Consider the following 230686-nt stretch of genomic DNA (forward strand, 5'->3'; position numbering starts at 1 on the left):
GGCGCGGCGTCGTCGAGGGGCGGATGCGCTCCGACATCGACGTCGACACGCTGGCGCACCTGGTCGAGGGTGCCGCGTTGTCGGTGCTGGACGAGGCCACCGCGCGCGATCTCGGGCGCGCCGAGGGGCACCGGCTCGTCATGCTGGCCGTGCTCGCCATCGTGGGCCTCGGCTGGCGCGAGGCCCAGGAGCTCATCGCGGGCAGCCGCGAACTCGACCTGGGCGCCCCCGCGGCCGGCGGCTCCCCCGCGCCCGTCGGCGACCCCGCCGTCTCGGAGGTGTCCGCATGAGACTCGAGCTGCTCGGCGCGGCCGTCGGCGACGGCCCCGGCGCACCCCTCGCCCCGCTCACCGTCACCGCCGATCGGGGCCTCCCCGGCTTCGTCGCCGTCGAGACCGAGAACGGCCCCACCGTCGCGAGCCTCGTCGCCGGCGGGCGGATGGCACCCGAACGCGGCCGCGTCCTGCTCGACGGGAGCGACGACGCCGACGCGATCCGCGCCTCCTTCGCCCTCGTCGACACCCCCGGCGTGGCCGAGCCGTTCGGCTCGCTCACCGTCTCGCAGGTCGCCCGCGAGGAGCTCGCCTTGGCGGGTCTCCGCAGCGACCGCGCCTCCGTCGCGCTCGTCGTCGAGTCGCTCGGTCTCGACGAGCACCGGCGCACGCGCCTGCACGCGCTCCCCACCGAGCGCCGCGTGCGACTGCTCACCGAGCTGGCCGTGCTGCGCCCCGACGTGCGCGGAGTCGTGCTCACGACGCCCGAGCGGCACGGCGGCGACGTGCACGCCTGGCTCGACGTCGTCGGCGATCTGGTCGCCCGCGACTACACGGTGCTGACCGTGACGAGCTACGCGGCCCTCGCCCAGGCCTCGATCCCCTCGCCCGACGTCGACGACGACGCCCCGTCTCCGACACCCGAAAGCGACCCCTCGTGAAGATCGTCACCCTCGTCCGTTCCGAGTTCCAGCGGCTGACCTCGACGGGGCTCGCCCGCCTCGCCCTCGTCGCGCTGATGACGGTGCCGCTGCTCTACGGCGGCCTGTACCTGTGGGCCAATCAGGACCCGTACGCGAAGCTCGACAAGGTCCCCGCCGCGCTGGTGAACGCCGACTCGGGCGCCGTGTCCGACGGCGAGACCGTCGACTACGGCGCCGATGTCACGAAGGAGGTGCTCGACGGCGGCGACTTCGACTGGCACGAGACGACCGCCGAGGAGGCGCGGGCCGGCCTCGAAGACGGAACGTACGACTTCACGTTCACGATCCCGACGGACTTCAGCGCCGACCTCGTGTCGGCGTCGAGCGACGACCCGCAGCGCGCGCAGATCGTGCTCGCGACCAACGACTCCAACAGCTATCTGTCGACGACCATCGCCGAGCAGGCCGCCAAGACCATCAGGGCGTCGGTCACCGAGCGGGTCGGCAAGGAGGCCGCGACGCAGCTGCTCGTCGGGTTGTCCGACATCCGCACCAGCCTGGGCGACGCGGCCGACGGCGCCGCGCAGCTGAACGACGGCCTCGGGACGAGCGTCGGGGGCGCGGATCGACTCGCCACGGGTGCGGCCGACGCCCGTGACGGCGCCGACCGGCTCGCTGCCGGCGCCTCCGACGCCCACGACGGCGCCGACCGGCTCGCGACGGGGGCCGCCTCGGCCGACACCGGCGCTCGCACACTCGCCGACGGCGTCGGAGCGCTGAGCACCGGCGCGACGACGCTCGACGCCGGGTTGCAGCAGCTGCGCTCGAGCACCGCTGAGCTGCCCGCGCAGACGCAGGCGCTCGCCGACGGCGCCGCCCAGGTGGCGGCGGGTAACGATCAACTGGCGACGACCGTCGCCGGGGCCGCCGCCGACAGTCAGACCGCGGTCGACGCGCTGCCCGAGGCGCAGGCCGCCGCGCAGTCCGACATCGCCGCCGCTCTGGCGGCGCAGGGTTACGACGCCGATCAGATCGCGGCCATCGCCGCCACGTTCGCCCCCGTCACCGACGACCTCACGACACGACTGACCGGCGCGAACACGCAGCTGCAGGCGCTGAACGGCTCGGTCGCGCAGCTCTCCGCCGGTGCCGATCAGGTGGCCGCCGGCACGAGCACCCTCGCCGAGCAGACCCCGGCGCTGACCTCGGGCATCTCGTCGGCCGCCGACGGCTCGGCGCAGCTGTCGACCGGCGCCGCGACGGCCGCCTCGGGGGCGACCGACCTCGCGACCGGACTCGGCACGCTCGACTCGGGCACCGCCTCCTTGGCCGACGGCCTCGGCACCCTCGACACCGGCGCGACGACACTCGCGTCGGGGCTCGACACGCTCGCCACCGGCACCGTCGATCTGCACGACGGCCTCGTGCAGCTGCGCGACGGCAGCACGACCCTCTCGGACGGGCTGCAGAACGGGCTCGCGCAGATCCCGGCGAGCACCGACTCGAGCCGTGACGACCAGGCGTCGGCGATCTCCGACCCGGTGTCCGTCACCGATCGCGCCCTGACCAGCGCAGGCACGTACGGCGCCGGGCTCGCCCCGTTCTTCATCAGCCTGGCGGCGTGGATCGGCATCTACGCGCTGTTCCTGATCGTCAAGCCGCTGTCGAAGCGGGCGATCACGGCCGTCAAGGCGCCGGGTCGCGTCGTGGCCGCCGGCTGGCTGGCACCCGCGCTGCTCGGCCTGGTTCAGATGGTGGCGCTGTTCGGCATCGTGACCGGCCCGCTCGGCTTCGACGTCGTGCACCCCTGGGCCATGGTGGGGCTGATGGTGCTGGCCTCGGCCACGTTCGCGGCGATCATCATGATGCTGAACGTGCTGCTCGGCAGCGTCGGGCAGTTCCTCGGGCTCGTGCTGATGGTCGTGCAGCTCGTCACCGCCGGCGGCACGTTCCCGTGGCAGACCCTGCCCGCCCCGCTGGCGGCCCTGCACTTCGCCCTGCCGATGAGCTACGCCACCGACGGACTGCGCCAGGTGATGTACGGCGGCAGCCTCCCGACCGCTGCCGGAGACGCTGGCGTGCTCGCCTGCTGGCTGCTGGGAGCCCTGCTCGTCTCGTACCTGGCCGCCGCCCGGATGACCCGCCGACAGACCCTCCGCGACCTCCGACCGTCGCTGATCGGCTGACACCCGGCCGCCCTGGGCGGCGCCGCCCGAGGCGGTGAACCGAGGAGGCGCGGGTCGAGACCATCTCGACCCGCGCCTCCTCCCGTGGCATGTCGCCTTGACGTGCCACATGCCGGTGAACAAAACTGTCGTGATGCACACGCACCGCGCGACACCCACGCCCGCCGTCCTGGCCTACCCGATGCATGGGCAGACCAAATTCACGACCGAGGGGTACCGGACGCGCGACGCCCACCTCGTGGAGTGGCTCGGGCGCCTGACCGGAGACCGCGGGGGCGTCGCCGTGGTGTCGCGACCGGAGCCTGCGGTGCTCGCGGTCGGGGCGTCGTGGCGGGGCGGCCGGGGCCGTCGGGGCGGCGGGCGACGGCGGCCCGGGCAGCTGGGCGGGCCCCCCGGTGTCGCGGCAGGGACGCGGCCGATCGAGACGACCACCTGGCGGCTGCCCGACCCGCGCGACCGACGGCGGTGGTGGGTCCGCTCGGCCGACGCCTACCCGGGGCTGCCCCATGCCTGGCGCGATGTCCCCGCCGTGGTGTGGAACCCCTTCACGGCACTGGCCCTCCCGCACGCGAACCCGTTCGTGACCGGACGCACGACCGTGCTCGACCTGCTCGACGACTGGACCGTGCACCACGCGTTCGCGGGCATCCGACCGGAGGTCGAGCGCGCCTACGCCGCCGCCTTCGCCTCGGCCTGCCAGGTGACGGCCAATGCCGAGGGCACGGTCGAGCTCGCCCGCCGCTTCGGCCGCGACGACGTCGTGCTGCTGCCGAACGGCTGCGACCCCGAGCGGTTCGACAGCACGTCGGCCGCGACGGGTCCGCTCACCGTCGGCTACGTCGGCAAGATCGGACGGCGTCTCGACCTGGGCGGCATCGTCGCCTGCGCCGAGGCCGAGCCCGACGTGCGCTTCGTCTTCGCCGGCCCCGTGCTCGACCGCGAGTACCACCGGCCCCTCGCGGCGCTGCCCAACGTGACGCTGCTCGGCGACGTGCACTACGACGACGTGCCCGCCCTGCTGCGGACCTTCGACGTCGGCTGGGTGCCGCACCGGGTGGGGAGCGGGGAGCGGGCCGGGGGCCGGGGCGGCGGGGTCGGGGCCGAGGCGGGGGGCGAGGTGGGGGGCGAGGTGGGGGGCGACATCATCAAGACCTACGAGTACCGGGCGGCAGGGCTGCCCGTGCTGACGACCCCGGTCGACGGCTGCGATCGCCGCGGCCTCGACGAGGTCGCCGTCCTCCCCCTCGATCGGCACGCCGAGCGGATCGGCGCCTGGAGTCGATCGGGCCCCCGCGTCGCCCGCCGCCCGGCCGCCATCCCCCGCGAGGCGACCTGGCGACTCAAGGCCGAGACCGTCCTCGGCGCCCTCGCCCCGGCGTCGGTCGCGCGGAACCCCCGATGAGGGTCGCTCTCGTCGCCGCCCCGCTGATGGCCCGGAGCGGCGTGCACCGCTCGGCCCACGACCTCGTCGCAGCCGCCCGGGCGCGGGGTCTCCCCTGGACCGCCCTCCTCGGCATGCGGCCCGACGCGGCGGGCGCTCCGATCGACGCCCCGGGGGTCACCGAGACCGTGCTCGTGCGCCACGGCGTCGACGTGCTCCGCGAGGTGCATCGCGCCGTGCACGCCGACCCCGACGTCCGACGGGCCGACGTCGTGGTGTCGCTGGTGCCGCAGAGCGACATGGTGGTCGCGACGTCGCGCGCCCTGCGCCACGCACCGCGGGTCGCATGGGTGCGGGGGCTGCCCTGGCCGGCGGCGGGCGAGCAGCGTGATCTCCGTCGGCTGCTGCTCACCGCCCTCGAGTCCAGGGCGCTCCGCACCCTCGACGACGTCTGGGCGACCTCCCCGCTGCTCGCCGGCCAGGTGTCGAGGGCTCGGGTGCCCGCGATCGTGCCCGCCGGCGTGCCCGGCCTCCCCCGCACGAGCCACGGCGATCAGGAGGGGCCGCTCGTCTGGGCGGGGAGACTCTCGGTCGAGAAAGGGCCCGGCGAGTACCTCGATCTCGTGCGCCGCGTCGGCGGTCCGGCGCGCCTCCATGGCTCCGGTCCCCTGGAGGACGGGCTCCGCCGCCGACGGACCCCCGGTCTCGACTGGGCCGGCTGGCTGCCCGCCGAACGGCTCTGGCGCGACGCCGGCATCGCCGTGACGACCTCGTACCGCGACGCCTTCGGGCGCAGTCCGGTCGAGGCGGCCTCGGCCGGCGTGCCCGTGCTGCTCAGCGACGGGACGGGCGCCGCGCCGGCCCTGTACGTCGATCCCGAGCTCCGGCGGCGATTCGTGCTGCCGCTCGACGACCACGACGCGTGGGACTCCGCCGTCCGCGACCTCCGCGGCGACGCCGATCTGCGACGCCGCGTCTCGGACCACGTGCACGCCAACGCCTCCGAGCTGACCATCGAGCGATCCCTCGACCATGCGCTGCAGCGACTGCGCGCACTGGCACCGCACCTCCACCCCACCACCGAACGGACGGCAGGCTCATGACGCTTCTCGACCTCGTCGGCGCCCTGCGCCGGTCCGCCCTGCTCGTCGTCGCGATCACACTGGTCGGCGTCGCCGCCGGCGCGGCCGTCGTCGCGCTGACGACCCCGCTCTACACGTCGTCGACCCTCCTCTTCGTGTCGGTCCGCTCGGCGGCGGCCACGACGGCGGGCGAGCTCGTCCAGGGCAACGCCGCCGCCCAGCAGAGGGTGCAGTCGTACGTCGGCGTCGCGACGAGCCCGCGGGTGCTGCAGCCCGTCGTCGACGAGCTCGACGACGGCACGACCCTCTCGTCGCTCGCTCCTCAGGTGTCCGCCGAGACCCCGGTGAACACCGTCAACATCCGCATCACGGTCGTGGACCCCGACCCGGCACGGGCCGCACGTCTCGCCGGGGCGATCGCCGAGAGCTTCCGCACGGTCGTCGTCGACGAGCTCGAGACCCCCGCGCCCGGCGGCACGAGTCTCGTCGGGGTCGAGACGCTCGCTCCCCCGGTGGTCGCGACGGCGCCGTCCAGCCCCGACCTCGCCGTCGACGTGCTGCTGGGCGGCCTCGCCGGCCTCGCCGTCGGCTTCGCGGCCGCGGCCCTCCGCGCCCGTCTCGACACGCGGATCCGCAGTCGCGCCGACATCGAGGCGGTCACCGGCGGCACCCTCCTCGGAGCGCTCGGCTTCGACCGCGACGCCGAGCAGCGGCCTCTGGTCGTCGCCGCCGACCCGCGCAGCCCGCATGCCGAGTCGTTCCGCTCGCTCCGGACGAGCGTGCAGTTCATCGGCCTCGACCGGACGGCGCGCTGCCTGGTCGTCACGTCCGCACTGCCCGCCGAGGGCAAGACGACGACCGTGGCGAACCTCGCCATCGCCCTCAGTGAGACCGGGTCGCGGGTGATCGTCGTCGACACCGACCTGCGCCTGCCTCGGCTCGCCGACGTGCTGGGCCTCGAGGGGGTCGTCGGGGTCTCCGACGTGCTGCTCGGCAAGGCGCGTCTCGCCGACGCCGTCCAGCCGTGGGGGCGGGGCGGACTCGACGTGCTGCCGGCCGGGACGCTGCCGCCGAACCCGAGCGAGCTGCTGGGGAGCAACCGCATGGCCGATCTGCTCACCGAGCTCGCGCGGCACTACGACCACGTGCTGCTCGACGCCCCGCCGCTGCTCCCGGTCACCGATGCAGCCGTGTTGAGCCGCCTCGCCGACGGTGCGATCGTCGTGGCCGCGGTGGGTCGATCGACCCGCGGGCAGCTGACCGCCGCCCTCGAGATGCTGACGGCCCTCGACGCGACGTCGTTCGGCGTGGTCGCGACGATGCTGCCCGCGACCGGGCCGCAGGCCTACGGGTACGGGTACGGGTACGGGTACGGGTACGGGTCCGCCGGGCCTCAGGGGCGGAAGCGGGCCGCGGCCTCGGAGCCGCACCCGCCCCGCGCGACCGAGGAGCCCAGCCCCGCGCCGTCCTGAGCCCGCCGTCCCGCCCCGCCCCGCTCGTGTGTGCAAATCGCGACCATTTCGGCGCCAGAAGGCGGTTTCGGGGGCGATGAGGAGCGTTTCGCCACCGTTTTGTCGGGTTCGGCACGCCCAAGCCGGCCGGCGCGGTCGGGTTCGGCCCGACAGACGCCAGCGACGCAACCCACCCCGCCGACTCAGCCGGCGCGGTCCACCCCGCCGACTCAGCCGAGGAGGGCGCGCAGCTCGGACTCGTACGCGGCGCAGACGTCGCTCCACGCGTAGTGCCTCCGGGCACGCCGCCGGCCCGCTTCGCCCAGCTCGGCCCGTCGCCCGGGGTCGTCGAGCAGGTCGGTGACGGCGCGGGCGATGGCGCCGGGCTCGGGGGCGACGAAGACGCCGGCCGCGCCGAGCACCTCGCGGTTGTACACGGTGTCGCGGGCCACGACCGGGGCGCCGCAGATCATCGCCTGCACGAGTGCCGGGTTCGTGCCGCCGACGCTGTGCCCGTGGAAGTACACGCCCGCGTTCCGCCAGAGAGCGAAGAGACGGCGGTCGTCGCGGAGGTGCCCGAGGTGCACGATCTTCGGCGAGCGCGCCGCCAGCTCGGCCACGCGGTCGTCGAGCTCGCCGCCATAGCCGCTCGACCCGACGATCACCACGGTGTGCCGGCGAGCGACGACCTCGGCCGCCGCGACGAACTCCGCGACGGTGTTCTCGGGGACGAAGCGGGCGACGAAAAGCGCGTAGCCGCCCGGCTCGAGGTGGGCGTCGGCGATCGACAGCTCGGCGGTGACCGGGTCGGGTTCGTCGGCTCCGTAGGGCACGAAGACCCCCTCCACCCCGAACTCGTCGAGCCAGCGACGCTCGATCTCTCGGGCGTCGCAGACGATGCGGTCCGCCCAGCGCGCCGTGGCCATCGCCCCGCCACGGAAGACCGCGCGGGCGACGCGACCCCACTTGGCGCGCTCCCACTCGATGCCGTCGACGTTGACGAGCGTCGGCACACCGCGCCAGCGCAGCAGCGGCAGCCAGAAGCCGTTCGCGCAGTTCATCACCAAGGCGACGTCGGGCCGTCTCCGCACGGCGTCGACGATCGCGGTCAACCCGTAGGTCAGTGTGCTGAGCGACCGGGTCTCGAGCCCTCGGGTCTCGCGGCGCAGGACGCGCGGGTCGGCGCCGTCGGCGCTCGTCGCCCCGGGTCGACCGTAGACGGTGACGTCCCACCCGGCGTCGGCGAGCGCGGGGGCGAGTCGACGGACGGCCGTCTCGAACCCGCCGTAGTGGCTGGGGTAGCCGCGCGTCCCGATCACCGCGACTCGTGGGCGCCGCCCTGACGGGTCGAGGGGGCCGCCTGGGGTCGCAGCGGCAGGCCGGCCGGAGGGGTGGCGGGTGGGTGTCATGCGATGCTCTCTGGTCGGCGGCGGTCGGGCACGGTCGGTCGGTGGGGGTCGGGCCCGGTCGGTCGACCCGCGAGCGCCGTCGCCCCGGCGGCGAGGACGGTCATGGAGGGCCAGAAGACGTAGTCGAAGGTCACGAGCATCCCGACGAAGACGGCGCAGAGAGCCCGGGCGAGGGGATCACGCGTCGCGAGGGCGACGACGAGCACGGCGATCATCAGGGCGACGCCGACCACCCCCTGCGTGGCGAGGGTGGTGACGAGCTGGTTGTCGAGCACCCAGAACCCGTCTTGGGGGAACAGCCCCTCGTCGTAGAGCCGCTCGACCGTGCCCACGCCACTGCCGAACAGGACCTCGGCGAACGGGCGACCGAGGAGGCGCGGCACCGATCGGAGGGTCCCGGCCCGGTTCTCGTACGAACCGGACGACAGGAACCGGTCGGACGCCACACCGAGCTCGTCGACGAACACGACGACGACGACCGCGACCCCGAGGAGCGCCGCCGTGGCCCGGACGACCCCGCGCCCCTCGGTGGCCGACACGATCAGCACGGCGACGGCGAGCACGGCGGCGAGCACGATGCTGCGACTGCCCGAGAGGAGCATGCCGGTGACGAGGACCGAGCCGACGAGCACCCTGACCGGGCCGGGGACGCGGCGCCGCGCGGTGATCGTCACCACGAAGGCCACGCAGAGCACGACCCCGTAGGGGATGGGGTGCCCGAGCGTGCCCTGGACCCGCTCGAGCCCGCCGGGCAGGAGCGTGTTCACCAGCACGTACGCGTTCACGTCGCGGCGGCGCAGCCCCCAGGGCACCGGGTCGCCCGTCACGAACTCGACGACACCGAGCACGACCTCGAGCAGGCCGAGCACGACGACCCCGATCCCGAGCACCCGGAGGTCGGTCTCCGACGAGCGCAGCAGGCACCACGCGGCGCCCACGGCGAGCAGGCCCACGCGCACCGTCAGACCGATGGCCTCGGGGTAGCCGATGGCGGTCGTGACGAGGGCGAGGCCGAACGACGTCGCCGTCAGCCCGACGACGACGCCGCCTCGTCGCCTCACGGGTGACCCCGGCAGCACCGCGGCGACGGCCAGCAGCACGATCGCGCCGTGGACGGCCCCGGTGCGGATGCTCTCGGGGGCCGCCGACGACGCGGTGCCGACGAGCAGCCCGAGCGCGACCACGAGGAGGGCGCCCCGGCGCGCAGCGGGGGGAACGAGCAGAGCTGCGACCACCATGACGGCCAGGACGATCAGCGCCGCGGCGATGACACCCGGCCCGGTCGCGGGCATCCCGCTCACGCGACGGGCCCCGAGGAGGCGCGGTGCGCGCGGACGAGGAGGGGCACCACCACCGCCGCCTGCACCCCGATCGCGACGGCCTCGGCCGTCGCGAGACCCGCGAGGGCGCCGGTCGCACCGCCGACCGCTCCGCCCCACAGCACGCCCGTCAGGCCGACCACCGCGGCGGCCGTCGCCGCGGTCGTCGTCGTGCGGACCGCGTCGAGCGTCACGAGGGCGAGCCCGAACGCCCTCGACTGGCAGGTCAGGGCGACGAGCAGCGCCGTCGCGACGACAGCCGACCTCTCGACCGTGACGGCACCGGTGAAGACGACCGCCACGACGGGCGGCATGGCCGTCAGCACCGCGACGGCCGACGCCGCGGCCAGGCCGGCGTTGAGGACGAGCGACGCCACCGTGCGGCGCGCGGCCACCGTCTCGTCGGGCGAGCCGACCCAGACCTGGAGTCGCTGGGGCACGACCGCGACGATGCCGAGCCCGGCGCGGGCCAGCCGGTCGACGGCGGCGAAGGCGGCCACGGAGCCGGGCGCCACGGCCTGCAGCAGCGCGGCCGGCAGGGTCTTGTACAGCGCGGTGACACCCCGCCCGGCGGTCACCACGACCTGCCCGCGGACGATCGTGGGCACGGCCAGCAGACGCTCGCGGGCCGGTGCGACCCGGACGCCGGCCGCCCGCGCGGTGGCGACCAGGGTGACCACCACGGCGAGCAGCGCGGCGAGGCCGTACGCCTCGAGCGGTCCGCCGAGGGCGATGACCCCGGCGGCCGCCAGGGCGAGGACGACCCGCGGCAGGGCCTCGCAGAGCAGCGTCAACCCCGGTCGGCCGAGACCCACGAAGAGCCAGGTCGGACTGAGCGCACCACCGGCGACGCCGAGGGTCAGCAGCACCGCCGCCCCGCGGTGCTCGTCGACGAGCAGCGTCACGGTCACGACCGCGACGGGCGCGAGGACGGCGAGCGCGATGAGGCGAGAGGCGAGGGCGTCGTGGTGGATCTCGGCGTGCTTCTGGGGGTCGCGCGCGACGCGCTGTGGACCGACGACCACCCAGCCGAGCTCGGCGACCACGGCGACCGCGGCCCCGACGGACAGGGCGACGGCGCAGACCGCCCAGCCGTCGGCCCCGAAACGAGTCGTCACGGCCGGCACGACGGCGAACGGGGCGAGCGCGACGACGACGGGCGAGGCGCCGTAGAGCAGCAGGGTCGTCAGGTGCCCGATGAGGCGCCTCACCGTCTGTCGCCCGCGTCGCCCCGGTGCGCGCGCTCGCCGAGGTGAGCGCCGAAGTGGGCGTCGAGTCGAGCGAACCCGCGTGCGACGAGGGCCTCGAGCGCCGGTGCGATCGGAGCGGCTCGCTCGGCCGAGTCGATCGCCGAGGCCGCGACGGGGCCGGCGGCGCTCGGTCGCCCGCCCCTCTCGGCCACGTCGATCAACGCGGCGGCCAGGGAGGCGGCGTCCCCCGGCTCGGTCTGGACGAGCAGTGGTCCCGCCACCGCCTGCAGCTCGTCGAGCGCCGCGCTGCGCTGCGTGACGACCGTCCGCCCGCAGGCGAGGCCCTGCCAGACCTTGTTGGCGACGACCGAGAGCGCCTTGGGCGACTCGCCGAAGACGCCGAGCACCACGTCGCTCCGTCCGATCAGGACGGGGAGCTCGCTCTCGGCGACGGGGTCGACGAACCGGCAGGAGGCGCGGAGCCCGTTCCGCTCGACGAGCCGACGGATGCCGTCGCGGCGGGGTCCTCCCCCGACGAGCGTCAGCTCGACCGGGCGCCGCCGCCGCACGAGGGCGAGCGCCTCGACGACCCTCTCGGTGCCGTGCAGGGGGATGTAGTTGCCGTAGTAGAGCACCCTGAGGACATCCGAGGGCGGGGGCGGCGGCAGATCACGGGCCCAGGCGGGGGCCCCGACGGGGAGGGCGACGACGGGAGTCGACCCGGCCACGGGGCGCAGCTCCTCGGCGCGGGGCTCCGTGTCGATCAGGACCACGTCGGCGAGCCGGACGGCGAGCCGATCGAGCAGCCGTAGCCGCAGCGCCCGTGCCGATCTCGGAGGGACGACCCCCCAGTCGAGCACCGCCGTCTCGTGCAGCCCGATGAAGCAGTCGACCACGAGGCGGGCGCCCCGTGCCCTCGCCATCAGCCAGGCCCACGGCGCATGGGTCGTCCGCATCTCGGCCAGCACCACGACGTCGGCGTGACGGGAGCCCTGCCAGAGACCCCGGGCGTCGACGAGCGCCCGGGTGAGACGCGAGCCGTGCCGCCGGCGGGCGACGACGGTGATCTGCGCACCGAATCGATCGGCCAGGTAGGCGCGGATGCGCGCGTTGCGGGGGTACGCGACGTCGTGGACGCCGTAGTAGAGGACTCTCACGGCCCGCGTCAGAGGGCGACGACGTGGTCGCCCGTCAGCACGTGGCGGGTGTCGAAGGTGGGCACGCCGTGCAGGAGCGACAGATCGACGCCGTCGTGGTCGGTGACGACGACGGCGGCGTCGACCTCGGCCACGACGTCGCGGACGAGATCGACCCGGCGGATGCCCTCAGGCCAGTACCGCTCGTGAACGTGAGGATCGACGGCGACGACCTCGGCGCCCTGCTGCAGCAGCGACTGGGCGATCTTCAACGCCGGCGCCTCGCGCACGTCGCCGGAGTTCTTCTTGTAGGCCAGACCCACGAGCAGCACGCGCGACCCGCGGACGGAACGCGAGCAATCGTTGAGCATCGATTGGACCCGCTCGACGACGTGGTCGGGCATGTGCTCGTTGACGTCGTTCGCCAGATCGACGAACCGGAACGGCTGACCCAGCTGGCGACGCACCTGCCACGACAGGTAGCTCGGATCGATCGGCAGGCAGTGCCCGCCGACGCCCGGGCCGGGGGTGAAGCGCATGAAGCCGAACGGCTTCGTGGAGGCCGCGTCGATGGCCTCCCACACGTCGACGCCGAGGCGGTGGGCGAACACGGCGAGCTCGTTGACCAGCGCGACGTTGACGTGGCGGAAGGTGTTCTCGAGGAGCTTCGTCAGCTCGGCTTCGCGGGTGCCCGAGACCGGGACGGTGCGGAGGACGAGGTCGTCGTAGAACCGCGTGACGGCCGCCAGCGAGGCGGTGTCGATGCCCGAGACGACCTTGGGGGTCTCGACGAAGCCCCACTTCCGATTGCCCGGGTCGATGCGCTCGGGGCTGTACCCGACGTGGAAGTCCCGCCCGGCGCGGAGCCCGGAGCCGTGCTCGAGCAGGGGCACCACGAGCTCCTCCGTCGTGCCCGGGTACGTCGTCGACTCGAGGATGACGGTGGCTCCGTGCCGCAGTCGCCCCGACAACGACCTCGAGGCGCTCTCGACGAACGAGAGATCGGGCAGCCCGTCTCGGAGCGGCGTCGGGACGGTGATGACCGCGACGTCGAAGGCCTCGCCGATCTCGTCGTAGTCGGCGGTGACCCGGTAGCGACCAGAGTCGGACGCCGCCCGGAGGGCCTCGTCGGTGACGTCGTCGACGTACGACGAACCCGCCAGGAGACCGCCGATGCGATCCAGGTCGAGATCGACGCCGACCACCCGGTACCCGACCTCGACCGCCCGCATCGCCAAGGGCAACCCGACGTACCCCTGCCCGACGACCACGACTGTGCTGCTCATGTCAACGCCCCTCTCGACGCCCCCTCGTGGGGAGTCTGGGACGATCTAAGCACAGACGATATAGCAACCGAAGAATATTACATGGGGCTGTTCATGACTCGATGCCGGCGACGGCCGCCGGGTCGGCGTCGTGCAGGAAGGTCGCGAGGCGCTCGACCTCGGAGGTCTCGCCGATGGCCGCCGCGCCCCGACGCAGCGCGTAGAGGGAGCGGAGCACCCCGCGGTTGGGCTCGTGACTCCACGGGACGGGGCCCTGGCCGCGCCAGCCGGCGCCGCGGAGGGCGTCGAGTCCGCGGTGGTAGCCGACCCGTGCGTAGGCGTAGGCCTCGAGATGGGCCCCTCGCGCCTCCGTCTCGTCCGACAGGAGGGCCCAGGCCAGCGACGACCGAGGATGCGCGGCCGCCACCTCGGCGCGGGTCATGGTCTCGAGGGCGGCCAGCACCTCGGGCTCGGCGGGCAGGAGCGTCTCGGGCACACCGAGGAGGTTCTGAGAGGGCATGCGGATCAGGTTATCCGGCGACGGGGCGGATCGCCTGACCCTTCCGATCCACGGTATTTCATGTAAAGTATCTCATGTTTGCCGATCCGACTGGAGAATGATGTCCGAGCCCCTCGAGCCCCTCGTATCCGTCGTCATCCCCGCCATCGCGGTCGACGACCTCCTGCTCGAAGCGGTCTCCTCGGCGCTCGGCCAGACGTGGTCGCGGCTCGAGGTCGTCGTGGTGCTCGACGGGGCGACGGGGGACGAGAGGGACCTGCCGGTCGACCCGCGCCTCCTCGTGGTCCGCCTCGAGCGACGGAGCGGGACGCCCGTCGCCCTGAACACGGGGATCGCCGCGTCGCACGGCGAGTTCGTCGCCCGTCTCGACGCGGACGACCTGGCCGAGCCGCAGCGCATCGCGCGGCAGATGTCGGTCTTCGCAGCGCGACCCGAGCTCGTGGCCCTCGGATCGTCCGTCACGGTCGTCGACGCCGAGGGGGCGCCCCTCCGGCATCTCGTCGCCCCCACCGGGCCCGATCTCCGACGCATGCTGCTCACGCGCAACGCCCTGACGCACTCGGCCACGACCTACCGCCGCGCGGCGTTCGACCTCGTCGGCGGCTACGACACGCGCTGCACGCGCATGCAGGACTACGACCTGTGGCTCCGCCTCGCGACCGTCGGCCCGATCGACAACGTGCCCGAGGCGCTCATCTCCTATCGCGTGCACGAGGGGCAGCACAGTCGGCGGACTCCACCGTGGGGCCCGGCGACCCGCAGCGTGCTCGCGGGCCGGCGCCGACTCGCGGCCGCGCTCGGCTCGCCGCCGGCGGCGCAGCGGGCCCGCGATACGGTGTGGACCGCCGCCCAGCTCGTGCGGCACCTGGGCCTCCGCCGCCCCCGGTACCTCCCCTCCCGCCTGACGCGGGGTCCGCGCCGGGGCGTCCTGCTCGTCACGACCGCAGACGCCAGCCTCGACGTGCTCTACGCGGGGCAGCTGCGGCGCTGGATCGCGCGGGGCGTCGGCCCGCTCGCGATCGCCTCCGCCGACACGGGCCGTCTTTCGGCGGTCGGGCGCCGGGAGCACGTGTCGACGCACGCGCTCCCCCTCGTCCGCGAGCCGGCTCCCGTCGACGACGTGAAGGCGCTCGGGGCGGCGACGAGGCTGCTGCTGCGTCTTCGCCCTGCCGTCGTGGTCTACGGGACGCCGAAGGCCTCGCTGGTCACGGCCCTGGCGGCGACGATCGCCCGGGTGCCCCGACGGGTCCATGTGCTGCACGGGCTGCGGCTCGAGACCCAGACGGGTCTCCCCCGTCGCATCAGCCTGCTCGCGGAGCGCCTCGTGGCCGTGCTGTCGACCGAGACGGTGGCGGTGAGCCGCCCCCTCGTCGACGTCTGCCGCGAGCTCGGCATCCCGACCGGCCGCACGACCGTGCTGGGCCACGGCTCGGTGGGCGGCGTCGACGTCGAGCGCTTCGAGGCGGCGGGTCGCGACCCCGAGCGGCGGCGCACCGTCCGGTCGGCGCACGGCATCGACGACGACGACCTCGTCGTGGGCTTCGTCGGGCGGGCATCCGTCGACAAGGGGCTCGTCGAGCTCGTCTCGGCGGTCGACCGACTCCGCCGGGAGGGCCTCGCCGCGCACCTCGTGATCGTGGGCCCCGACGAGGGGCTGACCGACCTCCCGCCCGAGACCCGTCGGCTGCTCGGCCAGGAGGGGTTCGCCTTGCACGGCCCCGTCGACCATGCGTCCGAGGTGCTGGCCGCGTTCGACGCGTTCTGCCTCCCCTCGCACCGCGAGGGGTTGGGCTCGGTCGTGCTCGAGGCGAGCTGCGCCGGGGTGCCCGTCGTCGTGAGCGACGCCCCGGCCCTCGCCGAGGTCGTGATAGACGGCGTCACCGGACTCGTCGTCCCCCGACGGGACGACGTCGCGCTCGCGGACGCCCTCCGCACCGTCCTGACCGATCGGCGAGCCGCCTCGGCCCTCGCCGCGGCCGCCGCCGCCTCGGTGGCCGAGCGCTTCGATCACCGTGACGTCTGGGATCGGGCCGCCGAGCACCTCCTCGGGCACCTCAGCGCGGCGGGCGCTGCGAGCGCCGCGGACAGCGCGAGCGCAGCGGACCTCGCGAGCGCCTCGGGCGTCAGAACCGGTGCCGACGCACCCACGCGTGCATGACCACGGCGGCCGCCGCCGACGCGTTGATGCTGCGGGTCGAGCCGAACTGCGAGATCTCGAGCACGGCGTCGGAGGCCGCGATGGCCTCGTCGCTGAGGCCCGGGCCCTCCTGACCGAAGAGCAGCACGCAGCGCTCGGGCAGGTCGAACGTCTCGATGGGCACCGATCCCTCGACGTTGTCGACCGCCAGGACGGGCAGCCCGGCCTCCCGTGACCACGCCAGGAAGGACGCGACGTCGGGGTGGTGCAGCACGTGCTGGTAGCGGTCGGTGACCATCGCCCCGCGCTTGTTCCACCGCCGCCGACCGACGATGTGGACGGTGTCGGCGGCGAAGGCGTTCGCGCTCCGCACGATCGACCCGATGTTCATGTCGTGCTGCCAGTTCTCGATGGCCACGTGGAAGGGATGGCGGTGCTCGTCGAGATCGGCGACGATCGCCTCCATCGTCCAGTACCGGTACCGGTCGATCACGTTGCGGGAGTCGCCGTCCCGGAGCAGCTCGATGTCGTAGCGCTCGTCGCCGGGCCAGTCGGACTCGCCGCCCGGCCAGGGCCCCACGCCGTGCAGGGGCTGCAGGGCATCGGCCGGCGTCGGGTCGGAGGCGTCGTCCTGGGGCATCAGGCCAGGGTACGGGTGTCCACGTCCAGGAGGCGCGCCTCCTGGACTCCTGGAACGTCGCGTCGCGAGGGCGAGGGCGGGAACCGGGGGCACCTCAGTAAGGTGGCCGCATGGCTACCCGCGACGAAGTCGAATGCTGGCTCACCGACATGGACGGCGTGCTCGTGCACGAGAACCACGCTCTGCCGGGGGCGGCCGCACTGATCCAGCAGTGGCAGGACGAGGGCACCCCGTACCTGGTGCTGACGAACAACTCGATCTTCACACCGCGCGACCTCGCCGCCCGGCTGCGGGCCTCGGGGCTCGACGTGCCCGAGGAGCGCATCTGGACGTCCGCACTCGCGACCGCCGACTTCTGCCGTTCGCAGATGCCGAACGGCTCGGCGTTCGTGATCGGCGAGGCCGGCATGACCACGGCCATGCACGAGGCCGGGTTCATCATGACCGAGACCGCCCCCGACTACGTCGTCGTGGGCGAGACGCGCAACTACTCGTTCGACGCCATCACCAAGGCCGTGCGACTGATCCGCAGCGGCTCGCGCTTCATCGTGACGAACCCCGACGCGACCGGACCGAGCGCCGAGGGGGTGCTGCCCGCCACAGGGGCCATCGCGGCGATGATCCAGGCGGCGACGGGCAAGTCGCCGTACGTGGTCGGCAAGCCGAACCCGATGATGTTCCGGTCGGCCATGAACCGCATCGGCGCGCACAGCGAGAACACGGCGATGATCGGCGACCGGATGGACACCGACATCATGGCGGGCATCGAGGCCGGCCTGCACACCATCCTCGTGATGACCGGCATCAGCGATCAGGCGGAGATCGAGCGGTACCCCTTCAGGCCGAACGAGATCCTGACCGGAGTGCACGAGCTCGTGCGGACCGAGCCGGTCGAATCCGACGTCGTCCCGTCGGAGTTCTGACCCTCAGCTCGGCCCGCTCGACGGCGGATCAGAGGTCGACGACCACCGCCGCCCAGGACAGTCCGACGCCGAACCCGACGAACACGGCCTTCTGCCCGCGGGACACCTGCCCGCTCGCCAGCCCGGCTTCGAGCGCCAGGGGGATGGACGACGACGTCGTGTTGCCCACGTCGTGCATCGCGACGACGAACCGGGCAGGATCGACGCCGAGCTTCTTGCGCAGGGTCTCGAGCATGAAGGCGTTCGCCTGATGGAGGATGAACACGTCGATGTCGTCCATCGTGACGCCGGCCAGCTCGAGTGAGCGGTCGACGACCTCTTTGACCACCCGCAGCGAGAACGTGAACACCTCGGGGCCGTCCATGTACAGATCGCGACCCGACGGCACCAGGCCGCGGGCCTCGGGCAGCGACTTCGGCGCGAACACGGACGGGTCGGCGAGCCCGCCACCCGGGACGATCAGGTGCGGCGCCCCTGAGCCGTCGGTGCCGTAGGCGAGACCGGTGAGGGCCGGCGACTCCGCCGACGCCGTCACCAGGGAGGCGCTGGCGCCGTCGCCGAAGAGCGACCGCAGCTGCCGGTCGGCCGGGTTGATGAAGCGGGTGAGGGTGTCGACGGTCACGAGCAGGATCGTCCGGGCCTGCCCCGACTCGATGAGGGCCTTCGCGATCCCGAGGGCGTAGACGTAGCCCGAGCAGCCCACGGTGAGGTCGAGCGCGCCGACACGGGTCGGGAGACCGAGCCGGTGCTGCACGAGGGAGGAGGTAGCCGGCATGGCGAAGTCGGGGCTCTGCGTGCAGAGCAGCAGGAAGTCGATGTCGTCGCGATCGACGCCGTGCTCGCGGAAGAGCCGCTCGGCCGCGCCGACGGCCAGGTCGGACGAGGTCTCGCCGTCCACCACGTGGCGGCGGACGATGCCCGTCTTCGCCGCGATCCGGTCGACGTTCGCGGGGGCGAAGTCGCGGTTCAGCTCGTCGTTGTCGACGACCCGCGGGGGGACGAACGACGCGACCGGCCCGAGGGCGGCGTAGCGGAAGGGAGCCGAGGAGGCGCGGGTCGCGCTCATCGCGCCGCCCCCGGGAGCATCACGGCCGGCACCCCGAAGACCGTCGACCCGGGGCGGACCCGGCGGAGGACGACGCTGCCGGCGCCGACGCGGGCCGAGGCGCCGACCTCGACGCCCGGGCGCAGGATGGCGCCCGTGGCGACGAACGCCCGGTCGCCGACCGTCACCCCGCCGAGCAGGGCGGCCCCGCCGCTGACGGTGGCGACCTCGCCGACGACGACGTCGTGACCCAGGACCGCGGACGTCTGGAGCCAGACGTGCGCCCCGACGGTCACATCGGTCGAGACCACGACGAACGGATAGACGACCGACCCCTCGCCGATACTCGACCCCGGGAGGAGGACGGCCGTGTCGTGGATGAAGGTCGCGTAGACGGCCCCGGCGGCGTCGAGCCGCTCGACCACGGACGCCCGCGACCGCGGCTCGCCGATCGCGCACAGCACGAGGTCGGAGGAGTCGGGGACGTACGCGTCGATCGTGGAGACGACGGGTGCCGGCGACCCGGGTCGTGCGCCGGAGTCGTCGATGAAGACGATGTCGTCGATGCGCTGGTCGGCGAGGAACCGCGGCGACGACCGCACCATGGCGAGCAGCTCACGACCGGCCCCGCCGGCGCCGACGAGGACGAGGCGACGGCGCGTCTCGACGGGATCGAGACCCCCGGTCACGCGAGGACGGGTGCGGTCAGGGCCTGGACGTCGGCCAACGTGACGCAACGGGCCAGCGCCTCGGCGTCGACGACGACACCGCATGAGGAGTCGGCCTCGGCGATGAACATGGCGTTGGCGAGGGAGTCCCAGCCGATGTCGGAGAGGCGGTCGGTCAGGGCCACGGAGCCGGGCTCGGCGTCGACGAGATCGGCGGCGAGGGTGAGCAGGTCGGTGTCGTTCATGTGTCCTCACGGGGTCGAGGAGCACGGCCGTGCTCCGACCATCATGCTACCCGTGGTACATGTATTTCACAATATCAATCCTCACTTTCCGTGAGGCGCACCGGTCGGCTCGAAGAGCGGCCGATTCAGAGCACGGCCGAGACCACCGCCTCGGGTCGCATCATCGCGTCCGACGCGACGGCGACCAGCGCCGCCGGGCCGCCGGAGGAGGCCGCCTCGGGTGCGGCGAAGGCCGATCCGACGAGGAGGAACAGGACCAGCAGGGCGAGCACGACGACCACACCGGCCGCCGCCCCCAGCAGGATCTTGCGTTCGCGAGGCCACGCCTCGATGCCGCCACCCGAGGAGGTGCGGCGCGGCCGGGCGTCGTCACCGCGCCTCCTCGGACCGGGCTCGTCGATCGGGGCCGACGACCCGGAGGGGGCGGAGAAGCCGGCGAAGGGGTCGGACTCGGGCTCCGTCGCCGCCGAACGGCGGCGTCTCGGGCCGGGCTCGTCGTCGTCGTCGCCGAACAACGGGACGAAGGGCGCATCGGACGGCGTCGACCGTGCCCGGCGAGGCAGGACCGAGGTCGCAGCGTCGTCGGCGGGCTCGTCGTCGACGACGTCGTGCTGCCCACGCTCGGAGGGATCGTGGGCGCCTCGCCTCGCGCTGGACTCCGAGTAGTCGGAGTCGACGGGGTCGACGTCGTCGGAGAGCGACCACGAACCGGCCGGCAGGGTCTCAGCGGAGTCGGGCTCGGCGACGGGCTGGCGGACGATGCCGAGGATCTCGGTGAACGTCGGTTCGTACTCGTCGTCGCGGTCGGAGGGCGACGGATCGCCGGCGGTGTCGTGCGGAGCCGGTTCGGGCGCAGCCGCCGCCGGCGCCACGGCCGGCGGGGGCAGCTGACCCGCCGCCTCGGCGAGACGTCGCTCGCGGCGCGTCATCTCGTGGTGCTCTTCCACCCACCAGGGGTCGGCCGACGACGCGGCGGCCGGCGTCGTCACGCCGACGGGGGCCGGGTCGGAGTCGCCGCCGGGGGCCTGGACGGGCTCGGGACGGGATGCGGGCTCGGGCTCGGCTTCGGGCGCAAGCGCAGGCTCGGGCTCGGGAGCGGGCTCGGCGTCGGGCGCAAGGGCAGGCTCGCGTGCGGGCTCGGGCTCGGGAGCGGGCTCGGCTTCGGGCGCAAGGGCAGGCTCGGGGTCGGGTGCCGCCTCGGCCGCAGGCTCGGGCGGAGTGCCGGAGGGGGCGCCGGGCACCGGCAGCGCCCGGGTCTCGCTCAGGGGCGCGGGCTCGGGTGGATCGACGACGGGAGGGGCGTGGTCGACGACCCGCTCCTCCTCGGGTCGGTCGTCGGCGGGCAGTGTGAACGCCCGCGTCTCGACGTCGGAGGTCACGATGTCGTGCGCCTGCGTGGCCGGCAGGTCGCCTTCGGACTCCGGCCCGGATTCCGCCTCGGGCTCCGCCTCGGAGGGGAGCGCGCTCCAGTCGAAGGTGCGCGGCTCGGCGGCGAGGTCGGACGCGGTCGGGGTCGTGAGGATCGCGGTGAACGGGCCCGGCTCGTTCGTGGTCGCAGGGGTGCCCGGAGGATCGGCAGGAGCCGAAGGCGCGGGCGGCGACGCGGGTGCAGGGGTCTCGAGCGGGGGCCGCTGCTCGCGAGGCGGGGCCGCAGGGGCCCCGTGCTCGTCGGCCGCAGCCTCGGAGGCTTCGGAGGGCGGTTCGGTCGGGGCCGGCTCGGTCGAGGCGGCCCGGCGCAGCGCCGCGAGATCGAGCGCCATGGGGTGCCCGGAGCTGCGCGAGACGGTCGACTCGTCGGTGGGCGCCGGGGGGACGGGCAGGGACGGAGCGCGGCGCGGCACCACGGGGACCACCGGGACGGGCGCGGCGACGGCGCTGGGCGACGCGGGCTCGGGGTCCGTCGCGGGGGCGGAGGCCGACGCGGGGGCGGGGGCCGACGCGGGCCCGGTCTCCGCCTCGGGCTCGGACGACTCCGTCACCGGCTCCGCCACCGCCTCCGGAACGGGTTCGGGCTGCTCGGGCTCCGTCGCGGGGTCGGGGCCGGGCTCCGTCGCGGGGTCGGGGCCGGGCTCCGACTCGCGCTCCGGCTCGCGGCCACCGAACTGCGCGGCGAGCCAGTCGGCGGAGTCGCGCTCGGCGTCGTCGGCGTCGCGACCGGTGGCCTCGTCGGTCACGGCCGCAACCCGAGATCGTCGAGATCGATGGCGGCGAGATACGGGTAGCCGGCGGCCTCGATGACCTCGCGAGCGCCGGTGCTGCGGTCGACGACGACGGCCACGGCGGCGATCTCCGCGCCGACGGCCTCGAGCGCCTTCGCGGCCGCGAGCGGCGAGCCCCCGGTCGTCGACGTGTCTTCGAGCACGACGACCCGCTTGCCGGCGAGCTCGGGGCCCTCGACCTGCTTGCCGCGCCCGTGGTCCTTGGGCTCTTTGCGGACCACGAAGGCGTCGTAGTCCTTGCCGAGCGCGACACCCTGGTGCAGCACGGCGGCGGCGATCGGGTCGGCGCCCATGGTCAGACCGCCGACGGCGAAGACATCGGGGACCTCGTCGATGAGGTCGACCATGACCCGGCCGATCAGCGGGGCGACGCGGTGGTCGAGGCTGACCTTGCGGAGGTCGATGTAGTAGGTCGCCTTCTTGCCGCTCGTCAGAGTGAAGTCGCCGTGGAAGACGGCTTCGGAGCCGATGAAGTCGATGAGCTGTGTGCGTGCGTCGGTCACGCGCCCAATGGTACGGCAGACCCCTCCACAGGCACCGGCCCGACCTCCTGCCGACCACGGGGGCGGCATCACGGGACCGGCACCGCGCCTCCCCGGTAGCGTGGTCGGCATGCGAGTCGCCACCTGGAACGTCAACTCCGTCCGCGCCCGAGTGGGCCGTGTCGTCGACTGGCTGGTGCGCGAGGACATCGACGTCGTCGGCCTGCAGGAGATCAAGTGCAAGCCCGAGCAGTTCCCGTTCGACGCGTTCCGCGAAGCGGGCTACGAGGTCGAGCTGCACGGCCTCAGCCAGTGGAACGGCGTGGCCTTCGCCAGCCGTCTGCCGATGGACGACGTCGAGATCACCTTCCCCTCTCAGCCCGGATTCGCCAAGGGCCAGGAAGGCCCCGATCAGCCGAAGGAGGCCCGCGCCATCGGCGTCACCGTCGAGGGCGTCCGACTCTGGAGCCTCTACGTGCCCAACGGCCGCGAGCTCGGCGACCCCCACTACGACTACAAGCTCGACTGGCTGGCGGAGCTCGCCGCCGAGACCCGGGCGTGGCTCGCCGAGAAGCCCGACCTGCCCCTGGCTCTGATGGGCGACTGGAACGTCGCGCCTCTCGACTCCGACGTCTGGGACATGTCGGTCTTCGAGGGCAGCACGCACGTCAGCGCTCCGGAACGCGAGGCCTTCGCCCGATTCGAGCAGGTCGGCCTCACCGACGTCGTCCGCCCGCGGATCCCCGAGGGCTACACCTACTGGGACTACAAGCAGCTCCGGTTCCCGAAGAACGAGGGCATGCGGATCGACTTCATCATGGGCTCGAGCGCGTTCGCCGACCTCGTGACCTCGGCCGCCATCCACCGCGACGAGCGGAAGGGCGACGCCCCGAGCGACCACGTGCCCGTCGTCGTCGACCTCGACCTCGACACCGAGCTGGACGACGATCGCCCGATGATCTTCTGACCGGGCGCGCAGCCCGACTCCGAGACGCGGGGTCGGGCGATGCGAGCCGGGCGCGGGCTACGCGAGCAGCGCCGCGATGACGACGAGCACCGGCACCGCGACGATGGTCGTGACGAGCACCGTGTCGCGGGCGACGACCACCCCCGTCCGATAACGCTGCGCGTAGTTGAAGACGTTCTGCGCCGACGGCAACCCGGCCAGCACGACCGCCACGAACAGCTCGTGCCCCTCGAAGCCGAAGACGAACGCGCCCAGCAGCCACGCGACGAGCGGCATCACGCCGAGCTTCAGCACCGTCGCGAGCACGACGTCGGCGCGACCCTCCCGGGCCTGCAGCGGTCGGGACCCGACGAGCGACATGCCGAACGAGATCAGCACCACGGGCACCGCGGCGCCGCCGACGAGCACGAACGGCTGCATCACGGCCTCGGGGATCTCGAACCCGGTCACGGCGACGACGACGCCGAGGGCCGACCCGATCAGCAGCGGGTTCGTGAACGGCCGGGCGATGGTCCGACCGAGGCTGCTGCCGCGATTGGTGGCGGTGTCCATGACGGCGAGCACGATCGGCGTGAGCACCAGCAGCTGGAAGAGCAGGACGGGCGCGACGAACGTGGCGCTGCCCAGCACGTAGGTGGCGACGGGCAGACCGATGTTGTTCGCGTTCACGTACGCGCCTCCCATCGTCCCGATGGCGGTCTCGGCCGCCGACCTCTTCAGCACGAGCTTGAGCACCAGCACCGAGATCACGGCCGCGACGAGCGACGCGGCGGCGCTGACCACCAGGAGGCGCGAGAACAGCAGATGGACGTCGGCCTGCGAGATGGTCGTGAACAGCAGGCAGGGCGTCAGCACGAAGAACACCATGCGCGACAGCACGTGGTGCCCCTGCGGCCCGAGGAGGTCGATGCGGCCGACGACGTAGCCGACGGCGATCACCGCCCCGATGATCCCGAACCCGATCAGCACTCCGCCCATGCACCCATCTTGGTGCAGACGGCAGGCGACGCGGTCAGGCCGTGCGCTCGCCCGACCCTCGGAACTCCGTCATCGTCGCGACACCGTCGGCCGAGACCCCCTCGCGCGACAGGACCACGCGCACCGTCCGCAGGAGGATCCGCGCGTCGAGCAGCGGGGACGCCTCGTCGACGTAGCGGACGTCGAGGGCGAGGCGGTCGTCCCACGGGATCGCGTTGCGGCCGGCCACCTGCGCCAGCCCGGTCAGCCCGGGGGCGACCTCGTGCCTCCTCGCCTGCTGCGGGGTGTAGCGGTCGAGGTAGATCGGCGGCAGGGGTCGCGGGCCGACGAGACCCATGTCGCCCCGGACGACGTTGACGAGACCCGGCAGCTCGTCGAGGCTCGTCGACCGCAGCAGAGCACCGAACCGCGTGAGACGGTCGGCGTCGGAGACGAGCCCGCGGCTCGGATCGACGGGCAGCATGCTGCGGAACTTCCAGAGTCGGAAGACCCGGCCGTCTCGACCCGCACGGTCTTGACGGAAGAGGATCGGGCGGCCGAGGCGCAGGGCCACCGCCGCGGCCGTCACGAGCAGCACGGGCGACAGCACGACGAGGGCGAGGGAGGCGGTGGTCGCCTCGAACGCCCGCCGCGCGACCCGGGCGGGTCGCGAGCGCCAGGCCGCACGCGAGACCCCGGCCGGACGCGTGGCCCCGGCCGGACGCGTGGTCCGGGCGGCGCGGCGCGCCCGCGCCGCGTCAGGCACGGACGCCCGCCGCATCGAGAGCGGCCGACAGGCGGGAGCAGACCCGATCGAGATCGCCGTCGTCGAGCACGGAGCCGCTCGGCAGACTGAGACCCCGGTCGAAGAGCGACTCCGCAGCACCCGACACCAGGCTCCCGTTCGACGCGAAGACCGGCTGCAGATGCAGGGGCTTCCAGAGGCGGCGGGTCTCGATCGCATCCGCCGCGAGGGCGGTTCCGACGATCCCGACGGCGGCGGGGTCGTCGAAGACGAGCGATGTCAGCCAGGCGTTGTCGGCGTGGTCGGCGGCGGTGAGACCGCCGGCGGACCCGGCATCGAGGCCGCCGTCGTGCAGCAGTCGCACACCGGGTCGATCGGCGATCAGCGTTCGATAGCGCTCGCGGATCGCGTGCCGCCGGGTGATCATGTCGCCGAGTCGAGAGAGCTGCGCCCGACCGAGCGCCGCCAGGACGTTGCTGAGCCGGTAGTTGTAGCCGATCTCGTCGTGCTCGTAGTGCGCGACCGGGAGGCGCGCCTGGCTCGCGACCCGCCGCGCGTCGGTCGCGAGTTCGGCGTCGTCGGTCAGCAGCATGCCGCCGCCCGAGGTGGTCATGATCTTGTTCCCGTTGAACGACACGGCCGAGGCGCGGCCGAACGAGCCCGCCGCCCGCCCGTGGCGGCTCGCCCCGAACGACTCGGCGCTGTCGCAGAGCACCGGAACACCGTGGGCCTCGGCGACCGCGCCGATGCGCTCGAGGTCGGCGACCCGCCCGTAGATGTCGACCGGCAGCACGGCCGAGACGGCCTTCCCCGAGGCGGCGAGCGCCGTCAGGGCCTCGTCGAGCAGATCGGGGCACAGGTTGCCGGTGTCGGGGCTGCAGTCGACGAAGTAGGGCACGGCGCCGGCGTGGACGGCGGCGTTGGCCGTGGCGGCGAAGGTGAACGAGGTCGTCACGACGAGCGAGCCCGGGAAGACGCCGAGACCGCGGAGGCCGAGATGGAGGGCCGCCGTGCCGGAGGACAGGGCGACGCCGTGACCCACGCCGACCCGGTCGGCCACCTCGCGCTCGAAGGCGTCCACCTCGGGGCCGAGCGGTGCGACCCAGCCCGAGCGGAGCGCGCGGTCGACGGCATCGCGCTCGGCGTCGCCGATATCGGGTGCGGACAGATGGATTCGCGACGCCATGGGTCTCCTCAGAGTATGTGACATACGGATATTACACGTGACTGAGGCTCAGGTCGAGGGCCGACCCGCGCCTCCTCGGCCCGCGGTGGTCGATGATGGAGGGGTGACGCGACTCCACGACCCCTCGGCCCACTCGTTCGCCTCCGACAACTACGCGGGAGCCCACCCCGAGGTGCTGCAGGCCCTGATCGACGCGAACGGCGGCCACGTCGGCTCGTACGGCGCCGACCCCTACACGCGGAGGCTCGCCGAGGTCGTCGTCGAGCAGTTCGGCGAGGGCGCCTCGATCGACCCGGTGCTGACCGGCACGGGCGCCAACGTGGCCGCGCTGCAGGCGCTGACGCCGCGCTGGGGCGCCGTGATCTGCGCGACGACCGCCCACGTCTACACCGACGAGGGCGGCGCCCCCGAGCGCCTCGGCGGCATCAAGCTGCTGACCGTGCCGACGCCCGACGGCAAGCTCACCCCCGAGCTGATCGACCGCCAGGCGCACGGCCGCGGCGACCAGCAGCGCCCCCAGCCGCTCGCGGTGACCATCACGCAGAGCACCGAGCTCGGCACCGTCTACACGCCCGACGAGCTGCGGGCGATCACCGACCATGCGCACTCGCTCGACATGCGGGTGCATCTCGACGGCGCCCGCCTCGCCAACGCGGCGGCCTCGCTCGGCGTGCCCCTGCGGGCGATCACCCGCGACGTCGGCGTCGACTCCGTCTCGTTCGGCGGCACCAAGAACGGCCTCGTGCTCGGCGAATCGATCGTGACCTTCACCGAGGAGGCGCGGGCCGGCCTGGTCTTCCTCCGCAAGATGGACGCGCAGCTGCTCTCGAAGATGCGGTTCGTCTCGGCGCAGTTCCTGGCGATGCTCGACGACGACCTGTGGCTGCGGTCGGCCACTCAGGCGAACGCCATGGCCACCCGGCTCGCATCCGGCCTGGCCGACCTGCCCGGAGTCACGATCACACAGGCGGTCGACGCGAACGCCGTGTTCGTGGTGCTGCCCCGGCACACGGTCGAGCCCCTGCGCGAGCTGCACCGCTTCTACGACTGGAACCGCGCCTCCGGCGAGGTCCGACTGATGTGCTCGTTCGACACGACGCCCGAGCAGGTGGATCGACTCGTGGCCGATGCGGCCGCGCTGCTGCGCCCATGATGACATTTCTGCATATGTAATATGTGATGTAACGTGAGGTCTTGTTCAGATCCGGCGTCCCGACGCCCCGAACCGAGGACCCACATGACATCGCTCCGCCTGCGCAACGCTCTGACCGCAGGGCTCGTGCTCGCCCTCGCCGCCCCACTGGTCGTGGCGTCGAGCCCGCATCCGCCCGCGGCCGCGACCTCGGCGTCGGCCGCGACTGCGGCGACGCTCTTGTCCGACGCCGTGCCCGGCGGCCCCCGTCCGACCTCGATCCGCCTCAGCGACGACGACGCGTCGACCACCGTGCTCGTCCACGGGCTGGGTTCGGCGAGTCAGGCGCAAGGCCGCGAGAACCGGTCGATGCGCCACAGCGACCGCCAGCCGACCGGGCGCTTCGCGTCGAACGGCGACACCCTGACCGTGACCGTCCCCGACAACGCCCCCGCCATGTCGATCGCCATCGGCCTGTTCGGGGCGCACGCGCCGCACAACGACGGCGCCGACCGCGGCCAGTGGACGACCGCGCTCACCTCGGGCGTGAACACGATCACCGCGCCCCTCGACGGAATGGTGCACCTGACGAGCACGGTCGAGGGCGGTTCCGCCGACGTGATCGTCGAGGGCGGACGCCCCGTGCCCGTCTTCGTCGCGGGTCAGACCACGAACGAGGTGCTGCGGGCCGAGATGACGCGCCTCGCCGACGCCCCGTTCGTGCAGGTGATCGGCGACCGCTTCTTCGGGGACTTCCAGACCGATTCGACGGGCACGGTGATCGTCCGGGTCGACATGGAGACCCGGGTCGCCGAGCTCGACCACGCCATCGAGGTCACGAACCGCACCTACGGGCTGCGTGACGACGGAACCGGACTCGCCCGCAAGTCCGGTCACCGCATCTACGTCGCGGCACCGGACACCGGCGGCGGCTATGCGAGCGCGACGCACGAGCGCGTGAACTTCCCCGTCCGGACGGGGGCCGCAGGCGACCTCTTCCGTGCCTCCGCCGACGATCAGTGGGGCTGGTGGCACGAGGTCGGTCATACCTATCAGACGCCGACCTTCAACTGGGGCGGTCAGGGCGAGGTGCTCGTCAACCTCTCGCCCCTCCACATCCAATCGAGCAACGGGTGGCCGAACCGGCTCGACCGCATGGTGGGCGGCTTCGACTCGTTCTTCGCGCAGCCGGTCGACGACCGGGCGTACATGTCGGAAGGCAGCCTCTGGACTCGACTCTTCCTCTACGACCAGCTGCGCCGGGCGTTCGGCGACGACTTCTACCCCCGGGTGAACCAGGAGTATCGCGTCATGCGCGCCCTGGGCGAGCAGCAGCCTGCGGACGCCGAGGCCCAGCGGCAGCTCTTCGCGGTGACGACGTCGCGCGTCGCCGACCGGGATCTCTCCGAGTACTTCCGACAGTGGGGCTTCGCTCTGGACGACGAGACGAAGGCCGCCCTCGCCGAGCTGCCGCCCCTGCAGAACCCGATCTGGGAGAACCGGCTGTCGACCGAGCCCGTCCTCGAGCAGGCGGTGCCCGCGTACAGCGTCCCGGTGGGCACGCTCGACGCCGTCGACGAGTCGGTCACCCTCGGTCAGCGTGCCCTCGTGACACCGCCGACGACGCGCGACCTCCGTGACTCCGACGGCCCGGGCGATGTGCGGGTGCTCGGCACGAGCCTCGACGCGGCGAGCGTCGGCACCGGCACGGCCCGACTCACCGCGGAGAACGACACCGGCGTCCGCGAGGTCCTCTCGACGCCGGTGACCGTCACCCCCGGCTCGTCGTTCCAGTTCAGGGGCCGACAGGACCGCGTCGTCGCGACCCTCGCCCTCGAGCCGACGACCGACGAGCTCCGGATGACGGCGGGGACGACCTACACGGCGCACTCGGACTTCGGCGCCGACGAGTACGTCGGAGCGACCGTCTACGACGCCCGGGGTCGCCAGCAGGGGTCCTTCTCCGTCGCCGGGCGCGACACCGCCCATGCCGCCGCCGCGGCGTTCGACGGGACCTCCGTCGGCGACGGCTGGTACATCACGATCCGCCACCGGGAGGCGGGCAGTCGCATGTCCCGCTGGGACGCCGACAGCCCCGTCGGGCGGAACGACGCGAGAACGCAGCACTACCGGGTGGTCGACGACCGCCTGATCGTCGTCGACTCCGTCCCGACCGCGCCAGACGGCTCGATCTCCGCCGTGCCGGCGAACGGCACGGTCCTGCTGAGCCGCGGTTCGTCGACCGCCGTCCCCGTCACGATGGAGGCGGTGGACCGGGTCACGTCGCTCGAGACCGAGCTCGTGCTCACAGCCCCTGCGGGCACCGTGTTCTCCGGATCGCAGGAGGCGCTGGTCACCGAACTGCGCCTCCCCGGCCGGTCGTGGGCCGTCACCGGCAGTGTCACCGCCACCGACGGCGTGGCGAGCGACGACGGTCGGACGCTGACGCTCACCGTCCGCGGGGCGAGCGGGCTCGATCTGCCCGACGGCGCGCGTCTGCGCTGGGCGCCCGTGGTCGCCGTCCCCGACGAGGGAGCGCCGATCGGCGGAGGCCTCGACTGGACCCTGACGGGGACCGCCGGGGGTGTGGCGGTCCCGACCGGGAGCTGACGACGAGCGGTGCGCGAGACGGGGGGGCGAGGAGGCGCGGGAATGACGGGTGCGCCCTGGTGCGTTACAGGATCGGTGGCCCGATGACGCGCCTCCTCGCCCCCTTCCCCCAGCAGAGAGTCGCGCCATGTCGATCACCGAGACCACCTCGTCCACCGCCGCCCGCACCGCCGTCACCAGCGTCCCGATCGTCCGCGAGCTCGCCGAGCGCTGGAGCCCGCGCTCGTTCGACGCCGCCGCCACGGTCAGCGACCAGCAGCTCGACGCCCTGCTCGAGGCCGCCCGCTGGGCGCCGTCGGCCAACAACAGCCAGCCGGCGCGCTTCGTCGTCGCCCGGCGCGGCACGCACCACTTCGACACGATCGTCGACGCCCTGGTCGGCTTCAACGCCGGCTGGGCCGTGAACGCCTCCGCGCTGATCGTGGCGATCGCCGAGACCTCGTCGGTGGAGGGCGATCTGCGCCCCACCGCCGAGTACGACCTCGGCCAGGCCGTCGCGCACCTGACGGTGCAGGCGCAGGCCGAGGGTCTGCACACCCACCAGATGGCCGGCGTCGAGTTCGAGCGCATCGCCGCCGCGTTCGACCTGGCCGAGAACCTGAAGCCGATGACGGTGACGGCGGTCGGCGTCGTCGACAGCGCCGACAAGCTGGCCGACGCCCTCGCGGAGCGCGAGACCGCGCCCCGCACGCGCCTGCCCCTCGGCGAGCTCGTCGTCGCCCGCAGCTAGGGCCCGGCGAGGCCGCCCGCCTTTCTGGCGGCCCTGATGCTTCCTCAGGTGTGTGATATTCTATATGCGATTTCACTGCCTCAGGGAGCCTCATGCATACGCGTCTCGTCCGTTCCGCCCTCACGACCGTCGTCGTGGCGGCGTTGACCGCCCCACTGCTCGTCGGGGCCGCGCCGCAGCCGGTGGCGGCGGCCTCGCCCAGCGACTCGAGCCCGTCCGCGGGGCCGTCGTCGAGCCACGGCGCGTCCGACGCCGTCGTCACGTCGTCGACCCCCGGCGGCCCCCGGCCGACGTCGATCCGCCTCAGCGAGGACGACGCGACGACGACGGTGCTCGTGCACGGCCTCGGCGACGCGCAGACGGAGAGACGGCGCGAGAACCGCCGGATGCGGCACAGCGACCTCCAGCCGACGGCCCGCTACGTCCGCGCCGGTGAGGAGCTGACCGTGACCGTACCCGAGGGCGCGCCCGGCCTCTCGCTCGTGATCGGTCTCTACGGAGCCCACTCCGAGCACAACGGCGGCGGGGCGCGCAACCGCCAGAACTCGGCACTCACCCCGGGCGTCAACGTCGTCACGGCGTCGCTCGACGGCATGGTCTTCCTGCGGAGCACCGTCGACGGCGGTTCCGCCGACGTCGAGCTTCTCGGGCGGCGAGCCCGTCCCGTCGTTCGTGCTCGGCCAGACGACGAACGACGAGCTGCGCGCCGAGATGGCCCGCCTGCCCGACGCCCCGTTCGTCACCGTGATCGGCGAGCGCATCTTCGGCGACTTCCAGCGATCGCGCACCGGCGCGCAGATCCTCGCCGCGGACGTCCCCGCGCGGGTGGCGATGTGGGATCGCAGCGTCGAGATCACCAACGACACCTACGGCCTGCACGACGGCGCCACGGGTGTCGCCCGCAAAGCCCCGCATCGCATCTACGTCGCGTCGCCCGACAACATCCCCGGCGCGTACGCGACGGCCAGCGACGAGAGCATCAACTTCCCGGCGAACGGGGCCGCCCGCGACCTGTTCGTGCGCGACGAGTCCCGCCTCTGGGGTTTCTGGCACGAGATCGGTCACACCTATCAGGCCCCGAACTACCTCTGGACGGGATTGAGCGAGGTCACGGTGAACATCTCGCCGCTGCACGTCGAGTCGGCGCAGGGCTGGTCGAGCACCATCGACTCCCCCGGTCACCTCAGCACCCTCGACCGCTACTTCGCCCGCCCGGTGGAGGAGCGTTCGTACGCGTCGTCGGGCACGAACGAGATCCTCTTCGACCACCTGCGTCGGGGGTTCGGCGACGAGTTCTACCCTCGCCTCAACCAGGAGATGCGAGTCATCGCCGCCCGGGGCGAGAGCGACTCGCTGACCGACGAGGCGAAGCGCCAGCTGTTCGCGATCACGGCGGCCCGGGTGGCCGACCGGGACCTCCGCGAGTTCTTCCGCCAGTGGGGCATCGCCCTGTCGCCGGCCACGTCGACCGCGATGGCCGAGCTGCCGGCTCTCACGGAGCCCATCTGGCAGAACCGGCACAGTCGCGACCTGATCCGCGAGTACACGATGCCGGCCTTCACCTACCCGACGGGCTCGATCGACCGGATCGACGAGCAGGTCGCCGTCGGACAGCGACAGCTGACCACCACCCCCGAGACCACGGGGCTCGCGAACTCCGACGGCGTCGGATCGATCCGGGTGCAGGATCACACCGTCCGCGCGAACGGGGCGGGGGTCGGTGCCGGAACGGCGGGAGTGACGGTCGCGAACGAGTCGGGCATCCGCGAGATGTTCTCGACTCCGCTCACCGTGCGACCCGGCAGCATGTTCGAGTTCATCGGCATCGCGTCTCGCTACATCGGCTGGATGGCGCTCGAGCCCGCCACGCACGAACTGCGGTTCTCCGCCTCGTCCGGCTACCCCAGCCACGACAGCTTCCGCGGGCAGGAGTACGTCGGCGTGACGGTATACGACGACCGCGGTCGCGAACGCTCGTCGCTCTCCATCGAGGGCCAGGACACCGCCCACTCCGTCGCGAAGGCCTTCGACGGCAGTCGCGCCGAGGACGGCTGGTACGTCGTCGTCCGACACCGCGAGGCGAACACGCGCCTGATCTGGTGGGACGACGACATCCAGCAGCCGCGCGATGCGGCGACCGTGCGCCTCCTGAAGGTCGACGGCACCCGCCTCGTGCCCGTGACGGCGATCCCCGGTCGCGGGGCCGCGGCGACGGTCGCTCGAGGCCTGCCCGGAGAGACCACCGACACCGCGCGGGTGGACGTCCGCTCACGTCAGTCGGGCGTGATGACGATCGAGGCGCCCGCCGGTACGACGATCGCCGACGCCCGGGTCCGCCGCACGGACGACGATCACGCGTGGTCGTCGATCGACTACGACTACGCCGACGACCGGCGGCGCGTGACGATCACGAGTCGGACCGGGGACGGCTCCCTCGCCTACGGCCCCGGCGGCGACAACCACGTCACCGTCTCGTTCGACGTCGCGGACGACGCCCCCGCCGACACCCTGCTCGGCGGCGGGCTCGCCGAGGTGACCGCGATCGGCGGGTCGACCGCCCTCGCCGGGGCTCACGTGTCCGTCTCCACGTCGTCCGTCGAGCACGGTGCGCTCTCGCCGAGGTCCGCTGAGCAGGTCACGCTGGCTCGAGGCGGCACCACCCGCGTGCCGTTCGAGGTCGCCGTCTCGACCGCGGCCCTCACGCGACCCACGGGGACGATCACCCTGACGGCGCCGTCCGGCAGCACCTTCGCCGCCGGCCAGGACACGATCCGGGGCGCCTGGTACCGCGACGACCTCCCCGACGGAGCCGGCATGCGTCTGACCGGCACCCGCTCGGCCGACGGGACCCGGTACGAGTACTCGTGGGCGCCCGTCGACGATGCGGCACCGAACTGGTCGTCACCCCGGCACGACGTGCTGCGCTGGTCGCTCGACGTCGTGACCGCCCGAGACGCCGACCCGGGGGCCAGCGCCCTCGGCTACGCCGTCACCGGCACCTCGGAGACCGGCGCCTTCGACGCCCGCGGCGGCACGCCAACCATCCCGGAGGGCGTCGCGAGCCTCGTCGCCGGCCAGGTCGACGAGACGGTGACCCTGCTGCGGGGAGGGTCGGCCCCCGTCCCGTTCGTCGTCCAGACCACGACCGCCCTCGACGGGCTCACCGGTCGCCTGGAGCTCATCGCTCCGGCCGGCACCGTGTTCACCGACGCCGAGGAGGCGCTGGTCACCCGGGTGCGCACCCCCGGGGGCCGGTGGGTCGCCACCCCCGACCTGGTGGTCGACGACGCGACGCTCGGGCGCGAGGGGCGCTCGATGACCCTGTCGGTGCGGACGACCGGCGATCTCGGGCTCGAACCCGGTTCGGAGATCCGCTGGGCCGCAGACGTCGAGGTCACGACCGGCGCGGCCGTCGGCGACGCCGACCTGCGCTGGGTCTTCAGCGGCGAGGCCGACGGACGAGAGGTCGCTGCGCGCGACTGACTCCTCGGCGTGCCGGCGGCGTCGTCCGCCGCCGGCTGCGCGTCGACGACAGCCCGGACCGATCGGGCGGCACCACACGGACGAGGAGGCGCGACCTGTCAGACAGGTCGCGCCTCCTCGGTCTCTCCGGTCGCGTCAGCCGGCCAGGCCGCGGTAGAGCTCGATGTGCGCCGCGACCATCCGCTCGATCGAGAAGCGCTCGCGCATCGGGGCGGCGTTGTCGGCGAAGCCCGCCGCGACGTTCTCGTAGTCGCGCATCAGGTCCAGCGTCAGCGGCAGCAGACTGCCGACATCGGCGACCTCGAGCACGGGGTGGGCGGCCGGCAGCTGCTCGACGACACCGCCGACCCGGAACGAGATCACCGGCAGTCCCGAGAAGCCGCTCTCGGTGACGACCGTGGGCTGCGCCTCCGTCCGTGACGCCACGACCAGGAAGTGCGCGTCGAGCAGGCGCCTCCCGAGCTCGGCACGGGTCTGCGGGCCGACGAAGGTCACGGCGTCGGCCACCCCGAGCTCGGCTGCGAGCCGCTCGAGCTCGGGCCGGAGGGTCTCGCGCTGCGACACGATGTCGAGCACGGCGGGGACCCCTTCGCGGCGCAGGTCGGCGATCAGCCGCACCGTGAGGTCGACCCGCTTGAGCTCGATCAGCTGCCCGACCGAGACGAACCGCCAGGGCTCGCCCCCGGCCGGTCGCCGACGAAGGCGCGATGGGAAGTGCGAGGGCTCGACGCCGTTCGCGATGACGTGCATCCGCGCGGGGTCGACCCCGTCGACGGTGTCGAGCACGAGAGCGCGCTCGGTCTCGCTCATCACCACCAGGGCGTCGCTGTGCCGATACGCGCCGGCGAGCACCCGCTGCTGCAGCCGCGAGGCGGGGGCCTCGGTCTTGTGCCGCGTGAAGACCACCTTCGACCGGGTCGGGGCGAGCAGACGCACGCACGACCGGGTCAGATGATTCAGATGCACGACGTCGTAGCCCCGCCAGCTGTTGTGCAGGCCGGGGGCCACGGGGGTCGCGTCGATGCCGGCCGCGACGAGACCGTCGAGGAGGAGCGACTCGCCCGACTCCTGCAGGTTGCGAGCACGGAACTCGGGGGATGCGCCGAAGATGGCGGCGTCGAGGAGGACGCGCATGATGATGACTCCTGTCGAAGGGGCGGGACGGTCAGAAGGATGTGACCGCGGTGGTGTCGTGGAGGCCGGATGCCCGCGCGGCGTCGGCCCAGCGCAGGGCGTCGGCGATGCCGTCGTCGACGGTCAGGCGCGCCTCCCAGCCGAGAAGGTCGCGGGCGGCCGCGACGTCGGCGAAGGCACCGGCCGTGTCGCCGACCCGCCGCCCCGCGACCTCGACCCGGGGGGCGTCGCCGACGACGCGTGCGAAGGCCTCGACCAGCTCGAGGACGGTCGTGCCCCGACCGGTGCCGAGATTGAGTGCGCGGAACGGCCTGGATGCGTCGACGACCTCGTCGAACCGGTCGACGACGAGGGCGTGCGCCTCGGCGAGATCCCAGACGTGCACGTAGTCGCGCACCCCCGAACCGTCTCGGGTCGGCCAGTCGACGCCGGTGACGGTGAACGGCGACCCCGCCTGCCAGGCGGAGACCAGTCTGCCGAGCGCATGACTCGGCGTCGGCAGCTGGAGGCCGGTGCGGAGCGCCGGATCGGCCCCGATGGGGTTGAAGTAGCGGAGTGCGACGGCCCGGAGGCCGCCGGCCGTCGCGCCGGCCTCGAGCACGCGCTCGACGACGGCCTTGGTGTCGGCGTAGGGACTGAGCGGCGCCAGCGGCGACCCCTCGTGCACGACGCCGTCGATCGGCGTCTCGTAGATCGCCGCCGACGAGCTGAAGACGACGCGATCGAGGCCGTTGCGCGTGAGGCTCGTCAGGAGGGAGACGGTGCGGGCGACGTTGCAGTCGAAGTAGCCGAGCGGATCGGCGACCGAGTCGGGCACGACGATCTTGGCGGCGCAGTGCACGACGACGTCGATGTCGGGGTTCTCGCGGGCGATCCGATCGATCAGGGCCGCGTCGGCGATGTCGCCCCGGTAGAAGCGGTGGCGCTCGGCGAAGGCAGCGACACCCGTCGACAGATCGTCGAGCACGATCACATCGTGCCCTCGGTCGGTACAGGCCGAGGCGATGGTGCTGCCGATGAATCCGGCGCCGCCGGTGATGAGAACCGTCACGGCCTCCCCTTCGTCTGTCTTCTTGAGCCGCTCTGTAGAATATCACATTGCTGACAGATATTCAGAGATATGTGACGGGCCCTCGGTCCGATCTCGGACGTCGGACGAGTCGCGCCGCCCTGACGAGGGCGCAGACGACCGCGCCGACGAGCACCGACGCCATCAGCCACAGCTGCGGGTCGCCCACCCCGGGGGCCGACACGGCCACGAGGCAGACGGCGACCGACGCGGCCGTCGCCACGAGGTCGCTCGCCAGCCAGACGCGCAGGTGCCCCCGAGCGGCGCAGACCATCGAGAGGGCCGTCGCCACGCCGCGGACGACGGCGGCGGCCAGCAGGACGACGCCCGCCACGACGACGCCCGGGTACCGGTCGGTCAGCAGCCCGGCGGCGCCCCACTGCACGACCCCGGCGACGAGCGCGCAGGCGAGGCAGACCGCGCCGACGATCGCGACGAAGCGGTCGGCACGGAGGGGCGATCGACCCGACCGCGGGTCGATCACCAGACGCCCGACCATGTTCTTGCCCAGATAGACGGGCACGAGCAGCACCAGTGCGGCGAAGCGGTTGGCGACGGCGAAGGTCGCCACGGCCTCGAGTCCCCCGACCACCTGCAGCGCCCACAGCACGACCCACGGCCCGATCTGACCCGCCGAGGCGGCGGCGAGCCCGGTCAGCGTCACGCCTCGATCGCCGGTCGACGCCGCGGTCACCCCTGCGGACGACGCCGGTCGCGACCCGAGGAGCGCATCGACACCCGGCCGACGGGAACGCCGGGCGACGGCCGCCAGGACCCAGAGAGCGACGACGGCGTCGAGCAGCACGAGACCGACGGCCGCGCCGAGGGCCCCCGCCCACAGCCCGCCGGCGACGGCCAGAAGACCCGAGACGAGACCCCGGGAGCCGTCGACGACCGCGGTCGACACGGTGCGCCCCGACCCCGCCAGCACGCCGACGAAGGTCTCGGTCACCGTGATGCCACCGGCGGCGAGACCCACCGCGAACGCGGCGAGCGCGAGCTCGGGATGCCCGTAGACGACCGAGAGACCGACCGAGACGACGACGCCGTCGGCGAGCGCCACGGCGCCGAGCCAGCGCTTGCGACCGCGGACGGCCTCGGCGAAGGCGACGAGAGGGGACTCCCTCGCCGCGCCTCCTGCGACCTCCGTCTCGGTACGACGACGGGCCGCCGAGGCCGCCGCCGACACGGCGAAGGCGGAGCTGCTCAGCGACGCGACGCCGAAGACCGTCGCCTGCACGAGCGAGAACAGTCCGAACTCCGCCGGCGAGACGACGAGCGCCAGGGTGGTCAGCGCGATGAACTGGACGCCCTTGCCCGCCAGCCCGGAGGCGGCGGCCACCGCCGGGCCCGACCAGGAGGCGCGCGAGGGTCGGGCGGTCACGGCGCCGCCACCGCAGGCACGGGCTCCGAGGCCGTCGGCGGGAGCCGCGCCGCACGGTCCGCCGCCTGCTGGACGGCCCGCTTGGCGGATCGATGGCGGATCGAACCGAGCTGGATCGAGAAGACCACGGCTGCGAGACCGAGCAGGATCGTGGTGACGGTCGTCGTCGAGGACGACCGCACCGTGGCGAGCAGCGCCGAGAAGACGACGCCGTAGACCACCGCGTTCACGGGACGGCCGAGACCCCGGTGGTCCCACCGGCCGAAGACCATCCCGAGACCGACGAACAGGAGGGCCGTACCGGTCGTGCCGAAGTTCAGGAACGACTCGGCCACGAGCGAGTAGCCGATCGCGTAGTGCTGCACCCTGTCGCGGAGCAGTGTGCCGACGAGGCGCGGGTCGTCCGCCGAATGCTCACGGTCGACCCCGGCGAGCAGCTCGACGAAGCGGATGGTGCCGACCGCGAAGGTCATGCCGTGACGGTGGGGCTCACCCTGATCGATCCACGAGACGGTCTCGACGACGGGTCTCAGGGTCGCGCCCATCTCGACCGTGGCTGCGAGGGGGGAGCCGAGCATCTGGCCGACGCTCGTGTCGGCGAGGCCGTTGTCGCGGATCCGCTCGACGCTGCTGACGACGACGAGCCCCGTCACGACCACCAGCACCGCGATGACCTGTCGCGGCATCGGCCGGAGGCGCGCGAGGACGACGACGACGCCGACCAGGGCGTAGAGCGCGGACGACCGCGACCCCATCACCAGAGTGCTGGCGGCGAAGACCCCGAAGAACACCAGCCCGACCGTCCGGACGGACGACCTGCGGCCCGCGACGACGAGCGACATGCCCGACAGGGTGAAGGTGATCCCGGCGGTGAGCGACGGGTTGGCCGCGACGGTCGCGTCGTACAGCCGCTTGCCCCCCTGCCCGAGCAGCAGCCCGGGCTCGACGACGGCGATCGTGCCGAGGACGTAGAGGACCGTCACGACCACGACGACCGTGCCGGTGAGGGTCATGGCGGCCTCCGTCTGCGCACGCGCCCGCGCCGCCTCGTCGTCGATCACCCGCACGGCGGGGGCGGAGCCGGTCGGTCGCCGACGTCCGAGCAGGACGTAGCCGAGAGTGAAGGCGAGCAGAGCCTGGGCCACGAGCCAGACGGCCCGGAGGACCTGCTCGTTCGGGATGAACCACAGCGAGAGGTAGTCCACGTCGTCGCCCGGGATGTCGGCCCCTGTGACGGCGAACGCCGCGAGCGGCACGTGGAAGAGGACGAGCACGACGAAGAACATCGGCCCCCCGCTCCAGAGCCCCAGGGGGGCGGACCGGACGAGCAGACCGGTGCAGACGACCGCCACGACCACGGTCAGGCCGAACACGCGCGTCTCGGCGCCCACCCCGGTCGGGACCCCGGAGAGGAGCGACCACACCAGGACGATGGCGACCGCGAGGGCGGCGATCGCACGTGAGAGGCCGAGGCTTCCAGAAGGGGACATGAGTGACATAGTAGAATATCACGTTGATATGAGCAAGAACAATCTGAGGGCTCATCACTCTCTTGTGATCGATCCTCAGATGTGTATAGGATGCTACATATCAATCCGCAGCTCAGGGAGAACCGTGACCTCATCCACCGTCGGCGACGTGGCCAAGAAGAACTGGCTCCTCCTGATCGCGTCACTCGTGCTCGGCGCCTTCGGGGGCGTCGGCCTCGCCTCGATCCAACCGCCGCTGTACACCTCGACCACGCAGGTCTACGTCTCCGTCGACCTCACCGTGACGCAGAGCGCGAACGATCTCCTCCAGGGCGGCAACGCCGCCGAGCAGCGCGTCCGGTCGTATCTCGACCTCGTGACGAAGTCGACGGTGCTCGAGCCCGTCGCCGAACGCCTCGGAGTGACCCGCCAGTCCCTCGCGACGCAGGTGTCGGCCTCATCGCCTTCGCGCAGCGTGCTGATCGACATCACCGCGACCGACCCCGATCCGACCCGGGCCCGCGACATCGCGGACGCCGTCAGCGAGCGCTTCCGGGACGTCGTCGAGAACGAGATCGAGCGCCCCGCCGGCTCCGACGCCTCGTCGGTGACCCTGCTGGTCACCGAGCCGGCCGAGATCCCCTCCACCCGCTCGTCGCCGTCGTTGCGGACCAACGCGGTGATCGGCGGACTCCTCGGCCTCCTCCTCGGCCTCGTGGCGGCCGCCGCTCGTATGGTGCTCGACACCCGCATCCACGGGGCGGCCGACGTCGAGGCGTCCTTCGCCCCGCCGGTCGTCGGCTCGGTCCCGTTCGTCCGCGACACCGCGGAGCGCCCGCTGATCGTGCAGCACGCCAACCGCGGTCGGGCCGCCGAGGCCTTCCGCACCCTGCGCGCCAATCTCCGGTTCCTCGACAACGGCGCATCGAAGCGAGCGTTCGTCGTCAGCTCGGCCCAGCAGTCGGAGGGCAAGTCCACGACGGTGACCAACCTCGCCGTCGTCCTGGCCGAGACGGGAGCCCGGGTGGCACTCGTCGACGGCGACCTCCGACGCCCGCGCGTGGCCGACATCATGGGGCTCGAGGGGGCCGTCGGCCTCACCGACGTCCTGATCGGCCGCTTCGAGCTCGACGACGTGCTGCAGCCGTGGGGCGCGCACGGACTCAGCGTCCTGCCCGCCGGCAGCGTGCCGCCGAACCCCAGCGAACTGCTCGGATCGGCGCAGATGCAGCTGCTGGTCGAGTCGCTGACCTCGCGCTTCGACTACGTGCTGATCGACGCACCGCCGGTGCTGCCGGTCGCCGACGCGACGCTGCTGGGCGCCATCACGAACGGCGTGCTGATGGTCGCCGCCGCCAAGAGGTCGAAGCGCGCCGAGCTCGCCGCCGCGCTCCGGGCCTTCGACATCGCCGACGTCCGCTGCCTCGGCGTCGTCGTCACCATGACCCGCTCGAAGAAGGCGAGCGACGGCTACGGCTCGGGGTACTACGACCAGGGTGCGTACGACGGACAGTCTGCCTCGAGCCCGGCACCGCGCCTCCCGGTGTGACCCTCGCGGTCGGCCTCGGGGCAGACTGTCCGTCATGCGCACCTGGGTGAAGATCTGCGGACTCACGACCGACGAGGCCGTCGACGCCTCCGTCGAGGCGGGCGCCGACGCGGTGGGGTTCGTGCTGGCCTCGGGCAGTCCGCGCACCCTCCATCCGTCCGCCGCACGCCTGCTGGCCGGCCGGGTGCCGTCGACGGTCGAGACGGTGGGCGTGTTCCGCGGCCAGGCCGTCGCGGAGGTCGTCGAGCTGGCCCGCGCCGCGGGGGTCGCGACCGTGCAGCTGCACGGAGACGAGTCGCCGTGCGACGTGGCCACGGTGCAGGCCGCGGGGTTCCGGGTGATCCGAGCCGTGAGCGTGGACGCGTACGGCGACGAGTCCGAGGAGGCGCGGCGCGGGTTCCGTGAAGACGCACTGCTCATCGATGCGCTCGCCCCCGGAGCCGGCGCCGCCTTCGACGGCGCCCCCCTGCTGGCCGCTCCGCCGCACCGCGACTGGATCCTGGCCGGCGGCCTCTCCCCCGAGACCGTCGCCGCCCGCATCGACGAGCTGCGACCCTCCGGGGTCGACGTCAGCTCGGGCGTCGAGTCGTCTCGCGGGGTGAAGGACGTCGGGCTGATCCGCGCCTTCGTGGCCGCGGCCCGAGCCGACTAGGGCGGGTCGGGCCAGAGCACGACGGGCCAGGGCGGTTCGGGTCTAGGGCAGGTCGTCGAGCACGTCGGCCTCGGGTTCGACCACGTCGAACCGGGCGACCGTGAGCGCATCGCCTCCAGGAGCGACCTCGACGCGGACGGTGTCGCCGTCGAGGATGTCGCCGCCGAGCAGCGCCATCGCGAGCGCGTCGTCGATCTGCCGCTGCATCAGCCGGCGCAGCGGTCGTGCACCGTAGATCGGGTCGTGCCCGCGCTCCGCGAGCCAGGCGCGGGCGTCGGGGGTGACCGCCAGCGACAGGCGACGATCGGTCAGGCGGCGGCCGAGACGGTCGACGTAGAGCGACACGATCTGCCCGAGGTCGTCGGCGGTGAGCGTCGAGAACACCACGATGTCGTCGAGACGGTTCACGAACTCGGGCTTGAAGGCCTGCCGCACGAGCCCCTGCACGAGCTCCTCCTTCTCGGGGTCGCTCAGGGTCGGATCGGTGATGACCTGCGACCCGAGGTTCGACGTCAGCACGAGGATCGTGTTCCGGAAGTCGACCGTGCGACCCTGGCCGTCGGTCAGGCGGCCGTCGTCGAGCACCTGCAGCAGCACGTCGAAGACCTCGGGGTGCGCCTTCTCGACCTCGTCCATCAGCACGATGCTGTACGGACGGCGGCGGACGGCCTCGGTCAGCTGACCGCCGGCCTCGTACCCGACGTACCCGGGAGGCGCGCCCACGAGACGGGACACGCTGTGCTTCTCGCCGTACTCGCTCATGTCGATGCGGACGAGGGCCTTCTCGTCGTCGAAGAGGAAGTCGGCGAGCGCCTTGGCGAGCTCGGTCTTGCCGACGCCGGTCGGCCCGAGGAACAGGAACGAGCCCGTGGGGCGGTCGGGGTCGCTGATGCCCGCGCGGGTGCGCCGGACGGCCTCGCTGACCGCCGAGACGGCCGCGCGTTGACCGATGATGCGCCTCCCGAGCTCGCTCTCGAGGTGCAGCAGCTTCTCGGTCTCGCCGCTGAGGAGGCGCCCCACCGGGATGCCCGTCCAGGCCGCGACGACCTCGGCGATGTCGGAGTCGGTGACCGAGTCGCTGACCAGGCGGTCGCCGGACTTCTCGAACGACTCGGCGTCGTGCAGTCTCTTCTCGATGTCGGGGATGCGTTCGTAGCTGATGCGGGCGGCGTCCTCGTAGCGCCCCTCGCGGAGCGCGCGGTCGGCGTCGATGCGCGCCTCGTTGAGGTCGCTGCGGAGGGTGCCGATGCCCTGCAGGGCCGCCTTCTCGGCCTGCCAGCGCTCGTTCAGATCGTCGTAGGCGGCCTGCTGCTGCTCGATCTGCTCCCGCAGGGCGGCGAGTCGGGCCTTCGCCGCGTCGTCGGTCTCCTTCTTGAGGGCTAGCTCTTCGATCTGGAGGCGCACCAGGCCCCGGTAGAGCTGGTCGAGCTCGACCGGCGACGAGTCGATCTCCATCTTGAGTCGCGAGCCCGCCTCGTCGACGAGGTCGATGGCCTTGTCGGGCAGCTGGCGACTGGGGATGTAGCGGTTCGACAGGGAGGCGGCCGCCACGAGGGCGCCGTCGGTGATCGTGACACCGTGATGCGCCTCGTAGCGCTCTTTGAGGCCACGCAGGATGGCCACGGTGTCCTCCACGCTCGGCTCGCCGACGTAGACCTGCTGGAACCGGCGCTCGAGCGCGGCGTCCTTCTCGATGTACTGGCGGTACTCGTCGAGGGTGGTGGCGCCGATCAGACGGAGCTTCGCCCCGGGCGAGCATCGGCTTGAGCATGTTCGAGGCGGCGACGGAGCCCTCACCGCCGCCGGCGCCCATCAGCGTGTGCAGCTCGTCGATGAACGTGATCACCTGGCCGTCGCTCTTGGTGATCTCCTTGAGGACGTCCTTCAAGCGCTCCTCGAACTCGCCCCGGTACTTGGCGCCGGCCACGAGTGCGGCCAGGTCGAGGCTGATGAGCCGTTTGTCTTTGAGACTGTCGGCGACGTCGCCGGCGACGATGCGCTGGGCGAGACCCTCGACGACGGCGGTCTTGCCGACACCGGGCTCGCCGATCAGCACGGGGTTGTTCTTGGTACGGCGGGTCAGGACCTGGCTGATGCGGCGGATCTCGGAATCGCGACCGATGACGGGGTCGAGCTTGCCGCTGCGGGCGATCGCGGTGAGATCGACGCCGTACTTCTCGAGAGCCGACTTCTGCTTCTGGTCGGAGGCCGGGGCACCCTGCATGTTCGCCATGGAACAGCCTTTCTCGAAACTTGAGTGGGACGGACTCAAGTTTACGCGCGGGCGCTCGAAACACAAGCGGTCCTCTGTTTGGAATTACAGATGTTTTAAGTAAGCATGTCATCTGCTGCGCCGCGTCCGACGGCGCCTCACGAAAGCGATCACATGAGAAGAACCATCCGGAGACTGCTGACCGGCGGGGTCGTCGCAGCACTCCTCGCCGGGGGCATGACCCTCCCCGCGTCAGCAGCGCCTGCGCCCACCTCGTTCAGTTCACCATTGGTCTTCCAGAATCCCACGGGCGGTTACATCGCTTACTCCCCCGGGCCACCTGTCGGCGACATCGAAATGCGGAGCTTCCGCGCGACGACCCACGCGACCTACTCTCAAGCCGCTGGGTCGGCCGTCTCGGTCTCTCTGCCGGACCCCGGCGCCGGCGACGCCATCGTCAAACTCGCCGGCGGTGAATGCCTTACCACCCTCGATGGGGCGGGGCCGGGTCGCACCCTCGTCGCATCGAAGGCCTACTGCGGCGGGTACGGCTACACCTGGTCCGTCACGCGGGATGGCCGCGTCATCTCGTTCTTCGGCTCCACGGGCATGGGGCCGACCCAGCCAGCTCAGACGGGATACTGGCCGTTCACCGGTCTGCGCCCTCTCCTCTCCGCCGGAGGCTATCCGCTCGGAGGCAGCCGATTCGAGGCCGACCCGCTCGTCGTGCGCGTCGACCGCGTGAACGACATCGCCCGCACAGCCGTCCTGTCGGGTACGGCGACGAAGAACGCCCAGGTCCGAGCTCAGGGTCGGACGACGACCGCGGACCCGACGACCGGCATCTGGTCGCTCGATGTCCGTGATCTCGCGGTAGGGGCCAACAACATCGATGTGATCCAGCGAGTCGGAGGCGTCGATCGGGACACCCAGACGGCACGCATCGACATCGTCGAGGGCGGGCGAGTGGTGCCGGCGCCGGTCTCGCGCGTCGAGCTGGCGCGGGGCGGCGAGACCGAGGTGCCCTTCATCGTCTCGAACCGAGCCGCCCGAGCGAGCATGACGGGCGTCGTCGAGCTGACGGCCCCCGAGGGGTCGACCTTCACACCGGGGCAGACACGCGTCACCGCAGGCGTGAACACCGCCGGCGAGGGCTCGACCTGGACCCCGCTCCCCCGTCTCGACCTCACGAACGGCCGGGTCGGAGACGGCGGCCGGACGATGACCTTCGATCTGGCCAGCGGCTCGGGGACTCTGGCCGCGGGTCAGTACTACCGCTACGGGCTGTCCGTGACGACCCCCGCCTCCTCGGCTCCCCTCGAGTCGAGCATGAGCTACGTGTACCGCGGCGACAGCTCGGCTGGCGACTACCGGGCCGCCGGCAGCACCGCGACGACCGTCGTGGGCTCGTCGGCCATCGACACCCGCGTCGGGGCCAGCACGCCCGGCGGCACCACGGACTGGGGACGCAGCGACGTCCAGGCGACCGAGGTGCAGGGGGCGATGACGCTGACCGCCCCCGAGAGCACCCGCTTCGCCGACGCCGAGGCCCGGCGCACCTCCGACGACACGGCCCGCGACGACCACCGCGTCGCCTACTCGAACGATCGACGCACGGTCACGATCGACGGGCCGACCGACGGCTCCGCGGTCTGGGGCTCCGCGCACCAGTACGCCGCGTTCCGTCTGACCCTCGACGCCGACTCCGAGCCCGGGACCGTGCTGACGGGCGGCGAGGTCGCCGTCCGCGGCACCGGCGGTGCCACGCTGGCCGAAGGGGCGTTCCAGGTCGTGGTCGACGAGGCCGTGCCCACCCTGACCGCCGAGATCACCCTGCTCGACGACGTCACACGACCCGCCACCATCGGCGGCGTCGGCGACGACGGAGGCACGGTGACCGTCCGCGAGGGCGACGCCGTGCTCGGTGAGGCGCGCGTCGTCGACGGTCGCTGGTCGCTCGACGTCCCCGTCTCGATCGGACCCGGCCGTCACACCCTCACGGCCTCGCAGTCGGTCGACGGACGCCCGTTCGGCAGTGTCGAGGCCGCGCTCGACCTCGGCGCGGCCGTCGACGTGGTCGAACCGGCGAACGGCAAGATCGTCCCCGGCCGGACGACCGTGCGGGGCACGGGCGCACCCCGAGCCGAGATCACCGTCACCGCGGCGGGCACCACGGTCGACACGACCGTCACGGCGGACGGAGCCTGGGAGGCGCGGGTCGAGATCCGCCCCGGACACACCGCCGTCGCCGTGACCGCGTCGCAGCACGCCCGCGGCGACATCGTCACCACCGACACCGCGCAGGTCGTGCCGGACGCCCCGCAGGAGCTCCGCGAGGTGGTCATCACCGAACCGTCGTCGCACTTCTACGCGCCGCTCGAGGGCACCACGGTCGAGGGGACGGCCACGCCGTACTCGACCGTCGAGATCCGCACCCAGTGGGGCTTCGCCATCGCCACGGTCGAGGCCGACGTCGACGGCCGATGGGCCTTCGACCGGGCGTTCGGGCCCTCCGCCCGGTACGAGCTGACGGCCACGCAGACGCTGGTCGACGGCAGGACGTCGTCCTCCCCCGTCTTCGAGCTGTACGCCGACGGCTCGTTCGTGCCCGTCGTCGTGACCAGCCATGAAGACGGCGGCACCTACGTGCCCGGCAGCGTGACCTTCACCGGCCGTGCGACGCAGGGCGCCTACATCGAGGCGCGCAATCAGTACGATCGCCTGCTGTTCTCGACCCGCGCCTCCCAGGTGGCCGGCGTCTGGACGGCCTCGACCGGGCTCGGACCCGTCGCGACGTACGAGATCACCGTCACCCAGAAGGCCCCCGACGACACGACGGGGCAGACCAGGCTGACCCTCTCGCCCGACCTGCCGTTCCGCGACCTGGCGGTGACCAGCCATGTCGACGGTGAGACGTACCGGCCGGGCCCCGTGCTGTTCACCGGCACGGGCACGCCGACCGGACGCGTCGTCGCGACGAACCAGTTCGGCGTCGTCGTCGGCGAGACCACGATCGCCACGGACGGCAGCTGGTCGTTCCGGCGCGATCTCGGACCGGACGCCGATTACGACCTGACGTTCACCCAGCGGTTCCGTGACGAGGAGGACTCGGTGCGACTGCGCCTGCTCGCCCCCGTCTGGCAGCCGATCACCATGACCAGCCCGTCGATCGGCGACCGCTACACGCCGGGCGAACCGACCGAGTTCACCGGCCGGGCCACCCCCTTCTCGACCATCACGGCCACCACCGCGCTCGGCGGGACCCTCTTCTCGGTCGAGACGGGAGCCGACGGCGTCTGGCGGAACACGCGGGTCTACGGCCCGGACAACGTGTACCGGATCGACATCTCCCAGGTGGCGCGGAACGGCCGCACCGACTCCCTCGACACCTTCGTCTGGGCTCCGGACCTCCCGTGGGCACCGCTCGCCGTGACCAGTCACGTCTCCGGTGAGACCTACCGGCCGGGCGAGATCGAGCTGCGCGGGACGGGAGCCCCCGGTGCCGTGGTCGAGATCACGAACCAGTGGGGGACCCTGATGGGCCGCCCCGAGGTCGGCGGCGACGGGACCTGGTCGATGCGCCGGACCCTCGGACCGACCGCGGACTACGTGCTGCGCCTGGTCATGACGAAGGACGGACGACAGGACGAGATCGCGGGGTTCGAGCTCCGGGCTCCCCGGTTCAGCGACATCGAGCTGACCGCCCCGAGCCCCGGCGAGGGATACGTCGAGGGTCGCGACTACACGATGACGGGCCGGGCGACGCCGTTCGCCACCATCCGCGCGACGACCTCCCTCGGCAATCCGCTCTTCGAGACCACGGCGGACCGCGACGGTCGGTGGGCTCACACCCGGCGCTTCGGCCCCACGCACGTCTACGTGATCGACCTCACGCAGGAGACGCTCGCGGGAGAGACCGGCGGGTACCCGCGGTTCACGTTCGCACCGGCCGACGAGGCGGGCGCCTCCTGATGCGGGCCACCCGGTCCGCCACGACAGACGAGACGTTCGACGAGAGGAACACCATGACCAGACGACCGACGCGATCCCTGCGACTCCTCGCGGCCCTCGGGGCGGCGGTGCTCTTGACCGGATGCACCGCCGGTGACGACGATCCCGACGTCGACCCGTCGACACCGACACCGGCCGTGGCGACGACGGAGGCGAGCCAGACCGTCTACGGAGAGTGCGTCGACGGGGTGGCCACCATCCTCGCCGACGACCTCGACGGACGCTTCGAACTCGGCGACTGCTCGACCGTGAGCGTCGTCGGGGTGGACGGCGACATCGTCCTCGGCCAGGTCGAGCGCCTCGTGCTCGAGGGCGACCGGAACACCGTCGTCGTCGCGGAGGTCGCACACGTCGCATTCGGCGGGAACGGCAACGTCGTCGAGCACGGCGGCGCCGAGCCCGAGGTCGTCGACGACGGCGACGAGAACCGGATCGCTCCGACGGACTGAGCCGCGGAACGGCATGACAGGCACCACCCGGAGGGGCGCCGCCGACGGCGGCGCCCCTCCGGCATGTCATCCGTGTCGCTTATTCCGATGACATGTGTCATTAATGAGAGTCGTGATCCTCGATCGGGATCCTCCGACGACCAGAAAGACGACCAGCACATGAAACGACTCCCTCAGGCGGCGGGCGCTCTCGCTCTCGCCGCCGTCCTGCTCGGCGGGGTCCTCACGCCGCCGGCGGTGGCGTCATCCGCCACCCCGAATCCGTTCACGACCCCGCTGGCGTTCCGTTCGGCCGACGGCGGCTACGTGGCCTACCGCGAGAGCCCCGAACCCGCCGACGACGGTCGGTACTCGTTCCGCGCCACCCGGCACGCGGAGCTGGCCGATGCGCTCACGACCGCCACGCGCGTGGCCCTGCCCGAGCCCGGCGCGGCGGCGGCTCCGGTCACCCTGCCCACCGGCGACGCGTGCCTGACGTCCCTGCCGGTCGGATCCGACGCGCTCACGCTCGTCGCCGCGCCCGGCGCCTGCGACGACCCCGCGGGGCTCTGGCTGGTGACGCGCGAGGGTCAGGTGCGGCCCTCGTCGGGCGACGTCGGACTCGGCGCGGTCCAGGCGGCCGACCCGTCGGTGTGGCCCAACACGGGCCTCCGACCCGCGCTGACGGCACCGGCGGCGCCCCTCGCCGACCGACGGTTCGATCGCCGCCCACTCGAGGCCGAGCTGGTCCAGGTGAACGACATCGCCCGCACGGCCGTCATCACGGGAACGGCCACCTCGTTCGCCTCCGTGCGGGTCGGTGCCGTGCGGGCCGACGTCCGAGAGGACGGGACCTTCCGGATCACCGCGACGCGACTCGCCATCGGGCACAACGAGCTCCGGATCGAGCAGGTCGTGGCCGGCGAGGTCGTCGACGCGGTCGCCCTCGACGCCGACGTCGTCGACGGCGGCCGCATCCTCCCGGCGGCAGGCCCCACCGTCGACCTCGAGCGCGGATCCGACACCGGCGTGCTCCTCGGAGTCACGACGATCGACGACTTCGCCCGCCTCGAGGGCGTGGCCGAGATCACCGCGCCGACCGGCACGACCCTCTCGGCGGGCCAGACGACGCTGGCGGCCGAACGTCGCGGCGCCGACGGGACGTGGGCGCCCGACACCAGGCTGGATCTCGTCGACGGGACGATCGCGGCCGACGGTCGCCGCGCCTCCTACGATCTCCACTGGCGTGATGCCGCCGAGGCGCTGCCCTCCGGGAGCGAGGTCCGGTGGACGGTCGACGTCGCCACGCCGGCGTCCGCGTCCGCCGCGGCGGGTTCGCTCGGCTTCGGATTCTCGGGGACGGGTGCTCCGAGCGACTTCCGAGCCGTCGGCTCGACGCCGACCACCATCACGGTGCCGCCCCGCGAGGTGACGGCCGAGGTGACGCTGCCCGACGCGCTCGACGAGCCCGCGGTGGTGTCGGGCGCGGGCCACGAGGGGGCTCGCATCGAGGTGAGCGTCGACGACGCCCCTCTCGGGACGACCGAGGTCGTCGACGAGGCCTGGGCGCTCGAGATCGACCCCGACCTCGGTCCCGGCAGGCACGTGCTCGACGTCGTGCAGAGCATCGACGGCGCACCCGCCGGCCGCACGAGCGCCGAGGTCGACTTCGGACCGGCGGTCGACCTGGTCGCGCCCGTCTCGGGCCAGGTCGTCCCCGGCGTGACGACCGTGTCGGGCACCGGTGCGGCCGGAGCCGAGGTCACCGTCGAGGTCGACGGCCGTACCGAGTCCGCGGCCGTCGTGGACGGCGAGTGGTCCGTCGAGGTCGAGCTGCCGCCGTCGCACGACGAGACCACCATCGAGGTCGCCCAGCGGGCACGGGGAGACGTCCGATCGGCCGACCGGGTGCGGGTCGTCGCGGACGCCCGACAGGAGCTGTCGCCGGTCGTCGTGGACGGACCGGCCGACGGCTGGTACCGCAGCGGCGAAGCCACCGCCCTCTCCGGGACGGCGACGCCGTACGCCCGCGTCGTGGTCCGCAACCAGTGGACGAACGAGGCCGGTCGCGCCGTGGCGGACGCCGACGGTGCCTGGTCGTTCGAGCGCGCGTGGGGTCCGACGGCCGCCTACCGGCTGACCGCGACGCAGACCCTGGTCGACGGCCGCACCTCGGCGTCGGCCGAGTTCACCCTGCTGCCCCTGGGCTCGTTCCGAGCGCTCGAGGTCACCAGCCACGCGGCGAACGACAGCTACGTGCCGGGCGTCACGACCTTCAGCGGCGTCGCGACCCCCGGGGCGTGGGTGACGGCGACCAACCAGTGGGATCGACGCCTCTTCGCCACGCGGGCGTCGCAGACCACCGGCGAATGGAGCGCGCCGGCCGAGCTCGGTCCGGTGGCCGACTACGACGTGCGGATCTCGCAGACGGCGCCCGACGGGCAGCCCGACCAGGTCCGACTGCGCCTGACGCCCATCATCGGGTGGGTGCCGGCGACCGTGACCAGCCACGTGGACGGCGGCGAGTACGTGCCGGGTCCCGTGACGCTGGCCGGCGCGGGCACACCCCGGGCGACGATCGCCATCACGAACCAGTGGGGCGTCTCCATGGGCACCACGACCGTCGGCACCGACGGACGCTGGTCGGTCCGTCGCGACATGGGGCCGCGAGCCTCGTACGCGCTGACCGTCGTCCAGACCCGCGGATCGGAGACGAACACCGTCGAGCTCGTGCTGAACCCGCCGGCCTGGCGGGCCCTGCAGCTGCTCAGCCCCGAGGTCGGCGACCGTTACGAGCCGGGCGCGCGGACCGAGTTCCGCGGAGTCGCGACTCCGCACTCGACCGTGACGGTGACGACCGACCTCGGCTCGGTGCTGTTCCAGGCGCCGGTCGCCGCGGACGGCACCTGGTCGAACACCCGGGCGTACGGCCCCGTCCGGACGTACACGCTGACGATCGAGCAGGCGGCGACGACCGACCAGGGCGACGCGCTGCGGTTCGTCTGGGCGCCCGACATCGCCCTGCGGCCGGTCGCCGTGACCAGCCACGACGACGGCGAGACCTACCGCCCGGGTCCCGTCACGCTCGGCGGCACGGGCACGCCCGGCGCCACCGTGCGGGTCACGAACCAGTGGGGTGCGGCGATGGGCACCTCGGAGGTCGATCTCGACGGCCGCTGGAGCATCGAGCGCGAGCTCGGGCCGCGGAGCGACTACATCCTCACCGTGCAGCAGGACAGCGCGGGCGAGATCGACGAGACGCGTGTCACCCTCCTCGCACCCGTCTGGCAGCGCATGACCATCGACTCTCCGGTGGTCGACGACGGTTACGACAGGAACGTCGACGTGAGGTTCGCCGGACGCGCGACGCCGTTCGCGACGATCGACGTCTCGACGGCCTCCGGGGTGCAGCTCGCGACCCCCACGGCCGACCGGAACGGCGACTGGTCGTTCACCCGGCGGTTCGGCCCCGAGCACGTCTACACGCTCGTCTTCACGCAGCGGGCCGCGGGTCATGCCGACGACGCGCTCGACCCGATCCGGTTCGGGCCGGCCGAGGGCTGATCGAACCGGCCGGCTCCGCGTCGCCCGCTCGAGGCGACGCGGGGCCGACCGGCACCCGAGGCATGTCGGGCCGCATCGGGCCGGGCGAGCGCACACTGGGACGATGCTCGATGTGACTCTGGCCCGCCGACTCCACGACGCCGGGCTGCGCTGGCATCCGACCACCGGCGACCGGTTCGTCATCGATCGAGGCGAGTTCGTCGGCGACGTCTTCACCATCAGCGAGATGACCATCGAGGCTCACGAGTACCCGACGGGCACCGTCCTCGGCTTCAACGGGACGACCGAGTGGGCGCTCGACTCCGTCGCCGCCGACCAGTCGCTCTGGCTGCCTCGGGAGGACCAGCTGAGGGCCCTGCTGGCGCGGTCGTTCCGCTCGTTGACCCGCGCCTCCTCGGCCGACGGTGACGGCGACGGTCGCGGCGACGAGGTGGGCCCGACAGCCGAGCGGATCGTCTACGAGGTCCGGGTCGACTCGTCGGGCGGAGAGCGCGTCTTCCGGGCCGCCGACCCCGAGGACGCCTACGCCGCCGCCCTGCTGGCCTACATCGACGCGGCGCTGAACCTCTAGGCCGGCTCGAGCCGACCTCAGCGTCGGACGGAGACCGTCACCGTGAACTTGGCGGTGCGGGCGACCTGCCGCGTGGGGCCCACGATGCGCTCGAGCGCACCCCGGTAGGCGAGCGGCGAGTTCCACACGCACCAGAGCTCGCCGCCGGGGGCGAGCATGCGCGCCGCGGCGTCGAACAGCTTGTGCGCGATGCCGGCATGCACCGTCGCCCCGACGTGGAACGGCGGATTGAGCAGCACCAGATCGGCCGACCCGTCGGGTATCGACGAACCGGCGTCGTCGCGCCGCACCTCCACCCGGTCGGCGACCCCGTTGGCGGCGGCCGTCGCCTCCGCCGACGACACGGCGGCCCACGACTGGTCGGTGGCGATCACCCGCCAGCCGGGGTGGTCGCGCGCCCACGAGGTGGCGAGCACGCCCGTTCCGCAGCCGAGATCGACCGCGAGCGGGGTCTCGTGCGCCGGCGCGGTTCCGGGCTCCGCCCCTCGGAGCGCCTCGAGCAGCGCCCGCGTGCCGATGTCGACGGTGGATCCGGCGAACGCGGCGCCGTGGGCGACGACGACCAGATCACCGTGGCGGGAGGTGCGCGGCCAGTCGGGTGCGCCTCCTCGGACCGGCCCGGACGCGGTGACGACACGCGACTTCTGTCGTGCCAGCCCCGCCGTCACCGATGCGAAGCGTCGTGCGAGGACGTCGTTCATCGCGGTGGTCATGTGCTTGACGCGCCCCCCGGCGAAGACCTGGACGTCGGGGTCGGCGTGCCGGGCCACGAGCGCCGCGATCTCGTCGAGGGCGTCGAGCCCCCGGGGCAGCTGCAGCAGGACGACCCGGGCGCCGTCGACCAGCGCGGCGTCGAGCGCGTGCCCGACGACGACGGCCGACGACCCCAGTCTCTCGGTGTTGGCGGCGAGCGCCAGTTCGCCCGAACGGCCGTCCTGGTGCGAGCGGATCGGATGCGCGCCGACGAGGTCGGCTGCGCCGAGGGCGAGGGCGCCGTAGCGATCGCCGATCACCGTGACGCGGTCGGGATGGGCGACCAGCGCCTCCTCGGCGGTGTCGAGCAGCAGGCGGTCGGTGGCGTCGTGGGCCAGCAGCTCGGGCGCCTCGACGTCGGGCCATCGGCGGAGCCGGTCGAAGTCGATCACCCCGACACGGTACCGGTGCGGCGGGGAGCCCGCGTCAGCGGAGGGGACGCCAGACCACGAGCGAGGTCTGGCGTGCCGGGCGGGTGCCGTGCTTGAGCGGCACCACGCCACTCTCGCCGGCGGCGAAGACGCGGCTGCCGGGGCGGTTGACGAGCTCGTCGGCCAGTGCCCGCTCGAGCTCGCGCACCCGCGAGTTCAGGGCGGTCACCTGGTTCTCGAGCTCGAGGATGCGCTTGATCCCCTCGAGCGAGACGCCCTCGCCGCCGAGGCGCGAGATCTCGCGGAGCTGCACGACGTCGCGCATCGAGTAGCGACGCGACTTGCCGGCCGTCCGCTGGGGCACGACCAGGCCGAGCCGGTCGTACTGCCGCAGCGTCTGAGCGTGCATGCCGGCCAGCTCGGCCGCGGTCGCGATGGCGAAGATCGGCGACGACTCGTCCATCGCCCAGCCGGTCGCCGGGTCGGCCGGATCTCTGCGCTCGGTCATGGTCGTCGTCCGATCAGGCCCGGGCGCGGGCGATCAGGTCGTCGCGCGGGTTTTCGGCCGGCAGCGCGGCGGCCAGCGCCTCGACGGCCTCGCGCGCCTTGTCGTTCAGATGCGCCGGCACGGCCACCTGGACCGTGGCGAGAAGGTCGCCGGTGCCGGCCTTGGTCGTGACACCGCGCCCCTTGACCCGCAGCACGCGGCCGCTCGGAGTGCCCGCCGCGACGCGCAGGCGCACCGGCTCGCCGCCGAGGGTCGGCACCTCGATGGTCGCGCCGAGTGCCGCCTCGGCGAACGTGACGGGGACGTCGACACGCAGGTTCTGGCCGTCGAGCTCGAAGACGGGGTGCTTCCGCACCGCGATCGTCAGCACGAGGTCGCCGGCCTCGCCACCGTCGGGGCTGGGCTCGCCACGACCGCGGAGGCGGATCTTCTGGCCGTCGTGCACGCCGGCCGGGATCTTGACCTTCATCGGCTTGCCGTTGGAGGCCTGCAGAGAGATGGTCTCGCCCACGATGGCGGTCTGGAAGTCGAGCGTGGTCGTGGCCGTCATGTCGCGGCCCTTCTGCGGCCCGCCGAACCCGCGGTAGCCGCCGCTGGTCTGACCGAAGCCGCCCCCGCCGCCGCCGAACATGCCGCTGAAGATGTCGTCGAAGCCGCCGCCACCGCCGCCGGGCTGCCGGTACTGCGTGCGCTGACCGCCGCCGCCCTGCCCGAACATGCCGCCGAAGACGTCCTCGAAGCCGCCGCCTCGGGCGCCGGGCCCGCCGCTGCCGGCCGAGAAGCGGGCGCCGCCGCCCATGGCGCGCACCTGGTCGTACTCTTTGCGCTGCTCGGGGTCGGCGAGCACCGAATGTGCCTCGCTGACCTCTTTGAACTTCGCCTCGCTGGCCGCGTCGCCCGGGTTGGAGTCGGGGTGGTACTTGCGAGCGAGCTTGCGGTACACCTTCTTCAACTCGGCGGGCGTGACGTCTTTGGAGACACCGAGGACGGCGTAGAAGTCTTTATCGAACCAGTCCTGACTCGCCATGCGGCACCTCCTTCCATGGATCTTGGCCGCCCGGGAGGGGCTGCCGGAGAGAATGTGGGAGGCGGTGGGCGCCTCCTCGAGGCGCCCACCGCCGGTCGCGACTCGCGTCGCGGTGTGGTTCTACTGCGGTGCGTGCACCGCGACCTTGGCGGCCCGGATGACCCGGTCGCCGATCTTGTAGCCGGGCTCGATCACGTCGGCGACCGTGTTGACGGTCACGTCGGGGCTCGGCAGCTGCACGAGGGCGTCGTGCATGGTCGGGTCGAAGACGTCGCCCTTCGCGCCGATCTGCACGAGCCCGAACTTGTCGAGACCGCCGCGGATCTTCTGCGCGATGACGGTCATCGGGCCCTCGGCGAGGTCGCCGTGCTGCTCGGCGCGGACGAGGTCGTCGAGCGCGGGCAGCAGCGACCGGACGACCTCGGCGACGACGGCCTCGCGGTTCGCCTCGCGGTCGCGCTCGACGCGACGGCGGAAGTTCACCAGCTCGGCCTGCGCACGGAGCATGTCCTGGCGCATGTCGGCGACGAGATCGCGGCTCGCCTCGTCGAGGATGGCCTCGTCTTCGGCGCTCATCGCGGCCGCGGCCTCGGCCGCCCCCTCGGGCGCCTCGGCGTCGCTCGGCACCTCGACGTCGGGCGCCTCGACGGTCGGGAGGTCGTCGACCCCGTCGACCGCTGCGGTGCCGCCGTCTTCGGAGGGGACGTCGGCGCTCGCCTCGGGCCGGACCTCACCGGTCTCGGGGTCGAGTCGCCGCTTGTCTCGGACGACCGGCTCGGGCTGCTCGTCGTCGACGGGACGGTTCTGCTCGTCAGTCATGCGGACCTCTACTTCTTGTCGTTGTCGTCGTCGTCCACGACCTCGGCGTCGACGATGTCCTCGTCGTCGGCCGGGGTCTGGCCGTCGCCCTCGGAGCCCTCGGGCCCGGCGGCACCCGCGGCACCGGCCTGGTCGGCCTGACCCTGCGAGTAGATGGCCTGGCCGAGCTTCGACTGGCTCTCGTTGAGCTTGTCGAAGGCGGGCTTGACGGCGGACTCGTCGTCGCCGGCGAGGGCCGACTTCAGCGCGTCGACGTCGGCCTGGACTTCGGACTTGACGTCGGCGGGGAGCTTGTCGTCGTTGTCCTTGATCAGCTTCTCGATCGAGTAGACGAGCTGCTCGGCGTTGTTGCGGGTCTCGTTGGCCTCGCGACGCGCCTTGTCTTCGGCGGCGTGCTCCTCCGCCTCGCGGACCATGCGCTCGATGTCGTCCTTCGAGAGCGACGAGCCGCCGGAGATGACCATCGACTGCTCGGTGCCGGTGCCCTTGTCTTTAGCGGACACGTGCACGATGCCGTTGGCGTCGATGTCGAAGGTGACCTCGATCTGCGGCACGCCGCGCGGGGCGGGGGCGATGCCGGTCAGCTCGAAGGTGCCGAGGTTCTTGTTGTCGCGGGTGAACTCGCGCTCGCCCTGGAAGACCTGGATGGCGACGGACGGCTGGTTGTCGTCGGCCGTCGTGAAGGTCTCGCTGCGCTTGGTCGGGATGGCCGTGTTGCGCTCGATGAGCTTGGTCATCGCGCCGCCCTTGGTCTCGATGCCGAGGCTCAGCGGGGTGACGTCGATCAGCAGGACGTCCTTGCGCTCGCCCTTCAGCACGCCGGCCTGCAGGGCGGCGCCCACGGCCACGACCTCGTCGGGGTTCACGCCCTTGTTGGGCTCGCGACCGCCGGTCAGCTGCTTGACGACCTCGGTGACGGCCGGCATGCGGGTCGAACCGCCGACGAGGACGACGTGCGAGATGTCGCCGACCTTGACACCGGCCTCCTTGATGACGTCGTTGAAGGGCTTCTTGGTGCGGTCGAGGAGGTCGCTCGTCCACTGCTCGAACTGCGAGCGCGAGATGGTCTCGTCGAGGTTGAGCGGGCCGTCGGCCGTCAGCGTGAGGTAGGGCAGCTGGATGCTGGTCGAGGTGCTCGACGACAGCTCCTTCTTGGCCTGCTCGGCAGCCTCCTTGAGGCGCTGCTTCGCGATCTTGTCGGTCGACAGGTCGACGCCGTTGTTGTCCTTGAACTTCTTGATCAGGTGCTCGACGATGCGGTTGTCCCAGTCGTCGCCGCCGAGGCGGTTGTCACCCGAGGTGCTGCGCACCTGGATGGTCGAGAAGTCGTCGTCCTTGCCCACTTCGAGCAGCGAGACGTCGAAGGTTCCGCCACCGAGGTCGAAGACCAGGATGAGCTCGTCCTCCTTGCCCTTGTCGAGGCCGTAGGCCAGGGCCGCGGCGGTGGGCTCGTTGATGATGCGGAGCACGTTGAGGCCCGCGATCTCGCCGGCCTCCTTCGTGGCCTGACGCTCGGAGTCGTTGAAGTACGCCGGGACGGTGACGACCGCGTCAGTCACCTCTTCGCCGAGGTACTGCTCGGCGTCGCGCTTCAGCTTCGCGAGGATGCGCGCGCTGATCTCCTGAGGGGTGTACTTCTTGTCGTCGATCTCGACCTTCCAGTCGGTGCCGACGTGTCGCTTGACCGACGCGATGGTGCGGTCGACGTTGGTGACGGCCTGGCGCTTGGCGGTCTCGCCGACCAGCACCTCGCCGTCCTTCGTGAACGCGACGACCGAGGGGGTCGTGCGGAGACCCTCGGCGTTCGCGATGACGGTGGGCTCGCCGCCCTCGAGGACGCTGACGACCGAGTTGGTGGTTCCGAGGTCGATTCCTACTGCACGTGCCATGTGCTGTTCTCCTTCGTGGTGCGCTGTTGCGGAAACTTGTGGGGCCGGCCTTGAGTCGGCCAGGCTCAACTTTACTCACGCCCTCGCCGAGGTCAAGCTGTGAAGCTGAAAGTTGAGCCAAAAACACTCAAGTCTCGAACGGGGGTCGCCCCCGCAGGAGGCGCGGTGCCGGCAGGACACCCCCGCCGACTAGGTTGACCCCCATGACCGCAGCGCAGACGCTCGCCGACACCGCACCGATCCCCCGTGGCCGGGTGATCTCGTGGGCGCTCTGGGACTGGGGCTCGGCCGCGTTCAACGCCGTCGTCACCTCGTTCGTCTTCAGCACCTATCTGGCGAGCGGCGCGTTCGTCGACCCCGCGATCGTCGCGGCGGCGGGGGACGACACCCGCAACGCGGCCCTCGTGCTCGCCAAGGCCGAGAACGCGACTGTCATCTCGACCGCGCTGACGATCGCGGGCATCCTGATCGCCCTGCTCGCGCCCGTGCTCGGCCAGCGGAGCGACGGCTCCGGTCGACGCAAGCTGTGGCTCGCGGTCAACACCGGCCTCGTCGTGGCGGCGATGGCCGCGATGGTCCTCGTGGCCCCGGTGCCGGGCTACCTCGTGTTCGGCGCGGCCCTGCTCGCCGTCGGCAACATCTTCTTCGAGTTCGCCAGCGTCAACTACAACGCGATGCTCGTGCAGGTCTCGACGCCCAAGACGATCGGCAAGGTGTCGGGATTCGGCTGGGGCCTCGGCTACGTCGGCGGCATCGTGCTGCTGCTGGTGCTGCTCGTCGCGTTCCTGCAGAGCTTCGGCGTCGACGGCCGCGGCGGCCTCCTCGCCGTGCCGACCGGGACGGAAGGAGGCGCGTGGGACGTCCGCTGGGCCGTCCTCGTCTCCGCCGCGTGGTTCGCCGCGTTCGCGGTGCCGGTGCTGCTCGCGGTGCCCGAACCGCCCGCCACCGCGGCACGCGCGCGGGTGGGGCTGTGGGGTTCGTACCGCCTCCTCGGCTCCACGATCGCGAAGCTCTGGCGGACCAACCGCCAGGTGCTGCTGTTCCTGCTGGCCAGCGCGGTGTTCCGCGACGGCCTCGCGGCGGTGTTCACCTTCGGTGCGATCATCGCGGCGCAGGTGTTCGGCTTCACCCCGAGCATGGTCATCTACTTCGCGGTCGGCGCCAACCTCGTGGCCGGCATCGGCACCTTCGTCGGCGGCTGGCTCGACGACCGGCTCGGGGCGAAGACGATCATCGTCGGGTCGCTCGTCGGTCTCGTGATCGCCGCGTTCGCCGTGCTGGCCATCGGGACCGCGACGGATCTGTTCTGGGTCTTCGGCCTGGCGCTCGCCCTCTTCGTCGGGCCGATCCAGTCGGCGAGCCGGTCGTTCCTCGCCCGCGTCACACCGCCGGGGCGCGAGGGCGAGATCTTCGGCCTCTACGCCACGACGGGGCGCGCCGTGAGCTTCCTGGCCCCGGGGCTCTTCACGCTGTTCGTCTCGGCGACCGGCGACACGCGCTACGGCATCGTCGGCATCGCGCTCGTGCTGCTCGCCGGGCTCCTGCTGATGCTTCCGGTGAAGGGCGTCCAGCGGTCCATCGACTGAGCTCCGTGGCCTCGGTCACACCGATTCGAATGTAATATACGAGTCGGCCGCCCCGATCGGTCTTCCCTGCACCTCATCCGAGAGAAGACATGAAGAAGATCACCACCGGGCTGGCCGTCGCCGGCCTCGCCGCAATCACCCTGGGGGCGGCCTCACCCGTCGCCGCAGAACCGGGCTCCGGGGCCCCCGTCGCGAACGAGACCACGGCCGCGGCGTCACCGTCCTCGACATCCACCTCGGCGACCGCCGCCGCAGCACCTCGCATCGCCTCCATCGAGCCGTCCGACCGCGACGAGCTGTCGGTCATGGGCATGGCCCCGGGCGCCCGCGTCGTGGGCATCCGCGTCGAGGGCGGACCGAGCGAAGGCGCCGGTGTCGTCGACGGCCGCTTCGCCGCCCTCATCGACATCGCCCACCTCGGCAAGAACGCCACGCTGATCTCGTACACCCCGCAGGGCGTGGTCGAGGTCGACTTCGTCCTCGAGCCCCAGTACGCCGAGGGCGAGAACGAGGCGCCCGGCACGCCCGTCATCCACGCCGTCAGCCAGTACGACGACGACAGCTTCGTCATCGAGGGCACCGTGGCGCACCAGCCCGATCTGTTCTCGAAGACCGAGGTGTGGGCCAACCGATCCGGGATGTCATGGGACTTCCCGTCCGAGAACGGGTCGTTCTCGCTCACCGTGCCCGCCTCGCGCGCCGGCGAGATCATCGACGTGACCGCCTACTACCGGGGCCACGCGAGTGAAACTGCCCAGGTCGAGCTCGTCGAGACCGAGCGCAACACCGCCTCCGAGGTCCACCCGCTCGAGGTCGAGTCGCCTACGGCGGGCGACGTGCTGGCGGCCCCCGAGGCGACGTTCACGGGGTCCGGGATCCCGAACTCGCAGATCGTCGTGAGCCGCGACGAGAAGACGAACCGCGCCTCCTCGACCCTGTGCGAGACCCGCGTGACCTCGCTCGGCGACTGGAGCTGCACCTCGCCGGCGCTTCCCGCCGGGAGCTACGACACCGTCGTGACCGAGACGCCCACCTGGACCACCGCGCCGAAGCAGACCGCGGGCACCGCGTTCTCCGTCGCCGACACCACGCCCGATCCCGGCGCGTCGAACACCGGCGGCCCCGCGACCCCGATCCTGTCGTCGGTGACGGAAGAGGCCGACGGCAGCCTGATCGTCCGTGCCATCGTCAACGGCGCGGGCCAGGCCCGCATCGAGGTCGGCGACCACAGCGAGACCCTGCCCCGCGGGCAGCACGGTCGATTCCCGTTCACGCTCGACGGATCGATGCTCGGCCAGACCGCGACGATCACGGGTGTGTCCCCTGAGGGCGATGGCGACTCCATCGAGATCGATCTGACCCCGACCGAGGCCCCGGCGGGCTCGCCGCTGGCAGCCCCGCAGGCGCACGGCGTGACGAAGTCCGAGGGCGAGCCGTTCTACGTCCAGGGCACGACCTCGTACTTCGACGACGAGTACTCCGTCCCGTCGGTGATCGCGCAGGTCGACGGCGAGTTCATCGGTGCGACGGGGGCCACCTGGAACGGCGCGTTCTTCATCGCCATCCCGGCCGAGTACGCCGGTCAGGACATCGACCTCATCACGGTCCGGAACGCCGAACTCTCCGAGGCGACCACGATCACGGTCGAGCCGACCGAGGGCAACACGGCCTCCGAGGCGTTCCCGCTCGAGGTGACCTCGCCCGCCGAGGGCGAGAGCGTCACCCCCGACCTGACCTCCCTGGTCGGCGAGGGCATCCCCGGCGCGCGGATCTCGATCGAGTCGTCGGCCACCGAAGGCGACGCGCCGCTCATCACGAGTGTGCTCGGCGACGGCAGCTGGAGCGTGCCCGTCACTGCTCCCCTGCTGGCCGGCGACCACGAGATGACCGTCACCGAGACGCCGTACTGGCCGGGCGTGCCCGCGGTCACCTCGGCCCGCTCGTTCACCGTCTCCGACGGCTCCGAAGACGGCGACGACTCCGAAGGCGGCGAGTCCGACGAGCGAGCGATCACCGTCACCACACCGGTCGACGGCAGCACCTTCGCCGCCGGCAGCGTCGTGACCTACACCGGCACGGCCACCCCTGAGGCCACCGTCTCGGTCCGTCTCGGCTACGGCTTGGCGCCCCTGGTCGCCGAAGCGGACGAGAACGGGAACTGGACCGTGTCCCGCTGGCTCGGCAACGCGCCGTACACCGCGACCATCACTCAGTCGAAGGACGGCAAGCAGATCGGTGACCGTCACACGGGCCCGACCATCACGCCTGCCGCGACGACCGCGCCCATCGTCGTCACCGCACCCACCGACGGCGGCACCTTCGCCGCCGGCAGCGTCGTGACCTATACAGGCACGGCCACCCCCGAGGCCACCGTCTCGGTCCGCCTCGGCTACGGCCTGGCACCGCTGGTCGCCGACGCCGACGAGAACGGCAACTGGAGCGTGTCGCGCTGGCTCGGCAACGCGCCCTACACCGCGACCATCACGCAGTCCAAGGACGGCAAGCAGATCGGCGGCGCGCACACCGGACCGACCATCACCCCCGCCGCCACGACCGCACCCGTCGTCGTCACCGCGCCCGTCGACGGCAGCACCTTCGCCGCGGGCAGCGTCGTCACGTTCACGGGCACCGCCACCCCGGGTGCCGACATCGCCGTGCACCTCGGCTACGGACTCGCACCCGTCACCGGGACCGCGAACGCCTCCGGCGACTGGAGCGTCTCGCGCTGGCTCGGCAACGCGCCCTACACCGCCAAGGTGATCCAGTCCAAGAACGGCACCCCGCTCACCGCCACCCACACCGGGCCCACCATCACCCCCGCCCGCTAAGACACGGCGGCGAACCGTCCACCGGCGCGAGTCGCCTCGACGACACGACGAAGCCCCCGGAACGAGCCCTTGCTCACTCCGGGGGCTTCGTCGACTCGCGGCCACGATGGTGACGCTCTCCGGCTGCTGATGCGCGGAAATCCCGCGGTCCCTCATTGTGATCACAGGGTCAAGGTGCGCGCTTTTCGAATGTAATATACGACATGGCCGCCCCGATCGGTCTTCACCGTCCCCAGTCGAAAGAAGACATGTCCAAGATCATCACCGGGCTGGCCACTGCCGGTCTCGCGACCCTCGTCCTCGGGGCGACCACCCCGCTCTCGGCCGCGGCCGTCCCCGCGAACGGCGACCGGGCTGCTGCCGCCGTCGACGCGGAGGACCGCGCCACGGCCTCGCTCCCCACGCCGCAGGTCGCCTTCATCCAAGCTGAGGAGAGCGGTTCCCGACTCACCCTCGGCGGCCTCGCGCCCGACGCCGACTTCGTCCGAATCGACGTCGCGAACGGTATCAGCGGCGGAACGGTCGGGGTCTGGAACGGCCGCTTCACTCATTCGATCTCCGCGCAGGACGTCGGCAAGACCGCGACCATCCGCGCATACGACTACTCCTCGCGCAGCAGCTCCGCCGCCGAGGTCGCGCTCGGGCCGATGTCCGCCGAGGGCGAGGACGAGGCGCCCGGCACGCCCGTCATCCACGCCGTCAGCCAGTACGACGACGACCATCTCGTCATCGAGGGAACGATCACCCATCGCCCGGGCCTCTTCCACAAGACCGTGGTCTGGGCCGAGGGGTCGGGCATGTCGTTCGACTTCCCCTCCGAGAACGGCGCCTTCTCGTTGACGTTGCCGATCGCCCGTGCAGGTGAGGTCATCGACGTGACCGGCTCCTACGGGAGCCATGCGAGCGAAGCGGCCCAGGTCGAGCTCGTCCCCACCGAGCGCAACACCGCCTCCGAGGTCCACCCGCTCGAGGTCGCATCACCCACCGCGGGCGACGTGCTCGCGACCCCCGAGGCGACCTTCGCCGGCTCCGGCATCCCGAACTCGCGGATCGTCGTGACCCGCGACGAGAAGACGAACCGCACCTCCTCGACACTGTGCGAGACCCGCGTCTCGTCGCTGGGCGACTGGAGCTGCACCTCGACGGCACTCCCGGCCGGGAACTACGACACCGTCGTCACCGAGACACCGACCTGGGCCTCCGCCGCGAAGCAGACCGCGGGCACGGCGTTCGTCGTCGCCGACGACGCGGATGACGACGCCGCCGCCGGCTGGACGCCGAGTCAGCCGATGCTGTCGTCGGTCACCGAGAACGCGTCGGGGAGGATCGTCGTCCGGGTCATCGCCAACCGCGCGACCACGGCCGAGATCGTCGTCGGAGACCACGAGGAGACCGTGCGCGGCAGCAACGGACGCTTCACCTTCGTGCTCGACGGCTCGCTCGCCGGTGCGACCGCCACCGTCACCGGCATCCTGGGCGAGAACCGGGGCCGATCCCTCGAGATCCCCCTCACGCCGGTCGCCGCCCCCGAGCCATCTCCTCTCGCGGCACCTCGGATCCACGGGATCGTGGGCGATGCCGAGAACGGCTTCTATCTCGCGGGGACGACGTCGTACTTCGCCACCGAGTTCGACGTGCCGGGTGTGATCGTCCAGCACGAGGGGCGCTTCATCGGCGGCGCCGACACCACCTGGAACGGCGCGTTCATGATCCCCGTCGACGCCGAGTACGCGGGTGAGGAGCTCGACGTCATCACCGTCCGGGATCTGGCCATGTCGGACCGCACCACCGTCGTGGTCGAGCCCACCGAGGGATTGGACGCCTCCGACATCTTCCCGATCGACGTCACCTCGCCCGCCGAGGGCGAGACCATCCCCGCCGACACCGAGGTCTTCACCGGCACCGGGATCCCTGGATCGACCGTCGCCATCAGCAGCACGACCGAGACCTCCGCGACCCTCGCCGACGAACTCGGCAAGGCCGACGTGCTCGCCGACGGCAGCTGGAGCGTCGAACTCGACGCACCACTGTCCGCCGGTGACCACGAGATGACGGTCACGGAGACGCCGTACTGGAAGGACGCCGGCCTGGCCGTGTCGACCCGGTCCTTCACGGTCGCCGACGACTCCGAAGGCGGCGACGACGGCGAGGTCGCCGAGAAGCCCATCACGGTCACCGCACCCGTCGACGGCAGCACCTTCGCCGCGGGCAGCGTCGTGACCTTCACCGGCACCGCGACGCCGGGCGCCGACATCGCCGTGCGTCTCGGCTACGGCCTCGCGCCCGTCACGGGGACCGCGAACGCGTCCGGCGAGTGGACCGTCTCGCGCTGGCTCGGCAACGCTCCCTACACCGCGACCATCACCCAGTCGAAGGACGGCAAGCAGATCGGCGAGCGTCACACCGGCCCGACCATCACCCCGGCCGCGACGACCGCACCGATCGTCGTCACCGCACCCACCGACGGCAGCACCTTCGCCGCCGGCAGCGTCGTGACCTACACGGGCACGGCCACTCCGGAGGCCACCGTCTCGGTCCGCCTCGGCTACGGCCTAGCACCGCTGGTCGCCGACGCCGACGAGAACGGCGACTGGACCGTGTCGCGCTGGCTCGGCAACGCGCCCTACACCGCGACCATCACGCAGTCGAAGGACGGCAAGCAGATCGGCGGCGCGCACACCGGCCCGACGATCACTCCTGCCGCGACGACCGCACCGGTCGTCGTCACCGCACCCGTCGACGGCAGCACCTTCGCCGCGGGCAGCGTCGTGACGTTCACCGGCACCGCCACCCCGGGTGCCGACATCGCCGTGCACCTCGGCTACGGACTCGCGCCGCTGGTCGCCGAGGCCGACGAGAACGGGAACTGGAGCGTCTCGCGCTGGCTCGGCAACGCGCCCTACACCGCCAAGGTCATCCAGTCCAAGAACGGCACCCCGCTGACCGCCACCCACACCGGCCCGACCATCACCCCGGCCCGCTAAGACACGGCGGCGAACCGCCGAAAGGCGGCAGTCGCCTCGATGACACGACGAAGCCCCGGGGCGAGCATGCTGCTCGCCCCGGGGCTTCATCGTGCGCCGGGTGCGGACGTCGGACGACGGCGCCCGCACCCGATCAGGGCGCGGCGTCCGGCAGCGCCTCGTCGGACCGCAGGGCCTCCCGCACGCTCTCGAGACCCGCCGGGTCGATCGCGAGGTACGACTGCCCGTCGGCCGACGTGCCCCCGCCGGCGACCGGCAGGGTGACCGCGTGCAGGCTCGACGGCGTCAGCCCGCGCGAGCTCCAGCCGAGCTCGAGGAGGCGCGCCGGGGTCAACGACGCATCGACCGCCAGGTGGTCGGCCGTGACGCCGACGAACTCCGACACCCGGGCGGGGTCGGTCAGCGTGCCGCGGCTGACGACCCCCTGGGCAAGACCGGTCAGGAACGCCTGCTGGTTGCGGACCCGCTGGTGATCGGCGTCGGCGAACGAGTAGCGCTCGCGCACGAAGGCGAGGGCCGCGTCGCCGTCGAGGCGGTTCAGCCCCTGACGGAACTCGTGCGGACCCGCGGTGAAGGGCTGCTCGGAGTCGACGACGACCCCGCCCAGGGCGTCGGTCATGGCGCGGAAGCCCTCGAAGTCGATCTCGGCGACGTGGTCGACCCGCACCTCCAGCAGCTGCTCGACGGTCTGGACGGTGAGCGGGACGCCTCCCCAGCTGTAGGCGGCGTTGATCTTCGCCTCACCGTGACCCGGCACCTCGACCCACGAGTCGCGCATGATCGAGAGCACCTCGACGGACGAGCGGTCGGCCGGCAGCCGCACGAGCATGATCGTGTCGGAACGCCCGCTCTCGCCCTCGACCCGGGTGTCGGACCCGAGCAGGAGGACGTCGACCGCCCCGTCGTCGTCGGCCGCCGGGCGACCCTCGTACTCGGGGAGGGCGCCGGCGATCGTCGACGAGCGGTCGTCGAACGACGCCCCCAGACGGACCAGGTAGCCGGCGCCGACCACGGCGGCCAGGACGGGCACCCCCACGAGGACGGCGAGCGTGACGACGACCACGGCCAGCCGCCGCCGCCGACGCCGCTCGGCCTGTCGGCGGGCACCCCGCGACGGTGCGGGGTCGAGACCCAGCTCGGCGAGGCCGTCGACGCCGTCGCGGCCGGCGTCGGGGCCGGTGTCGCGGCCCGCGTCGACGCCCGATCGGGGCGCTCCGCCCGACGCGCTCATCGGACGCCGCCGGCGGTCTCGGCCGCGTAGGCCTCGCCCAGCGTCGACGCCACGAACTCCGGGAAGGACTGGATCTCGGGGTCGAACAGCTCCCCGTTGACGATCGCGGTGGGCGTCGACGTGATCGCCTCGACCGAGTCGTAGGGCAGGGGGCCGGCGAGCGCGCGGCTCGTGGCCGCGGTCACCCAGCCCGCGAAGCGCTGGTCGGCGACGCACTCGGCGACGGCCGAGGGATCGTCGAAGGGGTGGGCCTCGTCGACGATCCGAGCCAGACCCTCGATCGAGTGCCCCCGGCTGCCCGGGTCGGGCTGAGCGGCGAAGAGGGCCTGGTTGACCGCCCAGAACCCGTCGGGCTCGAGGTCGGCGACGCAGGCGGCCGAGGCGGCGGCCCGCGTGGCGTACCGCGAGCCCAGCGACGACCGGTCCGTGACGGACAGCGGGTGGATCTGCACGGTCGCCGCGCCGGATTCGACGAGACCCGTGAGGTAGTCGGCGTTGTCGAGCTCGAACTGCGCGCACCCCGGGCAGTGGTAGTCGACGTAGACCGCGATGTCCGCCACGTCGGAGGCCCCGGGGGTCGGCGAGGCGTCGGGTTCGGCGTCGACGGCCCGGGCGGGCGAGCGTTCGGCGACGAGACCGGTGCCGATGCGGACGCCGTCCGCGGCGGTGTTGGCGGGGCCCGATCCCGTCGCCGACGAGGCCGACGCCACGAGCACCGCGGCCACGGTCGTCACCAGGGCGAGTGCGACCACCGCCGATCCGCCCTTCACCAGCGCGACCGTCGCGCGCTCCCGTCGACGGACCCGCCGCCGACCCTCCTCCGCCTTGATGCGAGCCGCGGCCCGCGCATCGCTGCGCGCATCGGGCCGCCCGTCCGTCCGCGCCCCATGGTCGTGTCGGGTGCCGTCGTCGTCGAGCATCCGCCCTCCTTCATCCTAGATAATTCCTCACATCATATTTCACCAGAGCGGTGCTGGCAATACGGGGGAACGATCCTCAGCCGCGGGGACGACGACAACGTCGGGGGCCAGCCCTAGGCTGACGCCGTGACTGCCTTCGACGACGACTACGACATCCGCACCTTCCCGGCCGCCCTGGCCCCCGAGTCCACCGACGACGAGCCGCGGGCCGATGCCGAGACGGCCCGCTGGATCCGTGCCGAGGCGCTCGGATTCCACGAGGCGGCCCCCGATGAGAACGCCGTCGGCCGCACGGCCCGGCGGCTCGCGGCCGACGGCCGCACCGAGACGGGCGTCTACCCGCGCGAGCCCCGCGACGGCTCCCTCGACGCCGAGGGCCAGCCGGTCGCGACGTTCGAGTCGTTCGTCAAGTCACTGAACGTCGGCGGCGGCCGTCTGCTCGACGCGCACCTGATCTCGGGTGTCACCGTCCAGCCGACCCACCGTCGCCGCGGGCTCCTCCGCCGCCTGATGACCGACGACCTGGCGCGCGCCAAGGGCGCCGGTCTCGCGGTCGCCGCGCTGACCGCGAGCGAAGGCTCCATCTACCGTCGCTTCGGGTTCGGGGTGGGGGTGCGCGAACGCACGATCGAGGTCGACCCGCGCCGCGCCTCCGGCCTGCTCGGCGACCCCGAGGGCAGCACCGAGCTCGTCTCGCGCGACACCCTCGTCGAGCTCGCGCCGGCGGTCTTCGCCCGGTACCACGCCCGCACTCCGGGCTCGATCGACCGGCACGAGGGTGCGTGGAACCGCCTGCTCGGGCGCGAGCGCCCCGACGGCACCCCCGACCCCGCGGTGCGCGGCGCGGTGCACCGCGACTCGTCCGGGGTGGTCGACGGCTACGTCGCGTACCGCCTCGAGGGCGCCGACGGGGCGCGCACCCTCGTCGTGCTCGATCTCGTCTCGGCCACCGACGACGCCTACCTCGGCCTCTGGCAGCTGCTGCTCTCCGTCGACCTCGTCGCGACCGTCCAGTACGCCGGTGCTCAGCAGAGCGATCCGCTCGGGCACGCCCTCGTCGACGGACGGGCCGTGCGGGTCACCCACGACGAGGACCACGTCTGGTTCCGGGTGCTCGACACCGTGGCGGCCCTGCAGGCGCGCCCCTGGGCGGCCGACGGGGTCGTGACGATCGCCGTGGGCGACTCGCTCGGGCACGCCGCCGGCACGTTCCGCGTCACGAGCGAGGGCGGCAGCGCCACCGTCAAGCGCGCCGCGGTGCGCCGGGCCGACATCGAGCTCGACGTGGCGACCCTCGGCTCGCTCTGGCTCGGCGGCGTCGACCCCGTGACCCTCGCCGCGGCGGGGCTCGTGCGCGAACGCCGCAAGGGCGCGGTGCAGACCGTGCGGGCGATGATCGCGGCCGATCGACCGCTGCACAGCATCACCCACTTCTGATCCCGGCTTCCGATCCGGCGTCGAGGGGTCACGACGCGCCGCCGAGCCCCGAGGCGGGCGGCATGTCGTGACCCCTCGAGGCGGAGACGCAGGAGGCGCGGGTCGGGTGACCCGCGCCTCCTGCGCCCTGGGATGGGGCACGACGCCGCCGCGGCACGCGACGACGCCGTGGTGTCACACGGCCGAGCTGCGCTCGAGGCCGTTGGCCTGCGCCACGCCGCCGTACCAGCGTGCGCTGGGCTTGGGGGTGCGCTCGAAGGTGTCGCGGTCCCAGCCGATCAACCCGAAGGTGGGGCGGAATCCGCTGGCCCACTCGTAGTTGTCGAGGGCGCTCCAGTGCTGGTAGCCGAGCACCTCGATGCCCTCCTCGATGGTGTCGTGGATGTGCTCGAGGGCGCCCTGCGTGTAGGCGATGCGGCGGCTGTCGTCGGCGGTGGCGATGCCGTTCTCGGTGACCATGACCGGCACGTGGCCGCTCAGCTCCCACGCGCTGCGGATGCCCTCGGCGGCTGCGGGCGGGTGGAACTCCCAGCCGGTGAGCGTCGTCTCGAGCCCCTCGGCGACGGGTCGCGGCCCCTCCGGTCCGACGAAGGTCTGCGTGTAGGCCTGCACCCCGACGAAGTCGTCGCCGGCCGCCATCTCGCTGTACCAGTCGTCGCGGATGTAGCCGTACTCGCGGGTCTTCTCGGCGGCGCCCGGCTCGTCGACGGGCTTGAACGCCTGGGTCGCGACCGTCCAGCCCGACTTCAGGCCGGCGACCTGCGACAGCACCTCGCGGCTGCGCTTGTGCGAGGCGAGCAGCGCGTCGGCCACCTCGAGGTCGGGGTTCGGCAGACCGTACGCGACCAGGTTCGAGGCGTCCTCTCCGCCGGCGAGCATCGCCGCGATGTTCGGCTCGTTGATCGTGCAGACGTAGCGGACGCCCTCGGCGACCACGGGCAGGGCGAGCTCGGTGTAGCGCGCGAAGAGGTCGGCGGCGTCGGGTGCGCGCCAGAAGCCGTCGCGCTCGAACCAGCGCGGCACGGTGAAGTGCATCAGCGTGACGATGGGCTCGATGCCGAACTCGTGGCAGGTCTCGACCATGCGGCGGTAGTGCGCGATCTGCGCCTTGCTGACGACGCCGCGCTCGGGCTCGATGCGGGCCCACTCGATGCTGAACCGGTAGCTGTTCAGCCCCAGCTCGGCGAGCAGGCGGATGTCGTCGCGGAACCGGTTGTAGCTGTCGGCCGCGTCACCGCTCGGCTCGACGATGGTCGTGCCGGGCGTGTGCTCGTGCACCCACCAGTTGGAGTTGACGTTGTTGCCCTCGATCTGGTGGGCCGCGGTCGCGGCGCCCCAGAGAAAGTTCTCGGGGAAGGTGAGCACGGAGTGCTCCTTTCGGTGATCGTGGAGGAGGAGCGGGTCAGGAGGCGCGGGTCAGGAGGCGCGGGTCGACCCCGGCACGGAGCCCCAGAAGTCGGCGAGCAGCGCCACGGTCGCCCCGGGCTGCTCGATCTGCGGCGAGTGCCACGCGCCGGCGACGATCTCGTAGCGGGCGCCGAGCCGGGAGGCCATGTCGCGCTGCCACGGGATCGGCCACGCGGCGTCCCATTCGCCGTGGGCGACGAGCACGGGCACGCCGGTGGCGGCGAGCGCCTCGGTCGTGTCGTCCGGCAGCTCGAGGATGCGCGCACCGCCGATCAGGCTGTGCGGGCTCGTCCGCCGCATGCGCATCCGCACGAACGCCAGCTCGGGGTCGAGGGCGGCGAGCTCGGCGTCGTCGAGGCCGAGCGTGATCGGGTTCGTCGAGTCGAACAGCGCGGCGCCGCCCTTCTCGGCGACGAGGTGCCGCTCGAGGTACTTGCGATCGGTCCAGCCGTGCGGGCCCGAGCAGAGCATCGTGTACGACGAGAACAGCTCGGGCGCCTGCAGCACGGCCGCGCGGCCGATCACTCCGCCGAGGCTGTGGCCGAGCAGGTGCACGGGGCGACCGTCTGCGAGCAGCGGGGCGATGCGCACGATGTCGCGCGCCTCCTCGTCCAGGGTGTGATCGTCGAGCGAAGGAGGCGCGACCGAGTCGGCCTGACCGCGTCGCGAGACCACGATCACCTCGAACCCGGCGTCGCGCAGCAGCGGCATCGTGACGCGGAAGTCCTCCTTCGAGCCGGTGTACCCGGGGACGACGAGCACGGTGCCGGCGGCGGGCCCGTCGGGCACCACGCGGTAGGCGCTCAGTCGACCCACCGGCAGGTCGATCGCCACCGTGTCGACCCCCTCGGCGACCGGCAGATCGCCGAACACGGGGTGCGGCGCGAAGTCGCGCAGGCTCATCGGAGCCCGCCTCGTGCGAGGGAGCGCCGCGGGTTCGGCACCGCGTCGAGCAGCTTGATCGTGTACGGATCCGTCGGCCGCTGCAGCACCTCGGCCGTGCCGCCCCGCTCGACCACGGCGCCCTGGTTGAGCACCATGATGTCGTCGGTGATCAGCCGCGCGCTGAGCAGGTCGTGGGTGATGTAGAGCAGCGAGACGCCCCACTGCTCGCGGAGGTCCTCGAGCAGGGCGAGCACGCCGGCCCGCAGCGACACGTCGAGCATCGAGACCGGCTCGTCGGCGATGATCACCTGCGGGTCGCTGGCCAGCGCCCGGGCGATGACGACGCGCTGCCGCTGACCGCCCGACAGCTGGTGCGGCAGCTTCGCGGCGAACTGCTCGACCGGCGTCAGACCGACGGTCTCGAGCAGTTCGAGCACCCGGCGCCGCGCCTCCTGACCGGTGAGGCCCGTGAAGTTCACGACAGGTCGGGTGAGCGTGTACTCGACGGTGTGCAGCGGGTTGAGGGCGGCGTAGGGGTCCTGGAAGACCATCTGCACGTCGCTGCGGAAGCTCCGCAGCGCGCGGCCCCGCAGCTTCGTCACGTCGGTGTCGCCGAACGTGACGCTGCCGCTGGTCGGGCGCTCGACGCCCGTCACGAGCTTGGCGATCGTGCTCTTGCCCGAACCGCTCTGACCGACGAGGGCCAGCGATCGACCCGGCTCGAGGCTGAACGAGACGTCGCGCACCGCGCGCACGGGCTCGTCGCCCCGCCGAGGAGGCGCGTAGGTCTTCGACACCCCGCTCACCACGATGGGCTGCTGCGCGATCCGCTGCCCGCGGGTCGACACGGTCGGCACCGAGGTGGTCGTGTCGACGCGGCGCTCGCCCCGCGCGTGACGGATCGAGCGGTCTTCGAAGCCGGGCAGCGAGACGACCTCGGCGCGCGGGTCGGCGTAGTGCGAGAGCAGCATGCGCGTGTAGTCGTCCTGCGGGTTCTCGAGCACGTCGGCGCTCGCACCGTCCTCGACGATGCGGCCCTCGTGCATGACCAGCACCCGCTGGGCGGACTCGAGCACGATGCCGAGGTCGTGACTGATCAGCACGGCCGTGAAGCCCTCGCTGCGCTGCAGCGCGATGATCGTGTCCATCACGGCGTGCTGCACCAGCACGTCGAGGGCCGTGGTCGGCTCGTCGAACACCATCAGCTGCGGCTCGAGCGAGAGCGCCAGGGCGATCGACACGCGCTGACGCATGCCGCCCGACAGCTCGCCGGGGAACCTCGCGAGCACACTCGGGTCGAGCTCGACCTTCGAGACGAGCTCGACGGCTCGGCTGTGCCACTGGTCGCGCGGCACGTGACCGTGGGCCTTGAAGACGTCGACGAAGTGGTTGCGGATGGTGCGCACCGGATTCAGCGCGTTCATGCCCGACTGCAGCACCATCGCGAAGCCGCCCTGCCGCTGCTGCCGCAGGGCCTCGGTGCCGAGCGACTGCACGTCGGCGCCGTCGAACAGGATGCTGCCGCCGTTGGTGCGGGCCGGCGGCTTCTGCAGCCGGGTGAGCGCGTAGCCGAGGGTCGACTTGCCCGACCCCGACTCGCCCACCAGCCCGACGAACTCGCCGCGCTTCAGCTGGAACGACACGTGGTCGACGGCCTGGACCGGCTCGGCCCCGGCGCTCTCGTACACGACGCTCAGATCGCGGACGTCGAGCAGCACGTCCGACGAGGCGGCGGAGGCGGTGGAGGCGGTGCGCTGGTTGGTAGGGTCCGTCGCGGTCATGCGCGCGCCTCCTTGGCCTTCTTGGCTCCGCCTTCGCGGAGGCGGGGGTTGCCGACGGCGTCGACACCGAAGTTGATCAGGGTGAGGCTCATCGCGAGCAGGGCGATGCAGAGACCCGGTGCGAACAGCAGGATCCACTGACCGGTCAGCAGGGCGTTCGAGTTCTGCGCCCAGTAGAGGATCGTGCCCCAGCTGACGATCGACGAGTCGCCGAGCCCGAGGAACTCGAGGCCCGCCTCGGCGAGGATCGCGCTGGTCGCGGCGCCGAAGAACGAGCCCGTGATCAGCGACGTCATGTTCGGCAGGATCTCGCGGAACACGATGCGCCCCGAGCTCTCGCCCGAGAAGCGGGCCGCCGTGACGAAGTCCCGCGAGCGCAGCGACTGCGTCTGACTGCGGAGCACCCGCGCGCCCCACGCCCAGCCGGTCACGACGATGACCGCCATGATGACCAGGATGCCGCCGTTCTGCAGGTAGGCCGCGATGACGATCATCAGCGGCAGACCCGGGATCACCAGGAACAGGTTGACGATGAAGCCCACGACGTCGCCGCCGAAGCCCTTCATGTAGCCCCAGCTGAGACCGATCGCGACGGCGATGACGGTCGACAGCACGCCGGCGACGACACCGACGAGCACGCTGATGCGGGCGCCGTAGATCAGCTGACTCAAGACGTCCTCACCGGCGGCGGTGGTGCCCATCCAGTGGGCCCAGCTCGCGTCGGCGCTGCGCTCGAAGCCGTTCTCGCTGCCGCCGTACGGGGCCAGCAGAGGGGCGAAGATCGCCGTCAGCACGAAGACGCCGAGGATGATCACGCCGATCTTCGCCTTGGGGTTCGACCAGATGGTCGCGGCCATGCGGCCGATGGTGAGCCAGCGACTGGGCGCCTTCTGCTCGGCGGGGCCGCTCGGCGGCGCGCCCTCGGGCAGGTGGACGGACACGGTGGAGGTCATCGGCGGGTCCTTGGGTCGAGCACGCCGTACAAGATGTCGACGAGGAAGTTGGCGACGAGCACGCTGACCGTGATCATCAGGAAGAGGGCCTGCATCAGCGGGTAGTCCTGGCCGATGACGGCGTTGAACAGCAGGTAGCCGATGCCGGGGTAGCCGAACACCTGCTCGACCAGGATCGAGCCGCCGACCACGCCGCCGAGCGCGAGACCGAAGCCGGTGAGGTTCGGCAGGATCGCGTTGCGGGCGGCGTAGCGCACGGCGACCGTGCGGCCCTTGAGGCCGTTCGCCTCGGCGAACGTGACGTAGTCGTCGCCGAGCGTCGAGATCATCGCGTTCCGCATGCCGAGGATCCAGCCGCCGAGACTGGTCAGGAGGATCGTGATGGCGGGCAGGACGGCGTGCAGCAGGGCGTCGCCGACGAACGCGGGCGTGAACCCGGGCGTCGTCGTGGCCCCGTAGGCGCCCGTGGTCGGGAACCAGTGCAGCACGTAGCCCAGGAAGAACAGCAGGAGGAGCGCCGTCCAGAAGTACGGGAACGTGCTCATGAAGCTGCCCGACAGGGTCGGCAGCGAGTCGAGCCAGGTGCCGCGCTTCCACGCGGCGGCCACGCCGATCAGGGTGCCGAGCACGAAGGCGATGATCGTGCAGACCCCGACGAGGATCAACGTGTACGGCAGCGCCTGGCCGACCAGGTGACCGACCGTCTCGGGGAAGAACGTGTAGCTCGTGCCGAAGTCGAGACGCACGACCTGTCCGAGGTAGCTGACGTACTGCTCGAGCACGTTGCCGCTCGGCACGCCGAGCTGGGCCTCGATCGCAGCCCGGGTCGCGTCGGTGACGGGCCCGTTCTGCGACAGCTTCGCGATGGCGGCGTCGGTCGGGCTGCCCGGCATCAGCCTCGGCAGGATGAAGTTCAGGGTGACCGCGGCCCACAGGGTGAGCACGAAGAGACCGAGTTTCTGGGCGGCGTACTTCACTGGTCTCCCCCGTCGTTCTGCACGCGCTTCAGCTTCGTGAAGATCAGCAGCGGTGCCTGGTCGTAGTTCTGCGGGGCCATGTACGGGTCCTCCGCGGTGGGCCAGCCGGTGAACTTGGCGTCGTTGAACAGACCCCAGAGCCCGCCGTAGTAGAGACCGATCACGGGCAGCTGGTCGTAGACGACGTTCTGCAGCTGGTACGAGAGCCGCTGCTGGTCGGCGGGGTCGGTCGAGGCCTTCCACTCGTCGAGCAGCTCGTCGACCGCGGGGTCGCTGAAGCGCTCGTAGTTGGCGGCCGTGGTCTCGCCGATCGGCGTCGCGAAGTCGCTGTTCAGCAGGTTGTTGAACGCCTGGTACACGTTGCCGTTGCCCATGCCGCCCATCGCCATGTCGAACTCGCCGTTCGCGATGGCCGACTGGTAGCCGGCCGGCTGGGGAGCCTGGATCTGCACGTCGATGCCGATCGCGCCCAACTGGCTCCGCACCTCCTGAACCGCCCGGAGCCAGTCGGTGTAGCCGTTGGCCGTGAGGATCGTGATCTTCAGCTGCTGACCGTCGGGGCCCACGAGCCGGTCGCCCTGCTGCGTGTAGCCCGACTCGGCGAAGGCCGCGAGGGCGCCGTCGACGTCCTGCTCGACGATGCCGTCGTTCGGGATCGAGGGGTCGAGGTCGTCCTCCTGGTTGGGCAGGATGAGCCCGGTCTGCCCGGCCGGCTCGAGGTAGCCCTCGGTGGCCGACTCGGCGATGGGACCTCGATCGAGCGCCAGCGCGATGCCGCGACGCACGTTGACGTCGTCGAAGGGCGCCTTGGTGAGGTTCGGCACGAGCCCGATCACACCACCCGGCGGGAACCAGAAGTGGTTGTCGGGGCTCGCCGCACCCCAGGTGCCCTCGACGTCGCTGATGAACGAGTACGACCAGTCGTAGCCGCGCGTGACGGTGTCGAGCTGGTTGTTCGTCGCCGGCAGGATGAGATGGCCGATCTCGATCTTCTCCGCCTGCCAGTACGACTCGTTCTTGTCCATCGAGTACTGCTGCGGCGAGTAGTTGCCGAGCGTGAACGGGCCGGTGCCGACCGGGTCGGGGTTGCGGAACGTGGTGGGGTCGTCGACGTCCTTCCACAGGTGCTCGGGCACGATCGTCGTCTGGCCGATGATCTCCATCGCCGGCACGTCGTCGGTCTGCAGGTGGAAGACCACGTGGTCGCCCCGGGTCTCGATGGTCTCGATGTGCTGCCAGGCGCCCTTGAGGTCGAGCGACGGATTCTCCTTGATGAGGTCGAACGTGTAGACCACGTCGGCCGGGGTCATCTCGGTGCCGTCGGACCACTCGACGCCGCTGCGGATCGTCATGTCGACGGTGCGTGCGTCGGGCAGCGTCGTCTCGCTCGCGAGCCACGGCGTGATCTCGTTGTCGAGCGGGTTGATCTCGAGCAGGGGCTCGTAGATCCACGTGGAGGCGGTGCGCTTGTTCGTGAGGAACGGGTTGAAGTTCCGCTCGAACTGCGGGTTGCCCTTGTCGGCGTTGATCAGCATCGTGTCGTCGCCGATCGTCGGATCGGGTTGGCTGCGGATCTGGATGCTGCAACCGGCCAGCAGGAGCGCGGCCGCCGTGGCGGCCGCCGCTGCTCGCACCAGCGCGCGGGGTCTTGACGTGTGCTTCATCGCCACGGTTCTCTCATTCGTCGTCGAGGTGAGTCTGATGAGTGTAAGCGCATACATGCGGCAACGGCAAGCGGATTCGCGGGGTGCGGCGGGTTCGTGTCATCGGCGGCGGGTCAGCGCTGACCCGCCGCCGACGACGGGAACCCGCCGAACCCGGTGCGGACGCGCGGCGGAGCACGGCGGACGCGCGGCGGAGCTCGGCGGACGCGGGCCCGGTCATTCGAGATCGAGAGAGTGCGCAGCCGGCCCTCACCTCGACCCGCCATCATCGAGAGCAGGCCGGGAGCCCGATCCCGCCGCCGAGGGAGGATGCCCATGGTCACCGCATCGCAGCTCGCCGCCCTCGCCCGCACCCTGCCCTCCGTCGAAGCCTCCGCCGACGCGATCGCCGCCGACTTCTACGATCGGCTGTTCGCGGCACGACCCGATCTGCTGCGCGACCGCTTCAACCGCGGCGAGCACGCCCAGGGCCGCCAGGCCCGCGAGCTCGCCCGCACCATCGTGGCGCTCGCCGAGGCGACCATCGACGCCGCTCCGGGCAGCGGGACGAGCAGCAGCGCCCGCGCCGCCGCGACCCTGCATCCGACGGCACGGCAGGCCGGCGCTCCCACGCTGGCCGGGTCGACGGCGGCCGAGATCACCTCGCGACTCGCTCAGCGCCATGCCGCGCTCGGCATCCGCCCGGGCGACTACGCCGTGTTCGAGACGTCTCTGCGGGAGGCGATGCGCGCCTCCCTGGCTTCGGACCACGACACCGCCGCCGACGAGGCATGGACCGCGCTCTACCGCCAGGTCACCGACGAGGTCGCGGCGACCGTGACCGATCTCTACGCGAAGGCCGACCTCGAACCCGACGAGGAGTGGCGCGAGGCCATCGTCACCGAGCACCGCATCGAGGCGGAGGACGTCGTGGCGCTGACCCTGGTCTCGGCGGACAGCGAGGCGCTGCCGCGGTACCGCGCGGGCCAGTTCGCGTCGGTCCAGGTCGAGCTGCCCGACGGCGCCCACCAGATCAGGCAGTACAGCCTGCGCGGCGGACACGACGAGCAGTGGCGGATCAGCGCGCGCGTCATCGACGGCGGCGGATTCGTGCCCGACGGCGAGGTGTCGCAGCACCTCCGGGACGCGATCGCGGTGGGCAGCATCGTGCGGGTGTCGCCGCCGATCGGCTCGCTCACCATCGACGAGCTGGACGACGCGCCCCTGCTGTTCGTCTCGGCCGGCATCGGGTGCACGCCCGTGCTCGGCATGCTCGACCACCTCTCGCGCACCGAGCCGGCGCGCCGCGTCACGGTGCTGCACTTCGAGCGGACACCCGAACGGCACGCCCACCGCGCCGAGCTCGAGGCGCTCGTGGCCGGCATGCCGAACGCGTCGCTGCGCGTCAGCTACACGCAGGGGAGCCTGAGTGCACTGGGGGCCGGGGCTGGGGGCGTGGGTGCTGCGGGTGCGGGTGCCGCGGGCGAGTTCGCCGGCGAGTCGATCGACGGCCCGGGCGCCTACCTCGACCCCATCGACCTCGGCACGGTCGCCCTCACGCCGCAGCACCGGGTGTTCCTCTGCGGGCCCGTGCCCTTCATGGCCATCGCCCGCGCCGCCCTGATCGAGCACGGCGTCGAGGCGGAACGGGTGCACTACTTCGTCTTCGGCCCCGACGACGGCAGCGTGACGGGCATCGACACCGGGCAGCGCCGGCGCTAGTCGGGGCCAGGAGGCGCGGGCCGAGGAGGCGCGGGCCGGACTCAGGAGGCGCGGCGCGAGCCCGGGAGGGGCGGGCAGCTCTCGCGGAGCAGGACCTCCACCGGCAGGGTGACGCGCTGCGGCGGCATCCCGGGGTCGGTCAGGCGCCGGACGATCGAGCGGACGGCGACGCGCCCCAGCTCGCCCATCGGCTGCCGCACCGTCGTGAGACGCGGAGTCGAGAAGCGACCGGCCTCGATGCCGTCGAAGCCCGTCACCCGCACCCGCCCGGGCACATCGACACCGGCCCGATCGAAGACGTCGAGCACCCCGAGCGCCGTCTGGTCGTTGGCGCACACGACGGCATCGGGCAGCGCGCGCCCGCCGACCGCGGGCCCGGCACCGGCACCGGCACCGGCACCGGCACCGTCAGAGCCCGACCCGAGGGCGAGCAGCGCCTCCGCGACCCGGCGCCCGCCGTCGCGGCTGAAGTCGCCGCGCTCGACGCGCACCCGCAGATCGGCCCCGCCCGCGGCCCGGCGTCCGGCGACGGCCTCGTCGAACCCGCGGTGCCGGTCGGCCTCGTCGGGCGAGTCGGAGGGGCCGGTCACGTAGACGACGTCGGCGACCCCGCGCCCGTCGAGCACGAAGGAGGTGAGGGCGCGCATGCCCGCGACGTTGTCGACGCTGACGTGATCGAGCTCGTCGCCCGGCCGCGAGTCGGCGAGGACGACCACGGGGATCCGCCGCGACACGTGCGCGAGCAGATCGGCCGGCACGGTCTGCGCCAGCACGGCGAGCCCGTCGACCCGCCCGGCGATGTCGTTGACGATCACCTCGCGACTCGACCCGCGACCGGCCGCGACCATCAGGGCGAACCCGCGCCGCCACGATTCGACCTCGGCACCGCGCAGCACCTCGTCGAAGTAGAGGTTGGCCGGGTTCGACCAGTGACCGCCGGTCGCGAGCGGCCCGGCGACCCGCGCCTCCCTGTCGTCCAGGAGGGGGATGCGACTCGAGTCGGTCAGCACCGCCCAGTCGGGTTCGGGCTCGTCGATGGCGTCGTGCCCCGGGAGGAACAGCCCGAGCACGCCGTGCCGCCGCCCGGCCAGCCCGCGGGCCGCACCACTCGGCACGTACCCGAGCGCGCGCACGGAGTCGAGCACCCGGGTGCGGGTCTCGGGGCGGACGTCGTCGGGTCGACGGAGCACCCGCGACACCGTCGCGATCGAGACGGCGGCGTGCGCGGCCACGTCGTAGACGGTGGGGGCCTTCGTCACGGAGTCCTTCTTCAGCTGGCGGTCCGCACCATCCTAGGCATGCGACGAGGAGGCGCGGGTCGCCCCGTGCCTCCTCGTCACGCCCTCGAGGGCGTCGGTCGCCTGCTCGGCTCAGCGCCTACTTCTCGGCGGGCAGCTGCAGCACCTGACCGACCGTGATCACGTTCGGGTCGGTGACGGTGTCGAGGTTCGCACCGGCCAGGGTGATCCAGCCGCCCTCGATGTCGAGGTCGGTGGCGATGAGGTCGAGGCTGTCGCCGGCCTCGACCGTGTAGGTCTCGCCGCTGGTCGGGACGGCGGCGATCTCGGGCACGACCGGCGCGGCGGGTGCCGCGGGCGCTGCCGCCTCGGCCGGGGTGGTCGTGGTCGACCCGGTGCTCGGCGCGGCGGCCTGGGGCGCCGGGGCGGCGGCGGGCGCCGGTGCCGGTGCCGGTGCGGGAGCCGGGGCGGCGGCGGGCGCGGGTGCCGCACCGCTGGTGCCGCTCAGTCCGAGCTGCGACGAGCACGAGGGCCAGGCGCCCCAGCCCTGCGAGGCGAGGACGCGCTCGGCGACGGCGATCTGCTCGCTCTTGCTGGCGTTCGCGGCCGACCCGGTGCCGCCGTTCGCGGCCCAGGTGCTGGGGCTGAACTGGAGCCCGCCCGAGTAGCCGTTCCCGGTGTCGATCGACCAGTTGCCGCCGCTCTCGCACTGCGCGAGGGCGTCCCAGGTGGCGACGTCGGCCGCGCTCGCAGGTGCTGCGGCGAGCCCGATGCCGGCGCCGGCGAGGGCGACGACGGCGGCCGTGCCGAGAAGACCGCGGGTCTTGCCGCGGCCGGTCTTGGTGCGGGCGGACCCGGCGTCGTGGGCGGAGGTGGTGGCGCGTGTGATTCGTGACATGTGTACGTGTGCTCCGTCGAGGTCACCCCGGCACGGCGCTGACGCGCTCGAACCGCTGCCCGCCTCTCACCAGATAGGTCGGATGGCGGCGACCACAGCCCGGGCAGCGGGGTGACGTGCGGTGCCGTCGTGACGCCCGCACGACGGCGGGATGTCTCGAGCCCCTGAGCGGGACAGCGGCCCACCGTAGTCACGAGGCCAGGGAGGGCCAAGCCCGACCGAGCGGTCCACCGGAGGCGCGGGTCGGGTTCTCCACAGGCCGATCCCGATGGCCATCGGCGACGGCCCCCGAACGTCAGTGTTCGCTGGGAATCGGTCACGGCGCCTCGCCGAAGCCGGTCACCCCGGCGGCCGCCAGGCTCTCGCCGAGCGCAGGAGCCATGTCGACGGCGAACGGCCCGGAGTAGTGCACGTAGTCGATCTTGACGACGGAGTCGCCGACGAAGGCCGGGCAGACGTTCTCGAGGCAGGTGAAGTCGCGGGCGTCGATCCACTGCTGATCGCGGGCGGCGACGATCTCGCCGATCGCCGCGGCCCGCTCGAGCCAGGGCCCGCCGACCCGGGTGATGCAGTCGACGGGCGACCCGCCGGGCCGGTAGCACTCGCGGACGTTCGCACCGGGCGGCGGGGGCGACAGATGGACCACCTGGCCGACGTGCGGCTCGATCCGGTCGAGGTACCGGGCGAGCCCGTCGGCGAGCTCGGCCACCGTGGCGTCACGCCCCGCGTCGGCCAGGGGCATGGGCTCGTAGGTGTTCTGCACCACGACGACGTCGGGCTTCGTCGCCTCGACGGCCTCGAGCGTCGCAGCCCGGTAGTCGGCGCAGTCCGCGGTGTCGTCGGTGTCCCATGCGAGGTCGACGAACGAGCAGGCGAACCCGACCCGCCCGACGACCCGCAGGTCGCTGTCGGGCGCCTCGGCGAGCGCGACGAACGAGTCGAGCTGGTGCGCCGCCGTCGAATCGCCGACCAGCATCACCGTCGTGCTGGCGTCGGCGGGCCCGAACGTGCAGCGCTCGACGGGGGCGAGTCTCGTGATGTCGCCGCAGGGCAGATTCGCGCCCCCGGGCACGACCCCGTCGACGGGCGGGTCGAGCTCGGGCCAGGTGGTCGTGGCGAGCGCCGCGGCCACCTGCTCGCGGAGGGCCGTGCCGGCCGGGCCCCCGGCCGGGGTGCCACCGGACTCGTCGACGCCACCCGCGCCTCCTGAGGGACCGTCGCCCTCGCCCGCGGCACCCGTGCCCGAGGAGCCCGACGAGCCGGTCGCACCCGCCGCGATCACCGGCGGCGCGGGCAGCGGGCGGACGTTGTCGGCCGCGAGGGCCACGACCGCGGCCGTGACGACGGCGAGCGCCCCGACCGCGGCCACTCGCTGATCGCGGCCCCGACCGGGTGTGCGAGGGCGGTCACCCCGACGCGGCCGGTCGCGGAGGCTCCACGACGCGGTCATGGCCGGCTTCTCGATGAGGTGGTGACAGACGACGGCGAGCGAGGACGCCGCGAGGTAGACGGCCGCCGTCGACTCGGGCGCGATCGACCGGATGACGACGAGCGCCGGGAAGTGCCACAGGTAGAGCGAGTAGCTGATGTCGCCGACGTAGCCGGCGACCCGGTTCGTCAGCACGACCGGCGATCGCGCGCCCGGCACCGAACCGCCCGCGAGGACGGCCAGGGTCGCCACCACGGGCACGACGGCCCACGGACCGGGGAACCCCCAGGCCTCGTCGATCATCGCCATCGAGGCGACGATGACCAGCAGCCCCAGCCACGACAGGAGGGTGCCCACCGCAGGAGGCGCGGCTCGCCAGACCCCGATCGTCACGGCCAGCAGCGCCCCCGCGCCCAGCTCCCATGCGCGGGTGAGCGTCGAGTAGTAGGCGAGCACCGGGGCGTCCGCCGTCTGGACGACCGCCCAGACGAAGGAGGCGGCGCACACCACCACGAGGACGGCCGCGAGCACCCCGCGCAGTCGCGGGGCCGAGATCGCGGCGACGAGCAGCACGACGAGGGGCCAGACGAGGTAGAACTGCTCTTCGACCGACAGCGACCAGAAGTGCCGGAAGGGCGAGATCGGCCCGTCGGCGGCGAAGTAGTCGGTGCCCTGCGCCGCCTCGTGCCAGTTGGCCAGGAAGACCGCCGACCAGCCGGCGTCGACGGCCGACGAGATCAGGCGGTTCGTGGACAGCAGACCCGCCACCGCCGCGAGGGTGACGACGAGCACGGCGAGCGCCGACGGCATCAGCCGCTTGACCCGACGGAGGTAGAAGCCGCGCATCGAGATGCGCCCCGTGCGGCCGTGCTCTCGGACCAGCAGACCGGTGATGAGGAACCCGGACAGCACGAAGAAGACGTCGACCCCGACGAAGCCGCCCCGGGGCCAGCCCGACACGTGCTCGACGACGACGGCCACCACGGCCACCGCCCGGAGGCCCTGGATGTCGAGACGTCTGCCACGGGGTTCTCGGCGGGCGGCGCGACCCGCGGGCGCGCTGCGATCTTGCGACATGGATCCTCCCGGGGTCGTCGACTCCTGGGAATGCTACATGCTTTTATGCCTCATGCCTGTGTGATCCATGGTCAGGCCACTGTTGTCCACAGGACCTAGCCGCGCCTCCGGCCGGGGAGGGATGATCGGGGCTCGCTGTGCACAGGGGCGACCGCGCGACGGCGGCGGCCGACGGCCAGGAGCACGAGGCCGGCCAGCACGAGGACCACGGCGGATCCGGCGGCGGGCGCGGCCTCGGAGCCCGTGAAGGCGAGCTCGGTCCGCCCGGGGCCCGCGAGCGGACGGGCGTCGCCGTCGCGCGCGCCGCCGGTCGCGGCCTCACTCCGCGGCCCGTCGCCGGCCGGCACCTCGGCACCTGGGGCGATGGGCCCGGCCGGGGGCGCGACGGGCGGATCGACGGCGAGTCCGGCCACCGCGAAGCCCACCGGCGCGCCCGGCGCCGAGACGCTGCCGTCGGCCCGCACCTGAGCGAGACCGGCCGCGACGTGGTCGCCCGGCGTCACCGACGAGAACTGCACGCTCCAGACGCCCGTCGCGTCGGCGAACGCGGCGGTCACGGTGAGGGCGGCATCCGGGTCGACGGGGGCCGGGGCGGGCTCGAGCCCGGCGATCAGGCGTTCGCGGGCGGCTTCCAGCGCCGCATCGACCGCGGAGTCGAAGACGACGCCCGCCTCGACGTCGCCCTCGGCGGGCAGGACGTCGGCGCTCGTACCGGCGAGACCGACGGCGACGCCGGCGCCGGGCAGCGCCGAACCGCTCACCGTGACGACGCCCGGTTCGACCGGGTCGCCCGCGACGGGGTCCGCGATCACCGGGCCCGCGAGCGGGTCGGCGACGACGACCTCGACCCGTGCGCTCTCGCCCAGGGCGCCCTCGACCACGAGCGTGGCCGGCCCGCTGGGCGTCGAGGGGCCGAACCGGGCGAGCGCATCGACCCGCCCGCCGTCGCCGGCCGTGCTCGAGGCGACGAGGCTGGGCACGCGCACTCCGGCCGCGCCGTCCCCGTCGCCGATCTCGAGCGAGATCCTGACGCTCTCGCCGGGTGCGAAGTCCGCTCCCAGCAGGCGGAAGGGCGCGCCGGCCTGGATGGTCCCGTCGGCGACGGCGGCGATCGGCCTGGAGCCGAGGCCATCCGTCACGGCCGCGAACGCGTCGACGAGACCGGCGCCGTAGAGCTCGGTGTCGCCGAGGTCGGTCGCCTGCGAGGTCAGCAGCGCCCGCAGCTTCGCCGGAGACGCGTCGGGGTGCGTCGTCGCGAGGAGTGCGGCGACGCCGGCCACGTGCGGCGACGCCATCGAGGTGCCGCTGTACACGTCGTAGCGCCCGCCGAAGACGGTGCTGAGGATCGCCGACCCGGGGGCGGCGATGTCGATCTCGCCCTCGCCGTAGTTCGAGAACGACGACTTCGCGACGCCGCCGTCGGGCTGCAGCGCGACCGAGGCCACGGTGACGACGCCGTCGACGCCGGCGGGCAGGTCGACGCAGCCCTGCGAGACGTCGCGATCCTCGATGATCCGCGGCCCCGACACGTAGTCGCCCGCGTCGTCGTAGACGCCGTCGTCGGGGCTCGTCGACTCGGTGGTCTTGTTCGCCAAGTCGTAGTCCTCGTTGCCGGCGGCGGCGATGTTCAGCACGCCCTGCTGCTGCGACCAGGCGACGGCCTTCTCGACGGCGTCGAGCGCGGGCTGCTGCTCGGGCTGCCCCTCGCACCAGAACGCCCAGGGGTCGACGTAGTAGCTGTTGTTCGTGACGTCCATGCCCTCGGCGGCGGCCCACATGAAGCCGCAGAGCGCGTACTCGGGGTAGATGAAGCCGTCGTGGTTCACCACCTTGACGCTGGCCAGCGTGACGCCCGGCGCGACGCCGGTGATGCCGTCGCCGTCGGCGTCCGCGGCGATCGTGCCGGCGACGTGCGTGCCGTGCGACTCGCTGTCGTCGACGGGCACCCAGGCCGCCTGGTCGCCGTCGGGGATGCCGTTCACCGAGCAGCCGACCGACGCCGCGGGGTCGACCTGCGACGCGAGGTCGGGGTGGTCGACGGCGATGCCGCTGTCGAGCACGCCGACCAGCACGTCGGCGTCGCCGGGCTCGATCGAGCGGGCTTCGGGGGCTCCGATCGCGTCCATGTCCCACTGCTGGGAGTCGAGCGGGGCCGCGGTGACGGCGGCCTCGGCGCGGGGCCGGTCGATGGACAGCGTGCCGCCCCGCCAGTCGGCCGCGACGGCGCCCTCGGTGACGGCCGCCTGACGCGTGGGACCGGCCGACTGCACCACCGAGGAGGCGCGGATCGCGTCCAGGAACCCGGTGGCGGTCGACTGCGCGGTCACCACCCCGATCTCGGGGTAGCTCATCAGCACGATGCCGCCGGCCGTCACGACGGCCGCCCGCGCCTCGGCCGTCGCGCCCTCGGTGGGGGCGACGTTGACGACATAGTTCATGAGCGCGCCGGGGGCGAGCGCCTCCGGAGCGAGCGCCTCCGCGGCGGGTGCCGATGCGTCCGAAGCGGGGGCCGTGTCGACGGCCGGGGCCGGCTCGACGGCCGGCGCAGGCTCGACGACCGGCGCAGGCGCGGGTGCCGGCTCCGCGGCGGAGGCCGCCGCCGGGGCGAGCACGAGCGCGCCGGCGAGCGCGAGGGCGGTGCCGAGGCGAACGCGCCCACGACCGGTCGGGTTGGTCACGTCTGCTCCTGTCGTCGCGCCAGGAGTCGTCGCGATCCGGCGCGGGCGCCGACCGACGTCCGGAACGGAGTCCTGCTCAGAGTAAGGCGCGCCGGGCGATTCCGCACGGCCCGCCGTGTTACGCCGGGTTGCCCGCCGCCCGCTGCCGCGCCGGTGCGACTCGTAGCATCGACGGATGGCGACGACCGACACCATCTCGAATCTCCTCGACGAGCGACGGACGTTCCCCGCGCCTCCCGGGCTCGCCGCGACTGCGAACGTCACCGCCGCCGAGCACGCCCGCGCGGCAGCGGACCCGGTCGCCTTCTGGGAGGAGCAGGCGCACCGCCTCGACTGGGAGACCCCGTGGCGCACGGCGCACACCTGGTCGCCGGTGGCCGAGGGCCCCGACGGCGAGCTGACCGTGCCCGAGGCCACCTGGTTCGCGGGCGGTCGTCTGAACGTCGCGGTCAACTGCGTCGACCGGCACGTCGCAGCCGGTCGGGGCGACAAGGTCGCGCTGCACGTCGAGGGCGAGCCGGGCGACCGCCGCGACATCACCTACGCGCAGCTGCAGCGCGAGGTCGTCAAGGCGGCGAACGGCCTGCGATCGCTCGGTGTGACGAAGGGCGACCGCGTGGTCGTCTACCTGCCGGTGATCGCCGAGACGATCGTCGTCACCCTCGCCATCGCGCGGATCGGCGCGATCCACTCGCTCGTCTTCGGCGGGTTCTCGGGCGAGGCGCTGAAGTTCCGGGTCGAAGACACGGGCGCGAAGCTGCTCGTGACCACCGACGGCCAGTTCCGCCGAGGAGGCGCGGTGCCGGTCAAGGCGAACGCCGACCACGCGGTCGGCGGCGACAACGGGATCGAGCACGTGCTCGTCGTCCGGCGCACGGGCGATCGGACCCCCGACCTGCCCTGGACGGACGGACGCGACCTCTGGTGGCACGACGTCGTCGACCCTCAGCCCGACACCGACTCCCCCGAGCACTTCGACGCCGAGACGCCGCTGTTCATCATGTACACCAGCGGCACGACCGGTCGCCCGAAGGGGCTCGTGCACACGAGCGGCGGCTACCTCACGGCCGCGAGCTACACGCACTGGGCGGTCTTCGACGCGAAGCCCGACGACGTCCACTGGTGCACGGCCGACCTCGCCTGGGTGACGGCCCACACGTACGAGATCTACGGACCGCTCTCGAACGGCCTCACACAGGTGATCTACGAGGGCACTCCCGACACCCCGCACCCCGCCCGGCACCTCGAGATCATCGAGCGGTACGGCGTGACGACGTACTACACGGCGCCGACCCTGGTGCGGACGCTGTCGTCGTGGTTCCCCGACGGACTCCCCGACACGTACGACATCTCGTCGCTGCGCCTCCTCGGCACGGTCGGCGAGGCCATCAACCCCGAGGCGTGGGTGTGGTTCCACGAGCAGTTCGGGCGCGGCGAGTGCCCCATCGTCGACACCTGGTGGCAGTCCGAGACGGGTGCGAGCGTCATGGCGCCTCTGCCGGGGGTCGACACGCTCAAGCCCGGCTCGTCGCTGCGGGCGCTGCCGGGCGTCTCGACGGCCGTCGTCGACGAGGCCGGGGCGCGCGTGCCGAACGGCGGGGGCGGCTACCTCGTCGTGCAGCAGACGCCGCCGTCGCTGGCCCGCACCGTCTGGGGCGACCCGGAGCGGTACCGCGACTCGTACTGGGCGAAGTACTGGCGTCAGGGCTGGTTCTTCTCGGGCGACGGCGCGAAGTACGACGCGGACGGCGACATCTGGGTGCTGGGCCGCGTCGACGACGTGATCAACGTGTCGGGTCACCGGCTGTCGACGATCGAGATCGAGTCGTCGCTGGTGGCGCACCCGCTGGTGGCCGAGGCCGCGGTCGTGGGGGTCGCCGACGAGCGCACCGGACAGGCCATCGCCGCGTTCGTGGTGCCGGCGGCGAGGCCCGCAGGAGGCGCGGTGCCCGACGCCGGGTCCGCTTCCGAACCGCAGGTCTGGGCTCCGCTCGCGGGGTCGCTGTCGAGCGTGCTGCGTGCCCACGTGGCCGACCAGATCGGCCCCATCGCCAAGCCCGCCACCGTGCTCGTCGTGCCCGATCTGCCGAAGACCCGCTCGGGCAAGATCATGCGCCGGCTGCTCGGCGACATCGTCGACGGCCGTCCCCTCGGCGACACGACGAGCCTGCAGGACGACACGGTGCCGGGCCGGGTGGCGGCGATCCTCGCCGAGGCGACCCGCGCCTCCTGACGCCCGCCCAGACCCCAGGAACTCGCTCGGACCCCGGTTCGCGCTCTGGGGTCCGAGCGGATTCCCGGGGTGTCGATCGAGGTGACTCGGATCGGGCTCTGGAGGCGTCCCGGGGCACCGTCCGGGTCACCGCGACGGGCCGACCGCGACCTGCAGACCGCCGCCCTCGCGCGGCGCGACGTCGACCGCCCACCCGTGGGCTCGGGCGATCGAGGCGACGATCGCGAGACCGAGGCCGCTGTGCCGGGCGGGCGCCGCGCCTCCGGAGCCCGCAGCCACCGGTGCCGCCGTCGGAGCCGTCGTCGGAGCGACCCGCGTGAACGGCCGCGTCAGCGTGGCGGCGACCTCCGGGTCGACGACCGGCCCCGAGTTCTCGACGACGACGACCGCGTCGACCGAGTCGACCACGTCGTCCGAGCCGCTCACGCGCACCCACCCGCCGGGCTCGTTGTACTCGACGGCGTTGGCCACGAGGTTGCGGACCAGCTGCCCCACGAGCACCGCATCGCCCTCGACGGCACGGAACGAGCCGCGGTCGACGACCACGTGCACCGAGGAGGCGCGGGCCGCGTCGGCGACGCCCGTCACCACCTCGTCGACGACGTCCCCGACGGCCACCGGCTCGAGAGCCCCGGCGGCCAGCCCGCGATCGGCCGTCGCGAGGGCGAGCAGACTCTCGACGAGGTGCTCGCTGCGACGGTTGACCTCGAGCAGCTGATCGCGGATCACGGCGACCTGGTCGGGCGTGGGGTCGTCGAGGCCGATCTGCAGCGCGGCGCGCTGAACGGCCAACGGAGTCCGCAGCTCGTGCGACGCGTAGGCGACGAAGCGGCGCTGGGCCTCGAACGAGGCCTCGAGACGATCGAGCAGCCCGTCGATGGTCGACGCGACCCGCGAGAGCTCGTCGCTCGGGCCGGTCAGACCGATGCGCTCGTGCAGGGTGCTCGCCGTGATGCGCTGGGTCGCGGCGACGATGTCGTCGATCGGGCGGAGCAGGCGGCGACTCACGAACCACCCGGCCCCGGCCGCGATCACGGAGGCCGCCGCGACGCCGACCGTCGACCAGATGAGCTGCTGCCGCGCCACGATCGTCCCGACGACGCGAGCCGCGGTCAGGGTGTCGTCGCCCGACTCCGCGCTGCCGACGGGACGCTCGACGGCGATCGGCGAGCCCGGGGACGACGCCGACCCCGAGGACGACGGCGACCCCGGTGACGACGGGACGCCCTCGAGGCTGAGGGCGACGCCCTGCGACGTCGCGACGCCGACGGCGAGCAGCACGAGCGCGGCGAGGACGGCGAAGACGACCCCGAACGTGGTCGCCGTGCGGAGGCCGATGCTCCGCCGCCGTCGGTTCAACGACCCGAGACCGTCGGCCGCCGGAGTCGTCGGGGCCGCCGGGGGCGCCGGGGGCGCCGGGGGTGCCGGTCTCACAGCCGGTAGCCGCGACCGGGGACGGTGCGGATCGGATCAGGCTCGCCGAGCTTGCGGCGCAGCTTGCTGACGGTGACGCGCACGGCGTTCGTGAAGGGGTCGATGTTGGCGTCCCAGACCTTCTCGAGCAGCTCCTCCGCGCTGACGATGCGCCCGTCGGCCTGCAGCAGGACCTCGAGCACCATGAGCTCCTTCGTGGACAACCCCAGGTCGAGCCCCCTGCGGGTCGCGAGGTGGCGGTTGGTGTCGAGCTCGAGGTCGCCCGATCGGAGCACCGGCGGCGTCGCCGCCCCCGAGCGGCGTCCGAGCGCTCGCACCCGCGCCACGAGCTCGGGGTACTCGAACGGCTTCGCCAGGTAGTCGTCCGCGCCGAGCTCGAGCCCGCCGACGCGATCGTGCAGGTCGCCGGCCGCCGTGAGCATGAGGATGCGCGTCGCGTCGCCCCGCTCGGCGACCTGTCGTGCCACCACGTCGCCGTGGAGGCCCGGCAGGTCGCGGTCGAGCACGACCACGTCGTAGTCGTTGACCGCGAGCATCTCGTCGGCCTCGTCTCCGCGGTAGGACACGTCGACGGCCATCGCCTGCCGCGACAGCCCCGCGGCGACGAGGTCGGCCAGCGCCACCTCGTCGTCCACCACCAGGACTCGCATGGATCCCCTCCCGACGTAGTCCTCCGCCGCCGTCCAGGCGACGAGAATCATTCACATCATATTACGGACATCGCGTTTCGCCGACGTAACCGTCGAGGCCACGGCCCCGAGACACCGCCCTCGGTGAGATGGTCACCGATCTCCGCACGACGACCCGGTACGGAGCCGCCCATCATCACGCCAGAGAAAGGCACCCCATGACCTCCACCTCCCCCGCATCCGCGCCGTTCCGTGACCGCCGGTCCGCGCGTCGACGCACGTCCGCCCTCGGCACGCTCTCGGTCTGCGCCGTGCTGCTGCCGGCCCTGCTGGCCGGGTGCAGCACGGACGACGAAGCCACCTCCGCCGCCACGTCGGCGGGCGGCGGCACGAGCGCGTCGGCCCAGCTCGGACAGTGCCTCCGCGACGCCGGGTACGACGTCGACGATCCCGACCTCGACGAGGGCATGGTCGTGGCCGTCCCGAACGGGGCGGACGCCGACGAGTACGCGGCCGCGTTCGCCGAGTGCCGTGAGGGCCTGCCCGAGTCCGCGGGCGGCGGGGAGGCCGCCCAGGAGCCCTCCGCGGCCGAACTGGCCGAGTGGCAGGAGTCCCAGCTGAAGGTCGCCGAGTGCGTCCGCCAGGAGGGCTTCGAGGACTTCCCCGACCCGGTCGACGGCGCCTTCCCGCAGACGAGCTGGAGCACCACCAGCAGCACCCCCGAGCAGGACGCCTTCTTCGCCTGCAGCGAGCGGTTCGGCCCCTCCGCCGAGGGGTCGGGCGAATGAGCCCCGCCCGCCAGCCCGGCCGCCCCCCTGGCCACCGCCCGGCGCACCGCCGGGCCCTCGTCGGCGTCGTCGCGGGTGCGCTCTGCGTCGCGGCTCTGACGGGCTGCTCGCTCATCGAGGGCGGGGCCGGCGGCAGCGCTCCGTCGGCCTCGGCCGGCGGCGTCCAGCGCCCCACCGCCTCCGTCGTGCTCGGCGACCTCGTCGACGGCAAGCGCGTCCCCGCGACCCTCGGCTACGGCACCCCGGTGCCGCTGACGTCCGCCGGGACGGGCGTCGTCACCGGGCTCCCGGCCTTCGGCGAGGAGATCGGCCGCGACGGCGTCCTCTACTCGGTGGACGAGAGCCCGGTGCGGGCGATGCACGGGGACGTGCCGCTCTGGCGCCCCCTCGTGCAGGGTCTGCGCGGGGCCGACGTCACCCAGCTGAAAGAGAACCTGCGCGCACTCGGCTACGAGGTCTCGGACGGCGAGTGGTTCGACGCCTCGACGCGCGACGCCGTCACGCGCTGGCAGACGGACCGGGGGCGGACGCGCACCGGCGGCCTCGACGCGTCCGACATCGCCTTCGTCCCCGGCGACATCCGGGTCGCCGACCCGATCGGGCGGGTCGGCGACGAGGCGGGCTCGGCCGTCTACGGCTACACCCCGACCGCACTCGTGGTGACGGCCTCCGTCTCGCCTCCCGACCTCGCCCGGTTCCCCGGCGGCGGGCCCGTGGAGGTCCGCCTGCCCGACGGCACCACGGTGCCCGGCTCGGTCCAGGCCGTGGGCGAACCCTCAGGAGGCGCGGGTGACGACCCGGCGGCGGGTGGCGACGACGAGGTGGTCGTCACCGTCGGGCTCGACGGCGATCCACCCGAGGGGACGTCGACGTCGACCGCGGTCGACCTGGTGGTGGACGGCGAGCGCCGCGAGGGCGTGCTGAGCGTCCCCGTGACGGCCCTCCTCGCCGGAGACGACGGCTACGTCGTCGAGGTCGTGCGATCGGGCGGCGAGACCGAGCGCGTCCCCGTGACGACCGGTCTCTTCGCCCAGGGGCGGGCCGAGGTCTCGGGCGACGGGCTCGCCGAGGGCGACGAGGTCGTGGTGCCGTCGTGAGCGGGGTCGAGACCGTGGGCGGTCTCGTCGGGACGACCCGCGCCTCCTCGGAGGCGACGACGACCCCGACGGCCGCCGAGGCCGTGCTCGAGCTGCGCGGCGTGACGAAGGTCTACGGCGGGCTGGCCGCCCTCGGGGGCGTCGACCTGAGCGTGACCCGGGGCGAGTTCCTGGCGGTCGTCGGGCCGAGCGGCTCGGGCAAGTCGACCATGCTGAACGTCATGGGCACGCTCGACCGCCCGACGACCGGATCGGTCCGGGTGGCCGGTCACGAGGTCGGAGGGCTCGGAGACGACGCCCTGTCGAGACTCCGCGCCGAGCACATCGGCTTCGTCTTCCAGCATTTCCACCTCGCCTCGGGTGCGACGGCCACCGAGAACGTGGCCGACGGGCTGCTCTACGCCGGCGTCCCCCGCCGCGAGCGCATCGAGCGGGCCCGCGGCGCCCTCGACCGGGTCGGCCTGGGTCACCGCGTCGATCACCGCCCGCATCAGCTTCTCCGGCGGCGAGAAGCAGCGCGTGGCGATCGCCCGGGCCATCGTCGGCGAACCCGCGCTGCTGCTCGCCGACGAACCCACGGGCGCCCTCGACTCGGTGTCGGGCGCAGCCGTCCTGCGTCTGCTCGACGACCTGAACGCCGGCGGGACGACCGTCGTGGTCATCACGCACGACCTGTCGCTGGCGGCCACCCTGCCCCGCCGGGTGCGCATGCGCGACGGTCTGATCGAGGGCGAGGTGCTCCCGTGAGCAGGCGTCGACCCGGTCGGCTGTCGGCGCGCGACCTGGTCGGACTCGGCGTCTTCGGGCTACGGACCCGACCCGCGCGCGTCGTGCTGTCGGCGCTCGGCATCGCGATCGGCATCGCGGCGATGATCGCCGTCGTCGGGATCTCCTCGTCGAGCCAGGCGGCCCTCGCCCGGGTGCTCGACGGCCTCGGCACGAACCTGCTGCAGGTCACCCCCGGACGCGACGCCCTCGGCACGGACGTCCCCCTGCCCGAGGCCTCGCGGGACATGCTCGACCGCCGCCCGGACGTCGAGCAGGCGGCCGGCGTCGGCCGGGTGCCCGACCAGAGGGTCTACCGCAGCGATCGGATCCCCGCGGCGGCCTCGGGCGGCATCACGCTCGACGTGGCGCTCGGCGACCTCGAGGGGGTGCTGCGCAGCGGTATGTCGTCGGGCACCTGGTTCGGCGACGCCTCCGACGATCTGCCCCAGGTCGTGCTGGGGTCGACGGCCGCCGCCACGCTCGGTCTCGACCGGGTGCACCCGGGCAGCCGCGTCTGGATCGACGGCCGCTGGGTGGCGGTGGTCGGCGTGCTCGCGCCGCTGCCCCTCGCCCCCGACCTCGACAGCTCGGCCCTCGTGCCCGAGTCGACGGCCGCCGACGAGTTCGGCTGGGACGGCCGCCCCACCCGGTTGTTCGCCCGCGCCGATCCCGGGCAGGTCGCGGCCGTACGGGACGTCCTCGCCCGCACGGTCAACCCCGCCGAGCCGACGGCGGTCACCGTGAGCCGGCCGTCCGAGGCGCTCGCCGCCCAGCAGGCGTCCGAGGCGTCGTTCACCGGGCTGCTGCTCGGCATCGGCGGGGTGGCGCTGCTCGTCGGCGGCATCGGAGTGGCCAACACCATGGTCATCACGGTGCTCGAGCGCCGGGCGGAGGTCGGGGTGCGGCGAGCGCTCGGCGCACGCCGTCGGCACATCCGCGACCAGTTCCTGGTCGAGTCGCTGCTGCTCTCGCTGCTCGGCGGAGCCGTCGGCGTCGCTCTCGGGGCCGCGGTGACGGCCGTGTTCGCGCTCAGCCAGGGCTGGCCCGTCGTGGTGCCGGCGTGGGCGGCGGTCGGCGGCCTGGTGGCGACGGTCGTGATCGGCGGCGTCAGCGGCCTCTACCCCGCGTCGAGGGCGGCGCGCATCCCGCCCACGTCGGCGCTCGCGGCGGCCTGACCCGCGCCAGACCTCATCGAGGTGACCCGGATCGGGCCCTGCAGGCGCGACAGGGCCCCGTTCGCGTCACCTCGATGAGGTCCGGGCGCGCGTGGCACCGCGCGCGGGGCTGGTGCCGCACAGCGCGTGCTGGTTGGCTGGGGGCATGTCCATCTCCTCCACGGCCGAGAAGGCCGAACTGCTCCGCTCGCTGCACGTCCCCGGCGATCCGCTGATCGTGACGAACGTGTGGGACAGCATCACGGCCCGCATCGTCGCCGGCGCACCGGGCGTGCGCGCCCTGGCCACCGCCTCCCACTCCATCAGCGAGGCGCACGGCGTCGAGGACGGCGAGGGCCTCGACGTCGACGAGATGCTGGCCGCGGCACGCATCATCATCCGGTCCGTCGACCTGCCCGTGTCCGTCGACTTCGAGAAGGCCTACGCCTCGGACGCCGCCGGCACGCTCGACAACGTCTTCCGACTCATCGAGGAGGGCGCCGCCGGCCTCAACATCGAAGACAGCATCGGCCAGGCCAAGGCCCCGCTCTACGACATCGACACCCAGGTCTCGAAGGTCGCCGCCGCCCGCCAGGCCGGCGACCGCGCCGGGGTTCCCATCGTCATCAACGCCCGGGTCGACGCCCTGGCCGGCGACCCCGACAGCTTCGACGACGCCGTCACGCGCGCCAACGCGTACCTCGCCGCCGGGGCCGACTGCGCCTTCGTGCTCGGCCTCGGCACCGAAGACCTCGTCAAGGCCGCCCTCGACCGCATCGACGGCAAGATCAGCGTCATCTCGAACCCGTCGGCCGTGCCCCTGGCCCGTCTCGCCGAGCTCGGGGTCTCCCGCGTCAGCTTCGGCCCCACCACCATGGGCCTGACGCTGTCGCACCTGCGCGACGCCGCCACCACGCTCACCGCCCGCGGCGACTACCCCGGCGAGCTCGGCTTCTCGTTCTGAGCACGCCGCAACACCTCGAAACCCGCGCCGCACCCCGAAGAATCGGGGTGTAGCGCGGGTTTCGGGGTGTGACGCGCGGCCGGCGGCACGCGGCGCGCCGGCCGGCGGCGCGCGGCCGGCGCAGCGGTCAGCGCTTGCCGGCGTCGGGGTCCGGGTGGTCGTCCGACGGGGCCGAACCGCCCTCGCCGTCGGCCTCGGGCCGCTCCTCGCCCTGACGCGCCATCTCGGCGGCGGCGGCCTGGCGCAGGCGCATGCCCTCGAGCTCGTCCTTGGCGAGCGCGGCGGCCTTCTTCTCGGTCTGCGCCGTGTCGCGCGGCGGCAGCAGGATCTCGCTCTCGGCCTTCATGCCGGCCTGCAGCTGACGTCCGCGCTCGAGCTCGGCGTCGAACTCCGCGCCGAAGAGCAGCGCGTTGTTGGTGATCCAGAGCCAGAGCAGGAACACGATCACGGCGCCGAGCGAGCCGTAGGTCGCGTTGTAGTTCGAGAAGTTCGCGACGTAGAAGCCGAAGCCGACCGACGCGATCAGCCAGATGACCAGGGCGACGAGCGACCCGATGCTCATCCACTTGAACTTCGGCTGCTTGATGTTCGGGGCCCAGTAGTAGAGCACGGCCACGATCACGATGGCGATCACCGCGAGCACGGGCCACTTGACGATGTTCCAGACGAAGACCGCCGTCGAGCCGAGTCCGACCAGGTCGCCGACCGTCTGGGCGACCGGCCCGCTGAGCACCAGGATCAGCCCGGCCGCGACGATCAGCACGACCGTGAACGCGGTGACGCCGAGCATCGTCGGGCGCAGCTTCCAGATCGGGCGACCCTCGTCGATGCCGTAGATGCGGTTCATCGCGCGCCCGAACCCGCCGACGAACCCGGAGGCCGACCACAGCGCGCCGAGCACACCGACGATCAGGGCGACACCGGCCGCAGGCGACCCGGTCAGCTGCTCGATCGGACCCTCGAGCAGCTTCGCGACGTCGGGCGACCCCAGCTGCCGGATGATGTCGAGCACCGCGTCGGCCGTCGCCCCGGCCTGCCCGACGACCCCGAGCAGCGACACGATCGCCAGCAGGGCCGGGAAGATCGCGAGCACGGCGTAGTACGTCAGCCCTGCGGCGAGGTCGGTGCACTGGTCGCGGGTGAACTCGCGGAACGTCTTGCCGAGCACGTAACCCCACGAGGGCTTCGACACGTCGGTCAGCTCCTGCGGTTTGCGCTCGTCGTCCGCCGACGGCGCCTGCTGCTCGCGCTCGGTGCTCTTCTGGGCCATGGGGTGTCCTGTCGTGGAGATGCGGGTGGTGAGCCCAGGAGGCGCGGTGCCGGTCGCGAAGACCGCCACCGCGCCGAGGCGGTCGCTACCGGCCGGTCGCTGCCGGCCGGCCGGCGCCGAGGCGGTCAGCGCCGGGCGACCTTGACGACGCCGGCGACGATGGCAGCCAGCCCGGCGGCGCCTGCGGCGGCCGCCGCGACGACCGGCTTCGGGTCGTCGGCGTACCGCCGCTTGACGCTCGCCTTGAGGCGGCGGGCGTGCGCCGGCACGCTCAGCTTGTCTTCGATGGCGTCGAGCGTGGCCGCGAACTCCTCACGGGTGCGTGCGAGGTCCAGCTCGATCTCGGGGATGCTCGCGCCGGGGCGCGGGCCCTTCTCGTTCTCGGGGGCCGTCTCGTCGCGGGAGCCGCCGGACCTCTCGGCCCGCGCCTCCTCGGCCCTCGCCTCGGCGAGCTCGCGCTCGGGGTCGGGCTTCGGCTCGTTCTTCGCGGCCGGGTCAGTGCTGCGGGGAGTCATAGGTTCCCTGGCCCTTCAGAGCGGTGACGTCCGCCTTGACGCTGGCGACCGTCTTCTCGGGGGTCGGCGGCACGCCCTTCTTCAGCGCCTTGACGCCCAGCAGGGCGAGCACGCCGGTGATGATCAGCAGCACGGCGGCGACGATCAGGGCGGCCAGCCACGGGGCCACGACGGTCGCCAGCCCCAGCACGGCCGCGGTCAGCAGCACCGCGAGCAGGAAGAACCCGAAGAGCGCGGCGCCGACGAGCAGACCCGCACCGACCCCGACCTCCTTCAGCTTCGTCGAGAGCTCGGTCTTGGCGAGAGCGATCTCACCGCGGATGAGGCGCGAGATCAGCTCGGGCAGGCTGCCGAGCAGCGAACCGAGCGACTTCTTCGTGCTCTCCTGCGGGTTCTTGAGGTCAGTCACCGACGCTCACTCCCGGGAGCTTCGAGGTGCCGTTGTCGCGGTCGCCGGTGTCGGCGGCGCCCTTGTCGGAACCGGTCGCGGACGCGCCCTTCGAGCCCACCTCGTCGGCCTTGGCCTTCGCCTGGTCGGCGACTTTGTCGGCCTTCTTCGTGGCGGACTTGACGGTCGACTGGGCGGCGGAGGCGGCGTCGTTCGCGACGTCCTTCAGCTTGGATCCGACGACGGGGGCGTTGTCCTTGACGAAGTCCTCCGCCTGGTGGACCGTCTTCTGCACCGAGGGGTTCTCCCACAGGTCGCCGGCGCGGTCCTTGATCTTGATGTAAGCGCCACGGCCCGCGCGGGCTCCGAGGACGTACCCGACGGCCGCTCCTGCGACGAAGAGGATCTTGCCTTTCATGAGTGCTCCTAGTTGCTCGATGTCGTGCTCTGGACTCTCCACGCTGGCACGGCACGGCCCGGGAGGCCCAGATTCACCTCTATCGGACGGATCTCAGCCCGATGCCGACGGCCTCGGGCGTCAGAGGGCGCCCGGTGACGCCGACGGCCGCCAGCGCGGCGGCCACGACCCGCAGCACGCACCAGCCGAAGAGCACCACGATCAGCACGTTCCGGGCCGCGAGCACCACCACCGCGAACGGGTTCAGATCGAGGAGGGGCAGGTACAGGATCGGGAACACGAGCGTCGTCAGCCCGGCCGACCAGCCGATGAGCAGGGCCGGCACCCGGAACTGCTCGGGACGGAGCGCCAGCCCGACGGCGACGACCGGCGCGATCCACAGCACGTACTGCGGCGAGCCGACCTTGTTGAGGGCGACGAACGTGGTCGTCAGGGCGAGGGCGCCGAGCAGCACGACGCCGGTCTCGTCGACGGCCCGGGCACCGCGACGCGCACCGGGCAGCCCCAGGGCGGCCACGGCCACGAGCAGGGCCAGCGCGAACAGCACCCCGAACATCAGACCGGTGCTGCCGTTGATCAGCACCGAGGCGCCGGGCCCCATGACCTCGTTCGTCGCGAGCCCCACGTTCTCGTAGACGGAGGCGCCGGGCACCCCGAGCATCGCCATCCAGAGCCAGGGGGTCGCCATCGGCGCCTCGACCTGCAGGCCGCGGCTCGACTGCATCGTGACGAAGCTGTCGAGGTGCGAGGCGCCGCCGCCCACGACGACGAGCCCCACGATGGCCGCACTCGTCGCGACGCCCGCCCCGACGATGGAGCCCCGACGGCGCGACACCGCGACGGCGGCCGCGACGACCGCGGCAGGCCAGACCTTGATCCAGGTCGCGAGGGCGAGCAGCGCGCCGGCGACCCTCGGCCGGGTGGCGAGCATCAGCAGCCCGGCCACGACGAGCGGGGCGCTGAACCCCTCGAGCCGCAGGAACGCGACCGGGCTCAGCAGGAACAGGATGAGCAGCCACCACCAGGCGGCTGTGGCGTCGACGGTGCGTCGCCCGCGGTCGGTGAGCAGCCAGAGCGCCCCGGCGTTGACGGCGGTCATCAGCAGCAGCCAGACGAACTGGTAGAGCGACTCGCCCAGGATGTTCGACAGCACGATCGGCCCGAGCGCCCCCGCCGGGTAGACCCAGTCGAAGTCGAGCACCGGCCAGCGGCCGTCGGCGAGCGCACCGCTCGCCCACGAACGGTAGAGCGGGAGGTCGCCGGTGACGTCGCCGGTCAGCATCATCGGCGTGAGGGCGAGCATCACGGTGAGGTGCAGGCTGACGAACGCCCACCAGATCGCGTGCGGGTGCCGGCGGATGACCGCCCAGCGCTCGGCGACGCGGTGCCCCGTGTCGTTCCAGGCACGGGCCCGGCGGAGGGCGGCGGCGGATCGACTGAGGCGAGGACTCACGACGCGACCATAGGGGGCGTACCTATCACGGAGGTGAACATCGGGAGGCGCGTCGGTTCGTCCGCCGCCTCGGGCCACGGCCTCCTCGGGCCAGAGCCGTCTCGGGCCAGGGCCGTCTCAGGCCAGGGCGACCCACCAGATGAGCAGCATCGTCGTGACGAAGCCCGACAGGAAGTTCAGCGTCAGGAACCGCTTCCAGCCGCGGTTGACGCCCTCCGCGTCGGCGTCGGCCACGTTCCACCACGGGGCGCAGCTGATCGCGTAGACCACGGGGATGATCGCCGCGATCGGGCCGGGGAACTCGGTGAGGGTCATCAGCACCCCGGCGAGGAGGTACGCCACGACCGAGAACCGGACGGTCGCCTTCGCCCCGATCACCGTCGCGATCGACGCGATGCCGCCCTCGCGGTCGGCGAGGACGTCCTGGACGGCGCCGAACGCGTGACTGGCCATCCCCCAGAGGAAGAACGCGCCCAGCAGCGCGACGAGCTCCGGCGTGACGGTCGCGCCGGCGAGCGCGAGGCCGTAGACGGCGGGGCTGACGAAGTGCGTGCTCGACGTGATCGAGTCGACGAACGGGCGCTCCTTGAAGCGCAGTCCGGGCGCCGAGTAGGCGATGACGGCGAAGACGCTGATCGCCAGCACGAGCCAGCTCAGCGGGCTGCCGACGATCACCAGGAAGATCAGGAACGGCACGTTGGTGACGACGGCGGCCCACAGCGTCGTGCGGTGCAGCCCGCGATCGAGCAGCGCGCCCTCGACGCCGCCCTTGCGCGGGTTGCGGAGGTCGCTCTCGTAGTCGAAGACGTCGTTGATGCCGTACATCGCGAGGTTGTAGGGCACCAGGAAGTACAGGATGCCGACGATCGCGATCAGCCAGGGGACGGCGCCGAAGTCGAAGAAGCCCGTCGCCCCGCCCGACGACAGGACGGTGGCGACGGCGCTCGAGCCGTCCGAGTCGAGCGGCTCGTACGACCCGCCGTACGATACGGTGCCGCTCGCCGACGTCAGGATGAACGCCGCCGCGAACGGGAACGCCGTGTTGATCCAGCTGAGGGGCCGCGACGACCAGAACAGGGCGGTCAGCGTCTTCATGAGCGCGCCTCCTTCGGGGCCCGGCGTCCGCCGAGCAGGATCCACACCGACGGCAGCAGCACGAGCGCGGCCACCGAGTAGGCGAAGTCCTCGAGGGGGGCGATGCCGATCTTCACGCCGCTGATGCGGTCGGGCGCGTAGTCGACCAGGCCGACCCCGATCATGATGTTGTCGAAGACGGCGGTCATCAGCAGCAGCACGACCGTCGAGAGTCCGGCCGCGCGCACGCGGGCGACACGGGCGGCCGAGGAGGCGCGCTCGGCCCGACCGCGCCACCAGGCAGCCAGCACGGCGGCCCCCGCCACCACGGCCACGAGTGCGAGGAACACGGCGTTGATCGCCCAGTACGTCACGAGGCGCCGCCCTCTCGGCGGGAGGCGCGGCGATCGACGATCAACCGCGTGCCGGCGAGGAGGTTCATCGTCAGGTAGCAGAGCAGCGTCAGGAAGAAGACCTCTTCGAGCGGCAGCTCGGGGGCGATCTGGATGCCGGTCATGAACGACGTCTCGCCCCGGAAGAACACCCCGGTGTCGATGCCGACGATGTCCCAGATCAGGAAGAACACGACGCCGACCAGCAGCGTCACGAACGCCCTCGGGGCGTCACGCCAGAAGAACAGCGTGTACCGGCGGTCGAGCATCGCCATGCCGAAGATCGAGATGCAGAGGGCGACGAGGTAGAGCAGGCCCATCAGGCGGCGGACTCGGACCGGGGAGGCGCGCTCGAGGTCGACTCGCCCGGCTCGGGCAGCGGCTCGGTGCTGCGATCGCCGCGCAGGTTCTTCAGCAGGATCTCGGCGCTGATCAGGCACATCGGCAGACCGATGCCGGGTCGGACCGAGCCGCCGACGTAGAAGAGGTTCTCGACGTGCTCGGACGTGTTGCCGGCGCGGAACATCGCGCTCTGGTCGAGGGTGTGGGCCGGGCCGAGCATGCTGCCGCTCCAGGCGTTGACGTCGTCGACGAAGTCGCGGGGGCCGCGCGTCCGGCGCAGGACGACGCGGTCGGCGAGGTCGGAGACACCCGTCCAGCTCGCGATCTGCTCGATCACGAGGTCGGCGAGCCGCTCGATCAGCGTGTCGCCGTCGCCGTCGAGGTCGCCGCCGCCGAGCGCGGGGTCGGCGGGCAGCGGCACGAGCACGAAGAGATTCGTGTGACCCTCGGGCGCGGTCGACGGGTCGACGGTGCTCGGCTTGCAGACGTAGAGCGAGGGCGGGTCGGGGATGCGCTTGTCGGCCCCGAAGATGCGGTCGAAGTTCTCGTGCCAGTCGTTCGCGAACAGCAGCGTGTGGTGCTCGAGCTCGGGGATCTCGCCCTCGACGCCGAGGTACATCAGCAGGGCGCTCGGCCCCGGGTCGCGCTTCGTCCAGTAGTCGTCGTCGAAGGTTCGGAGCGACGGGGGCAGCATCGTGGTCTCGATGTGGTGCAGATCGGCGGCCCCGACCACCACGTCGGCCTCGAGGCGCTGCGCGGTGCCGTCGGCGTCGACGTACTCGACCCCGGTGGCGACGCCCCGCGAGCGAGCCCGGCCGGCACGACCCTCGCCGACGACGGGCTCGGCGGTCGTCACGCGCGTGACGGACGCCTCGGTCTCGATGCGCACCCCCGCCTCGCGGGCCACGCGCTCGATCGCGTCGATGACGGTGATCAGGCCGCCGCGGGGGTAGAGCACGCCGTCGTCGAGGTCGAGCGTGCTCATCAGGTGGTACATGCTCGGCGTGCGGAACGGCGACGAGCCGAGGAACACCGCGGGGTAGCCGAGGATCTGCCGCAGTCGGGGCTCCTTCACCGTGCGCGACGCGAACGTGTCGAGGTCTTGCAGCAGGAGGCGCGCGAGCTTCGGCAGACGGACGACGACGTCGCCGCGCAGCAGGGGCCCGACGCTCTCGAAGCTCGTGTAGAGGAACCTCTGCTTGGCCATCTCGTACGTGTCGCGGGCCGATCGCAGGTAGCTGCGCATGCGGTCGCCGCTGCCGGGCTCGATCGACTCGAACAGGGCGATGTTCTCCTCCAGACCGCGCGGCACGTCGATCGGCGCGTCGGCGGGACCGTCGCCGGTGGGCTCGAAGTAGACGCGGTAGCCGGGGTCGAGCTCGACGAGGTCGAGCTGCTCGGCCGACGACGTGCCCATCAGCCGGAAGAAGTGGTCGAACACCTCGGGCATCAGGTACCAGCTGGGGCCGAGGTCGAAGCGGAACCCGTCGTGGCTCCACGAGCCGGCGCGACCGCCGACGGCGTCGTTCTTCTCGAGCAGCACGACGTCGTGGCCCTCGCGGGCGAGCAGCGCCGCCGAGGCCAGACCGCTGATGCCGCCGCCGATCACGACGGCGCGCGAGCCGTGCCGCTCGACGGTGGTGTCTCCGGTGGCGCGGTCGAGCCAGGGTGTGCTCACGAGGTCCTCTCGGCGGGGCGGTCGGGGATGCGGGTGGTGCGGCCAGCGGCGGACGCCAGGGCGATGCGGACCTTGACCGGGTCGGGCACGCGCACGCGGGCGCGGATGAGCGAGGAGGCGGGGGTCGCCTCGAGACGACGGTTCAACTCGGCGAACAGGCCGTGCGCCAGGGCGACCGCGCGCCGCGACGTCGCGGGCAGCACGGGGATGATGTCGCCGGCGACCCGGAGGTCGTCGTCGATGTCGGCGACGAGGCGGGCCTTGGTGGCCTCGTCGAACGAGCCGACGTCGACCCCGGGGAAGTAGCTGCGGCCGAGCTGCTCGAAGTCGGCCGCGAGGTCGCGCAGGAAGTTCACCTTCTGGAAGGCCGCGCCGAGGCGCCGGGCGCCCTCGTCGAGCTCGGCGACGGTCGACGACGGGAACGCGTGCCCGAGGAGGAACGCGCGGAGGCACATCAGTCCGACGACCTCGGCCGAGCCGTGGACGTAGCGGTCGAACGACTCGGCGTCGTGCTCGCGGGCGCTGAGATCGGCGCGCATCGAGGCGAAGAACGGACGGGTCAGCTCGCTGCCGAAGCCGGCGGTCCGAGCAGTGCGGGCGAAGGCGTGCACGACGAGGTTCGCGCTGAATCCGGTCTCGATCGCGCGCTCGGTCTCGGCCTCGAACTCGTCGAGGCACCGCGCGGACGACTCGGGGTCGAGCCCCGCCTCGGCGGCCGGACCGTCGACGATCTCGTCGGCGACCCGCACCAGCGCGTAGACGTTCTCGACATGCTGACGGACCTCGGCCCCGAGGAGGCGCGAGGCCAGCCCGAACGACGTCGAGTAGCGACGGATCACCCCCGACGCGGTCTGGTCGGCGACGGTGTCGTACAGCGCGAGGCCGGTCATCGGACCCTCTCGAGGACGGTCGAGACGAGCGGGCTCAGGGCGTCTCGGAGGGCGTCGCCGATCGCGGGGCCCTCGAGCACGGCCAGCGCCCGTGCGGCGTGCTGCTCGACGAGCGTCTCGGCGAACGACCGGGCACCGCACGCCTCGAGCCTGCTGCGGACGTGCGCGGCCTCGTCGGGGGTCAGATCGGCCTTGCCGACGAAGGGCTGGATCGCGAACCACTGATCGGTCGTCGCGGCGTGCGCGATCAGCACGGTGCGCTTGCCCTCGCGGAGGTCGCCGAGCGTCGTCTTGCCCGTGCTCTCCTCGGTGCCGAAGACGCCGAGCAGGTCGTCGACCAGCTGATAGGCGACCCCGACCTCGCGGCCGAACTCGCCGACCGCGTCGACGACGTCGTCGCCGGCCCCGGCCAGGACTGCGCCGGCCTGCAGCGGGGCCTCGAACGAGTAGACCGCGGTCTTCGCGCGCTCCATGTTCAGGATCTCGTCGACCGTCGGCACGTCGTCCGACAGCGAGAGCTCGACATCGACCATCTCGCCGCCGGCGCTGACGAAGATGGCCTCGTCGAGGATGTCGAGGAGGCGCGCCTGGACCCCGCTCTCGCACCGCACCTGCATGAGGAGGCGGCTCGCACCGGTCAGCGCGAGGTCGCCTGCGATGACGGCGGCCGACATGCCCCGGTGCTCGGCTGCGGGCGTCGAGAGACCGGCGGTCGTCGCCGTGTCGCGGTAGCTGCCCGAGACGTTCGGGATGCCGCGCCGGGAGAAGTCGCGGTCGATGACGTCGTCGTGCACGATGAGTGCGGTGTGCAGCAGCTCGAAAGCCGCCCCGACACCCGCCACGGCGTCGTCGTCGCCACCGCCCAGGGCGTCGTAGGCCGTGAAGACCATGCGCGGGCGGAACCGCTTGCCGCCGGCGCTGTTGCGCTCGAGCACGGACCAGAGGTCGACGTAGCGCGAGCCGACCGACTCGGCCCGGCGTTTGGCCAGACTGAAGAAGCCGTCGAGGACGGCGTCGACACGCTCATGCCGCTCCCGCGTCCGTTCGCGAAGAAGTTCACCGTCCACGCCAGGCAGACTACCTCTCATGACATCCGAGAAACCCTCCTCAGCGGTCGAGCCCCACGAGATCGCTCCGGGGCCGCAGGCCGAGCTGGTCGTGCTGCTCGACGAGTCGGGCGAACCGGTCGGGACGACCGAGAAGGCGACCGTCCACACCGCCACCACTCCCCTGCACCTCGCCTTCAGCTGCCACGTCGTCGACGGCCTCGGCCGAGTGCTCGTGACCAGGCGCGCCCTGTCGAAGAAGACCTGGCCCGGTGTCTGGACGAACTCGTACTGCGGCCACCCGGCCCCCGGCGAGACGCCGGCCGACGCCGTCCGCCGCCGCGCCTCGCAGGAGCTCGGCATCGAGGTCAGCGACGTCGAGGTCATCCTCCCCGACTTCCGCTACATCGCCACCGACGCCTCGGGCGTCGTCGAGAACGAGATCTGCCCCGTGTTCACCGCCCGGGTGGTCGGCACGCCCGACCCGTCGCCCGACGAGGTCGCCGAGTGGGCCTGGGTCGATCCGACCGAGCTCCGCCGCGCCGTGGCCGCCGCGCCCTTCGCCTTCAGCCCGTGGCTCGGGTGGCAGCTGGAGGCCTGGCCCGCGACCGCGTGACGCTCGCCGGGTCGGCGACCCGCGCCTCCTCGGCTCGTCCGCTCCGGGGGGCGGCTCGTAGCAGCGTCGCCACGCCCTGACAACCCCTTTCAGCGCGGTCGGCGCCGTCTCTAGGTTGAGAGCGTCCCCGCGCGACCGCCGGGGGCTCTTCGACGGAGGGCGGACCGATAGTGACGAGCACCTATCGAAGCGATCCGGCCACCGAACCGGTCCGGATCGTCGGCTACTCGAAGCCCCGCACCCGCACGTCCGACGACGTGACAGAGCACCGTCGTCAGGACATCGCGGCCGGCCGACCCCGACGGGACGCCGACTCCGGCGTGCGGTACGTGGACTTCCTCGTCACGCGACGCGACGGCCGGACGGACTGAACGACGGACCGCCCCGCCGCTCGACGGATCGAGGGGCGGGGCGGGGCGGTCTGCGGTCGACCCGCTCGCGACCGGCGCACTGAGCGACCGGTGCTGCGAGCGACCGGATCAGCGGGGGCGCAGCTGCTGGGCGGCCGGGCAGTCGAACGGATCGCGGGCGGCGAGCCCGACGCGGTTCAGGTACCGGACGACGATCCCGTACGACTTCGTGATCGTGGTCTCGGTGTACGGGATGTCGTAGGAGGCGCAGTGCTGCTTCACGAGGCGGCTCGCGGCCCGCAGATGCGGGCGCGCCATGCTCGGGAACAGGTGGTGCTCGACCTGGTAGTTCAGCCCGCCCATGAACGCGGTCGAGAAGCGGCCCGTGATGTTGCGCGACGTCAGGACCTGCTTGCTGAGGAAGTCGACCTTGGCGCCCTCGGGGATGATCGGCATGCCCTTGTGGTTCGGGGCGAACGACGAGCCCATGTAGAGGCCGAAGACGGCCATCTGCACGCCGACGAACGCGAACGCCATGCCGAGCGGCAGGAACCAGAACACGACGCCGAAGTACAGGGCCAGACGCACGGCGATCAGCGTGATCTCGAGCGCGCGGCCCTCGACCTTCTGACGCCCCAGCAGCGTGCGGAACGACGTCACGTGCAGGTTGACGCCCTCGCCGAGCAGCAGCGGGAAGAAGAAGTAGCCCTGGCGGCGCGTGATGAAGCCGAGCACACCCCGCTGCTTCGCGGCGTCCTCTTCGAGGAACGAGATCGTGTCGAAGGCGATGTCGGGGTCTTTGCCCTTGGTGTTCGGGTTCGCGTGGTGACGCGTGTGCTTCGTCATCCACCACGCGTAGCTGATGCCGACGACCCCGGCGGCCAGCACGCGGCCGACCTTGTCGTTCGTCGTGCCGGACGCGAAGACCTGACGGTGAGACGCCTCGTGGGTGAGGAACGCGAACTGCGTGAGGATGACCCCGAGCGCTGCGGCGATCAGCAGCTGGAACCAGCTCGACCCGAGCAGGACGAAGCCCGTGGCGGCACCGCCGAGGCTCAGCACGAGCACGACGAAGACGGTGATGTAGAAGCCGGTGCGACGCTTGAGGAGGCCCGCGTCGCGCACGCTCTTCAACAGCTCGGAGTAGGTGCTCGTCGGCTTGCTGACCCGCCCGGGCACGGTGGCCCGGAAACCGGAGTCGGCGAAGCGGTCGGTGGTCGGGGATGGTGCAACGGAAGTCATCGGGCTCCGGCGGTGGTCGACTTCCCAGCCGCGTGTCGTGAGCGATGCGCCCTTGGATGTAGCGACCGTAAGTGAGCCCCCTGGGTAACCGTCGTGAGAGGGGGTGAGCGACGGGTGATCGTCCCGGAGGCCTGTCAGGGGAGGGGCGGTAAACTCCTCGGGTTCCCCGACGCCCGAAAGAGGTCCCGTGTCTGCCCATCCCGACGCTGCCCGCAGCGCGCGCTACTGGCCGGTCCCGCTGCTCCGTGCGGTGCCCGCTCTGGCGATGGGCGTCATCATCACGTTCTCACCCGATCATTCGGCCCGCATCGGGCTCATCGTCTTCGGGGCGGCGACCCTGGTCGCCGGGCTCGTCCTCGCGCTCGGCGCAGCGACCCGCCTGTCGTCCGACCCGTCGAGTCGGACGATGCAGCTGGTGCAAGGCGTCGTGGGTCTCCTGGCCGGCATCGCGGCGCTCGTCTTCTCGTCGGGCGGACTGACCGTGCTCGTCGCCGTCGTCCTGGCCTGGGCCTTCGTGACCGGGGCCCTCGAGCTCGTCACGGGTCTGCGGCGCCGCGGCCGCTCGCCGCTCGCCCGTGACTGGACGACCGTCGGGGCGCTGACGCTCGCGCTCGCCCTGGCCTTCGTGCTCGTGCCGCCCGACTACGCCCGCGAGCTCGGCGGCATCGAGCGGATCGAGGGCGTGCTGACCTCGTCGACCGTGCTGGTCGGCCTGCTGGGCGCGTACGGTGCCCTCGTCGGCGTCTTCCTCGTGATCGCGGGCCTGTCGCTCAAGTGGCAGACCACGACACCCGACCCGGCGGGGATCCCCGCCCACCCCGCTTCAGACGCCGACACCAGTTCAGACGGAGTACCCCAGAGATGACCCAACCCAGCTGGCGCGACCGCGTCCGCCCCGCCGAGTTCCTCGGCCTCAGCGCGGTGTTCGCCGTGTTCATCGGCGTCGTCGTGCTGCTCACCACCCGCGAACTCGACCTCGCGCTGATCTTCCTCTGCATCGGCTTCATCGTCGCCCTGGTCGTGATCGCCATGCTCGCCCTCGCGGCGAAGCCCAACGACGACGAGCAGCACGAGCTCGACGACGCCGACAAGCCGCGCGGGCACTGACCGGCGCCGGCGGATCCCGCCGACCCGCGCCTCCTCGGCTCCGCCCTGCGCGGTCCGGTTCTGGGCGGTGCCGTGCGGTGCGGTTCTGCGCGCGGCGGTTCTGCGCGCTGCCCACGGGGGTTCGGCGGGTTCCCGTCACTCGCGGCGGGTCAGCGCTGACCCGCCCCCGATGCGATGAACCCGCCGAAGGGTCTCACGGCCCGTCCGCACCACGCCCACGGGGAGGTGCGGCGGGTTCCCGTCACTCGCGGCGGGTCAGCGCTGACCCGCCCCCGATGCGATGAACCCGCCGAAGGGCCTCACGGCCCGTCCGCACCACGCCCACGGGGGTTCGGCGGGTTCCCGTCATTCGCGGCGGGTCAGCGCTGACCCGCCCCCGATGACACGAACCCGCCGCACCCTCACCAGGGCCGCGAGCTACGCCAGGCGGTCGACCAGCTGCGACGCGATGCCCGTGTACGTCGGCGGTGTCAGCGCGGTGAGCCGGCGCTTCGCGTCGTCGCCGATGTCGAGCCCCTCGACGAACGCGACGAGCTCGGCCTGCCCGACCCGCTTGCCCCGGGTGAGCTCCTTCAGCATCGCGTAGGGATCGGCGATCGACGAGCGGCCGGCGACGACCTCGGCGCGGATCACCGTCTGGATCGCCTCGCCGAGCACCTCCCAGTTCGAGTCGAGGTCGGCTTCGAGGGCGACCGTGCCGACGGCGATCTCGCCGAGCCCGCGGCGCAGGTTGTCGAGCGCGAGCATCGAGTGGCCGAACGCGACGCCGATGTTGCGCTGCGTCGACGAGTCGGTCAGGTCGCGCTGCTGGCGTGAGGTGACGAGCGTCGAGGCGAGCGAGTCGAGCAGGGCGCACGAGAGCTCGAGGTTGGCCTCGGCGTTCTCGAACCGGATCGGGTTGATCTTGTGCGGCATCGTCGACGAGCCCGTCGCGCCGACCTGCGGGATCTGCGTGAAGTACCCCATCGAGATGTACGACCAGACGTCGGTCGCGAGGTTGTGCAGCACCCGGTTCGCGTGGGCGACGCGCGAGTACAGCTCGGCCTGCCAGTCGTGCGACTCGATCTGCGTGGTGAGCGGGTTCCAGACGAGGCCGAGGCTGTCCTCGACGAAGGCCCGCGAGATCTCGGGCCAGTCGGCCGACGGGTCGGCGACGACGTGCGCCGAGAACGTGCCCGTCGCGCCGCTGAACTTGCCGAGGTACTCGGTCGCGACGATCTGCGCGCGGAGGCGCTGCAGGCGGTGCACGAAGACCGCGAACTCCTTGCCGACCGTCGTCGGGGTCGCGGGCTGGCCGTGCGTGTGGGCGAGCATCGGCACGTCGCGGGCGTCGGTCGACCAGCGCGTCAGGGCGTCGATCACGGCGTCGAAGGCGGGCAGCCAGACCTCGGCGACGGCGGCCTTGACGGTGACGGCGTACGAGAGGTTGTTGATGTCCTCGCTGGTGCAGGCGAAGTGGGTCAGCTCGGCGATCGAGTCGAGGCCGAGGTCGGTCAGGCGCGCCCGCACGTAGTACTCGACGGCCTTGACGTCGTGGCGGGTGGTGGCCTCGAGGCCGGCGAGCTCGTCGATGGCGTCTTGACCGAAGTCGGCGACGATCGCCCGGAGCGCCCGCTTCTGCGACTCGTCGAGCGGGCTCGAGCCGAAGGCCCCGCGCTCGGTCTGCGCGATCAGCCACTCGACCTCGACGTGCACGCGGGCCCGGTTGAGACCGGCCTCGCTGAGGTGGTCGCCGAGCGAGCCGACGGAGGCGCGGTACCGGCCGTCGAGGGGGCTGAGGGGCTGAGGGGGCAACGTCATGAGGGTCCCTTGCGGAGTGCTGGTTCGATCTGGCGGAAGAGTGCGGCGCACGACTGCTCGACCAGGTCGAGGACCGTGTCGAACATCGCGGCGTCTGAGTAGTACGGATCGGGGACGCCGGTGCCCGTCACACCCGCACGCGCGGCCGCGGCGGGATCGAACGTCAGCAGCAGCTGCACCTTCGACCGGTCGGCGTCGTTCGTCGCCCACGAGCGGAGGATGCGCTCCTGCCCCCGGTCGAACGCGACGACGAGGTCGTGCCGCGCGAAGTCGTCGGTGGCGAACTGCTTGGCCCGGTGACGCGAGCCATCGTATCCGCGGGCCGCGAGGGCGGTCTCCGTGCGCGGGTCGGCGCCTTCGCCGACGTGCCAGTCGCCGGTACCGGCGGACGAGATGACGAGGTCGTCGCCGTGCCCGGCCGCGTCGGCGAGCGACCGCAGCACCGTCTCGGCCATGGGCGAGCGGCAGATGTTGCCGGTGCAGACGAAGCAGACGCTGAAGCGGTTCACCGCCGGCGGTCGCCGGACTCGACGATCGGGCGGACGACGATGCCGATCAGCCAGGCCAGGATCGCGAGCACGAGGGCGCCGAGCACGCCCCACCAGAAGCCCTCGATCTCGAGGCCGAAGCCGATCAGGCCCGAGATCCAGGCGACGATGCCGAGCAGCAGCCCGTTGACGATCAGCGACACGAGCCCGAGGGTGAGGACGTAGAGGGGGAACGCGACGACCCGGATCGCCGTGCCGACGACCCCGTTGACCACACCGAAGATCAGCGCGACGAGCAGGTACGTCAGCACCGTCTCGGTGGTGCCGCCCACGCCGTAGGGGTCGACGTCGACACCCGACACGATCAGGGTGGTCAGCCAGAGGGCCACGGCGTTGATGAGCAGCCTCACGATGAATCGGGTCATCCCCCCATCATGCCGAACGGGCGCCCTCGCGCGGTAGTGCGGCGTCCCACCGAGGAGGCGCGGTGCCGTGTCATCCGTCATGGTCCGAAACGGACGCCGATGCGGCGCGATGTGCCGCGACGCACGCAAGCGACGGCCCTACGACGAGAAACGCCGAAGTGATCAACAGAAAAGCCACGTAGAGCCGTTCATCTGAGAACACCACTATGGCGAGAGATGCGGGGAGGGACGTGCCGACGGCACTCCAGAAGAAGATCGGCTCTGCCGCTCGATGCCCCACGCGCCAGGCGAGCGGATCGCGCATTAGAGATGGGAGTCGAATTCCCATTGCATGATTGATCTGCATGCTTCTACCCGCGCTACGCGTGATAAAATATAAAAGCCATGCAATAGTAATCATAAATATAGAGATAGCTATACCAGATAAAAGCATACCGCTCCTGACCGCTGGATCGATAAAGCCGATTCTGGATCCGCTCACTCGTTTTGTCAACCAGCTGTTATTTCGCTTCGGTCTCGATGTCACTTGAAGCGCGGTGCCGCGTCATCCGTCGGTGGCAGCCCCTAGGGTGGCCGGGTGATGACTCCCGTTCGACTGCGCCCCGAGATCGCCGCCCTGCCGCCGTACCGACAGGGCAAGCAGGCGTCGCCCGACGCCTTCAAGCTGTCGTCGAACGAGAACCCGTTCGAGCCGCTGCCGGCCGTCGTCGAGGCCCTCCGCGGCGCCGTCACGGTCAACCGCTACCCCGACGCGACGGCTGCGGCGCTCCGCGGCGCCCTGGCGGAGAAGTTCGGCGTCACCGTCGACGAGGTGCACGTCGGCGCGGGCTCCGTCTCGCTGCTGCTGCAGTTCATCCAGGCCGCCGCCGCTCCCGGCGACGAGGTCGTCTACGCCTGGCGCTCCTTCGAGGCCTACCCGGGGCTCGTCACCGTGGCCGGCGCGACCAGCGTGCAGGTGCCCACCCGCGCCGACGGCAGCCACGACCTCGAGGCCATGGCCGCCGCCGTCACCGAGCGCACCCGCCTGGTCGTCGTCTGCTCGCCGAACAACCCGTCGGGCACCACGGTCACCACCCACGATTTCGAGACCTTCATGTCGGCGGTCCCCGACGACCTCCTGGTGATCCTCGACGAGGCCTACGCCGAGTTCGTGACCGACCCCGACGCCGTCGACGGCGAGTCGCTGACCGAGCGCCACCCGAACCTCGTCGTGCTCCGCACCTTCTCGAAGGCGTACGGGCTGGCGGCACTGCGCGTCGGGTACGCGATCGGCGCCTCCTCGGTGCTCGACGCCGCTCGGGCCACCGCGATCCCGCTGTCGGTCACCGAGCAGGGGCAGGCGGCCGCGCTCGCGTCGCTCGCCCACGAGTCCGAGCTGATGACCCGCGTCGACCGGATCGCCATGCTGCGCGATCAGGTGCGGCAGGCGCTGATCGACCAGGGCTGGGACGTCCCGGCGGCCCAGGGCAACTTCGTCTGGCTGCCAACGGGCGAGCAGACCGCCACCGCCGCGGGCGTCTTCGCCGACCACGGGATCATCGTCCGGCCGTTCGCGCCCGAGGGCATCCGCATCACGATCGGCGAGCCGTCGTCGGTCGACAGACTGCTGCACGCGGCCCAGCAGGTGCGCCTGAACACATCACTCTGACGGCATGTAGCCGCAGGTAGATTGGTCGTCATGTCTTCCACCGATGCGGAACACGGCGTCACCCCGGTCCAGCTGCTCAGCCCGACGGGCGAGCTGATCGAATCCGACGCCGGTGCCGAGTTCCAGCCCTACATCGACGCCCTCGGCGACGACCGGCTGCGTGCCATGCACCGCGACATGGTCCTCACCCGTCGCTTCGATCGCGAGGCCGCCGCGCTCGCCCGTCAGGGGCAGCTCGCCCTGTGGGTGCCGAGCCACGGTCAGGAGGGGGCCCAGGTCGGCGTCGCGCACGCGTCCCGGCCGCACGACCACCTCTTCCCCTCGTACCGCGAGCACGCCGTCGCCCTGGCCAAGGGTGTCGACCCCGTCGACATCCTCCGTCTGCTGCGTGGCCACACCCACGGCGGCTGGAACCCTGCCGAGCGCGGCAACTTCCACGTCTACACGCTCGTCATCGGGTCGCAGACCCTGCACGCCACGGGCTACGCGATGGGCCTCACGCTCGACGGCAAGACGGGCAGCGGCGACCCCGAGGTCGACGAGGCGGTCATCACCTTCTTCGGCGACGGCGCCACCAGCCAGGGCGACGTCAGCGAGGCGCTGGTCTTCGCGGCGAGCTTCCAGACCCCCGAGCTGTTCTTCCTGCAGAACAACCAGTGGGCGATCAGCGTGCCCGTCGCCACCCAGTCGCGCACCCCGCTGGTCAACCGCGCCATCGGCTTCGGTGTGCCCGGCACCCGCATCGACGGCAACGACGTGCTCGCCAGCTACGCCGTCAGCCGCCGCGACCTCGACGCCGCCCGCAGCGGCGGCGGTCCGCGCTTCATCGAGGCGATGACGTACCGCATCGGCGCGCACACGTCGTCCGACGATCCGACCAAGTACCGCACCGACGACGAGCTGCAGAGCTGGATCGCCCGCGACCCGATCGACCGCTTCGAGGCGTTCCTCCGCTCGCGCGGCGAGGGCGACGCGTTCTTCGCCGGGCTCGAGGCCGAGGGCGACGATCTCGGGGCCGACATCCGACGCCGCACCCTCGAGCTGCCGAAGCCCGAGGCGTCGTCGATGTTCGAGCACGTCTACTCCGAACCGCACCCCGTCATGCGCGAACAGCGCGAATGGCTCGCCTCGTACGAGAACAGCTTCGGCCCGACCGCCGACCCGACCACGGCCGACACCGACGGAGGACGCGCATGACCGACACCGCCCCGAACCCGACCACGACGGCGGACGCGACGGCCGCCGGCGAGCCGACCCGCGCCTCCCTCGAGACCATGCCGCTCGGCCGCGCCATCAACGCCGGTCTCCGCAAGGCCATGGCCGACGACCCCCGTGTGCTGCTGATGGGCGAGGACATCGGCACGCTCGGCGGCGTGTTCCGCGTGACCGAGGGGCTGCAGGCCGAGTTCGGCGCGAACCGCGTCATCGACACGCCCCTCGCCGAGTCGGGCATCGTCGGCACCGCCATCGGACTCGCGATGGGCGGGTTCCGACCCGTCGTCGAGATCCAGTTCGACGGCTTCATCTACCCGGGCTTCGACCAGATCACCTCGCAGCTGGCCAAGATGACGGCACGCCACGAGGGCACCCTGCAGATGCCCGTCGTCATCCGGGTGCCCTACGGCGGGCACATCGGCGCGGTCGAGCACCACCAGGAGAGCCCCGAGGCGTACTTCGCCCACACGGCCGGCCTGCGGGTCGTCAGCCCCAGCACCCCGCACGACGCGTACTGGATGATCCAGGAGGCCATCGCGTCGAACGACCCGGTCATGTTCTTCGAGCCCAAGAGCCGCTACTGGCCCAAGGGCGAGGTCGACCGCACCGACCCGCACGCACCGCTGCACGCCAGCCGCGTCGTCCGCACCGGCACCGAGGTCACGCTGCTCGGCCACGGCGCCATGGTCAGCACGCTGCTGCAGGCCGCCGAGATCGCCGCAGCCGAGGGCATCAGCGTCGAGGTCGTCGACCTGCGCTCGCTGTCGCCGGTCGACTACGGCCCCATCCTCGAGTCGGTCCGCAAGACCGGCCGGCTCGTCGTCGCCCAAGAGGCCCCCGGCTTCGTCAGCGTCGGCTCCGAGATCGCCGCGACGGTCGCCGAGAAGGCGTTCTACTCGCTCGAAGCCCCCGTGCTGCGGGTCAGCGGCTTCGACACCCCGTTCCCTCCGGCGAAGCTCGAGACGCTGTACCTGCCCGACGCCGATCGCGTCCTCGAAGCCGTCGACCGCGCCCTCGCGTACTGAGAGAGATCTTCATGACCAGCGAATTCGCTCTGCCCGACGTCGGCGAGGGCCTCACCGAGGCCGAGATCGTCGAATGGCGGGTCGCCCCGGGCGACACCGTCCAGATCAACCAGGTGCTCGTGGAGATCGAGACGGCCAAGTCGCTCGTCGAGCTGCCGTCGCCCTACGCGGGCGTCGTCGAGAGCGTGCTGGTCGCCTCGGGCGAGACGGTCGACGTCGGCACGCCGATCATCCGCATCGGCGACGGCGGCGCGCCCCGCACCCCGGGCGACCGCGCCGCCGAGGCCGAGGCCTCCGAGTCGGGCGGACTCGCCCGCACCGCCCAGGTCGTCTCGCAGAACGAGCAGGCGCTGTCCGAGCAGCGGGCCAGGGGTCTCGACACCGCGTCGATCCCGGTCGTGACGACCCGCGCCTCCTCGGGGGCGGACGACGCTGCGGCACCTGCGGCTGCGGCTGCGCCCGCCGCACCGGCTGCGCCCGCCGCACCGGCTCCGTCGGCGGAGGACGTCGCGGCCGGCGGCGGCACCGGCTCGGTCGCCTCGGCACCCGCCGACTCGGACGACAGCGGCTCGGGGGCCGTGCTCGTCGGCTACGGGGCCGCGGGCGGATCGGGCTCGACCCGACGCCGCAAGCCCGCCCAGACCGAGGTCGACGCCCGTCAGCTGCGCGTCGCCGAGCAGGCCCGCCGCCGCCCGACCACGTCGGTGCCGGCCGCGCAGGCCCTCCCGATCATCGCGAAGCCGCCGATCCGCAAGCTCGCGAAAGACCTCGAGGTCGACCTGTCGATCGTCCAGCCCACCGGTCTCGCCGGCGAGGTCACCCGCGACGACGTGATCCGCCACGCGCAGCAGGCCAGCGTGTTCCGCAACATCGAGACGCCCGAGTGGGGCGAGGAGCGCATCGAGCGGATCCCCGTCAAGGGCGTCCGCAAGGCGATCGCCCGGGCGATGACGTCGTCGGCGTTCACCGCGCCGCACGTCAGCCTGTTCGTCGACGTCGACGCGACCCGCACGATGGAGTTCGTGAAGCGCCTCAAGGCGTCGCCGCAGTTCGCCGGCGTCAAGGTCTCGCCCCTGCTGATCATGGCGAAGGCGATCATCTGGGCCGTGCGTCGCAACCCGATGGTCAACAGCGCGTGGACCGATAAAGAGATCCTCGTACGGCACTTCGTCAACCTCGGCATCGCCGCGGCGACCCCGCGCGGGCTGATCGTGCCCAACGTGAAGGAGGCGCAGTCGATGAGCCTGCTCCAGCTCGCGCAGGCGCTCGAGCAGCTGACCCTCACGGCACGCGACGGCAAGACGACGCCGACCGACATGCAAGACGGAACCATCACCATCACGAACATCGGCGTCTTCGGCATGGACACCGGCACGCCGATCCTCAACCCGGGCGAGGTGGCCATCGTCGCCCTGGGCACGATCAAGCAGAAGCCGTGGGTCGTCGACGGCGAGGTCCGCAGCCGCATGGTCACGACGATCGGCGCGAGCTTCGACCACCGCGTCGTCGACGGCGACGTCGCGAGCCGCTTCGTGGCCGACGTCGCGAGCGTGCTCGAAGAGCCGGCGCTGCTGCTCGACTGAGCCGGCTCTGCCATCCAGGAGGCGCGGTGCGGGGAGTCCTGCACCGCGCCTCCTCGGCGTCCTGTCGTAGGGTCATGTCGACGACACGTCATGACCGGACGGGACCACCGCCGGTCGATACGAGGAGGGGCCGGTCCGCCATGCCGCAGCACATCGTCGACGGGTCGGTACCGAAGCACGAGCAGCTCCGCGGCATCCTGCAGGAGATGGCGGCGACCGAGCTGCCCGCCGGCGCCGCCGTGCCGAGCGAGCGCCAGCTGATGGCGGACTACGGCGTCAGCCGGATCACCGTGCGGGAGGCGGTCGGCCAGCTGGTCAACGAGGGCTGGCTCACCCGGGTGCGGGGCAAGGGCACCTTCGTGGCCCACCGCGTGGTGCAGTCGACCCTGCACCTGGCCTCGTTCACCAGCGAGATGACGTCGCTCGGGCATGTTCCGAGCACGGTGGTGCTGGTGCGCGACGAGGCCGTGCCTCCTGCCGACACCGCCGCAGCGCTCGAGATCGCACCCGGCGAGACCGCGTTCCGGGTGAAGCGACTGCGCCTCGCCGACGGCGAACCGGTCAGCATCGACGACGCGTGGTTCCCGGCCGCGCGCTTCGCCGGGCTGTTCGACCACGACCTGACCCTGTCGCTCTACCGGCTCTTCGGCGACGAGTACGACCTGCCCGTCACCCGCGCCCGGCAGACGGTCTCGGCGGAGGGCGCCTCGGCCGAGACCGCGACGCTGCTCGGCACGCGCGACGGCGCGCCCGTGCTGTTCTTCGACCGCGTGTCGTACTCGGGCGACGTGCCGGTCGAGCACTCGGCGACCTGGTACCGCTCGGACCGCTACCGCGTGTCGATGCAGGTGTCGTCGACGGAGCCGCAGGGCTGACGCGAGCCCGCGCCGCGGTCAGACGGTGAAGAGGGGGTCGCCCGGCGCGACCGACGTGCCCACCGCCTCCTGCGACACGGTGTCGGGTGCGCTGTCGAGCACGACGACAGGGCAGACCGCCGAGTAGCCCGCCTCGGCGACGACGGCCGGGTCGAAGGTCACGACGAGCTCGCCCGCGGCGACGGTCGCCCCTTCGGCGACGGCCAGCTCGAAGCCCGAGCCGCCGAGCTTCACGGTGTCGATGCCCACGTGCACGAGCACGCCGACGCCCGACTCGTGCACGACGACGAACGCGTGCGGGTGCAGCTTGACGACCTCGCCGGCGATCGGCGAGACCACGGCCACGAGACCGGCACCGATCTCGGCTCTGTCACCGGTCTCGGCATCGGCCTCGGCACCCCGCCCCGCAGGAGGCGCGCTCGGCTCGATCGCGACGCCCGCCCCCACCAGCTGGCCGGCGAACACCGCGTCGGGCACGTCCGCGAGCGCCACGACCCGCCCGGCGACCGGGGCCGTGACGACCGTCACGCGTCGAGGAGGTCGTTGATGTCTTCGGCGAGGGTGTCGGCGATGGTGCCCACGATCACCTGGACGCTGCCGCCGGCGTGGACGACGGCGGTCGCACCGGCCGCCTTGAGGGCGGCGTCGTCGACGAGCGAGACGTCTTTGACGTCGGTGCGCAGTCGGGTGATGCAGCCTTCGATCTCGTCGATGTTGTCGGCGCCGCCGAGTCCGTCGATCATGGCCTGTGCTTTCGACATGAGCTGTTCTCCTCCATCGCGGGTGACATGACCCGGTTCTGCTGACACGGAACGCGGGTTCCCAGTTGACACCATCCGCCGGTCTGAGGAAACTACCACTCACTGGTCATGACCGGACAGGACCGGACAGGCCTCAGATCGACCGGCACCGTGCCCACGACGATGCCCCGGCCGACTGCTCATCGACGAGAGGATCCGCGCATGACGACGTCCGAGACCGAGGCCGCACCTGCCGCAGCGCCGAAGAGGGGTGCCGGCGCGTTCGCCGTGCTGCAGCGCCTCGGGCGCAGCCTCATGCTGCCCATCGCGGTGCTGCCCGCCGCGGGGCTGCTCCTCCGGCTGGGCCAGCCCGATCTGCTCGGGGGGATCCCCGGGTTCGAGACCGGGGGCTCGGTCATCAGCGCGGCGGGCAACGCGGTCTTCACCTGGCTGCCGCTGATCTTCGCGGTCGGCATCGCGATCGGCTGGGCGAAGAAGTCCGACGGCTCGACGGCCCTCGCGGCGGTGGTCGGCTACATGGTCATCGACGGCGTCTTCGAGGCCATGTCGCCTCTCGTGCTCGCGGGCGAGACGACGGCGACCGGCGATCCGGCGGTCATCGACTACGGCGTGCTCGGCGGCATCGTCATGGGTCTGCTGTCGGCGATGCTCTGGCAGCGCTTCTACCGGACGAAGCTGCCCGAGTTCCTCGGCTTCTTCTCCGGTCGCCGACTGGTGCCGATCCTCACGGCCGGCACGGGGCTCGTCGTCGGCGTCGTCATGTCGTTCGTCTACCCGATCTTCAACGCGGCGCTCACCTGGGTGGGCACGGCCGTGGCGTCCAACGACGTGGTCGGCGGCGGTGTCTACGGGGTGGTCAACCGCCTCCTGATCCCCACAGGTCTGCACCACATCCTGAACAACATCGTGTGGTTCCTGGTGGGCGACTACTCGGGCGCCGACGGCACGGTCTACCGCGGCGACCTGACCCGGTTCTTCCAGGGCGACCCGAGCGCCGGCGTCTTCATGACCGGGTTCTTCCCGATCTTCATGTTCGCCCTGCCCGCCGCGGCGCTCGCGATCTGGCGTCACGCCCGCCCCGAGAAGAAGAAGCTGATCGGCGGCATCATGCTGTCGACCGCGCTGACGGCCTTCCTGACCGGCATCACCGAGCCGCTCGAGTTCTCGTTCATGTTCGTCGCCTGGCCGCTCTACGTGGTGCACGCGGTGCTGACGGGCACCTCGATGATGCTGGTCAACGCGCTCGACATCCACACCGGGTTCTCGTTCTCGGCGGGTCTGATCGACTACGTGCTGAACTTCTCGATCTCGCAGAACTCGATCTGGCTGATCCCGATCGGGCTCGGCTACGCCGTCGTCTACTACGTGATCTTCAGCTTCGTGATCAAGAGGTGGAACCTCAAGACACCGGGTCGCGAAGACGACGACGCGAGCGCCGAGTCGGTCGAGGCCGCCACGAAGGCGTAACCGCGCTCAGACCCCAGGCGATCGCTGAGACCCTCGTGCGCGCACGGGGGTCTCAGCGCGTTCCCGGGGTCTCGGCGGTTCCGAGGAGGCGCGGTGCGGGTCGGCAGCCGACCCGCGCCTCCTCGTCTTGACAATCATTATCAGTAGCAATAGCGTCGACGACATGAACCTCCGCCGCACCCTGCCCCTGCTCGCCCTGCCCGCCGCGGCGGCCCTCGTGCTGAGCGGCTGCTCGTCGTCGGGGTCGGCGGGCGCGGCGGGTGACGACGGTTCGGGAGGCGCGATCTCGGTCGTCGCATCGACCAACGTCTACGGCGACATCGCCCAGACCGTCGGCGGCGACGCGGTCGACGTCACCAGCATCATCAGCGACCCCTCGCAAGACCCGCACTCGTACGAGGCCGACGCCCGCACCCAGCTCGCGGTCTCGCGGGCCGACGTCGTCATCGAGAACGGCGGCGGCTACGACGCCTTCGTCGACACGATGCTCAGCGCGAGCGACTCGTCGGCCGCGGTCGTGAACGCCGTCGACGTCTCGGGCCTCGATCCCGACGCCGAGGGGCACACGGACGACGAGCACGCCGACGAGGAGCACGCCGACGAGGCCGAGCCCTCCGCCGACGCCACGAGCGACGAGCACGCCGACGAGCACGACCACGACCACGGCGCGTTCAACGAGCACGTCTTCTACAGCCTGCACAGCATGGGCGCCCTCGCCGACGAGATCGCGCACCAGCTCGGCGAGATCGACCCCGACCAGGCCGACACCTTCACCGCGAACGCCGACGCGTTCGGCGACAGCCTGGCCGACCTGGAGGCGCAGGCCGCCGAGATCAAGACGGCCCACGACGGCGAGTCGGTCGCCTACACCGAGCCGGTGCCCGGCTACCTCTTCGACGAGATGGGTCTCGTGAACGTGACCCCCGCCTCCTTCTCCGAGGCCATCGAGGAGGGCGACGACGTGTCGCCCGCCGTGCTCAACGAGACGCTCAAGACCTTCGCCGACGGCCGCGTCGACCTGCTCGCCTACAACGAGCAGACCTCGAGCCCCGAGACCGAGGCCGTCGAGAAGGCGGCCACCGACGCCGGCGTCGCCATCGTGCCGGTCACGGAGCTCCTCCCGGAGGGGGATGATTACATCTCGTGGCAGCAGAGCAACATCGACGCGATCAAGGCGGCACTCGACCGGTGACCCAGAGGCACCCCGACGACTCCCTCGCCGTCGCGACCCGCGCCTCCTCGGCCGGGCGCGACGGCGACGCCGTGCTGCGCCTGCGCGACGCCGGCGTCGGCTTCGGCGACCGCACCCTCTGGTCGGGGCTCGACCTCGACGTCGCCCCCGGCGAGTTCATCGCCGTGCTCGGCCCGAACGGCGCCGGCAAGACCACCATGCTGCGGACCATCCTCGGTCAGCAGGAGCTCACGGCGGGCACCATCGAGTTCCTCGGCAGGCCGGTCGCCCGCGGACATCGCCGCATCGGGTACGTGCCGCAGCAGCGCCTGATGGAGACCGGCACGCCGCTCCGCACCCGCGACATGATCGCCCTCGGCGTCACCGGCCACCGCTGGGGCCTGCGCCGCGAGAGCGCCGCCGAACGGGCCGCCATCGACGCCCTCGTCGACGAGGTGGGTGCGATGTCGTTCGCCGACGCCCCCGTCGCCTCGCTCTCGGGCGGCGAGCAGCAGCGCGCCCGCGTCGGCCAGGCGCTCGCCGCCGACCCCGCCCTGCTGCTCTGCGACGAGCCGCTGATCTCGCTCGACCTGCGGCACCAGCGCGGCGTCACCGAGCTGCTCGACCGTCAGCGGCGGGCCCGCAACACGGCCGTCGTCTTCGTCACGCACGACGTCAACCCGATCCTCGACGTCGTCGACCGGGTGCTCTACCTGGCCGGGGGCTCGTTCCGCATCGGCACCCCCGACGAGGTGCTGCAGGCGCCCGTGCTGAGCGAGCTGTACGGCACCCCGGTCGACGTCATCCGCACGATGGGTCGCATCGTCATCGTCGGCAGCCACGGGCACGACGACCACCACCTCGAGCCGCTCGACGACGACGGAGGGCCGCGATGACCGACCTGTGGGCCCAGCTGTTCTCGTTCCAGGACTTCGGCGAGCTCGTCGCCCTCGTCAAGAACTCGATCATCGCCGGCGCCGTGCTCGGCCTGGTCGGCGGGCTGATCGGCCCGTTCGTGCTCACGCGCAACATGCCGTTCGCCGTGCACGGCATCAGCGAGCTGTCGTTCGCCGGTGCGTCGGCCGCCCTGCTCTTCGGCGCCAACGTCGTCGCGGGGTCGCTCGTCGGCAGCGTCGTGGCGGCCCTGCTGATCGGGGTGCTCGGGTCGCGGGCGCGCGAACGCAACTCGATCATCGCGGTGCTCATGCCGTTCGGCCTCGGCATCGGCATCCTCTGCCTCGCCCTCTATCAAGGCCGGTCCGCCAACCGGTTCGGCCTGCTGACCGGTCAGATCGTCGCCGTCGACAACCCCCAGCTCGGCTGGCTGATGACCATCTCGGCCGTCGTGATCGTCACGCTGCTGGTCGTCTGGCGCCCGCTCACCTTCGCCAGCGTCGACCCCGACGTGGCCGCCGCCGCCGGCATCCCGGTGCGGACCCTCGGCATCGTGTTCATGCTCGTGCTCGGCCTCGCCGTCGCCGTGTCGGTGCAGATCGTCGGCGCCCTGCTGGTGCTCTCGCTGCTCGTCACCCCCGCCGCCGCGGCCCTGCGGCTCACGGTGAACCCGCGGCTGGTGCCGCTGCTGAGCATCGCATTCGCCGTCACCTCGGTGGTCGGCGGGATCCTGCTCGCACTCGGCGGCGGACTGCCGATCAGCCCCTACGTCACGACCATCTCGTTCGCCATCTGGCTCGTCTGCCGGGTGATCGGCCGTCGCCGCGACGCCCGCACGCTCAGGCCGCGCCGACCCGCACGGGTAGCCTTGGCCGCGAAGCAGGAGGTCTGAGATGGTGGTCCGACGCAACACCTGGCAGCGCGAGGCCGTGCGCGAGGCGCTCGACAGCAGCGAGGGCTTCGTCAGCGCCCAGTCGCTGCACACCCAGCTGCGCGAGGCGGGCTCGCCCATCGGGCTGGCGACCGTCTACCGGGCGCTGTCCGACCTCGCCTCCGACGGATCGGCCGACTCGCTGCAGCAGGAGGGCGAGAGCCTCTACCGCGCCTGCACCCCCGGCACGCACCACCACCACCTCATCTGCCGCGTCTGCGGCACCACGGTCGAGATCGAGGCCGACGCGGTCGAGACCTGGGCCCGCCAGGTCGCCGCTCAGCACGGCTTCACCGAGGCTCAGCACATCGTCGACGTCTTCGGGCTCTGCGCGGCGTGCTCTGCCGAGGCCGCCGCGGGGCGCGACCCCGCGGTCACCCGCGGCTCCTCCGAGGGCTGACCCGCGCCTCCTCGGCTGCCGCCGTCGACGCCGAGGAGGCGCGGCTTGCGTGATCCCGGGCGTGTCGCGTACTCTTGCTCTTTGGTTGGGCGCTCTCTGCGCCCATGTGCACCGAATCCCCCGCCACACCGGCTCCGTCATGCGGATCCATGGGGGACGACGCGCGCCGACAAGTGACCTTGGGTAGGGGCTCCCGTTCGCAGAACGGAGTGCTCCCTACGGTATCTACGGAGGAATGACCATGGCAGCAACATGCCAGGTGACCGGAGCCATCCCCGGCTTCGGACACAACATCTCGCACTCGCACCGACGCACCAAGCGTCGTTTCGATCCCAACATCCAGAAGAAGACGTACTACGTGCCGTCGCTTCGTCGTAACGTGACCCTGCAGCTCAGCGCCAAGGGGATCAAGGTCATCGACGCTCGTGGCATCGAGTCGGTCGTGAAGGACCTTCTCGCTCGTGGGGAGAAGATCTAATGGCTCGTCAGCAGGACGTCCGTCCCATCATCAAGCTCCGCTCGACGGCGGGCACCGGTTTCACGTACGTGACCAAGAAGAACCGTCGTAACAACCCCGATCGCCTCGTGCTGAAGAAGTACGACCCCGTGATCCGCAAGCACGTCGAATTCCGCGAGGAGCGCTAGAGATGGCCAAGAAGAGCAAGATCGCCAAGAACAACCAGCGCGCCGTCATCGTCGCCCGTTACGCCGAGAAGCGTCTCGAGCTCAAGAAGGCGCTCATCGACCCGAACGGCACCGACGAGAGCCGCGAGGCCGCTCGCCTCGGTCTGCAGAAGCTGCCCCGCGACGCGTCGCCGGTCCGCCTCCGCAACCGCGACTCGGTCGACGGCCGCCCCCGCGGTCACCTCAAGGCCTTCGGCATCAGCCGTGTCCGCTTCCGCGACATGGCTCACCGCGGTGAGCTTCCGGGCATCACGAAGTCTTCCTGGTAGGTTTTACGCGGTTCCACAGGGCCCTCGGGCCTGTTACCGCACGGACGCGGTGAACGCCGCGTCTCGTCTTACGAACGAAGTCCGAGGAGGACAAACACATGGCTGACAAGTCACTGAACCGCACCGAGCTCGTCGCAGCTGTCGCTTCCGAGTCCGGCCAGAGCCAGGCCGCCGTCAGCGGCGTCGTCGACGCTTTCTTCTCCGTCGTGTCGAAGTCCGTCGCGGACGGCACGAAGGTCACCATCCCCGGGTGGATCGCCTTCGAGAAGACGCACCGCGCCGCTCGCACCGGCCGCAACCCGCAGACGGGTGAGGCCCTCGAGATCGCCGCGAGCGACAGCGTCAAGGTCAGCGCCGGCAGCAAGCTCAAGGCCGCCGTCAAGTAGTCCTCCGCTTCTCACGAAGCCCCAGGGGGTGTCGACTTCGGTCGGCACCCCCTTTCGTGCGCCGGGCCGGGCGTCGTCCCCAGGGGCCGACCCGCGCCTCCTCGGCCGACCTGTGCAGAACCCGCCGGTCTCTCGGGGCCGAACGATCCGTCTCCGCACCCCGAGCACCCGACCTAGGCTGGAACCCGTGCCGAAACTCACCCGCATCACCGGGCCCGCACTCCTCGTGCTGGTGGCGTTCGCGGCGCTGCTCGTCGCCCTGGAGCTGGGCGGCGCGGCCGACGCCCCGCTCGTCGTCGACCCGGGCGAGGTCGTACGCTACGGCCTCCCGATGGCCAAGATGCTGAACAACATCGGCGCTGCCGCGACCATCGGCACCCTCGCACTGACCTGCTTCGCACTGGCCCGCGCTCGCCCCGAGTACGACAAGGCGCTCGACATCGCCGCCGGCGCCGCCGGGTTCTGGGCCGTCGCCTCGGCCGCCACGACCTTCTTCACGTTCCTCAGCGTCGCCAACGTCGCCGTGACCTTCGACGACCAGTTCGGCCGCCAGCTCGCGTTCTTCCTCACCGACACCGAACTCGGCAACGCCTGGCTGATCACCACGCTGATCGCCGCCGCCGTCACGGTGATGTGCTTCGTCGTCCGCAACATCTGGGCGCTGATCGGCGTCACGCTGCTCGCCATGGGCGGGCTCATCCCCATCGCCCAGCAGGGGCACGCCGCCGGATCGAGCGGTCACGACGCCGCCGTCACGGACCTCGCACTGCACCTCATCGGCGCCTCCGTCTGGCTCGGCGGACTCGTGCTGCTGGCCCTGCTGCGCGGCACGCTCGACGACACCCGGCTCGCGATCGTGCTGTCGCGCTACTCGACGCTCGCGATCATCTGCTTCGTCGTCGTCGCCGTGTCGGGCGTCGGCAGCGCCGCCCTGCGACTCGGCAGCTGGTCGTCGCTGACCACGGGCTACGGGGTGCTCGTGCTGATCAAGACCTTCGCGCTCGTGGCGCTGGGGCTGTTCGGCGTCGTGCAGCGGAGGTTCCTGGTCGCACGGATGGGCACGCACCCGAAGGCCACCACCCGCCTGTTCTGGTACTTCGTCTCGGCCGAGCTCGCGTTCATGGGCATCGCCTCGGGCGTGGCCGCCGCCCTCGGTCGCACCGCGACCCCCGTCGAGCAGGTCGCCGCGAGCGACCTCGCCGACCCGACACCCGCCGAGATCCTCACCGAAGAGCTGCTGCCGCCCGAGCTGACCCCGATGCGCTGGCTCACCGAGTGGAACCCCGACATGCTCTGGGCCCTGCTCTGCGCCTTCGGCGTCTTCTTCTACCTCGCCGCCGTCGCGCGCCTGCGCCGTCGCGGCGACCGCTGGTCGGCCGGGCGCACGGTCTCGTGGATCGCCGGCATGGTCGTGCTGTTCTACATCACCTGCGGCGCCCCGAACGTCTACGAGGAGTACCTGTTCAGCGCGCACATGCTCGCGCACATGGCGCTCGGCATGGTCGTGCCGGTGCTGCTCGTGCCCGGTGCGCCCGTGACGCTCGCCCTGCGCGCCATCCACAAGCGGACCGACGGCACCCGCGGGCCGCGCGAGTGGATCATGATCCTCGTGCACTCGCGGTACGCGCACGTGATCAGCAACCCGATCGTGTCGGCCGTGCTCTTCGCCGGGTCGCTGTTCGTGTTCTACTACACGTCGCTCTTCAGCTGGGCGACCACGACGCACCTCGGGCACTACTGGATGATCGTGCACTTCCTGATCGTCGGGTACCTGTTCGTGCAGTCGATGATCGGCATCGACCCCGTCAAGGGCCGCCTGCCCTACCCGATGCGCCTGCTGGTGCTGCTGGCGACGATGGCGTTCCACGCGTTCTTCGGGCTCAGCATCATGACGAGCACGGGGCTGTTCCTGGCCGACTGGTACGGCGCCATGGGTCGCACCTGGGGCGCCACCCCGATGGCCGACCAGTACGCCGCCGGCGGCATCGCGTGGAGCGTCGGCGAGATCCCGACCGTGTCGCTCGCCATCGCCGTCGCCATCATGTGGAGCCGCAGCGACAGCCGCGAGGCCAAGCGGAAGGACCGCAAGGCCGACCGCGACGACGACGCCGAGCTGAAGGCGTACAACGAGCAGCTCGGGGCACTCGCACGGAGCGACCGGGGGCGCTGAGCCGGCCGCGGGGGCGGACGCGTCGCCGCCCCACCCGATCGGGGGCTGGCCGCCGCCCCCGAGGTGAGCCACTCTCGACATGTGCTGCCCGAGCACGCCGAGAGGAACCCATGCCGTCGACCGTCTTCGCCCGCACCCGAGTCGCATTCGTCGCCTTCGCCGTCACCGTGGGGCTGACCCTCGGCGGCGGTCTGACCCTCGGCGTCGGGGCGCCCGCCTACGCCGCCCCCAAGGTCTACGCGAACTGCACCGCAGTGCAGAAGGCGTTCTCGGGAGGGATCGCCAAGCCCGGCATCAAGGTCAACCTCGTCAAGAAGACGAACGGCGCCGTCGAGAAGCGCAAGCTCAAGGGCACCGTCAAGTTCGACAAGGCGCTCTACACCGCCAACGCGAAGCACGACCGCGACAAGGACGGCATCGCCTGCGAGAAGAGCTGACGCTCCGGTCGTGAGACGACGAGGAGGCGCGGTCCGGGATGTCCCGACCCGCGCCTCCTCGGCGTCATGAGCCTGCGGCTCAGGCCATCAGCTCGCGCACCCGCGGCACGACCTCGGTGCCGTACAGCTCGATGCTGCGCATCATGTGCTCGTGCGGCAGTCGACCCATGCTGTAGCGGAGGTCGAAGCGCGACGCCCCGAGCAGCGTGAGGTTCTGCGCGATCTTCTGCGCGACGGTCTCGGGCGAGCCGACGTACAGGGCGCCGGTGGCGTTCGCGCTCTGCTCGTACTGCGGGCGCGAGTAGGGCGGCCAGCCGCGCTCGCGACCGAGCTGGTTGGTCTGCTCCTCCTGGTAGGGGTAGAGGATCTCGAGCGCCTCGGCGTCGGTGTCGGCGATGAAGCCGGGCGAGTGCATCGCGATCGGCTGCGACGGCTTGCCGAACTCGGTCAGCGCGCGACGGTACAGATCGGCGTACGGCGCGAACTGCGCCGGCTGCCCGCCGATGATGGCGAGGAACAACGGCAGCCCGTAGTGCGCGGCGCGGATGACCGACTGCGGCGATCCGCCGACGCCGACCCAGGTCGGGATCGTGCCCGACTCGGGGCGCGGGTAGACCCACTGGTCGCTCAGCGATCCGCGGACGCTGCCCTGCCAGGTGACGGGCTCGTCCTTCAGCAGCTCGGCGAACAGCTCGATCTTCTCTTCGAAGAGCTTCTCGTAGTCCTGAAGGTCGAGGCCGAAGAGCGGGAACGACTCGGTGAACGACCCGCGCCCGAGGATCACCTCGGCACGCCCGTCCGACACCGCGTCGAGCGTGGCGAAGCGCTCGTAGACCCGCACCGGGTCGTCGGAGCTGAGCACGGTGACGGCCGAGCCGAGGCGGATGCGCTCGGTGCGGGCGGCGATCGCGGCGAGCACGACCTCGGGAGCCGACACGGCGAAGTCGATGCGGTGGTGCTCGCCCACGCCGATGAAGTCGAGCCCGACGCGGTCGGCGAGCACGGCCTGGTCGACCAGATCGCGGATCGACTGGGCGTGGGTCTTGAGCGTTCCGGCGCCGTCGACGCCCGCGGGGCGCTCGGTGACGTCGCCGAAGGTGTCGAGGCCGAACTCGAGGGGGTGTGACATGAGGCTCCTGACCGTGCTGCTATCTATACGTTTGCATGAATACTACGCCCCGAGGAGGCGCGCGTCCAGCAGGTCGGCACGGTCGCGTCCCCGAGCGCGCAGCTGACGGGGCCACCCGGACGGGGTCTGGACACGTCGACCCCCGGCCTGCAGCATTATCCTGGGCACACTGCCTCACCGGTCGCGCCGTCGGCGCCACCGCCACCCGACTCGCGGGCCCGTGGCCCCGAGCCCGATGAGAGAACCACCACGATGTGCCCCGTCCTCCCCGCGACGCCCGAGAACGCCCCGGAGTCCGTCGAGAGACTGGCGATGACCCTGCACCACCTCGACGAGGCGCACCGACGCTACCGGGTGCACTCCGCCCGCGTGGTCGGCCTGGCCCCGATGGAGGTCTCGGCGCTGCTCGCCGTCGGCGACACCCCCGGGATCACGCCGACGGCGCTCGCCCGCGACCTCTTCATCACCTCGGGGTCGACGACGGCCGTGATCGACCGGCTCGAGAAGGCCGGCCACGTCGTCAGGACGAAGCACCCCGACGACCGCCGCAGTCTGCACCTGCACCTCACCGCCGCCGGCACGGACGCGATGACGAACCTGCGCGAGGCGTACCGCTACGTGCTCTCGACGACCGGCACCGACGAGACGATCCTGAGCGCGATCCCGCAGCTGCACGAGATCACGGAGGCCCTGAACGCCGCCGTGAACGAGTCGCCCGACGGCGCCTGACGCGCGCTGCGCGGGCGCTGCGCACGCGCGTGCGCAGGGCTGCTGCGTCGAAGTGACCCGAAGGGACCCCTCCTGCACCCCGAGGGCCCATTTCGGGTCACCTCGACGCAAGCGGCAGGAGGCGCGGGGCGGGGAGGCGCCGGAGGCGCTGCGTCGAAGTGACCCGAAGGGACCCCTCCCGCACCTCGAGGGCCCGGTTCGGGTCACCTCGACGCAAGCGGCAGGAGGCGCGGGGCGGGACGCGCCGGAGGCGCTGCGTCGAAGCGACCCGAAGGGACCCCTCCTGCACCCCGAGGGCCCGGTTCGGGTCACCTCGACGCAAGCGGCAGGAGGCGCGGGGCGGGGAGGCGCCGGAGGCGCTGCATCGAAGTGACCCGTTGAGGGCCCTTGCGCGGCTCGAGGGGCCGGTTCGGGTCACCTCGATGCGCGCGGGCGGCGGGGCGGGGGCGGCGCGCGCTCGCTAGGCTCCGATCGTGGCAATCACCCTCTACGAGCAGATCGCCGACGACCTCCGCCGACGCATCGTCCACGGCGACCTCGCGGTCGGCGACGACGTCCCGAGCGAGGGCGAGCTCGCCGAGCAGTGGCGCACCTCCCGGGGTCCGATCCGCAACGCCCTCGCGGCCCTCCGCAGCGAGGGTCTCGTCGAGACCCGGCGCGGTCGACCGGCTCGCGTGGTCGCCCGCAAGACGCATCACCCCGTCGACGTGTCGATCCCGTTCACGAAGTGGGTCCGCGACGTCGGCGGCGAGCCCGGGGCCCTGACCCAGGAGGTCTCGCTGCGCCGGGCCGGCGACGAGAAGGCCCGCGCCCTGGGCATCGCCACCGGCGACCTCGTGGTCGACGTCGTCCGACTGCGGACCGTCGACGGCCGCCCGACGATGCTCGAACGTCTGACCTTCATCGAGGAGGTCGGCCGCGTGCTCTTCGACGTCGACCTCGACACCGTCTCGATCACCGAGTACCTCGACTCGCGGGGGTTCGGCTACGACGACGTCGACCACGAGATCGACGCGGTGGCGGCCGACGAACTCGACGCGCGCCTCCTCGGCGTCGAACCGGGCACGCCGATCCTCCGCCTGCACCGCGTGACCCGCGGGCGCGACGGCCGGACGTTCGAGGCCTCCGACGACCGCTACCGCAGCGACATCGTCCGCTTCACCGTGTCCGCCTCGGGCCGGGCCCGCGAGGGCGACCACTTCATCCGCACGATCGGGGCGTGAGGCGGCGGCGCCTGTCCCGCAGCCGCCGTCGACGCGCAGGCCCGGGAGGCGCGGGTCGGCTCAGCCCTCGCAGTCGCCGCTGATCGGGGCGATGGACGGACGGCCGCCCGCTGCTCGATCGCACCTTCGGGCGTCACCCGTCGTAGGCGATGTGGTGCAGCTCCGCGTCCCTCCGCTCGTCATGGAGCTTCACGTACGCCTCGGCGATGACGTCGGGCTCGGCGTCGGGGTGGCCGGCTCCGATGAGGGCTGTGATCCCGACGTGGGCGACATAGACACCCTTCTCGGCGAGGGCGTCGTGGAGATTCAGGGTCCAGTTGCGGAGGCCGGCTGCGGCGATGTTGACGTTGCCGAGGAAGGGCATCGGGCTGATCGAGCCGCCTCCGGTGGTGACGAGGACCGTTCCGCTACCGGCGGCGATCATGTCCGGGAGAACGGCGCCGACGGCGCTGAGGGCCCCGCCGAGGTAGAAGTCGATCTGCGGCTGCAGATTCTCCATCGTGACGTCGAGGACGTCGACGGGCGCCAGGCTCGGGTCCGCGGGTGAGAACTCCAGGACGTCGATCGGGCCGAGTGCCCCCGTGATCGCGCCGAGGGCGCTCGTGATGGTCTCGGGGCGGCTGACGTCGGCCGTGAATCCGCGGGCACGGACGCCCTCGGCCTCGAGGGTCGACGCGAGGGCGTCGAGCTTGGCCTGGTCGCGGGCGACGAGTGCGACGTCGAAGCCCTTCCGCCCGAAGGCGCGGGCGATCTCGAGGCCCAGGCCGGGACCGGCTCCGATGATGGTGAGGAGAGGCATGTGAATCCTTCCGCGGCCCGTCGTCCGACGGGACCACGCACTGGTGGGTTAAGTTGAGGTCGTCCTCAACCAGGGTTCAGCTTATGTTGAGACCGCCCTCAATATCTACTGGAGATCTCGTGACCAAGACGCCCGGCCTCCGTCGCGACGCGCAGGCGAACCTCGAGAAGCTGCACTCCGCGGCCCTCGCCGTGTTCTCGCGCCGCGGGTTGTCCGCCCCCTTGGAGGACATCGCGAGGGAGGCCGGAGTGAGCATCGGCACCCTCTACAACCGCGTTGGCTCGAGGGAGGCGCTCATCGACTCCGTCGTCCCCGCCGTCGCGGGCGAGAAGCTGAAGGCGCTCACCGAGAGGACGCTGAGCCGGAAGTCCCCGCGGGGCCGGTTGGAGACGTTCATCTCGGAGATGATCGACCTGCAGCTCAGCGACCCCGTCATGAACGACGCCATGCTCCGGCGCTACCCGGACGCCACGGCGCTGATCACCGCCTGCGAACGGTCGACGGCGCTCGGGAGGCGACTCGTCGAGGAGGCGCACACCGCCGGCGCGTTGTCCGAGGACTTCACCCCGGAGGACCTCATGGCCGTGCTCTGGATGGCCGGGACGGCGAGCCGCGACCCCTCCGCCCCCGACGGCTGGCGTCGCGTCGTGGACCGCGGCATATCCTCAGCCTGGGCCACGTAGCTCGACTCACGCGGACCACCCGGCCGGGTGCGCTCCCCGAGGACGGCGACCCTCGCGCCGTCACCGCTCGTCACGGCCGGACGGCGACCCGCACCGCTCCCGCCGACGCGGCCCGGCCCAGCCCCGCGTCGAGATCGGAGAGCGCGACCTCGTCGCCGACGAGGGCGGCCAGGGGCCAGACGCCGTGCCGCCGCTCGACGAAACGGGCCGCCTCGACGAGGTGCCGCGGCGCGTAGTTGTGGACCCCGCGCACGGTGACGAGTCGCCGGACGACGCTCTCCGCGTCGACCGGCACCGCCGGAGCCGGCGACACGCTGCCGACCAGGACGGCCACGCCTCCCACCCCGAGCCTGGTCAGAGCCGACGCGACGGCGTGCGGCGAACCGGACGCCTCGACGGCCACGAGAGGCGCGCCTCCTGCAGCCTCGAGGGCGCGGTCGACGCTGCCGTCGGCGTCGGCGGCGACTCCGGGATCACCCGTGGCGACCGCCCCGAAGCGGACCGCGAGAGCACGACGACGCGGGTCGGGGTCGACCACGACGACCCGGGCGCCGGCGTCGGTCGCCAACGCGGCGACCGTGAGCCCGATGAGGCCCGCACCGAGCACGAGCACCACGACCGGTGCCGCAGCCGCAGCCGCCGCACCGTCCGATGAGGCCGAGCCCGACGAGCCCGACGCACCGGCCGACCAGGCCCAGCCCGACGAGCCCGAACCACCGGACGAACCCGCGACCCGACCGTCGAGCGGCACGATCGCCGACGCTGCGTCGAGCGCCGCCACCGCGGTCGCCGTGCCGCACGAGACCGGCGCGAGCAGCCGCGCGTCGAGGTCGTCCGCGACCGGCACCACCGCCGTCCCCGCCCGCACGTGCACGTGGGTGGCGAAGCCCCCGCTGAGCTCCCACCCGGTCTCGAGCCGCTCGTGCCCGTACTTCCGCACCCGCTCGCACTTCTGCGGCAGGCCGCGGGCACAGGTCGCACAGCGACCGCAGCTCGCCGTCAGCGACCAGACCACGCGCCTCCCCGGCGCGAGCGGCGTGCCGTCGACGGCGACCGCGCCCTGGCCGACCGCGACGATCCGCCCGACCTGCTCGTGCCCGAGCACGAGCGGGACCGGTGCGGCCCGGTCACCGCGGGTCGTGTGCACGTCCGAGCCGCAGATCGTCGCGAGCTCGACCTCGACCAGCAGGTCTCCGGGGGCCAGGCGGACGCTCGGCACGGCGACCGCGTCGTGCGGGCGGCCGGGTTGCGTCCAGACCATCGCGGTCGGGGCGGGGTCGAGTCTCAGCTCGACGGGGCCGGCCGCGCGGACGGCGGAGTCGGGCCGAGGCGCGAGCGCGGTCACGCGACCGGGGCGACCGGTGCGACGGGCGCGACCGGTGCGACCGGTGTGACGGGCGCAGACGTCGACGCCGCCCCGACCGACGCCGCCCCCACCGCGGCTCCCGCCCCGCCCGCGACCCCCGCGAACGCGGGCAGCCCCACGAGGTCGCGCACGCTGTCGAGCACGACCTCGGCACCCGCGGCGAGCAGCCGGTCGCGGGTGTGCGCGCCCGTCGTCACGCCGACGACGAGCCCGGCCCCGGCGGCCCGACCCGAGAGCACGTCGCTGACCGTGTCGCCGACCACGACGACCGACGAGACCGACGACGCCCCGGTGCGCAGCAGCGCCGCGAGCACGAGGTCGGGGGCCGGGCGTCCGCGGCCCGCGTCGACCGGCGAGAGGGCGGCGTCGACCTTCCAGGCCAGGGCGTCGAGCAGGCGGTCTCGGGTGTCGGGCGAGAACCCGGTGGTGAGCACGACCGCGATTCCGGAGGCGCGGAGCGCGTCGATCAGATCGCCCGCGCCCTCGATCGGGTCGACCCCGTTCTCGTCGACGAGCTCGCCGTACGCGACCTCGAACTGCTCGTTGGCCCGCTGGGCGACCCGTTCGTCGCCCCCGGCGAGGTGCCGGAACACCTCGATCTTCGACTGCCCCATCGTGTCGCGGACGTACTGCAGGGCCTCCTCGCGGGTGAGCGCCGGCCCGAGGTCGACCCGGTCGGCGACCCGGGCGAAGGCCTGCTCGACGACGCCGTCGTCGACGACGGTGGTGCCGGCCATGTCGAGCACGACCAGCTCGACGGGAGCGGTGGTCGCGGCGGCCGGGCCGGTCGAGGGGACAGGGGCGGCGGCGGCGTGCGTGGTGTCGGTGGTCATGACGGTGTGCTCTCCAGGAGGAAGGACGGGTGGGCGGTGTGCGGGGCGCGGAGCGGGGCGGCGGGCAGGGCGGCGTCGCGCCCGCCGTCGAGGTGCCCGCCGACGACGTGCTCGGCGAGACCGAGTCCGGTCGTCATGCCGATGCCGGTGGCGACGACGGTGACGAGCACGTCCGGTTCGACCTCGTCGACGACGAACTCGTCGCGACCCGAGGCGTAGACGCCCTGCCACCTCTCGGTGACGACCGGCTCCGCACCGAACAGCGCTCGGAACTCGTCGAGGAACGCCGAGGAGGCGCGCTCGTCCTGGAAGGGCGCGATCGCCTCGCCCCTCCGGTGACTGTCGCCGACGATGATCGAGCCGTCGGGCAGCTGCGTGTACATCTGGTTCAGATCGAGGGCCGCGAGGTCGGGCCGCTCGGCGTGCAGGCGGGCGCGCACCAGCTCGGCGGCGCTCGTGCCGGCGAAGGCGCTGTAGCGGATCAGCGACCACCCGGTGAGCAGGGGCGCCCCGAGCGGCTTCGGGAGGTCGGCGCGGACCCGCAGCATGTCGAGACCGCAGCGCTGCAGATCGGCCCGTTCGGCCAGGTCGGGCAGCAGCTGGTCGAGGTCGTGGTTCGTGGCGACGACCACGGTGCCCGCGTCGATCGGCCCCCGACTCGTCTCGACGCGACCGGTCGTCACGGACCCGACGGAGGTGCGGGTCGAGAAGCGGACCCCTCGCGACTCGAGATGCCTGCGGATCGCATCCGCCGCCTCCCTCGGGTCCACCTGCAGGTCGTAGGGCAGCAGGGCGCCGCCGACGGCCACGCCGGGCGCGACCGGGGTGCGCGCCGCGAGTCCGCCCGCGTCGAGGAGCTCGATCTCGGGGCGGTCGCCGAGCACGCGCTCGGTGCGGGCCGCGGCGAGCTCGCCGAGCAGGGCGAGCTCGTCGTCGTGACGCGCCGCGACGAGGGTGCCGCTCTCGGCGAGCCAGAAGCCGGCGTCGCGGGCGAGCCGCAGCCACAGCCCCCGGGCGGCGAGCGCGTGCCGCCGGGCCTCGCCGCTCTGCGGGGTGAGGCAGAGGTGTCCGAAGTTGCGGACGGTCGACCCGCCGATGACGGCGGACCGGTCGACGACGAGCACGGACCGCCCGCGGTCGACCGCGGCCAGGGCGGCGCCGAGACCCACGATGCCCGAGCCGACCACGACGACGTCGTAGCGCGCGGTCATCGGAACACCCGGCGCATCCACATCGCGAGGCCCTCGACGGCGAGCACCGTCACGAGGATCATCAGCACGATCGCGGTGACCGTCCCGTAGTTCGAGCCCTGGCTGGCGTTCAGCAGGTAGTACCCGACTCCCCCGGCTCCGACGATGCCGAGCAGCGTGGCCGCCCGGATGTTGGTGTCGAGCATGTAGAAGGTGTGGCCGATCAGCGCCCGGGTGCCCTGGGGCAGGGTGGCCCCTGCGTACACCTGGAGGCGCGTGGCGCCGGTCGCGGCCAGGGCGCGCTCCGGCCCGGACGAGACCTCCTCGAACGAGTCGGCGAGCAGCTTGCCGAGCAGTCCGACGCCGCCGAGCGCGAGGGCGAGCGTGCCCGCCTGGGTCCCCAGCCCCGTGACCACGATCAGCACGATGGCGAGGATCACCTCGGGCACCCCGCGGATCCCGACGAGCAGCAGACGCATGCCGCCGCGCATCCCCCGGCTCGGCGCGACGTTGCGGGCCGCGAGCGACCCGATCACGATCGAGGCGACGAGGGTCAGCAGCGTCGCGGCCAGGGCGATCGCGACGGTCTCGCCCATCGCGTCGACCATCGTCGACATCTCGTAGCTGCCGAACGACGGCGGCCAGAACTGCACGGCCACGGCGGGCACGCCGCTCCAGACCGTCACGAGCTCGGACCAGGCGATGTCGCAGACGACGATGCTCGCCACGACGACGGCGGCGGCGACCGCGGCCCACGTGGTGGTCCGCACCCGGGCGCGATCCCACGGGCGGCGCAGCATCGTCGCGACGGTCGCGGGGGCGGGGGCGGGGGTTCCGGAGGCGCGGGTCGCGTCGTCCGCGGACGTCGCGGGGGCGGCGGTTCCGGAGGCGCGGGTCGCGTCGTCCGCGGACGTCGCGGTGGTCGACGCCCGGCCGACCGTCTCGGGTGCCGGGGCGGCGGATGTCGCCGCGCCGCGCCTCCTCGTGGCCCGTCGCACGACGCGGTCGCCGAGACCGCGACCCGTCGGAGCCGTCCCCAGCATGACCGCGCGGACGCTGCTCGAGACGATCTCCATCACGACGCAGAGCACGAAGATGACGACGGCGTAGCCGAGCCCGAGGCCGTAGTCGAGCGACTTGAAGGCGAACGACATCTCCATGCCGAGACCGACCACTCCGACGTAGCCGAGGATGACGCTGCCGCGCAGGTTGATGTCGTTGCGGTGCAGCACGGTCGCCACCCACGAGGGCAGCACCTGCGGCAGCACTCCCGCCGTGAACTGCTGCAGACGCGTGCCGCCGGCGGCGCGGACGGCCGTGCGGGGCCCCTCGTCGATCTGCTCGATGGCGTCGGCGAAGAGCTTCGAGATCATGCCCACCGAGTGCAGGCCGATGGCGAGGATGCCGGGCAGCGTGCCGAGCGAGAACAGCAGCACGAAGACCATCGCGAGCACGACGTCGGGCACGGCACGCGCCAGGACGGTGACGAACCGGGCGGCGGCGCGCCAGACCGGGCCGGGCGACGTGTTCGACGCGGCCAGCACGGCGACCGGCACCGACAGCACGGCGGCGAGCAGCGTGCCGCAGATGACGAGACCGAGGGTCAGCGCGGTCAGCTGCAGCAGCTCGCCGAGGGGCGGGAACTCGATCGCGCCGACCCTGCCGAAGAACCGCTCGGCGTTCGACCAGCTCTGCAGCATGCGGGCGGGGTCGATGTCGACGCTGCGGAGGGCGACGACGCTCGCGACCAGGAGCGCGACGAGCGTGAGACCGGCGGCGACGCGCTCGGGCGAGACCCGACGACGAGGAGGCGCGGCGACGGGGGCGACGACGGCCTCGGTCGTGCGCGGGCGCTCGGTGACGATGCTCATCGGACGGTGTCCTCGGCGGCGTGCGCCGCGCCTCCTGCGAGTCCGGACGTGCCGGCCGCGCCGGGCGTGACTGCCGTGCCGGACGTGCCGGACGTGCCGGCCGCGCCTGGCGTGCCTGCCGTGCCGAGCTCGAGCTCGATGGCCTCGAACTGGTCGGTGCTCGTCGCGACGCGGCCGTAGATCTCCATGACCTGCGCCTTCGAGAGACCCTCGGTGGGGGTGTCGAGCACGACCCGGCCGTGACGGAGGCCGACGATCCGGTCGGCCCACGAGAGCGCGAGGTCGACCTGATGCAGGCTGCAGATCACGGTGAGACCCTCGTCGGCGGCGATCTCGCGGATCAGCGCCATCACCTGGTCGCTCGACTCGGGGTCGAGCGAGGCGACCGGCTCGTCGGCGAGCAGCACCTGCGGACGCTGCATCAGCGCGCGGGCGATGGCGACGCGCTGCTGCTGCCCGCCCGAGAGGGTGTCGGCGCGCTGGTAGGCGCGCTCGAGCAGACCGACGCGCTCGAGCCGGGCGAGCGCCTCCGCCTTGGCCGCACGCCCGTACGACCAGAGCCCGAGGCGCGGCCCGCGCACCGTCGCGAGCGACCCGGTCAGCACGTTCTCGAGCACGGTGAGCGACGGCACCAGCTCGAACTGCTGGAAGATGAACCCGACCTCGCTGCGCAGCTCGCGCAGGGCGCGGCCCGTCAACGCCGTGACCTCACGACCCAGCACCGTGACGCGGCCGTCGGTGGGCCGCTCGAGGCCGTCGACGTGACGCAGCAGCGTCGACTTGCCCGAGCCCGACAGACCCAGCAGCACGACGACCTCGCCGCGGCGGACGGTCAGCGAGGCGCCGTCGAGCGCGGTGGTCGCGCCGAAGCGCTTGGTGATGCCCTCGAGGGCGACGACGGTCTCGGCGGGGCCGGCGGGGCCGGTGGTCGTGGTCGCCGTCCTGGTCGTGGTCGTGGTCGTGGCGCGGGTCGCGGTGGTGGTGTCGTCGTGCGGGTTCATGCGGGTGTCCGTTCTGCTCGGACCCCGGGAATTCACTCAGACCCCCACGCGCGCGCGAGGGTCTGAGCGGATTCCCGGGGTCTGGGGGTGCTACTTCGTCAGGCCTGGCACTGCGTGGCGTTCGTCTTCTCGCAGATGTCGCGGATCTCGTCGTAGTACGCGTCGTCCACGGGCGTCGTCTCGAAGAAGACGCTGCGGAAGCCGTCGCTGTCGGCTCCGTCGATGCCGGCCGCGACCATGTCGTCGGCGCTGACGTTCGCGAGGATCTCCTCCAGCTGCGCCTTCAGGTCGTCGGGCAGGCTGTCCGACTCGACGATCGGTGCGCCGGGCACCATCTGCTCGTCGATGACCTCGACGGCGTCGCTCTTCGCCACCTCGCTGTCCTCCGCGAAGCCCGCGTCGCACTCCGAACCCTCACCGGTCTTCTGCACGCTGACGTCGTGCTTGCCCGCGAACACGGGGGTGATGTCCTTCTCGGGGTCGATGCCGGCCTCGAGCAGCGCGTAGCTCGGGAACAGGTAGCCCGACGTCGACGACGGGTCGACGAAGCAGACCTTCTTGCCCTTCATGTCGGCGATCGACGTGATGTCGCTGCCCTTCGGCACGATGGCCTGCGAGTAGTAGCCGGGCTCCTGCCCTTCGGCCGTCGTGATCGACGAGATCGGCGTCAGCTCGGCGCCGTTGTTCGTGGCGGTCACGTAAGTGAAGCCGGAGAACGATGCGACGTCGATCTGACCGGCGATGCTCGCCTCGATCAGCGCCGCGTAGTCGGTCGACTCGTGATACTCGACGGTCTTGCCGGTCTCCTGCGCGATGTAGTCCATCAGCGGCTGGTAGTTCGTCTCGGTGTCGACAGAGTCGGGCACGACGCCGAACACGAGGGTGCTCGAGTCGACCGCGAAGCCGGCTGCGTCGGACGAGCCCCCGCCCTCGCCTTCGGCCGAGGAGGCGGCGTTCGAGCAGCCGGCGAGAGCGGTGGCGAGCAGGGCGACGCCGGCGAGGGCGATCGCGGCACGGGGACGGCGGAGGGTCATGACGGCCTTTCGGGTGGGAGCAGGACGTGACGATGGTGACACGCGACCGGCCGACATAGGAACCTAACTCGTGGTCCGTTCAGGCAGAGTTCACGTGTTGTATGCCCACCCGCGCCTCCTGGGCTTCGCGTCGAGGTGACTCGAAGCGGGGGGCCTGGGCGCCGGAGGGCACCGAACGGGTCACCTCGATGCGGAGGCTGCGGGGCAGCGGGGGGGGCTAGGCCGCGAGGAGGGCTATGCCGCCGAGCACGACGACCGACGCGACGAGGCGCTTCGCGACCGAGCCCTCGCGCAGCACGAGCGCCCCGAAGACCGCGACCATGACGACGCTCGTCTCACGGGCCGGTGCCACGAGCGCGACCGGCGTGGTCTGGATCGCGACCAGCACGAGGATGTACGACAGCGGCGACAGCACGCCGAACGCGAGCACCCGCGGCCAGTGCGCCCGCCCGACCCCGAGCAGCTCGCCCCGCCGTCGCCCGAGGGCGACGGTGTAGAAGACGACCTCGGCGAGGGTCACTCCGACCATGAACGAGACGGGCGTGAGACTCCAGGTGCGCAGGGCGTGGGCATCCCAGATCGTGTAGGAGGCGATGGCCAGGCCGGTCAGCAGCCCCCAGGCGATCCCGGGGTCGAGGCGGCGACGGGGGCGTGTTCCGCGGAGGCGCGGGGCGGCGGGCGGGTCGACCCGCGCCTCCTGGGGGCCGGCGGATTCGGGGGCTCGGCCGGGTTCGCTGTCGGGGGCTCGGCCGGGTTCGGGGGCGGCTGCGGCGGGCGGGGTGCGGTCGATCAGGCCGGTCGCGACGACGCCGGCGACGACCACGGCGATGCCGACGACCGCGACAGGCGAGAGCCGCTCGCCGAGCAGCAGCACCGCGAGCAGCGCGCTGACCGCCGGGCCGGTGCCGCGGGCCGTGGCGTACACCGTCGAGAGGGAGCCCGCCGCGTAGCCGCGCTGCAGCACGGTCATGTAGACGACGTGCAGCACGGCCGAGACTCCGGCGCCGATCGCGAGACCCGCGAGTCCTCCGCCGAGCCCGCCGGTGAACGGGACGACGGGCAGCCAGAGCACCGCGCTGGCGACGGCGCCCCACCAGAGGAAGGGCGTGCCGATGCGGCTGACGCTGTGGGCGACGATGTTCCACGAGGCGTGGCAGACGGCGGCGGCGAGGACGAGGAGGAGCGCGGCGGAAGACATGGCGGCACCCTTCTACCGTGTCGAGGTGACGCGCCGGGGTCGGGAGGCGCGGGCGGCGCTGCGTCGAGGTGACGCGAACGGGGTCGGGGGGCGCGGGCGGCACCGCATCGAGGTGACGCGAACGGGGCCCTGCTGCGGCTCGAGGGCCCGTTTCGGGTCACCTCGACGCCGAGGGGTAGGAGGCGCGGGGCGCGTCAGGGCGCGGGCGGCACCACGTCGAGGGGGTTGGCCCGGGCCCTTGCGGGGAGGCCCGCCCGGACGGAGCGCCCGGCCTCCGACGACGGCTTGCGGTGCGCCTGCTCGGCGGCGAGTGCGGCGAAGGCGTCGCCGAAGGCTCCACGCGGCAGCCGCTCGACCACGGCGCGCACGAACCCGGGCGCCCAGTCGTCGGGCGCGGCCCCGCTCACGTCGAGACTCGTCGCGCGCTCGAGCAGATGCCCCTCGACGTCGAGCTCGGCTGCCACCGACGGCCACATGTGGCGCTCGATGACCTCGGCCACGCGCCTCCCCCGGTCGTCGCTCCAGCCCGCACCGGCCGCGAAGACCCGCGCGACGTCGGCTCCGGCCCGTTCGAACGGCACCGTGTGGCTGTCGAACGAGGGGGCCAGCCCGAGGTCGTGCAGCATCGCCGCCACCCAGAGCAGCTCGACGTCGACCTCGAGCCCCTCGGAGGCGCCGAGCTCGGCCGCGAAGGCGAACGACCGCAGGCTGTGGTCGGCGAGCGCAGGCGACGCGTGCGCCCGCACGACGGCGAGCGCCCTCTCGGCGACGGGGGTCGGCGGGGTGAGCAGGCCGTCGAGGCGCGAGGAGTCCGTCATGGGAGTGAATCTACGAGTCGACGCGTCCGGCCACCAGTGGCAGTGTCGCCACCGGGGGCTCGAGAAGCTGCCGGCCGCGCTGCGTCGCCCCCCGCTTCGTCGCTCCCCACTGCATCGATGTGACGCGAACAGGGCCGTCCCGCGGCTCGAGGGCCCCTTTCGAGTCATCTCGATGCGCAGAGTGGGAGGCGCGGGGTGGGAGGCGCGGGCGGGGCAGGAGGCGCGGGCCGGCGGGCCGCTCTGCATCGAAGTGACGCGAAAGCGGACCTTGCGCGGTTCGAGGGGTCCTTTCGGGTCACCTCGATGCGCGGGGTGGAGGCGCGGGTGGGCAGCTCTGCGTCGAGGTGACGCGAAAGGGGTCCTTCCGCGGCTCGAGGGGTCCTTTCGGGTCACCTCGATGCGGCGCGGCGCGGGGCGGGTCAGCGGGCGGCGCGGCCGCGCAGCATCCGGGCGAAGAACGCCGTCGCGAGACCCGCCGCCACGAGCACGGCCGCGAGGCCGCTGACCACCTGCCCGACCGGGTAGGCGCCCGGTACGCCGAGCGTCACGAGCCCGATCGCGAAGCGGACCAGCGCCAGCGCGCCACCGGCCGTCAGCAGCGCCGAGGTGACGCGTGCGCTCGTGCGCGAGCTGCGGATGCCGCGCACGACATGCGGCAGCAGCAGCGCGAAGATGTACGCGGGGTACGCCGTGGCGACCGTCGAGTACAGCCGCACGACCCCCTGGTCGAGGTCGACGGCGAGATCGGCGGCGCGGCCGGTCGGCTCGGCCGCGACGAAGAGCAGCACCTCGACGACGAACACCGCCACGAAGACGAGCGCCCCGGGCAGCCCCGAGACGAGTCGCAGGGTGCGGGGCGCGTCGTAGGCGCGGGCGACCTGGGTGCCGGCGAGCAGCAGCCCGGTGAAGAGCAGCAGCTTGGCGACCAGGTCGGTCGCGTTCTCGAACGGCAGGAGGCGGTCGACCGCCTCGTAGACCGGCGGAGTGATCAGCGCGAAGGCCAGGGCGACGGTGAACGCCGAGGCGACGACGATCGGGTTGCGGCCGCGGATGGCGCCGGGGAGGCGCGTGAGGGCCAGGGCCGCCAGCACGGCGACCACGAGGAATGCGATGGTCATGTCACCCCAGGGTGTCTTGGATTCGGTGCGCCTGCTCGGTGTCGGCCGCGAGACGCCGCGCCTCGCGTTGCGCCGCGGCGAGACGTTCGGCGACCAGGTCGTTCAGGTCGACGTCCGAGAGGCGGGTGAGCGCGTCGGATCTCGCGCCGCGCCTCCATCCTGCCTCCTCCAGCGTGAGAACACCTGCGGCGGCGAGTCCGCCCGTCCACGAGGTGCCGGCGATGAGGGCGATCTCGATCAGCTGCGACGGGCGGAGCTTGGGGGTGTTGATGGCCGCCGAGACGTTCGACGGCGCGATGCGCCAGCGCTCGGCGAGGGTCGCGCGGAGGCCGCCCGGGTCGACGGCGTCGATCCAGGTGCGGACGGAGCCGGGGAGGGGCGGGTCGCGCTGGTCGCGGACCCCGGCGAGTGCGTCGCGCGAGCCGGGCGCCTGCCGGTCGAGCAGCACGACGAGGGCGTCGGCGAGCTCGATCTGGGCCAGCACCTCGGCGGGCGTCGGGGCGGTCGGGCGCCCGGCGAGGTCGGCGTAGCGGTCGAACGAGGTGAGCGCGTCGGCGGGTGCGACGCCGGCCACGCGGGCCGCGGCGACGACCTGCGCCTCGGGCACCCGGCCGCGCAGCAGCTGCGCCTGCAGGGTGCTGCGACTGACGCCGAGCGCCCGGGCGAGCGGGAGCGCGGCCGTCGGCAGACCGACGGTCTCGGCCCAGGCCCGGAACTCGCCGGAGGGGAGCGACATGCGCCTCTCCTCTCGAGTGGGTGGGGCCATGCGGGGTCGCGGATCGCCCGAGAGTGACGGACTTCTGTCATTCTCGCAGGAACTATGTATTCTTGACACCGGGGAAGCGCCGCGCACGGTCGATTGCCAGGGCATCAAGAGGGGTGCGTCACGGGGGTGATCGGCTCGACGACTGTAGTCGAGCCGAGACGGCCGAGACCGTGCGCGGGCGCTCCTGTCGACTCGCGCCTCCTCGACCCGCGCCTCCTCGACCCGCGCTTCCTCGGCCCGCGGCGGTGCCCGCGGCGCTACTGGAAGCTGAGGGTGTCGTCGGGCGCGATCGTCATGGCGTAGCTGACGGTGAAGGGGACGTCCTCGTCGATCGTGTAGGCGAGGCCGTCGAACAGCGACTGCGCCTGGACGACCAGATGGGCGGTGCCCGGCGCCTCGTCGACCAGCCACTGACCGGGCGTCGACGACGGCACCACGGCGACCGTCGGGTGCTCGACGATCGACCAGGACGGCTCGTCGAGCAGCCGGTCGTCGACCTGGCGGCCGAACGGGCAGCCGGCGGGCAGCAGCACCTTCTGGGTGACGCACGACCCGTCGAGCTGGCGGTCGAGCTGCTTCTGCAGCACCGCCGCGAACGACGCCCGCGGCTCGACGTCGACCGCGACGGCCGTCGTCGAAGCGACCGCCGACGCGCTGACCTCGACGGGGTCGGCGTGCAGGTAGGTGCTGTCGTGCGAGAGCTCGAAGCGCGACGGCGCCAGCACCGTGAAGCGCGTCGTCACGTCGCCGCTCGTGGTCGTGACCTCGCGCCCGTCGACCTCGAAGCGGGGGTCGTTGCGCGGGGTGACGTCGATCGTGGCGGTCGGCTTCTGCTCGAAGCTCCACTGGTCGAAGAACAGGAACCGCTTGCCCGCCTCGCGCACCACGAACTGCGACTCGCCCGCGACGCCGTCGAGCGTGTAGGCGAGGGTGACCGTGCGCGTGCCGTCGCCGAGGGGCAGCTCGGACACCTCGCGCACGTCGTCGAGCCCGCCGAGCGACGGGACCTCGAGCAGGCTGTCGTCGAGATCGTCGGTGGGCTCGACGCCGGCGAGGGTCAGCGCACTCGAGACGTCGCCGCGGTCGACGGCGTCCATGTAGCCGCGGGCGAAGCCGCCGGCGCTGTACACGGTCGCGTTCAGGGCGGCGACGGTCACGACGAACGCGACGACCACGAGGAGCGCCGCGCCTCCCCAGATCGCGACGAACGTCCGATTCCGTGAGGCGGGTCTCCTCTCCCCCACAGCAGAAGACATGCCCACAGTGTAGGTGGGCGCGGGTCACGGAACGCCGTGGAGTCGAGGAGGCGCGGGTAGATTGGATCCGCTCCCCGCGCCTCCTCGGTCCCTCCGGGCCTCGTCGAAAGGTCCCGTCCGCTCGTGCCCGTCGCCCTCTCCGCCGAACAGCAGGCCGTGTTCGACGCCATCGAGAACACGCGCGAGCACATCTTCGTCACCGGGCGGGCCGGCACGGGCAAGTCGACCCTGCTGAACCACCTGTCGTGGAACACCGAGAAGCAGGTCGTGATCTGCGCGCCCACCGGCGTCGCGGCGCTGAACGTCGGCGGGCAGACGATCCACTCGCTGTTCCGCCTGTCGATCGGCCTGATCGCCGACCACGACATCGACCAGAAGCCCGAGCTGCGCAAGCTGCTGAACACCATCGACACCCTCGTGATCGACGAGGTCTCGATGGTGAACGCCGACCTGATGGACGCCATCGACCGCTCGCTCCGCCAGGCACGGCAGCGCAGGTCCGAGCCGTTCGGCGGGGTGCAGGTCGTGCTGTTCGGCGACCCGTACCAGCTGCCGCCGGTGCCGGGCGACGCCGAAGAGCGCGCGTACTTCCGAGACAACTACCGCTCGATGTGGTTCTTCGACGCCCACGTGTGGGACGATGCGTCGCTGCGCATCTACGAGCTCGCGTTCATCCACCGGCAGACCGCGGGCGACTTCAAGGAGATGCTGAACGCCGTGCGGCACGGTCGGGTGACGGCCGAGATCGCCGGTCACCTCAACGGGGCGGGCGCCCGAGCCGTCCCCGCCGACTCCGACGCGATCACGCTCGCGACCCGCAACGACACCGTCAACCGCATCAACAAGGTCGAGCTCGAGCGGCTGCCCGGCAAGGTGCTGACCGCCAAGGCCGAGGTCAGCGGCGAGTTCGGCGGCAGGTCGTTCCCCGCCGACGAGGCCCTCGAGCTGAAGCGCGGGGCGCGGGTGATGTTCCTCCGCAACGACAGCGACCAGCGCTGGGTCAACGGCACGACCGGCACGGTGACGAAGGTGCGCGACACCGTGTTCGTCGAGGTCGACGGCGAAGAGCACGAGGTGCAGCCCGCCGTCTGGGAGAAGTACAGCTACAGCTACTCGCAGTCGACCAAGCAGCTCCGCAAGGACGTCGTCGCCGAGTTCACGCAGTTCCCGTTGCGGTTGGCCTGGGCGGTGACCATCCACAAGTCGCAGGGCAAGACCTACGACAGCGCGATCGTCGACCTCGGGTCGCGGGTGTTCAGCGCGGGGCAGACGTACGTGGCGCTCAGCCGCATCACGTCGCTCGAGGGGTTGTACCTGTCGCGCCCCCTGCGGCCCGCCGACATCATCGTCGACCTCGACGTGCGGCGGTTCATGAGCCAGGCGACGCGGGTGCCCGCTATTCATGCTGCCGCGGACGCCGCGGAGAAGGCGGGCGACGAGGCCTGAGGGCAGACGGGCAGACGGGCAGACGGTCAGACGGGCAGCCGGGCAGACGGGGTCGGTGCTACGCGGCCGCGGCGGCCTTCGCGGCGGCCAGCGCCACGAACAGCTCGGTGCTGAACTCGTACGCGACCGCGACCTCGTCGAGCACGCGCTCGCGCGCCTCCGGGCTCCAGTCGACGGCGTCGAGCTGCTGGCGGTAGGTGGACTTGAACTGCTTCGGTGCGGCGATCTCGGCGAAGAGGAAGAACCCGACCCCGTTCGTGTCGAACCCGAACCGCCGCTGCATGATCTGGCGGATCAGCTGCCCGCCCGACAGGTCGCCGAGATAGCGCGTGTAGTGGTGCGCGATGAAGCCGCCGACCCATTCGGACGCCGACCGGATGCGCGCGCAGTAGTCGCTCGTGACGTCGAGCGGGCGGATGCGCGACCGCCAGTCGTCGCCCAGCAGGAACGCCAGGTCGGCCGTGATCGCCGGAAGCCGCGTCAGCGCCGGCGAGAGGAACGGGGCCGCGACCGCGTCGCCGGCGAACCGGGCCGCGACGGTCTCGAGCGCCTCGTACACGAAGTAGTGCTGGGCGAGCATCTCGATGTAGTCGTCGCGGGTGCCGCGCCCGGTCATCAGATCGGCCATGAACGTGCAGCCGATGTCGCCGGTGGCGCTCGACGCCGAGGTGCGCTCTCGCAGGGCCTGCGAGAAGGGGATGACGACGGACATCGCGGGCCCCTCCGTTCCGTGAGTCGGTTAGGTGACCCTAACCATAGCGAGGGAGGCGCGTGACGGCTACGCCCCTCGGCGAAACGTCAGGCGATGCCGAGGGTCTCGCAGGGCGAACGGCTATTACGCGTAGATGCGTAGTAGCCGATTCTCGCTGGCGCCTCACGAAACCCCGGGGACACGACACTGGCACCTCCCGAGGCCCCGGGGACACGACGATCGGCTATTACGCGTGGATGCGTAATAGCCGATCGTCGCTGCACCCCCCCGAGACCCGGGGCGACGTCGGCCCGAACCGACGACGCCCGGACCAGGGGGCCCTACCGAGGAGGCGCGGCTCAGCCCTCCGAGCTGGACGCCCGTCGTCTGCGGATCACGGCGCTGACCAGCAGCCCGATTCCGGCCAGCAGCGCGAGACCGCCGATCGTCAGCGGCACGGTCGACTCGGAACCGGTGAACGCCAGGTTCCCGGAGTCGCCGTCGTCACCGCCGAAGCGATCGCCGACCGGGAACGCGGGGCTGGTCGAGTCGGAGGGGGTGGGCACACCAGGCGTGGGCGAGTCCGACGGAGCCGGGACTCCAGGCGTGGGCGAGTCCGACGGGGCCGGGACTCCGGGGGTGGGGGAGTCCGACGGGGCCGGGACACCGGGCGTGGGCGAGTCCGACGGGGCCGGGACTCCCGGGGTGGGCGAGTCGGACGGAGCCGGGACCTCGGGAGTGGGCTCCGGAGTCGGGCCGGGCGTCGGGCCCGCGGCCTCGTCGATGCCGACGACGTAGTCCACGCTGTCGGCCGGCGACTCGCCGTTGTCGGCCGTGATGGTCACGGTCGTGCTGCCGGGGGTGGTGGGCGTGCCCGAGATGACCCCGGTGTCGGAGTCGAGGGTCAGCCCGGGGGGCAGCGTGCCGTCGGTGACCGAGAAGGTGGGGGCCGGGTTGCCCGACGCCGTGACCTCGAACGAGTACGGCGTGCCGACGGTGCCGTCGGTGGGGTTGCCCGAGGTGATGACCGGAGCCGACGTCACGGACGGCTCGCCGGGAGGCGCGCAGTTCTGCGGCACGGTGATCGTGTTGGTGTCGAGGGTGACGGCGCCGGTCTGCGCCAGCAGACGACCGGAGACGGTCGCGCGGGTCGTCGCGGTGATCGACTGCTGGGCCAGGATCGTGCCCGCGAACTGCGCATCGGTGCCGAGGGTCGCCGAGTCGCCCACCTGCCAGAAGACGTTGCACGAGCTCGCGCCGCCCGAGAAGGTCATGACCGTGTCCGACCCGATCGTCAGCGTGCTGGCGGCCTGGATGACGAAGACGGAGTCGGCGGCGCCGGCGAAGGCGAGGTCGCCGGTGTCGGCCAGGTTGATGGCGCCGCCGGAGTACACGCCGGGTGTCAGCGTGCGGTCGTCGAGCTGGGCGATGCCGCTCTCCTGCGGCGTGAGGCTGCGGGCCACGCCGTAGGCGGTGGCCAGGTCGGCCTTGGCCTGGCGGGCGGGGCCGTTGGCGACCTGCAGCGTGCCGCCGACGATGACGCCGGGGCCTTCGCGGAAGCCGGTGACGGAGGTCCCCGGGCTGAGGCCGACGTTCCCCTGCACCACGCTCGTGCCGGTGTTCGTCACGGTCGAGCCGGCGAGGACCCCGTAGGTGGAGGCGGTGCGGAGGTTGACGGGGCCGTCGATGATCGTGTCGGCCTGAGCCGCGAGGCCGCCGGCGACGGTGAGAGCAGCGGCGACGCCGAGCACCAGCGCCGTTCGGGCGATTGGAAGAGGGGACGGCGTGCGGGCCATGGAGGCACCTGACTGAGAAGAGGAGGCACCTGATCACACGACTGGGTCATGCGGCGTTCCCCGTTACTCGAGGTATACGTGGAGCCGACGCCGATGACAATGCTTTAGCCGGATAACGAACTACTTGAGTGACGTTCACGGTCGCACGTCAAGCGACCGACCCCCGATCGGGGGCCGCGGGGCTCAGCGGCGGCGGTCGGCGCCGATCGCCGTCAGCAGGAGCAGCCCGCCCACCACGAGGTGCGAGATGTTGTCGCCCAGGTTGACGGCGAGGTAGTTCGCCTCGGTGCCCTCGACGAAGAAGCCGACCACGCCGAAGACCACGAAGACGAGACCGACGATCGCGCCGATCGATCTGGCGGCCGAGACGCCCGACGTGCCGCCGAGCACGAGCGCGGCGCCCGCCAGCACCCAGATGACGGCGAGGGCGGGGTTGACGTTCCAGATGCCGAGGAGGTTCGCCCCGGTGGTGTCGAAGAAGCTGCCCATGTCGGGCGCCAGGAACCCCGCCACCCCGAGGAGCAGCACGATCGTGCCGAGGGCGAGCGTGAGACCGCGGTTCGGCGACTCGCGGATGCTCGGGGCGGGAACGGTGCTCGTGGTCGTCATGAAGACATCCAAGCACCCCGGGGAGGCGCGCGCGAGCCGAGCGCGGACCGCACCGCCGGGTGCCATGATCGGACGATGAGCCCGACCCCCCTGCGCCTCGTCGTCGCGGTCAACCCGTCGGCGTCGTTCGGTCGGCGGAGCGACGTCGGCTCGTCGGTGGTCGCGGCGCTGACCCGTGCCGGGCACGACGTCACCGTGCTGCTCGAGCAGTCGTTCGACGACCTCGTCGTCGCTGCCCGCGCGCAGCTCGCCACCTCGCCCGACGCCCTGGTCGTCGTGGGCGGCGACGGCATGATGAACCTCGGCACGAACCTCGTCGCCGGCACGGACGTTCCCCTCGGGCTCGTCCCGACGGGCACCGGCAACGACATGGCCCGGGCCCTGGGGATCCCGCACGACGACAGCGATGCGGCCACGCGCCTCCTCGTCTCGCAGCTCGACCGGCCCGCCCGCGTCATCGACGCCGGCCGGGTCTCGCGCGGCGCCGACACGACCTGGTTCGCGTGCATGCTGTCGGCCGGGTTCGACGCCGTCGTCAACGAGCGCGCCAACCGCATGCGCCGCCCGAGGGGCCGCAGTCGCTACAACCTCGCCCTCTACCTCGAGCTGATCCGGCTGAAGCACCTCTCGTACCGGCTCGAGATCGACGGCGAGAGCATGCAGCTCGACGGCACCCTCGTCAGCGTCGGCAACGGCCGGTCGTTCGGCGGGGGCATCACCGTGCTGCCCGACGCCGAGCTCGACGACGGGCTGCTCGACGTGCTCGTGGTGGAGCGGCTCGGGCGCCTGCAGTTCCTCCGGCTGTTCGGTCAGGTGGCCCGGGGCACGCACCTCGCCGACCCCCGCGTGCACGTGCACCGGGCGCGACGCGTCACGATCCACTCCGACGACGTCGCGGCGTACGCCGACGGCGAGCGGATCGGGTCGCTGCCCGTCACGGTCGAGGTCGTGCCGGGCGCACTCCGGGTGCTCGCGCCCGACGCCGTCTAGCGGCGCCGCGCAGCCCTCATCGATGTGACGCGAAAGGGGCCTCGTGCGGCGCGGAACGCCCGCGTCGAGTCACATCGATGCCGCCCGCCGAGGAGGCGCGGGTCGACCCCGAATCGCAACCGTCGGTTCACGTGCGCAACACCTGTGGTCCGTACGGTCGATCGACCCCCGACGAAGGACCGTTCCCATGCGACCAGCCCGCCGCCCCTCCCCGCACGACGCGACCGGCGTCCGTGACGCGCCCCGCGCCTCCTCCGCTCCCCGCGCCAAGCGGACCGCCCTCGCCGGCGCCGCCGGGCTGACCGGTCTCGGCCTCGTCGCCCTCGCGGCCGTCGGCCCCGCCGCCTCGGACCCCGCGGCGGCCGCGATCGTCGCCGCGCCGATCGCGTCGTTCGCCGACGCCGACGCCTTCTCGATGGCGCCCGTCGGCAGCTACGAGACGGGCGTGTTCGATCAGAGCGCCGCCGAGATCGTCGCGCACTACGCGGCCGAGCAGCGCCTGCTCGTCGTGAACGCCGCCGCGGCCCGCGTCGAGGTGCTCGACGTCGCCGACCCGGCCGAGCCGACCAAGCTGTTCGACCTGCAGACGACGGGCGTGCTGTCGTCCGACGGCTCCGTCGTGCCCGCCGACGCCGTCGCGAACTCCGTGTCGGTGCGCGCCGACGGACTCGGCGCCGTCGCCGTCGAGTCGAGCCCCAAGACCGCCGCCGGCTGGATCGTCTTCTTCGACGCCGCGGGCGACGGCGAGGCCCTCGGCGCCGTGCGCGTCGGCGCCCTGCCCGACATGGTCGCCTTCTCGCCCGACGGCACCCGTCTCATCGTCGCGAACGAGGGCGAGCCGGCCGACGACTACACGGTCGACCCCGAGGGCACGATCAGCCTGATCGACGCCCCCGCGACGGTGTCCGTCCCGGCGCAGACCGCCGTGCGGACCGCCGACTTCCACGCCTTCGAGGCCGACGGCGCCACCCCGGTCGACCCCGCCGTGCGCATCTTCGGCGGTCGTGCCGACGCCGGCACCGTGACCGACGCGGACCCGCTCGTGCGCCCGGTCTCCGAGAACCTCGAGCCCGAGTACGCGACCTTCTCGAGCGACGGCTCCACCGCGTGGGTGTCGCTGCAGGAGGCGAACGCCCTCGCGATCGTCGACGTCGCCACGGCGACCGTGAGCGAGATCGTCCCGCTCGGCACCGTCGACCGCTCGGTCGTCCCGTTCGATCCCTCCGACCGCGACGGCGCCGACGGCGGACCGGCGATCTCGATCGGCACCTGGCCGGTGCAGGGCTACCTGATGCCCGACACGATCGACAGCTACGAGGCCGACGGCGACACCTACATCGTGACCGCGAACGAGGGCGACTCGCGCGACTGGTCGGCCTACAGCGAGGTCGCCCGGGTCAAGGACCTCGGCGACGACGGACTCGCCCCGGTCTGCGACTCGATCGACCCCTCGCTGCTGACTGACGCCGGCCTCGGCCGTCTGAACATCACGACGGCGAACGGCCTCTCGGCCGATCGGAGCTGCTACGAGACGCTGTACACGTTCGGCGGCCGGTCGTTCAGCATCCTGGATGCCGCCGGCACGTCGGTCTTCGACTCCGGCGACGCCTTCGAGCAGCTGCTCGCCGAGGTCGCCCCCGAGTCGTTCGACTCGAACCACACCGCGACGGGCGTCGACGGCCGCAGCGACGACAAGGGCCCCGAGCCAGAGGGCGTCGCCCTGGGCGAGATCGACGGGCGGACATACGCGTTCATCGGATTCGAGCGCGTCGGCGGGATCGCCGTGTACGACGTGACCGAGCCGACCCGTGCCTCCTTCACCGCCTACGTCAACAACCGCGACCTCTCCGTCTCGGCGGAGGACGAGATCGACGACGGCGCCGACCCCGCCGGCGTGCTGACACGCGCCGGCGACCTCGGCCCCGAGGGGCTCGCCTTCGTCTCGGCCGCCGACTCGCCCACCGGCGAGCCGCTGCTGGCCGTCGGCAACGAGGTGTCGGGATCGACCACGATGTACGCGATCTCCGTGCCCGCCGCGGTCGAGCCGACCGTTCCGCCCGTCGACCCGAGCACGCCTCCCGTCGACCCGAGCGCGCCTCCGGTCGACCCGACGGTGCCGCCGGTCGACCCCACCGTGCCGCCCACCACCGAGCCGGGCGATGGCGCGACGGCCGTGCCGCTGCCCACGCCCACGGGCGACGCGGGCGACCCGGGCGTCGGCTCCGACGGTTCAGGAGGCGCGGCCGACGACACCGACGACGGCGCGCTGGCCTTCACCGGCTCCGACAGCGCGTGGCTCGTGCTGCCCGTCGGCGCCGCGCTCCTCGCGCTCGGCACCGGGCTGCTGCTGCTGGCCCGCCGGCGCCGCGCCGCGTCGGAGTAGGCCGTCTCGGACGGGATCGGCGAACCTGAGTGTCTTCTGTGTTCGCCGATCCCGTCCAATCGTTTCCCGGGAGGGTGGCGAATCCTTTTCATCCCCACCGGGAATCACAGAAAAGGACCTGATCATGAATGCTTTCTCCCGTAAGAAGATCACCAAGGTCGGACTCGGCCTCGTCGCTTCCGGCGCCCTCGTGTTCTCGCTCGCCGCGTGCTCGATGGACTCCAACAGCGGCTCCACCGAGTCGACCAGCTCGGCATCGGCATCGGCCGAGCCCAGCGCCGAGGCCACCCCGGTCGCCTCGCTCCCCGACCTCAGCAACGGCGTCGACACCCAGGTCACCGTCGACCAGTCCTTCGTCGACGCGCTCACCTCGCTGGGTCTGACCCCGGCCCCGGTCGGCACCGGAACCTTCGACGGCGCCACGGGCACCTTCGCGTTCCCGATCACCGGCGGCAACGTCGACTACTACGACCCCTCCTCCGACGTGCGCCCCTACGTCCAGGGCGAGCTCGACCACGACGGCTCGGGCCTGTCGCTGACCGCCGGTGACACCACCGTCGAGCTCACCGACTTCCGCATCGACCCGGGCGAGTCCAAGCTCTACGGCACCGTGTCCGCCAACGGCGAGGTCGTCGTCGAGGACGCCTACCTGTTCAACCTCTGGGGCGGCACCCTGAAGCCCCTCCAGATGGAGGGCACCAACGCCGTCCTCGAGGGCACGACCGTGCACATCAGCCCCGACGCCGCCGCGCTGCTGAACGAGACCTTCAGCACCGACGCCGTCCAGGACGAGATGCTCGTCGGCGTCGCGAAGATCACCGTCGCGACCGAGTAGTCGGCGCCGCTCCGGCGGCATCGCTTCTCAGTACGACGACTCGGGCTCCGGCCCCCGGCCGGGACCCGTGTTCCCGGTGGAACCCCACCCCGCAAAGCCCCACGGCCGCGCGAGGTGGGGTTTTCCCGTGCGCCCAGGCCCGCGCCTCCTGCTGGCCCGCTCGATGAGTCACGACTCGCCGCGCATCCTCCCGACCCCGCGGCGAGTCGTGACTCCTCGACCCCGGGGTGCGGGGCGGGGCGCGGGGCGGGCGGGGCGCGGCTGGCCGCCCGCGGAGGCTCACGCCGATCCGCGCGGCGTACCCTCGGGGCCATGAGCGAACTCGACACCATCGACCTGACCACCCTGCGCGGCGACAGCACGACCTTCGGCGCCTACAGCGACAAGGTGGTGCTGGTCGTGAACGTCGCCTCGCGCTGCGGTCTGGCCCCGCAGTACGAGAAGCTCGAGGAGCTGCAGAAGACCTACGGCGAGCGCGGGTTCACGGTGCTCGGGTTCCCGAGCAACCAGTTCCTGCAGGAGCTGGGGTCGTCCGAGGCGATCGACGAGTACTGCTCGGCGACCTGGGGTGTGACGTTCCCGATGATGGAGAAGATCAGGGTCAACGGGCGCAACGAGCACCCGCTCTACACCGAGCTGAAGAAGGCGGCGGACGCCGACGGCAAGGCCGGCAAGGTGAAGTGGAACTTCGAGAAGTTCGTGATCACCCCCGGAGGCGCGGTGCACCGCTTCCGCCCCACCACCGAACCCGACGCCCCCGAGATCGTGTCGCTGATCGAGGCGTCGCTGCCCGCGTAGGTCGAGGCCGCGCGGCGCCGGGCCGCCCCCTCCGCGAGCGGGTCGACGCAGCGCCGCGCTGCGCCGGGCCTACGCGAGCAGGTCGACGGCGAGGTACCCGGCGTATCCGCCGCGGGTGCGACCCACGCGGCGGCCCGAGGTCAGCACCTCGCCGGCGTCGGATGCGGTGACGACGGCGTCGGTCTCGCGGAGCCGCTCGACGAGCACGACGTCCTCGTGCAGGTCGAGCGCGTCGAACCCTCCGGCGGCGCGGTAAGCGCTCGCCCGCAGCCCCAGGTTCGCGCCGTGCACGTGCCCGTTCGGGCGACCCGGCGTGTGCCGGGCCGTCCAGGCCGCGATCTGCTCGGCGCTCAGGTCCGCGAAGTCGGGTCGCACGGTGCCGACCATCACGTCGCTGCCGTCGTCGGCGAGGGCGACCTGCGCCACGAGCCATTGCGGCGGCACGACCGAGTCGGCGTCGGTGTTGGCGATCCACACGGCGCTCTCGTCGACGCCCTCTGCGGTGAGCAGTCGCATGGCCCGGTCGACTCCGGCGGCGCGGGCCACGCCGACGGCGCCGCCGGCCGTCTCGATCACCGTCACGCCGGGGGCGCGTCGGGCGAGCTCGGCGGTGTCGTCGGTGCAGGCGTCGGCCACGACGACGGTGACGACCCGCACCTCCTGGTGATCGTCGTGGAGGCGGTGCCGTGCGACCCCGACGGCGGCGAGGCAGCGCTCGATCAGGGCCGACTCGTCGCGAGCGGGCACCACGACGGCGACCCCCAGGACACGCGGGCCCAAGACACGCGGGCCCAGGACACGCGGGCCGAGGAGGCGCGGCGCACTCACCGCAGACCCGTCCGGTCGGCCACGGATCGCCCGTCGCGCGACCGCACGTCGAGCACGAAGTCGGCCTCGTCGTGGTGCGCGACCGGGTGCAGCCCGGGGCGGCGGAGCAGGGCGGCGTGCACGTCGTCGCCGCTCTGCCGGAAGTCGTCGGCCCCGTGCCGCCAGTGGCAGGCGACGACCGTGCCCGCGGGGGCGAGCACGCGCTCGACGTCGTCGAGCAGCCGCTCGAACTGGTCGGGGTCGAGGTAGTAGCCGACCTCGCTGATCAGCACGAGGTCGAACGGGCCGGAGTCGGGCAGCCCGCGCGTCACGTCGGCCTGCTCGACCCGCACGTGCGGACGATCGGCGAGTCGCGCCCTGGCGTGCCCGACGGCGACCTCGGAGACGTCGAGCGCCAGCACGGACGAGGCGCGCTCGGCGAGCTCGGCCGTCACGACGCCGATCGAGCAGCCGATCTCGAGCACCGAGCCGAGCCGCTCGTCGGGCAGCGACGCGAGCGTGATCGCGCGCTTGCGCCGCTCGTACCAGCGCGTCGTGACCCCCCAGGGGTCCGCCCGGCGGGCGTGCGTCGCGTCGAAGCGGGTGCCGTGCGGCTGCGCCGATACGGGCTGAGCGGACTCGGGCTGAGCAGACTCGGGCTGCGCCGGCTCGGGCTGCACCGGCTCGGGCGGCCCGGAGCGCACGAAGACCTCGGCGTCGCGCCGGAAGTGCGCGACGAAGTCGGGGCGGAGCACGGCCTCGTCGCCGGGGCGCGACGACAGCGGGCGCAGCTGCGAGGCGTGCCGGTCGAGGGCGCGGGCCGCGGCCGCGCGGGCCTCGGGGTCGAGCTCGACCCGCACGAGATCGGCCCACGGCACGTCGGGGTGCTCGGGGGCGCCCCAGTGCCAGAGCCAGACGGGGTACTCGAACAGGGCCGGCGCGAGGTCGGCACCGACCGCCTCGGCACCGGCACCGGCACCCACGACACCCGCGACACCGTCGGCGTCGGCGTCGGCGTCGGCCGCAGCGTTCTGCACCAGCTCCGCCGCGATCTCGCCGAGCACGCGGTGGTCGCGGTGACCGTCGCCGCGCCAGGGGGCGAGCACGACGGCCGGGCGGACGTCGGCGACGACGGAGGCGAGGCGGGTGCGGATGTCGACCCGCGCCTCCTGCAGTCCTCCGTCGGCGACGCCCATCAGCACGAGCTCGATGCCGGAGCCGAGCTCGTCGAGGGCGGCTCGCGCCTCCGCCGCGCGCTCGTGGCGCAGGGCGTCGGCCGAGGTGGTGGTCGAGTCGGGGTGCGAGCCGGCTCCGTCGCTGACGACCACGACGGTGACGGCGCGCCCCGAACGCACGGCGAGCGCGATGAGCCCGCCCGCGCCGAGCGTCTCGTCGTCGGCGTGCGCCGAGAGCACGAGCAGCGGACCGGCCGCCGAGCCGAAGCCGGAGCCGTCGCCGAGGAGGCGCGGGTCGACCGGCAGCGCGGCCAGCCTCCCGTCGGCGGCCCACGCCTCGACGGGGCCGGCGGGGTCGCGCGCGTCGAACCTCACCACGGGGCGACCGCGCTCTCGCGCAGCTGGCGGCCGAGCGACGCGTCGTCGGCGTCGGCGTGGTGCTGGCGCAGGTAGAGGGTGAGGTCGGCGACCCGCTTGGCGTGGGCGGCGTCGGCGACGAGGGGCGCCGGGCCGAGCGCGCGACCGACCCGGGTCAGCACGTCGTCGGCGGCGTGGGCGACGGTCGCGCGGACCCGCTTGGCGAGCAGACGGCCGTCGTCGCCGGTCGCGCGGCCCCCGTCGACGAGCTCGGCGGCCTCGGCCAGGGCGCGTCGGGCGTCGGAGAGGCGCTCGTCGACGGCTCCGAGCGCGGCGGCGGTGTAGGGGTCGGGGTCGCGTCGGACGACCGTTCGGTGCAGCGCGCGGGCGATGCCCACGGCCCCGCCGTACCAGCACGCGGCGACGGCGATGCCGCCCCACGAGAAGCCGGGGCGTTCGAGGTACCAGCCGGGGGCGCCCACCGGCGAGGCCGCGACGGCGTCGAAGCGCACCGGGCCGGAGGGGATCTCGACCAGCCCGCGGGCGTGCCAGGCGCCGTCGACGACCTCGACGCCGCCCTGCCGCAGATCGACCGAGAACAGCCGCCGCTCGTCGCCTACCCAGGCCGTGACGAGCGCCGAGTCGAGCACGCCGGCGAGCGAGCACCAGCCCTTCTCGCCCGAGAGCGACCAGCCGTCGCCGACCTGCTGCGCCTCGAGACGGGTGCCGGGCAGCTCGGCCGCGAAGACGCCCCAGCTGCGCGTCGCCGCCGCGGAGGCGCGGGTCGCGCCCGCCGCGTCCGTCCCGTCGGGCCTGCTGGTCGCGTCGGCTCCACCCGCCGCATCGACCTGCTGCAGGATGGCGAACGCGTCGAGGTGCGGCTCGACGGCGCGGGCCGCGCCGAGATCGTGGGCGGCGAGCGTCGCGAGGGCCCGCCACAGGTCGGCGGTGCGCCCCTCCCCGGGGACGGGCGCCGCACCTCCTCGGCTGGTGAGGGCGATGCCGAGTCGGAGGGAGCCCTCGACGTCGGAGGGGAGGTCGTCGGCGACGAGACGCGTGAGCGAGCCCGGTTCGCTGGGGCCGGTGAGTTGCATACCTCGACCGTAGGCCGACGAGGGGATTCCCGGGGTCCGTCGACAGGAGCCGGCGAGGGTGATAAGGGCCGACCTCGAGCCGCTCCGCAGGCGGGCGGCACGACGAGGGCGCCTCCCCCGACGCCGAGGTGCTCAGCGGAACGAGGCCGCGACCCCGTTGCGGTGGTAGTCGAAGACGATGCTCGTCCGTGTCGACGCCACGCTCGGCTGAGCCGACAGATGGTCGACGACGAAGGTGCGGATCTCGCTCGAATCCGAGACGGCGATGTGCACGATGAAGTCGTCGTGCCCGCCGAGGAAGAACACCTGCAGCACCTCGGGCAGACTCCGCACAGCCTCGGAGAACGCGGTGATCGCCGCCTGCCGCGACCCCGGGCGCAGGGTCACGCCGATCACCGCCTGCAGCGGGCGGCCGATGCGACGCTGGTCGACGCTCGTCAGGAACCCGGTGATCACCCCGCGGTCGATCAGCGACCGGAGTCGCGTGTGCGCGGTCGACGGCGCGACGCCGACCGCCGCGGCGAGCGCCGCGTTCGACAGGCGGCCGTCGGTGGCGAGCACGTCGAGGAGGCGGCGGTCGACCTCGTCGAGGTCCGCAGGAGGTGCGGCGACGGCACCGACGCCCGCCGCGCCTCCTGCAGGTCGAAGATCGTTCGATTCGGTCATGCTCAGCGCCTCTCGCAGGGTGTCATCGGGTCGATCCATCGGGTCTCGCAGAATATTCTTCGGTTGAAACACGGGTGAAACGAATGATCGACAGCATCGTCTCATCGATCGACGACGACCGGCCCGCGAGGCCCTGACGCGACAGGAGACGCCCATGCGCGTCGGAGTGCCCACCGAGATCAAGAACAACGAGAACCGCGTGGCCATCACGCCCGCCGGCGTCGACGCCCTGGTGCGCCGGGGTCACGAGGTGCTGATCGAGAGCGGGGCCGGCACGGGCTCGCGGATCCACGACGACGACTTCGCCGCGGCCGGCGCGACCATCGTGCCGACGGCCGACGAGGTCTGGGCCCGGGCCGACCTGCTGCTCAAGGTGAAGGAGCCGATCGCGGCCGAGCATCGCCTCCTGCGCCCCGATCAGGTGCTCTTCACGTATCTGCACCTGGCCGCCGACCGCGAGCTGACGGAGGCGCTGGTCGCCTCGGGCACGACCGCGATCGCCTACGAGACGGTGCAGCTGCCCGACCGCTCGCTGCCGCTGCTGCAGCCGATGAGCGAGGTGGCCGGGCGGCTCTCGATCACGGTGGGGGCGTACCAGCTGATGCGCGCCTCCGGGGGTCGGGGCACCCTGCTCGGCGGCGTGCCGGGCACCCCGCGCGCCAAGGTCGTCGTGATCGGCGGCGGTGTCGCCGGCGAGCACGCGGCGGCGAACGCGCTCGGCCTCGGCGCCGACGTGACCGTGATCGACCTGTCGCTGCCGCGCCTCCGTGCCCTCGAGGCGCGCTTCGACGGACGGATCCAGACGCGGCCGTCGACGCCGCACGAGATCGCGATGCAGGTGCGCGACGCCGACCTCGTGATCGGATCGGTGCTGATCCCCGGTGCGGCCGCGCCGAAGCTCGTCACCGACGAGATGGTCGCGGGCATGAGGTCGGGCGCGGTGCTGGTCGACATCGCGATCGACCAGGGCGGCTGCTTCGAGGGGTCGCGGCCCACCACCCACGACGACCCGACCTTCGCCGTGCACGACGCCGTCTACTACTGCGTCGCGAACATGCCGGGCGCGGTGCCCGAGACGTCGACGCGGGCGCTGACGAACGCGACGCTGCCGTACGTCGTGGCCCTGGCCGACCGCGGCCTCGACGCGGCGACGGCGGCCGACCCGGCACTCGCGGCCGGGGTGAACGTGCACGCGGGCGAGGTCACGAACGCCGGCGTCGCGGCGGCGCTCGGGATGCCGCTGGGCTGAGCCGCCGAGTCCGCTCCGCGCACGACGCGCCGTGGCGGTTGCGCCGGCGCGAGCGGCCTGCTTACACTCGCCTCTGATCGAACACGTGTTCGAACGAGAGGCAGGCCATGAACATCTCCACCACCCGATCGGCCGTCGCGCTCTGGTTCGACGACGGCCTGCCCGCGCGCCTCGTCCACGACGGCGTCCGGTGGCGGGTCAGCGACACCCCGACGCCCCTCGTCGACGAGCCGCTGTTCGTCCACGAGCTCATCACGCACCCGCCGCGGAGGTTCCTGGGGTGGCGGTTCCAGGCCACGGCGTCCGACGGCACGACCCACATGTTCGAGGTCGTCCGCGACGCCGCGGGGCACTGGCTGCTCGGGCGCCTCTACGACTGAGCGGAGCCCGGGCCGACGGCGATGCCGGCCCGGGCTCCGTGTCAGGCGGGTCTCAGTAGCCGGCGCCGGCCGACGAGTCGGCGCCCTCGACGAGCGCGCGGGTTCCCGAGACGCCCAGACGGGTCGCGCCCGCGGCCACGTAGCGACGGGCGTCGTCGATCGTGCGGACGCCGCCCGAGGCCTTGACGCCGACGCGGCCGCCGACGGTCTGGGCCATCAGCTTGACCGCGTGCTCGGTCGCGCCGCCGGTGGGGTGGAAGCCGGTGCTCGTCTTGACGAAGTCGGCCCCGGCCCGCTCGGCGGCCTGGCAGACGGCCACGATCTCGTCGTCGCTCAGGGCGGCCGACTCGATGATCACCTTGAGCACGGTCGGGCTCGGCACGGCGCCGCGCACGATGGCGATGTCCTCCTCGACGGAGACGAAGTCGCCGGCCTTCGCCGCGCCGACGTCGATGACCATGTCGATCTCGTGGGCACCCGAGGCGACGGCCTCGAGAGCCTCGGCGGCCTTGACGGCCGAGGTGTGCTTGCCGCTCGGGAACCCGGCGACGACGGCGATCTTCAGCTCGGACCCCTCGGGCAGCACCAGCGGCAGCATCGACGGCGAGACGCAGACCGAGTAGGCGCCGAGCTCGACGGCCTCCGCGATGAGGGCGTCGACGTCGGCGTGCGTCGCCTCGGGCTTCAAGAGGGTGTGGTCGACGAGGCGGACGATGTCGGCGGCCTGCAGTGTCTCGGTCATGGGGGTCCTTCCGGGGCGATCGAGCCCGATCGGCTCGTCGTCCATCATCGACCGTCGCGGCACGACGGCGAAACCGACGGCCCGCTCAGGCCGGGCGATCGCCGTCGCGGCGCTTCTCGACCTCGATCTCGAGAGCCCGCAGGCGGGCCTGCTGCTCGTGGAACTCGATCTCGCGGTCGAGGGCGGCCAGCTGCTCCTCCGTGCTGAGGGGGCGGGAGGTGGTGGCGACCGTCTGCGTGCGCGGACCGCCGAATCCGAGCCGCTCGCGCCTCCTCGGATCGCCGAACGACACGTGCTCGGACGGGGCCGACCGCTCACGGCCCACCGCGAACCACAGGATGCTGCCGATCAGGGGCAGGAACACCACGAGGAGCACCCAGACGAGCTTCGGCAGATGCTGCACCTGGCCGTCCTGTCGCGTGACGATGTCGACCAGGGCGACGAGCACGAGGGCGAACATGAGACCGGAGACGAGCACGTACATGTCGCGATCATATTCAGCGAACTCCTACCTGCGCCACCAGCGATTTGGAGGATCATCTGGATGGAATCGGACGAATCTGGCCCGCCGACGCGCAGAAGTGGTTGAGTCGGTGATTGCCCGACCCCGTGGCAGCAACCGCGCCCGACCCGGCGCTCGCAAAGAAAGCAGTCATCATGCTCGGTCTGATCGTCAGCCTCATCATCATCGGCCTCATCGCCGGTGCAGTCGCCCGCCTCGTCGTCCCCGGCAAGCAGAACATCTCGATCCCGATGACCATCCTCCTGGGCATCATCGGCTCGTTCGTCGGTGGATTCCTCGCCTACCTGATCTTCCCCGGCAGCAACCCCGACGGTTTCTTCCAGACCTCGGGCATCATCGGTTCGATCATCGGCGCCATCATCGTCCTGGTCATCTACCTCAAGGTCACCGGCCGCAAGGGCGCTCGCAACTAGTCGACCCTGCGCCGCGCGAACGGGCCGCTCTCCAGTCGGAGGGCGGCCCGTTCTCGTGCGCCCGGGGCTGGGGCCGCGCGCCGTGCGACACGGGGCGACGGTGGGCAGAAGACGCCCTCCAGCACCCCACGAAGGGCATGTTCCGACCACCGTGCGCCGGGCATCGGGGGCCTGGCGACCAGGGTGGGCAGAAGACGCCCTTCAGCACCCCACGAAGGGCACGTTCTGACCACCGTGCGCTGGGCGTCGGGGGCCGGGCGTCGGGGCGGAGCGGGCTGCAGCGCAGCGCAGCGCGGCCTCCGCCCTACGGCTTCCCGTTCCCGTTGTTGTTGCCGGGGCCCGAGTTCGGGTTCGTCCCGCTGTTGCCCGGCCCGGTCACGGCGCCGGTGCCCACCCCGGTGCCGGGCACGGTCGCCTCGGGCACCGGGACCTCCTCGGGCGCGGTCTCGTTCTCGTCCGGTTCGTTCTCGTCGGGCTCGTCCTCGCCGGTCGACTCGGAGGGGGTCGTCGGCTCGGGCGCCGTATCCTCCGACGGCTGGGCCGGCGCGGGTGCGTCCTCGGTCTGCTCCGGCTGCGGCTCGGTCGTCTCGGCCGGGGTCGTCTCGGCCGGGGTCGTGGCCTCGTCGGAAGGGTCGTCGCTGGGCGTGCCGCTGCTCGGCTGCGACGACTCGACCGGTGCTCCGTCGCCGTCGCCGCCCTGCGTGATCCCCCAGACGACGGCCCCGGCGATGAGAGCCAGCACCGCGACGATGATCACCGGCAGCACCCAGCGGCGTCGCCCCGAGGAGGCGCGGTCGAAGTCGCCGGGGCCGCCATCGGCACCCGAGCCTCCCGCACCGGCACCGGCCGCCACTCCGCCACCCGTCGCGGCGGAGCCGAGGGCCACCGCCGGGGCGAAGCGCTCGGTCGGCGCATCCGAGCCCGGAGCGCCGTTCGAGTACGACGACGTCGGGGCGTTCGCGCCGTAGGCCGCGGTCGGTGCGTCAGCACCGGCACCGTACGCAGCGGTCGGCGCGTCAGCACCCGCACCCGCGCCGTACGCGGCGGTCGGCGCATCCGCCGCCGCCGCACCCGCGACGCCGGCGCCCGCGACCCCGGCAGCCGCAGCCGCGGCGGCCGCGGCGGGCAGCACCATCGTCCGGTCGCTGCGGCTGATCGGCTCCGTCGGATCGGGCACCGAGGCCAGGTCGGAGGTGTCGCCGCCGCGGGCGGCCGAGGCCAGTCGCGACGCGCGGCGGGAGACCTCGAGCGCGGTGGGTCGCGCCTCCGGATCCCTGGCGGTCATCGAGGTGAGGAGCGACGCCCAGCCGGTCTCGAGCGACGACGGCACGATCGGGTCGTTGTGCAGGCGCGCCATGACCGACTCGATCGCGGAGCCCGTGAAGACCCGCGATCCCGTCAGGGCCTCGAGCGCCACGAGACCGAGCGAGTAGACGTCCGACGGCGGTTCGATCGGCTGACCGAGCGCCTGCTCGGGGCTGATGAACGCGGCGGTGCCCATGACGGTGCCGGTCGCGGTGAGCCGCGTCGAGTCGACGAGGTAGGCGATGCCGAAGTCGGCGAGCTTCGCACGGTAGCGCCCCTCGCCGCCGGGCACGGGGGCGAGCAGGATGTTCGCGGGCTTGACGTCGCGGTGCACGACGCCGCCCTCGTGGGCCACGTGCAGCGCCTCGCCCAGGTCGGCGAGCATCGCGGCGGTCGTGGCGGGGGTCAGCGGGCCCTCCGAGATGAGCGTCTGCAGCGTCGGCCCCTCGACGAACTCCATGACGAGGTAGGCGCGGTCGGCGTCGTCGACGCGGGCGTCGAAGAGCGTCACGATCGCCGGGTGGGCGAGACCGGCGAGCACCTGCACCTCGCTGGTCTCGCGGCGCAGCTCGGCGGCGTCGGCCCCCGTCGGCGCGAAGAGCTTGATGGCGACGACGCGGCCGAGCAGCGTGTCGCGGGCGCGGTAGACGCTCGCCATGCCGCCACGGCCGAGCACCGACTCGATCTCGTAGCGGCCGTCGAGCACCATGCCTGCGGTGAGGTCCGGGGTGTCCATGTCGCCTCCTGTCCGGGTCGTCGGGCAACGCCCCCCACCCTATTCGGGCTACGGAGTGACCATGCCGCCGTTCACGTTCAGGGTCTCGCCGGCGACGAAGCTCGACTCGGCGCTCGCCAGGAACACGTAGGCCGGGGCCTGCTCGGCGGGCTGCGCCGCGCGGCCCATCGGCGACTCGCTCGAACCGAACTCGGGCAGGGTCTCGGGGTCGACGCCCTGGGTGACCTGCAGCACCGACCAGGTCGGCCCGGGCGCGACGACGTTGACGCGGATCCCCTTCGAGACGAGCTGCTGCGCGAGCCCCTTCGAGAAGTTGTTGATCGCGCCCTTGGTGGTGGCGTAGTCGAGGCGGTCGGGCGCCGGCGTGTAGGCCTCGAGCGACGCTGTGTTGATGATGGTCGAGCCCGGGCCGAGGTGCGGCAGGGCGGCCTTGATGATCCAGAACGGGGCGTAGACGTTGGTCTTGAAGGTGAGGTCGAACTGCTCGTCGGTGATCTTCTCGATGCCGTCCTGCCAGATCTGCCGACCGGCCACGTTGACGACGGCGTCCAGTCCGCCGAGGCCGGCCACCGCCTCCTCGACCAGGGTGCGACAGAAGGAGGCGCTGGTGAGGTCCCCGGGGATCGCGACGGCCTTCCGACCGGCCGCCTCGACGACCTCGATCACGTGGCGGGCGTCCTCCTCTTCGGAGGGGAGGTACGACAGCGCGACGTCCGCGCCCTCACGCGCGTAGGCGATGGCGACGGCGGCGCCGATGCCCGAGTCGGCACCGGTGATGAGCGCCTTGCGACCCGTGAGGCGACCCGAGCCGCGGTAGGTGCTCTCGCCGAGGTCGGGCACCGGGTTCATCCTCGACTGCAGGCCCGGCTCGGGCTGCTGCTGCACCTCGGGGCTGATCACGGGGAAGCGCGTGCGGGGGTCGTCGAAGGTGTACTGATCGCGGTCCATGCCGTCCGTCGTACGCCGGGGTCCTGAGCGGAGGGTGCGTGCGTACCCCGGGTCGCACGGTGGCCCGCGACCCCGATCGGCGGGTGTTATCCGTCATGCGCACTGGATGCGCGGATAGTTAGTCGGTCTAGCGATTCCCGTGACAGCATGCTCATGCATCGACTTCACGGCGGTGCGGAGCGGCTCACGGCCTCTCCACCGAGAGTCAAGGGCAGCGCAGGGCTGCCAGAAACGAGCACCACGATGAGCCTCATCCGCCCCACCACCGGTCGCGTCCGCAGCCCCTTCTCCGAGGTGCGCGACACCGAGCGCCAGGCCACCCTCTTCGTCGTCGCCACGTCGGCCGTCGCGGCCAGCGTCATGGCCACGGCCGCCCTCCTCGTCACCCTGGGCTTCGGCGCATGAGCGCGTCCGAGCTGCGTCACGTCGAGCTCGCGCCCACCGAAGCGCTCGACCTCTCCGAACTCTTCGTCGGACGCGGCGAAGACGGTCCGCTGGCCGCCTGAGCCATGCGCCCCTCCTTCTCCAGCCGCATCCTGGCCTCGTCCGACGACGTCGACCACGTGTCGTACTTCGACACCGGCATCGACGACGACGACCTCGACTGAGATCGGCGTCACCTGACTTCACCGCGTCACCCGCTCCACCCGCTCCACCCGCTCCTCCTGCGTCATCAGCACGACCGAGCACGATCCGTACCAGCGGCCCACGACGTGGGGCGCCGACGAGGATCACCGACCACGGGCCTCCCCTCACCGGGAGGCCCGTCGTCGTCTGCGGGTGCGGGTGCGGGTGCGGGTGCGCCGTCTTAGGCTGTCCGCCATGAGCATCGACGCCGAGAAGACAGTCCAGCTGCGCCGCTACGAACTCGTCGAGGGCGTGCTCGACGAGTTCGTCGAGTGGTTCCAGGCCAGGATCGTCCCGGCCCGCGAGGCCGAGGGGTTCGCCGTCGAGTTCGCGTACGCCGACCGCGAGGCCGGGGAGTTCGTCTGGGCGGTCAGCGTCGCGGGCGACGCCGCTACGTTCGCCGCGGTCGAGGAGGCCTACCTCGCGAGCGACTCGCGCGCCGCCGCCTTCGCCGATCAGCCGAAGAGGGTCGCCGCCAGCCATGTGCGCCTGATCGAGCCGGTCGTATCCGCAGGAGCCCGCACGGAGCGCTGAGCCGACCGCGCACGTCGACGTCTTCAGGAGGCGCGCGAGGGGAGTCGCCGGAGGCGCGCGAGAGGTGGTCGCCGGAGGAGCGCGACAGTAATCCCCCGCTGGTCACGGAACGGCCTCGCTATCCGATTCGCGAACACATCCGGATGCCCCCCAACCGGGGCGCCGACGCCTCCGAACTCTTCTGCGGGTGCCTAGCAACCCGTGTGTCCGGTCCCCTGCGGACGACGTTCCCGGCGAGTACCCGAAACCCGCCGAGATCACGCGCCGACGCAGCGGACGACACCAGTCGAGGACCCGAACCTCGGCGCGGGCTCTCGGATCAACGACGATCCGGGATCCTGCTGGGCACCGATCTCGCGGCGCCGATCCCTCCACAGGGTCGTGCGCCGCCGTCCCGCTGTTCGCTCTCCGGCGCAAGCCGGGCCGAATCTCGGCGGGAGACGTATCGTCGGATGAGCCTCGTTCGAGGCCGTTCTCACGAGGAGCCCCGTGTCATCTGATCGACCCACGCCACCACGTGCGACCGTCGTCTTCCTGTCCGACGCCGCCCCCGACCCCGACCGGTCCGACGACTCGCTCGGTGCCGCGCTCGCGATCGCATCGGGCCACCCGGGGGCAGCCTCCCTCGACGTCCACATCGCGTCGGCGCCCCCGACCGGGGCGACCGACGACGAGATCGTGACGGCCGTCGTCAAGGCGATCCGCGCCTCCGGAGCATCCCGGTGGCTGCTGGCCGCGAGCGGTACGCGCGTCGACGCCGTCTCGCAGACGGTGGCGCGCATCCTGTCCGGCGAGGCGGGCGTGTTCGGTCTCGCCGGCGTGGTGGTGACCTCACCGGGCGACTTCGACGGCGTCCCCGCGCTCGTGCTCGACGACGCCTCCGCTGCAGGAGAGTCGCTCGTCGAGGCGATCGCGACGTTCTGGCGCGATCGCGCCGGGCTCGGACCGACCATGTCGCTCGACTTCGCCGAGGTCATCGCCTCGACCCGCACCAGTCCGCAGACCCGGGCGCTGCTCGCCCGTCGTGCCCTCGCCGACGACCCCGACTACCGGCCGCAGACCCTCTCGACGTCGCAGCTCGAGACGCTGCGGGTCGTCGCCGACCTGGTCGTGCCCCAGCGCGCCCCCTGGCCCGGTGCCGAACTCGACCTCGCGGCACGGATCGACGTCGATCAGAACCTCGGCCGGTCCGACGGCTGGCGGAACAACGCTCTGCCGCCCGACCGCGAGGCCTACCGACGCGGGCTCGACGCCCTCGCCGACCTGCGCCTCCTCGGTGTCGACGATCAACGGGCACGGGTCGCCGCACTCGTCGCCGGCGAGTTCGAGCCGTCGACCGGCGAGATGACCGCCGAGCAGATGCAGCTCTGGTTCGAAGACGCGCGGGTCGACCTCGTGCGCGCCTGGCTCGCCCACCCCGCGACGATGGAGCGCATCGGCTTCGACGGCTTCGCCAACGGCGGACCGGGCGGTGCGCTCTTCCAGGGCTTCGACCTGCTCGGCGCCGACCGACGCGAGCAGTGGGAACCGACGATGGAGGTCGTCCGATGAACCTCGACCAGATGACCACCTACTCCGACGACGAGATCGTCGACGCGGTCGTGATCGGCACGGGTGCCGGCGGGGCGCCGATCCTCAGCACGCTGGCGGCGCAGGGTCTGCACGTCGTCGCGCTCGAGGCCGGGGCGAACTTCGATCCCGAGCTCTTCACCCAGGACGAGACCGAGGCCGTCGCCATCAACTGGATGGACGAACGCCTCAGCGCCGGCGAGAACCCGACGGCCTTCGGCCTCAACAACAGCGGCAAGGGGGTCGGCGGGTCGACCCTGCACTGGGGCGCCTTCACACCCCGCCCCGACGAGCGCGATCTGCGGCTGAAGTCGCTGACCGGCAAGGGCGTCGACTGGCCGATCGAGCACGCCGAGCTGATCGAGTACATCGAGCGCGTCGAGGCCTTCGTCGGCATCGCCGGGCCCGCCGACTACCCGTGGGACCCTTCGCGGCGGTACACGCTGCCGCCGGCGCCGCGCAACGCGTCGTCCGACATGGTGATCCGCGGGTGCGAGGCGCTCGGCATCACCGCGACCGACGGCCCGGTCGCGATCACCACCGTCGACCGCGAGCAGGAGCACGCGGGCATGCGCCACGCCTGCGTCAACTGCGGCAGCTGCCACCAGGGCTGCCGCAACGGCGCCAAGGTCAGCATGGACACCACCTACCTGCCGTCGGCGGTGGCGCACGGCGCCGAGATCCGACCCGGGTCGATGGTGCACGGCATCGAGCTCGACGAGGCCGGAGAGGTGTCGGCCGTCGTCTACACCCGCGACGGGGTCGAGCACCGTCAGCGCACGAAGGCGCTGTTCCTCTGCGCGGGTGGTGTCGAGACGCCCCGTCTGCTGCTGCACACCGGGCTCGCCAACAGCAGCGACCAGGTGGGCCGCAACTACATGGCGCACGGGGCGACCCAGGTGTGGGGCACCTTCACCGAGGAGATCCGCAGCCACCGCGGCTACCCGTCGTCGATCATCACCGAAGACACGATGCGACCCGAGGGCGTCGACTTCGTGGGCGGTTATCTCATCCAGAGCCTCGGGGTCATGCCGTTGACGCTGGCCACGACGCTGGTGCGCGGCGGCGGACTCTGGGGCGACGAGCTCGTCGAGGCGATGGAGGGCTACCGGTACCTGGCCGGGGTCGGCATCAACGCCGAGTGCCTGCCGAGCGACGACAACCGCCTCGTGCTGTCCGACGAGCTCGACGAGTTCGGCATCCCCAAGGCGATCGTCTCGTTCAGCGCCGGCCCCAACGAGGACGCCATCGACGAGCACGCCATCGCGACGATGACCGCCATCGTCGAGGCCGCCGGCGCCACCGACACGATGGTGCTCGCCCGCACGGCGCACACCATCGGCACCTGCCGCATGGGCGACGACGCGACCGACGCCGTGGTCGACGCCGACGGGCGCAGCTTCGACGTGCCGAACCTCTGGGTCTGCGACAACTCCGTCTTCCCGAGCGCGGTCGTCGCCAACCCGGCGTTGACGATCATGGCGCTCGGGCTTCGGACAGCCGAGAAGTTCCTGGCGGCGCGGGTCGCGGGGTAGGCGGGGGCCCGGTCGGCGGGGCGGGTCTGCGGGGCGGGTCTGCGGGGCCTGGTCGATCGGCAGGCGGCCGGTAGGCGGATCGCAGAATAGGCGGCGCGGGCGGCGGGAATGCCCGGGTTGTCCGTTTTCGGAAACCGCGGCTGATCGGGGCCGTTCTCGGCTGGACAGGATCGAACGCTTGTTCGTATCTTTGTGGCGTGGGTGATGACGAGAGTTGGAGCGACGGCGGCGTCGTCTACCGCATCACCGTCTTCGGCAATCGCCTCACCCTCGAGATGACGGAACCGCGTCGCGACGACAGCGACGAGAGCGGTGGCGTCACGATGGACATCTCGCGCATGTGGCACCGCGGCCAGTCGGGTGCGGCCCGCTTGTCGATCGTCAGCCGCACCGGCGCGGTCACGATCCCGTGCCCGCTGCCGATCGCACGCCGCCTGGTCGCCCGCTGGTCGGCCACGACCGGCGACAGCGTCGGCGACGACCGCCTCCCCATGAAGGACGAGCACCCCTAGCCCCGCCGCCCCCTTGCGTCCCCGCCGCCGCACCCCTCTGTGCAAATCGCGACTGAACGGCCCCTGACGGGCAGCATTTCCTGGCGTTTCAGCTCCCCCGGGGCAAAACTGTCGGGTTTGGCACGCGCCCGGCGGCCGAGCCGGTCGGGTTCGGCACGGGCCCGGCGGCCCAGCCGGTCGGGTTCGGCACGCGCAAGCCGTATGTGTAAATCGCGACTGAACGATCCCTGACGGGCAGCATTTCCTGGCGTTTCAGCTCCCCCGGGGCAAAACTGTCGGGTTCGGCACGCGCCCAGCGGCCCAGCCGGTCGGGTTCGGCACGCGCAGCGCCGACGCCACCGCACCGCACCGCACCGGCCGAGCCGGTCGGGTCCGGCCCCCGCAACGCCAGCGCAGCCAGACTGGCGTCATGACCGCCCCGCTCGAGACCCCCGACGGCCGCTACATCGTCGTGCGCGGTCGCCTCTGGCGGCGGTCCGACCCGTCGTTGAGCGACGACCGGCGGGCCGAGCTCGTCCACGACCTGATGGAGGCGCGGCGCGCGAAGAAGACCGCGCTCGGCGACGACGACCCGGCCGCCGTCGAGCAGGCCCGCGCCCGGGTCGACGCGGCGAAGACCGCCCTCGGCGAGCGCGGCCCCGTCTGGTGGGGCGACGGCGCACCCGACGAGACCCGCCGCATGGCCGAGAACACGCGGTACGCCGACTGGTTCGCGTCGGTCGACGGGCCGTAGACCCTGCCACGCTGGGAGGCATGCCGTCGCTCGATGCCCTCCGCGCCTCCTTCGTGTCCACCCGAGGAGGTGCGGTGGACGACAGCATCCCGCAGCTCGCCGAGGCCGACCCCGACCTGTTCGGGGTCGCTCTGGTCCGGCCCGAGGGCGAGGTGGTGGCCTCGGGTGACGCCGAGCATCCGTTCTCGATCCAGTCGGCCGTGAAGCCGTTCCTGTTCGCGTTGGCTCTCGCCGACTCGGACGGCGCCGCGCTCGACCGGGTCGGCATCGAGCCGACGGGCGAGGCGTTCGACGCGATCAAGCTCGAGAGCGACACGGGTCGGCCGCCGAACCCGATGGTCAACGCGGGGGCGCTGCTGACCGCCAACCTGGTCGACGGCGACTCGGGCGATGCGCGCACGCGCCGGATCCTCGCCGGCCTCAGCGCCTTCGCCGGTCGCGAGCTCGACTACGACCGCGAGATCAGCGAGAGCGAGCAGCTGCACGGCGATCGCAATCATGCGCTCGCTCACCTGATGCGCTCGGAGGGGACGCTCGACGAGACCGCCGACGAGGCCGTCGCCGTCTACGCCCGCGCCTGCTCGGTGATGGTCGACGCCGTCGCGCTGGCCGTGATGGGGGCGACGCTGGCGTTCGGCGGGCGCAATCCGGTCACCGGCGAGCGCGTCGTCTCGACAGAGGTGGCGCGGGACGTCGTGTCGGTGATGGCGACCTGCGGGGTCTACGACGGCTCGGGGCGCTGGATGCGCTCGGTCGGCGTGCCCGCGAAGTCGAGCGTCTCGGGCGCCATCGTGCTCGCCGCCCCGAATCTGCTCGGCGCGGCGATCATCAGCCCGCCGCTCGACGAGCTCGGCACGAGCGTCCGCGGCGAGGCCCTCAGCCGCGCCCTCTCCGAGCAGTACGGTCTGCACTCGTTCGGCTACCGCGGCTAGGCCCGCCGGCACACCCGGCACCGGCACCCGGCAGCCGGCACCAGCGTCAGGCCGGGGTCAGCAGCCCCCGCTCGAGCACGTCCGCCACGGAGAGCACCTTGTAGCCCTGGCTCTCGAAGAAGACGGTCATCCGGTCGTCGTCGGTGCCCATGACCGTGCCCTCGCCCCAGGTCGCATGGACGACGCGGGCGTCGGTGGCGAATGCAGGAGGCGCGGTGTCGGTGGGGTGCGCCTCCTCGTCTCCCGAGCGCGCCTCCTCGGCATCGGTCCCGGCACCCGTCCCGGCGGCGTCGGTCCCGGTGCGGGCGTCGGACAGGCAGAGGTCGCAGTTGCCGCAGCGCTCGGGCGAGTCCTCGCCGAAGTAGCCGAGCAGGAACCGGCGGCGGCAGCCGGCGGCCTCGGCGAAGGTGCGCATCATCTCGATCCGGGACGTCGCGACGCGCTCGCGGGTCTGGGCGACCTCGCGAGCCGCGCCCGCCGCCTCCGCCGCGTCGAGACCGGCGACCGGCTCGAACCCGTCCGTCGACTCGGTCAGCGCCCCGCCCTCGAGCAGCAGATCGATGAGGCGCGACACCGTGCGCGAACCGAGCGCGAGCTGCCCCGCGACCTCGGCACGGGTCACCGGGCGTCCGGCGGCCGACAGCGCCGTGAAGACCCCCCGCAGATCGGCGCGGCCGGGCAGCCCCGAGGCGAAGAACGACCGCAGCGACAGGTCCTCGGGCCGGTAGTGCAGGGTGGCGGTGGCCGGGTCTCCGTCACGACCGGCCCGCCCGATCTCCTGGTAGTAGGCGTCGAGAGAGTCGGGCACGTCGGCGTGCACGACGAAGCGCACGTCGGGCTTGTCGATGCCCATGCCGAAGGCGCTGGTCGCCACGACGACGTCGACCTCGCCGGCGTGGAACCTCTCGTGCAGCAGCCCGCGCTCGGCCGACCGCTGCCCGCCGTGGTAGCCGACCACCGTCCGGTCGGGGCAGCGTTCCGCGATCGCCGTCGTGTAGACCTCGGTCGCTCTGCGGGTCGCCACGTAGACGATGCCGGGGGTGGTCGAGTCGGCCACCTGCTCGACGACGGCGCGCATCTTCTCGTCGTCGTCCTCGTGGCGCACCACCTCGAGGGCGAGGTTGGGACGATCGAAGCCGCGGCTGACGATCAGCGGGTCGCGCAGTCGCAGGCGTTCGACTATCTCGTCGCGCACCGGCCCCGACCCGGTCGCCGTCAGCGCCAGCACCGTCGGTCGGCCGAGGCGCTCGACGATCTCGCCGAGATGCAGGTAGTCCGGCCGGAAGTCGTGACCCCAGGACGACACGCAGTGGGCCTCGTCGACCACGACGAGGGCGACTCCGGCGTCTCTCAGCCGGTCGACGGTCTCGTCGCGCGCGAGCTGCTCGGGGGCGAGGAACACATACGTGATCTCGCCCGCGGCCAGACGCCGCCAGCCGGCGTCGTTCTCGGCGTCGGTATGACCGGAGTTGATGGCGACGGCCGCGGGCGCATCGGGGCGCCCGACCAGCCCGGCGACCTGATCGGCCTGCAGCGCGATGAGCGGCGACACGACCACGGTCGGCCCGTCGAGCACGGCACCGGCGACCTGGTAGATCGCCGACTTGCCGAACCCGGTCGGCATCACGCCCAGGGTGTCGCGACCCGCGACGACGGCCTCGATCGCCTCGAGCTGCCCGGCGTGCAGGTCGTCCCAGCCGAAGAGGTCGGCGGCGGCGGTCGTGATGCGGGCGGTGCGGGCTGCGGGGGTTGGTTCGGTGCGTGCGGTGCGTGCGGTGTCGGCGGTGGGTTCAGTGTCTGTGGTGCGTGCCGCGGGTGCGGTGGGTGCGATGGGTGCGGTGCGTGTGGTGCTCATGTGGTCCTCGTGTCGGTGGGGCAGAGGTCCATCTCAGGCTCGCCGACCGAGACACGCGCACGACTGACAGCCGATGATCGGCCCGCCGTACCCCGTCTCCCGATCGGGGCGGCACCTTACTCGGACCCGCCCTAGGATCGTCCACGGGGGAGCACCTGCTTCGAGAGATCAACCCTTGGGGGGCCGCATGACCGACGACGACCGCGACGCGCAGGGGCCGGACGACGCGCCCGACGGGGCCGACCAGCCCGACCGGCCCGCCGAGTCCGCCGAGTCCCGCCAGCCCGCCGAGCCCGCCGAGTCCCGCCAGCCCGCCGAGCCCCGCGAGCGGTCCGGGCACGAGATGCTCTTCGGCGCCCCCGACGACGACCCGGAACCCGCCACCGCCACCGCCACCGACCCCGAACCCGACCGGCGTCGCGGCGGTCTCGCCCTGCCGATCATCGCCGTGACGGTCGCCGTCGTCACCGTGGTGGCGGCCTGTTTCGTCGTCTTCGGCGACGTCCTGGGGCTGCGCGGCGACGCACCCTCGGCGGCGCCCGCGACGGCGTCCGCGACGGCGTCCGCGACCGCACGGCCGGGTGCCGCTCAGTTCGGCGCCAGCGCGACCCCCACGCCGACCCCGTCGCCCACCCCGTCGGGGGAGCCCACCCCGCGCGCCGCAACCGCCGCGCCCGTCGACGCCGATCTGCCGGCGCCGACGGTGGCGTCCGTCCCGGCCGGAACGGTCGTGACCGAGGGTGATGTGCGCTCTCCGCTCGGCAGCGTCGCGTACCACTACCGGGTGGTCGCCGACGGCTCGAACGGCTACGACGTCCAGTACTCGGGCTTCACGTCGACGCTGCCCGTGCCGGTGTCCGCGACGCTCATCGACATCGCGCCCTCGGTGGGCGACGGAATGACCTCGTACGGCGTCGGCTCGGTGCTGCTGGGCGGGCCGACGAGCGCGCCGGCGTCGGGAGGCACGACCCTCGGCACCAGCCAGCCGTCGTACCTCGGCACGATCGTGACCTACTCGTCGGCTCCGTCGGCGGACGGCGTCCCGCTCGAGATCGGACCCGACAAGGTGCTGGCCGTGCAGTCCGTCGCCTGGACCATCCCGCCGCGCGAGACCAACATCGCCCCCGCCGACTCGGGCCCCGCGTCGTTCGCGGCCGGCACGGTCACCTCGACGACCGACGCCGGAGCGCCCCGAAGGTACCTCGTCTCCCCGAACGACACCACCGATGCGGTCGCCGCCCGGTTCGGCATCTCGGTCGCGGCGCTGATCTACCTGAACGCCGGGCTGCAGGTGCTCGACGACGAGCAGCGTCTGTTCGAGGGCACGACGCTCAATCTCGATCCCGCGAGCGTCTGACCGTCCCGCGCCGCGCCTCCTCGGCTCCTCCGACCGGCTCGCGCCGCGCCTCCTCGGCTCCGACACCGGATCGCACGCTGCACCCGCTGGCCGACTCGACATCCGCACGCAGCCGCACCGTGGGAGGCGCGGGTCGACACGACCGACACCGCAGTCGCACCGCAGGAGGCGCGGGTCAGCCGGTCGCGACCGTCGGCTCCGCGTCGAAGCGGGCACCCTCGGGCCGCGGGGGCGTCAGCACGAAGATCAGGAAGGCGAGCCAGCCGACGAACGGCACGAACAGGACGAACGCCCACAGTCCGCTGCGGTTCGCATCGTGCAGACGCCGCCAGGTGATGGCGAGGGTCGGCAGGGCCGTCGCGAGGTAGATCGCGAGGAGGATCGCGTTCGGCGCGGTCGAGAACGACTGCCCGTCGACCTCGCTCCAGTCGCCGGTCAGCACACCGGTGACGCCCTGGATCGCGAACGGCAGCGCGAACTGCACCAGCGCGACCCACCAGTACTCTGCCCGCCCCGCCCGACCCGAGAACGTCGCGTACTTGACGATGAAGCGCCTCATGGCCTCGACGAACGACGCTCGGTAGTACGGCTGGTCGATCGGCCGACGGGCGCGGGCGCGGTCGCTGGGGGCGGAGGCGATGGTCACGCTCTCATCGTAGGTGGCGAGCCGGCCGCGGAAGCGTTATCCACAGGGCCCGGACGCGGCGACCCCCGCCCCCTAGGCTGAGCGAAACGACCGCGTACCGAGGGGACCGCTCATGACCGACAACACGCCCAACGACCCGAACCAGCCGGGCCACCAGAACCCGCAGGGCCAGCCCGGCTACCCGCCCCAGGGAGGCGCGCAGCAGCCCTACGGATCGGCTCCCCAGGCGTACACGCCCGGCTCGAACGAGACCACGGGCGGCAGCAAGCCCCCGTCGAAGGGCATGGCCATCGCCGGCTTCGTCCTCTCGTTCTTCGGTCTGCTCGCCATCGTGGGTCTGATTTTGAACATCATCTCGTTCCGCCGGTTCGGGCGTGCGGGTCAGCCGCGCGGCCTCTCGCTGGCCGGCATCATCATCTCGATCGTGGTCATCATCATCACGGTGATCGGCATCATCGCCCTCATCGCCAGCGCCTCCGTCCTGCTGCAGCAGTGCGCGGACCTCGGCCCCGGCACGCACGTGGTCGACGGCGTCACCTACACCTGCAGCTGGCTGCGCCACCACCGCACCAGCCCGACGGGCCGGTGCCGCACCCCGGGTCATCGGCCCGTCGGAGCGGCACCGGCCCGTCGCCGCGTCCGGCGCCGCGGGCGCGCCGCCGCGCCGCCGCGGCCGCGGCCGCGCCGCTGCGCGCCCAAACGAAGTGACGCGAAGCGGGCCGTTTCGCAGCCCGAGCCCCCGCTTCGAGGCACCTCGTTCGGGCCCGACGGAGCGGCCCGCACCCCGGCCACACGAAGTGACGCAGAAGGGGTGGTTCGGGGGCCCGAGGCCCCGGTTTGAGGCACTTCGTTCGGAGGCGGCGGCGCGGCGCGCGCGGCGCCCGCAGCGCCCGCGGGGCGCGCACCTCGGCGACACGAAGTGACGCAGAAGGGGCGGTTCGGCGGCTTGAGGCGGCGGTTTGAGGCACCTCGTTCGGAGGCGGGGGCGGGGCGCGCACCTCGGCCACACGAGGTGACGCAAAGGGGGCGGTTTGGGGGCCCGAGGCGCCGATTTGGGGCACTTCGTTTAGAGCCGACGGCGCAGCGCCCGCGGCGCCTGCAGCTCGGCCACACGAGGTGACGCGAAAGGGGCCTTGCCGCGGCCCGAGGCGCCGGTTCGGGGCACCTCGTTCGGGGCGGGCGGGAGCGGCGAGCGCCTCGACGTCGAACGACCGGGGTCGCGCCAGCTAGTGAGGTTAGGCTAACCTAATCGCTTGTGACCTCCCATCTGCCGACCGGCGCCGCCCTCGTGGCCGACGGCGTCTCGATCGCCTACGACGGCGTCGACGTCGTCCACGACGCCCGACTCGAGCTCCGCCCTGGATGCGTCACCGCGCTGATCGGGCCGAACGGCAGCGGGAAGTCGACGCTCCTGCGGACCCTCGCGCGCCTCCAGCAGTCGCGGGTCGGCTCGCTCGCCCTCGCCGACGGCGTCGACACCCGGCCCGCCGACCACCAGGCCGCCGCCACCCGGTCCGCCGACCACAGCGACGCCGACCACCAGCCCCTCGACGCCCTCGCGCTCTCGCCCCGCGACTTCGCCCGTCGCGTCGCGATGCTCACGCAGGGACGCCCCACCCCGAGCGGTCTGACCGTGCGCGACGTCGTCGAGTTCGGCCGCTACCCGCACCGCGGCCGCTGGGGTCGGGGCGATGCCGACGGCTCGTCCGCCGTCGACCGCGCCCTCGACCTGACGGGCGTCGCCGCCCTCGCCGACCGCGGGGTCGACCAGCTCTCGGGCGGGCAGCTGCAGCGGGTCTGGCTGGCCAGCTGCCTCGCACAGGACACCGGCGTGCTGCTGCTCGACGAGCCGACCACGTACCTCGACCTCCGCTACCAGGTCGAGCTGCTCGACCTGGTGCGCGAGCTGGCCGACGACCGGCGCATCGCCGTCGGAGTCGTGCTGCACGACCTCGACCAGGCGGCCGCTCTCGCCGATCGCATCGTCGTGCTCAGCGAGGGCCGCGTCGTCGCCGAGGGCGAGCCCGCGGCCGTGCTGACACCGCACCTCCTGAGCGAGGTCTGGGGCATCCGCATCGACGTCGACACCGACCCCACCACCGGCCACCTGCGCACCCGCGCCATCGGCCGTCACCACACCAGAACCGAGAGGCTCCACCCGTGAACACCAGACGACGACTCCTGACGGCCGCGACCGTCGCCGCCGCCGCAGCCCTCACCCTCGCAGGGTGCGGCACCACCGAGACGACCGACGCCGGTGCGACCGCCGAGAGCGGCGAGCAGATCACGCTGACCGACGCGACCGGCACCGAGATCACGCTCGACGGCCCGGCGACGAAGGTCGTCGGCACCGAGTGGAACGTCGTCGAGGACCTCGTCGCGCTCGGCGTCGACCCGGTCGGCGTGGCCGACGTGCCCGGCTACGAGGCCTGGGGCTCCGCGGTGCCGCTGACGAACGACCCCACCGACATCGGCACGCGCGGCGAGCCGAGCCTCGACACCGTCGCCTCGCTCGCGCCCGACCTGATCGTCGCGACCACCGACCTGCCCGCCGACGCCGTGACGCAGCTGCGCGAGATCGCCCCCGTGCTGCAGATCACCTCGGCCGACGCCTCGCGCCAGATCGAGAACTCGACCGACAACCTCGATCTGATCGCGAAGGCCACCGGCACCGAAGACCAGGCGACCGAGGTCAAGGACGCCTTCACCGACGCGCTGGCCGAGGGCAGGAAGGCCATCGCCGACGCCGGTCTCGAGGGCACGAACGTGGCCTTCGCCGACGGCTACGTCGACGCCGGCCAGGTCGGGATCCGCCCGTACGCCGCCGGGTCGCTCGTCGGCGACGTCACCGAGGAGCTCGGTCTCGCCAACGGCTGGACGGTCGAGGGCGACCCCGCCTACGGTCTCGCCTCGACCGACGTCGAGGGGCTCACGCAGCTGCCCGACGACACGCAGTTCCTGTACATCACGAACGAGGTCGACGGCGACGACCCCTTCGCCGACGTGCTGGGCGACAACGCCGTGTGGAAGTCGCTGCCCTTCGTCGAGTCGGGCGACGTGCACCGCCTGCCCGACGGCATCTGGATGTTCGGCGGCCCGGCCGCGATGACGGCCTACATCGACGCCGCCGTCGCCGCGCTGACCGACTGACGCCCGACCGACGCCTGACGCACCGACCGACGCCCTGACCGTGACCGCGACCGTCATCCCCACCGATCCCGTCCCGCCGACCCGGCAGGGGCGACCCGAGCGAGCCGAGGAGGCGCGGGTCGCCGCGCCCCGCCGGCTCACCCCTCGATCGGTCGGGGTGACGGTCGCGCTGGTCGCCGTCGTCGTGCTCCTCGCCCTCGTCGACGTCACGCAGGGCACCGCCGACGTCGGGCCCCGCCAGGTGTGGCAGGCCCTGACCGGGACGGCGACGGCGGGCGACGCGTCCGTGGTGGTGGCGTCGCGCCTCCCTCGGATGGTCGCCGGTCTCGTCGTCGGGGTCGCCCTCGGGGCCGCGGGCGCCGCGCTGCAGCAGATCAGCCGCAACGTGCTGGCGTCGCCCGACACCCTGGCCGTGAACGCCGGAGCCTCGGCGGCCCTCGCCGTGGCCGCGGTCACCGGCCTGACGCTGCCGCTGCTCGCTTCGTCGGGAGTCGCGTTCGTCGGCGGCCTGATCGCCGCGGCGGTCGTGCTCGCCCTGTCGGGTCTCGGCTCGGGCACCGTGCGACTGGTGCTGGCCGGCAGCGCGCTGGCGCTCGGGCTCGCCTCGGTCACGAGCTCGCTGCTGCTGCTGTTCCCGCAGCAGACCGTCGGCCTCTACCAGTGGGGGCAGGGCAGCATCTCGCAGAACGGCTTCGCCGGCGTGGTGCAGCTGACCCCGATCGTCGTGGTCGGGCTCGCCGTGCTGCTGCTCGCCTCGACCCGCATCGACGCCCTGGCCCTCGGCGACGACGCGGCCCGCAGCGTCGGGGTCGACGTGCGCACGACCCGCGTCGTGACGGTGCTCGCCGCCGTGCTGCTGTCGGCGGCGGCCGTGACCCTGACCGGGCCGATCGGGTTCGTCGGGCTCTGCGCGCCCGCCCTCGTGCGACTGATGCGGCCCGTGGTGCCCGCCGTGCGGCGCTCGCTCGTGCTCATGCCGCTCGCCGGGCTGACCGGCGCGGGGCTCGTGCTCGGCGCCGACGTGCTGCTGCGGGTGCTGGTCGGGGCCGAGGCGTCGGTGCAGGTGCCGACCGGGGTCGTCACCTCGCTGCTCGGAGCCGTCTTCCTGGTCGTGCTCGCCTTCAGGGCCCGCGACCACGGCGGGGCGACGCCGGTCGAGCGGCACCCGATCGTGTCGCGCACCCGCTACGTCGCGACCCTCGTCATCGTCGCGGCGGTGCTGATCGGCGTCGTCGTCGCGTCGGTGCTGCTCGGCGACGCGAAGCTGCTGCTCGGCGACGTCGTCAACTGGATCGCGGGCCGCTCGGGGCCGGTCGTCAGCTACGTGCTCGACACGCGGGTGCCGCGGGTCGTCGCGGCCGTCACGGCGGGCGCCGCGCTCGCCCTCGCGGGCACCCTCGTGCAGGGCGCCACCCGCAATCCGCTGGCCGAGCCGGGCATCGTCGGCGTGACCGGCGGCGCGGGGCTCGGCGCCGTGCTGTTCGTCACCACCGTGCCCGCGGCGTCGGGCTGGGGCATCGCCGGGGCGGCCTTCGTCGGCGCGGTCCTCGCCTCGCTGATCGTCTTCGGCCTCGCCGCGCGCAGCGGCTTCGCCCAGAACCGACTCGTGCTGATCGGCATCGGTGTCGCGACCGCGACGACCGCCGCGATCAGCCTGCTCATCGTGCTCACCGACCCGTTCAACGGGGCGAAGGCGCTCACCTGGCTGTCGGGCTCGACCTACGGCCGCTCGCTCGCGGACTCGGCGCCGGTCGCGCTGGCACTGGTGCTGGCGGTCGTCGTGGTGGTCGCACAGCGTCGCCGACTCGACCTCGTGGGGGTGGACGACGACACGCCGCGCCTCCTCGGGGTCTCGCTCTCACGCTCGCGCCTGGTCTTCCTGGCCCTGGCCGTGGTGCTGACGGCGACTGCCGTGGCGGCGATCGGCGTGGTCGGGTTCGTGGGGCTCGTCGCACCGCATGCGGCCCGGGCGCTGGTCGGCAGGAGGCACGCCAGGGTCGTGCCCGTCGCCGTGCTGCTCGGAGCGGTGCTCGTGGGCCTGGCCGACGTGCTCGGACGCACCGCGATCGCACCCGCACAGCTCGGCGCGGGGCTGCTGACCGCCGTGATCGGGACGCCGTACTTCGTCTGGCTGCTCTGGCGCGGTCGCCGCTAGGGCCCGGGGCGCGGGGCGCGGCACCGCCTCGCAGGCCCGGCACCGCCTCGCACGCCCGGTCACCTCCGCGACACCTGTCGTCTCACTGCCGGTCACGCGCTCTCACTACGGTGCCGGAGGCCCGCTCGGGCCCACCCCGCACCGGACGAGAGGCACGATCATCACCACCGCGACCCCCCGACGAACCCCGCGACCAGATTCCGCGCCCCGCCGACGCGTCACGTCCCTCCTCGCCGCCGGCACCGGCCTCGGCATCGTCCTCTCCGGCTTCGGCGCGCTCTCCGCATCGGCGGCCACGCCGTTCGACCCGGCCGAGCTGAGCTACCCGTACCCCTCGAACGCCACGTACGACTACGTGCCGATCATCGACCGGTTCACGCAGCTGCGCGCCGAGCGCCCCGACATCATCGCCCTGAACGACGCGAAGACCGTGACGATCAACCAGAACGCGACCGCCGAGCAGGTCGACCGCGCCATCGTCGACCAGTACGACGACATGTCCGTGTCGATGGCCGACGGGCTCGGCGAGGATCTCGGTGCGATCTACCGCGAGGCGCGTCTGGCGGGCGAGCTGCCCAAGACCGAGGCGCTGCTGGCGAAGAGCGGCGGGCTGGTCGGCTACTACTCGTCGTCGAACCCCGCGAAGGAGCACTTCGACTGGGACCGCCCCTACATCCGGTTCCCCGAGCTGCTGACCTACCGCGACAAGCCGGGCGGCGACGCGTGGGCCTCCACGTCGGGCGCCTACCCGAGCGGGCACACCTCGCAGGCGTACTGGCAGGGCACCTCGCTCGCCACGATGCTGCCCGAGCTCGCGCCGCAGATCCTGGCCCGCACCTCCGAGGCGGGGAACAACCGCATCGTGATGGCCGCGCACTACCCGCTCGACGTGATGAGCGGTCGCATGATGGGTCAGCACATCGTCGAGCGCCGGTGGTCCGACCCCGAGTTCCGCACCCTGTTCGAGCAGGCGAGCACCGAGCTGCACCAGGTGCTCGAGGCGGGTTGCGGCGCGCCTCTCGCCGACTGCATCGCGGCCGACACCCCGTACCTGAGCGACGAGGAGGCGCTGGCCGTCTACCGAGACCGCCTCGACTACGACTTCCCCCTGGTCGGCACCGCCGGTGAGCCGATCACCGTCCCCGAGAACGCCGAGTCGCTGCTCATCACGAGCCACCCCGACCTCACCCCCGAGCAGCGTCGCCAGGTGCTCGCGCTGACCGCCGTCGACTCGGGTCGTCCGCTCGACGAGGGCACCGAGGGCAGCTGGCAGCGGCTCGACCTCGCGGCGGCGATGTCGGCGTCGGTGACGGTCGCGGCCGACGGCACGGTCTCGCTGGTCGACCCGGCCGCGCCGCCGGTCGACCCCGCACCGGTCGACCCCGCACCGACCGACCCCGCACCCGTGGACCCGGCTCCGGTCGACCCGGCGCCCGTCGACCCGGCGCCCGTCGACCCCGCGCCGGCCGACCCGGCCGCGCCCGCGCCCGCGGATCCGACCGATCCGGCCGCGGTGCCCGCCGACGACGAGCAGGACGCCGGAGGCGCGGCGCAGCAGCCCGGACCCGGCACGTCCGCCGGTGACGACCTCGCTCCGGCCGACGGCGGGTCGCTCGCCTACACGGGCTCGGAGTCGATCGCGGGCATCATCGCCGCCGCGCTCGCCCTGATGGCCGCGGGAGCCGGGCTCATCGTCGCCCGACGCCGACGCCTCCGACGTCTCGGCTAGCCGCGCCCGGCCACGGTGGTCGGAAGGCGCCCTCCGCCACTGCGCGCGAGGGCATCTTCCGCCCACCCTCGAGCACCCCGCCGCCAAGCTGGGCAGAAGACGCCCCCCACCGCACGCGCGAGGGCATCTTCCGCCCACCCTCACGCACCCCACCCGCCCGCCCGCCCGCCACCAGGCTGGGCAGAAAACGCCCCCCACCGCCCGCGCAAGGGCATCTTCCGCCCACCCTCACGCACCCCACCGCCAGGCTGGGCAGAAGACGCCCCCCGCCGCACGCACGAGGGGCGCTTTCTGCCCACCCTCGAGCGGGGCGGGGCGGGGCGGGCTCGAGCGGGGCGGGGCGGGGCGGGCTCGAGCGGGGCGGGGCGGGCTCGGGCGAGGCGGGGCAGCGCGGGCTCGGCGGCGACTCAGCCCTGGCGCGCCACCGCGTGCTCGGCCTGCTCGCGGGTCAGGTCGGTGACTCCCCCGCAGTTCGTGCACTGGTTCGAGTAGCGCGACGACACCGTGAACAGCGGGATGAAGAACAGCGTGAACTTCGTCGAGAGCTTCTCGACGCGCTGCGGCACGTTCTTGTCGCAGTAGCCGCAGATGAACACGACGGTCACGAGCAGCGAACGGCGGAGGGTCGTGCCGAAGAGGAGGAACATCGCTCGACCGTAGTCCAGCGGCCTCCGCGGACGTCGAGCGGCATCGAGGTGACGCATCCGGGGCCCTCCGAGGGGCGGGGAGCGCTGGACGGGTCACCTCGATGCACGTCGGCCGCGCGGCGAGGCCGGCCGACTGCACGACGGGTGTTGCACGATCGTGACGACCCGCGCCTCCTCGGCTCGGTAGCGTCGGGGCATGGGGACGACGACACGACTTCGACAGGGCGTCATCGGCGGAATCGCGGCCGTGCTGCTGCTGACCGGGTGCACCGCAGGAGGCGCGGGTGACGACTCCGCGAGCCCCGGCCCGACAGGCGGTGGCGATTCCACCCCCTCCGCCGGCGCCACGCCGTCGCCGACGCCTGCACCCGACGACTCGGCCGCGTCACCGGTCACCGAGATCGACCTCGACTGCGCCGCCCTGCTCGACTCCGCCACCGCGAGCGCGCTGCAGCCCGAGTGGACTCCCCGCGACTACTACGCCCGCGCCGACGCCGTGCCCGCCGACTACGCGATCGCGCAGGAGGGCGGCCTGATCTGCACGTGGAACGACGGAGCCGCCTCCGACGGCAAGAACAACCCCGTGCCGGGCAGCGGCTACACGGGGCTGCTGGTGCAGGTGCTGCCGCACGCCGCCGAGCAGTACGCGCAGCTGGTCGCCACCTACGGCGAGAAGACCGAACCCGACTGCTACGACAACATGAGCGTCGAGAACCAGGGGACCGCGGGCTGCACGCACGACATGCTGATCGGCGACACCTGGGTCAGCATGCTCGCGACCGGACTCGTCGTGCCCGACGGCGGCTCGAACGAGAAGGTCTTCGCACCGGCCGTGCGCTCCGTCACCGACGCGGTGACCGCGGCCGACGTCTCGGACGACCCCTGGCCGCTCGGCGGGGCGCTGCCCGGCTTCACCTGCAGCGCCGACGCCCCGGTCGACGGAGCGGCGCTCGGCATCGACGACGAGGTGCAGCTCGTGCTGCCCGGCGGCGGGTACTCGATCTACGCGGCGGCCTGGCAGCGTGCGGCGGCCTCGAACTGCTTCCTGACGGTCGACGACGGCGGTGCCGACGCCGCGGTCGACTCGGTGGTCGACGAGAGTCTGCTGGTAGGAGGCGCGTGGGCGCTCGATCAGCGGCTCGAGTTCGGGCACGTCGACGCGTCGTCGGCGGTCGAGGTGCCGGGGCTCGCCTCAGGAGACCGCGCCTACCGCACCTGCGCCGAGTCGTGCATCACCGACCTCGTGCTCGGCGACGACTGGGTGCGGCTGACCGTGCACCCGGTCGTGGTGCCCGACGTCGAGGCGGCCAGCGAGGCGCTCGCGGCCGACTACGTCGCCCGCGCCGCCGCGTAGCGCCGCGCGCCGCCGGCACCGCGCGCCACCCCATCGAAGTGACGCGAAGGTGGCCCTCCAGGCCCCCGACGCCCCCTTTCGGGTCACCTCGATCCGCACGGCGCGGCGGCACGCGACCCGGCGCCCATCGAAGTGACGCAAAGGGGGCCCTTCCCGGCCCACGACGACCCCTTTCGGGTCACCTCGAGCGCAGCGGCGCAGCGGCGGCGCCGGGGAGTCGCTCCCCGAGGCCTCGGCAACGCGGTGCACCGACCACCGGCCACAGGGCGGCGGCCCCACCGAGGAGGCGCGTGACAGGAATCGGAGCGAGTGACGGGAATCGAACCCGCGCTACCAGCTTGGGAAGCTGGAGTTCTACCATTGAACTACACTCGCGTGCCGCGTCGGACGCGGACCAGTCCACTATAGCGACCCGCGCCTCCTCGGCCGCTCAGAGCACCGGGACGTCGCCTCGCGGGTCGGAAACGGCCCCATGCGAGCGTTCGAAGGGCGTCTCCTGCCCACCCTCGGCGGAGCACTCGCAAGGGTGGGCGGAAAACACCCCTCCCAAGCCCGAGAAGGGCATCTTCCGCCCACCCTCGGCCAGCACTCGCAAGGGTGGGCGGAAAACACCCCTCCTACGCCCACGAAGGGCCGCTTCTGACCACCGACACGGGGAGCACCCGACGCAGCCGGCGAGTGCTAGTGCGGGCCGACGCCGACGATGCGGAGGTCGAGCGACGGCTCGACGAGTTCGGACTCGACGGCGAGACGCCCGAGGAGGCGCTCGGCGACATCGCGCGCGACCCGCGGCCCGGCGGCCTCGTCGCTCACGGCGATGTCGAGTGTGATCCGGGTCTCGGCCTTCGTGACGACGATCCCCACGATCGGAGCCGAGGGCCCCGTCACCGTCGCCACGGCACCCGAGCCGTCCACGGCACCAGCACCAGCAGCAGCAGCAGCACCAGCCCCGTCGCCAGCGCCGCCCGGGCCACCCGAAGCACCCGCGGCACCGGCATCCGCCTCGCCACCGAGCCCCGTGCCTCCGCCGACGACGCTGGTCAGTCCGTCGACGGCGCGCCGCACGACCGTGCCGAACCCCGGGCGGGCCTGGACGCGCACGACGCCCGGTGCACCCGCGGCGAGCGCCCCGAGCTCGGTCGCGAGCTGTGAGAGTCGGCTGTCGTCCATCACAGGCCTCCGTCGGCTTCGTCGTCGAGCTGGTGCACGTCGCGCACCGTCACATCGACACTCTCGACCACGAGCTCGGTCTGCTGCAAGAGGTGTCGGGCGACGGCGTCGCGGACCTCGTCGGCGAGCGGCTGCACGGCCACGCCGTAGAGGGCGCTGATGGCGACGTCGACCGTCACGATCGCGTCGGGCTGCGCGACGTCGCCCACGATGGCGCACGAGATGACGAGCGCCCCGTCGACCGAGTCGCCCGCCTCGCGGATCAGCCCGCGGACGGCCCCCTCGGTGATGTGCAGCGTCGTCCGCTCGTGGATCGACGTGAGCGGGATCTCGCGGCCCGAGCGCGACTCGAGTCGCACGCGGCTCATGACGTCGGCGATCCACGACGGCGCGGGGGCGGGGGTCGCGGCGACCTCGTCGGTCAGCAGCTGGGCCGAGATGCCGCGCAGCCGCTGCAGCGCGTTGAGCTGGGCGAGCGCCGACGGGTCGTCCTCGATGAGGGGGTCGTAGGGCTGCCGGCCCTCGTCGAGGTAGTCGGCGATCCGTTCGATGCTCACGCCGTCGTCGGGGGCGGCGTCGACGGCCGCGTCGAGCTCGGCCTCGGCGTCGGCTGCGGTCACGGCGTCGCCGGCCGCGGTCGCGTGCTCGGGGTCGAGTCCGTGCGCGATCGCGTCGGCGGTCGTCTCGGCGCCGGTGGGCGACGGGGTCGCGTCGGCGATCTCCGAGGAGGCGCGGGTCGGCCCGCTCTCGTCGCCGTCGTACCCGGAGGAGCGGGTCGGGTCGTCGCTCATCGCCAGGCCTCCATCTCTCGGGTCAGTGTCTCTCGGGCCCGGGCCAGGAGGCCTCGGACGGCGGTCACGGTCGTGCCGGTGGTCTCGGCGATGTCGGCGTACGACTCGCCTCCGATCTCGCGGAGCGTCCAGACCTGGCGTTGGCTCTCGGGCAGTCGACGCAGCGCCGAACGGAGACCCGACATGGCGTCGCCGGTGACGACCGCGCGCTCGGGGTCGTCGCGGCCGCCGGGCTCGCTCGGCAGCTCCAGCTCGTCGACGTCGCTCGCCGGACGCCGCGAGCGCACCAGGTCGAACGACTTGCGCGACACGATCCGCATCATCCAGCCGCGCACGGCCGCCGGCTCGCTGAGGGTCGGCAGCTCGCGCCAGATCGCGATCGAGGCCTCCTGCACGGCGTCGTTCGCATCGGCGCGCGAGCTCGTCAGACGGGTCGCGTAGGCGGTCATCAGACCGAGGTGCCGGCGGAGCAGCTGCTCGAAGGCCCTCTCGTCTCCCTCTGCGGCGCGCGACGCGAGCACCGCGTCGGACGCTTCGGACAGGTCGACCGCCACCGCGCCTCCTCGGCTTCATCCGATCGGGGCGCATCGCTGTGACCCGACCTCCGGTGCTCCGGTAGAACGGAGCGGAACAGAGTGCCGACGGACACCGTGACGATTCGGTCGCGGCATGCGTCTCGTAGACGACTAAACCACGAACGACTCCACCGCACATCCGACAGACAGGATCCGAACATGACCGACACGACTCCCCCCACCGTCACCCCCGCAGCGAGCGGCACCACGGCGAGCACCGCCGTGGCGACCGGCACGGCGCGCGCGACCGGGCGCACCGTCATCGCCGACACCGTCATCTCGAAGGTGGCCGGCATCGCCGCCCGCGCGGTGCCCGGCGTCCACGCGCTCGGCGGCGGCGCCGCGCGCGCGTTCGGCGCGATCCGCGACGTGGTCGGCAGCCAGGACCTCGCCCAGGGCGTGCGCGTCGAGGTCGGCGAGACCCAGGTCGCGGCCGACGTGTCGATCGTCGTCGAGTACCCGCTGCCCATGAGCAGGATCGCCGACGACGTGCGCGCCAGCGTCGCCGACGCGATCGAGCAGCTCGTGGGCATGCAGGTCGCCGAGGTGAACGTCGCCGTCGTCGACGTGCACATCGCCGGGGTCGACGACGACGAGGGCTCCGTACCCGTCGCGACCCGCGTCAGCTAGCGGGCGGCGGCAGCCGGGCATCCGGGCTACCGGGCGACCCGGGCATCCCGGCTACCGGGCGACCTGGCTACCCCGGGCGTCCGGGCCACCCGGGCGGCCTCAGCGCACGGCGAGCAGGATCTTGCCGCTGTGCCCGCCCGACTCCATGCGCTCGTGCGCGGCCGCGGCGAACTCGAGCGGGAACACGCTGTCGAGCACGGGGCGCACGTCGCCCCGCTCGACGAGCGGCCAGACGTGCTCGCGCACCTGCGCCATGATCTCGCGGCGCTCCTCGAGGGGGCGGGCGCGCAGGGTGGTGCCCCAGATGCGGGCTCGCTTGGCCATCAGGCGGCCGACGTCGATGGTGGCGTCGCGGCCGCCCTGGGCGGCGATCACCATGATGCGACCTCCGACGGCGAGCGCGTCGACGTCGCGGGCGAGGTAATCGCCGCCGACGAGGTCGAGGATCACGTCGACGCCCCGGCCGCCGGTGAGCTCGTGCACGACCTCGACGAAGTCGTCGCTCTTGTAGTCGATGCCGCGGTCGGCGCCGAGCTGCTCGCAGAACTCGACCTTGGCCGGGGTGCCGGCGGTGGCGTACACGGTCGAGCCGAGGGCCTTGGCGAGCTGGATCGCGATCGACCCGACGCCGCTCGATCCGCCGTGCACGAGCAGGGTCTCGCCCGGCTGCAGCTGCGCGTTCATGAACACGTTCGACCAGACGGTCGCGACCGCCTCGGGCAGGCCGGCCGATTCGACGAAGTCCATGCCCTTCAGGTAGGGCAGCAGGAGCCCCGCGTCGACCGACACGCGGTCGGCGTAGCCCCCGCCGGGCAGCAGCGCGACGACGTGGTCGCCCAAGGAGGCGCTGGTCACCTCGCTGCCGACGGCCACCACCGTGCCGCTCACCTCGAGCCCAGGCCACTCGGGCGCTCCGGCCGGAGACGGGTAGTGCCCCTCGCGCTGGTTCACGTCGGCGCGGTTGACGCCGGCGGCCGCGACGTCGATGACGACCTCGTGCGCTCCGGCGACGGGCTCGGGCACCTCGCTGACGATCAGGGCACGGGGCCCTCCGGGCACGGGGACGGTGACAGCACGCATGCGCCCATCCTCCTCCAACGGGGCTGACCGGGCCTCCCCGCGGTGCCGAGCGCGCCTCCTGCCGGGCTGACCGGGCCTCCCCGCGGTCCTGACTAGGCTGGCCGCGTGCTGCTCTCCGACCACGACATCAAGCTCGAACTCGACGCGGGCCGCATCGGCCTCGACCCCTACGACCCGGCGCTGATCCAGCCGTCGAGCATCGACGTGCGGCTCGACCGGCTGTTCCGCCTGTTCGACAACCACAAGTACCCCTTCATCGACCCCGCCGTCGAGCAGCCCGAGCTGACCCGGCTGGTCGAGACGAAGGCCGACGAGCCGTTCATCCTTCACCCGGGCGAGTTCGTGCTCGGCAGCACCTACGAGCTGGTCAGCCTGCCCGACGACGTCGCCGCGCGACTCGAGGGCAAGAGCTCGCTGGGGCGTCTCGGGCTGCTGACGCACTCGACGGCCGGGTTCATCGACCCCGGATTCAGCGGTCACGTGACCCTCGAGCTGTCGAACGTCGCGACGCTGCCGATCAAGCTCTGGCCCGGCATGAAGATCGGGCAGCTGTGCTTCTTCCGACTCAGCTCGCCGGCGGACCACCCCTACGGCTCGAGCGAGTACGGCTCGCGGTACCAGGGTCAGCGCGGGCCGACGGCGAGCCGGTCGGCGCAGTCGTTCGTGCACACCGACGTCAGCCGCTAGCCCCGCGGCGCCGCACCCGCGCCGCGCCCGCGCCGCGCCAGTTCGGTCGATGAGTCACGACACGCCGCGGCACCCCGAGGAGGCGCGGCGCGTCGTGACTCGTCGACTGCAGTAGCGAGACCCCCGGGCCCGCCACAGGGCATGAGAAGGGGTGCGGGGAGAAACCCGACATCTCAACCCGCACCCCGTGACTCGCGATCCTGAACCGGTCACCGCGAGGCATCATCATCTTGTAACGAATACTCACTTTTGTGAGCGTCCTGGACGAAGAACGAAGTATCAGGACGCCGCGCGAAGGTCAATCCCTTGCACGCTCGCACCTCGCACCCCTGCCGACCCGCGCCTCCTGAGCCCGGCCGTGGCAGCGGCTCGTCGTGCGTCAGGCCTCGAGGGTCTCGCGCGGCGAGCGGCCGTACGCCTCGAGGTGAAGCGCCGAGAAGCGGCCCGCGTGGGCGAAGCCCCAGCTCGCCGCGATGCCCGCGACGGTGTGCCCGAGGGTGGGGTCGCTCGCCAGCAGCTCGTCGTGGGCGCCGCGCAGTCGAGCCTTCCGCAGCTCGGCCATGGGAGTCGAGTCGAGGTGCTTGCGGAACGCGAGCTGCAGCCCGCGCGGGGTCAGCCGGGCGGCCTCGGCGATCTCGGCGACGCCGATGTCGTCGTGCGCGTGCTCGGCCATGAACGTCATCGCGCGGCGCACGGTCGAGGGCAGCAGGGGCCCTTCGCTCCGCTCGTCGAGCCCGACGGCGGTGGTCGAGAACCCCTCGACGAAGGCGGCGACCACGGTGCGGAACGCGGCCGACCGCACGAGCTGACTCGCCATCGCCGCGTCGTTGCCGACCAGCTGCCGCAGATGCCCCGACACCGACCGCCAGTGCTTCTGGTGCGCGGGCGAGACGGGGTTCATCGAGGTGAGGTGCAGTCCGCGCGGGGCGGTGAGACCGAGCACGGCGAGCTCCTTCTCGACCGCCTCGCGATCGAGCATGATCTGCGACAGCTCGAGGTGCTCCCAGCGGGTGTCCTTGACGCGACTGCTCGAGAAGGCGACGGTCTGGCCCGTCGTGCCCCGCACCTCCTCGACTCCGTCCGAGACGGTCACCCGACCCGCGACGACGGTCGCGATGCTGAAGTACGGGATCGGGTCGCTGAGGGTCCGCAGGACTCCGCCGTACTCGAGGTGACCGACGGCGAAGCGGGACTCGCCGGTGACCGATCGGCGGAACCGGAAGTCGTCGGAGACGGCGGCGTCGAGCGACTGCAGACGGTAGACGCGGTGCAGGATCTCGTGGGCGACGGCGCGGTCGGTCGTCTCGATGGTGCGGACGCGCGGGTCCGCGAAGGGATTCGGTGACATCGGTGTCGGCCCGGGTCGGGTGGTGGCCGCGGCGAACGGGGTCCGGGTTCGCGTGAGCTCGTCGACCTGATCCGTCGACTGGGCGAAGGCTACCGTGGAAACCCGCGCGTCAGCAGGCTCCGAGCGGGTGAGATCCCGAGCCGCGGGACGGGGCGTAGCGTCGCCGACATGGACTACAGAACTCTGGGAAACAGCGGCGCCTCCGTGTCGGAGCTGACACTCGGCACCATGACCTTCGGCGCCGAAGCCGACGAGACCACCTCCTTCGCCCTGCTCGACGCCTTCGTCGCGGCGGGCGGCACGCTGGTCGACACCGCCGACGTGTACAGCGCGGGCGTGTCGGAGGAGATCATCGGGCGCTGGCTCGCGAAGCACCCGACCGAGGAGGCGCAGGTCGTGCTCGCGACGAAGGGGCGGTTCCCGATGGGGGCCGGCCCGAACGACGTCGGGCTGTCGCGCCGTCACCTCGCGACCGCCCTCGACGCCTCACTCACCCGACTCGGCGTCGAGCACGTCGACCTCTACCAGATGCACGCGTGGGACCACCTGACGCCGATCGACGAGACCCTTCGGTTCCTGGACGACGCCGTCAGCGCGGGCAAGATCGGCTACTACGGCTTCTCGAACTACCTCGGCTGGCAGGTGAGCAAGGCCGTCGGTCGCGCCGCGGCCCTCGGCTTCACGCCGCCCGTGACCCTGCAGCCGCAGTACAACCTGCTCGTGCGCGACATCGAGCACGAGATCGTGCCGGCCTCGCTCGACGCCGGCATCGGCCTGCTGCCGTGGTCGCCCCTGGCGGGCGGCTGGCTGAGCGGCAAGTACACCCGCGACCAGGCCCCGACCGGAGCCACCCGCCTCGGAGAGGACCCGAAGCGCGGAATGGAGGCCTGGGAGGCGCGGAACGCGGACGAGCGCACCTGGGCCGTCCTCGACGAGGTCACCTCGATCGCCGCCGCCCACGACGCGTCGGCGTCGCAGGTCTCGCTCGCGTGGCTGCTGCGTCAGCCCGCGGTGACGTCGGTCATCCTGGGCGCGCGGTCGGTCGAGCAGCTCTCCGACAACCTCGGGGCGTCGGACGTCGCGGTCGCGCTGACCGACGACGAGGTCGCCCGCCTGTCGGCCGCCAGCGCCCCGCGGATCGACGACTACCCGTACGGCACCGCCGGCGTCGCGCAGCGCGACCGCAAGCTCGCCGGCGGCCGCTAGCCGCTCGCGCGGCCCCGCAGCGCGCTACACCCCGTTTTCGGCGCTACACCCGGATCTTTCGGGGTGCTGCGCCGAGAACGGGGTGTGACGCTGAAGCGCGGCGGCGCGCGGCGGCGGCGGCGCCGGCGCTCAGCGGTGCAGCGAGCGGGTGGCGCCGACGCGACCTCGCGCCACCCGCACGGCCACCGTCACGCCTAGCACGACGACCGCCGCGATGATCGCCGCGACGCCGGCCACCGTGTTCTCGGGTTCGCCGAGCAGACGTCCCACTGCGATCCACGACAGACCCCAGCTCAGCGACAGGGCGGGGGCGATGCGACCGCGCCCGGCGAAGGCGATCGCGACGCCGACCAGGGCCGCGACCCCGAGCACCACGGCCGACCAGAAGCCGGCCGGCAGACCGAAGCCGTCGAAGCCTGCGTCGACGAACCCGGCGGCCACGTTCGCGACCGTCGCCACGCTGACCCAGCCGAGGTAGAGGCCGAAGGTGCCGTCGGTCACGACGGCGTCGACCCAGCCGCTCGAGGCGGTGTGGAAGCAGATGACGAAGATGCGCGCGAGCACGAGCAGCAGCGCGACGATCACGGCCGCGCCCAGCCAGACGCTGCCGAGCTGCACGGCCGCGAAGAGCCAGCCCGCGTTCAGCAGCATCGAGGCGGCGACCCAGTAGCCGAGGCGACGGTGCCGCGTGACGGCCCGCTGACGGGGCAGGGCCTGGTAGACGGCGTAGGCGACGAGGCCGAGGTAGATGACGCTCCAGATGCTGAACGCCGTGGTCGCGGGGGCGACGGTCGTGGCCGTGGCGCTGAGGGCTCCCCCGGCGGCGTCGGCGACCGCGGTGCCGCCGAAGGCGCCCGAGCCGACGGCCGCGAGCACGATCGCGACGACCGCGCTGACCAGCACGACGATCTGGCGGACGACGTCGGCGCCGGTGGCGGGCGCGTCGCTCGTGGCGCGCGAGTCGCCCGCCGCGGGCGACGGGGTGCGGGCGGGGCTGCTGGTCTGCGGGTCGGAACTCATGCGGATGACGCTAGTCGCGCCTCCGGCAGATTTCTCTTAGCAACTAAAACAATCAGCGACCTGTCAGGCGGCGGGCTTCCAGCGACGCAGCAGCTGCGCGTTGAGCGCGACGATCACTGTCGACAGGCTCATCAGCACCGCACCGGCGGCGGGCGAGAGGACGAAGCCGACCCCTGCCAGGACCCCGGCGGCGAGCGGCACCGACAGCACGTTGTAGCCGGCGCCCCAGACGAGGTTCTGGATCATCTTGCGGTAGCCGACCCGCGACAGCGAGATGACCGACAGCACGGCCCGCGGATCGTTCGAGGCGAGAACGACGCCGGCCGACTCGACGGCGACGTCCGTCCCGGCGCCGATCGCGATGCCGACGTCGGCGCGGGCGAGCGCCGGAGCGTCGTTCACGCCGTCGCCCACCATCGCGACCCTCTGGCCGCGCTCCTGGAGCTCGGCCACGCGGGCGTCCTTCTCGTCGGGGCGCACCTCGGCGAACACCTCGTCGATGCCGAGCTCGCGCCCGACGGCCTCGGCGACGGGCCGCGCGTCGCCGGTGATCATGGCGACGCGCACGCCCGCCTCGTGCAGACGTCGCACCGCCTCCGCCGACTCGGGGCGCACCTCGTCGCGCAGGGCGAAGGCCGCCTCGACCGCGCCGTCGCGCACGAGATAGAGCACGGTGGCGCCGTCGTCCGACCACGATGCGGTCGCGGCGCCGATCTCGTCGGGCACCTCGTGGTCGCCGTCGCGCAGCAGACCCGGGCCGCCGACCGCGACCCGCACGCCGTCGATCGTGCCCTCGACGCCGCGCCCCGTGACGGTGCGGAAGTCGGTGACGTCGACCCGCGCCTCCTCGGCTCGGGCGTGAGGCGACTCGGCCGCGGCGCGGACGATGGCCCGGGCCAGAGGGTGCTCGCTGTCGCGCTCGACGGCGGCCGCGAGGCGCAGCGCGGCGTGCCGACGGTCGTCGGAGGAGGCGGAGGCGGTGGAGTCCGAGGAGGCGGTCGTCACGTCCGTCACGACCGGCTCGCCCCGCGTGAGGGTGCCCGTCTTGTCGAACAGGACGGTGTCGACCAGACGCATGCGCTCGAGGGCGAGGCGGTCTTTGACGAGCACTCCGGCGCGCGCGGCGCGTTCGGTCGAGATGGCGATCACGAGCGGGATCGCCAGGCCGAGGGCGTGCGGGCAGGCGATGACGAGCACGGTGACCGTGCGCGTGATGGCCTGGTCGACGTCGCCGATCAGCAGCCAGACGACGAAGGTGATGACACCCGCGCCCGCGGCGAACCAGAACAGCAGGGCGGCGGCGCGGTCGGCGAGCGCCTGAGCCCGCGACGACGAGGCCTGCGCCTCGGCCACGAGACGGCGGATCCCGGCGAGCGCCGTGGCCTCGCCGACCGCCTCGACCCGCACGCGCAGGGTGCCGTCGGTGGCGACCGTTCCGGCGACGACGCGGTCGCCGACAGCGCGGGAGACCGTGCGGGACTCACCCGTGATCATCGACTCGTCCATCGCGGCCTCGCCGTCGACGATGCTGCCGTCGGCGGGGACCCTCCCGCCCGAGCGGACGAGCACGACGTCGTCGACCGCCAGCTCCGCGATCGCGACGGGCTCGGTGTCGGCGGTGTCGGCGTCGGCGGTGTCGGGTGCGACGACGCGGTCGGCGGTGTCGGGCAGCAGCGCCGCGAGGGCGTCGAGCGCTCCGGAGGCGGCGCCGAGCGCCCGCATCTCGATCCAGTGGCCGAGCAGCATGATGACGACGAGGAGAGCGAGCTCCCACCAGAAGTCGAGGTCGAGCCCGCCGATGCCGAGCTGGGTCGCCCAGCTCGCGGCGAAGGCGACGGTGATCGCCATCGCGATGAGCAGCATCATGCCGGGCTGCTTGGCTCGCGCCTCGGCAACCCCTCCGCTGAGGAACGGCCAGCCGCCCCAGAAGAACAGGAACGTGCCGAGCACCGGCGAGATCCACGTCGAACCGGGGAACTCGGGCACGTCGTAGCCCAGCAGCCCCGCGAACATCGAGCTGAAGACGATCACCGGGATCGCCACGACCAGACTCACCCAGAACTTGTCGCGGAACTGCGCCGCGTGATCGCCGTGCCCGCCGTGCCCGTGCCCGTGCCCGTGCCCGTGCCCGCCGTGTCCGGTGTGCCCAGCGTGCGCGTCATGCCCGGCGTGCGCGTCGTGACCCGCGTGCGCGTCGTGACCCGCGTGACCGGCGTGCGCGTCGTGACCCGCACCTCCTTCGTGATCCGCGTGCGGGTCGTGACCCGCATGCGCGTCGCGAGCAGCGCGGTCGTCGCGACCCGCGCCTCCTGCGTGGTCGGCGTGCGGGGTGCTGTCAGGGTGCCCGGTGCTCATACACATACCCTAGGGGGGTATACGTCAGACCGCCAGCATCCGATGGATCCCGAGCCGCGGAGGCGCGACGCGACACCCCCCGCCCGTCCCGCCGGTCAGCCCCCGACCGGAGGCCCGACCACGAGCAGAACGACGAACACGACCACCACACCGGCGACGAGCAACCCCAGGGCGAGCCCGAGGTGCGTGAGCATCCAGCGCAGCAGGCGGTCGAGCGGGCGGCGGTCACGGGGGTCGTCGGTGGCGGTGCGTCGCCAGTCGCCGCGGAGTCGCCCGCTGCGGTCGATCCAGCGCTCGACCGGGACCGACGCGTACGGCACGACAGCGCTCGCCAGCGCAGCCAGCGTGACACCGAGCGACCAGCGCTGGTTGACCGCGACGACGACCCCGGCGACGAGATACGCCAGGAACACGAAGCCGTGGATCGGCCCGGCGACGCTGACCGGCCAGTCGCCGACGCGGGCGACGTACTTCAGCAGCATGCCGCCGATCAGCAGCGACCAGGTCACCACCTCGGCGACGGCGAACGAGCGGAAGAGGGTGCGAGGCGACACGAGTTGCTCCTGGTCAGGGGCCGACGGGGTACGGCGTCCATGCTCGCAGCCCCCGCCTGGGCGCCCGCCCGCGCGCCGCGGCGCCGCGGCGCGCCCCCTCCCCGAACGAAGTGACCCGAAACGGCCCCTCGGGCGCCAGGAGGCCGCGCTTTGCGTCACCTCGATGAGGCGCCGCGCAGGCGGGCGCCGCCGGCGCAGAACGAAGTGACTCGAAACGGGCCCTTGGGCGCCAGGGGGCCACGCGTTGCGTCACCTCGATGGGGCGGGACGGGTGCGGGACGGGGTGCGGGGGACGGCGGGCTCCCCGGGTGCCGACCCGCGCCTCCCGCGCGTCGCACCCGAACGAAGTGACGCGAAACGGGCCCTGAGGCGCCGGCAGGCCGCGCTTTGCGTCACCTCGATGAGGCGCCGCGCGGGCGGGCGCCGCCGGCGCCGAACGATGTGACGCGGAACGGGCGCTGGGGCGCTAGGAGGCCACGCGTTGCGTCACCTCGATGGGGCGGGACGGGGCGCAGGGGGCGGCGGGCTTCCTGGGGGCCGACCCGCACCTCCCGCACCTCTCGCCCGAACGAAGTGACTCGAAACGGGGCCTGGGGCGCCAGGGGGCCACGCTTTGCGTCACCTCGAGGGGGCGGGGCGGGGTGCGGGAGCGCAGGGGGCGGGGCGCTGCCTGGGTGCCGACCCGCGCCTCCTTGGTTGAGTGGGGGCATGACGACACTCGCGATCATCGGAGCAGGCAAGGGGCTCGGCGCTGCCGTCGCCCGACGATTCGGCCGGGAGGGCTACAGCGTCGCGCTGATCTCACGGCACCAGGGGCGGCTCGACGCGCTGGCCGCCGAGCTCGGCGCCGACGGCGTCACGGCTCAGGGCTTCACCGCCGACGTGCGCGACCCCGCGAGCCTCGCAGCCGCGCTGGAGCAGGCGACCGAGCAGCTCGGGCCGATCCAGGTGCTGCAGTACAGCCCCCTGCCGCAGAAGGACTTCATGCGCCCCGTGCTCGAGACGACGCCGGCGGACCTCGTCGGGCCGATCGAGTTCTCGGTCTACGGACCCGTCGCGGCCGTGCACCAGGTGCTGCCCGGCATGCGGTTCCTGCCCGGAGGCGGTGGCACGATCCTCTTCGTCAACGGCGGCTCGGCCGTCACCCCCGGCAAGAACCTCACCGGCACGTCGATCGCGTTCGCCGGCGAGACCGCTTATGCGCAGCTGCTGCACGAGGTGCTCGCCGACGAGGGGATCCACGTGGCGCAGCTGATCATCCCCGGCGGCATCGACCCGCAGAGCGAGGGCAAGAACCCCGACGCCCTGGCCGAGCTGCTCTGGCAGCAGCACGTCTCGCGGAGCACGTTCCGCACCACCGCCCCCGAGGCCTAGCCCGCCGGCCCGCGCGGCCGCGGCCGCGGCCGCGGCTGCGTCACACCCCGAAAACCGCGCCACACCCTGAGAAATCGCGGTGTGGAGCGGTTTTCGGGGTGTGGCGCGGGGAGACGCGCAGAGGGTGGAGCGGGATCGACTAGCGGGCGTCGATCGAGAACTGCACCGGCGCGGGCAGGTCGGCGATGTGCAACGTGTACGTCGTCACCGCACCGGCGGGTGCCGCGAGGTCGAGAGTGACCGACTCGCCGTTCAGCCAGCTGCCGGTGACGAACCGGCCCTGTGCATCCGTGATCATGAAGCTCGCGAAGAGCGAACCGTGGATGGTCACCGCGGCGCGGCCGTCCGCGATGTCGCCGACGACGACCGTGCCCGGAGCCGGCGTGCCGGGCTCACCGGGGTCGCCGGGCTCACCCGGGTCGCCGGGCTCACCGGGGTCACCGGGCTCGCCGGGGGTCTCGCCCTCGTCGGTGCGGTCGATGACGAGGGGCTGGCTCTCGACGACCGTGCTGTAGCCCTCGCGCAGCTCGAGGGTGAAGGCCGTCTTCACCCCGGCCGGGGCCGGGAGCGACACACGGCCGACGCCGTCGGTGCCGAAGGCGTCGAGGCCGTACGAGTCGCCGGAGGCGTCGACGACGCTCCAGATCTGGCCCGCGGGGCCGGCGAGGGTGACCGTGGCGTAGCCCTCGATCACGGCGCCGACACTGTAGGAGACGCGGAAGTCGCCGGGGATGCCGGGCTCCTCCGGCGTACCGGGGTCGACGGGCACCTCAGGGTCGACCGGCACCTCAGGGTCGACCGGCACCTCGGGGTCGACCGGCACCTCGGGGTCGACCGGCACCTCGGGGTCGACCGGCGTGCCGGGGTCGACGCCCTGGCGCGGGTCGACGCGCCACTCGGAGAGGTACGGGACGCCGCTGACGACGGAACGGACCTGGAACACGTTCTCGCGGTCGTTCGCGACGCGGATCGAGACCGTGTTGCGGCCCGAGCCGTCGAGCAGGGTGCGGGTCTCGACGCCGCGCTCGTCCGTGAAGACGACCAGAGCGCGGGGCGCGCCCTGGACTGCGACCTCGACGGCGCCGTCGCTGACGCCGAGGAGGGTGATGGCGGGGCGCTCGGCCGTGCCGTCGCCGGTGGTCGAGGCGATGGTCGCCGACGCCGCCGAGGAAGCCGACGCGTCGGGGCTCGCGGCGAATGCGGGCCCGGCGACGAGCGAGGCGAGGACGACGCCGGCGGTGCCGATCGTCGCGAGGCAGGTTCTGGCAGTGGACATGGTGCTCCTTGTGTCAGGCGCATCCGACGGACGCGCTGACCGGCATGCTACACGCGACATACTGGGCGTTATGGACGTCGAGCACTGACCTGTGGACAGCCGCCGCCGCCCGCCCCGTCACACGCCGCCGAAGCGCTCCGTGCGCACGCGGGTCGGCGCGTGTCCGAGCTCGACCAGCCACCCCGCGACGGCCTCGACGAACGAGTTCGCCCCGCAGACGTAGACGAGCGGGTGCTCGGCGGCGGGCAGCACGAGCGACTCGAGCTCGTCCCGGGTCAGGCGCCTCGCCGGCCGCAGCTCCCCCTCCGGCACCTCGCGGCTGTAGACCCAGTCGACCCGCAACCCAGCACCAGCACCACCACCAGCCCCCGAGGAGGCGCGCACGGCCTCGTCGAGCTTCCCCGCGAACCAGCGCGACCGCGGGCCGCGCACCGACGCGAGCAGACGCATGGGAGGCGCGCCGTCGCCTCGCGCCCGCACCATCGCCATGAGCGGAGCGAGGCCCGACCCGCCGCCGATCAGCTGCACGGGCGCCTCGCGCACCGGCGTCGCCCCCTCCGGCTCGGGCAACACGGCATGCACGGCGGAGCCGGGCTCGAACTCGGTCGGCGGCCAGACGAACCAGCCGCCGATCGGGCCGCGGACCTCGATCGGGTCGCCGGGTTCGGCGGCGTCGACGAGGTAGGGCGACACCTCGCCGTCGTCCATCCGCTCGACCGTGACCTCGATCTGCGGGGCACGACCCGCGCCTCCCGGGCCGTCGGGAACCGGGCTCGCATCGGCGACGCGACCCGCGCCTCCTGGGCTCGCGGGATCCGCACCCGTCTCGGCGAGGCGACCCGCGCCTCCTCCGGACCGTCGGGAGCCGCGCACATCCGACAGGGAGTACGAGCGCACGGCCGTGTACCCGTCTTCGGCGGTGAGGCGCAGATCCACGTGCTGCCCGGCTCGAGCCGGCCGCAGACCCGGCACCGCGATCGTCAGCGACCGCGCCCGCCCGGTCTGCGGGGACGCTGCGACGATCGTGCCGGGCAGCCAGTCGAACGAGTCAGCGACGGGGCTCACGCGTAGCGCTCCTCCTTCCAGGGGTCGCCGTGGGGGTGGTAGCCCATGCTCTCCCAGAAGCCGCGACGGTCGGTGGCCATGGTCTGCAGCCCCTGCAGCCACTTGGCGCTCTTCCAGAAGTACAGCCCGGGTACGAAGAGGCGCGCGGGCCCGCCGTGCTCGGCGTGCAGCGGCTGCCCCTCGTAGGTGTCGACCACCCATGCCTTGCCGCCCAGCAGCTCGGTGAGCGGCAGATTCGTCGTGTAACCGCCATGACTGGTGGCCATCGCGAACTCGTGCTGCGTGTCGAGCCCGTCGAAGAGGGTGTCGATCGAGACGCCGCGCCAGTGGGTGCCGAGCTTGCTCCAGCTCGTGACGCAGTGGATGTCGGTCTCGATGTCCTCGTGCGGCAGCGCCTGGAAGTCGGCCCAGCTGAGCGAGCGCTGCGCCGTCTCCGTCGCGATCTGGAGCTCCCACCGCTTGATGTTCGGCGTCGGCCCGGCCGACAGCACGGGGAACCCGTTCTCGAGGTACTGCCCCGGTGGGAGGCGCGGGTCGGCTGCGCGCCGCCTGCCGAGCCCGGTGAATCCGGCCATGGTGCGCCTCCTGGGTGCTGGTGTTCGGTCTCTCGTCGCCCCCAGCTTCGCACCACCACGGCGTCGCCGTATCTGCGATCACGCTGGGAGAACGTTGACCCCGACATGGGTGGAGGTCGTACGGTGGACGGAGGTCAACTCGAAAGGACCCCACATGGCTGAGTACACCCTTCCCGATCTCCCCTACGACTATGCAGCGCTCGCGCCGCACATCAGCGCGAAGATCATGGAGCTGCACCACTCCAAGCACCACAACACGTACGTGACCGGCGCGAACACGGCCAACGCCGCCCTCGCCGAGGCCCGTGAGACCGGCAACCTCGCCAACGTCAACAAGCTCGAGAAGGACCTGGCCTTCAACCTCGGCGGCCACGTCAACCACTCGATCTTCTGGACGAACCTGACCCCCGAGACCGGCGAGCCCACCGGCGACCTGCTCGAGGCCATCGGCTCCGAGTTCGGCGACCTCGAGAAGTTCAAGGCGCACTTCACGGCCACGGCGCTCGGCGTGCAGGGCTCCGGCTGGTCGGTGCTCGCGTACGACGTGCTCGGCGAGAAGCTCAGCGTCTTCCAGCTCTTCGACCAGCAGGGCAACGTGCCGTTCGGCCTCGTGCCGCTGCTGATGCTCGATGTGTGGGAGCACGCCTACTACCTCGACTACCAGAACGTCCGCGCCGACTACGTCAAGGCCTTCTGGAACATCGTGAACTGGGACAACGTCGCCGCCCGCTACGCCGCCGCGACCACCAAGACGCAGGGCCTGCTGACCGGCTTCTGATCCGGTCCCCCGCAGCCGCATCGCTGCTCTCGAGGGCGCATCCGCTTCGGCGGGTGCGCCCTCGTCGTCTCCTCCACAGACCCCCGTCGTGCGCCCCCGGGTTGAAAACGGCCCCGAGGAGGCGCGGTGCACCCCGACCCTCCCCTAACGTGACGGCATGACGAACGTACGGCGGTGGCAGCGGCACATCGCCGCGCCCGTGGCTGCGGTCGTCTACTTCGCGTTCTGGGTGGCGAGCACCTGGGGCAACGGCGGCGTCGCCGACAACGCCGTCGTCTTCGGTCTGTTCGCGATGGCGATCGGGCTGGCCTACTGGATGCCCGTCACGGCCCTCGTGCTGGTCGTCGTCGTACCCGTGCTGCAGCTGTTCGGAGTCGTCGAGGCCCCGCGAGAAGACACCTGGGGCGCCTACGTGGCCATCGCCCTGGTGATGTTCTTCGTCGCCGTGCGCCCCTCGCCGTGGCTGCGCCTCGCGGCCCTGCTGATCGCGGCCGGCGTCGCCGCGCTCGGCGCCTGGCTGCTCGCCGTGCCGACCATCACGCGCCCCTACGTCTGGAGCAGCTGGGTCGGCACGGGCGCCGCCGGCGGGCTCCGTCTCGAGTTCTCGCTGCTGACGGCGGCGCTCTTCGGCGTCTTCGCCGGGGCGTGGGCGATCGGCGTGGCGTTCGCGAGCATCCGGCGCGTGCTGGTCATCCGGCAGGCGCTCGAGGCCACCGAGACCCGGTTCGAGGCGACCGACTTCGAGCTCCGCATCGCTCAGGAGCGCGCCCGCATCTCGCGCGACGTGCACGACGCGCTGGCGCACTCGCTGGCGGTCGTCGTCTCGCAGGCGCAGGGGGCGATCGCGTTGCAGCACACCCGACCCGAGGTGACGGCCGAGTCGCTGCAGAACATCGCCGAGGTGGGTCGCACGGCCCTGCTCGACGTGCGGCGCCTCGTCGAGCGGATCACGCAGGACGACGACGTCACGGCGCCCCGCGAGACCCTCGCCGACATCGAGGGGCTCGTCTCGGCGATGCGCGAGGTCGGCATGGACATCGGCGTCACCGAGGAGGGCGAGCCCGGCGAGCTGGCGCCGTCGCAGCAGCTCGCCGTCTACCGCATCGTGCAGGAGAGCCTGACGAACGCCCTCAAGCACGCCGGCACGACGAGCAAGGTCGTGATCGCCATGGACTGGCGGGGGCCCGGCCTGTCGCTGCTGGTGACCTCGCGGGGTCGCGGCGCCCCGCTCGTGGCCGCACGCACCGGGGTCGACCGCGGCGCCGGGGTGCGCGGCATGGTCGAGCGGGCGCGCCTGGCCGGCGGGTGGCTGACCGCGCAGCCGTCGAGCGACGGCACCGGGTTCGAGGTGACCGTCTTCGTGCCGACCAGGCGTCGGCCCGACTCGGCCCGCACCTCCGGCGCCTCGACGGGCAACTACCCGCGCACCCTGCTCGACGGGACGGGTGCGGGTTCGTCGGGCCCCGCCCCTTCTCCTGCTGGGCACGCGCCTGCGGCTGCACCCGCGCCTTCCGCTGCTCCGCCCGCTCCTCACGAGAGAGACCCTCATGCCTGACCTCACCGAGCCGACCCGCGCCATCCGCGTCGCCGTCGTCGACGACCAGCCGCTCTTCGCCTCGGGTCTGCGGATGCTGATCGAGGCGCAGCCCGACCTCGCCTGCGTGGGCACGGCCGTCGACGGGCGCGAGGCGCTCGAGCTCGTCGCCCGCGAGTCGCCCGACGTCGTGCTGATGGATCTCCGCATGCCGGTGATGAACGGGCTCGAGGCGACGGCGCGCATCCTCGAGGGGGTGTCGCCGGACGATCTGCCGCGGGTCGTCGCGCTGACGACGATCCAGCGGGACGAAGCGGTGTTCGGTGCGCTGAAGGCCGGGGCGTACGCGTTCCTCACGAAGGACGCGACGCCCGACGACGTCATCACGACGATCCGTGCGGCGTTCGCGGGCGACCCGGTGCCGACCGCGGGGGCCGCACTCGACGTCGTGCACGAGTTCGCCGTGCCGCCGACCGCGCCGCCCCGGGTCGACCCGCTCGCGCCCCTGTCGCCCCGCGAGCGCGAGATGTTCACGCTCGTCGCGAGGGGCCTGAGCAACACCGAGATCGCGACCGAGGCGTACCTCAGCGAGGCGACGGTGAAGAGCCACGTGCGCTCGGTGCTGCAGAAGCTGGGCATGCGCAACCGGGTGCAGATCGTCGTCTTCGCATACGAGAACGGCGTGGTGTCCGGGCCCGACCGGAGGCGCGGGTGAGCAGCCGAGAGCAGCTCGCCAAGCGGATCACCGCGGTCTCCGTCGGGGTCGTCGTCGCCGGGGTGATCGCGGTCGGCATCCCCGCCAATGCGGCCTACACGCTGCCGAACCCGCCCGAGCAGGACCGCGCGGAGTGGCTGATGCCGCTCGACGCCTACATCGGCCCGAGCACGACGAGGCTGACCTACGCCGAGGAGCTGCTGATCGAGCCGTGCCTGCAGGCGGCGGGATTCGAGGGGGTCGAGGTCCCGTGGCGAGACGTCGACGCGGCGACGAACGCCCTCGAATCGCAGCCGGTGCGGGCGTTCGATCTGACCGACGCCCGGGCGCGCGGCTACCACGTGGCGCCGACCGACGACCCGGGGGCGACGGCCTGGCGCACCTACTCGACGACGGTGTTCGCCGATCCCGTGTTCGACGCCCGGATGAGGTGCGGCGACCAGGTGCTGACGGAGCACCCCGAGCTGGCACAGGACGACCTGACGTCGTCGATCGCGATCCGGCTCGGCGACGCCGCGTTCTCGGAGGCGCGGCGCGACGACCGCGTGCTCGACACCGCCGACGAGTGGCGGAGCTGCCTGATCGACGCCGACGTCTTCGAGACGGGGCCGTTCGCGACGGAGGCGCTGGCCGAGACCCTGCCGCGCTCGCCCGCGGGGATGCCGACGATCGACATGGCGGCCGAGTTCGGGTCGGACGACCCGTCGTCGCCGATCAGCAGCGACGAGATCCGCCTGGCGACGGCCGACGCGGCGTGCCGGGAGTCGTCGGGGTATCTGGAGGCGCTGTACCAGGCCGAATGGCAGCGACAGCTGACCGTGCCGCACGACTACGGCGAGGTGCTGGCCCAGGTCGACGTCGAGGGCATCGCGGCGGCGACGCGGACCGTCGAGCGGGTGCTCGAGACGCGGACGCCCGCACGGCGGTGACGGCGGCGCGGCGAGGTCATCCCCCTTTGCGGGGGCTGCACATTCGTGCGGCCGGTCTCTAAACTGCGACCAGAGGAACAGCAGGGGAGCGGGGGCGACCTGTCGGCCTGATCGACTCTGCGCCCGGAGCCGTTCAGGCCGGCGGGTCACGCGCGTGCCTGCCCCCTCTCCGTGAGACCACGGCCCGGCTGCGACGATCGCCTCGCACGTCGTCGTGGGAGGCCCTTCCTCCTTCCAGCTATTACGCATCGACGCGCAATACCGCACTGCCGAAAGGCCCTTTCTCCCTAGCGCTACTACGCATCGACGCGTAACACCCGTCGCGGGAAGGCCCCTTCTCTCTCGAGCTATTACGCATCTACGCGTAATAGCTCGCCACGGAGAGGGCCCTTCTCCCTCACACTCCTACGCATCTACGCCTAATAGCTCGCACGCGATCACCGCAGCTCGGCGAGGCGGCCCCCCTCGAGGCGGCCCTCCTCGAGTCAGCCCCCTACGAGGCGGAGCCGTCGGTCGCGGCAGCGGGCAGGGCGGGCCGGGGCCGGGCAGGGCGGGGCGGGGCGGGGCTAGCCTGTCCGGGTGAGCGACTCCTCCGGCACGACGGGCCCCGACGCGGGTCTCGTGTTCGGCCTCGTCGTCCGGGCCATGGCCAGCGGCACGCTGCTCGGCATCGCCGTGGTCGTCGTCATCGCGATCGTCTCGTCGATCGGGGCGCCCGCCGGGGTGTCGACGTCGTCGTACCTGTTCGCCGCACCCGTGGCAGGCTTCGTCGGCGCGCTCGTCGCCCTCCTCGCCGTCACCGTCGCCCTCATCACGGTCCGCCTGGTCGACCCGCACCGCCGACACCCCCGCCGCCGCATCGCGCTCGGAGCGATCACCGCCGGGCTCGCCGTCGGTGCCGCCGCCCTCGCCGCCGACTCCCCCGGCTTCACCGTCCCACCCTGGGCGGCCGCCGTCGGAGCCGTCGCCACCGGCGCGTTCGCCGTCCGCAGCCTCGTGCGCTATGAGCGGCTGCGACGCACGCCCGACGCACCGCGTCGCTCCCGGGAGGACTAGCGGCGCACCCCGGCCTCGGGCGCCGCCTCGCCCACAGCACCGGCACCGGCACCGGCGCCGGCGCCGGCACCGCCCTGCGGGACGACACCCGCGGTGCCGACCTCCGCCGCGCCTCCTGCAGGGGCTTCCGAGTCCGCCGCAGACCGAGCACCCCGCTCCGGCACGGCTCGCACCACGCGGCTCGCGTAGAGCACCCCGCCGACCACGACCACTCCCGCCACGAGCTCGACCACGTCGGGCACCTCGTCGAACGCGAGCCACGACGCCAGCACGCCGATCACCGGGACGAGCATCGAGAACGGCGCGACGGTGCTCGACGGATACGTGGCGAGGAGGCGCGTCCACAGCCCGTAACCGAGCACCGTCGCGACGAGCACCACGTAGAGCAGCCCCACGATCGACGGCAGCGCATCGAGGGTGAACAGCGTCGCGAACGTCTCGCCGATCCGCGCCGGGCCCTCGACGACGAACGACAGCGCCAGCATCGGGATCGGCGGCACGACCGACATCCACAGCGTCAGATGCAGCGGGTTCGGAGCGGCCGCCCGCCGCACCGCCACGTTGCCGAGCGCCCAGCCGAGCGCCGCGCAGAGACACAGCACGACGGGCAGCAGCGCCGCGACCTGAGACCTGTGCACCGCGATCACGGCCAGCGCCAGCACCGCCACGCCGATGCCGATCGCCTGCCGTCGCGTGATGCGCTCGCGCAGCCAGATGCCCGCGATCACCACGGTGAACGGCGCGGACGCCTGCAGCACGAGCGATGCGAGGCCCGACGGCATGCCGGCCTCCATGCCGAGGTACAGGAACCCGAACTGCAGGATCCCGAGGGCGAATCCGACCATCAGGAGGCGCGGCCACGGGATCGCCGGACGCGGCACCAGCAGCAGGGTCGGCACCGCCAGCAGCGCGAAACGCACCGCGACCAGGAGGAACGGCGGGAAGTGCTCGAGCGCCAGCGCCGTCATCGGGAAGTTCACTCCCCAGCAGACCGCGACGACGAGGGCGAGGAGGCGGTCGCGGGGGCTCATGGCTCCATGCTGGCGGATGCCTCGTTGCAGGACCAGCGCGCATCTCCGCGGTGACCTTGTAGCCTCCCTTCATGGACGTGCAGCATCTCGAACTCCTCCGCGAACTCGGCGAACGAGGCAGCGTCACGGCCGTCGCCGCCGCCACGCACCGATCGCCGAGTGCAGTGTCGCAGCAGCTCAAGACCCTGCAGCGCCAGCTCGGCGTCGAGCTGGTGCAGCGGGTCGGACGCGGGGTGCGACTGACGGAGGCGGGGCAGGCGCTCGCGCGCGCCTCCTTGGCGGTGTCGACGGCGGTGGCCGAGGCGGAGGCGACGCTCGAGGCGGTGCGGACGGGCGCGACGGGCGTCGTGCGGCTCGCGGTGTTCCCCTCGGCGGCCGAGCTGCTGCTGCCCGGGTTCGTGACGCGGATGCGGGGCCACGCCGGCATCGAGGTCGAGATCGACGACCGCGACGTGAGCGAAGACGAGTTCGCACGGCTGACCGCGGACTTCGACGTGGTGGTGGGGCACCGGTCGGACGGGGTCGCGCCTCCTGACCGGTCGCGGCTCGCGGTCGTGGCGCTGCTGCGCGAGCCGCTCGAGGTGGCGATGCCGCTCGATCACCCGCTGGCGGGGCGGGAGCGCGTGACGCTCGGCGACGTGATCGGCGAGCCGTGGATCGGCGTTCCGGTCGGGTTCCCGATCGACCGCGTGCTGATGGCCATGGCGTTGCGGGCGGGCGTGACGCCGGACGTGGTGCACCGCAGCACGCACCTGCCGCTGCTCGAGAACATGGTGGCCGCGGGGCATGGGGTGGCGCTCGTTCCGCGGCACACGTCGGCGGGGCGCGCACGGGGGCGGTTCCATCTGGCGACGCTCGAGGAGGTGCGCGCCGGGCGGCACATCGAGGCGCTGATGCGGCCGGATCGGGCTGTGCGGCCGGCGGTGCGCGTCGTGGTCGACGAGCTGCTGGCGGAGGCGCGGGTGACCGAGGCGGCCTCCGAGGAGGCGCGGATCGCCAGCGCCGTGGTCAGCTCAGGCGGAGCGGACGAGGCGGACGCGCCGGGCGCAGTGGCCTAGCGGACGCCCTGAGTGGCGAGGTAGGCGACGGGGTCGGTGGCGAGCCCGTTCTGACGGACCTCGAGGTGCAGGTGGCAGCCCGTCGAGCCGCCGGCCGTGCCGACGCCCGCGATGTTCTGACCGGGGGTCACGGTCTGACCCTGCGACACGAAGATGCCCGACGACTCCATGTGCCCGTAAGCGCTGCTGATGCCGTTGCCGTGGTCGATGATCACGAGGTTGCCGTACCCGCCGGCGGGGCCCGCGTACGAGACGGTGCCGGCGGCGATCGAGTAGATCGGCGTGCCGCACGAGGCGCCGAAGTCGGCGCCGGCGTGCAGCTTGTACTCGCCCGTGATCGGGTGCACGCGGTAGCCGTACGCCTGGTACGAGCCGAACGAGCGGATCGCGGCGACCCAGCCGGTGCCGGGGTCGGGCTGCGTGGTGCCGGGGCCGGAGCCCGCACCGACGCTGATCGGACCGGTGCCCGCGGCGCCGGCCTGGAGCTTCGCCTGGGCGGCCGCCGCCTCGGCGGCCTGCGCCTGGGCGAAGGCCTGCTCCATCGAGATGCGGTCGTCTTGCAGCACGACGAGCTGGGCGGCCAGCGTGGCCTTCTCGGTGTCGATCTTCGCCGCGTCGGCCTTGGCGGCCTCGTTGGCGGCGACGGCCTCGTCGAGGGCGGCGTCGGCCTCGTCGGTCAGGCGGTCGCGCTCGTCGAGGGCGACCTTGGCCTGGTCGGCGAGCGAGGTCGCGAGGTTGTCGGCGGCGATGGCGCGATCACGCAGAGCGTCGAGGTTCTCGCCGACCTTGCTCGACATGCTGAGGCCACGGAGGGTGTCTTCGGCACCGGCGCCGGACGACAGCAGGTCGCTGAGGGTGCCGGTGCTGGTCGGGCGGGCGAGCATCGCGGCGGCCTGACCGACGACGATCTCGGACGAGGCGGACTGCTCGCGGGCCTCGTCGGCCTTCTTCTGGATGGCGGCGTAGGTCGCATTGGCCTCGTCGGCCGCGGCCTGCGCGTCGACGAGCACCTCACCGGCGGCGTCGGCGGCCTTCTGGGCGTCTGCGGCCCGGTTCGTGGCCGCCTCGAGTGCGGCCTCGACGTCGGCGATGGCGTCTTTCTTGGCCGTCTCGGAGCTGCGGGCCTCTTCGATCTGAGCCCAGGTGGGGGCGGCGGCCTGAGCCTGAGCGGGGACGGCGAGGAGCGAGGCGACGCTGAGCCCGACGACGGCGATCGCGGTCGTGACGGCACGTCGGCCCCGGGAGGCGCGGGTCGACCCGGAGAGGTCGGGGCGCGTGGTGAGGCGGTGCATGCTTCTCAGTCTCGATCAGAACGGCTGGGACATTGCTCGACGACTGTCGGCGGAGTCCCAACACTATCGTCATGCCCACGTCGCGAGGCGGACCAGCCCCGATCTGGGGGCGAGAACCGCGTCCTGCTATCCCTGAGCACTAATCGGAGTTCTCGATCATGAGCACACTCAACTCAGCCTCGAGACGAGTGCGCAAGGCCAAGACATCTTCCACCTCCATCCCGATACGTGAGTGGAAATCGAAGTCCTGACCGATGTATTCGATGGTCATGGTCATACAGTTTATGAGGATCTGCAATTCCCCCGACGAGAGATCCACGCCTTGCGTCATGAATCGTCTTCTAAGATGCCTCTCCACGGTGCCCTCTATCTATTCGTTTATTCGCTTGCCAACAAGTATGTGATTAATTTATTTATGGCCCCACATGCCTATTCCATGATTTTCTTTTCCAGTTGCCTGCTTTTTTCCTTGATGCGAAGTCTTAGATCTTCAACGATTTCGACTGTGCCCCCTGCCCTGACCTCATATTCCGCCTCGAGTTGACTTGCGCTATAGGAATGATTAATGCAATTTAAAAGAATTATAAAATCGTCGGACCGGAATTCAACTGTGATTCTTTTGTTCGTCATATACTAATCTGCCTTCTCGAAGTCTGCGATACCTCTGACCGGTCTATACATAGTACTCTTGCCAGGCTTGAGCGAGTTATAGACGACCATATTACCTTCACACCAGAATATAATTCGTCCATTAATTCCGCTTTTATAAATGCCATTATTTATCACGTCTTCAGCGACGCCTCTGTACTGTTGTCGATCCATACCGGGATATTCGGCTGCATGCCCCTTATAACTGTGATCGCCAGCAATGCTTTTTGGCCGCAGTGCCGGCTGACTCCGCGTCTGGGATGATCTCCGCGCCGACCGCCGCTGAGCTACCCGGCAAGGGCGAGGCGCCGGTGGCAACCGACGTCGCCAGAACAACGGCGAGCGTTCCCGCAAGCGTGATCGAGATACGACGACTTCGACGTAGAAGCACTGATTCCCCCAGCTCAGGCCGATGTGAAATCCCGGAAGAAAGACCGGTCCACTCAGCTGAATCTGAAGATAGGGCCTGAGCGGGATTTGAAACAGCCGTGAATTGTGCCCTATTCGGGACGATTGCATTTTCGGGGGACAATTACATTCCGCAGTCGTTACTCGCGCGGGCATTGACTTCCTCGGCGGCCGCGAAGTCGGTTACATCCGAGATCAAACTGTTACTCATCACAGCCCAGGGGTGAGACCCGAAGACTGCCCAGACAGCTCCTTGCCGCGCCTCCTCCACAGGACCCGCACCTCCTCGGTGTGAACTCGGCGCTTAACGCCGCTGTCACATGGACGCCTCACCCGTGAAACCCTGGTGCCCTAGCGTCGTAGCGACCGACACACCCTGATCAGGAGGCCCCATGACCGCGAGCGCGCAGGCCGAGAAGCGACCCGTCGACCGGATCCCGCCGCTGCGTCGGCTGTTCCCGCTGGGGCTGCAGCACGTGCTCGCGATGTACGCGGGGGCGGTCGCGGTTCCGCTGATCGTCGGCGGTGCGCTGGTCGGCATGGGCGAGCTCCAGCCGGGCGACATCGCGTACCTGATCAGCGCCGACCTGCTCGTCGCCGGCATCGCGACCATCATCCAGTCGGTCGGGTTCTGGCGCTTCGGGGTGCGGCTGCCGCTGATGCAGGGCTGCACCTTCGCCGCCGTCGGCCCGATGATCGTGATCGGCGGCGAGTACGGCATCACCGCGATCTACGGCTCGGTCATCGCGAGCGGCGTGTTCATGATGCTGCTCGCACCGTTCTTCTCCCGGCTCGTCCGGTTCTTCCCGCCGATCGTCACCGGAACGGTCATCCTCATCATCGGCGTCTCGCTGATGGACGTCGCGGCCGGCTGGGTCGGCGGCGGCACCGGCTCCGAGGACTTCGGCGACCCGCTCGACATCGGGTTCGCGGCGGGGACCCTGCTGCTGATCATCCTGATCGAGCGGTTCGCGCCTCCTGCGATCCAGCGCGTCTCGATCCTGCTGGGGCTCGTGATCGGCACCCTCGTCGCCTGGCCGTTCGGCCTCACCGACTGGAGCGGCGTCGGCGAGAGCGCCTGGTTCGGCCTCGCACTGCCCTTCCACTTCGGGCTGCCCACGTTCCCGATCAGCGCCATCGTGTCGATGTGCATCGTCGGCCTCGTGATCATGACCGAGACGACCGGCGACATCATCGCGGTCGGCGAGATCGTCGACGAGCCCGTCACCCCGCGCCGCCTCGCCGACGGCCTGCGCGCCGACGGCCTCTCGACCGTGATCGGCGGCGTCTTCAACACGTTCCCGTACACGGCGTTCGCGCAGAACGTCGGCCTGGTCAGCATCACCGGCGTGCGGTCGCGCTACGTGGCGACGTTCGCCGGGGTGATCCTCGTCGTGCTCGGACTCGTACCGGCACTCGGCGCCGTCGTCGAGGGGGTTCCCCTGGCGGTGCTCGGCGGCGCGGGCGTGGCGCTGTTCGGCATGGTCGCCGCGAGCGGCATCCGCACGCTGTCGAAGGTGCGGTTCAACAACTCGAACATCCTGATCGTCGCCGTGGCGCTCGGCGTCAGCCTGCTGCCCACGGTGAGCCCCGACATCTACGCGCAGTTCCCGACCTGGTTCACGATCGTGTTCGACTCGGGCATCAGCGCCGGGGCGCTCGTCGCCGTGCTGCTCAACCTGCTGCTCAACTCGGAGTCGCAGCAGCGGCGCCACGGCGGCAGCGACCGCGACGTGTCGGCGCACGACGCCGTCCGCGGCCCGTCCGCCCCGGCGGCGGCCGATCGCGACGCCTGAGCCCCCGGGGGTTCGGCAGCGGGGGCCGAGGAGGCGCGGGTCGATGAGCGCGTCGGTCGCGAACGGTCAGCGGCTGGCGGGTCGGCGGCTCGCGGTCAGCGGCTGGGGGTCGGCGGCTGGCGGTCAGCGGCTGGGGGTCGGCGGCTGGCGGTCAGCGGCGAGCTCGGCGCACCGGGCGATGCCGGCGACGACGCGAGGCGATCATGCTGATCAGCGCGACGAGGGCGGCGATCATCATCGCCGCTCCGAAGATCACGAGCACGGGCTGCGGATCGGTGCACGTCGGGTAGTCGACCGAGCAGACCGTGAACGGGGGCGCCTCCTGCCCCTCCGCGTCGAGCACCGCGAAGGAGGCGCGCCCCAGCGAGAAGATCGCCAGACCGAGCAGGGTCACGACGACCAGCAGGCCGGCGAAGATGCGCCGCACGATCCGGCCGTCGTCCACTGAGCTCATGCCTCGAGTCTCGCGCTCGGACCCTGTGCTGTCATCGGCCTCAGGGCGGACCCGGGATCGTTCGCGAGTCGCGCCTCGCGTGCGTGTCGCGAGCCGCGCCTCCTGCAGTCGCGAGCCGCGCCTCCTGCCGCTCGCGAACCGCTCCTCCTGCCGGTTCGGCGGGTTCCCGTCATCTGCGGCGGGTCAGCGCTGACCCGCCGCCGATGACAAGAACCCGCCGCATCGCCTGCAGCCCCCGCGAACGCGCACCCGCCAAACCCGACCCCGCCGAACCCTCTGGCGCCCCGCGAACGCGCACGCGCGGACGGACGCGCGGACGGCCCGCGCCCGTCGCCTAAAGTCGAACGCGCCGCATCGCGGCACCCCTCCCTCTTCTTCTCCCCAGGAGTCCTCGTGACCGCTCCCTCCCCCGCGCCCGTCGTGCGCCCGCACCGCGACGACACGGTGCTCGGCGTCCTGCGGTCACCGCGCCTCCTGACCCGGGAGGCGCTGGCCGGCATCGTCACCACGCTCGCCCTCGTGCCCGAGGTCATCTCGTTCTCGGTCATCGCCGGCGTCGACCCGATGGTCAGCCTGGTCGCCTCGATCGTGCTCGCCCTCGTCATGTCTCTGCTCGGCGGCCGCCCCGCCATGGTCACCGCCGCGGCCGGTTCGGTCGCGCTCGTCATCGCCCCGCTCGTCCGTGCGCACGGCGTCGAGTACGTGCTGCCGGCCGTGCTGCTCGCCGGAGTCATCCAGATCGCGTTCGGCACGGCGGGGCTCGCCCGGCTGATGCGGTTCATCCCGCGGTCGGTGATGATCGGCTTCGTCAACGCCCTCGGCATCCTCATCTTCATGGCCCAGGTGCCGCACCTGATCGACGTGCCGTGGATCGTCTACCCCCTGTTCGTGCTGACCATCGTGATCGTCGTGCTGCTGCCGCGCCTGACGAAGGCCGTGCCGGCGCCGCTCGTCGCCATCGTCGTCGTGACCGTGATCGTCGTCGCGGCCGGGCTCGACGTGACCACCGTCGGCGACGAGGGCGAGATGGGCGGCGGGCTGCCCGGGCTCACCCCCTGGCTCGTGCCGTTCTCGCTCGAGACGCTCGGCATCATCCTGCCGACCGCGCTCAGCGTCGCGTTCGTCGGCCTGATGGAGACCCTGCTGACCGCGAAGCTCGTCGACGACATCACCGAGACCCCGTCGCGCAAGGGCAAGGAGTCGTGGGCGCTCGGCGTCGCGAACATCGCCGCGGGCGCCTACGGCGGCATCGCCGGTTGCGCGATGATCGGCCAGACCGTCGTCAACGTCAAGATCGGCCGGGCCCGCACCCGGGTGTCGACGGTCGTCGCGGGGCTGTTCCTGCTGCTGCTCGTCACCGCGCTGAGCGAGGTGATGGCGCGCATCCCCATGGTCGCGCTGGCCGCCGTGATGATGATCGTCGCGATCTCGACCGTCGACTGGCACAGCGTCCGGCCGTCGACGCTGCGGCGCATGCCGATCCCCGAGACGCTCGTCATGGTCGTCACCGTGGCCGTCGTCGTCGCGACCGACAACCTCGCGCTCGGCGTCGCAGTCGGCGTGCTGCTCGCCATGGTGCTGTTCGCGCGGCGGATCGCCCACGTGATCCGGGTCGAGCGGACGGTCGGAGGAGGCGCGGCGAGGGCGGACGGCAGCGGGCACGGCAGCGACGCCTCGGTCCGCTACGACGTGATCGGGCCGCTGTTCTTCGGCAGCAGCAACGACCTCGTCGAGCACTTCTCGTACGCCGACGACCCGGCGCGGGTGACGATCGACCTGACCCGCGCCTCCATCTGGGACGCCTCGAGCGTCGCCGCCCTCGACGCCGTCGGCACGAAGTACGCCGCGCACGGGGTGGAGGTCGAGTTCGTCGGGCTCGACGACCGCAGCAGCGAGTTCCACGGGCGGTTGACGGGCCGGCTCGGGAGCTGAGCCGGGGCTGAGCAAGCTTGCGGGGGCTGCGGCGGGTTCGTGTCATCGGGGGCGGGTCAGCGCTGACCCGCCGAGGATGACGGGAACCCGCCGAACCCCGAGAAGAGCGCGGAACGTGAGGCCGAACCCGCCGAACCCCCGTAGGGCGAGCGCAGCGGGGCTACGCGCGGCGGCGGCGCAGCTCTCGGCGGAGGGCGCGGCGCTCGCGCCACGAGGGCGGGGGCGGCGGCACCTCCGCGGCCTCGCGCGCACGACGCTCGACGCGCCGCCGGTGCCAGGCCAGCACCTCGGCGTCGACGTCGCGCGTCGGCGTCACCACGGGAGGTCCGCCGCGCAGCTGCCGCCGCGCCTCGACGATCCGCGCGTTGTAGTCGTCGACGTGCGCGCGCACCGCGGCCTCGGCGAACAGCCCGTCGAGGGTCCGCTCGAACGACGCGTGCTCCGTCCGCAACGACAGCGCAGGAGGCGCGAGCCCGGTCAGCCCCTCCCTCTCGATCAGGCCCCGGATCCACCAGTCGGGGTCGACCGTGTCACCGGCCAGACCGGGCAGCGGCTTGCCGGCCAGCGGCAGGTCGTCGAAGTCGCCGCGCGCGATCGCCTGGTCGATGGCCGTGCGGGCCCAGGCGCGCATCTCGGCCGCGGTGCGGTTGTCGGTCGGAGCGTCGGCGGCGGGAGCCGCACCGTCGGTGCGGTAGCGGGCCGCGGCCACCCGGGGGTCGTTCGCCGCGCCTCCTGCCCGACCCGCACCTCCTGCATCGCCGGGTTCGGTTCGCCGTTCCATGCGCGAGAGAGTACGCCGCGCCTCCTGAACCGGGACGCCGAGGAGGCGCGGGTCGGGGGACACCGAGGAGGCGCGGGTCAGGCCCGCGGGTCGTGGACGGCGGTCCCGTGGGGCACCCGCCGCGCGAGCACTCCGGCGAGGAGCAGCACGATCACTCCGGCGGCCGGCATGACGAGCAGACCCCAGCGCAGCGAGGTCGCATCGGCGACCAGCCCGACCAGCGGCGGCGAGAACAGGAACCCGAGACGCATCAGCCAGCTCAGCAGCGTCAGACCGGTGCCGCGCCGGAAGCCGGGCAGCTGGTCGGCCGCGTGCATCGCTCCGGGGATGAGCGTCGCCACGCCGAAACCGGCCGCACCGAAGCCGATGATCGTGCCGGGGATCGACGGGAACGCCAACGCGAGCCCCGTGCCGACCGCGACCAGCACGCCGCCGATCCGCGCGACGGTGCGCTGCCCCAGCCGATCGACCATGACGTCGCCGACCAGCCGGCCGATCAGCTGCATGCCCGCGAGCGACACGAACCCGAGCGACGCGATCGTGATGCTCGCCCCCAGCGAGCCCGAGAGGTAGACGGCGGCCCAGGTGTTGCCGGCGTCCTCGACGATGGCCGCGCCCATGGAGACGAGCACGAGGGCGGCCAGCACGGCCACCGTGCCGAAGCGGAGGGCGGAGCGGCCGGCGCCCGCGGCGACCGACGCGACGGACGGGTTCGACTCGACCCGCGCCTCCTCGGCTGCTGCGGTGCTCGTCGCTTCGGTGTTCGCCGCGCCCGTGCCGGCTGCGCTCGTGTCGGACGCCTCGGCGTCTGCCGCCTCGCTCTCGTCGGTCGGCTCGGGGCCGGCGAGCATCGAGCGGTACGAGAGCAGCGCGACGACGCAGAACAGCGCGGCCGAGACCGACAGGTGCACGGGGGTGGGGATGCCGAGCCCCGCGGCCGCACCGCCCATCAGGCCGCCGATGACGGCTCCGACGCTCCACGCGGCGTGGAACGAGTTGAGGATCGATCGCCCGTAGCGCCGCTGCACCCGCAGGCCGTGCGAGTTCTGGGCGACGTCGGTGATGGCGTCCATCGCTCCGGCGAGGAAGAGACCCGCGGCGAGCAGGGCCCACGACGGCGCGACACCTGCGGTGAGGACTCCGAGGCTGGTCACGATCGTGCCGGCGACGGCGACCCGCGACGACCGGAACCTGCGGATCAGCAGCCCCGCCGCCAGCCCGGCCACGATCGCACCGAGCGGGAACGCCGCCACGGCCACCCCGAACTCGGCGTTCGACAGCCCGAGCCCGTCTTTGATCGCCGGGTAGCGCGGCAGCAGGTTCGCGAAGATCGCGCCGTTCGTCAGGAACAGCAGCGACACCGCCCAGCGCGCACGCTGGATGTCGCGAGGGACCGGGGGGCGAGACGTCGTCGTGCTCATGGGGGGCTTCCGGGTGGGGGTGCGGGGCGGAGGTGCGGAGGTGCGGAGGTGCGGAGGTGCGGGGTGCGGGGTGCAGGGCGGGGTGGCGCGCTGTGTACGAACGTACATTAGCGGCGAAGAACCCCGTTCGCGAAGATGAACCGCGATATATCGTGGTTCATCTTCGCGAACGGGGTTCATGGGCACGCGCCGCCGCGACGCAGGCCGAGGAGGCGCGGGTCAGGAGGCGCGGACCGGCTGCAGCTACAGCGTCGCGGCTAGAGCGTCGCGGCCGCAGGGTCCCAGCTCTCGGGCAGGGGCGCGGGCTTCGCCACGCTCGACGCCACGTCGACGACGACGCCGCTCTCGGCCGCCTCCGACACGGCGAGCAGCACGTCGAGCACGTGCGCCGCGACCGCGCCGCTGGCCCGCTCGCTCTCGCCCCCGCGGATCGCCCGGGCCAGGTCGAGCACGCCCGACCCCCGACCGTACGTCGACCCGACGGCGGTGAGCGTCTCGGGCTCGTCGTGGCCGAAGCGCCACAGCGTCGAGTCGCCCTCGAACATGTTCGGATCGGGCAGCACGATGGTGCCCTCGGTGCCGCTGATCTCGACGAAGCCCGCCCGGGGCAGCGCGTTCTGGAACGAGAAGGTCGACTGCGCCGACTGCCCGCCCTCGAACTGGATCAGAGCCGCGTGGTGCGTCGGCACCTCGACGGGGAACGTCTGCCCGGCACGCGGACCGCTGCCGATGGTGCGCGTGTCGAACGACTTCGACGACACGGCGCTCACCCTGCTGGCCGAGCCGAAGGCGTGCACCAGCGTGCTGACGTAGTACGGACCCATGTCGAACAGGGGGCCCGCTCCGACGGCGAACAGGAAGTCGGGGTTGGGGTGCCACGACTCGGGGCCGGGCACGTGGAACATCGTCGTCGCCGAGAGCGGCTCGCCGATGTCGCCGCGGGCGATGGCCCGCATGGCCGACTGGATGCCGGCGCCGAGCACCGTGTCGGGTGCGCACGCGACGCGCACGCCGGCGGCGTCGGCCGCGGCCAGCAGATCGCTGCCCGAGCGGTGGTCGAGGGCCAGGGGCTTCTCGCTCCACACGTTCTTGCCGGCGGCGATGATCTGGCGACCGACCTCGGCGTGCACGGCCGGGATCGTCAGGTTGACGACGATCTCGATCTCGTCGATCGCGAGCAGCTCGTCGACCGTGCCGTGCCCGGGCACGCCGTACGTCTCGGCCTGGCTGCGGGCGCGATCGAGGTCGAGGTCGGCGACGAAGAGCACCTTCAGGTCGGCGAACTTCGTCATGTTCTCGAGGTAGGTGCCGCTGATGACACCCGCGCCGATGACGCCGACGCCGACGGGCCCCGATCCGCGAGCGGCCGAGGCGGCCGAGGTGGAGGACGTGGCGCTCACGCGTTCGCCTCCGTGTCGTTCTCGGCGAGCCACGCGTACGACGCGGCGATGCCCTCGAACACGTCGCCCGAGTAGGCGTCGAACTCGACGACCCGGAGGGCGTGCGGTGCGGCGGCGAGGATGGCGCGCACATCGACGTCGCCCTGCCCGGCCGGGGTCTGGTTCTCGAATGCGGCGGCCAGCGCCTCCGGCACGATCAGTGCGCTCTCGCTGCTGGGCAGGGCCGTGGCGATGTCGCCGCTGACCTTGCCGTCCTTGATGTGCAGGAACTGCACGCGGTCGCCGAGCGACTTCAGCACGGCGGGGGTGTCGGCGCCGCCGACGGTGGCCCAGAAGGTGTCGAGCTCGAGCACGACGGAGGGAGAGAGCAGCTCGACGAAGAGGTCGTAGACGGGGCGGCCGTCGACCTTGTTCGTGAACTCCCACTGGTGGTTGTGGTACCCGAAGCGGAGCCCGTGACCGGCCGCCTCGTCGGCGAGCACGTTGACGCGCTCGGCGATCGCCTTGACGTCGTCGGCGGTCTGCCAGCGGTCGCTCGGGATGAACGGGTCGATGACGGTCTCGAGACCGATCTCCTTCGCGGCGTCGAAGACGCGCTGCGAGTCGTCGGCGTCGATCACGGCGCTGTGACCGGTCGGCGCCGTGACACCGGCCGCGGTCAGTGCGGCGGCGATGTCGGTGGGGTTGTCGGCGAAGCCGTACGGCTCGACCTTCGTGAAGCCGATCTCGGCCAGACGGGCGACACTGCCCGGCAGGTCGGCGGAGATCGCGTCGCGCACGCTGTAGAGCTGGACTGAGGGTGAGCTGCTCATGGGGATACTCCTTCGTTCCGGTGGTCCGATGTGAACGCCGGACACCATTCAACTACTTCTGTCGACGCACATGCAAAAGGTGTTCGATCATCGGCGACCAGCGCCGTCGGCCGAGGAGGCGCGGCCGTCGGCCGAGGAGGCGCGGGTGCGGAGCCGAGGAGGCGCGGGTCGGCCGCACCGCGCCTCCTGCACCTGCCGGCACCGCACCTCCGGCACCGCGCCTCCTGCCGATCCGGGCCGCGACTCCGAACCACCGGGCATGACGACCACCGCGAGCGCCACCCGCGAGATCACGACCACCGCACCGCTGCAGCGCGCCTGGGAGATCGGCACCCCGCTCGACCCCGTGGGCTTCTACCCGAAGTGGGGACCGCTGCCCGAGGTGCAGGCCGTGCACGGGCAGACCGGCGGGTGGGACGCGCCCGGTCAGACGCGCCTCCTCGAACTCTCGGGCGGCGGGTCGGTGCGCGAGACCGTCACCCGGGTCGACACGCCCTCGCTGTTCATCTACGACCTGACCGACTTCCGCGGGCCGCTCGAGAAGCTCGTCTCGGGCGGACGCGCCGCCTGGCGGTACATGCCCGACGGCGACGGGACGCGCGTGCGCTGGCGGTACTCGTTCACGGCGAAGCCGGGTGCGGGGCCGATCGTGCGCGGCATCGTGCGCTTCGCTTGGGGGCCCTACATGACCCGCGTGCTGACGGGCATCGGCGCCGAGCTCGACCGCGTGGGCGTCGAGCGCTGATCGCGCCCTGACCAGGACTTTGCACGCTCTGCAGCTTCACAGGAGCGTGGCGGCTGCTTGGCGGCACGCCCACAGCGGACTCTCACGTAGATTCGTCTCGGGAGTCATCCCGACGGTCGACGCGACCCCGCTCATCGACCGCCAACGCGCCTCACAGCCCCAGCCCGAAACCCGGAGCCCAACCCCGTGAACATATCGCTGACCACCTGGCTCATCACCATCGCGGTGACGATCGCCTTCTTCGTCTACGAGTTCTTCACCCATGTGCGCAAGCCGCACGAGCCCACGATCGGCGAGTCCGCCCGCTGGTCCGCCTTCTACATCGGCCTGGCGCTGCTGTTCGGCGTCGGGATCGGCGTCACGAACGGCTGGGGATACGGCGGCGAGTACTTCGCCGGCTACCTGACCGAGAAGGCGCTGTCGATCGACAACCTCTTCGTGTTCCTGCTGATCATGACCGGGTTCGCCATCCCGCGGATGTATCAGCAGAAGGTGCTGATGATCGGCATCGTGATCGCGCTCATCATGCGCGCGGGCTTCATCGCCGCCGGCGCCGCCCTCATCGAGAACTTCTCGTGGGTCTTCTACATCTTCGGTGCGCTCCTGTTCGTGCTCGCCTACCAGCAGCTCAAGGGCGACCACGGCGGGAACGCGGCCGACAACATGTTCGTCCGCATCGCGCGCCGCATCCTGCCCGTGCACGACGACTTCAACGGCGACAAGTTCACCGTCAAGATCTCGGGCAAGCGCTTCGTCACCCCGCTGCTGCTCTGCGTCATCGCCATCGGCTTCGTCGACCTGGTGTTCGCGCTCGACTCGATCCCCGCGATCTACGGTCTGACCAACGAGGCGTACATCGTCTTCACCGCCAACGCCTTCGCCCTGATGGGTCTGCGCCAGCTGTACTTCCTGATCGGCGGTCTGCTCGAGCGTCTCGTGTACCTGTCGCAGGGTCTCGCCGTCATCCTCGCGTTCATCGGCGTGAAGCTCGTCTTCCACGCCCTGCACGTCAACGAGGTGCCCTTCATCAACGGCGGCGAGCCGCTGCTCTGGGTGCCCGAGATCCCGATCTGGCTGTCGCTGCTGTTCATCGGCGCGACGATCACGGTCGCCACGGTCGCGAGCCTCGCGAAGACCCGCGGCGACAAGAACAAGAACGACCGCGCGACCGTCGAGGGCGAGCCCGTCACGCGTGCCACCGACGACGCGAACGACAAGGGCGCGGGTCGCCACTGACCCCGCTCGTGATCCCGTGACGCCGAGGAGGCGCGGGTCGGCTGGTGCCGGCACCGCGCCTCCTTCGTGTGTGCGGGGTGTGGGGTGCGGGCGTGGGGTGGGCGTGGTGCGTGGTGCGGGCGGGTGCCTGTGCGTGGTGCGGGCGGGTGCGGGCGGGTGCCTGTGCGTGGTGCGTGCCGGTGCGGGTGCGTGGTGCGGGCGGATGCGTGGTGCGGGCGGGTGCCTGCGCGTGGTGCGTGCGGGAGCGTGGTGCGTGCGGGAGCGTGGTGCGGGCGGGTGCCTACGCGCGTGCGACCACGGGCGGGTGCCGGTACCGATACGGGTTTGGCGGGTCGGTGTCATCGGCGGCGGGTCAGCGCTGACCCGCCGTGGATGACTCGAACCCGCCGCAGGGGCGCGCAGCACGTCGATGGTGCAGGAGGCGCGGGCCGGCAGGAGCGGGCGGGGCGCGCCGCCCGCACGCCAGGTTGTGGACACGACGCCAGGTTTAAGAGTGGCGTCGTGTCCATCTCCTGGCGCGGTAGCGGGCGGGGCGGGTCACGCCGCCACGAACTCGACATCCCGCCACGAGAAACGGTGGCGGGTTGTCGAGACGGTGGCGGGATGTCCGCTCGGGAGGCGCGGGGTCAGCGGGGGCGGGTGCTCGCGAGGTGCTCGTGGAACTCGGCGGCGACCGCGTGCGGCTCGGGGGTGAGGACGGTCACGGGATCGGCGTCGGCGATCTCGAGGACGACCCACGCGCCTCCTCGGAGTCGACGCCGGTGGTCGACCGGACTGACCTCGACGCCGACGATGCTCGCGACCGGCCACTCGGTGGGCTGCCCGCCGCGCAGCCGCGACGTCAGATCGGGGAGGTACCGGAGGCGCCGGCTCGACAGGACGAATCGGCCCCCGTACCCGGCACCCCCGGTCGGCAGGATGAGCGCGGCGACCGTGCCCCAGAGGAGCGTCTCGCCCGGCTCGACCGGGAGGGAGCGCCACGAGCCGAAGGCGCGGATCTGCGCCAGTTGCCCGATGCTCAACGCGGCGACGACGAGCATCAGCCCGATGAGCAGCACGTCGAAGGTCGTCCGGTCGTCGTCGGCGATGCGGACCGGCACGTTGACGCCGAGCAACACGACCGGGACCAGCAGCTGCCAGAGCGCCGATCGACGCAACCGCCGTTCGGACCCGCTGCGCGGTGGGTCGAGCGGCGTCCGCAGCGTGCTCGTCGACACGGGGTCAGCTGCCGTCGCGGAGGTCGGCGGGCGCCGTCTCACCGAGCGCGATGCGGTCGAAGCGCGCCTCGCACGTCTCGCCCTGCGGCGCCTGCGCGAGGAACCCGACGTGCACCGGCCCGTCGACCTCGAGCCGGAACTGCCGCACGAACCGCCACTCGACTCCGTCGTCGGACGAGTGGAACGCCCAGCCCGGACCGACCCGAGTCACCCGCACGAACGCGGCATCGCCCTCGACGGCGGTCGAGTTCACGTCGTCCGACCAGCCGTTCGTGACGACGGTGACGATCATCGTCTCGCCCTGCGGGGAGTTCTCGAAGCAGATCTTGGCCCAGTGGTCGGGGTCGCTCCAGAGCGCGAGGGCCCCGGCGTCGAAGGTGGTGCGCGCGCCGACGATGGTGATGCGCGCCGAGAGCGTGAACTCGTCGGGGGCCTCGAAGCCGAGACTCGTCGCGGCGTGCTGGGGCTCGGCGCCGAGGGCGTCGTTCGTCCAGTCGACGCCGGGTGCGGAGCGCAGCACGAGAGCGCCGTCGGCGTCGAGCGACGCGTCGCCCTCGCCGTTCGTCCACGAGAGGGCGGGCAGTCCGGCGACGGTGAGGGTCATGCGCCGACCCTAGCGGCGCGGGGTGCGAAGCGGGCGGCGAGCGCGGCGAGCTGTGGACAGAGCGGAGGAGGCGCGACGGCGGGTGGGAGGTGCAGGCCGGAGGCGCGGGTCGGGCGGCGCGGGCGGGCGCGGCCGCCAGCACGCCGGGTTGTGGACACGACGCCAGGGTTAAACGTGGCGTCGTGTCCATCTCCTGGCGCGGTGCCGGCGGGGAGGCGGCGCGGCGCAGGAGGCGCGGGTCAGCCGGTGCGGGCGGGGCGCGGGTGCGGCGGGTCGGTGTCATCGGGGGCGGGTCAGCACTGACCCGCCGCGGAGGACGCGAACCCGCCGCAGGGGGCGCAGCATGCCGACGGTGCAGGAGGCGCGGGCCGGAAGGAGCGCTCGGGTACCGTTGTCATGACCGCTGGGAGGCGACGTGCTGGCTCGACAGGAACGCATGCTGCGTGCCGTCCTGTCCACCTCGGTCGGGGTGCTCGTCACGGCGACCGCCCACTCGCTCGGCGGGGGCGCGTTCCCGCCGCCGCTCCTCCTCGCGCTCGTGTTCGTCACAGGCGTGCTCGGCTGCTTCGCCGCCGGCGGTCACCGCGTCGCCCTGCCGAACCTCGTCGTCGCGATCGGCCTGCTGCAGGGGCTGCTGCACGTCACCTTCTCGATCGGGCACGGCTCGCTCGGACACGGGTCGGTCGGGCACGGCTCGGTCGGCGTCGACCCGACCAGCGCCTCCTCGGCCGGGTCCACCGGTCACGGCTCGCACGCGCATCTCGTCACGATGCCCGACGTGGGGGCGGCGTCCGCAGACATGGGCGCCATGCCGTCGGGGACGATGCTCTGGGCGCACGTCGTCGCGGGCGTCGTCACGATCATCGCGCTGCGTCTCGGGGCCTCGGCCGTGCGACAGCTGGCTCGCAGCGTCGCCGTCACGGTCGGCACCGCGATCGCGTCGTCGCACCTCGGCCGCCTCGTCACGGCGCTGATCACCGCTCTGGTCGCGGCGCTCGCGTCGGCGATCGCAGCGCTCGTCGACCCGATCGCGCTGGTCCGTCGTCGGCACCGCCTCGTCGGCGAGCACGTCCGGGCCGCCTGCCGCCGGGCGTCGTCGCTGCTCGGCACGACGCGGGGGCTGCGGGGCCCTCCGGTCGGGGCGCTCGCCCACTGACCGCGCGGGTCGCCTGACTCGCGTGGTCCCGGCGTGCCGCCGCCCCGTCCGGGTGCGGCCGCGCCGGACGACCGCACCCCGGGGATCACCCCGCCCGTTCGAAGGACCCGCTCCGCCATGCGCTCGCGCACCCAGAACCGCCACGACTCTCATCTCGACTCCGTCGCCCGAACCGCCCGAACCGCCCGCGCCTCCCGTCCGTTCGCCGCGGCGCTCGTCGCCGGCGCCGCAGGGCTCGCCCTCGCCGTCGGCATCCCGATGGCGGCCTCCGCGCACGTCGAGCTCGAGGCCTCGTCGACCGCGCCGGCCACGCTCAGCGTGCTGACCTTCGCCGTCGGGCACGGCTGCGAGGGCTCGCCGACGACCTCGCTCGCGATCGAGCTGCCCGCCGGCGTCCAGTCGGTCACCCCCACCGTGAAGCCCGGCTGGACCATCACCGAGTCCGCCCCGCCCGCCGACCCGACCGTGCTCGAGGCGACGACCGTGACGTACACGGCCGACACCCCGCTGCCCGACGGGTTCCGCGACACGGTCGAGATCTCGGCGCTGCTGCCGCTCGACGGGCAGGCGGGCGACCTCGTCGCGTTCCCGACCGTGCAGACCTGCGAGTCGGGATCGTACGCGTGGAGCGAGCTGCCCTCCTCCGACCCCGACGACCCCGAGCCGAACGAACCGGCGCCCGCGCTGGTGCTGACGGACGCGGCCTCGAGCACGGGCTCGACGGACTCGGCGGACGGGTCGGCCACGACGGCCACAGCCGACGCCGGCGCCGGCGCCACCGCCGCCGCGCCGATCGACGACACCGCCCGTCTGCTCGGACTCGCCGGTCTCGCCGTCGGGGTCGTCGCCGTCGTGCTGCTGACCATCGGCCTCCGTCGCCAGCAGGAGGCCCGTCGATGAGCGGCCACGCGCACGACACCGCGGCGCCCGACACCGCAGGGCCCGACGCCGCTGGGCCCGACACCGCAGGGCCCGACACCGCGGGGAGCCGAGGAGGCGCGGGTCGGCCCCCGCAGTCACCCCACGACTCCGAGGCGGTCGCGACGGACCACCCGACCGACGGGGGCTCCGCGGGCGACGCGACCCGCGCCTCCTCGGCCTCGCCCTCTGCCGGATCGCGCGATGCCGCGCCGCACCCTGCCGCACCGCGGCGCGGCTGGTTCGCGCCGCTGCTGCTGCGGCTGCACTTCTTCGCGGGAGTGCTGGTCGGGCCGTTCATCCTCGTGGCGGCGCTGACCGGTGCCGCCTACGCGCTGACCCCGTCGATCGAACGGGTCGTGTACGCCGACGAGCTGACGGTGCCGGCTGCGAGTGCCGAGGCACCCGCCCTGCCCCTGGCCGACCAGATCGAGGCCGCCGCGCGGGTGGTGGGCGACGACGGGGCGCTGGTCGCGGTGCGGCCCGCTCCCGAGGCGGGCGACACGACACGGGTCATGTTCACGGGCGACGACCTGATCGAGAGTCAGACCCGCGCGATCTTCGTCGACCCGGCGACCGCCGAGGTGCGGGGCGATCTACCGGTGTACGGGACGAGCGGGGCGCTGCCGCTGCGGACCGCGGTGAGCGACTTCCACCGCAGTCTCGGGCTCGGCGACGCCGGCCGGCTGTACAGCGAGCTGGCCGCCAGCTGGCTCGGCGTGGTCGTCGTCGCGGGCGGGGCGCTGTGGCTGGTGCGGTGGCGGGCGGCCCGGCGGCGGGCGCGTCCGGCGGATCGCGCGCGTGCCCGGCGGGGCATGCTGCGGCCTGAGACCGGTTCGACCGGTTACCGGCGCATCTTCTCGTGGCACGCGTCGACGGGGATCTGGCTGCTCGTCGGAGCGCTGTTCCTCTCGGCGACGGGCATCACGTGGTCGCAGTTCGCGGGCGAGAACGTGACCGGGCTGCGGTCGGCGCTCAGCTGGTCGAACCCCGCGCTGACGACGGCGCTGCCCGCTGACGGTGCGGGGTCGGGTGCTGGGGCCGGGTCCGGGTCTGGTGCCGGGTCCGGGTCTGGGGCCGGGTCGTCGGCGGAGGACGCGGCCGACGTCGCGGCCGACCCGCATGCCGGACACCACGGAGCCGAGGAGGCGCCGGTCGCCGACGCGGACCCCGCCGACTTCGACGCCGTGCTCGCCGTCGCCCGGACCGTCAACGTGAACACCGGGCAGGTCGAGATCAAGCCGCCCGCCGACGCCGCGAGCGCCTGGACGGTCACCGAGATCCAACGCAGCTTCCCCACCGAGGTCGACGCGGTGGCGGTGGACGCGTCGACGCTCGAGGTGGTCGGACGCACCGACTTCGCCGACTACCCGGTCATGGCGAAGCTCGCGCGCTGGGGCGTCGACACCCACATGGGCTCGATGTTCGGCCTGGCGAATCAGCTGCTGCTCGCGGTCACGGCGCTCGGCATCGCGGCGATGGTCGTGTTCGGGTACCTCATGTGGTGGAAGCGGCGGCCGACGCGCGGTGCACGGGCTGGTGCTGCGGGGGCTGGTGCTGGGCCCGCTGCCGGCGCCGCTGGCTCCGCGCGCACTGGGGCTGGCACCGCGGCCGGGGGCGGAGGCGGGCGGCTCGCCCGGCTGCGTCCCGGCCCCGCGGCGCCGGCCGGGGCGCTGACGCGCGCGCCGTGGTGGGGTGTCGCGCTGGTGCTCGCGGTCGGAGGAGTGCTGGCGCTGTTCCTGCCGCTGCTCGGGGTGTCGCTGGTCGTGTTCGTGGTCGGCGACGCCCTCTGGACGGCGAGTCGGCACTGATGCGCGACCCGCGCCTCCTCGGCTCGGCTCGTCGCTGAGGACTCGAGGAGGCGCGGGTCGCGGCCGCCCCGCCCCTCCCCCTGTGCAAATCGCGACCGCCGCCGCCCGGTTGTGTGCAAATCGCGACCGCGCCGCCCCGGATCTGTGCAAATCGCGACCGCGCCGCCTCGGATCTGTGCAAATCGCGACCGCGCGCGGCGGCTCCGGCGGGCCGAACCCGACCTGTGCACGCTCACGCACTGCGAAGAACCGGGCTATGACGCCCCGAACCGCCGAAACGGTCGCGATTTGCACACCCCGGCAGGCGCGCCATGCTGTACCCGACCACCCGACCACCCGACCACCCGACCACCCCGCGCACCCCGCGCCCCCGCGCACCCGCGCACCCGCGCACCCGCGCCCCCGCGCCCCCGCGCACCCGACCACCCCGCGCACCCGCACACCCCCGACGTCAGGACCGAGCATGCCCCGCACGAACACCGCCGCGTTCCTGCGGGCACCGCGCACCCCGTTCGAGGTCGGCCCGGCCGCCCTGCCCGAGCCGGCTCCCGACGAGGTGGTCGTCCGGGTGCGCGCCGTCGCCGTGAACCCGCTCGACTGGGTGGTGCAGGGCACCGGCCAGCTGACGTACCGCTGGCTCGCGCATCCCGCGGTGCTCGGCACGGACGTCGCGGGCGAGGTGATCGCGATTGGCTCGCACGTGACGCGGCTCGCGGTCGGTGACCGGGTCGCGGGGCTGGCGACCGGCACCGACAAGGGGCGCGACTCGACGCGGGAGGGGGCGTTCCAGCACTACACGGCGCTGCTCGAGCGGCTGACGACGGTGATCCCCGACGGGCTGTCGTTCGAGCGGGCCGCGGTGCTGCCGCTCGGGGTGTCGACCGCGGCGTGCGCGCTGTTCCAGGAGCGGCACCTGGGGCTGCGACTCCCGCCGGCATGCCGAGGAGGCGCGGCGCCGGTCGACCGCGACCCCTCACCCACCCGAGGAGGCGCGGCTCCGGTCGAGCGCGAGGTCGTCGTCGTCTGGGGCGGCTCGTCGAGCGTCGGGATGAACGCGGTGCAGCTGGCGACGGCGGCCGGATACGACGTGCTGAGCACCGCGTCGGCCATGAACGCCGAGACCGTGAAGGAGCTCGGAGCGACCCACGTCTACGACTACCGCGACCCCGAGGTGGTCGACAAGCTCGTCGCGGTGATCGCGGGTCGCACCGTCGCCGGAGCGGTCGCGATCGGCGCCGGCTCGACCGAGGCGTGCATCCGCCTGCTGGCCCGCACGGGAGGGACGCGCCTGGCGATCGCGAGCACCCCCGTGTCGCTCGCCGAGGTCGCGGCCGGCCGGCGGCTCATCCCGACGGCCCTGCCGACCTTCGCGCGCCTCGGGCTGGCGACGGCGCGATCGGCGCTGGCCGCACGCCAGGCGGGGGTGACGGCGCGATTCATCTGGGGCAGCAGCCTGCGCGACGACGACCTCGGGGAGCGGCTCTGGGGCGAGGTGCTGCCCCGCGGTCTCGCCGACGGTTCTCTGCGCCCGATGCCGGAGGCGCTGGTCACCGGAGAAGGACTCGCCGCGATCCAGGGCGCGGTCGACCGTCAGCGGGCCGGCGTCTCGGCGCAGAAGCTCGTCGTCCGCCTGTAGAGCCGGGCCGAGGAGGCGCGGGTCAGGTCGACACCGTACTCACTGCGGGGCGAAGGCGAGCCGTGAGTCCTCCCCGACGATCACGAGCTCGCCGTCCTGCACGCGGGCGTGGTCGGCGTCGACCAGGGCGGCGGTGAAGCGCGCGTTCAGGTCGTTCAGCATCGGATCGACGCACGCCTGCTCTGTCGCGGTGCCTTCGTGGAGACGCCAGGGGTCGACGCTCTCGATGTCGGCGCCGATGGTGTTGCAGATGCTGGTGACGTCGAGGCGCGTCTGGTCGATGCTCAGCGTCGCGTTCGCGCCGGTCGCATCGAGAGAGAGGTCGCCGGCGGCGTCGCGGGCCTCGACGAGGACCCACTGGCCGCGCACCTCCGCGGGAACCGACGCACAGGCGCTGAGCCCGAGCATCAGCGCCGCCGCTGCCGTGATCGCCACGACGGCGGTGGTGGCGCGCGTCCGTCGGGGCTGCGTCATGAGCCGATCGTACGAGCAGGAGCAGGTGCTGTCACCCGCGAGCTATTACGCATGCGTGCGTAACAGCCGAACAGACGACACCCTCCCCGCTCGCTCACGCCGGCCAGACGTCGGGCTCGGGCGCGCAGCGGGCGATCAGCGCGCGGATCTCGCGGTCGTGCTGCACCGCCCAGGCGACCGCCGAGTCGAGACTCCCCGCAGTGTGCAGCCAGGGGCGGCGCCCGCCGTCGTCACGACAGTGCGCGTAGACGTCGAACGCGTACCCCCCGAGCACCGGGCGCATCCTGACGAAGCCGAGCGGCGCAGCCGCACCCTGCCGGATCAACCAGAGCCCCTGCCCTCCCGGCATGGGCGGGATCGCGTACGGATGCTCGTGCGGCCGCTTCGCGAGCGCGGCGGCGGCGTTGACGAACGACGACTGGACTCCCATGCCGGCCGACCCTAGGCGAGACCTCCGACAGCGGAGACCTCGCCAGCGCTCACCCCTGGCGCGTGTTCCACCGGGGGTTCTTCTTGTTGATCACGTACACGCGGCCGCGGCGGCGCACCACCTGCGACCCCGGGATCGCCTTCAGAGCCTTGAGCGAGTTGCGGACCTTCACCGTGCCTCCTTCATCAGCGTCCCCAGCTTGTTACTGAGAACGGTTATCACTTAGCTTAGGGGCATGATTGAACCGCTGCCCACCCCTCGGCTCTCGCGACACCGGGGAGTCGTCCTCGTCGGCGGCCAGAGCCCCGCCCTCGTCGACCGCCTCGCCGACGAGCTCGCCGGCCCCGCCGGCCGACGACTCTCCACCGAGCGCGAGCGCCAGCCCGAGCCCCGACCCGACCTCGACCTCGACCTCGACCTCGACCTCAGGCCAGCACCAGGTCCCGACCCGCACACCGCCGTCGACACCGTCCACCGACTCGCACTCGACCTCGCCCACGACGGCGCCGCGGTCGACATCGTCGCCTCGGTCGAGCCCGGCACGCCGCTGCGGACCACCGGGCTGATGCTCGGCGCGCTGCTCGACGCCGATCTGGGGCTGCCCGACGGCCGGTCGCTGCTGCAGCACGTCGTCTCCGTCGTCAGCGCGGTCGACCTCGCCGAGCTGGCGCTGGGCGGTGTCGACGACCGGTTCCGCGCCGCCGAGCACGTCGTCGAACTGGTCGAGTACGCAACCGTCGTCGCCCTCGCCGACACGGACGCCGTGCCCACCGCCGACCGCCGGACGCTCGAGCGGCTGCTGGCGAGGCTCGCACCCGAGGCGGCGGTGCTGCCCGTCGACGAGGTGACCCGCGCCTCCTTGGCGACCCGAGGAGGCGCGGCTCACCTCGGCAGCGCAGCCGGCTGGATGCAGGCCCTCTCGGAGCACACCCCCGACCTCACCCACGACGGGACGATCACGACCTACGTCTACCGTGACGAGCGCCCGTTCCACCCCGAGCGCCTCGCCGCCGTCGTCGAGCGCACCTTCGCACCGGGGGCCGTGGGGACGGTGCTGCGATCGCGCGGGTTCACCCAGTTCGCCACGCGGTGCGACCGGGTCGGGTCGTGGTCGAGCATCGGGCAGATGCTGAGCCTCGACCCCACGTCGAGCCCGTCGTGGCACCCGGACTCGCCGCACGGTCAGCAGATCGCGTTCTTCGGTCTGGATCTCGACGTGGCGACGATCCGTCGTGAGCTGGACTCGTGCCTCCTGAGCGACGCCGAACTCCTGCGGGATCCGGCCGAATGGCGGGACTTCGTCGACCCGTTCCCGGTCTGGGCCGCCGGCTGAGGCCGAGGTAGGGCGAGGTCTACGGCTGAACCGGGTCGCTCCACGTGGGGAAAGGCTCATGCTCGCCCGGCACGGACTCCTCAGGGAACGGAGTCACGTCCCGCTTGCCGATCGCTAGTCGCAACTCGCCCGCGTCGTTCGTCCAGTACAGCTCGCTGTACACGACCAACGAGTACTGCCCGTTGTCACGCACCGTGTACGTCAGCCACCAGCCATCACCCGTGTCAGCGCGCACCTCGCTTTTCGTGCCGCTCTCGCGGGTGCCGTACTTCCACCCCTTCTCATCGAAGTACGAGCTCATCGGCTCGAGACCAGCGACCGCACCACTGGCACCGTCGGGCCGGAGCGATCGGCCTGCTCGGAAGTAATAGCTGTTGTCTCCATCCGCGCCGGGCAGAGGCTCACCGAACGACCCCGGGCCGCCCGCACTGGGCAGCACATCCCCGCCATTCCACCGCCACGCATCATCCGACACCTGCAGCTGCGCCTCTTCGAGCACGGACTCGATCTCCGAATACCGCTCCGCAGCCAACCCGAACTCGTCCTCCAGCGACATCCCAGCGACCTCTGCCTGCGTCAACCCCGCCGCGTCCCGTGCATCCTCGCCTGTCGACCCCGCCCCGGAGGCGCACCCCGCCACCGCGAGCACCGTCACCACTGACAGCACTACGGCTCGAAGAACACCCCCAGGTCTGATCATGAACTAAGGCTGAACCGGATCGCTCCACGAGGGGAACAGTTCGTATTCGCCCGGCACAGACTCGCGCGGAAACGGTGTCACGTCCCGCTTGCCGATCGCCAGACGCAGCTCACTCGAGTCGTTCGTCCAGAACACCTCGCTGTACACATCCACCGTGTACTGCCCGTTGGGCCTCACCGTGTACATGACCCACCACCCGTCACCGGTGTCCGCCCTGGCCTCGTAGTTTCGGCCGATCTTCATGCTGCCCGACTCCCAGCCCTTCTCGTCGAAGTACTGGATCATCGGATCGAGATCGGCACGCTCGCCCGTCGTCCCCTTCAGTTTGACGTTTCGGCTGGTACGGACGTAGTAGCTGTTGTCCTCGTTGGCACCCTCAGGCGCCTCACCGTACGCATTGGCCCCACCCATGACCGGGAGCACATCACCACCGATCCAGACCCACGAGCCGTCTGAGATCTGTAGCTGCGCCTCCTCGAGCAGGCCCTGCATCTTGACGTACCGCTCCGATGCCAACCCGAACTCGTCCTCCAGCGACATCCCGGCGACCTCCGCCTGCGTCAACCCCGCCACGTCGGGAGGCTCGCCGCCGAAAGCGGCCCCCGCCCCGGAGGCGCACCCCGCCACCGCGAACATTGTCACCACCGACAGCACCACCGCTCGAAGAACACCCCCACGCATCACCATGTTCTACGGCTGCACCGGATCGGTCCACGACGGGAACGGCTCGAAGACACCAGGGACAGATTCCTCTGGGAACGGCGTCACATCCCGCTTGCCGATCGCCAGACGCAGCTCACTCGAGTCGTTCGTCCAGAACACCTCGCTGTCGATCGCCAACGAGTACTGCTCGTTCGGACGCACGGTGTAAGAGAGCCACCAACCTTCACCGGTGTCGGCCCTCGTCTCGTATTCGCCGGCGACCTCGCGACTCCCCGACTTCCAGCCCTTCTCGTCGAAGTACTCGATCATCGGGTCAAGATCGCTTCGGGCACCCGTGGCACCTTGCGGCTCCAGGATCCGCCCTGCTCTGAACAGGTAGCTATTCGACTCGTCCGCGCCCGGTAGGGGCTCGCCCGAGGCATCCGGCCCTCCAGTGACCGGCAAGACTTCACCGCCGTTCCACTGCCACGCACCGTCTGACACCTGGACCTGCGCCTCCTCGAGCACAGACTGCATCTCTGCATAGCGTTCGGAAGCAAGAGCGAACTCGTCCTCGAGCGACAGCCCGGCGACCTCTGCCTGCGTCAACCCCGCCGCGTCCCGTGCATCCTCGCCTGCCGCCCCCGCCCCGGAGGCGCACCCCGCCACCGCGAGCACCGTCACCACAGACAGCACCACCGCTCGAAGAACACCCCCAGATCGCAGCATGATCTACGGCTGAACCGGGTCGCTCCACGACGGGAACGGCGAGTACTCACCCGGCACGGACTCCTGCGGGAAATCGGCCGGATCACGATCGGCGATCGCCGAGAACAACGCACGCGAGTCGTTCGTCCAGAACGGCTCGCTGTACACGGCGAGGGAGTACTGGCCGTTCGGACGAACCGTATAGGTGACCCACCACCCGTCACCGCTGTCGGCTCTCGCCTCGAAATTGCGGCCGATCTCGCGGCTACCCGACTCCCAGCCCTTCTCGTCGAAATACGCGATCATCGGATCGAGATCCGCCCGCTCACCCTCGGCACCCTCCGGCTCGAGAATCCTCCCCGCTGTGAAGAAGTACGAGTTGTCATCGTCCGCACCAGGCAGCGGCTCACCGAACGCGTCGGCCCCCGCTGCGACAGGAAGCACATCGCCACCGTTCCAGAACCACGAGCCGTCCGAGATCTGGAGTTGCGCCTCCTCGAGCACACCCTGCATCTCGACGTAGCGCTCCGAGGCCAACCCGAACTCGTCCTCCAGCGTCATCTCGGCCACCTCCGACTGAGTCATCCCCGCGGCATCCCGAACGTCCTGTCCCGACACGTCATCTCCATTCCCTGCGCTCGCGGCGCATCCTGTCATCGCGATCACCAAGAGCGTCGACACCACAGCGGCGACGCGATGATGCAGGCTCGGTCTCATGGCTCGATTCATCAGTCCGGTCTTCCGTTGGCTACGATCTGCGAGATAGTCATGAGGGATGTCGAATCGGCAGCAAGGTATCCCGTCTGGTCGGACTCGGAGTCCGTCCACATGTTGTGCTGGGTGACGGCTTCGGTCCCCGGTCCGCCCTCAGATGAGAATTGCTGCACCCCTGGAACCTCCGATGGATCAGTCCGGCTGTTCTGCCCGAGCCACAGCCCGAATGGGGCGAGGCCGTCACCGGCGGCGAGCGTGGAGAATACTCCGTCAGCATTCAGCTCTTCGACCGTAGCCTTATCCGTCAGACCCACAGAACCGTAAGAGATGAACGAATCAACCGGGTTCTGCGTGAGCAAGAGGGCCTCTGAGGTCGTCGTCGAACCATAAGAGTGAGCCATGACGGTCACAGAATCCGGTGCGTTGCCGGCCCTGCTGTCGTGCACACCGTCTAAGAACGAGGCCAGCTCAGAAGCGCCGGATGACGCCCTGGCGGAGAACGCCACTTCGCCCTTGTTTGGGGAGTTGTAGCCGAACCACGAAACGACGGCGTAAGACTCGTGCCTGTTCTCGTCGAAGGCGGCTGTGATCAATTGCTCTGAGGCCTTGACCGAACTCGACAGGCCAGCGGCATCGGAGTCCATTCCCGGCACATTGACTGTCACATTCGACGCCGTCTCGACGTTCCCCAACGAGATCGCAGCCACGAGGGCCCCGTCATGTTCACCGAATCC

206 protein-coding genes, 1 tRNA gene and 4 pseudogenes (2 of these 211 only partly in view) are annotated in these 230686 nt (G+C 72.4%); 97 read left to right on the forward strand and 114 right to left on the reverse strand.

The annotated features are described in order from the left end of the window. The 6 genes from ACZZY9_RS07365 to ACZZY9_RS07390 form a co-directional block, all read left to right on the forward strand. Positions 1-290 carry the 3' end of a TetR/AcrR family transcriptional regulator gene (locus tag ACZZY9_RS07365; RefSeq protein ID WP_463463599.1) on the forward strand. Its footprint begins 409 nt before the window's first position, so 290 of the gene's 699 nt are visible here — the last part of the coding sequence; the start codon falls outside the window, past its left edge; the stop codon is at positions 288-290. Beyond that, the gene (locus ACZZY9_RS07370) at positions 287-934 is read left to right on the forward strand and encodes a hypothetical protein (RefSeq protein WP_463463600.1); all 648 of its coding nucleotides are present in this window, start codon (positions 287-289) and stop codon (positions 932-934) included. Before ACZZY9_RS07365 ends, ACZZY9_RS07370 begins: the two co-directional genes overlap by 4 nt. Next, the gene (locus ACZZY9_RS07375; protein ID WP_463463601.1) at positions 931-3102 is read left to right on the forward strand and encodes a YhgE/Pip family protein; all 2172 of its coding nucleotides are present in this window, start codon (positions 931-933) and stop codon (positions 3100-3102) included. The genes ACZZY9_RS07370 and ACZZY9_RS07375 overlap by 4 nt, the downstream gene beginning before the upstream one ends. A gap of 133 nt (positions 3103-3235) precedes the next feature. Next, entirely contained in the window at positions 3236-4504 is a 1269-nt protein-coding gene (locus ACZZY9_RS07380) for a glycosyltransferase family protein (protein WP_463463602.1), read from the forward strand. Continuing rightward, positions 4501-5586: a glycosyltransferase family 4 protein gene (locus tag ACZZY9_RS07385; protein WP_463463603.1), complete on the forward strand. Its 1086-nt coding sequence runs from the start codon at positions 4501-4503 to the stop codon at positions 5584-5586. The genes ACZZY9_RS07380 and ACZZY9_RS07385 overlap by 4 nt, the downstream gene beginning before the upstream one ends. Continuing rightward, positions 5583-7037: a tyrosine-protein kinase domain-containing protein gene (locus ACZZY9_RS07390; RefSeq protein WP_463463604.1), complete on the forward strand. Its 1455-nt coding sequence runs from the start codon at positions 5583-5585 to the stop codon at positions 7035-7037. Before ACZZY9_RS07385 ends, ACZZY9_RS07390 begins: the two co-directional genes overlap by 4 nt. Positions 7038-7246: 209 nt before the next feature. Here ACZZY9_RS07390 and ACZZY9_RS07395 read toward each other — a convergent pair whose 3' ends face one another. The 6 genes from ACZZY9_RS07395 to ACZZY9_RS07420 form a co-directional block, all read right to left on the reverse strand. Continuing rightward, positions 7247-8335 carry a glycosyltransferase gene (locus tag ACZZY9_RS07395; RefSeq protein WP_463463605.1) on the reverse strand — a complete coding sequence of 363 codons (1089 nt, stop codon included), beginning with the start codon at positions 8333-8335 and terminating at the stop codon, positions 7247-7249. Between the two features lie 86 nt (positions 8336-8421). After that, positions 8422-9717, reverse strand: a complete 1296-nt coding sequence (locus ACZZY9_RS07400) for a hypothetical protein (RefSeq protein WP_463463606.1) — start codon at positions 9715-9717, stop codon at positions 8422-8424. 5 nt (positions 9718-9722) lie between these two features. After that, positions 9723-10955: a hypothetical protein gene (locus ACZZY9_RS07405; RefSeq protein WP_463463607.1), complete on the reverse strand. Its 1233-nt coding sequence runs from the start codon at positions 10953-10955 to the stop codon at positions 9723-9725. Next, a complete protein-coding gene (locus tag ACZZY9_RS07410; RefSeq protein ID WP_463463608.1) occupies positions 10952-12091 on the reverse strand; it encodes a glycosyltransferase in 1140 nt (379 codons plus the stop codon). Before ACZZY9_RS07410 ends, ACZZY9_RS07405 begins: the two co-directional genes overlap by 4 nt. 8 nt (positions 12092-12099) lie before the next feature. Next, the gene (locus ACZZY9_RS07415) at positions 12100-13356 is read right to left on the reverse strand and encodes a nucleotide sugar dehydrogenase (RefSeq protein WP_463463609.1); all 1257 of its coding nucleotides are present in this window, start codon (positions 13354-13356) and stop codon (positions 12100-12102) included. Positions 13357-13447: 91 nt separating this feature from the next. Next, a complete protein-coding gene (locus ACZZY9_RS07420) occupies positions 13448-13855 on the reverse strand; it encodes a DUF3151 domain-containing protein (RefSeq protein ID WP_463463610.1) in 408 nt (135 codons plus the stop codon). Positions 13856-13955: 100 nt separating this feature from the next. Here ACZZY9_RS07420 and ACZZY9_RS07425 point away from each other — a divergent pair, with 100 nt between their 5' ends. Next, positions 13956-16013, forward strand: a complete 2058-nt coding sequence (locus ACZZY9_RS07425; protein ID WP_463463611.1) for a glycosyltransferase — start codon at positions 13956-13958, stop codon at positions 16011-16013. Here the strand turns inward: ACZZY9_RS07425 and ACZZY9_RS07430 are convergent. Continuing rightward, positions 15979-16632 (reverse strand): TrmH family RNA methyltransferase, encoded by a 654-nt coding sequence (locus ACZZY9_RS07430; protein WP_463463612.1) that lies wholly within the window; start codon positions 16630-16632, stop codon positions 15979-15981. The genes ACZZY9_RS07425 and ACZZY9_RS07430 overlap by 35 nt on opposite strands. 110 nt (positions 16633-16742) lie before the next feature. On the opposite strand from ACZZY9_RS07430, the gene ACZZY9_RS07435 reads away from it, so the two are divergent. Beyond that, positions 16743-17555: an HAD-IIA family hydrolase gene (locus tag ACZZY9_RS07435; RefSeq protein WP_463463613.1), complete on the forward strand. Its 813-nt coding sequence runs from the start codon at positions 16743-16745 to the stop codon at positions 17553-17555. A 28-nt stretch (positions 17556-17583) separates the two neighbouring features. Here the strand turns inward: ACZZY9_RS07435 and ACZZY9_RS07440 are convergent, their stop codons facing one another. The 5 genes from ACZZY9_RS07440 to pyrE all read right to left on the reverse strand — a co-directional run bounded on the left by ACZZY9_RS07440 (position 17584) and on the right by pyrE (position 22235). Beyond that, the gene (locus tag ACZZY9_RS07440; RefSeq protein WP_463463614.1) at positions 17584-18621 is read right to left on the reverse strand and encodes a ketoacyl-ACP synthase III; all 1038 of its coding nucleotides are present in this window, start codon (positions 18619-18621) and stop codon (positions 17584-17586) included. After that, on the reverse strand, positions 18618-19289 hold the full coding sequence (locus tag ACZZY9_RS07445) for a NeuD/PglB/VioB family sugar acetyltransferase (RefSeq protein WP_463463615.1): 672 nt from the start codon (positions 19287-19289) through the stop codon (positions 18618-18620). The genes ACZZY9_RS07440 and ACZZY9_RS07445 overlap by 4 nt, the downstream gene beginning before the upstream one ends. Further along, positions 19286-19513, reverse strand: a complete 228-nt coding sequence (locus tag ACZZY9_RS07450) for a phosphopantetheine-binding protein (RefSeq protein ID WP_463463616.1) — start codon at positions 19511-19513, stop codon at positions 19286-19288. The genes ACZZY9_RS07445 and ACZZY9_RS07450 overlap by 4 nt, the downstream gene beginning before the upstream one ends. A 125-nt stretch (positions 19514-19638) precedes the next feature. Beyond that, the gene (locus ACZZY9_RS07455; protein WP_463463617.1) at positions 19639-21687 is read right to left on the reverse strand and encodes a hypothetical protein; all 2049 of its coding nucleotides are present in this window, start codon (positions 21685-21687) and stop codon (positions 19639-19641) included. Beyond that, on the reverse strand, positions 21684-22235 hold the full coding sequence (gene pyrE / locus ACZZY9_RS07460) for an orotate phosphoribosyltransferase (RefSeq protein WP_192061571.1): 552 nt from the start codon (positions 22233-22235) through the stop codon (positions 21684-21686). Before pyrE ends, ACZZY9_RS07455 begins: the two co-directional genes overlap by 4 nt. Before the next feature lie 109 nt (positions 22236-22344). Here pyrE and ACZZY9_RS07465 point away from each other — a divergent pair, with 109 nt between their 5' ends. After that, on the forward strand, positions 22345-23181 hold the full coding sequence (locus ACZZY9_RS07465) for an exodeoxyribonuclease III (RefSeq protein WP_463463618.1): 837 nt from the start codon (positions 22345-22347) through the stop codon (positions 23179-23181). A 57-nt stretch (positions 23182-23238) separates the two neighbouring features. Here the strand turns inward: ACZZY9_RS07465 and ACZZY9_RS07470 are convergent, their stop codons facing one another. Genes ACZZY9_RS07470 through ACZZY9_RS07480 form a run of 3 tightly spaced genes read right to left on the reverse strand, consistent with a single transcriptional unit; the run spans position 23239 to position 26069 of the window. Then, on the reverse strand, positions 23239-24159 hold the full coding sequence (locus ACZZY9_RS07470) for an AEC family transporter (protein WP_192061573.1): 921 nt from the start codon (positions 24157-24159) through the stop codon (positions 23239-23241). Between the two features lie 34 nt (positions 24160-24193). After that, entirely contained in the window at positions 24194-24904 is a 711-nt protein-coding gene (locus ACZZY9_RS07475) for a sugar transferase (RefSeq protein ID WP_463463619.1), read from the reverse strand. Beyond that, the gene (locus tag ACZZY9_RS07480; protein WP_463463620.1) at positions 24897-26069 is read right to left on the reverse strand and encodes a DegT/DnrJ/EryC1/StrS family aminotransferase; all 1173 of its coding nucleotides are present in this window, start codon (positions 26067-26069) and stop codon (positions 24897-24899) included. Before ACZZY9_RS07480 ends, ACZZY9_RS07475 begins: the two co-directional genes overlap by 8 nt. A gap of 103 nt (positions 26070-26172) precedes the next feature. On the opposite strand from ACZZY9_RS07480, the gene ACZZY9_RS07485 reads away from it, so the two are divergent. The 6 genes and pseudogenes from ACZZY9_RS07485 to ACZZY9_RS07510 all read left to right on the forward strand — a co-directional run bounded on the left by ACZZY9_RS07485 (position 26173) and on the right by ACZZY9_RS07510 (position 34024). Continuing rightward, a complete protein-coding gene (locus tag ACZZY9_RS07485; RefSeq protein WP_371740810.1) occupies positions 26173-27222 on the forward strand; it encodes a threonine aldolase family protein in 1050 nt (349 codons plus the stop codon). 84 nt (positions 27223-27306) lie between these two features. Continuing rightward, positions 27307-29811, forward strand: coding sequence for a M60 family metallopeptidase (locus ACZZY9_RS07490; protein WP_463463621.1), 2505 nt, complete (start codon positions 27307-27309; stop codon positions 29809-29811). Between the two features lie 127 nt (positions 29812-29938). After that, positions 29939-30541 (forward strand): nitroreductase family protein, encoded by a 603-nt coding sequence (locus ACZZY9_RS07495; RefSeq protein ID WP_463463622.1) that lies wholly within the window; start codon positions 29939-29941, stop codon positions 30539-30541. Between the two features lie 92 nt (positions 30542-30633). Beyond that, a pseudogene (locus ACZZY9_RS07500) lies at positions 30634-31149 on the forward strand (M60 family peptidase N-terminal accessory domain-containing protein); the annotation flags it as partial. 52 nt (positions 31150-31201) lie between these two features. Further along, positions 31202-31972, forward strand: a pseudogene (locus tag ACZZY9_RS07505) (M60 family metallopeptidase); the annotation flags it as partial. Positions 31973-32347: 375 nt separating this feature from the next. After that, the gene (locus ACZZY9_RS07510) at positions 32348-34024 is read left to right on the forward strand and encodes a putative mucin/carbohydrate-binding domain-containing protein (protein WP_463464649.1); all 1677 of its coding nucleotides are present in this window, start codon (positions 32348-32350) and stop codon (positions 34022-34024) included. A 135-nt stretch (positions 34025-34159) separates the two neighbouring features. On the opposite strand, the gene ACZZY9_RS07515 is transcribed toward ACZZY9_RS07510, so the two are convergent. The 4 genes from ACZZY9_RS07515 to wzy all read right to left on the reverse strand — a co-directional run bounded on the left by ACZZY9_RS07515 (position 34160) and on the right by wzy (position 39101). Further along, the gene (locus ACZZY9_RS07515) at positions 34160-35158 is read right to left on the reverse strand and encodes a glycosyltransferase family 4 protein (protein ID WP_463463623.1); all 999 of its coding nucleotides are present in this window, start codon (positions 35156-35158) and stop codon (positions 34160-34162) included. Between the two features lie 31 nt (positions 35159-35189). Further along, positions 35190-36209 (reverse strand): UDP-glucose 4-epimerase GalE, encoded by a 1020-nt coding sequence (gene galE / locus ACZZY9_RS07520; protein ID WP_463463624.1) that lies wholly within the window; start codon positions 36207-36209, stop codon positions 35190-35192. Positions 36210-36270: 61 nt separating this feature from the next. After that, positions 36271-37611 (reverse strand): hypothetical protein, encoded by a 1341-nt coding sequence (locus ACZZY9_RS07525; protein WP_463463625.1) that lies wholly within the window; start codon positions 37609-37611, stop codon positions 36271-36273. Beyond that, positions 37608-39101, reverse strand: a complete 1494-nt coding sequence (wzy, locus tag ACZZY9_RS07530; protein WP_463463626.1) for an O-antigen polysaccharide polymerase Wzy — start codon at positions 39099-39101, stop codon at positions 37608-37610. The genes ACZZY9_RS07525 and wzy overlap by 4 nt, the downstream gene beginning before the upstream one ends. Before the next feature lie 124 nt (positions 39102-39225). Here wzy and ACZZY9_RS07535 point away from each other — a divergent pair, with 124 nt between their 5' ends. After that, positions 39226-40629, forward strand: coding sequence for a tyrosine-protein kinase domain-containing protein (locus tag ACZZY9_RS07535; RefSeq protein ID WP_463463627.1), 1404 nt, complete (start codon positions 39226-39228; stop codon positions 40627-40629). Between the two features lie 34 nt (positions 40630-40663). Beyond that, positions 40664-41281 (forward strand): phosphoribosylanthranilate isomerase, encoded by a 618-nt coding sequence (locus ACZZY9_RS07540; protein WP_463463628.1) that lies wholly within the window; start codon positions 40664-40666, stop codon positions 41279-41281. A gap of 42 nt (positions 41282-41323) precedes the next feature. Here the strand turns inward: ACZZY9_RS07540 and ACZZY9_RS07545 are convergent. Next, positions 41324-43514 (reverse strand): annotated as a pseudogene (locus ACZZY9_RS07545) (ATP-dependent Clp protease ATP-binding subunit). Between the two features lie 153 nt (positions 43515-43667). Here ACZZY9_RS07545 and ACZZY9_RS07550 point away from each other — a divergent pair. From ACZZY9_RS07550 to ACZZY9_RS07565, 4 genes are all read left to right on the forward strand, one after another. Further along, positions 43668-47465 (forward strand): hypothetical protein, encoded by a 3798-nt coding sequence (locus ACZZY9_RS07550; RefSeq protein ID WP_463463629.1) that lies wholly within the window; start codon positions 43668-43670, stop codon positions 47463-47465. 53 nt (positions 47466-47518) lie between these two features. Further along, entirely contained in the window at positions 47519-47953 is a 435-nt protein-coding gene (locus ACZZY9_RS07555; protein ID WP_320478104.1) for a DUF3060 domain-containing protein, read from the forward strand. Positions 47954-48112: 159 nt separating this feature from the next. Continuing rightward, positions 48113-51496, forward strand: a complete 3384-nt coding sequence (locus tag ACZZY9_RS07560; RefSeq protein WP_463463630.1) for an Ig-like domain-containing protein — start codon at positions 48113-48115, stop codon at positions 51494-51496. Positions 51497-51599: 103 nt separating this feature from the next. Beyond that, entirely contained in the window at positions 51600-52067 is a 468-nt protein-coding gene (locus tag ACZZY9_RS07565) for a pilus assembly protein CpaE (RefSeq protein ID WP_463463631.1), read from the forward strand. 17 nt (positions 52068-52084) lie between these two features. On the opposite strand, the gene ACZZY9_RS07570 is transcribed toward ACZZY9_RS07565, so the two are convergent. The 5 genes from ACZZY9_RS07570 to dnaK all read right to left on the reverse strand — a co-directional run bounded on the left by ACZZY9_RS07570 (position 52085) and on the right by dnaK (position 57434). Further along, complete coding sequence (locus ACZZY9_RS07570) at positions 52085-53212, reverse strand: class I SAM-dependent methyltransferase (protein WP_463463632.1); 1128 nt, start codon at positions 53210-53212, stop codon at positions 52085-52087. Between the two features lie 34 nt (positions 53213-53246). Beyond that, entirely contained in the window at positions 53247-53654 is a 408-nt protein-coding gene (locus ACZZY9_RS07575; protein WP_192061599.1) for a heat shock protein transcriptional repressor HspR, read from the reverse strand. 58 nt (positions 53655-53712) lie between these two features. Next, entirely contained in the window at positions 53713-54726 is a 1014-nt protein-coding gene (locus ACZZY9_RS07580) for a DnaJ C-terminal domain-containing protein (RefSeq protein ID WP_463463633.1), read from the reverse strand. 120 nt (positions 54727-54846) lie between these two features. After that, complete coding sequence (locus ACZZY9_RS07585) at positions 54847-55545, reverse strand: nucleotide exchange factor GrpE (protein WP_244637297.1); 699 nt, start codon at positions 55543-55545, stop codon at positions 54847-54849. Between the two features lie 8 nt (positions 55546-55553). Next, positions 55554-57434, reverse strand: a complete 1881-nt coding sequence (dnaK, locus tag ACZZY9_RS07590) for a molecular chaperone DnaK (RefSeq protein ID WP_192061593.1) — start codon at positions 57432-57434, stop codon at positions 55554-55556. A gap of 203 nt (positions 57435-57637) precedes the next feature. Here dnaK and ACZZY9_RS07595 point away from each other — a divergent pair, with 203 nt between their 5' ends. The 3 genes from ACZZY9_RS07595 to ACZZY9_RS07605 all read left to right on the forward strand — a co-directional run bounded on the left by ACZZY9_RS07595 (position 57638) and on the right by ACZZY9_RS07605 (position 64832). Then, positions 57638-59020 carry an MFS transporter gene (locus tag ACZZY9_RS07595; protein WP_463463634.1) on the forward strand — a complete coding sequence of 461 codons (1383 nt, stop codon included), beginning with the start codon at positions 57638-57640 and terminating at the stop codon, positions 59018-59020. Between the two features lie 89 nt (positions 59021-59109). Further along, positions 59110-61848 carry a hypothetical protein gene (locus ACZZY9_RS07600; protein ID WP_463463635.1) on the forward strand — a complete coding sequence of 913 codons (2739 nt, stop codon included), beginning with the start codon at positions 59110-59112 and terminating at the stop codon, positions 61846-61848. Positions 61849-62096: 248 nt separating this feature from the next. Next, complete coding sequence (locus ACZZY9_RS07605) at positions 62097-64832, forward strand: DUF5585 domain-containing protein (protein WP_463463636.1); 2736 nt, start codon at positions 62097-62099, stop codon at positions 64830-64832. A gap of 133 nt (positions 64833-64965) precedes the next feature. Here ACZZY9_RS07605 and ACZZY9_RS07610 read toward each other — a convergent pair whose 3' ends face one another. Both ACZZY9_RS07610 and ACZZY9_RS07615 read right to left on the reverse strand, forming a co-directional pair. Then, positions 64966-66063, reverse strand: a complete 1098-nt coding sequence (locus tag ACZZY9_RS07610) for an LCP family protein (RefSeq protein WP_463463637.1) — start codon at positions 66061-66063, stop codon at positions 64966-64968. Further along, positions 66060-66983 (reverse strand): DsbA family protein, encoded by a 924-nt coding sequence (locus tag ACZZY9_RS07615; protein ID WP_463463638.1) that lies wholly within the window; start codon positions 66981-66983, stop codon positions 66060-66062. Before ACZZY9_RS07615 ends, ACZZY9_RS07610 begins: the two co-directional genes overlap by 4 nt. Before the next feature lie 126 nt (positions 66984-67109). On the opposite strand from ACZZY9_RS07615, the gene ACZZY9_RS07620 reads away from it, so the two are divergent. Continuing rightward, positions 67110-68420 (forward strand): GNAT family N-acetyltransferase, encoded by a 1311-nt coding sequence (locus ACZZY9_RS07620; protein ID WP_463463639.1) that lies wholly within the window; start codon positions 67110-67112, stop codon positions 68418-68420. A gap of 174 nt (positions 68421-68594) precedes the next feature. Here ACZZY9_RS07620 and ACZZY9_RS07625 read toward each other — a convergent pair whose 3' ends face one another. Genes ACZZY9_RS07625 through ACZZY9_RS07650 form a run of 6 tightly spaced genes read right to left on the reverse strand, consistent with a single transcriptional unit; the run spans position 68595 to position 76087 of the window. Further along, positions 68595-69785 carry a glycoside hydrolase family 1 protein gene (locus ACZZY9_RS07625; protein WP_463463640.1) on the reverse strand — a complete coding sequence of 397 codons (1191 nt, stop codon included), beginning with the start codon at positions 69783-69785 and terminating at the stop codon, positions 68595-68597. A gap of 51 nt (positions 69786-69836) precedes the next feature. After that, positions 69837-70730, reverse strand: a complete 894-nt coding sequence (locus ACZZY9_RS07630) for an alpha/beta fold hydrolase (RefSeq protein ID WP_463463641.1) — start codon at positions 70728-70730, stop codon at positions 69837-69839. Next, on the reverse strand, positions 70727-72493 hold the full coding sequence (locus ACZZY9_RS07635) for an ABC transporter ATP-binding protein (protein WP_463463642.1): 1767 nt from the start codon (positions 72491-72493) through the stop codon (positions 70727-70729). Before ACZZY9_RS07635 ends, ACZZY9_RS07630 begins: the two co-directional genes overlap by 4 nt. After that, positions 72490-73446 (reverse strand): ABC transporter permease, encoded by a 957-nt coding sequence (locus tag ACZZY9_RS07640; protein WP_463463643.1) that lies wholly within the window; start codon positions 73444-73446, stop codon positions 72490-72492. The genes ACZZY9_RS07635 and ACZZY9_RS07640 overlap by 4 nt, the downstream gene beginning before the upstream one ends. Next, the gene (locus ACZZY9_RS07645; protein WP_192061607.1) at positions 73443-74423 is read right to left on the reverse strand and encodes an ABC transporter permease; all 981 of its coding nucleotides are present in this window, start codon (positions 74421-74423) and stop codon (positions 73443-73445) included. Before ACZZY9_RS07645 ends, ACZZY9_RS07640 begins: the two co-directional genes overlap by 4 nt. After that, positions 74420-76087 carry an ABC transporter substrate-binding protein gene (locus ACZZY9_RS07650; RefSeq protein ID WP_463463644.1) on the reverse strand — a complete coding sequence of 556 codons (1668 nt, stop codon included), beginning with the start codon at positions 76085-76087 and terminating at the stop codon, positions 74420-74422. Before ACZZY9_RS07650 ends, ACZZY9_RS07645 begins: the two co-directional genes overlap by 4 nt. 315 nt (positions 76088-76402) lie before the next feature. Here ACZZY9_RS07650 and ACZZY9_RS07655 point away from each other — a divergent pair, with 315 nt between their 5' ends. Beyond that, positions 76403-77788 carry a globin domain-containing protein gene (locus ACZZY9_RS07655; RefSeq protein ID WP_463463645.1) on the forward strand — a complete coding sequence of 462 codons (1386 nt, stop codon included), beginning with the start codon at positions 76403-76405 and terminating at the stop codon, positions 77786-77788. A 41-nt stretch (positions 77789-77829) separates the two neighbouring features. Here ACZZY9_RS07655 and ACZZY9_RS07660 read toward each other — a convergent pair whose 3' ends face one another. From ACZZY9_RS07660 to ACZZY9_RS07675, 4 genes are all read right to left on the reverse strand, one after another. After that, positions 77830-79047 carry a LacI family DNA-binding transcriptional regulator gene (locus ACZZY9_RS07660; RefSeq protein ID WP_463463646.1) on the reverse strand — a complete coding sequence of 406 codons (1218 nt, stop codon included), beginning with the start codon at positions 79045-79047 and terminating at the stop codon, positions 77830-77832. Positions 79048-79165: 118 nt separating this feature from the next. Further along, positions 79166-79924 (reverse strand): transglycosylase family protein, encoded by a 759-nt coding sequence (locus ACZZY9_RS07665; protein ID WP_463463647.1) that lies wholly within the window; start codon positions 79922-79924, stop codon positions 79166-79168. A gap of 316 nt (positions 79925-80240) precedes the next feature. Next, positions 80241-82430, reverse strand: a complete 2190-nt coding sequence (locus tag ACZZY9_RS07670) for an acyltransferase family protein (protein ID WP_463463648.1) — start codon at positions 82428-82430, stop codon at positions 80241-80243. A 95-nt stretch (positions 82431-82525) separates the two neighbouring features. Next, positions 82526-85108 (reverse strand): S8 family serine peptidase, encoded by a 2583-nt coding sequence (locus ACZZY9_RS07675; protein WP_463463649.1) that lies wholly within the window; start codon positions 85106-85108, stop codon positions 82526-82528. A gap of 175 nt (positions 85109-85283) precedes the next feature. Here ACZZY9_RS07675 and acs point away from each other — a divergent pair, with 175 nt between their 5' ends. Further along, a complete protein-coding gene (acs, locus tag ACZZY9_RS07680) occupies positions 85284-87341 on the forward strand; it encodes an acetate--CoA ligase (RefSeq protein WP_463463650.1) in 2058 nt (685 codons plus the stop codon). Positions 87342-87467: 126 nt separating this feature from the next. On the opposite strand, the gene ACZZY9_RS07685 is transcribed toward acs, so the two are convergent. Further along, on the reverse strand, positions 87468-88775 hold the full coding sequence (locus ACZZY9_RS07685; RefSeq protein WP_463463651.1) for a sensor histidine kinase: 1308 nt from the start codon (positions 88773-88775) through the stop codon (positions 87468-87470). Continuing rightward, complete coding sequence (locus tag ACZZY9_RS07690) at positions 88772-89425, reverse strand: response regulator transcription factor (RefSeq protein ID WP_192061616.1); 654 nt, start codon at positions 89423-89425, stop codon at positions 88772-88774. The genes ACZZY9_RS07685 and ACZZY9_RS07690 overlap by 4 nt, the downstream gene beginning before the upstream one ends. A 197-nt stretch (positions 89426-89622) precedes the next feature. Between ACZZY9_RS07690 and ACZZY9_RS07695 the strand changes: the two genes are divergently transcribed. From ACZZY9_RS07695 to ACZZY9_RS07720, 6 genes and pseudogenes are all read left to right on the forward strand, one after another. Beyond that, positions 89623-90192: a hypothetical protein gene (locus tag ACZZY9_RS07695; protein ID WP_463463652.1), complete on the forward strand. Its 570-nt coding sequence runs from the start codon at positions 89623-89625 to the stop codon at positions 90190-90192. Then, on the forward strand, positions 90189-91289 hold the full coding sequence (locus ACZZY9_RS07700) for a peptidoglycan-binding protein (RefSeq protein ID WP_463463653.1): 1101 nt from the start codon (positions 90189-90191) through the stop codon (positions 91287-91289). The genes ACZZY9_RS07695 and ACZZY9_RS07700 overlap by 4 nt, the downstream gene beginning before the upstream one ends. A gap of 152 nt (positions 91290-91441) precedes the next feature. Continuing rightward, positions 91442-91717 (forward strand): annotated as a pseudogene (locus ACZZY9_RS07705) (ATP-binding cassette domain-containing protein); the annotation flags it as partial. Positions 91718-91808: 91 nt separating this feature from the next. Continuing rightward, a complete protein-coding gene (locus tag ACZZY9_RS07710; RefSeq protein WP_463464650.1) occupies positions 91809-92036 on the forward strand; it encodes a hypothetical protein in 228 nt (75 codons plus the stop codon). Next, a complete protein-coding gene (locus ACZZY9_RS07715; RefSeq protein ID WP_463464651.1) occupies positions 92033-93232 on the forward strand; it encodes an ABC transporter permease in 1200 nt (399 codons plus the stop codon). Before ACZZY9_RS07710 ends, ACZZY9_RS07715 begins: the two co-directional genes overlap by 4 nt. Positions 93233-93377: 145 nt before the next feature. After that, the gene (locus ACZZY9_RS07720; protein WP_463463654.1) at positions 93378-94175 is read left to right on the forward strand and encodes an isocitrate lyase/PEP mutase family protein; all 798 of its coding nucleotides are present in this window, start codon (positions 93378-93380) and stop codon (positions 94173-94175) included. Between the two features lie 127 nt (positions 94176-94302). On the opposite strand, the gene ACZZY9_RS07725 is transcribed toward ACZZY9_RS07720, so the two are convergent. The 11 genes from ACZZY9_RS07725 to ACZZY9_RS07775 form a co-directional block, all read right to left on the reverse strand. Further along, on the reverse strand, positions 94303-95445 hold the full coding sequence (locus ACZZY9_RS07725; RefSeq protein WP_463463655.1) for a YihY/virulence factor BrkB family protein: 1143 nt from the start codon (positions 95443-95445) through the stop codon (positions 94303-94305). Between the two features lie 125 nt (positions 95446-95570). Continuing rightward, the gene (locus tag ACZZY9_RS07730) at positions 95571-95960 is read right to left on the reverse strand and encodes a DUF3618 domain-containing protein (RefSeq protein ID WP_463463656.1); all 390 of its coding nucleotides are present in this window, start codon (positions 95958-95960) and stop codon (positions 95571-95573) included. Then, the gene (locus ACZZY9_RS07735) at positions 95941-96369 is read right to left on the reverse strand and encodes a phage holin family protein (RefSeq protein WP_463463657.1); all 429 of its coding nucleotides are present in this window, start codon (positions 96367-96369) and stop codon (positions 95941-95943) included. The genes ACZZY9_RS07730 and ACZZY9_RS07735 overlap by 20 nt, the downstream gene beginning before the upstream one ends. After that, entirely contained in the window at positions 96362-96766 is a 405-nt protein-coding gene (locus ACZZY9_RS07740; RefSeq protein WP_463463658.1) for a YtxH domain-containing protein, read from the reverse strand. Before ACZZY9_RS07740 ends, ACZZY9_RS07735 begins: the two co-directional genes overlap by 8 nt. A gap of 79 nt (positions 96767-96845) precedes the next feature. Continuing rightward, positions 96846-98219 carry a glycosyltransferase 87 family protein gene (locus tag ACZZY9_RS07745; protein WP_463463659.1) on the reverse strand — a complete coding sequence of 458 codons (1374 nt, stop codon included), beginning with the start codon at positions 98217-98219 and terminating at the stop codon, positions 96846-96848. A 117-nt stretch (positions 98220-98336) separates the two neighbouring features. Continuing rightward, positions 98337-99314, reverse strand: a complete 978-nt coding sequence (locus tag ACZZY9_RS07750) for a prenyltransferase (RefSeq protein WP_463463660.1) — start codon at positions 99312-99314, stop codon at positions 98337-98339. Then, entirely contained in the window at positions 99311-99667 is a 357-nt protein-coding gene (locus tag ACZZY9_RS07755) for a lycopene cyclase domain-containing protein (RefSeq protein ID WP_463463661.1), read from the reverse strand. The genes ACZZY9_RS07750 and ACZZY9_RS07755 overlap by 4 nt, the downstream gene beginning before the upstream one ends. Further along, on the reverse strand, positions 99664-100005 hold the full coding sequence (locus ACZZY9_RS07760; protein WP_463463662.1) for a lycopene cyclase domain-containing protein: 342 nt from the start codon (positions 100003-100005) through the stop codon (positions 99664-99666). The genes ACZZY9_RS07755 and ACZZY9_RS07760 overlap by 4 nt, the downstream gene beginning before the upstream one ends. Then, positions 100005-101705, reverse strand: a complete 1701-nt coding sequence (gene crtI / locus ACZZY9_RS07765) for a phytoene desaturase family protein (protein ID WP_463463663.1) — start codon at positions 101703-101705, stop codon at positions 100005-100007. Before crtI ends, ACZZY9_RS07760 begins: the two co-directional genes overlap by 1 nt. Continuing rightward, entirely contained in the window at positions 101702-102595 is an 894-nt protein-coding gene (locus ACZZY9_RS07770) for a phytoene/squalene synthase family protein (protein WP_463463664.1), read from the reverse strand. Before ACZZY9_RS07770 ends, crtI begins: the two co-directional genes overlap by 4 nt. After that, positions 102592-103662 carry a polyprenyl synthetase family protein gene (locus ACZZY9_RS07775; protein ID WP_463463665.1) on the reverse strand — a complete coding sequence of 357 codons (1071 nt, stop codon included), beginning with the start codon at positions 103660-103662 and terminating at the stop codon, positions 102592-102594. Before ACZZY9_RS07775 ends, ACZZY9_RS07770 begins: the two co-directional genes overlap by 4 nt. Positions 103663-103681: 19 nt before the next feature. On the opposite strand from ACZZY9_RS07775, the gene idi reads away from it, so the two are divergent. Together idi and ACZZY9_RS07785 are read left to right on the forward strand one after the other, a co-directional pair. Continuing rightward, positions 103682-104257: an isopentenyl-diphosphate Delta-isomerase gene (idi, locus tag ACZZY9_RS07780; RefSeq protein WP_463463666.1), complete on the forward strand. Its 576-nt coding sequence runs from the start codon at positions 103682-103684 to the stop codon at positions 104255-104257. A 170-nt stretch (positions 104258-104427) separates the two neighbouring features. Beyond that, positions 104428-104628, forward strand: coding sequence for a hypothetical protein (locus ACZZY9_RS07785; protein ID WP_463463667.1), 201 nt, complete (start codon positions 104428-104430; stop codon positions 104626-104628). Between the two features lie 108 nt (positions 104629-104736). Here ACZZY9_RS07785 and ACZZY9_RS07790 read toward each other — a convergent pair whose 3' ends face one another. Beyond that, positions 104737-105849: a fatty acid desaturase family protein gene (locus tag ACZZY9_RS07790; protein ID WP_463463668.1), complete on the reverse strand. Its 1113-nt coding sequence runs from the start codon at positions 105847-105849 to the stop codon at positions 104737-104739. A 187-nt stretch (positions 105850-106036) separates the two neighbouring features. Between ACZZY9_RS07790 and ACZZY9_RS07795 the strand changes: the two genes are divergently transcribed. Both ACZZY9_RS07795 and ACZZY9_RS07800 read left to right on the forward strand, forming a co-directional pair. Beyond that, positions 106037-106714, forward strand: a complete 678-nt coding sequence (locus tag ACZZY9_RS07795; RefSeq protein ID WP_320478072.1) for an HdeD family acid-resistance protein — start codon at positions 106037-106039, stop codon at positions 106712-106714. After that, positions 106711-106956: a hypothetical protein gene (locus ACZZY9_RS07800; RefSeq protein WP_192061634.1), complete on the forward strand. Its 246-nt coding sequence runs from the start codon at positions 106711-106713 to the stop codon at positions 106954-106956. Before ACZZY9_RS07795 ends, ACZZY9_RS07800 begins: the two co-directional genes overlap by 4 nt. 417 nt (positions 106957-107373) lie before the next feature. Here the strand turns inward: ACZZY9_RS07800 and purB are convergent, their stop codons facing one another. The 4 genes from purB to ACZZY9_RS07820 all read right to left on the reverse strand — a co-directional run bounded on the left by purB (position 107374) and on the right by ACZZY9_RS07820 (position 110102). Beyond that, positions 107374-108756: an adenylosuccinate lyase gene (gene purB, locus ACZZY9_RS07805; RefSeq protein WP_320480087.1), complete on the reverse strand. Its 1383-nt coding sequence runs from the start codon at positions 108754-108756 to the stop codon at positions 107374-107376. Further along, positions 108753-109211 (reverse strand): low molecular weight protein-tyrosine-phosphatase, encoded by a 459-nt coding sequence (locus tag ACZZY9_RS07810; RefSeq protein ID WP_463464652.1) that lies wholly within the window; start codon positions 109209-109211, stop codon positions 108753-108755. The genes purB and ACZZY9_RS07810 overlap by 4 nt, the downstream gene beginning before the upstream one ends. 50 nt (positions 109212-109261) lie before the next feature. Continuing rightward, positions 109262-109669 carry a phage holin family protein gene (locus tag ACZZY9_RS07815; protein WP_192061636.1) on the reverse strand — a complete coding sequence of 136 codons (408 nt, stop codon included), beginning with the start codon at positions 109667-109669 and terminating at the stop codon, positions 109262-109264. 70 nt (positions 109670-109739) lie between these two features. Then, the gene (locus tag ACZZY9_RS07820; protein ID WP_463464653.1) at positions 109740-110102 is read right to left on the reverse strand and encodes an SdpI family protein; all 363 of its coding nucleotides are present in this window, start codon (positions 110100-110102) and stop codon (positions 109740-109742) included. Positions 110103-110249: 147 nt separating this feature from the next. Between ACZZY9_RS07820 and ACZZY9_RS07825 the strand changes: the two genes are divergently transcribed. The 5 genes from ACZZY9_RS07825 to ACZZY9_RS07845 all read left to right on the forward strand — a co-directional run bounded on the left by ACZZY9_RS07825 (position 110250) and on the right by ACZZY9_RS07845 (position 116015). Beyond that, complete coding sequence (locus tag ACZZY9_RS07825) at positions 110250-111317, forward strand: histidinol-phosphate transaminase (RefSeq protein ID WP_463464654.1); 1068 nt, start codon at positions 110250-110252, stop codon at positions 111315-111317. A gap of 30 nt (positions 111318-111347) precedes the next feature. After that, the gene (locus ACZZY9_RS07830; protein WP_463463669.1) at positions 111348-112514 is read left to right on the forward strand and encodes a thiamine pyrophosphate-dependent dehydrogenase E1 component subunit alpha; all 1167 of its coding nucleotides are present in this window, start codon (positions 111348-111350) and stop codon (positions 112512-112514) included. 77 nt (positions 112515-112591) lie between these two features. After that, on the forward strand, positions 112592-113557 hold the full coding sequence (locus ACZZY9_RS07835) for an alpha-ketoacid dehydrogenase subunit beta (RefSeq protein WP_463464655.1): 966 nt from the start codon (positions 112592-112594) through the stop codon (positions 113555-113557). A gap of 11 nt (positions 113558-113568) precedes the next feature. Then, complete coding sequence (locus ACZZY9_RS07840; protein ID WP_463463670.1) at positions 113569-115140, forward strand: dihydrolipoamide acetyltransferase family protein; 1572 nt, start codon at positions 113569-113571, stop codon at positions 115138-115140. A gap of 140 nt (positions 115141-115280) precedes the next feature. Further along, positions 115281-116015, forward strand: coding sequence for a GntR family transcriptional regulator (locus ACZZY9_RS07845; protein WP_192061640.1), 735 nt, complete (start codon positions 115281-115283; stop codon positions 116013-116015). An 18-nt stretch (positions 116016-116033) separates the two neighbouring features. Here the strand turns inward: ACZZY9_RS07845 and ACZZY9_RS07850 are convergent, their stop codons facing one another. Then, the gene (locus ACZZY9_RS07850; protein WP_463463671.1) at positions 116034-116543 is read right to left on the reverse strand and encodes a PTS sugar transporter subunit IIA; all 510 of its coding nucleotides are present in this window, start codon (positions 116541-116543) and stop codon (positions 116034-116036) included. Continuing rightward, positions 116540-116776, reverse strand: a complete 237-nt coding sequence (locus ACZZY9_RS07855) for a glucose PTS transporter subunit EIIB (protein WP_320478068.1) — start codon at positions 116774-116776, stop codon at positions 116540-116542. The genes ACZZY9_RS07850 and ACZZY9_RS07855 overlap by 4 nt, the downstream gene beginning before the upstream one ends. A 201-nt stretch (positions 116777-116977) precedes the next feature. Here ACZZY9_RS07855 and ACZZY9_RS07860 point away from each other — a divergent pair, with 201 nt between their 5' ends. The 11 genes from ACZZY9_RS07860 (at position 116978) to ACZZY9_RS07910 (ending at position 125585) form a co-directional block, all read left to right on the forward strand. Further along, positions 116978-118243, forward strand: coding sequence for a PTS transporter subunit EIIC (locus tag ACZZY9_RS07860; protein ID WP_320480089.1), 1266 nt, complete (start codon positions 116978-116980; stop codon positions 118241-118243). A gap of 163 nt (positions 118244-118406) precedes the next feature. Further along, positions 118407-119435: a metal ABC transporter solute-binding protein, Zn/Mn family gene (locus tag ACZZY9_RS07865; RefSeq protein ID WP_463463672.1), complete on the forward strand. Its 1029-nt coding sequence runs from the start codon at positions 118407-118409 to the stop codon at positions 119433-119435. Between the two features lie 71 nt (positions 119436-119506). Continuing rightward, positions 119507-120310 (forward strand): metal ABC transporter ATP-binding protein, encoded by an 804-nt coding sequence (locus tag ACZZY9_RS07870; protein WP_463464656.1) that lies wholly within the window; start codon positions 119507-119509, stop codon positions 120308-120310. After that, complete coding sequence (locus ACZZY9_RS07875; protein WP_192061644.1) at positions 120307-121200, forward strand: metal ABC transporter permease; 894 nt, start codon at positions 120307-120309, stop codon at positions 121198-121200. Before ACZZY9_RS07870 ends, ACZZY9_RS07875 begins: the two co-directional genes overlap by 4 nt. Positions 121201-121204: 4 nt before the next feature. Next, complete coding sequence (locus ACZZY9_RS07880) at positions 121205-121639, forward strand: Fur family transcriptional regulator (RefSeq protein ID WP_320478148.1); 435 nt, start codon at positions 121205-121207, stop codon at positions 121637-121639. Between the two features lie 241 nt (positions 121640-121880). Then, positions 121881-122117, forward strand: a complete 237-nt coding sequence (rpmB, locus tag ACZZY9_RS07885; protein ID WP_022885355.1) for a 50S ribosomal protein L28 — start codon at positions 121881-121883, stop codon at positions 122115-122117. After that, complete coding sequence (gene rpmG, locus ACZZY9_RS07890; RefSeq protein WP_043595944.1) at positions 122117-122284, forward strand: 50S ribosomal protein L33; 168 nt, start codon at positions 122117-122119, stop codon at positions 122282-122284. The genes rpmB and rpmG overlap by 1 nt, the downstream gene beginning before the upstream one ends. A gap of 2 nt (positions 122285-122286) precedes the next feature. Then, positions 122287-122592, forward strand: a complete 306-nt coding sequence (gene rpsN, locus ACZZY9_RS07895; RefSeq protein ID WP_192061646.1) for a 30S ribosomal protein S14 — start codon at positions 122287-122289, stop codon at positions 122590-122592. A gap of 98 nt (positions 122593-122690) precedes the next feature. Next, positions 122691-122978: an HU family DNA-binding protein gene (locus tag ACZZY9_RS07900; RefSeq protein ID WP_043595940.1), complete on the forward strand. Its 288-nt coding sequence runs from the start codon at positions 122691-122693 to the stop codon at positions 122976-122978. 187 nt (positions 122979-123165) lie between these two features. Further along, positions 123166-125148 (forward strand): cytochrome c oxidase assembly protein, encoded by a 1983-nt coding sequence (locus tag ACZZY9_RS07905; RefSeq protein ID WP_463463673.1) that lies wholly within the window; start codon positions 123166-123168, stop codon positions 125146-125148. A 110-nt stretch (positions 125149-125258) separates the two neighbouring features. Then, positions 125259-125585 carry an excalibur calcium-binding domain-containing protein gene (locus ACZZY9_RS07910; RefSeq protein WP_463463674.1) on the forward strand — a complete coding sequence of 109 codons (327 nt, stop codon included), beginning with the start codon at positions 125259-125261 and terminating at the stop codon, positions 125583-125585. A gap of 79 nt (positions 125586-125664) precedes the next feature. Here ACZZY9_RS07910 and ACZZY9_RS07915 read toward each other — a convergent pair whose 3' ends face one another. After that, positions 125665-126714, reverse strand: coding sequence for an LLM class flavin-dependent oxidoreductase (locus tag ACZZY9_RS07915; protein ID WP_463463675.1), 1050 nt, complete (start codon positions 126712-126714; stop codon positions 125665-125667). A 252-nt stretch (positions 126715-126966) separates the two neighbouring features. Between ACZZY9_RS07915 and ACZZY9_RS07920 the strand changes: the two genes are divergently transcribed. Next, entirely contained in the window at positions 126967-127443 is a 477-nt protein-coding gene (locus tag ACZZY9_RS07920) for a MarR family winged helix-turn-helix transcriptional regulator (protein ID WP_463463676.1), read from the forward strand. Between the two features lie 473 nt (positions 127444-127916). Continuing rightward, positions 127917-128666, forward strand: coding sequence for a GntR family transcriptional regulator (locus ACZZY9_RS07925; RefSeq protein WP_463463677.1), 750 nt, complete (start codon positions 127917-127919; stop codon positions 128664-128666). Positions 128667-128799: 133 nt separating this feature from the next. On the opposite strand, the gene ACZZY9_RS07930 is transcribed toward ACZZY9_RS07925, so the two are convergent. After that, positions 128800-129465: an SDR family NAD(P)-dependent oxidoreductase gene (locus tag ACZZY9_RS07930; RefSeq protein WP_463463678.1), complete on the reverse strand. Its 666-nt coding sequence runs from the start codon at positions 129463-129465 to the stop codon at positions 128800-128802. A gap of 119 nt (positions 129466-129584) precedes the next feature. Between ACZZY9_RS07930 and ACZZY9_RS07935 the strand changes: the two genes are divergently transcribed. Then, the gene (locus tag ACZZY9_RS07935) at positions 129585-130148 is read left to right on the forward strand and encodes a TetR/AcrR family transcriptional regulator (protein ID WP_463463679.1); all 564 of its coding nucleotides are present in this window, start codon (positions 129585-129587) and stop codon (positions 130146-130148) included. A 70-nt stretch (positions 130149-130218) separates the two neighbouring features. On the opposite strand, the gene ACZZY9_RS07940 is transcribed toward ACZZY9_RS07935, so the two are convergent. From ACZZY9_RS07940 to ACZZY9_RS07990, 11 genes are all read right to left on the reverse strand, one after another. Further along, a complete protein-coding gene (locus ACZZY9_RS07940; protein ID WP_463463680.1) occupies positions 130219-131493 on the reverse strand; it encodes an alcohol dehydrogenase catalytic domain-containing protein in 1275 nt (424 codons plus the stop codon). After that, entirely contained in the window at positions 131490-132347 is an 858-nt protein-coding gene (locus tag ACZZY9_RS07945; protein WP_463463681.1) for a phosphonatase-like hydrolase, read from the reverse strand. The genes ACZZY9_RS07940 and ACZZY9_RS07945 overlap by 4 nt, the downstream gene beginning before the upstream one ends. Further along, a complete protein-coding gene (locus ACZZY9_RS07950) occupies positions 132344-133558 on the reverse strand; it encodes a TIGR03364 family FAD-dependent oxidoreductase (protein ID WP_463463682.1) in 1215 nt (404 codons plus the stop codon). The genes ACZZY9_RS07945 and ACZZY9_RS07950 overlap by 4 nt, the downstream gene beginning before the upstream one ends. Further along, positions 133555-135408: a phosphonate ABC transporter, permease protein PhnE gene (gene phnE, locus ACZZY9_RS07955; protein WP_463463683.1), complete on the reverse strand. Its 1854-nt coding sequence runs from the start codon at positions 135406-135408 to the stop codon at positions 133555-133557. The genes ACZZY9_RS07950 and phnE overlap by 4 nt, the downstream gene beginning before the upstream one ends. After that, a complete protein-coding gene (phnC, locus tag ACZZY9_RS07960) occupies positions 135405-136409 on the reverse strand; it encodes a phosphonate ABC transporter ATP-binding protein (protein WP_463463684.1) in 1005 nt (334 codons plus the stop codon). The genes phnE and phnC overlap by 4 nt, the downstream gene beginning before the upstream one ends. A 98-nt stretch (positions 136410-136507) precedes the next feature. After that, positions 136508-137443 (reverse strand): phosphate/phosphite/phosphonate ABC transporter substrate-binding protein, encoded by a 936-nt coding sequence (locus tag ACZZY9_RS07965; RefSeq protein WP_463463685.1) that lies wholly within the window; start codon positions 137441-137443, stop codon positions 136508-136510. A 217-nt stretch (positions 137444-137660) separates the two neighbouring features. Beyond that, on the reverse strand, positions 137661-138641 hold the full coding sequence (locus tag ACZZY9_RS07970) for an EamA family transporter (protein ID WP_463463686.1): 981 nt from the start codon (positions 138639-138641) through the stop codon (positions 137661-137663). A 194-nt stretch (positions 138642-138835) separates the two neighbouring features. After that, positions 138836-139459: an HD domain-containing protein gene (locus tag ACZZY9_RS07975; protein ID WP_463463687.1), complete on the reverse strand. Its 624-nt coding sequence runs from the start codon at positions 139457-139459 to the stop codon at positions 138836-138838. A gap of 419 nt (positions 139460-139878) precedes the next feature. Next, positions 139879-140577: a hypothetical protein gene (locus ACZZY9_RS07980; protein ID WP_463463688.1), complete on the reverse strand. Its 699-nt coding sequence runs from the start codon at positions 140575-140577 to the stop codon at positions 139879-139881. A 1-nt stretch (position 140578) separates the two neighbouring features. Next, positions 140579-141313 carry a hypothetical protein gene (locus ACZZY9_RS07985; RefSeq protein WP_463463689.1) on the reverse strand — a complete coding sequence of 245 codons (735 nt, stop codon included), beginning with the start codon at positions 141311-141313 and terminating at the stop codon, positions 140579-140581. Positions 141314-141600: 287 nt separating this feature from the next. After that, complete coding sequence (locus ACZZY9_RS07990) at positions 141601-142599, reverse strand: hypothetical protein (protein WP_463463690.1); 999 nt, start codon at positions 142597-142599, stop codon at positions 141601-141603. 123 nt (positions 142600-142722) lie between these two features. Here ACZZY9_RS07990 and ACZZY9_RS07995 point away from each other — a divergent pair, with 123 nt between their 5' ends. Further along, the gene (locus tag ACZZY9_RS07995; protein WP_463463691.1) at positions 142723-144045 is read left to right on the forward strand and encodes an ATP-dependent DNA helicase; all 1323 of its coding nucleotides are present in this window, start codon (positions 142723-142725) and stop codon (positions 144043-144045) included. A 58-nt stretch (positions 144046-144103) separates the two neighbouring features. On the opposite strand, the gene ACZZY9_RS08000 is transcribed toward ACZZY9_RS07995, so the two are convergent. From ACZZY9_RS08000 to ACZZY9_RS08010, 3 genes are all read right to left on the reverse strand, one after another. Then, the gene (locus ACZZY9_RS08000) at positions 144104-144757 is read right to left on the reverse strand and encodes a biliverdin-producing heme oxygenase (RefSeq protein ID WP_463463692.1); all 654 of its coding nucleotides are present in this window, start codon (positions 144755-144757) and stop codon (positions 144104-144106) included. A 338-nt stretch (positions 144758-145095) separates the two neighbouring features. Beyond that, positions 145096-146532, reverse strand: a complete 1437-nt coding sequence (locus ACZZY9_RS08005; protein WP_463463693.1) for an ice-binding family protein — start codon at positions 146530-146532, stop codon at positions 145096-145098. A gap of 183 nt (positions 146533-146715) precedes the next feature. Then, complete coding sequence (locus tag ACZZY9_RS08010; RefSeq protein WP_463463694.1) at positions 146716-147141, reverse strand: DUF4383 domain-containing protein; 426 nt, start codon at positions 147139-147141, stop codon at positions 146716-146718. A 75-nt stretch (positions 147142-147216) separates the two neighbouring features. Between ACZZY9_RS08010 and ACZZY9_RS08015 the strand changes: the two genes are divergently transcribed. The 4 genes from ACZZY9_RS08015 to ACZZY9_RS08030 all read left to right on the forward strand — a co-directional run bounded on the left by ACZZY9_RS08015 (position 147217) and on the right by ACZZY9_RS08030 (position 152147). Next, complete coding sequence (locus ACZZY9_RS08015) at positions 147217-148131, forward strand: diacylglycerol/lipid kinase family protein (RefSeq protein WP_463463695.1); 915 nt, start codon at positions 147217-147219, stop codon at positions 148129-148131. A gap of 187 nt (positions 148132-148318) precedes the next feature. Then, positions 148319-150514: a choice-of-anchor I family protein gene (locus tag ACZZY9_RS08020; RefSeq protein WP_463463696.1), complete on the forward strand. Its 2196-nt coding sequence runs from the start codon at positions 148319-148321 to the stop codon at positions 150512-150514. Positions 150515-150638: 124 nt separating this feature from the next. Further along, on the forward strand, positions 150639-151349 hold the full coding sequence (locus ACZZY9_RS08025) for a hypothetical protein (protein ID WP_463463372.1): 711 nt from the start codon (positions 150639-150641) through the stop codon (positions 151347-151349). A gap of 312 nt (positions 151350-151661) precedes the next feature. After that, complete coding sequence (locus ACZZY9_RS08030) at positions 151662-152147, forward strand: glutathione peroxidase (protein WP_463463697.1); 486 nt, start codon at positions 151662-151664, stop codon at positions 152145-152147. Between the two features lie 69 nt (positions 152148-152216). Here ACZZY9_RS08030 and ACZZY9_RS08035 read toward each other — a convergent pair whose 3' ends face one another. From ACZZY9_RS08035 to ACZZY9_RS08050, 4 genes are all read right to left on the reverse strand, one after another. After that, on the reverse strand, positions 152217-152897 hold the full coding sequence (locus ACZZY9_RS08035) for a glycosyltransferase family 2 protein (protein WP_463463698.1): 681 nt from the start codon (positions 152895-152897) through the stop codon (positions 152217-152219). Between the two features lie 74 nt (positions 152898-152971). After that, the gene (locus tag ACZZY9_RS08040) at positions 152972-154507 is read right to left on the reverse strand and encodes a PIG-L family deacetylase (RefSeq protein WP_463463699.1); all 1536 of its coding nucleotides are present in this window, start codon (positions 154505-154507) and stop codon (positions 152972-152974) included. Then, positions 154501-155580, reverse strand: coding sequence for an acyl-CoA dehydrogenase (locus ACZZY9_RS08045; protein WP_463463700.1), 1080 nt, complete (start codon positions 155578-155580; stop codon positions 154501-154503). Before ACZZY9_RS08045 ends, ACZZY9_RS08040 begins: the two co-directional genes overlap by 7 nt. Before the next feature lie 132 nt (positions 155581-155712). After that, positions 155713-156246 carry an Lrp/AsnC family transcriptional regulator gene (locus ACZZY9_RS08050; RefSeq protein ID WP_463463701.1) on the reverse strand — a complete coding sequence of 178 codons (534 nt, stop codon included), beginning with the start codon at positions 156244-156246 and terminating at the stop codon, positions 155713-155715. A 154-nt stretch (positions 156247-156400) separates the two neighbouring features. Here ACZZY9_RS08050 and ald point away from each other — a divergent pair, with 154 nt between their 5' ends. Both ald and ACZZY9_RS08060 read left to right on the forward strand, forming a co-directional pair. Then, positions 156401-157495, forward strand: coding sequence for an alanine dehydrogenase (ald, locus tag ACZZY9_RS08055; RefSeq protein ID WP_463463702.1), 1095 nt, complete (start codon positions 156401-156403; stop codon positions 157493-157495). Between the two features lie 107 nt (positions 157496-157602). Then, positions 157603-157875 (forward strand): hypothetical protein, encoded by a 273-nt coding sequence (locus ACZZY9_RS08060; protein ID WP_192061718.1) that lies wholly within the window; start codon positions 157603-157605, stop codon positions 157873-157875. Between the two features lie 52 nt (positions 157876-157927). Here ACZZY9_RS08060 and deoC read toward each other — a convergent pair whose 3' ends face one another. Beyond that, positions 157928-158617: a deoxyribose-phosphate aldolase gene (gene deoC / locus ACZZY9_RS08065; protein WP_463463703.1), complete on the reverse strand. Its 690-nt coding sequence runs from the start codon at positions 158615-158617 to the stop codon at positions 157928-157930. 85 nt (positions 158618-158702) lie between these two features. Further along, on the reverse strand, positions 158703-159101 hold the full coding sequence (locus ACZZY9_RS08070; protein ID WP_463463704.1) for a PLDc N-terminal domain-containing protein: 399 nt from the start codon (positions 159099-159101) through the stop codon (positions 158703-158705). Positions 159102-159274: 173 nt separating this feature from the next. Here ACZZY9_RS08070 and ACZZY9_RS08075 point away from each other — a divergent pair, with 173 nt between their 5' ends. Then, on the forward strand, positions 159275-159553 hold the full coding sequence (locus ACZZY9_RS08075; protein WP_463464657.1) for a GlsB/YeaQ/YmgE family stress response membrane protein: 279 nt from the start codon (positions 159275-159277) through the stop codon (positions 159551-159553). 304 nt (positions 159554-159857) lie between these two features. On the opposite strand, the gene ACZZY9_RS08080 is transcribed toward ACZZY9_RS08075, so the two are convergent. Both ACZZY9_RS08080 and ACZZY9_RS08085 read right to left on the reverse strand, forming a co-directional pair. Then, a complete protein-coding gene (locus tag ACZZY9_RS08080) occupies positions 159858-161594 on the reverse strand; it encodes a serine/threonine-protein kinase (protein ID WP_463463705.1) in 1737 nt (578 codons plus the stop codon). A gap of 48 nt (positions 161595-161642) precedes the next feature. Beyond that, positions 161643-162542, reverse strand: coding sequence for an SDR family oxidoreductase (locus ACZZY9_RS08085; RefSeq protein WP_463463706.1), 900 nt, complete (start codon positions 162540-162542; stop codon positions 161643-161645). Between the two features lie 243 nt (positions 162543-162785). On the opposite strand from ACZZY9_RS08085, the gene ACZZY9_RS08090 reads away from it, so the two are divergent. The 7 genes from ACZZY9_RS08090 to glsA all read left to right on the forward strand — a co-directional run bounded on the left by ACZZY9_RS08090 (position 162786) and on the right by glsA (position 168984). Further along, positions 162786-162947: a hypothetical protein gene (locus tag ACZZY9_RS08090; RefSeq protein ID WP_192061712.1), complete on the forward strand. Its 162-nt coding sequence runs from the start codon at positions 162786-162788 to the stop codon at positions 162945-162947. A gap of 417 nt (positions 162948-163364) precedes the next feature. Further along, positions 163365-163703, forward strand: a complete 339-nt coding sequence (locus ACZZY9_RS08095; protein WP_463463707.1) for a hypothetical protein — start codon at positions 163365-163367, stop codon at positions 163701-163703. Between the two features lie 489 nt (positions 163704-164192). Next, positions 164193-165254 (forward strand): hypothetical protein, encoded by a 1062-nt coding sequence (locus ACZZY9_RS08100; protein ID WP_463463708.1) that lies wholly within the window; start codon positions 164193-164195, stop codon positions 165252-165254. Then, positions 165251-166807 carry a GMC family oxidoreductase gene (locus ACZZY9_RS08105; protein WP_463463709.1) on the forward strand — a complete coding sequence of 519 codons (1557 nt, stop codon included), beginning with the start codon at positions 165251-165253 and terminating at the stop codon, positions 166805-166807. Before ACZZY9_RS08100 ends, ACZZY9_RS08105 begins: the two co-directional genes overlap by 4 nt. Before the next feature lie 197 nt (positions 166808-167004). Then, positions 167005-167319: a hypothetical protein gene (locus ACZZY9_RS08110; protein ID WP_463463710.1), complete on the forward strand. Its 315-nt coding sequence runs from the start codon at positions 167005-167007 to the stop codon at positions 167317-167319. Between the two features lie 409 nt (positions 167320-167728). Continuing rightward, entirely contained in the window at positions 167729-168052 is a 324-nt protein-coding gene (locus tag ACZZY9_RS08115) for a biopolymer transporter Tol (RefSeq protein WP_463463711.1), read from the forward strand. Between the two features lie 20 nt (positions 168053-168072). Continuing rightward, complete coding sequence (gene glsA / locus ACZZY9_RS08120) at positions 168073-168984, forward strand: glutaminase A (RefSeq protein WP_463463712.1); 912 nt, start codon at positions 168073-168075, stop codon at positions 168982-168984. A gap of 46 nt (positions 168985-169030) precedes the next feature. On the opposite strand, the gene ACZZY9_RS08125 is transcribed toward glsA, so the two are convergent. Then, positions 169031-170839, reverse strand: coding sequence for a RecQ family ATP-dependent DNA helicase (locus ACZZY9_RS08125; protein WP_463463713.1), 1809 nt, complete (start codon positions 170837-170839; stop codon positions 169031-169033). A gap of 187 nt (positions 170840-171026) precedes the next feature. Between ACZZY9_RS08125 and ACZZY9_RS08130 the strand changes: the two genes are divergently transcribed. After that, positions 171027-172196 (forward strand): LysM peptidoglycan-binding domain-containing protein, encoded by a 1170-nt coding sequence (locus ACZZY9_RS08130; RefSeq protein ID WP_463463714.1) that lies wholly within the window; start codon positions 171027-171029, stop codon positions 172194-172196. A 175-nt stretch (positions 172197-172371) separates the two neighbouring features. Here ACZZY9_RS08130 and ACZZY9_RS08135 read toward each other — a convergent pair whose 3' ends face one another. Continuing rightward, positions 172372-172842, reverse strand: a complete 471-nt coding sequence (locus tag ACZZY9_RS08135) for a DUF805 domain-containing protein (RefSeq protein WP_463463715.1) — start codon at positions 172840-172842, stop codon at positions 172372-172374. A gap of 112 nt (positions 172843-172954) precedes the next feature. Between ACZZY9_RS08135 and ACZZY9_RS08140 the strand changes: the two genes are divergently transcribed. The 5 genes from ACZZY9_RS08140 to ACZZY9_RS08160 all read left to right on the forward strand — a co-directional run bounded on the left by ACZZY9_RS08140 (position 172955) and on the right by ACZZY9_RS08160 (position 179876). Then, positions 172955-173683: a hypothetical protein gene (locus tag ACZZY9_RS08140; RefSeq protein ID WP_463463716.1), complete on the forward strand. Its 729-nt coding sequence runs from the start codon at positions 172955-172957 to the stop codon at positions 173681-173683. Between the two features lie 414 nt (positions 173684-174097). Further along, positions 174098-175006, forward strand: a complete 909-nt coding sequence (locus ACZZY9_RS08145) for an ABC transporter ATP-binding protein (RefSeq protein ID WP_463463717.1) — start codon at positions 174098-174100, stop codon at positions 175004-175006. After that, entirely contained in the window at positions 175003-175992 is a 990-nt protein-coding gene (locus tag ACZZY9_RS08150; RefSeq protein ID WP_463463718.1) for an ABC transporter substrate-binding protein, read from the forward strand. Before ACZZY9_RS08145 ends, ACZZY9_RS08150 begins: the two co-directional genes overlap by 4 nt. A gap of 40 nt (positions 175993-176032) precedes the next feature. Next, positions 176033-178147, forward strand: coding sequence for an iron ABC transporter permease (locus tag ACZZY9_RS08155; RefSeq protein ID WP_463463719.1), 2115 nt, complete (start codon positions 176033-176035; stop codon positions 178145-178147). 355 nt (positions 178148-178502) lie between these two features. After that, positions 178503-179876, forward strand: a complete 1374-nt coding sequence (locus ACZZY9_RS08160; RefSeq protein WP_463463720.1) for an acid phosphatase — start codon at positions 178503-178505, stop codon at positions 179874-179876. Positions 179877-180283: 407 nt separating this feature from the next. On the opposite strand, the gene ACZZY9_RS08165 is transcribed toward ACZZY9_RS08160, so the two are convergent. Next, on the reverse strand, positions 180284-180523 hold the full coding sequence (locus ACZZY9_RS08165) for a zinc-ribbon domain-containing protein (protein WP_192061701.1): 240 nt from the start codon (positions 180521-180523) through the stop codon (positions 180284-180286). A gap of 196 nt (positions 180524-180719) precedes the next feature. On the opposite strand from ACZZY9_RS08165, the gene ACZZY9_RS08170 reads away from it, so the two are divergent. After that, positions 180720-181877: a hypothetical protein gene (locus ACZZY9_RS08170; RefSeq protein WP_463463721.1), complete on the forward strand. Its 1158-nt coding sequence runs from the start codon at positions 180720-180722 to the stop codon at positions 181875-181877. Positions 181878-182181: 304 nt separating this feature from the next. Here the strand turns inward: ACZZY9_RS08170 and ACZZY9_RS08175 are convergent. The 4 genes from ACZZY9_RS08175 to ACZZY9_RS08190 form a co-directional block, all read right to left on the reverse strand. Then, positions 182182-182252, reverse strand: a tRNA-Gly gene (locus ACZZY9_RS08175). Positions 182253-182558: 306 nt separating this feature from the next. Further along, positions 182559-183047, reverse strand: a complete 489-nt coding sequence (locus ACZZY9_RS08180; protein ID WP_463463722.1) for a hypothetical protein — start codon at positions 183045-183047, stop codon at positions 182559-182561. Further along, positions 183047-183838: an Asp23/Gls24 family envelope stress response protein gene (locus tag ACZZY9_RS08185; RefSeq protein WP_463463723.1), complete on the reverse strand. Its 792-nt coding sequence runs from the start codon at positions 183836-183838 to the stop codon at positions 183047-183049. Before ACZZY9_RS08185 ends, ACZZY9_RS08180 begins: the two co-directional genes overlap by 1 nt. Beyond that, complete coding sequence (locus ACZZY9_RS08190) at positions 183835-184392, reverse strand: RNA polymerase sigma factor (RefSeq protein ID WP_320477567.1); 558 nt, start codon at positions 184390-184392, stop codon at positions 183835-183837. The genes ACZZY9_RS08185 and ACZZY9_RS08190 overlap by 4 nt, the downstream gene beginning before the upstream one ends. 180 nt (positions 184393-184572) lie before the next feature. Between ACZZY9_RS08190 and ACZZY9_RS08195 the strand changes: the two genes are divergently transcribed. Next, entirely contained in the window at positions 184573-185043 is a 471-nt protein-coding gene (locus tag ACZZY9_RS08195; protein ID WP_463463724.1) for an Asp23/Gls24 family envelope stress response protein, read from the forward strand. A gap of 99 nt (positions 185044-185142) precedes the next feature. On the opposite strand, the gene ACZZY9_RS08200 is transcribed toward ACZZY9_RS08195, so the two are convergent. Then, on the reverse strand, positions 185143-186123 hold the full coding sequence (locus ACZZY9_RS08200) for an NAD(P)H-quinone oxidoreductase (protein WP_192061694.1): 981 nt from the start codon (positions 186121-186123) through the stop codon (positions 185143-185145). A gap of 105 nt (positions 186124-186228) precedes the next feature. Between ACZZY9_RS08200 and dcd the strand changes: the two genes are divergently transcribed. Continuing rightward, a complete protein-coding gene (dcd, locus tag ACZZY9_RS08205) occupies positions 186229-186810 on the forward strand; it encodes a dCTP deaminase (RefSeq protein ID WP_192061693.1) in 582 nt (193 codons plus the stop codon). Positions 186811-187189: 379 nt separating this feature from the next. On the opposite strand, the gene ACZZY9_RS08210 is transcribed toward dcd, so the two are convergent. Beyond that, complete coding sequence (locus tag ACZZY9_RS08210) at positions 187190-188158, reverse strand: AraC family transcriptional regulator (RefSeq protein ID WP_463463725.1); 969 nt, start codon at positions 188156-188158, stop codon at positions 187190-187192. Between the two features lie 168 nt (positions 188159-188326). On the opposite strand from ACZZY9_RS08210, the gene ACZZY9_RS08215 reads away from it, so the two are divergent. Beyond that, complete coding sequence (locus ACZZY9_RS08215; protein ID WP_192061691.1) at positions 188327-189364, forward strand: aldo/keto reductase; 1038 nt, start codon at positions 188327-188329, stop codon at positions 189362-189364. Between the two features lie 129 nt (positions 189365-189493). Here the strand turns inward: ACZZY9_RS08215 and ACZZY9_RS08220 are convergent, their stop codons facing one another. The 3 genes from ACZZY9_RS08220 to ACZZY9_RS08230 form a co-directional block, all read right to left on the reverse strand. After that, positions 189494-190384: a TspO/MBR family protein gene (locus ACZZY9_RS08220; RefSeq protein ID WP_463463726.1), complete on the reverse strand. Its 891-nt coding sequence runs from the start codon at positions 190382-190384 to the stop codon at positions 189494-189496. A gap of 63 nt (positions 190385-190447) precedes the next feature. Further along, positions 190448-192739, reverse strand: a complete 2292-nt coding sequence (locus ACZZY9_RS08225; RefSeq protein WP_463463727.1) for a heavy metal translocating P-type ATPase — start codon at positions 192737-192739, stop codon at positions 190448-190450. 95 nt (positions 192740-192834) lie between these two features. After that, positions 192835-193293, reverse strand: coding sequence for a DUF3817 domain-containing protein (locus ACZZY9_RS08230; protein ID WP_192061688.1), 459 nt, complete (start codon positions 193291-193293; stop codon positions 192835-192837). A 708-nt stretch (positions 193294-194001) separates the two neighbouring features. Between ACZZY9_RS08230 and ACZZY9_RS08235 the strand changes: the two genes are divergently transcribed. Next, positions 194002-194667 carry an SDR family NAD(P)-dependent oxidoreductase gene (locus ACZZY9_RS08235; RefSeq protein ID WP_463463728.1) on the forward strand — a complete coding sequence of 222 codons (666 nt, stop codon included), beginning with the start codon at positions 194002-194004 and terminating at the stop codon, positions 194665-194667. A gap of 139 nt (positions 194668-194806) precedes the next feature. Here ACZZY9_RS08235 and ACZZY9_RS08240 read toward each other — a convergent pair whose 3' ends face one another. From ACZZY9_RS08240 to ACZZY9_RS08250, 3 genes are all read right to left on the reverse strand, one after another. After that, complete coding sequence (locus ACZZY9_RS08240) at positions 194807-195943, reverse strand: hypothetical protein (protein ID WP_463463729.1); 1137 nt, start codon at positions 195941-195943, stop codon at positions 194807-194809. Between the two features lie 117 nt (positions 195944-196060). After that, the gene (locus ACZZY9_RS08245; RefSeq protein WP_463463730.1) at positions 196061-197008 is read right to left on the reverse strand and encodes a ferredoxin reductase domain-containing protein; all 948 of its coding nucleotides are present in this window, start codon (positions 197006-197008) and stop codon (positions 196061-196063) included. Next, a complete protein-coding gene (locus ACZZY9_RS08250; RefSeq protein ID WP_192061686.1) occupies positions 197005-197583 on the reverse strand; it encodes a molybdopterin-dependent oxidoreductase in 579 nt (192 codons plus the stop codon). The genes ACZZY9_RS08245 and ACZZY9_RS08250 overlap by 4 nt, the downstream gene beginning before the upstream one ends. A 154-nt stretch (positions 197584-197737) precedes the next feature. On the opposite strand from ACZZY9_RS08250, the gene ACZZY9_RS08255 reads away from it, so the two are divergent. The 5 genes from ACZZY9_RS08255 (at position 197738) to ACZZY9_RS08275 (ending at position 202595) form a co-directional block, all read left to right on the forward strand. Beyond that, on the forward strand, positions 197738-198361 hold the full coding sequence (locus tag ACZZY9_RS08255) for a superoxide dismutase (protein ID WP_243215559.1): 624 nt from the start codon (positions 197738-197740) through the stop codon (positions 198359-198361). Positions 198362-198518: 157 nt separating this feature from the next. Further along, a complete protein-coding gene (locus tag ACZZY9_RS08260) occupies positions 198519-199916 on the forward strand; it encodes a sensor histidine kinase (RefSeq protein ID WP_463463731.1) in 1398 nt (465 codons plus the stop codon). After that, positions 199909-200610: a response regulator gene (locus ACZZY9_RS08265; protein ID WP_463463732.1), complete on the forward strand. Its 702-nt coding sequence runs from the start codon at positions 199909-199911 to the stop codon at positions 200608-200610. The genes ACZZY9_RS08260 and ACZZY9_RS08265 overlap by 8 nt, the downstream gene beginning before the upstream one ends. Next, a complete protein-coding gene (locus ACZZY9_RS08270; protein ID WP_463463733.1) occupies positions 200607-201539 on the forward strand; it encodes a hypothetical protein in 933 nt (310 codons plus the stop codon). The genes ACZZY9_RS08265 and ACZZY9_RS08270 overlap by 4 nt, the downstream gene beginning before the upstream one ends. A 579-nt stretch (positions 201540-202118) precedes the next feature. Beyond that, complete coding sequence (locus ACZZY9_RS08275; RefSeq protein WP_463463734.1) at positions 202119-202595, forward strand: hypothetical protein; 477 nt, start codon at positions 202119-202121, stop codon at positions 202593-202595. On the opposite strand, the gene ACZZY9_RS08280 is transcribed toward ACZZY9_RS08275, so the two are convergent. Beyond that, positions 202592-203626, reverse strand: a complete 1035-nt coding sequence (locus ACZZY9_RS08280; protein ID WP_463463735.1) for an EamA family transporter — start codon at positions 203624-203626, stop codon at positions 202592-202594. The two genes, ACZZY9_RS08275 and ACZZY9_RS08280, sit on opposite strands and share 4 nt — an antisense overlap. 71 nt (positions 203627-203697) lie before the next feature. On the opposite strand from ACZZY9_RS08280, the gene ACZZY9_RS08285 reads away from it, so the two are divergent. Further along, positions 203698-204684, forward strand: a complete 987-nt coding sequence (locus tag ACZZY9_RS08285; protein ID WP_463463736.1) for a LysR family transcriptional regulator — start codon at positions 203698-203700, stop codon at positions 204682-204684. Here ACZZY9_RS08285 and ACZZY9_RS08290 read toward each other — a convergent pair. Both ACZZY9_RS08290 and ACZZY9_RS08295 read right to left on the reverse strand, forming a co-directional pair. Beyond that, complete coding sequence (locus ACZZY9_RS08290) at positions 204681-205976, reverse strand: M23 family metallopeptidase (protein ID WP_243215573.1); 1296 nt, start codon at positions 205974-205976, stop codon at positions 204681-204683. The genes ACZZY9_RS08285 and ACZZY9_RS08290 overlap by 4 nt on opposite strands. Before the next feature lie 139 nt (positions 205977-206115). Continuing rightward, on the reverse strand, positions 206116-206247 hold the full coding sequence (locus ACZZY9_RS08295) for a hypothetical protein (protein WP_463463737.1): 132 nt from the start codon (positions 206245-206247) through the stop codon (positions 206116-206118). 1177 nt (positions 206248-207424) lie between these two features. On the opposite strand from ACZZY9_RS08295, the gene ACZZY9_RS08300 reads away from it, so the two are divergent. Further along, on the forward strand, positions 207425-208828 hold the full coding sequence (locus tag ACZZY9_RS08300; RefSeq protein ID WP_463463738.1) for a nucleobase:cation symporter-2 family protein: 1404 nt from the start codon (positions 207425-207427) through the stop codon (positions 208826-208828). A 151-nt stretch (positions 208829-208979) separates the two neighbouring features. On the opposite strand, the gene ACZZY9_RS08305 is transcribed toward ACZZY9_RS08300, so the two are convergent. Next, the gene (locus ACZZY9_RS08305) at positions 208980-209282 is read right to left on the reverse strand and encodes a hypothetical protein (protein ID WP_192061677.1); all 303 of its coding nucleotides are present in this window, start codon (positions 209280-209282) and stop codon (positions 208980-208982) included. 393 nt (positions 209283-209675) lie between these two features. On the opposite strand from ACZZY9_RS08305, the gene ACZZY9_RS08310 reads away from it, so the two are divergent. After that, complete coding sequence (locus ACZZY9_RS08310; protein ID WP_463463739.1) at positions 209676-211214, forward strand: SulP family inorganic anion transporter; 1539 nt, start codon at positions 209676-209678, stop codon at positions 211212-211214. Between the two features lie 160 nt (positions 211215-211374). On the opposite strand, the gene ACZZY9_RS08315 is transcribed toward ACZZY9_RS08310, so the two are convergent. The 4 genes from ACZZY9_RS08315 to ACZZY9_RS08330 all read right to left on the reverse strand — a co-directional run bounded on the left by ACZZY9_RS08315 (position 211375) and on the right by ACZZY9_RS08330 (position 215628). After that, positions 211375-211995, reverse strand: coding sequence for a DnaJ family domain-containing protein (locus ACZZY9_RS08315; RefSeq protein ID WP_463463740.1), 621 nt, complete (start codon positions 211993-211995; stop codon positions 211375-211377). 77 nt (positions 211996-212072) lie between these two features. Next, positions 212073-213416 carry an MFS transporter gene (locus ACZZY9_RS08320; RefSeq protein WP_463463741.1) on the reverse strand — a complete coding sequence of 448 codons (1344 nt, stop codon included), beginning with the start codon at positions 213414-213416 and terminating at the stop codon, positions 212073-212075. Between the two features lie 257 nt (positions 213417-213673). Continuing rightward, entirely contained in the window at positions 213674-214816 is a 1143-nt protein-coding gene (locus ACZZY9_RS08325) for a Gfo/Idh/MocA family protein (RefSeq protein WP_463463742.1), read from the reverse strand. Next, positions 214813-215628, reverse strand: coding sequence for a sugar phosphate isomerase/epimerase family protein (locus ACZZY9_RS08330; protein WP_463463743.1), 816 nt, complete (start codon positions 215626-215628; stop codon positions 214813-214815). The genes ACZZY9_RS08325 and ACZZY9_RS08330 overlap by 4 nt, the downstream gene beginning before the upstream one ends. A gap of 70 nt (positions 215629-215698) precedes the next feature. Between ACZZY9_RS08330 and ACZZY9_RS08335 the strand changes: the two genes are divergently transcribed. Together ACZZY9_RS08335 and ACZZY9_RS08340 are read left to right on the forward strand one after the other, a co-directional pair. Beyond that, a complete protein-coding gene (locus ACZZY9_RS08335) occupies positions 215699-216373 on the forward strand; it encodes an SRPBCC family protein (protein WP_463463744.1) in 675 nt (224 codons plus the stop codon). A gap of 186 nt (positions 216374-216559) precedes the next feature. Next, complete coding sequence (locus ACZZY9_RS08340) at positions 216560-217609, forward strand: TerC family protein (RefSeq protein ID WP_463463745.1); 1050 nt, start codon at positions 216560-216562, stop codon at positions 217607-217609. A gap of 626 nt (positions 217610-218235) precedes the next feature. Here the strand turns inward: ACZZY9_RS08340 and ACZZY9_RS08345 are convergent. Beyond that, positions 218236-218826, reverse strand: coding sequence for a hypothetical protein (locus ACZZY9_RS08345; RefSeq protein WP_463463746.1), 591 nt, complete (start codon positions 218824-218826; stop codon positions 218236-218238). A 4-nt stretch (positions 218827-218830) separates the two neighbouring features. Next, on the reverse strand, positions 218831-219430 hold the full coding sequence (locus ACZZY9_RS08350) for a DUF1349 domain-containing protein (protein WP_463463747.1): 600 nt from the start codon (positions 219428-219430) through the stop codon (positions 218831-218833). Positions 219431-219866: 436 nt separating this feature from the next. Between ACZZY9_RS08350 and ACZZY9_RS08355 the strand changes: the two genes are divergently transcribed. The 4 genes from ACZZY9_RS08355 (at position 219867) to ACZZY9_RS08370 (ending at position 224951) form a co-directional block, all read left to right on the forward strand. After that, a complete protein-coding gene (locus tag ACZZY9_RS08355) occupies positions 219867-220586 on the forward strand; it encodes a hypothetical protein (RefSeq protein ID WP_463463748.1) in 720 nt (239 codons plus the stop codon). 117 nt (positions 220587-220703) lie between these two features. After that, positions 220704-221486, forward strand: a complete 783-nt coding sequence (locus ACZZY9_RS08360) for a YcnI family copper-binding membrane protein (RefSeq protein WP_463463749.1) — start codon at positions 220704-220706, stop codon at positions 221484-221486. Continuing rightward, complete coding sequence (locus tag ACZZY9_RS08365) at positions 221483-223315, forward strand: PepSY-associated TM helix domain-containing protein (RefSeq protein WP_463463750.1); 1833 nt, start codon at positions 221483-221485, stop codon at positions 223313-223315. Before ACZZY9_RS08360 ends, ACZZY9_RS08365 begins: the two co-directional genes overlap by 4 nt. A 463-nt stretch (positions 223316-223778) precedes the next feature. Further along, on the forward strand, positions 223779-224951 hold the full coding sequence (locus ACZZY9_RS08370; RefSeq protein ID WP_463463751.1) for a zinc-binding alcohol dehydrogenase family protein: 1173 nt from the start codon (positions 223779-223781) through the stop codon (positions 224949-224951). Positions 224952-224990: 39 nt separating this feature from the next. Here the strand turns inward: ACZZY9_RS08370 and ACZZY9_RS08375 are convergent, their stop codons facing one another. The 3 genes from ACZZY9_RS08375 to ykgO all read right to left on the reverse strand — a co-directional run bounded on the left by ACZZY9_RS08375 (position 224991) and on the right by ykgO (position 226027). Further along, entirely contained in the window at positions 224991-225425 is a 435-nt protein-coding gene (locus ACZZY9_RS08375; RefSeq protein WP_463463752.1) for an META domain-containing protein, read from the reverse strand. Positions 225426-225519: 94 nt separating this feature from the next. Next, positions 225520-225855, reverse strand: a complete 336-nt coding sequence (locus tag ACZZY9_RS08380) for a hypothetical protein (protein ID WP_192061269.1) — start codon at positions 225853-225855, stop codon at positions 225520-225522. A gap of 49 nt (positions 225856-225904) precedes the next feature. Further along, positions 225905-226027: a type B 50S ribosomal protein L36 gene (gene ykgO / locus ACZZY9_RS08385; RefSeq protein WP_192061268.1), complete on the reverse strand. Its 123-nt coding sequence runs from the start codon at positions 226025-226027 to the stop codon at positions 225905-225907. A gap of 63 nt (positions 226028-226090) precedes the next feature. Here ykgO and ACZZY9_RS08390 point away from each other — a divergent pair, with 63 nt between their 5' ends. Continuing rightward, positions 226091-227188, forward strand: coding sequence for a GTP-binding protein (locus ACZZY9_RS08390; protein WP_463463753.1), 1098 nt, complete (start codon positions 226091-226093; stop codon positions 227186-227188). Positions 227189-227207: 19 nt separating this feature from the next. Here ACZZY9_RS08390 and ACZZY9_RS08395 read toward each other — a convergent pair whose 3' ends face one another. The 5 genes in view from ACZZY9_RS08395 to ACZZY9_RS08415 are tightly spaced (at most 45 nt apart) and all read right to left on the reverse strand, a layout consistent with a single transcriptional unit that may run on beyond the window. After that, a complete protein-coding gene (locus ACZZY9_RS08395; protein WP_463463754.1) occupies positions 227208-227888 on the reverse strand; it encodes a hypothetical protein in 681 nt (226 codons plus the stop codon). Between the two features lie 3 nt (positions 227889-227891). Continuing rightward, positions 227892-228533: a hypothetical protein gene (locus tag ACZZY9_RS08400; protein ID WP_463463755.1), complete on the reverse strand. Its 642-nt coding sequence runs from the start codon at positions 228531-228533 to the stop codon at positions 227892-227894. Between the two features lie 45 nt (positions 228534-228578). Further along, positions 228579-229217 (reverse strand): hypothetical protein, encoded by a 639-nt coding sequence (locus ACZZY9_RS08405; protein WP_463463756.1) that lies wholly within the window; start codon positions 229215-229217, stop codon positions 228579-228581. 45 nt (positions 229218-229262) lie between these two features. After that, positions 229263-229955: a hypothetical protein gene (locus tag ACZZY9_RS08410; protein WP_463463757.1), complete on the reverse strand. Its 693-nt coding sequence runs from the start codon at positions 229953-229955 to the stop codon at positions 229263-229265. 11 nt (positions 229956-229966) lie between these two features. Continuing rightward, positions 229967-230686, reverse strand: partial view of an alpha/beta hydrolase gene (locus ACZZY9_RS08415; protein ID WP_463463758.1) — the 3' portion only. It continues 1125 nt past the right edge of the window; the window shows 720 of its 1845 coding nt (coding positions 1126-1845); its start codon lies off the right edge, out of view; the stop codon is at positions 229967-229969.

The sequence above is a fragment of the Frigoribacterium sp. AC394 genome (assembly GCF_979258095.1).

Coding starts and splice junctions, on each gene's coding strand:
- ACZZY9_RS07370 (WP_463463600.1), top strand. CDS start 287: ATGAGACTCGAGCTGCTCGGCGCGGCCGTCGGCGACGGCCCCGGCGCA.
- ACZZY9_RS07380 (WP_463463602.1), top strand. CDS start 3,236: ATGCACACGCACCGCGCGACACCCACGCCCGCCGTCCTGGCCTACCCG.
- ACZZY9_RS07385 (WP_463463603.1), top strand. CDS start 4,501: ATGAGGGTCGCTCTCGTCGCCGCCCCGCTGATGGCCCGGAGCGGCGTG.
- ACZZY9_RS07390 (WP_463463604.1), top strand. CDS start 5,583: ATGACGCTTCTCGACCTCGTCGGCGCCCTGCGCCGGTCCGCCCTGCTC.
- ACZZY9_RS07400 (WP_463463606.1), bottom strand. CDS start 9,717: ATGCCCGCGACCGGGCCGGGTGTCATCGCCGCGGCGCTGATCGTCCTG.
- ACZZY9_RS07415 (WP_463463609.1), bottom strand. CDS start 13,356: ATGAGCAGCACAGTCGTGGTCGTCGGGCAGGGGTACGTCGGGTTGCCC.
- ACZZY9_RS07420 (WP_463463610.1), bottom strand. CDS start 13,855: ATGCCCTCTCAGAACCTCCTCGGTGTGCCCGAGACGCTCCTGCCCGCC.
- ACZZY9_RS07425 (WP_463463611.1), top strand. CDS start 13,956: ATGTCCGAGCCCCTCGAGCCCCTCGTATCCGTCGTCATCCCCGCCATC.
- ACZZY9_RS07430 (WP_463463612.1), bottom strand. CDS start 16,632: ATGCCCCAGGACGACGCCTCCGACCCGACGCCGGCCGATGCCCTGCAG.
- ACZZY9_RS07435 (WP_463463613.1), top strand. CDS start 16,743: ATGGCTACCCGCGACGAAGTCGAATGCTGGCTCACCGACATGGACGGC.
- ACZZY9_RS07440 (WP_463463614.1), bottom strand. CDS start 18,621: ATGAGCGCGACCCGCGCCTCCTCGGCTCCCTTCCGCTACGCCGCCCTC.
- ACZZY9_RS07450 (WP_463463616.1), bottom strand. CDS start 19,513: ATGAACGACACCGACCTGCTCACCCTCGCCGCCGATCTCGTCGACGCC.
- ACZZY9_RS07465 (WP_463463618.1), top strand. CDS start 22,345: ATGCGAGTCGCCACCTGGAACGTCAACTCCGTCCGCGCCCGAGTGGGC.
- ACZZY9_RS07470 (WP_192061573.1), bottom strand. CDS start 24,159: ATGGGCGGAGTGCTGATCGGGTTCGGGATCATCGGGGCGGTGATCGCC.
- ACZZY9_RS07480 (WP_463463620.1), bottom strand. CDS start 26,069: ATGGCGTCGCGAATCCATCTGTCCGCACCCGATATCGGCGACGCCGAG.
- ACZZY9_RS07490 (WP_463463621.1), top strand. CDS start 27,307: ATGACATCGCTCCGCCTGCGCAACGCTCTGACCGCAGGGCTCGTGCTC.
- ACZZY9_RS07495 (WP_463463622.1), top strand. CDS start 29,939: ATGTCGATCACCGAGACCACCTCGTCCACCGCCGCCCGCACCGCCGTC.
- ACZZY9_RS07510 (WP_463464649.1), top strand. CDS start 32,348: ATGTTCGAGTTCATCGGCATCGCGTCTCGCTACATCGGCTGGATGGCG.
- ACZZY9_RS07515 (WP_463463623.1), bottom strand. CDS start 35,158: ATGCGCGTCCTCCTCGACGCCGCCATCTTCGGCGCATCCCCCGAGTTC.
- wzy (WP_463463626.1), bottom strand. CDS start 39,101: ATGTCCCCTTCTGGAAGCCTCGGCCTCTCACGTGCGATCGCCGCCCTC.
- ACZZY9_RS07540 (WP_463463628.1), top strand. CDS start 40,664: ATGCGCACCTGGGTGAAGATCTGCGGACTCACGACCGACGAGGCCGTC.
- ACZZY9_RS07550 (WP_463463629.1), top strand. CDS start 43,668: ATGAGAAGAACCATCCGGAGACTGCTGACCGGCGGGGTCGTCGCAGCA.
- ACZZY9_RS07555 (WP_320478104.1), top strand. CDS start 47,519: ATGACCAGACGACCGACGCGATCCCTGCGACTCCTCGCGGCCCTCGGG.
- ACZZY9_RS07560 (WP_463463630.1), top strand. CDS start 48,113: ATGAAACGACTCCCTCAGGCGGCGGGCGCTCTCGCTCTCGCCGCCGTC.
- ACZZY9_RS07565 (WP_463463631.1), top strand. CDS start 51,600: ATGCTCGATGTGACTCTGGCCCGCCGACTCCACGACGCCGGGCTGCGC.
- ACZZY9_RS07575 (WP_192061599.1), bottom strand. CDS start 53,654: ATGGACGAGTCGTCGCCGATCTTCGCCATCGCGACCGCGGCCGAGCTG.
- ACZZY9_RS07580 (WP_463463633.1), bottom strand. CDS start 54,726: ATGGCGAGTCAGGACTGGTTCGATAAAGACTTCTACGCCGTCCTCGGT.
- ACZZY9_RS07585 (WP_244637297.1), bottom strand. CDS start 55,545: ATGACTGACGAGCAGAACCGTCCCGTCGACGACGAGCAGCCCGAGCCG.
- dnaK (WP_192061593.1), bottom strand. CDS start 57,434: ATGGCACGTGCAGTAGGAATCGACCTCGGAACCACCAACTCGGTCGTC.
- ACZZY9_RS07595 (WP_463463634.1), top strand. CDS start 57,638: ATGACCGCAGCGCAGACGCTCGCCGACACCGCACCGATCCCCCGTGGC.
- ACZZY9_RS07600 (WP_463463635.1), top strand. CDS start 59,110: ATGAAGAAGATCACCACCGGGCTGGCCGTCGCCGGCCTCGCCGCAATC.
- ACZZY9_RS07605 (WP_463463636.1), top strand. CDS start 62,097: ATGTCCAAGATCATCACCGGGCTGGCCACTGCCGGTCTCGCGACCCTC.
- ACZZY9_RS07610 (WP_463463637.1), bottom strand. CDS start 66,063: ATGAGCGCGTCGGGCGGAGCGCCCCGATCGGGCGTCGACGCGGGCCGC.
- ACZZY9_RS07615 (WP_463463638.1), bottom strand. CDS start 66,983: ATGCTCGACGACGACGGCACCCGACACGACCATGGGGCGCGGACGGAC.
- ACZZY9_RS07630 (WP_463463641.1), bottom strand. CDS start 70,730: ATGAGCCTGCGCGACTTCGCGCCGCACCCCGTGTTCGGCGATCTGCCG.
- ACZZY9_RS07635 (WP_463463642.1), bottom strand. CDS start 72,493: ATGACCGCGACGGACCCTACCAACCAGCGCACCGCCTCCACCGCCTCC.
- ACZZY9_RS07640 (WP_463463643.1), bottom strand. CDS start 73,446: ATGACCTCCACCGTGTCCGTCCACCTGCCCGAGGGCGCGCCGCCGAGC.
- ACZZY9_RS07650 (WP_463463644.1), bottom strand. CDS start 76,087: ATGAAGCACACGTCAAGACCCCGCGCGCTGGTGCGAGCAGCGGCGGCC.
- ACZZY9_RS07655 (WP_463463645.1), top strand. CDS start 76,403: ATGGTCACCGCATCGCAGCTCGCCGCCCTCGCCCGCACCCTGCCCTCC.
- ACZZY9_RS07665 (WP_463463647.1), bottom strand. CDS start 79,924: ATGTCACGAATCACACGCGCCACCACCTCCGCCCACGACGCCGGGTCC.
- ACZZY9_RS07670 (WP_463463648.1), bottom strand. CDS start 82,430: ATGTCGCAAGATCGCAGCGCGCCCGCGGGTCGCGCCGCCCGCCGAGAA.
- acs (WP_463463650.1), top strand. CDS start 85,284: ATGGCGACGACCGACACCATCTCGAATCTCCTCGACGAGCGACGGACG.
- ACZZY9_RS07690 (WP_192061616.1), bottom strand. CDS start 89,425: ATGCGAGTCCTGGTGGTGGACGACGAGGTGGCGCTGGCCGACCTCGTC.
- ACZZY9_RS07695 (WP_463463652.1), top strand. CDS start 89,623: ATGACCTCCACCTCCCCCGCATCCGCGCCGTTCCGTGACCGCCGGTCC.
- ACZZY9_RS07700 (WP_463463653.1), top strand. CDS start 90,189: ATGAGCCCCGCCCGCCAGCCCGGCCGCCCCCCTGGCCACCGCCCGGCG.
- ACZZY9_RS07720 (WP_463463654.1), top strand. CDS start 93,378: ATGTCCATCTCCTCCACGGCCGAGAAGGCCGAACTGCTCCGCTCGCTG.
- ACZZY9_RS07725 (WP_463463655.1), bottom strand. CDS start 95,445: ATGGCCCAGAAGAGCACCGAGCGCGAGCAGCAGGCGCCGTCGGCGGAC.
- ACZZY9_RS07730 (WP_463463656.1), bottom strand. CDS start 95,960: ATGACTCCCCGCAGCACTGACCCGGCCGCGAAGAACGAGCCGAAGCCC.
- ACZZY9_RS07740 (WP_463463658.1), bottom strand. CDS start 96,766: ATGAAAGGCAAGATCCTCTTCGTCGCAGGAGCGGCCGTCGGGTACGTC.
- ACZZY9_RS07750 (WP_463463660.1), bottom strand. CDS start 99,314: ATGAAGACGCTGACCGCCCTGTTCTGGTCGTCGCGGCCCCTCAGCTGG.
- ACZZY9_RS07760 (WP_463463662.1), bottom strand. CDS start 100,005: ATGGGCCTGCTCTACCTCGTCGCCCTCTGCATCTCGATCTTCGGCATG.
- ACZZY9_RS07770 (WP_463463664.1), bottom strand. CDS start 102,595: ATGACCGGCCTCGCGCTGTACGACACCGTCGCCGACCAGACCGCGTCG.
- idi (WP_463463666.1), top strand. CDS start 103,682: ATGACATCCGAGAAACCCTCCTCAGCGGTCGAGCCCCACGAGATCGCT.
- ACZZY9_RS07790 (WP_463463668.1), bottom strand. CDS start 105,849: ATGACTTCCGTTGCACCATCCCCGACCACCGACCGCTTCGCCGACTCC.
- ACZZY9_RS07800 (WP_192061634.1), top strand. CDS start 106,711: ATGACCCAACCCAGCTGGCGCGACCGCGTCCGCCCCGCCGAGTTCCTC.
- purB (WP_320480087.1), bottom strand. CDS start 108,756: ATGACGTTGCCCCCTCAGCCCCTCAGCCCCCTCGACGGCCGGTACCGC.
- ACZZY9_RS07810 (WP_463464652.1), bottom strand. CDS start 109,211: ATGGCCGAGACGGTGCTGCGGTCGCTCGCCGACGCGGCCGGGCACGGC.
- ACZZY9_RS07815 (WP_192061636.1), bottom strand. CDS start 109,669: ATGACCCGATTCATCGTGAGGCTGCTCATCAACGCCGTGGCCCTCTGG.
- ACZZY9_RS07820 (WP_463464653.1), bottom strand. CDS start 110,102: ATGCTTTTATCTGGTATAGCTATCTCTATATTTATGATTACTATTGCA.
- ACZZY9_RS07825 (WP_463464654.1), top strand. CDS start 110,250: ATGACTCCCGTTCGACTGCGCCCCGAGATCGCCGCCCTGCCGCCGTAC.
- ACZZY9_RS07830 (WP_463463669.1), top strand. CDS start 111,348: ATGTCTTCCACCGATGCGGAACACGGCGTCACCCCGGTCCAGCTGCTC.
- ACZZY9_RS07835 (WP_463464655.1), top strand. CDS start 112,592: ATGCCGCTCGGCCGCGCCATCAACGCCGGTCTCCGCAAGGCCATGGCC.
- ACZZY9_RS07840 (WP_463463670.1), top strand. CDS start 113,569: ATGACCAGCGAATTCGCTCTGCCCGACGTCGGCGAGGGCCTCACCGAG.
- ACZZY9_RS07845 (WP_192061640.1), top strand. CDS start 115,281: ATGCCGCAGCACATCGTCGACGGGTCGGTACCGAAGCACGAGCAGCTC.
- ACZZY9_RS07855 (WP_320478068.1), bottom strand. CDS start 116,776: ATGTCGAAAGCACAGGCCATGATCGACGGACTCGGCGGCGCCGACAAC.
- ACZZY9_RS07860 (WP_320480089.1), top strand. CDS start 116,978: ATGACGACGTCCGAGACCGAGGCCGCACCTGCCGCAGCGCCGAAGAGG.
- ACZZY9_RS07865 (WP_463463672.1), top strand. CDS start 118,407: ATGAACCTCCGCCGCACCCTGCCCCTGCTCGCCCTGCCCGCCGCGGCG.
- ACZZY9_RS07875 (WP_192061644.1), top strand. CDS start 120,307: ATGACCGACCTGTGGGCCCAGCTGTTCTCGTTCCAGGACTTCGGCGAG.
- rpmB (WP_022885355.1), top strand. CDS start 121,881: ATGGCAGCAACATGCCAGGTGACCGGAGCCATCCCCGGCTTCGGACAC.
- rpmG (WP_043595944.1), top strand. CDS start 122,117: ATGGCTCGTCAGCAGGACGTCCGTCCCATCATCAAGCTCCGCTCGACG.
- rpsN (WP_192061646.1), top strand. CDS start 122,287: ATGGCCAAGAAGAGCAAGATCGCCAAGAACAACCAGCGCGCCGTCATC.
- ACZZY9_RS07900 (WP_043595940.1), top strand. CDS start 122,691: ATGGCTGACAAGTCACTGAACCGCACCGAGCTCGTCGCAGCTGTCGCT.
- ACZZY9_RS07910 (WP_463463674.1), top strand. CDS start 125,259: ATGCCGTCGACCGTCTTCGCCCGCACCCGAGTCGCATTCGTCGCCTTC.
- ACZZY9_RS07915 (WP_463463675.1), bottom strand. CDS start 126,714: ATGTCACACCCCCTCGAGTTCGGCCTCGACACCTTCGGCGACGTCACC.
- ACZZY9_RS07920 (WP_463463676.1), top strand. CDS start 126,967: ATGTGCCCCGTCCTCCCCGCGACGCCCGAGAACGCCCCGGAGTCCGTC.
- ACZZY9_RS07930 (WP_463463678.1), bottom strand. CDS start 129,465: ATGCCTCTCCTCACCATCATCGGAGCCGGTCCCGGCCTGGGCCTCGAG.
- ACZZY9_RS07945 (WP_463463681.1), bottom strand. CDS start 132,347: ATGACCACCGACACCACGCACGCCGCCGCCGCCCCTGTCCCCTCGACC.
- ACZZY9_RS07950 (WP_463463682.1), bottom strand. CDS start 133,558: ATGACCGCGCGCTACGACGTCGTCGTGGTCGGCTCGGGCATCGTGGGT.
- phnE (WP_463463683.1), bottom strand. CDS start 135,408: ATGAGCATCGTCACCGAGCGCCCGCGCACGACCGAGGCCGTCGTCGCC.
- phnC (WP_463463684.1), bottom strand. CDS start 136,409: ATGAACCCGCACGACGACACCACCACCGCGACCCGCGCCACGACCACG.
- ACZZY9_RS07965 (WP_463463685.1), bottom strand. CDS start 137,443: ATGACCCTCCGCCGTCCCCGTGCCGCGATCGCCCTCGCCGGCGTCGCC.
- ACZZY9_RS07970 (WP_463463686.1), bottom strand. CDS start 138,641: ATGTCTTCCGCCGCGCTCCTCCTCGTCCTCGCCGCCGCCGTCTGCCAC.
- ACZZY9_RS07975 (WP_463463687.1), bottom strand. CDS start 139,459: ATGACGGACTCCTCGCGCCTCGACGGCCTGCTCACCCCGCCGACCCCC.
- ACZZY9_RS07980 (WP_463463688.1), bottom strand. CDS start 140,577: ATGACCATCGCATTCCTCGTGGTCGCCGTGCTGGCGGCCCTGGCCCTC.
- ACZZY9_RS07985 (WP_463463689.1), bottom strand. CDS start 141,313: ATGTCGCTCCCCTCCGGCGAGTTCCGGGCCTGGGCCGAGACCGTCGGT.
- ACZZY9_RS07990 (WP_463463690.1), bottom strand. CDS start 142,599: ATGTCTTCTGCTGTGGGGGAGAGGAGACCCGCCTCACGGAATCGGACG.
- ACZZY9_RS08000 (WP_463463692.1), bottom strand. CDS start 144,757: ATGTCCGTCGTCATCCCCTTCTCGCAGGCCCTGCGAGAGCGCACCTCG.
- ACZZY9_RS08005 (WP_463463693.1), bottom strand. CDS start 146,532: ATGGCCCGCACGCCGTCCCCTCTTCCAATCGCCCGAACGGCGCTGGTG.
- ACZZY9_RS08010 (WP_463463694.1), bottom strand. CDS start 147,141: ATGACGACCACGAGCACCGTTCCCGCCCCGAGCATCCGCGAGTCGCCG.
- ACZZY9_RS08015 (WP_463463695.1), top strand. CDS start 147,217: ATGAGCCCGACCCCCCTGCGCCTCGTCGTCGCGGTCAACCCGTCGGCG.
- ACZZY9_RS08020 (WP_463463696.1), top strand. CDS start 148,319: ATGCGACCAGCCCGCCGCCCCTCCCCGCACGACGCGACCGGCGTCCGT.
- ACZZY9_RS08025 (WP_463463372.1), top strand. CDS start 150,639: ATGAATGCTTTCTCCCGTAAGAAGATCACCAAGGTCGGACTCGGCCTC.
- ACZZY9_RS08030 (WP_463463697.1), top strand. CDS start 151,662: ATGAGCGAACTCGACACCATCGACCTGACCACCCTGCGCGGCGACAGC.
- ACZZY9_RS08045 (WP_463463700.1), bottom strand. CDS start 155,580: ATGCAACTCACCGGCCCCAGCGAACCGGGCTCGCTCACGCGTCTCGTC.
- ACZZY9_RS08050 (WP_463463701.1), bottom strand. CDS start 156,246: ATGACCGAATCGAACGATCTTCGACCTGCAGGAGGCGCGGCGGGCGTC.
- ald (WP_463463702.1), top strand. CDS start 156,401: ATGCGCGTCGGAGTGCCCACCGAGATCAAGAACAACGAGAACCGCGTG.
- ACZZY9_RS08060 (WP_192061718.1), top strand. CDS start 157,603: ATGAACATCTCCACCACCCGATCGGCCGTCGCGCTCTGGTTCGACGAC.
- deoC (WP_463463703.1), bottom strand. CDS start 158,617: ATGACCGAGACACTGCAGGCCGCCGACATCGTCCGCCTCGTCGACCAC.
- ACZZY9_RS08070 (WP_463463704.1), bottom strand. CDS start 159,101: ATGTACGTGCTCGTCTCCGGTCTCATGTTCGCCCTCGTGCTCGTCGCC.
- ACZZY9_RS08075 (WP_463464657.1), top strand. CDS start 159,275: ATGCTCGGTCTGATCGTCAGCCTCATCATCATCGGCCTCATCGCCGGT.
- ACZZY9_RS08080 (WP_463463705.1), bottom strand. CDS start 161,594: ATGGACACCCCGGACCTCACCGCAGGCATGGTGCTCGACGGCCGCTAC.
- ACZZY9_RS08085 (WP_463463706.1), bottom strand. CDS start 162,542: ATGGACCGCGATCAGTACACCTTCGACGACCCCCGCACGCGCTTCCCC.
- ACZZY9_RS08090 (WP_192061712.1), top strand. CDS start 162,786: ATGAGCCTCATCCGCCCCACCACCGGTCGCGTCCGCAGCCCCTTCTCC.
- ACZZY9_RS08095 (WP_463463707.1), top strand. CDS start 163,365: ATGAGCATCGACGCCGAGAAGACAGTCCAGCTGCGCCGCTACGAACTC.
- ACZZY9_RS08105 (WP_463463709.1), top strand. CDS start 165,251: ATGAACCTCGACCAGATGACCACCTACTCCGACGACGAGATCGTCGAC.
- ACZZY9_RS08115 (WP_463463711.1), top strand. CDS start 167,729: ATGACCGCCCCGCTCGAGACCCCCGACGGCCGCTACATCGTCGTGCGC.
- glsA (WP_463463712.1), top strand. CDS start 168,073: ATGCCGTCGCTCGATGCCCTCCGCGCCTCCTTCGTGTCCACCCGAGGA.
- ACZZY9_RS08125 (WP_463463713.1), bottom strand. CDS start 170,839: ATGAGCACCACACGCACCGCACCCATCGCACCCACCGCACCCGCGGCA.
- ACZZY9_RS08130 (WP_463463714.1), top strand. CDS start 171,027: ATGACCGACGACGACCGCGACGCGCAGGGGCCGGACGACGCGCCCGAC.
- ACZZY9_RS08140 (WP_463463716.1), top strand. CDS start 172,955: ATGACCGACAACACGCCCAACGACCCGAACCAGCCGGGCCACCAGAAC.
- ACZZY9_RS08165 (WP_192061701.1), bottom strand. CDS start 180,523: ATGTTCCTCCTCTTCGGCACGACCCTCCGCCGTTCGCTGCTCGTGACC.
- ACZZY9_RS08170 (WP_463463721.1), top strand. CDS start 180,720: ATGGGGACGACGACACGACTTCGACAGGGCGTCATCGGCGGAATCGCG.
- ACZZY9_RS08180 (WP_463463722.1), bottom strand. CDS start 183,047: ATGGACGACAGCCGACTCTCACAGCTCGCGACCGAGCTCGGGGCGCTC.
- ACZZY9_RS08185 (WP_463463723.1), bottom strand. CDS start 183,838: ATGAGCGACGACCCGACCCGCTCCTCCGGGTACGACGGCGACGAGAGC.
- ACZZY9_RS08195 (WP_463463724.1), top strand. CDS start 184,573: ATGACCGACACGACTCCCCCCACCGTCACCCCCGCAGCGAGCGGCACC.
- ACZZY9_RS08200 (WP_192061694.1), bottom strand. CDS start 186,123: ATGCGTGCTGTCACCGTCCCCGTGCCCGGAGGGCCCCGTGCCCTGATC.
- ACZZY9_RS08210 (WP_463463725.1), bottom strand. CDS start 188,158: ATGTCACCGAATCCCTTCGCGGACCCGCGCGTCCGCACCATCGAGACG.
- ACZZY9_RS08215 (WP_192061691.1), top strand. CDS start 188,327: ATGGACTACAGAACTCTGGGAAACAGCGGCGCCTCCGTGTCGGAGCTG.
- ACZZY9_RS08220 (WP_463463726.1), bottom strand. CDS start 190,384: ATGAGTTCCGACCCGCAGACCAGCAGCCCCGCCCGCACCCCGTCGCCC.
- ACZZY9_RS08225 (WP_463463727.1), bottom strand. CDS start 192,739: ATGAGCACCGGGCACCCTGACAGCACCCCGCACGCCGACCACGCAGGA.
- ACZZY9_RS08235 (WP_463463728.1), top strand. CDS start 194,002: ATGACGACACTCGCGATCATCGGAGCAGGCAAGGGGCTCGGCGCTGCC.
- ACZZY9_RS08240 (WP_463463729.1), bottom strand. CDS start 195,943: ATGTCCACTGCCAGAACCTGCCTCGCGACGATCGGCACCGCCGGCGTC.
- ACZZY9_RS08250 (WP_192061686.1), bottom strand. CDS start 197,583: ATGGCCGGATTCACCGGGCTCGGCAGGCGGCGCGCAGCCGACCCGCGC.
- ACZZY9_RS08255 (WP_243215559.1), top strand. CDS start 197,738: ATGGCTGAGTACACCCTTCCCGATCTCCCCTACGACTATGCAGCGCTC.
- ACZZY9_RS08260 (WP_463463731.1), top strand. CDS start 198,519: ATGACGAACGTACGGCGGTGGCAGCGGCACATCGCCGCGCCCGTGGCT.
- ACZZY9_RS08265 (WP_463463732.1), top strand. CDS start 199,909: ATGCCTGACCTCACCGAGCCGACCCGCGCCATCCGCGTCGCCGTCGTC.
- ACZZY9_RS08280 (WP_463463735.1), bottom strand. CDS start 203,626: ATGAGCCCCCGCGACCGCCTCCTCGCCCTCGTCGTCGCGGTCTGCTGG.
- ACZZY9_RS08285 (WP_463463736.1), top strand. CDS start 203,698: ATGGACGTGCAGCATCTCGAACTCCTCCGCGAACTCGGCGAACGAGGC.
- ACZZY9_RS08290 (WP_243215573.1), bottom strand. CDS start 205,976: ATGCACCGCCTCACCACGCGCCCCGACCTCTCCGGGTCGACCCGCGCC.
- ACZZY9_RS08295 (WP_463463737.1), bottom strand. CDS start 206,247: ATGACCATCGAATACATCGGTCAGGACTTCGATTTCCACTCACGTATC.
- ACZZY9_RS08300 (WP_463463738.1), top strand. CDS start 207,425: ATGACCGCGAGCGCGCAGGCCGAGAAGCGACCCGTCGACCGGATCCCG.
- ACZZY9_RS08305 (WP_192061677.1), bottom strand. CDS start 209,282: ATGAGCTCAGTGGACGACGGCCGGATCGTGCGGCGCATCTTCGCCGGC.
- ACZZY9_RS08315 (WP_463463740.1), bottom strand. CDS start 211,995: ATGGAACGGCGAACCGAACCCGGCGATGCAGGAGGTGCGGGTCGGGCA.
- ACZZY9_RS08320 (WP_463463741.1), bottom strand. CDS start 213,416: ATGAGCACGACGACGTCTCGCCCCCCGGTCCCTCGCGACATCCAGCGT.
- ACZZY9_RS08330 (WP_463463743.1), bottom strand. CDS start 215,628: ATGAGCAGCTCACCCTCAGTCCAGCTCTACAGCGTGCGCGACGCGATC.
- ACZZY9_RS08335 (WP_463463744.1), top strand. CDS start 215,699: ATGCAAAAGGTGTTCGATCATCGGCGACCAGCGCCGTCGGCCGAGGAG.
- ACZZY9_RS08350 (WP_463463747.1), bottom strand. CDS start 219,430: ATGACCCTCACCGTCGCCGGACTGCCCGCCCTCTCGTGGACGAACGGC.
- ACZZY9_RS08355 (WP_463463748.1), top strand. CDS start 219,867: ATGCTGCGTGCCGTCCTGTCCACCTCGGTCGGGGTGCTCGTCACGGCG.
- ACZZY9_RS08360 (WP_463463749.1), top strand. CDS start 220,704: ATGCGCTCGCGCACCCAGAACCGCCACGACTCTCATCTCGACTCCGTC.
- ACZZY9_RS08365 (WP_463463750.1), top strand. CDS start 221,483: ATGAGCGGCCACGCGCACGACACCGCGGCGCCCGACACCGCAGGGCCC.
- ACZZY9_RS08370 (WP_463463751.1), top strand. CDS start 223,779: ATGCCCCGCACGAACACCGCCGCGTTCCTGCGGGCACCGCGCACCCCG.
- ACZZY9_RS08375 (WP_463463752.1), bottom strand. CDS start 225,425: ATGACGCAGCCCCGACGGACGCGCGCCACCACCGCCGTCGTGGCGATC.
- ACZZY9_RS08380 (WP_192061269.1), bottom strand. CDS start 225,855: ATGGGAGTCCAGTCGTCGTTCGTCAACGCCGCCGCCGCGCTCGCGAAG.
- ACZZY9_RS08390 (WP_463463753.1), top strand. CDS start 226,091: ATGATTGAACCGCTGCCCACCCCTCGGCTCTCGCGACACCGGGGAGTC.
- ACZZY9_RS08395 (WP_463463754.1), bottom strand. CDS start 227,888: ATGATCAGACCTGGGGGTGTTCTTCGAGCCGTAGTGCTGTCAGTGGTG.
- ACZZY9_RS08410 (WP_463463757.1), bottom strand. CDS start 229,955: ATGAGACCGAGCCTGCATCATCGCGTCGCCGCTGTGGTGTCGACGCTC.